This is a genomic window from Tersicoccus mangrovi, from assembly GCF_036881825.1.
In the GTDB taxonomy this organism is placed as follows: domain Bacteria; phylum Actinomycetota; class Actinomycetes; order Actinomycetales; family Micrococcaceae; genus Tersicoccus; species Tersicoccus mangrovi.
The window spans coordinates 55086-283062 of sequence record NZ_JBAJMW010000001.1 but is presented as its reverse complement, the minus strand read 5'-3'; the positions used below and the strand labels follow the sequence as shown (position 1 = coordinate 283062).

The window sequence follows — 227977 nt, the reverse complement described above, 5'->3', positions numbered from 1 at the left end:
CCGCGTCGTGGTCTTCGCGACCGGCGACCGGGCCGCCGCGGCCGAGGCCGCCGGCGCCGACTACGTCGGCTCGGACGACCTGATGGAGCGGATCCAGGGCGGTTGGACGGACTTCGACGCCGCCGTGGCCACCCCGGACCTGATGGGCAAGGTCGGTCGCCTGGGCAAGATCCTGGGCCCCCGCAACCTGATGCCGAACCCGAAGACCGGCACCGTGACCCCGGACGTGGCCCGCGCCGTGACCGAGATCAAGGGCGGCAAGATCGACTTCCGGGTCGACAAGCACGCGAACCTGCACTTCATCATCGGCAAGGTGTCCTTCGACGCCGCGAAGCTGGCGGAGAACTACGCCGCCGCGCTCGACGAGGTGCTGCGGCTCAAGCCGTCCGCCTCGAAGGGCCGGTACATCCAGCGCGCCACCGTGAGCACGACCTTCGGCCCGGGCATCCCGGTGGACCCGAACGTCACCCGCGTGCTCCCCGCCGCCTGAGGACGAACGACCTGCGGCCGCACGGCCGTGTGAAGGGGCCGGACGAGATCATCTCGTCCGGCCTCTTCCGCGTCCGGGGACGTGTCGCGACCATGGGAGGGTGAGCGACGGACGCCTCCTGATCCGCGACCTGGCTCGCCCTGCCCGGCTGGACGGGGACGACGCCGCCGCGTTCCGGGCCGCCGCGGGCCTGCTGACGCGGGTCCGCCGTGCCCAGTGGGGCGACGGCGACCACGCCGAGGGTCTCCGGGAGCAGTACGCCCGCGCGGCCGACACGACCACGGAACACTGGCGGGGCTGGATCGCCGCCGACGGGACGGGCGAGATCGTCGGCCTGCTGGCGGCGAGCCTGCCGCAGCGCGAGAACGTCGACGTCGCCTGGCTCGACCTCGTCGTCGACCCGCGCCACCGGCGGCGTGGGGTGGGATCGGCGTTGCTCGCGGCCGCCGAGCGGCAGCTGCGGACCGCCGGCCGGACCGTCCTCGGCGGCTGGACCGAGACGCCCGGCGCCGGCCCGTGGCCGGACGCCCTCCCCGCCCGATCCGGCACCGGCGGGGTACCGCTCTCCGCCCCCGAGGCCGCCTTCGCCCACCGGCATGGCTTCGCCCTCGAGCAGGTCGAGCGGATCAGCCGGCTCGACGTGCCGCTCGAGCCCGCAACGCTCGACGCGCTCGAAGCCGGCATCCCGCTTGCCGGCTACGAACTCGTCGCCTGGACGGACCGGGCACCGGCCGGCACGGCGGAGGACTACGGGCGGCTCAAGGCGGCGATGAGCACCGACATCCCTCTGGCGGAGCTGGAACTCGAAGCCGAGGAGTGGGACGCCGCGCGGGTCGCGGAGGAGGAGACCGAGCTCGCCGACGCCGGAGGGCACCGATCGGTGTGCGCCATCCGGCACCTCGGTACCGACCGGCTCGTCGGGCACACCGTGCTGGAGCGGTTCGACCCGCGCCCTGACGTCGCCTACCAGCAAGACACCCTCGTGCTGGCGGCTCACCGCGGCCACCGGCTGGGTATGCTGCTGAAGATCCACCATCTCCGGCGACTCGCCACGGTGTGGCCGGACGTGCGCCGGATCTACACCTGGAACGCCGAGGAGAACACCCCCGTGCTCGACCTGAACGTCGAACTCGGCTTCCGGCAGGTCGGCGTCGTCGGCGCCTGGCAACGGTACCTGACCTGACCGACCGTCCCGCGCAGCGTTGCGCTCACGCCTCCGTCCGCCGTCGGCTCCGGGCATAACCGCTCCGGTGCCGGCGTTGTCGCCCGCGGCGGCCACCACGCCCTTCGCACGCTCACCAGCATCTCCGCGGTGTCACCCCCCCGACACCGCGCTCAGTTCCCCGGGTCAGCCCGGGCGGAAGGACCTTCGTGACCACGACCCGCAGCGACCGCACGACGGCACCGGCCCAGCCTCCCGTCGCCGAGACGGCCCCCGCTCGGCCGGGCTCCCAGCCCCCCGCGGCCGACCAGCCGCTCGACGCCAAGGCCTGGCCGGCTCTCTGGGCTCTCGTCATCGGCTTCTTCATGATCCTCGTCGACTCCACCATCGTGACCACGGCGATGCCGGCGATCATGCGAGGCCTGGGCGCCGACATCAACGCCGTCATCTGGGTGACGAGCGCCTATCTGCTCGCCTACGCCGTGCCGCTGCTGATCACCGGACGCCTCGGCGACCGGTTCGGGCCGAAGAACATCTACCTGATGGGCCTGGCCGTCTTCACCGTCGCGTCCGCGTGGTGCGGGTTCGCCGGTGACGTGCAGATGCTGATCCTCGCCCGCGTGCTGCAGGGTCTCGGGGCCGCCCTCATGACTCCCCAGACCATGTCGGTGATCACCCGCATGTTCCCGGTGGCGCACCGCGGTGCCGCGATGGGGCTGTGGGGCGCCACCGCCGGCATCGCCACCCTCGTCGGGCCGATCCTCGGCGGCGTGCTCGTGGACTCGCTGGGCTGGGAGTGGATCTTCTTCGTCAACGTCCCCGTCGGCGTCGTCGGCCTCATCATGGCCTTCGTGCTCGTCCCCAGGCTGCCGACCCACAGCCACCGGTTCGACATCCTCGGCGTCGTGCTGAGCGCCGTCGGCATGTTCGCGCTCGTCTTCGGCATCCAGGAGGGGGAGACCTACGACTGGGGGACCATCACGGGACCGATCTCGGTGTGGAGCCTGATCATCGCCGGCGTCGTCGTCCTCGCCCTCTTCGTGCTGTGGCAGCGGTACAACCGGGGCGAGCCTCTGATCCCGCTGCGGCTCTTCCGCGATCGCAACTTCAGCCTCGCCAACACCGCGATCACCCTCGTCGGCCTGGCGATCACGGCCATGAACTTCCCGATCATGCTCTTCCTGCAGACCGTGCGCGGCCTCACCCCCACCCAGGCCGCTCTGATGCTCGCGCCGATGGCCGTCGTCTCGGGCATCATGGCCCCGATCGTGGGCCGCATCATCGCCCGGGTCGATCCGCGGCGGCTGGCCGTGCCGGGGATCGCCGCGTTCGGTATCGGCCTGCTGATCCTCGCCGCGATCATGACCCCCGACACGCCCCTGGTGTTCCTCGCCCTCGTGCCGGTGATCATGGGCATCGGCAGCTCCTGCATGTGGGCGCCGCTGTCGATCAGCGCGACCCGCAACCTCACCCCGGACGTGGCCGGTGCGGGGTCCGGCGTCTACAACACGACCCGTCAGGTCGGTGCCGTGCTCGGCTCGGCGGCGATCGCCGTGCTGATGGAGAGCCGGCTGACGGCGAACCTGCCCCACCTGCCGGGCGGTGCGCCGTCCGGTGAGGCCGGTGTCGGCGCTGCAGGTGGCCTCCCCGCCGCCCTGCAGGCCGGGTACGCCGGTGCGATGGGCCAATCGCTCGTCCTGCCGGCCGTCGCCCTGCTCGTGGCGGCCCTGGTGGCCGCCTTCCTCGCGACGCCGCACGGGGTCGGGCGACGTCGCGGACGGCACGCCGCCTGACGGGACACGCCGCCTGACGAGGCACGACAGCAGGACACCGAGCGCGGCGGCCCGCCATTTGGCCGTGCCGCCGCGCTCGCGTACGATGGACGGGTACCAAAGACCGCCGGTCGTTCCTTCCTGCCCGGGCAATCGTGCTCGAGGCCGGGATGAACCGAAGGCCCCGCATCGCGGGCGGCCTGCGCAGGTGAACGAAAGCTCGACGCCGACGGGTCTCTTCCCGTCCGCTCTCCGTGCGCCCCGTGCATCTGCGCGGGGCGTTGTTGCGTTCTGACGCACATCCGCTGCCGTGGGGCCAGGCCGGCCCACGATGACCGGAAGGAGAACCATGGCGCAGCCGAACAAGGTCGCCGCGGTCCAGGAGCTGACGGAGCACTTCCGCAACTCCACCGCCGCCGTCCTGACGGAATACCGTGGTCTCACCGTGGCCCAGCTCAAGCAGCTGCGCCGTTCCCTCGGTGAGAACGCGGAATACGCCGTGGTGAAGAACACGCTGACCGAGATCGCGGCGAAGGAGGCGGGCATCGACGCGTTCGACGGCCAGCTTGCCGGGCCGTCCGCGATCGCGTTCGTCACCGGAGACCCGGTGGAGGCTGCCAAGAGCCTGCGTGACTTCGCCAAGACCAACCCTCAGCTGATCGTGAAGGGTGGCTACCTCGAGGGGAAGGCACTCAGCGGCGCTGAGATCACCAAGCTCGCGGATCTCGAGTCCCGCGAGGTCCTGCTGGCCAAGGTCGCCGGCGCCGCTCAGGCGTCGCTGTCCAAGGCCGCTGCCCTGTTCCAGGCTCCGCTCTCCAAGGCCGTCCGCACCGCGGAGGCCCTGCGAGCGAAGCAGGAAGAGGAGAGCCAGGCCGCGTGAGCGGCCGCTGCCCGACGGCGGTGACGCCGCGACGGCAGCACAGGCAGGATCCGCTCCTGCCGGCCCGGACGCCGGGCCAGACCGAAGATCCCGCCGGATCGCCCCGCTCCACGAGCGGCACGTGACCGGCACCGAAACGAAGGAGCGCCATCATGGCGAAGCTGACCACCGACGAACTGATCGACGCGTTCAAGGAACTGACCCTCATCGAGCTCTCCGAGTTCGTCAAGGCGTTCGAGGAGACCTTCGACGTCACCGCCGCCGCCCCCGTGGCCGTGGCCGGCCCGGCTGCTGCCGGTGGCGGCGAGGCGGAGGCCGAGGAGGAGAAGACCGAGTTCGACGTCGTCCTCGAGGCCGCCGGCGACAAGAAGATCCAGGTCATCAAGGAGGTCCGCGCGCTGACCTCCCTGGGTCTGAAGGAAGCCAAGGACCTGGTCGACGGTGCCCCGAAGGCCGTCCTCGAGGGCGCCAACAAGGAGACCGCCGAGAAGGCCAAGGCGCAGCTCGAGGGCGCCGGCGCCACCGTCACCCTCAAGTGACCTCGCCGATCATCTGATCATTGGTACACCCCCCCTCGGGGGCATGAAGAAGAGCCCCGCTCCGGTCACCGGAGCGGGGCTCTTCTCGTCGTGAGGCCGGTGGACCGGCCCGGACGGAGTCGCGGGGCAGCAGCCCTAGTCGCGGGAGAGCAGCAGGGCCTCGCCCTGACCGCCGCCGCCGCACAGGGACACGGCGGCACGGCCGGAACCGCGCCGGGCGAGCTCGAGTGCGGCGTGCAGCGCGAGACGGGCGCCCGAGGCCCCGATCGGGTGGCCGAGCGCGATGGCGCCCCCGTGGAGGTTCGTCCGCTCCAGCGGGTAGTCCAGGTCGGCGAGGGACTGCACGGCGACCGCCCCGAATGCCTCGTTGATCTCGATGAAGTCCAGGTCGGAGCGCTGCCAACCGGCCCGGCCGAGCGCGTGGTCGATCGCCCGCGAGGGCTGCGAGTGCAGGGAGTTGTCCGGACCGGCCACCTGACCGGGGGCGCCGATGACGGCGAGCCAGGACAGTCCCCGCTCCTCGGCCCAGGACCGGCGCGCGACGACGACCACGGCGGCACCGTCGGACAGCGGGGAGGAGTTGCCCGCGGTGATCGTGCCGTCGGAGGCGAACGCCGGGCGCAGGCCCGCGAGCGTCTCGGTCGTCGTCGACGGCCGGATGCCCTCGTCGGTGGAGACGTCGATCGGGGCGCCCTTGCGCTGCGGCACCTTGACCGGCACGATCTCCTGGTCGAACACGCCGTTCTGTGCGGCGGCGGCCGCACGCTGGTGGGACGCGGCGGCGACCTCGTCCTGCGATGCCCGCTCGATGCCGAGGCGACCGTTGTGGGACTCGGTGGACGCGCCCATCGAGACGTGGTCGAACGAGTCGACGAGCCCGTCGTTCGCGACCGCGTCGACGGCCTCGAAGGAACCGTAGGTCCAGCCCTTGCGGGCCCCCGGCAGCAGGTGCGGGGCGTTCGTCATCGACTCCTGGCCACCGGCCAGGACGACGTCCGCCTCGCCCGAGCGGATCAGCCGGGCCGCGTCCGTGATCGCGACCAGCCCCGAGAGGCAGACCTTGTTGACGGTCACGGCGGGCACGTCCCAGCCCACACCCGCGGCGATCGCGGTCTGCCGGGCCGGGTTCTGCCCGGCCCCGGCCAGGACCACCTGGCCGAGGATGACGTGCTGGACGTCGCCGGCGCTGATGCCGGCCCGTTCGATCGCGGCGGACGCGGCGAGCGTCCCCAGTTCGACGGCCGTGAAACCGGCCAGCTGGCCGAGGATCTTGCCCTGGGGGGTGCGGGCCCCGGCCAGGATGACGACGTCGTTGTCGTGGTGCTCAGTCATGATCGCTGTGGTCCTGTCGAAGACGATGGGTGTGTCCAGCCTAGTGTGACCGGCGCCTCGCTCCGTGCGCCGTCAGGGCCGCCCGGCGGGGCCGCCCCTGTCGTCCCCGCGCGAATACCACAGGGCGGGCTGGACACCAAGCATCTCGTTGGGTAGACTGAATCTTTGCGTATCCCCTTTTCACCTTCAGCCTTCATATAGCGGTGGGCTCGGTCGTGTGCTGCGCAGGACGCCTCACCCGTGGACACCACGGCGGCGACCGCGAGCAGCGACCCGGTCCGGATCAGGACCAGCACGGGTGGGCGGCACGACTGCAGGCCGCAGGTCGCCGTCGGGGGCGCAGTTCACGCCTGAAGGTCTGTGGAAGGATCCCTCTTGGTCGCCTCGAGCACCTCTGACAACGTAACCGCTAGCGGCGAAGCACCCCGCCTCTCCTTCGCCAAGATCCACGAACCGCTGGATGTTCCGAACCTCCTGTCCCTGCAGCTGGACAGCTTCGACTGGCTCGTCGGCAACGAGAAGTGGCGCAGCCGGGTCGAGGAAGCCCTCGCCACCGGCGACAAGGGTGTGCCGACCACCTCCGGTCTGGCCGACATCTTCGAGGAGATCTCCCCGATCGAGGACTTCCAGGGCACCATGTCCCTGTCGTTCTCGGAGCCGGAGTTCGCCGACCCCAAGTACACGATGGCCGAGTGCAAGGAGCGCGACGCGACCTACGCCGCGCCGCTGTACGTCAAGGCCGAGTTCATGAACAACGTCACCGGCGAGATCAAGCAGCAGACGGTGTTCATGGGCGACTTCCCGCTGATGACCGACAAGGGCACCTTCGTCATCAACGGCACCGAGCGTGTCGTCGTCTCCCAGCTGGTCCGCTCCCCGGGCGCCTACTTCGAGAAGACCGCGGACAAGACCAGCGACAAGGACATCTACACCGCGAAGATCATCCCCTCGCGCGGTGCCTGGTTCGAACTCGAGATCGACAAGCGCGACCAGGTCGGCGTCCGTCTCGACCGCAAGCGCAAGCAGTCCGTCACCGTGCTGCTCAAGGCCATGGGCTGGACCGAGAGCCGCATCCTCGAGGAGTTCGGCGACTTCGACTCGATCCGCGCGACCCTCGAGAAGGACGGCACGCAGACCCGCGAGGAAGCGCTGCTCGACATCTACCGCAAGCTTCGCCCGGGCGAGCCGCCGACGGTCGAGGCCGCCCAGACGCTGCTGGACAACCTCTACTTCAACCCGAAGCGCTACGACCTGGCCAAGGTCGGCCGGTACAAGATCAACCGGAAGCTCGGCGTCGAGACCGCGCTGGACGACCCCAGCGCCTCGGTGCTGAACATCGACGACATCGTCGCGATGATCCGCTTCCTGGTGACCCTGCACGCCGGCAACGAGACCATGCCCGGCACCCGTGACGGTGCCGAGCACGAGGTGCGCGTCGAGGTCGACGACATCGACCACTTCGGCAACCGCCGCATCCGCGCCGTCGGCGAGCTGATCGAGAACCAGCTCCGCACCGGCCTGTCCCGCATGGAGCGCGTGGTCCGCGAGCGGATGACGACGCAGGACGTCGAGGCGATCACGCCGCAGACCCTGATCAACATCCGCCCGGTCTCGGCCGCCATCAAGGAGTTCTTCGGAACCTCCCAGCTGAGCCAGTTCATGGACCAGAACAACCCGCTCGCGGGTCTGACCCACAAGCGGCGCCTCTCCGCGCTCGGCCCCGGCGGTCTCTCCCGCGACCGGGCCGGCATGGAGGTCCGTGACGTCCACCCGTCGCACTACGGCCGCATGTGCCCGATCGAGACCCCGGAAGGCCCGAACATCGGCCTGATCGGTTCGCTGGCCTCCTACGGCCGGATCAACTCCTTCGGGTTCATCGAGACGCCGTACCGACGCGTCACCGCCGGCCAGGTCACCGACGAGGTGGACTACCTGACCGCGGACGACGAGATCGAGGTCGTCATCGCCCAGGCGAACGCCCCGCTGACCGACGACGGGCACTTCGCCGAGGAGACCGTGCTGGTCCGCCAGCGCGGCGGCAGCGGCGAGCCGGTGCTGATCCCGGCCGACGAGGTCGACTACATGGACGTCTCGCCGCGGCAGATGGTGTCCGTGGCGACCGCCCTGATCCCGTTCCTCGAGCACGACGACGCCAACCGCGCGCTCATGGGCGCGAACATGCAGCGCCAGGCCGTGCCGCTGCTCCGTTCCGAGGCCCCGGTCGTGGGCACCGGCATGGAGAAGCACGCCGCGGTCGACGCCGGTGACGTGGTCGTCGCAGCCAAGGCGGGCGTGGTCTCCGAGGTCTCCGCGGACCTGGTCACCGTGCTCGACGACGAGGGCACCCAGACCAACTACCCGATCATGAAGTTCTCCCGGTCCAACCAGGGCAACTCCTACAACCAGCGGGTCGTGGTCTCCGAGGGCGACCGGGTCGAGCGCGGCGGCGTCATCGCCGACGGCCCGGCCACCGACGGCGGCGAGCTGGCGCTCGGCAAGAACCTGCTCGTGGCGTTCATGTCCTGGGAGGGCCTGAACTACGAGGACGCGATCATCCTGTCCCAGCGGATGGTCTCCGACGACGTGCTCTCCTCGATCCACATCGAGGAGCACGAGATCGACGCCCGCGACACCAAGCTCGGCGCCGAGGAGATCACCCGGGACATCCCGAACGTGTCCGAGGAGATCCTCTCCGCCCTCGACGAGCGCGGCATCATCCACATCGGTGCCGAGGTCGAGGCCGGGGACATCCTCGTCGGCAAGGTCACCCCGAAGGGCGAGACCGAGCTGACCCCGGAGGAGCGGCTGCTCCGCGCGATCTTCGGTGAGAAGTCGCGCGAGGTGCGCGACACGTCCCTGAAGGTGCCCCACGGCGAGTCCGGCACCGTCATCGGCGTGCGCGTCTTCGACCGCGAGGACGACGACGAGCTGCCCCCGGGCGTGAACCAGCTGGTCCGCGTGTACGTGGCACAGAAGCGCAAGATCACGGACGGCGACAAGCTCGCCGGCCGCCACGGCAACAAGGGCGTCATCTCCAAGATCCTGCCGATCGAGGACATGCCGTTCCTGGAGGACGGCACGCCCGTCGACGTGATCCTCAACCCGCTGGGTGTCCCGGGCCGCATGAACATCGGCCAGGTCCTGGAGATCCACCTGGGCTGGGCCGCGAAGCAGGGCTGGAAGATCGAGGGCGAGCCCGCGTGGGCGGCGAACCTGCCGCAGCTGCCGCGCGAGTCCGGCCCGACGAACGTCGCCACCCCGGTGTTCGACGGCGCGACCGAGGACGAGATCCAGGGCCTGCTGGACTCGACCAACGTCACCCGCGACGGCAACCGGCTGATCGAGCGTTCCGGCAAGGCCCGGCTGTTCGACGGCCGATCCGGCCAGCCGTTCCCGGACCCGATCTCCGTGGGCTACATGTACATCCTGAAGCTCCACCACCTGGTGGACGACAAGATCCACGCCCGCTCCACCGGCCCGTACTCGATGATCACGCAGCAGCCGCTGGGTGGTAAGGCGCAGTTCGGTGGCCAGCGCTTCGGTGAGATGGAGGTGTGGGCCCTCGAGGCGTATGGCGCGGCCTACACGCTGCAGGAACTGCTGACCATCAAGTCGGACGACATCCACGGTCGCGTGAAGGTCTACGAGGCGATCGTCAAGGGCGAGAACATCCCCGAGCCCGGTGTGCCGGAGTCGTTCAAGGTCCTGATCAAGGAGATGCAGTCGCTGTGCCTGAATGTGGAGGTCCTCTCCACCGACGGCACCACGATCGAGATGCGTGACTCGGACGAGGAAGTCTTCCGGGCCGCCGAGGAGCTCGGTATCGACCTGTCCCGGGCCGAGCCGAACTCCGTCGAGGAGGTCTGACCCGCTCCGCCCCCGTGTCCGGCCTCGCGCCGGGCACGGCGGGCGGGAGCCGTCAGCACCTCCAGCGGCAAGACTTCAGACATTTGTCAACCAAGAGAGACAAGGACCAGATGTCCAGCGAAACCTCCTTCGGGCACATGCGTATCGGCCTCGCCACCGCGGAAGAAATCCGTGCGTGGTCCTACGGCGAGGTCAAGAAGCCCGAGACCATCAACTACCGCACCCTCAAGCCCGAGAAGGACGGACTCTTCTGCGAGAAGATCTTCGGCCCCTCCCGGGACTGGGAGTGCTACTGCGGCAAGTACAAGCGCGTCCGCTTCAAGGGCATCATCTGTGAGCGCTGCGGCGTCGAGGTGACCCGGGCGAAGGTGCGGCGCGAGCGGATGGGCCACATCGAGCTGGCCGCTCCGGTCACCCACATCTGGTACTTCAAGGGCGTCCCGTCGCGCCTGGGGTACCTGCTGGATCTGGCGCCGAAGGACCTGGAGAAGGTCATCTACTTCGCCGCCTACATGATCACCAGCGTCGACGAGGAGGGCCGGCACGCCGACCTGCCGAACCTGCAGGCCGAGCACGACCTGGAGAAGAAGCAGCTCACGGACACCCGTGACTCCGACATCGCCGCGATCGCCCGCGACCTCGAGGGTGAACTCGAGCGCCTCGAGGGCGAGGGTGCCAAGGCCGCCGACAAGAAGAAGGCCCGCGACTCCGCCGACCGGCAGATGGCCAGCGTGCGCAAGCGCGCCGACGCCGACATCGACCGGCTCGAGCAGGTCTGGGACCGGTTCAAGAACCTCAAGGTCTCCGACCTCGAGGGCGACGAGTCGCTGTACCGGCAGATGGTCGACAAGTTCGGCCTCTACTTCGAGGGCTCCATGGGCGCCGAGGCGATCAAGCAGCGCCTCCTCGACTTCGACATGGAGGGCGAGGCCGAGGCCCTGCGCGACACCATCAAGAACGGCAAGGGGCAGCGCAAGACCCGTGCCCTGAAGCGGCTCAAGGTGGTCAACGCGTTCCTGACGACGTCGAACTCCCCGCTCGGCATGGTCCTCGACGCGGTCCCGGTGATCCCGCCGGAGCTGCGCCCGATGGTCCAGCTCGACGGTGGCCGTTTCGCCACGTCGGACCTGAACGACCTGTACCGCCGCGTGATCAACCGGAACAACCGCCTCAAGCGCCTGCTCGACCTCGGCGCCCCGGAGATCATCGTCAACAACGAGAAGCGGATGCTCCAGGAGGCCGTCGACTCGCTGTTCGACAACGGCCGTCGTGGCCGTCCGGTCACCGGCCCGGGCAACCGGCCGCTGAAGTCCCTGAGCGACATGCTCAAGGGCAAGCAGGGTCGTTTCCGCCAGAACCTGCTCGGCAAGCGCGTCGACTACTCGGGCCGTTCGGTCATCGTCGTCGGCCCGCAGCTGAAGCTGCACCAGTGCGGTCTGCCCAAGCAGATGGCCCTCGAGCTGTTCAAGCCCTTCGTCATGAAGCGGCTCGTGGACCTGAACCACGCGCAGAACATCAAGAGCGCCAAGCGGATGGTCGAGCGCTACCGGCCGCAGGTGTGGGACGTGCTCGAGGAGATCATCACCGAGCACCCGGTGCTGCTCAACCGAGCCCCCACCCTGCACCGTCTGGGCATCCAGGCGTTCGAGCCGCAGCTGGTCGAGGGCAAGGCCATCCAGCTGCACCCGCTCGTGTGCGGTGCGTTCAACGCCGACTTCGACGGTGACCAGATGGCGGTGCACCTGCCGCTGAGCCCCGAGGCGCAGGCCGAGGCGCGCATCCTGATGCTCTCCTCGAACAACATCCTCAAGCCGTCCGACGGTCGCCCGGTGACCCTGCCCTCGCAGGACATGATCATCGGTCTGCACCACCTGACCACCAAGCGGGTCGGCTCGACGGGTGAGGGCCGCGTGTTCTCGAACCCGGCCGAGGCGATCATGGCGCACGACTCCGGCACGCTGCACCTGAACTCCCAGGTCACCATCCGGCTGGACGACTTCGTGCCCAACGCCGAGTGGGAGGCCCCGGAGGGCTGGGAGCCCGGCCAGCCGGCGATGGTGAAGACCTCGCTCGGTCAGGTCGTGTTCAACCAGACCCTGCCCGCGGACTACCCGTGGGTCGAGTCGGTCGCGGACAAGGGTCGCCTGTCGACGATCGTCAACGACCTGGCGGAGCGCTACCCGAAGGTCGTCGTCGCCCAGACGCTGGACAACCTCAAGGACGCCGGCTTCTACTGGGCCACCCGGTCCGGGGTGACCGTGGCGATCTCCGACGTCGCCGCGCCGCCGGAGAAGCCCGCCATCATGGAGGGCTACGAGGCTCAGGCCGCGAAGATCCAGGCGCAGTACGAGAAGGGCCTGGTCGACGACGAAGAGCGTCGCCAGGAACTGATCGACCTGTGGAACCGGGCGACCAACGAGATCGCCGACGTCATGCGGAAGAACCTCACGGCGTCGAACACGATCAACCGCATGGTCTCCTCCGGTGCCCGTGGTAACTGGATGCAGGTCCGGCAGATCGCCGGTATCCGTGGTCTGGTGGCCAACCCGAAGGGCGAGATCATCCCGCGCCCGATCAAGTCCTCCTACCGTGAGGGCCTGTCCGTGCTCGAGTACTTCATCGCGACCCACGGTGCCCGCAAGGGCCTCGCGGACACCGCGCTGCGTACCGCGAACTCGGGTTACCTGACCCGTCGTCTGGTCGACGTCTCCCAGGACGTGATCGTGCGCGAGGAGGACTGCGGGACCGACCGTGGCCTCACCCTGCCGATCGCGACCGCGGACGCCAACGGCGAGCTGACCATGCACGAGCAGGTCGAGAACAGCGTCTACGCCCGCACCCTGGCCACCGACGTGGTCACCGCGGACGGCACGGTGCTGGCCCCGGCCGGCTCCGACGTCGGGGACGTGCTCATCGCGCAGCTGTTCGAGGCGGGCGTCACCGAGGTCAAGGTCCGCTCCGTGCTCACCTGTGAGTCGGCGGTCGGGACCTGCGCCAAGTGCTACGGCCGTTCGCTGGCCACCGGCAAGGTCGTCGACATCGGCGAGGCGGTCGGCATCATCGCCGCCCAGTCGATCGGCGAGCCCGGCACCCAGCTGACGATGCGTACCTTCCACACCGGTGGTGTCGCCTCCGCGGAGGACATCACCCAGGGTCTGCCCCGTATCCAGGAGCTGTTCGAGGCGCGTACCCCCAAGGGTGTCGCCCCGATCTCGGACAGCGCCGGCCGGGTCACCCTGGAGGAGACGGAGCGGTCCCTGCGGATCGTCGTCACCCCGGACGACGGCAGCGAGGAGGTCGCCTACCCGGTGCTGCGGCGTGCGCGTCTGCTCGTCGCCGACGGCGACCACGTCGAGGTCGGCCAGCAGCTGGTCTCGGGTGCGGTCGACCCGAAGCAGGTGCTGCGCATCATGGGTCCCCGCGAGGCGCAGAAGTTCCTCGTCGACGAGGTCCAGGGCGTGTACCGCAGCCAGGGCGTCGGCATCCACGACAAGCACGTGGAGGTCATCGTCCGGCAGATGCTGCGCCGGGTCACGGTCATCGAGTCCGGTGACACGGACCTGCTGCCCGGTGAACTCGCCGAGCGGAGCCGGTACGAGCAGGCCAGCCGCAAGGCCGTCGCCGAGGGTCTCGCCCCGGCACAGGGCCGGCCGGAGCTGATGGGTATCACCAAGGCCTCGCTGGCGACCGAGTCGTGGCTGTCCGCCGCGTCCTTCCAGGAGACCACCCGGGTGCTCACCCAGGCGGCCATGGAGGGCAAGAGCGACCCGCTGCTCGGCCTCAAGGAGAACGTCATCATCGGTAAGCTCATCCCCGCCGGGACCGGGCTGCCCGTGTACAACGACGTCTCCGTGGAGCCGACCGAGGAGGCCAAGGCCAACCTGTACACCGGCCCGAGCGCCTTCGGTGACTTCGACTACGCGGGCCTCGACGGCTCCGTGTCGCCGGAGTTCCACGCGATCTCGCTGGACGACTACGACATGGGCAGCGACTTCCGCTGATCCCCTGACGCGTCACTGAGACGGCCCCGTTCCCTTCGTGGGAGCGGGGCCGTTTCTTTGTCTTCGGGTGGGTGCTTCTGCAATTCCATTTCTCTGGCTGGGGTGGGTGCGGCGCGGGGTCGGGCACGGGGGACTGGATCTTCCTGCGCTCGCAGAGCTCGCTCCGGTCGACACGTCCCCCTTTCGCCCGATCCCGCGCCACGGACTCGTCGCGTTCATGGTGGGTTGGGGCCGGGGCATCGAGGCGGGTGCGTTGGGTGCGTCGCGCGTGGGCTGGAGGGGGAGCAGCGGGAAGGAAAAGGGTGGGGGGATGGGTGTTCGGCCGAGAGTGACAGATTCGATTGACTCTTCGGCCGACCATGTCGCTCTCGACCGAACACAGGGGCGGTGCAGCGGCGTGGGGGCTTCGTGGGGGACGGCGTGCTTCATCACGATGGGCCGGTCGGTGGGAGGATGCCTCTATGGCCAATTCGCCCTCGGGGGAGTCGATGATCGAGCGGATCATCCGGATCCTCGGGGCCTTCACCAGTGAGCGACCGGCCCTGAGCGTGGCCGCTCTGGCGGTGCGGGCGGAGATCCCGATGGCGACGACCCACCGGATCGTCCGGGAGCTGGTGGACCAGCGGATGCTCGAGCGGGACGCATCCGGGCGGGTCCGGCTCGGGATCCGGCTGTGGGAGCTGGCCAGCCGCGGGTCGTCCGTCACCACGCTGCGCCAGGTGGCGATGCCCTTCCTCGAGGACGTCCAGTCCGTGGTGCGCCAGCACACCCAGTTGACCATCCTGCAGGACGGGGGTGACGTCCTGTTCGTCGAACGGCTCTCCTGGCACGGCTCGATCGTCAACGCCGCCCGCGTCGCCGGCCGGCTCCCGGCCGCCATCTCCTCCTCCGGTGTGGCCCTGCTCGCCTTCGGTGATCGGGCCCGCACCGAGCACTACCTGCGCCACGGCTACGACCCGGACGCGCCGTGGGCCCGGATGAGCGTCCCCGACCTGCGGCGGCTGCTCGCCCACGTGCGCCGGGAGGGCTACGCCCTGCTCGACAGCCACGTCGTGGACACCACCTCCGGTGTCGCCGTCCCCGTCCTCGGGCCCGACGGCCTTGCGGTCGCCGCCCTCGGCGTCGTCGTGCCCGCCGGACAGGAGCACGTGGGCACCACGGTGCCCGTGCTGCAGACCGCCGCGCGGGGCATCGCCCGCCGAGCCGCCGATCTGGGTCTCTCATTCAATGAGAACGGCCAGGACGTGACACCCGTCTCCGGCTGAGACTGTGAGGACGCCCACATCGGATGCGGGCGCCGCGGCCGGGTCGGTCGCGGGACGGCGTGGAGAAGGAGAACAGGGTGACGCAACGGCGCGTGATCAGGACGCAGGTGGGCATCGTCGGAGCGGGCCCGGCCGGGCTCATGCTCGCGCATCTGCTGGGCCGGTCCGGCGTCGAGACCGTCGTCGTCGACAACCGCACCCGGCACGACATCGAGACGACCATCCGCGCCGGCATCCTCGAGCACGGCAGCGTGCGCATGCTGCTGGACAACGACATCAGCGACCGCGTCCTCACCGACGGCTACGAGCACGAGGGCATCGAGCTGCGCTTCGACGGCCAGGGCCACCGCATCGACTTCGCCGACCTGGTGGGGGAGTCGGTGTGGCTCTACCCGCAGACCGACGTGTTCATCGACCTGGCCGCCGCCCGCGAGCGGGACGGCGGCGACGTCCGGTACGGGGTCACGGACACGCGCGTGGAGAACGTCCTGGACGCTCCGGCCATCGAGTTCACCGACGCCGACGGCGTCGACTGGCGGGTCGAGTGCGACTACCTCGTCGGTGCCGACGGCTCGCGCAGCATCTGCCGCCGCGAACTGCCCGAGTCGATGCGCCGCTCCTACTTCCGCGAGTACCCGTTCGCCTGGTTCGGCATTCTGTGCGAGGCGCCGCCGAGCGCCCCGGAGCTCATCTACGCCAAGTCCCCCCACGGCTTCGCCCTCATCAGCCAGCGCACCGACACGGTCCAGCGCATGTACTTCCAGTGCGAGAAGGACGTCGACGTCGACTCGTGGTCCGACGAGCAGATCTGGGACGAGCTGCAGCGCCGGGTCGACGGCGACGGCTTCGAGCTGAAGCGCGGGAACGTCTTCGAGAAGACCGTGCTGCCGTTCCGCAGCTTCGTGTGCGAGCCGCTGCGCCACGGCCGGCTCTTCCTCGCCGGCGACGCCGGCCACACCGTCCCCCCGACGGGGGCCAAGGGCCTGAACCTCGCGCTGGCCGACGTCGCGATCCTGCACCGCGCGCTCGCCGACCACTACGAGACCGGCTCCACCACCGGGATCGACGCCTACAGCGACACCGCACTGCAGCGGGTGTGGAAGGCACAGCACTTCTCCTACTGGATGACGTCGATGCTGCACGAGAGCCCCGAGTCGAACGCGTTCGACCGCAAGCGGCAGCTCGGCGAGCTGACCTCCGTCGTCAGCTCCCGGGCCGGGTCCACCTGGCTGGCGGAGGCCTACACCGGGTGGCCCCAGCGGTGATCCACCCCGGAGTCGACGCGCCCGCGTTCGCTCTACGAACATGCGGACGCGATGCGAACGCTGTTAGTGTTGCCCGTGTCACACCCTGGTCCGGCATCCTGGAGGCACCGTGAGCACGCGCGCGACGTCCCCGCTGCTAGGACTGGTCGGGGACGGGGTCACCCTCTCCCTGACGCCCCCGCTGCACGAGGCGGAGGCGCGTCACCACGGCCTCACCCTGTTGTACCGGCCCATCGATCTGACCGTGCTCGGCATCCCCGCGGACCGCATCGGTGAGGTTCTGCGCTGGGCGCACGCATTCGGCTTCAACGGCCTGAACGTCACCCACCCGTGCAAGCAGCTCGTCCTCGACCACCTCGACGAGGTGGACCCCGACGCCGCGCGGCTCGAGGCCGTCAACACCACCTGCAGGCCCGGTTCGGGCTCGACGACGCGACCGTCGGGCCACTGCGCGACCTCAGCGTCTTCTACGACCGTGACGAGGGCTGGGAGTTCCTGCACTTCTCCACGGAGACCGTCGGCGAGCTCTACCTCGAGGTGCTCGAACGGCGCGGCGGCTACCGCGGCTTCGGCGCCCCTGACGCCCCGGTGCGCATGGCCGCCCAGTTCGCGCTCTCCCGGCAGGCTTCGCTGTCCCCTTGACCCGTTCCACCCACCACCCCGCCCCGACGGCGCCCGACGGGCTGCCGCCCGATCCGACAGGAGGACCCATGGCCTCAGAAGACCCTGAGACGTTCGAGCACGTCACCCCGCTCTCGTCCGACGACGCCGCGGACACGCAGGACGCCGTCAGCCGCGAGATCGCGTCTCTGGCGGAGAAGTACCGGCGTGGCGGCGGCACGGAGACGCAGCCGCGGATCGACTACCGGCCGTACCGCAGCTCGATCCTGCGCCACCCCACCAAGGACCTGCATCACGCAGACCCCGAGACCATCGAGCTGTGGGCGCCCGCTTTCGGGCACCAGGACGTCAACGCGCTCGAGTCGGACCTGACCATCCAGCACAACGGCGACCCGATCGGCGAGCGGATGATCGTCACGGGGCGCGTCGTCGACGGTGACGGGCGCCCGGTGCGCCACCAGCTCGTGGAGATCTGGCAGGCCAACTCGGCCGGCCGCTACATCCACAAGCGGGACCAGCACCCCGCCCCGATCGACCCCAACTTCACCGGGGTGGGCCGCTGCCTGACCGACGGGGACGGCGTCTATCGGTTCACCACCATCAAGCCGGGCCCGTACCCGTGGAAGAACCACCACAACGCGTGGCGCCCGGCCCATATCCACTTCTCCCTGTTCGGCACCGATTTCACCCAGCGGATGATCACGCAGATGTACTTCCCCGGGGATCCGCTGTTCGACCTGGACCCGATCTACCAGTCCATCGTCGACCCGAAGGCCCGGGAGCGGCTGGTGGCCACCTACGACCACGGCATCACCGAACACGAGTGGTGCACCGGCTACCGGTGGGACATCGTCCTGTCCGGCAGCAACCGCACCTGGATGGAGGAGGACGAGCAGGCATGAGCGAGAAACTGGTGGCCACCCCCGGCCAGACCATCGGCCCGTTCTACGGCTACGCCCTGCCGTACGAGCGCGGCGAGCAGCTGGTGGGCCCGCACCACCCGCGTCCCGTCCGGTTGCACGGCACCGTGTACGACGGCGCCGGCGACCCGATCCCCGACGCCATGATCGAGATCTGGCAGGCCGACGAGGACGGCACCGTGCCGCGGGTGCCCGGCTCGCTGCGGCGGGACGGCTGGACCTTCACCGGCTTCGGCCGGGCCGCCGTGGACGGCGCTGGCGACTACACCTTCACGACGGTGAACCCCGGCCCCACCGAGGAGGGCGCCGCCCCCTTCATCGCCGTCACCGTGTTCGCCCGCGGCCTGCTCAACCGGCTCTTCACCCGCGTCTACCTGCCCGAGGACGTGGACGCGCTGGAGCGGGACCGGCTGCTCTCCTCCGTGCCCGCGGAGCGGCGCCCGTCGCTGATCGCGCAGCGGGAGCCCGACGGCGGCCTGCGGTTCGACATCCGCCTGCAGGGGACGGACGAGACCGTGTTCCTCGCCTTCGACGGCATCGACGCGTGAGCGATCTGCTGCTCTTCGCCCCCGGGACCGCGGCCACCGCGGACGCCGTGGGCGACGTCGCGTTCGCCCAGGCGATGCTCGACGTCGAGGCCGCCTGGGTCCGTGCCCAGGCGGACCTCGGGCTCGCCCCGGCCGCGGCGGCCGACACCGTCGCCGCGGCGGCCGTCGTGGGCAACCTCGACCTCGCGGCCCTCGGCGCGGACGCCGAGAACGGTGCGAACGCGTTGATCCCGCTGCTGGCCCAGCTGAGGCGCGCCGTGACCGCCGCGGACGCCGGGGCTGACGTCGGTGCGGCGCGCTTCGTCCATCGTGGCCTGACCAGCCAGGACGTCATCGACACCGCCCTGATGCTGCTGGTGCGCCGCAGCGCGGAGAACACCCTGGCCGACGCCGAGGCGGTGGCCGCCCACCTGCGGGACCTCGCCGTCGCCCACCGAGAGACCCCGATGGTCGGCCGCACCCTCGCCCAGCACGCGGTTCCGTACACCTTCGGGCTCAAGGCCGCTACGTGGCTGCAGGGCGTCGACACCGCCGTCGCCGCGCTGCGCGACCGGGTGGACCGCCTGCCCGTGCAGTGCGGCGGCGCGAGCGGCACCCTCGCCGCCGTCGGCACCGTCACCGCCGGCACCGGCGTCACCCCGCTCGAGCTCGCCGGCCGGTTCGCGGCCCGGCTCGGCCTGCGCCCCGCGGCCCCGTGGCACACCGCCCGGCTGCCGCTCGTCGAGGTGGCCGACGGCTTCGCCCTGCTCGCCGACGCCCTCGGCAAGCTCGCCACCGACGTCGTGCTCCTCAGTCGCCCCGAGATCGCCGAGCTCTCCGAACCGACCGCGCCCGGCCGCGGCGGCTCCTCCGCGATGCCGCAGAAGCGCAACCCCGTCCTCTCCGTGCTGATCCGCCGCACGGCGCTGAGCGTCCCGCAGCTGATCGCCCAGCTCCATCTGGCGGCCGCGCTCGCGGACGACGAGCGGCCCGACGGCGCGTGGCACACCGAGTGGCCCGCCCTTGCGATGCTGCTGCGGCTCGTCCCGTCCGCCGCCGCGTCCGCGGCCGAGCTGACCGGCGGCCTCGTCGTGCACGCGGACCGGATGCTCGCGACGCTGACGGACGCCTCGCCCGGGGTGCTGAGCGAGCGGATCACCGTGGTCGCGGCGCCCCTGCTGCGCGACGCCGCGGGCGACGCCGGCACGAGCCCGAAGGACCGGGTCACCGCGATGCTCGCCGACGCCGACGGTCCCGGCGCGGAGGCCACGCCCCGCCTGCGGGCCCGGCTGCGCGACGCCATCCCGGCCGACGCCCTCGACGACGCCGCGCTCGACGACCTGCTGGACCCCACCCGCTACCTCGGCTCGGCGGGAGAGCTCGTCGACGGCGTCGTCGCCGAGAGCGCCGCCGCCGCACAGCACCGCACGTCCAGCGCGAACGGGTCCACCGACACCCCCGACCGTCGCCCCGTCCCCTCCGGAGAGGAGCACCCGTGACCGTCCCCCGGCTCACCGCCGTCGACTTCCGCCGCCCCGCCGAGCAGGGCCGCACCCGGCCGCTCGTCGTCCTCGGCCCCTCGCTCGGCACCGCCGCCCAGCCCCTGTGGCAGCGCACCGCCGACCTGCTGGCCGACGACCTCGACCTGATCGCCTGGGACCTGCCCGGTCACGGCACGTCCGCCCCGCAGGCGGAGCCGTTCACCATCGCCGAACTGGCCGCGGGCGTGCTCGAGCTGGTGGACCGCACCCTGCCGACCGCGAGCGAGGCCGGCCCGATCGGCTACGCCGGCGTCTCTGTCGGCGGCGCCACCGGCCTTCAGCTGCTCCTCGACGCACCGGACCGCTTCCGGGCCGCTGCCGTCATCTGCTCGGGCGCGAAGATCGGCGATCCCGCCGCCTGGCGGGAACGGGCCGAGACGGTGCGCGCCTCGGGCACCCCGGTCATGGTCACGGGCTCGGCCCAGCGCTGGTTCGGCCCCGGCTTCCTGGCCCGCGAGGCGCCCACCGCGACCGCCCTGCTCAGCTCCCTGCAGCACGCCGACCGCTTCAGCTACGCCCGCGTCTGCGAGGCGCTCGCCGGCTTCGACGTGCGGGACCGGCTGGCCGAGATCGCGGTGCCGGTGCTCGCCGTCGCCGGTGCCGCCGACGCGGTCGCGCCCGTCGGCCTGGCCCGCGAGGTCGCCGACGGCGTGGCCGACGGCCGCGCCGTCGAACTGCCCGGCGTCGCGCACCTGGCCCCTGCCGAGGATCCCGTGGCGACCGCCGCGTTGCTACGGGAGCACTTCCTCGGGAGTCAGGGCGTCACCGGCGCCCCGTCGGGAGGCGACGATGAGTGAATCCGCACGGGGCGCGCAGCAGCCCGACCGCACCCAGCAGGAGGTGTACGACGCCGGGATGGCCGTGCGCCGGGAGGTGCTCGGCGACGCCCACGTGGACCGCGCCAACGCCCGCATCGACGACTTCACCGCGGACTTCCAGGAGATGATCACCCGCTACGCGTGGGGCACCATCTGGACGCGGCCCGGCCTGGACCGGCGCAGTCGCTCGATGATCACGCTCACCGCCATGATCGCCGGGGGGCACACCGAGGAGCTCGCGATGCACGTCCGGGCGGCCCTGACCAACGGGCTGACGCGCGAGGAGATCAAGGAGGTGCTGCTGCAGAGCGCCATCTACTGCAGCGTGCCGTCCGCCAACACCGCCTTCGCGACCGCGCAGCGGGTGTTCGCCGAGCTCGACCGCGATGCCGCCGCGACGGGTGACGTCGACGGTCACGACCTTGACCGACCGTGACCACCGTCCTACTGTTGTTCATATAACGCACATATGTTCGCCTAGCGAACGGCGAGAACACTCGTTTCGAGCGTGCCGTCCGGCACGCGACGTCGAGTGGGCACCGCAGCGACGCGGGAGCGGCCGAGCCGCCCGGAACGGAGACGCATGTCCGAGGCCTTCATCTACGACGCCGTCCGCACCCCCTTCGGCCGGTTCGGCGGAGCGCTGGCCCCGGTCCGCCCGGACGACCTCGCCGCCGTCGTCGTCGGCGCCCTGATCGAGCGCACACCGGGGCTCGAGGGCGCGATGGTCGAGGAGGTGATCCTCGGCAACGCGAACGGCGCGGGGGAGGAGAACCGCGACGTCGCCCGCATGGCGGTGCTGCTGGCGGGGCTGCCCGTCTCCGTTCCCGGCACGACCGTCAACCGGCTGTGCGGGTCGAGCCTGGACGCCGCGATCATGGGCTCCCGCCAGATCGAGACCGGCGACGCGGACCTCGTCCTGACCGGCGGCGTCGAGTCGATGAGCCGGGCCCCCTGGGTGCTGCCGAAGACCGAGAAGCCCTACCCCGCCGGGGACCTGAACCTGTCCTCGACCACGCTGGGCTGGCGCCTGGTCAATCCGGCCATGCCCGCGGAGTGGACCGTGTCCCTCGGTGAGGCGAACGAGCAGCTGCGCGAGAAGCACGACATCAGCCGCGCCCGCCAGGACGAGTTCGCGTACCGGTCGCACCAGCTGGCCGACGCCGCCTGGTCCGAGGGCTTCTACGACGCACTGACCGTCGCGGTCCCGGGCACCGACCTGGCCCGTGACGAGTCGATCCGGGCCTCGAGTTCTCTCGAGCAGCTCGGCGGTCTGCGCACCGTCTTCCGGCCGGACGGCACCATCACCGCCGGCAACGCCTCACCCCTGAACGACGGCGCCTCCGCCGTCCTGCTCGGCAGCGAGGCCGCCGGGGAGCGGATCGGCGCCCGGCCCCGTGCCCGCATCCTCGGCCGCGGCGCCCACGCCCTGGACCCGCGCGACTTCGGGTTCGCCCCCGTCGAGGCCGCCAACCAGGCACTGTCCCGCGCCGGGATCGACTGGTCCGACGTCGGCGCCGTCGAGCTGAACGAGGCGTTCGCCGTCCAGTCGGTCGCCTGCGTGCAGGCCTGGGGCATCGACGAGGACATCGTCAACGCCCGCGGTGGCGCCATCGCCATCGGCCACCCGCTCGGCGCCTCCGGCGGCCGCATCCTCGGCACCCTGGTCGCCCGACTCGAGGAGACCGGGCAGCGCTACGGCGTCGCCGCCATCTGCATCGGTGTGGGCCAGGGCCTCGCCGTCGTCGTCGAGAACGTGTCCGCATGAGCGCGGCCGCAGGCCGGGACGGCATCGCCGTCGACACCGCCGCCGCCCAGGAACGAGAGAAGGAGCCCACCCCGTGCTGACCATCGCAGCCGACCCGGACGAGGCCGTCGCGCCGATCAAGGACGGCGACACCGTGCTCATCGGCGGATTCGGCACGGCCGGCCAGCCCATGGAGCTGATCGACGCCGTCCGCCGCACCGGGGTCAAGGACCTCACCGTGGTGAACAACAACGCCGGCAACGGCGAGCAGGGCCTGGCCGCCCTGCTGGCCGCCGGGCAGGTCCGCAAGATCATCTGCTCCTTCCCGCGGCAGTCCGATTCCCAGATCTTCGACGGCCTCTACCGGGCCGGGGAGATCGAGCTCGAGCTCGTCCCGCAGGGCAACCTCGCCGAGCGGATCCGCGCCGCCGGGGCCGGCATCGGCGCCTTCTTCACCCCGACCGGCGCGGGCACGCCCCTGGCAGAAGGGAAGGAGACCCGGGAGATCGGCGGCCGCATGCAGGTGCTCGAGTACCCCATCGCCGGGGACATCGCGCTGGTCAAGGCGTTGACCGCGGACAAGCGCGGCAACCTCGTCTACCGCAAGACCGCCCGCAACTTCGGCCCGATCATGGCCGCCGCCGCGACCACCGCGGTCGTCCAGGTCAGCGAGCTGGTCGAGATCGGCCGGCTCGACCCCGAGGTCGTCGTGACCCCGGGCATTTACGTCGACCGGGTCGTGCGCATCGGGGATGCGACGCCGGCCGCCACCGAGGCACCCAGCACGGGAGAGGGGCAGTGATGAGCACGACGAGCACCGGGGTCACGCACGAGGCGGCGCTGACCCGCGACCAGATGGCCGCCGTCGTCGCGGCCGACATCCCCCACGGGGCCTACGTCAACCTCGGCATCGGCCAGCCGACCAGGGTGGCCGACCACCTGGCCGACGACTCGGGCGTGTTCCTGCACACCGAGAACGGCATGCTCGGCATGGGACCGGCCGCCACGGGCGACGACGTCGATCCCGACCTGATCAACGCCGGGAAGATCCCCGTCACCGAGCTGCCGGGCGCCTCCTACTTCCACCACGCCGACTCGTTCGCCATGATGCGCGGCGGCCACCTGGACGTGTGCGTGCTCGGCGCCTTCCAGGTCTCCGCCGGCGGGGATCTGGCCAACTGGCACACCGGCGCCCCGGATGCGATCCCCGCCGTCGGCGGCGCCATGGACCTGGCGACCGGCGCCAAGGACGTCTTCGTCATGATGAACCTGCTCACCCGCGAGGGAGCGAGCAAGCTCGTGCAGACCTGCACCTACCCGCTGACCGGTGTCGCCTGCGTCAGCCGCGTCTACACCGAGCACGCGGTCTTCCTCATCACCGACGAGGGCGTGCAGGTGCGGGAGACCTTCGGAGCGAGCTTCGCGGACGTGCAGCGGATGGTCGGCTTCGACCTGGTCGACGGCACGGGACGGTGACGACGGAGCGGGACCCCGGCGTCCCGGCCACCGCCCCGGGCGACCAGTTCGTCCAGTCGCTCGCGCGCGGGCTCGAGGTGATCCGGGCGTTCGACGCCGCCCACCCCGAGCTCTCCCTGTCCGACGTCGCGCGCCGTACCGGCCTGACCCGGGCCACCGCCCGGCGGTTCCTGCTCACCCTGGTCGAACTCGGTTACGTCCGCACCGACGGGCGCCTGTTCCGGCTCACGCCCCAGGTGCTGCGCCTCGGGTACGCCTACCTGTCGTCGATGGGGCTGACCGACATCGCGCAGCCGCACCTCGAGGCGCTGTCCGCGCAGCTGGGGGAGTCCACCTCGGCCTCGGTGCTCGACGGTGCGGAGATCGTCTACGTCGCCCGCGTGGCCACCCGCCGGCTCATGATGGTCGGCATCAGCGTCGGCACGCGCTTCCCCGCCTACGCCACCTCGATGGGCCGGGTCCTGCTCGCCGCCCAGACCCCCGACGGGCTCGAGGCGATCCTCGGAGAACAGCCCCCCTCCGCCCTGACGGCTCGCACCATCACCGATCCGGCCGCCTTGCGACGGGAGATCGACCGCGTCCGCGAGGCGGGGTGGGCGGTCGTGGACCAGGAGCTCGAGGCCGGACTGCGGTCGGTGGCCGCGCCGGTGCGCGGGGCCGGCGGCGAGGTGGTCGCCGCGATCAACGTGTCCATGTCCGCGCTGCACTCGCCCGACCCCGCGCCGGGATCGCCGCTGGTCAGCGCGCTGCTCGCGACGGCCGACGCGATCTCCGCCGACCTGCGCACCGCCGCACCCGGCGCCGGGCCGGCGTCGTCCTGAGACCGAGCGGGTCGGCGCCGTGCACCGAGGACGTCCAGCCGTCTCCGGGTTGTCGTTCAGCGTGCCGGGTGCCACGATGAGGTCATGAGCGGCCCCCTGGATCCCGGCGCGGGCGGCTCCCTGGTGGGCCGTGGCCAGGAACTGTCCCGGCTGCAGCGTCTCGTCAACGACGCCCGCCGTTCACGTTCGAGCGCAGCCGTGCTCCGCGGGGCCCCCGGCGTCGGAAAGACCGCGCTGCTCGAGCAGATCGGCGGCCTCTGCCCGGACTTCCGCGTGCTGTGGGTCCGTTCCTCGTCCCGCCTGTCGACGCTGCCCCTGGGTGCGCTCTCCGTGCTGCTCGGCCCCCTGACCTCGTACCTGGACCGGCTGAGCGCGCCGCATCGCGCGGCGGTCGAGGGCGCCCTCCGGCTCGGTCCGCCCGTCGAGGGCGAGGTCGCGCTGGCCGCGGGCGTCGTCGCCCTGCTGCGGATCGCCGCCCGGGAGCGGCCGCTCCTGCTGCTGCTGGACGACGCCCACCACCTGGACGACGGCAGCCGCGCCGTCCTCGGGTTCGTCGGCACCCAGCTGCAGAACGACCCGATCGTCGCGTTCGTCGCCGTCCCGGACGGCATCCGGCTCGACACGGACTTCGAGCAGATCCGCGTCGAGGGTCTCGGATTCGAGGACGCCCGCGCCATGCTCGCGCAGCACGGGCTCGGCCTCGGCCACGACGTGCTGACCGAACTCGTCCGGGTGACGGCCGGCAACCCGCTCGCCATCCTCGAGTCGGCGCGCTCCCCGCAGATCTCCGACCTGGTGCTCAACGATCACGCCCGGGTGCCGCGGGCGGCGGCCACCCGGCTGGTCCGCGCCTACGCGCACCAGTTCGCGGCCCTCTCGCACGTCGAGCGCCGGGCCGCCGTGCTGATCGCGTGCGAACAGCGCCTCACCGTCGAGATGCTCGCCGGCGCCCTGGAACCCGACGACGGCGCTGCCGTGGACCCGTCCGGGGCGGACACCGCGCTCGCCCGCGCGACCGTCGACGCCCTGATCGCCCGCGACGTCCTCGTCGACGGCGGCCTCACCCTCGACCTGCGGCACCCCCTGATCCGCCAGGCCGTGCTCGCGATCGCCGAGCCGGACGAGCAGCGCCACGCCCACGAGGCGCTCGCCCGGGCGCTGGCGGCGCAGGGCTGGTCCGACGCGGCCCTGTGGCAGCGCGTGGCGGCCGCGACCGGGCCCGACGACGAGCTCAGCGCAGCCGTCGCGGCGCATGCCGAGGAAGGGGTGCGACGCCAGGACCGGTCCCAGGCCAGCCGCTCGTTCGAACAGGCCGCCGGGCTGAGCACCGACCGCCACTCCCGCGCGGTGCTCTACCTGCAGGCCGCCGTCAACGCGACGCACGTCTCGACCCGGGCCGGCGCCCTGCTCCAGGAGGCGATGCGGGAGGCGGACACCGTCGCACTGCGCGAGGAGATCGCGCTCTACCGGGCGCTGATCCACTCGTGGGACGGCGTCGAACCGCCTCACCCCGGTCCGGTGCCGGTCGCCCTGGCACCGCTGCACGCGGCGGTGCGCGCCCAGTTGATGATGGTCCAGCTCCGGGTCGACGAGGTGCCCGAGGCGCAGGCGCGCCTGGCCTCGCTGCCGCCCGAGCTGGCCGCCCACCCCGTGGCCGCGCTCGTCCCCGTCGCGCACGGGATGCTGGCGTACCTGACCGGAGAGCTGACCGCCGCGGACCTCGACGCCGTGCGGCGGCCGCTGCCGACCCACGAGGACGTGCAGGACAGCCTCGCCTCGGCGCTGCTGCTGCTGTTCGTCCAGGACCTCCCGGCCGCCCGCGCCGCGCTGGCGCACGGTCGGCAGACCGCCGAGCGCACCGGGGGACTGGCGGCCCTGCCGTGGCTGACGGCCTGCGAAGCGTGGATCGACGTCGAGAGCGGCGACCTGACCGGGGGGCTGCGCCGCGCGACCGAGGCCGTCGAGCTCGCCCCCGTGTACTCCGGCCGGCTGTGCCATGCGTTGGCCGCGATGGTGCGGATGCGTGCGCTGGTCCACGGCGGCACTCCCTTCGAGACGGCGATGGCACCGGTCCCGGTGGACGCTCCGCCGCTGATGCAGGTGCTGCTCGACCAGCTGCGCGCAGCCGATCTGGCCAGCCGCGGTCACGCGGACGAGGCCGTCAGGATTCTCGACAGCCTGCAGCGCGGGATGCGCGGCAGGGGTCTGGGGGGGCCGCTGCCGCTGGGGGTGGCCACCGACCTCGCGGAGTCACAGCTGCACGCCGGCCGCGTCCTGGCAGCCCAGCGCACGGCACGCCGTGTGCTCGACGCCCTCGGGGACGGCCCTCCCGTGCATCCCCTGGCGGCGACGCTCGGAGCCCGCTGTCGGGTGATCTGCAGTTCCGCCGAGGAACTCGACGCGTTCGTCGCCGACGTCCTCGACGGCGGGCCGGGGCGGGAGAACGCCTGGGTCAACGCCTTCCTCACCCTGCTCGTGGCCACCCGGGTCGCCGCGGGCGGACTGCGCACGGCCGCCGCCGTCGAGACGGTGCGGCGCCACGCGACGACCGCGGCCGACGCCTTCGAGCAGCTCCAGGCCCCCCACTGGCACGAGCGCGCGGCCGCGCTGCGGGACCGGGCCACAGCTGCGGGCGGGCTCGCGGACACCCGGGACCGCTTCGGGCTGACCGCCCGCGAGTCGCAGATCGCCGACCAGGTGCTGACGGGGGCGACCACCGCGACCATCGCCGAGCGGCTGCACCTGAGCGAGAAGACCGTCGAGGGCTACCTGACGCGCGTCTACCGCAAGGCGCGGGTGCGCTCCCGGGCCGAGCTTCTCGTGCGCCTGCAGGGCGGGGCCGACGGCGGGGCCGATGAGCTCGCGGCGGGGGGTTGAGCCGGTCGGTCGCCAGCGCTCTGCTACCATGGAAAACGTTGTCAAGTGGCAGTGGATTCGTTCCTGGTGCACGCGTCTTGTGTACGAATGCCATCGCTTGCTCCTGCCCACAAGTTTTGACTCGGCCTGCGCCGCGGGAGTAGTCTTGATAGTCGGTGTCTGCACCGTGACCACCGCTTTCGACCCGGGTTCGAAGCTCCGCGCTTCCCCGTCGGGGTGCCTGGGTGTCAGGCAGACAGATGTGATCCACCAGTCCTGATCCCGAGATCAAACGGAGAATATGTAGTGCCTACGATCCAGCAGCTGGTCCGCAAGGGCCGCTCACCCAAGATCGCCAAGACCAAGGCGCCCGCCCTCAGGGGCAACCCGATGAAGCGTGGCGTGTGCACCCGTGTGTACACGACCACCCCGAAGAAGCCGAACTCGGCGCTGCGGAAGGTCGCGCGCGTCAAGCTCAACGGCGGCGTCGAGGTCACCGCGTACATCCCGGGTGTGGGCCACAACCTGCAGGAGCACTCCATCGTGCTCGTGCGCGGCGGTCGTGTGAAGGACCTGCCGGGCGTGCGCTACAAGATCGTCCGTGGCGCCCTGGACACCCAGGGTGTCAAGAACCGCCAGCAGGCCCGCAGCCGTTACGGCGCGAAGAAGGAGAAGAAGTAATGCCTCGCAAGGGCCCGGCCCCCAAGCGGCCGCTCGTCAACGACCCGATCTACGGCTCGCCGCTGGTCACCCAGCTCATCAACAAGGTGCTGGTCGACGGCAAGAAGTCCACCGCCGAGCGGATCGTCTACGGCGCCCTCGGTGGCGCCCAGACGAAGTCCGGCGCCGACCCCGTCGCCACCCTGAAGAAGGCCATGGACAACGTCCGGCCGACCCTCGAGGTCAAGTCCCGCCGTGTCGGCGGTGCCACCTATCAGGTGCCGGTCGAGGTCAAGGCCGGTCGCGCGACCGCCCTGGCCCTGCGCTGGCTCGTCGGCTACGCCAAGGCTCGTCGCGAGAAGACGATGACCGAGCGTCTGCAGAACGAGATCCTCGACGCCTCCAACGGCCTCGGTGCCGCGGTCAAGCGCCGCGAGGACACCCACAAGATGGCCGAGTCGAACAAGGCCTTCGCGCACTACCGCTGGTAGGCACCGGCATCTCGCCGGGCCCGTCCCGGGCCCGGCGAACCTGAAGTCAAGCCGCAACGAAAGGCAATCACGTGGCAGCACAGGACGTGCTCACCGACCTCACCAAGGTTCGCAACATCGGCATCATGGCCCACATCGATGCCGGTAAGACCACCACCACGGAGCGCATCCTCTTCTACACGGGTGTGAACCACAAGATCGGCGAGACCCACGACGGCGCCTCGACGACCGACTGGATGGAGCAGGAGAAGGAACGCGGCATCACCATCACCTCTGCCGCGGTGACCTGCTTCTGGGACAACAACCAGATCAACATCATCGACACGCCCGGCCACGTGGACTTCACCGTCGAGGTGGAGCGTTCGCTGCGCGTGCTCGACGGCGCCGTCGCGGTGTTCGACGGCAAGGAGGGCGTGGAGCCCCAGTCGGAGACCGTGTGGCGCCAGGCGGACAAGTACGACGTCCCGCGCATCTGCTTCGTCAACAAGATGGACAAGCTGGGTGCGGACTTCTACTTCACCGTCGACACCATCGTCAACCGGCTCGGTGCCAAGCCGCTCGTGATGCAGCTGCCGATCGGCGCGGAGAACGACTTCGTCGGCGTCGTCGACCTGCTGACCATGAAGGCCCTCGTGTGGCCGGGCGACGCCAAGGGCGACGTGACCATGGGTGCGCACTACGAGACGCAGGAGATCCCCGACGACCTCAAGGAGCGGGCCGAGCAGTACCGTGCCGAGCTGGTCGAGGCCGTCGCCGAGGCGTCGGACGAGCTGATGGAGAAGTACCTCGAGGGTGAGGAGATCACCATCGAGGAGCTCAAGGCCGGCATCCGCGAACTGACTGTCAACTCGCGGATCTACCCGGTGCTCTGCGGCTCGGCGTTCAAGAACCGCGGCGTTCAGCCGATGCTGGACGCGGTCATCGACTACCTGCCGTCCCCCATCGACGTGCCGCCGATGATCGGCCACGACCCGAAGAACGAGGAGGTCGAGCTCTCGCGCAAGCCGAGCCGCGACGAGCCGTTCTCGGCGCTGGCCTTCAAGGTCGCCGCACACCCGTTCTTCGGCCAGCTGACCTTCGTCCGGGTGTACTCGGGCAAGGTGGCCGCCGGTTCGCAGGTGCTCAACTCGACCAAGTCCAAGAAGGAGCGCATCGGGAAGCTCTTCCAGATGCACGCCAACAAGGAGAACCCGGTCGACGAGGTCTACGCGGGCCACATCTACGCGGTGATCGGCCTGAAGGACACCACGACCGGCGACACGCTGTGCGATCCGAACCAGCCGATCGTGCTGGAGTCGATGTCGTTCCCGGAGCCGGTGATCTTCGTGGCGATCGAGCCGAAGACGAAGGGTGACCAGGAGAAGCTCTCCACGGCCATCCAGAAGCTCTCGGCCGAGGACCCGACCTTCACCGTCTCGCTGAACGACGAGACCGGCCAGACCGAGATCGGCGGCATGGGCGAGCTCCACCTGGACATCCTGGTGGACCGCATGCGTCGCGAGTTCAAGGTCGAGGCCAACGTCGGCAAGCCGCAGGTCGCCTACCGGGAGACCATCAAGCGTGCCGTCGAGAAGGTCGACTACACCCACAAGAAGCAGACCGGTGGCTCCGGCCAGTTCGCAAAGGTGCAGGTCAGCTTCGAGCCGCTGGACACCTCGGACGGCACGTTCTACGAGTTCGAGAACAAGGTCACCGGCGGTCGCATCCCCCGGGAGTACATCCCCTCGGTGGACGCGGGCATCCAGGACGCCATGCAGTTCGGTGTGCTGGCGGGCTACCCGCTCGTGGGTGTCAAGGCGATCCTGCTCGACGGCGCCTACCACGACGTCGACTCCTCGGAGATGGCGTTCAAGATCGCCGGTTCCATGGTGTTCAAGGAAGGCGCCAAGCGCGCCAACCCGGTGCTCCTCGAGCCGCTCATGGCGGTCGAGGTGCGCACGCCCGAGGAGTACATGGGCGACGTCATCGGCGACCTGAACTCGCGACGCGGGCAGATCCAGTCGATGGAGGACGCCAGCGGCGTGAAGGTGGTGCGTGCCAACGTGCCGCTGTCGGAGATGTTCGGCTACATCGGCGACCTGCGGTCCCGCACCCAGGGCCGCGCGGTGTACTCGATGCAGTTCGACAGCTACTCGGAGGTCCCGCGCAACGTGGCCGACGAGATCATCCAGAAGACCCGCGGCGAGTAATCGCCGTTCGCAAGGACGATTTCCCCCATCATCAAACCCCACGTAGACTTGGTCGGGTTTCAGTAGCGGCGCCTGCGCCAGCTGGAAGCGACTTCTCTACACCACCAATGTTCTAGGAGGAACCCCGTGGCGAAGGCAAAGTTCGAGCGGACTAAGCCGCACGTCAACATCGGTACCATCGGTCACGTCGACCACGGTAAGACCACGTTGACGGCTGCGATCTCGAAGGTGCTTGCCGACAAGTACCCGGACCTGAACGAGCAGCGCGACTTCTCGTCCATCGACTCTGCTCCTGAAGAGAAGCAGCGCGGCATCACCATCAACATCTCCCACGTGGAGTACCAGACCGACAAGCGTCACTACGCTCACGTGGACGCCCCCGGTCACGCCGACTACATCAAGAACATGATCACCGGCGCGGCTCAGATGGACGGCGCGATCCTCGTGGTCGCGGCGACCGACGGTCCGATGGCGCAGACCCGCGAGCACGTGCTCCTGGCCCGCCAGGTCGGCGTGCCGGCCCTGCTGGTCGCGCTGAACAAGTCCGACATGGTCGACGACGAGGAACTGCTGGACCTGGTCGAGATGGAGGTGCGCGAGCTGCTCTCCTCCCAGGAGTTCGACGGCGACAACGCGCCCGTCATCCGCACCTCCGGTCTGAAGGCCCTCGAGGGCGACGCGGAGTGGGTCAAGTCCGTCGAGGACCTCATGGAGGCCGTGGACACCTACATCCCGGACCCGGTCCGTGACAAGGACAAGCCGTTCCTGATGCCGATCGAGGACGTCTTCACGATCACCGGTCGCGGTACCGTCGTGACGGGTCGCGCCGAGCGCGGCACCCTCGCGATCAACTCCGAGGTCGAGATCGTCGGTATCCGTCCGGTCCAGAAGACCACGGTCACCGGTATCGAGATGTTCCACAAGCAGCTCGACGAGGCGTGGGCCGGCGAGAACTGTGGCCTGCTGCTCCGTGGCCTCAAGCGCGACGATGTCGAGCGTGGCCAGGTCGTGGTGAAGCCGGGTTCGATCACCCCGCACACCAACTTCGAGGCGAACGTCTACATCCTGTCCAAGGACGAGGGTGGGCGTCACAACCCGTTCTACTCGAACTACCGTCCGCAGTTCTACTTCCGGACCACCGACGTCACCGGTGTCATCACGCTGCCCGAGGGCACCGAGATGGTCATGCCGGGCGACAACACCGAGATGTCGGTCGAGCTGATCCAGCCGATCGCCATGGAGGAGGGCCTCGGCTTCGCCATCCGTGAGGGTGGCCGCACCGTCGGCTCGGGTCGCGTCACCAAGATCAACAAGTGATCCCGACCGCCGGGGCAGCCGTCTGACGGCCGCCCCGACGGGACCACCGCGAAGGGTCCCGGCATCGAGCCGGGGCCCTTCGTCGTGTCCGGGTCCCGTGGATCCGGGTCACCGGGTCACCGGGTGACCGGTCTCTCACGCCGCCGATTTGCAGGGCGGCGGCGTGTCTGGCAGACTGGATGAGTTGTTCACGCGCCCTGCCATGTCCTTCACGGGCATACGAGCCTGAACAGCGCCTCGGCCGGAGCGTCCACGGACGCCGGGCGGCGCGGGGAAGAGGTCGCCCGGTGCGGTGGCCCGAGGCAGGGCGTCGACACGACCACCCCACAACGAGAACCCGGGCATGGTGTTGCGCAGGACAGGCGACACGCCCGAGCGCGGGGGTCGGAGCCACGATGGGTTGAGGAACCCGGACACGTCCGGATTCAGTCCATGCGGCGGCGGTGCGCAGGCGAGAGCCGGTGCACCTGACAAGGGATTCATTTCCACCAGAGAGCACGTGAAGAAAGAGAGTGGCGACGCCATGGCGGGACAGAAAATCCGCATTCGGCTGAAGTCGTATGACCACGAGGTCATCGACGTCTCGGCCCGGAAGATCGTGGAGACGGTCACGCGCGCCGGTGCGACGGTGGTGGGCCCGGTCCCGCTGCCCACCGAGAAGAACGTGTACTGCGTGATCCGTTCGCCGCACAAGTACAAGGACAGCCGCGAGCACTTCGAGATGCGCACCCACAAGCGCCTGATCGACATCATCGACCCCACGCCGAAGGCGGTCGACTCGCTCATGCGGCTCGACCTGCCCGCCGACGTGAACATCGAAATCAAACTCTGAGGATCGCATCGACATGACACACCATCTCACCCGCCAGGTGAAGGGGCTGCTGGGCATCAAGCTCGGCATGACCCAGGTCTGGGACGAGAACAACCGTCTCGTGCCGGTGACCGTCGTCAAGGCTGACTCGAACGTCATCACCGCGCTGCGCGACGCGCAGACCGACGGCTACAACGCCGTGCAGATCGGCTTCGGCGCCATCGACCCGCGCAAGGTGACCCAGCCGCTGGCCGGTCACTTCGCAAAGGCCGGTGTCACCCCGCGCCGCCACGTCGTCGAGCTGCGCACCGCCGACGCCGCCGAGTACCAGCTCGGCCAGGAGCTCTCCGTGGAGACCTTCACCGCCGGCCAGCGCGTCGACGTCGTCGGCACCACCAAGGGCAAGGGCTTCGCCGGCGTCATGAAGCGCCACGGCTTCCACGGTGTGGGCGCCTCGCACGGTGCTCACAAGAACCACCGCAAGCCCGGTTCGATCGGCGGGGCCTCGACGCCCGGTCGCGTGTTCAAGGGTCTGCGGATGGCCGGCCGCATGGGCGCCGTCCAGCAGACCACGCTGAACCTGCTCGTGCACGGCGTCGACGCCGAGAACTCGCTGCTGCTGCTCAAGGGCGCCGTCCCCGGCGCACGCGGCTCGGTCGTCCTGGTCCGTTCCGCCGTCAAGGCCAACGAAACTCAGGGAGCGTAACAACCCATGGCTACTACAGAGAGCGCGAAGACCGTCGCGGTGAACCTGCCGGCGGACATCTTCGACGTCCAGACCAACGTGCCGCTGCTGCACCAGGTGGTCGTGGCCCAGCTGGCCGCCGCCCGCCAGGGCACGCACAAGACCAAGAACCGCGGCGAGGTCGCCGGTGCGGGTCGCAAGCCGTTCAAGCAGAAGGGCACCGGCCGGGCTCGTCAGGGCTCCGTCCGCGCCCCGCACATGACCGGTGGTGGCGTCGTGCACGGCCCGACGCCGCGCGACTACTCGCAGCGGACCCCCAAGAAGATGAAGGCCGCCGCCCTGCGTGGCGCGCTGTCCGACCGCGCCCGCTACGGCCGGGTGCACGTGGTCAGCAGCCTCGTCGAGGGGACCGTCGCGTCCACCAAGGCCGCCCTGGCCACCCTCGGTGCGCTCACCGATCGCAGGTCCGTCCTGGTCGTCCTCGAGCGGGGCAACGACGTGGCGGCCCTGTCGGTGCGCAACCTGACGAGCGTGCACGCGCTGTACGCCGACCAGCTGAACACCTACGACGTGCTGGTCGCCGACGACGTCGTCTTCACCCAGGCCGCCTACGAGGCGTTCGTGGCTGCCGCGGGCAAGTCGCAGGAGGAAGCCAAGTGAGCACGCAGAGCACCAGCAGCGCCATCCGTCAGGACAGTGCTATCCACAATAAGGACCCGCGGGACATCATCCTCGCGCCGGTCGTCTCGGAGAAGAGCTACGGCCTGATCGACGAGGGCAAGTACACCTTCCTGGTGGACCCCCGGTCGAACAAGACCGAGATCAAGAACGCGATCGAGAAGATCTTCTCCGTCTCGGTCGAGTCCGTGAACACCCTCAACCGCGTGGGCAAGCGCAAGCGGACCAAGTTCGGTTGGGGCCAGCGCAAGAGCACCAAGCGCGCCATCGTCACCCTCAAGCAGGGCACGATCGACATCTTCGGCGGTCCGCTCAGCTGAGCGGAGACCACTTTAGCGAGGAACTGAGAACCCATGGCTATCCGTAAGTACAAGCCGACGACGCCGGGCCGCCGCGGCTCGTCCGTCGCCGACTTCGCAGAGATCACCCGGAGCACTCCGGAGAAGTCCCTGGTGCGTCCGCTGCCCAAGAAGGGCGGCCGGAACAACACCGGCAAGATCACCACCCGGCACAAGGGCGGCGGTCACAAGCGCCAGTACCGGCTGATCGACTTCCGCCGGCACGACAAGGACGGCGTCGACGCACGCGTCGCGGAGATCGAGTACGACCCGAACCGCACCGCTCGCATCGCCCTTCTGCACTACGTGGACGGCACGAAGCGCTACATCATCGCGCCGAACCGCCTCAAGCAGGGCGACTTCGTCGAGTCCGGCGCCGGCGCCGACATCAAGCCCGGCAACAACCTGCCGCTGCGCAACATCCCCGTCGGCACCGTGATCCACGCCGTCGAGCTGCGTCCCGGTGGCGGCGCCAAGCTGGCCCGCTCGGCCGGTGCGTCCGTGCAGCTGGTGGCCAAGGAGGGCCGGTTCGGCCAGCTCCGGCTGCCGTCCGGCGAGATCCGCAACGTCGACGTGCGCTGCCGCGCGACGGTCGGCGAGGTCGGCAACGCCGAGCAGTCGAACATCAGCTGGGGCAAGGCCGGTCGCAACCGGTGGCGGGGCATCCGCCCGACCGTGCGCGGTGTGGCCATGAACCCGGTCGACCACCCGCACGGTGGTGGCGAGGGCAAGACCTCCGGTGGTCGTAACCCCGTCAACCCCAATGGCAAGCCCGAGGGCCGCACCCGCCGTCGGAACAAGGACAGCGACAAGCTGATTGTGCGTCGCCGCCGTACTGGCAAGAACAAGCGATAGGAGCGGCGGAACATGCCTCGCAGCCTGAAGAAGGGCCCCTTCGTCGACCAGCACCTGTTCGTGAAGGTCGCCAACGAGAACGACAAGGGCACGAAGAACGTCATCAAGACCTGGTCCCGCCGGTCGATGATCATCCCCGACATGCTCGGTCACACGATCGCCGTGCACGACGGGCGCAAGCACGTGCCGGTGTTCGTCACGGAGTCCATGGTCGGTCACAAGCTCGGTGAGTTCGCTCCGACCCGGACCTTCCGCGGCCACGTGAAGGACGACAAGAAGGGCAAGCGCCGCTAGGCGCCGCTCTTCGTCAAGACGAGAGAAGGAAAGCAATGGAAGCCAAGGCAGTCGCGCGGCACATCCGCGTCACGCCGATGAAGGCCCGGCGCGTCGTCAACCTGATTCGTGGCAAGCAGGCGAACGAGGCGCTGGCGATCCTGAAGTTCGCCCCGCAGAGCGCGTCCGAGCCCGTGTACAAGGTGGTCGCGTCCGCGCTGGCCAACGCCCGGGTGAAGGCCGACCAGCTCAGCGTCGCCTTCAACGAGAACGACGTGGTCGTCTCGGAGGCGTTCGTCGACGAGGGTCCGACGATGAAGCGGTTCCAGCCGCGTGCCCAGGGCCGCGCCTACCGCATCAACAAGCGCACCAGCCACATCACCGTCGTCGTCGCCACGCCCCAGAACGAGGAGGTCCGCTAAGTGGGACAGAAAGTCAACCCGCACGGCTTCCGCCTCGGGATCACCACCGACCACGTGTCGCACTGGTACGCCGACAGCACCAAGGCCGGCCAGCGCTACAAGGACTTCGTCCGCGAGGACGTGAAGATCCGTCAGCTCATGTCCAAGGGCATGGACCGCGCCGGTATCGCCAAGGTCGAGATCGAGCGCACCCGTGACCGTGTCCGCGTCGACATCCACACCGCCCGTCCGGGCATCGTCATCGGCCGCCGCGGCGCCGAGGCGGACCGGATCCGTGGCGAGCTGGAGAAGCTGACCGGCAAGCAGGTGCAGCTGAACATCCTCGAGGTCAAGAACCCCGAGATCGAGGCTCAGCTGGTGGCGCAGGGCGTCGCCGAGCAGCTCGCGTCCCGCGTCGCGTTCCGTCGTGCCATGAAGAAGGCCATGCAGTCCGCGCAGCGCGCCGGCGCCAAGGGCATCCGGATCCAGTGCTCCGGCCGCCTCGGCGGCGCCGAGATGAGCCGTTCGGAGTTCTACCGCGAGGGCCGTGTGCCCCTGCACACGCTCCGCGCCAACATCGACTACGGCTTCTTCGAGGCCAAGACCACCTTCGGCCGCATCGGTGTGAAGGTCTGGATCTACAAGGGCGACATCACCGCCAAGGAGCTCGCCGCTCAGGCCGCTGCCGCGCCGTCGCGTGGCCGTGGTGAGCGTGGAGACCGCGGCGACCGTGGTGGCCGCGCCGGTGGCGGCGACCGCCGCCGTCGTGGTGACCGTCCCGAGGGCCAGGCCCCCGCGGCCACCGAGAACGCCCCGGCCGGCGCCACGGCGCCCGCCGCTGAAGGAGGAGAGCAGTAAATGCTGATCCCACGCCGAGTGAAGTACCGCAAGCAGCACCACCCGGGTCGCTCCGGGCAGGCCACGGGCGGTACCCAGGTCACCTTCGGTGACTACGGCATCCAGGCGCTGACCCCGGCCTACATCACGAACCGGCAGATCGAAGCCGCTCGTATCGCGATGACTCGTCACATCAAGCGTGGCGGCAAGGTCTGGATCAACATCTACCCGGATCGCCCGCTGACCAAGAAGCCCGCCGAGACCCGCATGGGATCCGGTAAGGGTTCGCCCGAATGGTGGATCGCCAACGTCAAGCCCGGACGCGTGCTCTTCGAGCTCTCCGGTGTCACCGACGAGGTGGCGCGTGAGGCGCTGCGCCTGGCCATCCACAAGCTCCCGTGCAAGGCGCGCATCGTGCGTCGCGAAGGTGGTGAATAGACATGGCAGTGGGGACCAAGGACCTGGCCATCGAACAGCTCGCCGAGCTGGACAACGACCGGCTGGGCGAGGAGCTGCGCAAGTCGAAGGAAGAGCTGTTCAACCTGCGCTTCCAGTCCGCGACCGGGCAGCTCGAGAACCACGGCCGGCTCAAGGCCGTGAAGCGGGACATCGCCCGCATCTACACGCTGCTGCGTGAGCGCGAGCTGGGCATCCGCCCGACCGTCGCGAAGGCGGCCGAGCCGGCGCAGCCCGAGAAGAAGGCCACCCGGCGTTCGAAGAAGGCCGACGAGACGCCGGCGGACGAGTCCGCCGCCGCATCGAGCGAGGATGAGACCAAGTGAGTGAGAACGTGACCGAGAACAAGGCCGCGGGCGAAGGCACCGGCGAGAAGTCCCGCGGTGACCGCAAGACCCGCCGCGGCTACGTCGTGTCCGACAAGATGGACAAGACCGTCGTCGTCGAGGTCGAGGACCGCGTCAAGCACGCCCTCTACGGCAAGGTGCTGCGACGGACCTCGAAGGTCAAGGCGCACGACGAGCAGAACACCGCCGGCATCGGCGACCTGGTCCTGATCAGCGAGACCCGCCCGCTGTCCGCCTCCAAGCGGTGGCGCCTGGTCGAGATCGTCGAAAAGGCCAAGTAAACTCTCTCTGCCCCTCGTTCCCATAGTCGCATCGCGCGACGGCGGGGGAGGGCAGAGGCGCGGGGCCGGTGGCGGGGGAGCGATCCCCCGCTCCGGCCCGGCCCGCGGGTCCGGACGGCCCGCGCAGTCCATATCCGTTCGACCAGGCTTCCTTCCTCCCCGGGTTCCCGGCAGAGAGCGGAAGAACCGGTACGACGACAGGAGTACACAGTGATTCAGCAGGAGTCGCGACTGAAGGTCGCCGACAACACGGGGGCGAAGGAGATCCTCACCATCCGTGTTCTCGGCGGTTCCGGACGTCGCTATGCAGGCATCGGTGACGTGATCGTCGCCACCGTCAAGGACGCGATCCCCGGTGGCAACGTCAAGAAGGGTGACGTCGTCAAGGCCGTCATCGTCCGCACCAAGAAGGAGCGCCGTCGTCCCGACGGGTCCTACATCAAGTTCGACGAGAACGCCGCAGTGATCCTGAAGAACGACGGCGACCCCCGCGGCACCCGTATCTTCGGGCCCGTCGGGCGTGAGCTGCGCGACAAGCGCTTCATGAAGATCATCTCGCTGGCGCCGGAGGTGCTCTGACCCATGGCTCAGAAGTTCAAGATCAAGAAGGGCGACCTGGTCCAGGTGATCAGTGGCGCCACCGCCGAGCGCGGCGGTGACCGGGGCAAGCAGGGCAAGGTCCTGAAGGTGTTCCCCGAGACCAACCGGGTGCTCGTCGAGGGCATCAACCGGGTCACCAAGCACACCAAGGCCGGGCAGAGCGACCGGGGCACGCGCACCGGTGGCATCGAGCACGTCGAGGCGCCGATCCACATCTCCAACGTGGCCGTCGTCGACCCCGAGACCAAGAAGCCGACCCGCGTGGGCTACCGGATCGACACCGTCGAGCGCGACGGCCGGCAGCGCACCGTGCGTATCCGCGTGGCCAAGGCCTCCGGTAAGGACCTGTGATGAGCGAGACGACAGAGATGAACAGCACCACCGAGGAGAAGATCGCTCCGCGGCTGAAGGCGAAGTACCGCGAGGAGATCGTCGCCAAGCTGCAGGAGGAGTTCTCCTACGCGAACCCGATGCAGGTTCCCGGCCTGGTCAAGGTCGTCGTGAACATGGGTGTCGGCGACGCGGCCAAGGACTCGAAGCTGATCGAGGGCGCCGTGCGCGACCTGACGGCGATCACCGGCCAGAAGCCGATGGTCACGAAGGCCCGCAAGTCCATCGCCCAGTTCAAGCTGCGCGAGGGCATGCCCATCGGTACCCACGCCACGCTGCGCGGTGACCGCATGTGGGAATTCGTGGACCGCCTGGTCAGCCTCGCGCTGCCCCGCATCCGCGACTTCCGCGGCCTGAGCCCGAAGCAGTTCGACGGCAACGGCAACTACACGTTCGGCCTGACCGAGCAGGTCATGTTCCACGAGATCGACCAGGACCGGATCGATCGCACGCGGGGCATGGACATCACCGTGGTGACCACGGCGAAGACCGACGACGAGGGCCGCGCGCTCCTGCGCGCACTGGGCTTCCCGTTCACCACCGACTGACACCACTACGCCGCAGGTCCGCGCGCCGTCCCACCCGGGGCACAGCGCGGAAACCACGTCGAGGAAGGGCACCAGCCCAATGACCATGACAGACCCAGTCGCAGACATGCTGACGCGCCTGCGCAACGCCAACTCCGCTCACCACGACTCGGTGACCATGCCCTACAGCAAGCTCAAGGGCCGCGTCGCCGACATCCTCAAGGCCGAGGGCTACATCGCCGAATGGTCCGAGGAGGATGCCCGCGTGGGCAAGAACCTCACCATCGCGCTGAAGTTCGGCCCGAACCGTGAGCGTGCCATCGCCGGAGTGCGCCGCATCTCCAAGCCCGGTCTCCGGGTGTACGCGAAGTCCACGAACCTGCCGCACGTGCTCGGCGGTCTCGGCATCGCGATCCTGTCCACCTCCTCCGGTCTGCTGACCGACAAGCAGGCTGCCAAGAAGGGCGTCGGCGGGGAAGTCCTCGCCTACGTCTGGTAGTCGCGGGCACACGAAAGGAAGCGAAGCACCATGTCACGAATCGGACGTCTCCCGATCGCCGTGCCCGCCGGTGTCGATGTCACCATCGACGGCAGCCAGGTCAGCGTCAAGGGCCCCAAGGGCGAGCTGAGCCACACCGTGGCCAGCCCCATCGAGGTCGCGCTGGACGAGGGCACTCTGACCGTCTCCCGGCCGAACGACGAGCGGGAGTCCCGCTCGCTGCACGGCCTGACGCGGTCCCTGATCAACAACCTCATCGTCGGCGTGACCGCCGGCTACGAGAAGAAGCTCGAGATCGTCGGCACCGGCTACCGCGTCCAGGCGCGGGGTGCGGACCTCGAGTTCGCGCTGGGGTACTCCCACCCGGTCCCGGTCAAGGCCCCCGACGGCATCACCTTCACGGTGGAGGGCCCCAACCGGCTCACCGTCGCCGGCATCGACAAGCAGCGCGTCGGCGAGGTCGCTGCGAACATCCGCAAACTGCGCCGTCCCGACCCCTACAAGGGCAAGGGCATCCGGTATGCAGGCGAGCAGATCCGCCGCAAGGTCGGAAAGGCTGGTAAGTAAACATGACTCCCATCGGGATCTCCGTCATCAAGGGCAGGAGCAAGGCCGCTGCCCGTGCTCGCCGCCAGGTCCGTGGCCGCAAGCACGTCAGCGGCACGACCGTCCGGCCCCGGCTGGTCGTCACCCGCTCGAGCCGTCACGTCTTCGTCCAGGTCGTCGACGACACCCGCGGGGTCACCCTCGCGTCGGCGTCGACCCTCGAGGCCGACCTGCGGTCCCTCGAGGCCGACAAGACCGCCAAGGCCCGTCGGGTCGGCGAACTGGTCGCTGAGCGCGCCCAGGCCGCCGGCGTGGCGAGCGTCGTGTTCGACCGCGCGGGCAACAAGTACCACGGCCGTGTGGCCGCGGTCGCCGAGGGCGCCCGCGAGAAGGGGCTGGCACTGTGAGCGAGCAGAACAACGAGAAGGACACTGTGGTGAACAACGCAGAGGCGCCCGCCACGGGCAGCGCCGGCGCCACCGGAGACAGCGCGCGCACCGAGAGCGGCGCTCGCGCCGACAGTGCTCGTGGTGACCGCGGCGGTCGCGGTGACCGTGGCGGTCGCGGCGGGCGCGACGGTGGTCGCGGTGGCCGTGACGGTGGCCGTGGCGGCCGTGGTGGCCGCGACGACGACCGGGACAAGTTCCTCGAGCGCGTCGTGAACATCAACCGCGTCGCCAAGGTCGTCAAGGGTGGCCGCCGGTTCTCCTTCACCGCCCTCGTCGTCGTCGGTGACGGCAACGGGATGGTCGGTGTCGGTTACGGCAAGGCCAAGGAGGTGCCGGCCGCGATCGCCAAGGGCGTCGAGGAGGCGAAGAAGTCCTTCTTCCGCGTCCCCCGCATCGAGGACCGCACCATCCCGCACCGCGTGCAGGGTGAGGCCGCTGCCGGCGTCGTCATGCTGCGTCCGGCCACTCCGGGTACCGGTGTGATCGCCGGTGGTCCGGTGCGCGCCGTGCTCGAGTGCGCCGGTATCCACGACGTGCTCTCCAAGTCGCTGGGTTCCTCGAACGCCATCAACATCGTCCACGCGACGGTGGAGGCGCTCAAGGGCCTCGAGGAGCCCCAGTCCGTGGCGGCCCGTCGTGGCCTGCCCATGGACCAGGTCGTCCCCGCCCCGCTGCTGCGGTCGATCCAGAAGGCAGGTGCGTGACCATGGCTGCGCCGACGTACGAAGGCAAGCTGAAGGTGACCCAGATCCGCTCCGTGATCGGGGGCAAGCAGAACCAGCGGGACACGCTGCGTTCGCTCGGCCTCAAGCGCATCGGCCACACGGTCGAGCGTGATGCGGACGCCGTGACCCTGGGCATGATCCACACGGTGTCGCACCTGGTGAAGGTCGAGGAGGCAAAGTGAGCATCGCGGACAACACTGCGAACACGAACACGAACGAGGAGACCGTCGAGGGCGCCTCGTCCACCCACGCGCTGAAGGTCCACCACCTCCGGCCGGCGCCGGGCGCCAAGACCGCCCGCACCCGCGTCGGTCGCGGTGAGGGCTCCAAGGGCAAGACCGCGGGTCGCGGTACCAAGGGCACCAAGGCCCGGTACCAGGTCCGTCCGGGCTTCGCCGGCGGCCAGCTCCCGCTGCACATGCGGATGCCGAAGCTGCGCGGCTTCACGAACCCGTTCCGCGTCGAGTTCCAGGTCGTGAACCTGGACAAGCTCGCGGAGCTGTTCCCGGCCGGTGGCACGGTGGACGTCGACGCCCTGGTCGCCAAGGGTGCCGTCCGCAAGAACCAGCCGGTCAAGGTCCTCGGCTCCGGCGAGATCAGCGTTGCGGTCAACGTCACCGCGAACGCGTTCTCGGCCAGCGCGATCGAGAAGATCGCCGCCGCCGGCGGTTCCACCACGGCGCTCTGACCGGGCGGTCCATGACCCCCGTGACGGCTCCGTCGGTTCCGACCGACAGCCCGTGAGACGAACTCCCGGTCGATGGCTCGCCATCGGCCGGGAGTTCGTCGCATCCGGGGCCGGCACCGCCACCGGATCCACTACCGATACACTGGCAAGCTGTGGCCCGCGGTCACCGCTTCCACCCCATGACTTTCCAGGAGGACACTTGCTCAGCGCACTTGGACGGGCGTTCCGGACGCCCGATCTGCGACGCAAGTTGTTGTTCACGCTGGCGGCCATCGCCATCTACCGGGCGGGTGCCTACATCCCGTCCCCGGGCGTCGACTACGCCAACGTGCAGCAGTGCCTCGCCCTCGGCAACACCTCGGGCGGCGTCTACCAGCTGGTCAACCTGTTCAGCGGCGGTGCGCTGCTGCAGGTGTCGATCTTCGCGCTCGGCATCATGCCGTACATCACCGCGAGCATCATCATCCAGTTGCTGCGCGTCGTGATCCCCTACTTCCAGACGCTGTGGGAGGAGGGGCAGACCGGGCAGGGCAAGCTCACGCAGTACACCCGCTACCTGACCATCGGTCTCGGCGTGCTGAACGCGACGACGATCGTCACGCTCGCCCGGTCCGGCGCGCTGCTGAACAACTGCCCGTACCCGGTGATCCCGAACGACGACCCGGTCACGATCATCCTGCTCATCGTCACGCTGACGGCCGGTACCGGCCTGATCATGTGGCTCGGCGAGCTGGTGACGGAGAAGGGCGTCGGCAACGGCATGTCGATCCTCATCTTCACGTCCGTGGCCGCCGGCTTCCCGAGCTCCCTCGGCGCGATCCTCACCACCAAGGGCTGGGGCACCTTCCTGCTCGTCATCGTCCTCGGCCTCGTGGTCGTCGCCGCCGTCGTCTTCGTCGAACAGTCCCAGCGCCGCATCCCGGTCCAGTACGCCAAGCGGATGGTCGGACGGCGCACGGTGGGCGGCACGACGACGTACATCCCGATCAAGGTCAACATGGCCGGCGTGATCCCCGTGATCTTCGCGTCCTCGATGCTGTACCTGCCGAGCCTGCTCGCCCAGTTCAACACCCCGAAGGCGGGCCAGGAGCCGGCCGCCTGGGTCGTGTGGATCAACAACTACCTCACGCGCGGTGATCACCCGCTGTACATGGTGCTGTACGCCCTGCTGATCGTCTTCTTCACGTACTTCTACGTGTCCATCACCTTCAACCCCACCGAGGTGAGCGACAACATGAAGAAGTACGGCGGGTTCATCCCCGGCATCCGGGCCGGGCGTCCGACCGAGCAGTACCTGCAGTACGTGCTCTCGCGGATCACCCTGCCGGGCGCGATCTACCTGGCGCTCGTCGCGCTGATCCCGCTGATCGCCCTCGTCGCGTTCCAGGCGAACCAGAACTTCCCGTTCGGTGGCACGTCGCTGCTGATCGTCGTCGGCGTCGGGCTGGAGACGGTCAAGCAGATCGACGCGCAACTGCAGCAACGACACTATGAAGGGCTCCTGCGATGACTCAGACGGACGTTCAGGCACACACCGATTCCCTGGCGGCCGCGGGCGTGCGCATGCTGATCATCGGCCCGCCGGGATCCGGAAAGGGCACCCAGGCCGCGCGCATCAGCGAGCGGCTCGACATCGTCGCGATCTCCACCGGTGACATCTTCCGCGCCAACGTCAAGGGCGGAACCCCGCTGGGGATCGAGGCGAAGGCGTACATGGACGCGGGCGACTTCGTGCCCGACTCGGTGACCAACAACATGGTCCGTGAGCGGCTGGCCGAGCCCGACGTTGCCGGAGGGTTCCTGCTCGACGGCTACCCCCGCACCACCGCGCAGGTCGAGGAACTCGACGCGATCCTCGCGGCCGGCAACGAGACCCTGGACATCGTGCTTCAGCTGACCGCGGACAACGAGGAGCTGGTGCGCCGGCTGCTCAGCCGCGCCGCCGAGGAGGGCCGCACGGACGACAACGAGACCGTCATCCGGCACCGGCTCGACCTGTACACGCAGCAGACCTCCGCGGTCGTGAACGAGTACGCCGACCGTGGCATCCTCGTCGCGGTCGACGGCATCGGCGGGATCGACGAGGTGACCGATCGCGTGATGACCGCGATGGCCCGCGTCGTCGAACGCCGGGCCTGACGGTGTCGCCCTTCGTCCGCCACGGCATCGAGTACAAGAGCCGGGAGCAGATGGCCCGCATGGTCGAGGCCGGCCGGGTCACGTCCGCCGCGCTGGACGCCGCGATCGCCGTGGCAGGCGTCGGGGTCACGACGGCGGAGATCGACGCCGCCGCGGCCGCGGTGATCCGCGACGCGGGCGCCACGTCCAACTTCCTCGGCTATCACGGCTACCCCGCCACCCTGTGCATCTCGGTCAACCAGCAGGTGGTGCACGGCATCCCCGGTGAGTTCCGGCTCGCCGACGGGGACATCGTCTCCATCGACGGCGGCGCCATCGTCGACGGCTGGCACGGGGACAGCGCGCGCACCGTCGTCGTCGGCACCGCCGACCCCGCCGACGTCGAGCTCTCCCGGGTGACCGAGGAGGCCATGTGGGCCGGTGTCGCCGCGTTCGCGTCGGCCACCCGGGTCGGTGACATCGGTGCGGCGATCGACGACCGGGTCACCGAACTGGCGGGGGAGCGGTTCGGCATCCTCGAGGACTACGTCGGTCACGGCATCGGCACCGCGATGCACCAGCCGCCGGACGTGCTCAACTACCGGGCACGGGACCGCGGCCCGAAGGTGCGGCCCGGCATGTGCCTGGCCATCGAGCCGATGCTCGTCGCCGGGGGTCTGGAGACCGCGGTGCTCGAGGACGACTGGACCGTCGTGACCGTCGACGGCGCCCGTGCCGCCCACTGGGAGCACTCGGTGGCCCGCCACGAGGACGGCATCTGGGTCCTCACCGCCGAGGACGGCGGTGCCTCGCGCCTCGCGCCGTACGGCATCACGCCCGTCGCCCCCTGACGCCACCGCCCCGCCGTCCCGGGGGCGACCGCGTCCCGGTGTGGCATCCCTCGCACCGATTTCCCTTCGGGTCGATCGGCGCGTAGGATTGTCTGTTGGTTGTCTGCGCCCTCCGTGCGGACCTGCATTCACCCCTTCCGGCATGGAACGGGCGGTCGCATGTCCAGGAGTCGCCCGGACTTCCGGGAACGTCCCACCGCCTCGACCGGGGCGGACGAGAAAACGATAGCGGAGTTCATGGCCAAGAAAGACGGTGTCATCGAGATCGAGGGCACAGTGACCGAGGCGCTGCCCAACGCCACCTTCCGGGTGGAGTTGTCCAACGGTCACCTCGTTCTCGCCCACATCTCAGGGAAGATGCGTCAGCACTACATCCGGATCCTCCCCGAGGACCGGGTGGTGGTGGAGCTCTCTCCCTACGACCTGTCCCGCGGCCGCATCGTCTACCGCTACAAGTAAACGCAAAGGAAAGACATGAAGGTCCAACCGAGCGTGAAGCCGATCTGCGACAAGTGCAAGGTGATCCGCCGCAACGGCCGGGTCATGGTGATCTGCGAGAACCCACGCCACAAGCAGCGCCAGGGCTGACCTCCTCAACGGGAGGCCCTGGGCCGCTCACCGGGTGCACAGCACCCACCCCGGCGCCGTCGGCGCCGGCCACGACAGGCAGTACCGCGGGCATCAGCCCGCACACCCCCGGCTCCGGAGGCCGGGGACCACGGCGAGACACCGTGGACGGTACTGCTTCAGACCTCCGGTGAAAACCCAAGGAGAACCGCCACATGGCACGTCTCGCTGGCGTCGACATTCCCCGTGAGAAGCGGGTCGAGATCGCGCTGACCTACATCTACGGCGTGGGCCGCACCCGTGCGCACCAGGTCCTGGCCGAGACCGGGATCAGCCCGGACGTCCGGGTCAAGGACCTGACGGACGATCAGCTGGTGCAGCTGCGCGACTACATCGAGGGCAACTTCCGCGTCGAGGGCGATCTCCGCCGCGAGGTGGCCGCCGACATCCGCCGCAAGGTCGAGATCGGCAGCTACGAGGGTCTGCGGCACCGCCGCGGCCTGCCGGTGCGCGGTCAGCGCACGAAGACGAACGCGCGCACCCGCAAGGGCCCGAAGCGCACCGTGGCCGGCAAGAAGAAGGCCCGCTGATTCTCAGCGGACCTCTCGCGAACGCAGATCCCATCCCAGGAGAGTAGACATGCCCCCGAAGACCCGCTCGGCGGTGCGCAAGCCGCGCCGCAAGGACAAGAAAAACATCACGCTCGGTCAGGCGCACATCAAGAGCACCTTCAACAACACCATCGTCTCGATCACCGATCCCTCCGGTGCCGTGATCTCGTGGGCCTCGGCCGGCGAGGTCGGGTTCAAGGGTTCCCGGAAGTCGACCCCCTACGCCGCGCAGATGGCCGCCGAGTCGGCCGCCAAGCGCGCGCAGGAGCACGGTGTCAAGAAGGTCGACGTGTTCGTCAAGGGCCCGGGCTCTGGTCGTGAGACCGCGATCCGCTCGCTGCAGGCGACCGGCCTGGAGGTCGGCACCATCCAGGACGTCACCCCGAGCGCCCACAACGGCTGCCGCCCCCCGAAGCGCCGCCGCGTCTGATCCTCCCCGGCGACCGGGTCCGTTCCACGGGCCCGGTCGCTCGGTCGTGCCACCACCGGCGGCCTCGGCGTGAGCCGACGCCCCGGATGGTGGCCGGACCCGGTCATTCCACCACTGTGTTGCGTCATATAGCGGTCGCTCGCTGAAAGGAAACCTCCGAAGTGCTCATTGCACAGCGCCCCACTCTCACGGAAGAAGTCGTCTCCGAGACGCGCTCCCGTTTCACCATCGAGCCGCTCGAGCCCGGTTTCGGCTACACGCTCGGCAACTCGCTGCGCCGGACCCTGCTGTCCTCCATCCCCGGTGCGGCCGTCACCAGCATCCGCATCGACGGCGTGCTGCACGAGTTCACGACGGTCCCCGGTGTCAAGGAGGACGTCACCGAGATCATCCTGAACATCAAGCAGCTGTCGGTCTCCTCGGAGCACGACGAGCCGGTCGTCGCCTACCTGCGCAAGCAGGGCCCGGGTGTCGTCACCGCCGCGGACATCGCCCCGCCGGCCGGTGTGGAGTTCCACAACCCGGACCTGCACATCGCCACCCTGAACGAGAAGGGCAAGTTCGAGGTCGAGCTGACCATCGAGCGCGGCCGCGGTTACGTCTCGGCGTCCCAGAACAAGTCCTTCGACGCCGAGATCGGCCGCATTCCGGTCGACTCGATCTACTCGCCGGTGCTCAAGGTCACCTTCCGCGTCGACGCCACCCGCGTCGAGCAGCGGACCGACTTCGACAGCCTGGTCATGGACGTCGAGACGAAGGCGGCCATCAGCCCGCGCGACGCCGTCGCGTCGGCCGGCACCACCCTGGTGGAGCTGTTCGGGCTCGCCCGCGAGCTGAACACCGCCGCCGAGGGTATCGAGATCGGCCCGTCCCCGACGGACGCCGCCCTCGCCGCCGACATGGCGCTGCCGATCGAGGACCTCGAGCTGACGGTCCGGTCCTACAACTGCCTCAAGCGTGAGGGCATCCACAGCGTGGGTGAGCTCGTCGCCCGGTCCGAGGCGGACCTGATGGACATCCGGAACTTCGGCGCCAAGTCCATCGACGAGGTGAAGGCCAAGCTCCTCGAGCTGGGCCTGTCGCTGAAGGACTCGCCCCCAGGCTTCGACCTGGCTGCCCGTGCCGCCCTGGAAGAGGACGACGCCGAGTACGGCGACGACGAACTCTGACCCGCCGTTTCTAGAGGAGAACAATCATGCCCACCCCCACCAAGGGTCCGCGCCTCGGAGGCGGCCCCGCCCACGAGCGCCTCATGCTCGCGAACCTGGCGTCCTCGCTCTTCGAGCACCGCCGGATCACCACCACGGTGACCAAGGCCAAGCGGCTCCGGCCGTTCGCCGAGCGCCTGGTGACCTTCGCCAAGCGCGGCGACCTGGCGTCCCGTCGCCGGGTTCTCGCCGTGATCAGCAACAAGACCGTGGTCCACGAGCTCTTCACCGAGATCGCCCCGGCCGTCGCCCAGCGTGAAGGCGGTTACACCCGCATCACCAAGATCGGCCCCCGCAAGGGTGACAACGCGCCGATGGCCGTGATCGAGCTCGTCCTCGAGCCCGTGTCCGCTCGCCAGGCCACCGTCGCCGAGGCGGAGAACGCCACGCGCCGTGCCGGTGCCACCGCGGCTCCGGCTGAGGCCGCCGCCCAGGTTCCGGCCGAGGACAGCACGGCCGACGTGGCCGCCGCCGCGCCCGCCGAGGAGGCCCCGGCCGAGGCCGCGACCCCGGCCGAGGCCGACGCCGAGTCCACGACCGAGGGCGACGCCGAGAAGGCCTGACCCTCGTCCGTGTTCGCACGCCGATGCCCGTCCCCGCCTGCGCGGGGGCGGGCATCGTGCGTTCACGCACCCCTTCCCGTGCATCCGAGGAGACCATGAGCGAGCAGCCCGTGCCGCCAGAGCCAGCCGTGCCCGCGCCGACTGAACCACTGCTGCGGATCCGGCTCGGCATCGCCTACGACGGCGCCCCCTTCGCCGGCTGGGCCACCCAGCCCTCCGCGCCGACGGTGCAGGGTGTGCTGGAGGCCGGACTCGCGCTGGTGCTGCGGCGCCCGGCACGGTTGACCGTGGCGGGCCGCACCGACGCCGGCGTCCACGCCCGCGGGCAGGTCGCGCATCTGGACGTGACCGCCGTCGAGTGGGAGGGGCTGCGCCGCCGCGACACCGGGGATCCTGCCGACGCCCTGCTGCGCCGGCTGCGCGGCGTGCTCGGCCGGGTGCTCGGCGAGCTCGGGCCCCACGCCGCCGGTGCCGTCGTCGTGCATTCCGCCGCGATCGCCCCGGACGGCTTCGACGCCCGGTTCTCCGCGCTGTGGCGGCGCTACAGCTACCGGATCGCGGACCCGGCCGCCGGCCGGGACCCACTGCGGCGGGGGAGCACCCTCTGGCACCCCGAACCCCTCGACGTCGACGCGCTCAACGCGGCCGCCGACGCCGTGACCGGGGTGGGGGACTTCCTCTCCTTCTGCAAGCCGCGGGAGCACGCCACGACCGTGCGGGATCTGCGCCGCTTCTCCTTCACGCGGGAGGCCGACGGCGTCGTCGTCGCCGACGTGGAGGCCGACGCGTTCTGCCACCACATGGTGCGCGGCCTCGTCGGGGCGGCCCTGCAGACCGGCGACGGTCGGCGGGACACCGGCTGGCTGCGCGAACGGCTCGACGCGCGGATCCGGGACTCCTCGATCCGGCTCGCCCCGCCGCACCCGCTCGTACTCGAGGAGGTGGCCTACCCGGCCGACCACGAGCTCGCGGCGCGCGCCGACGCGACCCGGGCCCGTCGCGACCCCCTCGAACCGAGGCCCCGAAACGGCGACGGACAGCCGTTTTGACCCGCAGGGTCCTGACCCGGTAGTCTTGCAAGCTGTTGTGCGTGTCCTGCCCGGATCACGCGTATCCACGTCGTGTCCCGTTGCAGGACAGTGCCGACGGGATCCGCCGGTCGAGGATCAGGGGATGATGCTCAGCCCTCACCTGACCGTCTCCCGACGCATCGACCGCGGCGCGTCCACAGTTGCGCCACCACGAACTGTATCGAAACGAAGGCAAACAACGTGCGTACGTACACTCCGAAGCCCGGTGACATCGACCGCAAGTGGCACGTCATCGACGCCACCGACGTCGTCCTGGGTCGCCTTGCCAGCCAGACCGCAACGCTGCTGCGCGGGAAGCACAAGCCGACCTTTGCCCCCCACGTCGACACCGGCGACTTCGTCATCATCATCAACGCCGACAAGGTCGCGCTGACCGGTTCCAAGGCCGAGCAGAAGCGCGCCTACCGTCACTCCGGCTACCCGGGCGGTCTGAAGTCCGTCAGCTACGCCGAGCTGCTGGAGAAGAACCCGGCTCGCGCGGTGGAGAAGGCCGTCAAGGGCATGCTGCCGAAGAACTCGCTGGCCGCCAAGCAGCTCTCGAAGCTGAAGATCTACGTCGGGCCGGAGCACCCCCACGCGGCGCAGCAGCCCGAGACGTTCGCCATCACCCAGGTCGCGCAGTAGTCGCGGGCCCCGAAGAACACCAAGGAGAATCGTGGCTCAGAACGACGAGCAGACCTTCGCCGCCGACGGCGAGGACACCCTGACCAGCTACACGAGCGAGTCCTCGGCCGCAGGCGCCGAGACCCCCGCCGCCACCCGCCCGGCCCTGACCGTCCCCGGCTCCGCCGTGGGCCGCCGCAAGGAGGCCGTCGCGCGCGTCCGCCTCGTACCCGGCAGCGGTTCCTGGACGATCAACGGTCGTGAACTGGCGAACTACTTCCCGAACAAGCTGCACCAGCAGGAAGTCAACGACCCGTTCCGCATCCTCGAGCTCGAGGGCGCCTACGACGTCATCGCCCGCATCGACGGTGGCGGCGCCTCCGGTCAGGCCGGTGCGCTGCGCCTCGGCATCGCCCGCGCGCTGAACGAGATCGACCGGGAGAACAACCGGCCCACCCTCAAGAAGGCCGGCTTCCTCACCCGCGACGCCCGCGTCATCGAGCGCAAGAAGGCCGGCCTGAAGAAGGCCCGCAAGGCCCCGCAGTACTCGAAGCGCTGATCCTCCGCGGCCCGGGAGCTCCTCCCGCCGCTGCGCATCGAACGGCCGGTCACCCCTTCCGGGGTGGCCGGCCGTTCGGCGTTCCCGGCAGGCGTCCCGGCTCCAGGTCCTCGGTGTCGTGCCGGCCGCCGAGGGACTGTCCCCGGAGCGGTGCGCCGGGCGCGGCACGGCCCCCGGCTATGATGAGTGGCGATGTCTAGATTGTTCGGAACCGATGGAGTACGCGGCCTGGCCAACGGCCCGCTGACGGCGGAGCTGGCCCTCGGGCTCGCTCAGGCGGCGGCGCAGGTGCTGGGCCACGACCGCACGGAGCACGGCGTGCGACCCCGGGCGGTGCTCGCCCGCGACCCCCGGATCAGCGGCGAGTTCATCTCGGCCGCGACCGCGGCGGGCCTGGCGAGCGAGGGCGTCGACGTGTACGACGCGGGCGTGCTCCCCACCCCCGCGGCGGCCTTCCTCGTCGCGGACATCGACGCGGACTTCGGCGTGATGATCTCCGCCTCCCACAACCCCGCGCCGGACAACGGCATCAAGTTCTTCGCCCGCGGTGGCCAGAAGCTGCCCGACGCCGTCGAGGACGAGATCGAGGCGGTCTACCGCAGCTCCGATCGCCGTCGTCCGACCGGCGCCGACGTCGGGCGGGTCCAGCGGTTCGCCGACGCCGAGGACCGCTACGTCCTCCACCTGCTCGCGACGCTGCCCGCCCGCCTCGACGGCCTCACCGTCGTCGTCGACTGCGCCAACGGGGCAGCGAGCGGTTGCTCGCCTCAGGCCTTCACCGATGCCGGGGCCCGCGTGGTCGTCATCGGCGCCGAGCCGGACGGCATCAACATCAACGACGGCGTCGGCTCGACCCATCTCGGCGCCCTCCGTGACGCGGTCATCGCCCACGGCGCCGACCTCGGCATCGCCCATGACGGCGACGCGGACCGCTGCCTCGCGGTCGACGAGCACGGGGAGACCGTGGACGGCGACCAGATCATGGCCATCCTGGCTCTCGCCCTCAAGAGCCGCGACGGCCTGCGCGACGACGTGCTGGTGGCGACCGTGATGAGCAACCTCGGCCTCAAGCTCGCCCTGCGCGACGCCGGTATCCGGATCGAGGAGACCGGCGTCGGCGACCGCTACGTGCTCGAGCGCATGCGCGAAGGCGGCTACACACTCGGCGGCGAGCAGTCCGGGCACGTCATCTTCGCCGACCACGCCACCACGGGCGACGGCGTGCTGACCGGCCTCCAGCTGGCGGCCCAGGTCGCCGCGACCGGCCAGCCGCTCTCCGCCCTCGCCGCCCAGATGACGCGGCTGCCGCAGGTGCTGATCAACGTCAAGGACGTGGACAAGTCCCGTACGTCCACTCACACCGAACTGCAGGCCGTGATCGCCGCGACCGAGGAGCGCCTCGGCGAGACCGGACGCGTCCTGCTGCGGCCCTCCGGCACCGAGCCCGTCGTCCGGGTCATGGTCGAGGCGGCCGACATGGACACCGCCCGGACCGAGGCCGAGTCCCTCGCGGCGGCCGTCCGCGACAGCCTGGCGCTGGCGGAGAAGGTCTGAGCACACCGCCGTTCACGTCATGAGGCCCGCCCCCGGATGATCCGGGAGCGGGCCTCAGTGGTCGGAGGGGAAGGATCAGGCCTGTGGGCGCCCGGCCGCGAGCGAGTCGCGGATCTCCGTGAGCAGCTGCACCTGCGGGTCGGCGGGTGCGTCCTCCGGGACGATCCCGAGCCGGCGGTTGCGCCGCTCGATCATCGTGTTCATGGGCAGGACGATGGCGAAGTAGACGGCGGCCGCGACGAGAAGGAAGTTGACGATCGCGGTCAGCAGGACGCCGAACTTGACGTCGTTGCCATTGATGGTGACGAGGGCGAAACTGTCGAAGTTGGGAGACTGGAAGATCGCCGCGATCAGCGGCATCAGCACGTCCTGGACGAGGGCGTTGACGATCTGGGAGAACGCCGCTCCGATGATCACGGCAACGGCGAGGTCCAGCACGTTGCCCTTCATGATGAACTGCTTGAATCCCTGCAACATGGCAGCAGGCTAGCCCGGGATCAGGCGCGGCGAAAGCACCAGAACGTGTCAGGCGTGTGAAGAGTTCCCGTTTCGCAGGAAAGTTACTCAGCGGGTCGGGTTCGGGTCCGGCGGGATCCGGTCGCCGCCTCGGTCCGGGCGGATGGGAGTGAAGGAGGGAGGCGTCGGGATCCGCCGTGACGGGAGACCGGTGGCCGGTGGGGTGGTCGTCGTGGTCGACGCTTCCGGATCGGTGGCGGTCGTGCCGGGAGCGGATTCCGAGTCTCCCGTCGACGACGTCGGCGCCGGTGACGTTGTCGACGGCGGGCTCGGCGTGGGGCTCGGGGAGGGCCGGTCGCACGCGCTGAGTAGCAGGGCCGCGGTCATCGTCGCGGTCACCACCAAGGTCGAGCCCACCGCCCGGAACACGTCAGGTCTTCCGCAACAGGACCCGGCGGACCGAGTGGTCGACGTCCTTGCTCAGCACGAGCTGGGCCCGGCCGCGGGTCGGCAGGACGTTCTGGATCAGGTTGGGCTCGTTGATGCCCCGCCAGTAGCCGCGGGCGGTGGCCTCCGCCTCGCTGTCCGAGAGGGTCGCGAACCGGCGGAAGTAGGACTGCGGGTCGGCGAACGCCGAGGAGCGCAGCTGCCGGAAGCGCTGGATGTACCAGTTCTCGATGTCGGCGGTGCGCGCGTCCACGTAGAGGGAGAAGTCGAAGTAGTCGCTCAGCGTGAGCCCGACGCGCCCGTCGCGGTGCCGCCGCGCCGGCTGCAGCACGTTCAGGCCCTCGACGATCAGCACGTCCGGACGCCGGACCACGATCTCCCGGTCCGGCACGATGTCGTACACGAGGTGCGAGTACCAGGGGGCGCGGACCTCCTCGGCGCCGCTCTTGACCTCGGCCACGAAGCGCAGCAGCGCCCGCTGGTCGTAGGACTCGGGGAAGCCCTTGCGCTCCATCAGGCCCCGGCGCTCGAGTTCGGCGTTGGGCAGCAGGAACCCGTCCGTGGTGACGAGCTGGACGTCCGGGGTGCTCGGCCAGCGGCGGAGCATCTCCCGCAGCACGCGGGCGATGGTCGACTTGCCGACGGCCACCGACCCGGCCACGGCGATGACGAACGGTGTGCGGTGCGTGCGCTCGCCGAGGAACGTCGTCGTGACGTTGTGGGTGTGCCCGGCGGCCTCGACGTAGAGGTTGAGCAGGCGAGAGAGGGGCAGGTAGACGTCCCGGATCTCCTCCAGGTCCAGGGGATCGCCCGTGCCGCGCAGTCGGTCGATGTCCGCCTGGTTCAGCGGGGAGTCGATCTCCGTGGACAGGCGCGCCCACGTCGTCCGGTCGAGTTCGATGAACGGACTCACCCCGTGCTCCGTCGACGGGGCACGGGGGGACAGGGTCGGGACCAGGCCCGGGGGCTCCACGCTCATCGTCTCGATTCTGCCCGCAGGTGGGAGGGGAGTCCACTTGGCCGCGCCCGGCGTGGGTGGCGGACACGCCGGTGACCGACTGCGGCGCACGTCACTGCGTCGCCCGCCGTGCCGTGCCCGGAGGGCCGCGGCGCCCCGGTAGGCTGGCAGGCATGTGTGGAATCGTTGGATACGTCGGGCGTCCCGGGCACGCCCACACCGCCCTGAACGTCGTGCTCGAGGGCCTGCGCCGTCTCGAGTACCGCGGCTACGACTCGGCGGGCGTCGCCGTCGTCGTCAACGGGGCCATCGACTCCCGGAAGAAGTCCGGCAAGCTCTCGAACCTCGTGGAGGAGATCGAGAAGGCGCCGCTGCCCGACGCCGTGACCGGCATCGGCCACACCCGCTGGGCGACCCACGGCGGCCCGACCGACCAGAACGCCCACCCGCACCTGGCCGACGGGGGACGCCTCGCCGTCATCCACAACGGCATCATCGAGAACTTCGCCGAGCTGAAGAGCGAGCTGCTCGACTCCGGCCACGTGTTCCTCTCCGAGACGGACACCGAGGTCGCCGCGGCCCTCCTCGCGACCATCTACCGCTCCCTCGCGGACGAGGTCGCCGACCCGGGCCAGCGCCTCACCGTCGCCATGCAGCGTGCCTGCCAGCGCCTCGAGGGCGCCTTCACCCTGCTCGCCGTGCACGCGGATGCCGCCGACGTCGTCGTCGCCGCGCGCCGCAGTTCCCCGCTCGTCGTCGGCCTCGGTGACGGCGAGAACTTCCTCGGCTCCGACGTCTCGGGTTTCATCGACTACACCCGTCGCGCCGTCGAGCTCGGGCAGGACCAGATCGTCACCATCACTCCCGAGGCGATGGAGATCACCGACTTCCACGGCAATCCGGCCGAGGGCACCGAGTACCGGGTCGACTGGGACGCCGCCGCCGCGGAGAAGGACGGTTACTCCTCCTTCATGCTCAAGGAGATCAACGAGCAGCCCTCCGCCGTCGAGCAGACCCTGATGGGCCGCCTCGACCAGCACGGCAACCTCATGCTCGACGAACTGCGCATCGACGAGTCGATCCTGCGGGCCGTCGACAAGATCGTCGTCGTCGCCTGCGGGACCGCCGCCTACGCGGGGCAGGTCGCCAAGTACGCCATCGAGCACTGGTGCCGCATCCCCACCGAGGTCGAGCTCGCCCACGAGTTCCGCTACCGGGACCCGATCGTCAACGAGAAGACCCTGGTCGTCGCGTTCTCCCAGTCCGGCGAGACGATGGACACCCTGATGGCCGTCCGGCACGCCCGCGAGCAGGGCGCGAAGGTCGTCTCCATCTGCAACACCAACGGCTCGACGATCCCGCGCGAGTCCGACGCCGTGATCTACACGCACGCCGGCCCCGAGATCGCCGTCGCCTCCACCAAGGCGTTCCTCTCCCAGATCGCCGCGGCCTACCTGCTCGGCCTCTACCTCGCGCAGCTGCGGGGCACCAAGTTCGCCGACGAGGTCCGCGACGTGCTGCGGGAGCTGCAGGAGGTGCCCGCCAAGATCCAGTCCGTGCTCGACGCGGCCGACGAGGTCAAGGACCTCGCCCGGCGCATGTCGACGGCGGAGTCGGTGCTGTTCCTCGGCCGCCACGTGGGCTACCCGGTGGCCCTCGAGGGTGCGCTCAAGCTCAAGGAGATCGCCTACATCCACGCGGAGGGCTTCGCCGCCGGCGAGCTCAAGCACGGCCCGATCGCCCTCGTGGAGGAGGGGCAGCCGGTGTTCGTGATCGTCCCGTCCCCGCGCGGCCGGGACTCGCTGCACGCCAAGGTCGTCTCCAACATCCAGGAGGTCCGCGCCCGCGGCGCCATCACCATCGTGATCGCGGAGGAGGGCGACGACGCGGTCGTCCCGTACGCGAACGAGGTGATCCGGGTGCCACAGACGCCGGTGCTGCTCGCCCCGCTGCTGACCACCGTGCCGCTGCAGCTGTTCGCGTGCGAGCTCGCGGACTCCAAGGGCTACGACGTGGACCAGCCTCGCAACCTCGCCAAGTCGGTCACGGTCGAGTAGAGCCGCCGAGGAGACCGGGATGGGCATCCGCGGCATCGGGGTGGACGTGGTGGCCGTCGAACGGTTCGCCGCGCAGCTGGCCCGCACGCCGCGGCTGGTCGGGCGGCTCTTCGTGCCGTCCGAACGGGGTCTGCACGTGCGTTCTCTCGCGGCCCGGTTCGCGGTCAAGGAGGCCACGGCCAAGGCACTCGGCGCGCCCGCCGGGATGAACTGGCAGCACTGCTGGGTCGAGACCGACGAGGCCGGCGCCCCGCATCTGCGCCTGTGCGACAGCGTCGCGGCGGTCGCCCGGGAGCGCGGTATCGACCGCTGGCACGTGTCCATCAGCCACGACGGTGACATCGCCACCGGCATGGTCATCGCCGAGGGCGACTGAGGCCGCCCGCAGGCGCCGACACCGCCGGCGGCCCACGCCCGCACGAAAGGGATCGATCATGCTCGAGGCCTGGACCGGCGCGCAGATCCGCGCCGCTGAGCAACCGTGGCTCGACGCCGGCGAGGGGGACGCCCTGATGCGCCGGGCGGCCCACGGCCTGGCCGGCACCGCGCTGGCCCTGCTCGATTCCCGGAACCGGCCCCGCTACGGGGCACGCGTCGTGGCCGTGGCCGGCTCGGGCAACAACGGCGGTGACGCCCTGTGGGCCGCGGCCCTGCTGGCCCGACGGGGGCTGAAACCGTCCGCGATCCTGACCGCCGGCCGCGCCCACGAGGCGGGCCTGGCCGCTCTGCGCGTGGCCGGCGGGACCGTCGTCCGGCTCGCTGACGAGGATTCGTCCTCCACCGACGGCGACGCGGCCGCCCGCCGCCTGCTCGCCGACGCCGACCTCGTCATCGACGGCATCCTCGGCACGGGCGGCTCCGGCGGCCTGCGCGAGCCCGCCGCGGGACTGGCGGCCCATCTGGAGGACCTCCGCCGCGACGGCACCGTCGCCGTGCTCGCGTGCGACATCCCGTCCGGGGTCGACGCCGACACGGGGGAAGCCGAAGCTGCCCACGTGACCGCCGACGCGACGGCGACCTTCGGCGGTGCCAAGTCCGGGCATCTCGCCGGGGTCGGCGAGACGGCGTCCGGCGCGCTGACCGTGGTGCCGATCGGCATCGAGGACGCCCTGCCCGAGCCGGACGTGCGCCGCCTGCAGCCCGCGGACCTGCGCGCCCTGTGGCCGACCCCCGCCCGCAGCGCACAGAAGTACAGCCGCGGGGTGCTCGGCGTCATCGCCGGCTCGCCCCAGTACCCCGGCGCCGCCCTGCTCACCACCGCCGCCGCGGCCGCCGCCGGCGTCGGCATGGTCCGCTACCTCGGTCCGTCCTCCGTCGGGACCCTCATCAACGCGCGCACCCCCGACGCGGTGTGCAGCGAGCAGCAGCCCGGCGACGTGCACGTCCAGGCGTGGCTCGCGGGTCCCGGGACCAACGACGACGACGGACAGCTCGACCGGGTGCGCGCCGCGCTCGCGGCCGCCGTCGCGGACGGCACGCCCGCCGTGGTCGACGCCGGCGGGATGAGCGTGCTGCCGGACGCCGGAGCCGCCCACCTCGTGCTCACCCCACACGCGGGCGAACTCGCGCGCCTGCTGACCGACCGCCTGGCCGCGTCGGGTGAGCAGGTCGAGCGTGCCGACGTCGAGGCCCGGCCGCTGCACCACGCGCGCCTCGCCGCCCGCATCACCGGCTGCACCGTGCTGCTCAAGGGGGCGACGACGCTCGTGGCCGGCCCGGACGGGGCGGTGTTCAGCCAGGCCGACGCGACGCCGTGGCTGTCCACCGCGGGCAGCGGCGACGTGCTGGCCGGCATCCTCGGCGCCGTGCTCGCCGGCGTCGCCGAGCACCCGGAGCCGGCCGAACGTCTCGGCCTCGGCGGGGACACCCGCTGGGCGGCCGCGGCCGCCGTCGCCGCCGCGATCCACGGCCGCGCCGGTCGACTGGCCGCGCACGACCCGGCCGGGACCGGCGCCGGCGGCCCGCTGCACGCGACCGCCGTGATCGACGCCACCGCCCCCGCCGTCCGCGCCGTGCTGGCGGGCTGAGGCCGGACCCCATCGGTCAACCCGTCACCCCGCGGCCCGGTATCATAAGCACTGATACCGATTCCTCTCGACACTGGAGTGTGCATGGAAGTCTGGCCCGGGAATCCCTACCCGCTGGGTGCCACCTACGACGGCACAGGCACCAACTTCGCCCTGTTCAGCGAGGTCGCCGAGAAGGTGATCCTCTGCCTGATCGACGCCGAGGGTACCGAGGAGCGCGTCGAGCTGCGGGAGGTCGACGGCTACGTCTGGCACTGCTACCTGCCGCACATCCAGCCCGGACAGCGGTACGGCTACCGCATCGAGGGTCCCAATGATCCCTCGCAGGGTCTGCGCTGCAACGTCAACAAGCTGCTGCTCGACCCCTACGCCAAGGCCGTGGCCGGGGAGATCGACTGGGACGAGTCCCTGTTCCCCTACCATTTCGGTGACCCGGACTCGGTGAACGACGACGACTCGGCCGCGCACATGATGCACGGCGTCGTCATCAATCCCTTCTTCGACTGGGACGGGGACCGTCTCCCGCGCATCCCCTACCCGAAGTCGGTCATCTACGAGGCGCACGTCAAGGGCCTGACCGCCCTGCACCCCGAGGTCCCGGAGGAGCAGCGCGGCACGTACGCCGGCGTCGCCCACCCCTCGGTCATCGCCCACCTGCAGAAGCTCGGTGTCACCGCGATCGAGCTGATGCCGGTGCACCAGTTCGTCAACGACTCCACGCTGCTGGACAAGGGCTTGTCGAACTACTGGGGCTACAACACCATCGGCTTCTTCGCGCCGCAGAACACGTACTGCTCCACCGGCGACGAGGGCGCCCAGGTGCAGGAGTTCAAGGCGATGGTCCGATCGATGCACCGCGCGGGCATCGAGGTCATCCTCGACGTGGTCTACAACCACACCGCCGAGGGCAACCACATGGGCCCCGTCCTGTCCTTCAAGGGCATCGACAACCCCGCGTACTACCGCCTCGTGGACGACGACAAGCGGTACTACATGGACTACACCGGTACCGGCAACTCGCTGAACGTGCGCCACCCGCACTCCCTGCAGCTGCTCATGGACTCCCTGCGGTACTGGGTCACCGAGATGCACGTCGACGGCTTCCGCTTCGACCTCGCCTCGACGCTGGCCCGCGAGTTCTACGACGTCGACAAGCTCTCGACGTTCTTCGAGCTCATTCAGCAGGACCCGGTCGTCTCGCAGGTCAAGCTGATCGCCGAGCCGTGGGACATCGGCCCCGGCGGCTACCAGGTGGGCAACTTCCCGCCGCAGTGGACCGAGTGGAACGGCAAGTACCGCGACACGGTGCGCGACTTCTGGCGGGGCGAGCCCTCCACGCTCGGCGAGTTCGCGTCCCGGCTCAGCGGCTCGGCCGACCTGTACGAGCGGTCCGCCCGCCGCCCGGTCGCGTCCATCAACTTCGTCACCGCCCACGACGGCTTCACGCTGCGCGACCTCGTCTCCTACAACGAGAAGCACAACGACGCCAACGGCGAGGACAACAACGACGGCGAATCCCACAACCGGTCCTGGAACTCCGGGATCGAGGGGGAGACCGACGACGAGAAGGTGCTCGCGCTGCGGGCCCGGCAGCAGCGCAACTTCATCGCGACGCTGCTGCTCTCGCAGGGCGTCCCGATGATCCTGCACGGCGACGAGCTCGGCCGTACCCAGCAGGGCAACAACAACACGTACTGCCAGGACTCCGAGCTGACCTGGGTGCACTGGGACAAGGCCGACCTGCCGCTGGTCGAGTTCACCGCCGCCGTCAACAAGCTGCGCGCCGACCACCCGACCTTCCGCCGCCGGTACTTCTTCGACGGCCGGCCGGTGGAGCCGGGCGAGAAGGCGTCCCTGCCGGACATCGCCTGGCTCAACTCCGACGGCACCCGCATGGTGCCCTCGGACTGGGACAACGGGCTGAGCCGCTCCTTCGGGATGTGGCTGAACGGCGACGGCATCCAGGGCGTGGACAGCATGGGCCACGAGATCACGGACGACAACTTCCTGCTCTACTTCAACTCCAGCCCCGAACCGGCCAGCTTCCGGCTGCCGCCGGCGGAGCTCGGGGAGAAGTGGGCGGAGATGATCGACACCGCCGGCTCCGCCGAGGAGGACATTGTGCACGAGGCCGGTGGGGACTTCGTCGTCGCCGAGCGCTCGATGATCGTGCTGAAGGCCTTCGTGGAGCCGGAGGTCGAGCCCGACCACTCCGTCGCCGCGTCGTTGGCCGTGCTCACCCAGAGCGCGACCGAAGCCGACTCCTGACCGCGGGCCGGTCCGTCCTCCGGGGCGGACCGGCCCCCTCCACGTTCGACCCCTCCCGTACCCGTGCCCCGACCGATCGTGAGGCCATGAGAACTCCGCGCTCCACCTACCGCCTGCAGATCCACGAGGGGTACACCCTCACGGACGCGACCGCACAGCTGGAGTACCTGGCCCAGCTCGGCGTCGACTGGATCTACCTCTCGCCGATCCTCACCGCGGAGAAGGGGTCCACGCACGGGTACGACGTGACGGACCCGACCACCGTGGACGAGTCCCGCGGTGGCGCGGAAGCCCTCGCTGCCCTCGCCACGGCCGCGCACGACGCGGGGATGGGCGTGCTCGTCGACATCGTCCCCAACCACCAGGGCGTCGCCACCCCGGCCGACAACCCCTGGTGGTGGTCGGTCCTCGCCGAGGGCCAGGCCTCCCCGTACGCGCGTGCCTTCGACATCGACTGGGCCGCGAACAGCGGGCGGATCCTGCTGCCTGTGCTCGGCTCGGCCGACGACGTCGACCAGCTCGAACTCGTCGACGGGCAGCTGGCCTACTACGACCACCGGTTCCCGGTCGCGGCGGGCACCGCGGACGACGGCGCCGACGCGGCGACCGTGCACGGCCGGCAGCACTACGAGCTCGCCGACTGGCGTCGGGGTGACGCCGAACTGAACTACCGGCGCTTCTTCTCCGTCTCCACCCTGGCCGGTGTGCGCGTCGAGGACGCCGAGGTGTTCGACGCCTCCCACGCCGAGATCCGCCGCTGGGTGGACGAGGGCCTCGTGGACGGGTTGCGCATCGACCACCCGGACGGGCTGCGCGACCCCGCGGGCTACCTCGACGACCTGGCCGACGCCACCGGTGGGGTCTACGTGCTGGTGGAGAAGATCCTCGAGCCGGGGGAGCGGCTGCCGTCGGGCTGGGCGACCGCCGGCACCACCGGGTACGACGCGCTCGCCGACGTCGACCGGCTCTTCACCGACCCCGTCGGGGAGACCGGCCTCGATGCCGTCACCGGCGCCGTCGACTGGGCCGAGCTGATCCACGGCACCAAGCGGGACTTCGCCGACCGCACCCTGCTGGCCGAGACCCTGCGACTGACGCGGGAACTGCCCGCGGACGCCGGGCTCGACCCCGCGCTCGCGCAGGACGCGATGGCCGAGCTGCTCGCCTGCTTCCCCGTCTACCGCAGTTACCTGCCCGAGGACGGGGCGGCCCACCTGCACGAGGCCGCGCACCTGGCGGTCGACCACCGGCCCGACCTCGCCGATGCCGTCGACGTACTTGTCGGGCTGCTCGAGGACGAGAGCCAGCCGGTCGCGCGCCGGTTCCAGCAGACCTCGGGCATGGTCATGGCCAAGGGCGTCGAGGACACCGCGTTCTACCGGTACACGCGCCTGACGTCGCTGACCGAGGTCGGGGCCGACCCGTCGATCTTCAGCGTGGGCGTCGACGCGTTCCACGCGAAGATGGCCGAGCGGGCGCAGGCGTGGCCGCTGGCGATGAACGCCCTGACCACGCACGACACCAAGCGCAGCGAGGACACCCGCGCCCGGATCTCCGTGCTCTCCGAGCTGCCGGACCGGTGGGCCCGCACCTTCGCGCAGCTGCAGGAGCTCGCCCCGATCCCGGACGCGCCGGTCGCGAACCTCGTGTGGCAGGCCACCGTCGGCGCCTGGCCGATCAGCCGCGAACGGCTCACGGACTACGCGCTCAAGGCGGCCCGCGAGGCCGGCACGAGCACGACGTGGACGGACCAGGACAAGGACTTCGAGGCGGCGCTGACGGCCGCCGTCGACGCCGTGCACGACCGGCGCGAGGTCACGCGCGTCATCGAGGACCTCGTCGGCGCCATCGAGGGGCCCGGTTACCGGAACGCGCTCGCGGCGAAGCTGATCCAGCTGACCATCCCCGGCGTCCCGGACGTCTATCAAGGCACGGAGTTCTGGGACTTCTCGCTCGTCGACCCCGACAACCGCCGGCCGGTCGACTACGCGTCGCGGACCACGGCGCTCGCGGAGCTCGAGTTCGACCCGCAGCCGGAGATCGGTCCCGTCGGGGTCGCGAAGCTGCACGTCGTGCGGGCCGCCCTGCACGCTCGCCGGGACCGGCCCGAACTGTTCGCCGGATATCGCCCGCTCTCCGTGAGTGGACCGGCCGCAGGGCACGTCGTCGCCTTCGACCGCGGCGGCGACCGTCCCGGCGCCGTCACCGTGGCCACCCGCCTGCCCGTCGGGCTGGCGGCCCGCGGCGGGCTCGGCGAGACGGTGCTCTCGCTGGCCGTCCCCACCGTCGACGCGCTCACCGGCCGGGAGGTCGCGGCCGGGCAGGTGCGCGTCGCTGACATCGTCGGCGACCTCGGCGTCGCCCTGCTGCTGCCCACCGGAGGAGATCACGCATGAGCCGCACCCGTTTCGACGTCTGGGCACCCGCCGCCAAGCGTGTCACCCTGCGTGCCGCCGGGCGTGACCTGCCGATGCACCGCGCGTCGGTTCCGGACGCCTCTGCTTCGGACTCCGGGACTTCCGGATGGTGGACGCTCGCGCCCGCCGACGTGCCCGAAGGCGAGGTCGACTACGGCTACCTGCTCGACGACGACACGACGCCGCTGCCGGACCCGCGGTCCCGCCGCCAGCCGGACGGGGTGCACGGGCTCTCCCGCACCGTCGACACGTCGTCGCACGCGTGGACGGACGCCACCTGGACGGGCCGGCAGCTGGCCGGTTCGGTGCTCTACGAGCTGCACCTGGGCACCTTCACCCCCGAGGGCACCCTCGACGCGGCGATCGAGCGGCTGGACCACCTGGTCGAGCTCGGCGTCGACGCGATCGAGCTGCTGCCCGTCAACGGCTTCAACGGCGAGCACAACTGGGGCTACGACGGGGTCGCCTGGTTCACAGTGGCCGAGGTGTACGGCGGTCCGGCGGCCTACCAGCGCTTCGTCGACGCGGCGCACGCGCGCGGGCTCGCCGTCGTCCAGGACGTCGTCTACAACCACCTCGGGCCGTCCGGGAACTACCTGGGCCGGTTCGGTCCGTACCTCCACTCCTCGGCGGTCAACCCGTGGGGCGACTCGATCAACCTCGACGGGGCCGACTCCGACGAGGTGCGGGCCTACATCCTCGACAACGTCGCGATGTGGCTGGGCGACTACCACGTCGACGGGCTCCGGCTCGACGCCGTCCACGCGCTCGAGGACCGGCGGGCGGTGCACCTGCTCGAGGAGATCAACCGGGTGGTCGACGAGATCGGGGCGGCGACGGGGCGTCCGCTGTTCGCGGTCGCCGAGTCGGACCTGAACGACCCGCGGATGATCACGCCGCGGGCGGCCAACGGCCTCGGCTGCGCCGGTCAGTGGAGCGACGACTTCCACCACGCCGTGCACACCGCGGTGACAGGGGAGACCGTCGGCTACTACGCCGACTTCGCGCCGCTCTCGTCGCTCGCCAAGGTGCTGCGCGGGGGCTTCTTCCACGACGGGACGCTCTCGACGTTCCGAGGACGGCACCACGGCCGGCCGATCGACCCGTTCACGACGCCGACGTGGCGACTGGTCACGTGCATCCAGAACCACGACCAGGTGGGCAACCGGGCCGCCGGCGACCGGCTCTCGGCGACGCTGCCCTACGACCGGCTCGCCGTCGCGGCGGTGCTGAACCTGATGGCGCCGTTCACGCCGATGCTGTTCATGGGGGAGGAGTGGGGCGCGTCGACGCCGTGGCAGTTCTTCACCGCCCACCCCGAGAAGGAGCTCGGCGAGGCCGTCTCGAAGGGCCGGATCGGCGAGTTCGGGAAGATGGGCTGGGACGAGGCGACGGTGCCCGATCCGCAGGACCCGAACACGTTCTCGAACTCGAAGCTTGACTGGGCGGAGGTGGCGTCGGGCGACCACGCGCGGCTGCTGGCGCTGTACCGGTCGCTGATCGCCCTGCGGCACGCCACCCCGGAGCTCACGCAGCCGGACTTCCGCTCGATCTCGGTCGACGTCTCCGAGGACGAGCAGTGGATCGTGCTGCGGCGGACCGGGCTCGCGGGCGCGGGCGACGTGGTCGTGGCGGTCAACCTGTCCGACTCGCCGCGGGCGGTGCCGGTGGGCAGCGTCGACGCGGTGCTGCTGAACACGGTCGAGGGTGACTTCGTGTACGGGGATGCGCAGATGCCGGCGTCGTCCGCCGTGGTGCTCCGCGCGAGCGTCTGAGGTCGCCGAGCGCACGGGTTCTGGCCCCGGACGGGCGGCTCGATCGTCGTCGAGTGGACGGACGATGTCGTTCCGACGCGGTGTTCGACGCGTTGTCCGTCCACTCGGCGAGGCGGGGTCGTCGAGTGGACGGACGATGTCGTTTCCAGCGCGCCGGTGACGCCTTGTCGGTCCACTCGGCGTGGTGGCGGCCCGGCACCGTTCATGCGTCGTCGGCCGTGACTCCCGCGAGACCGGAACCGTCGGAGCCCCGTGGCACGATGAGGCCATGGTGTACTCCGCTTCCGAGAACCGTTACGAGACGATGCCCTACCGGCGGCTGGGCCGCTCCGGCCTGAAGCTGCCCGCGATCAGCCTCGGGCTGTGGCACAACTTCGGTGACGACAAGCCGCTGCAGACCCAGCGGGACATCCTGCACGCCGCCTTCGACGCCGGGATCACCCACTTCGACCTGGCCAACAACTACGGCCCGCCCGCGGGCAGCGCGGAGATCAACGCCGGCCGCATCCTCGCCGAGGACTTCGCCTCCTACCGCGAGGAACTGGTCATCTCCACGAAGGCCGGCTACCGCATGCAGCCCGGACCCTACGGCGAGTGGGGCTCCCGCAAGTACCTCCTGCAGAGCCTGGACGCCTCCCTGTCCCGGATGGGCCTGGACCACGTCGACATCTTCTACAGCCACCGCCCGGACCCGGACACCCCGATGGAGGAGACCCTCGGCGCCCTGGACTCCGCCGTGCGCTCCGGCAAGGCCCTCTACGCGGGCATCTCCTCCTACACGGCCGAGCAGACCCTCCAGGCGGTCCGCATCCTGAACGACCTCGGCACTCCACTCGTCATCCACCAGCCCTCCTACTCCCTGCTCAACCGCTGGGTCGAGGACGGCGAGACCTCCCTGCTCGACGTGCTCGGCGACGAGGGCGTCGGCTCGATCGCCTTCTCCCCGCTGGCCCAGGGCATGCTGACCGACAAGTACCTCGACGGCGTTCCCGCCGGCTCGCGGGCCGCGGCCGGCAAGTCGCTCAACCCGGACTGGTTGACTCCCGACACCCTCAAGCACGTGCGGGCGCTCAACGACCTCGCCGGCGAGCGGGGCCAGTCCCTCGCCCAGATGGCGATCGCCTGGGTGCTGCGCGACCAGGGCCAGCGGACCGTGACGAGCGCCCTCATCGGGGCCTCCAGCGTCGACCAGCTCCACGACAGCCTCGCCGCCCTGAGTGACCTCGAGTTCAGCGACGACCAGCTGAACCGGATCGACCGGCACGCCGTCGACGCCGGCATCAACATCTGGGGCATGGCCCGCTGATTGCCAGCCGCGGTCCCGCCCCGTGATCCGGGTCACACCCGGGTGCCTCGGGGTGGCCCGGCGTGCGGCGGGACCGTGTGCGCTGACTACAGTGGACGGGTGGCCGGGGCCCCACGGGGACCCCGGCGATCCGTTCCATCGAAGGAGTCCTGTCCGTGCCCCGTCAACCCATCCGCGTGGCCATCGCCGGCGTCGGCAACTGCGCGTCCTCCCTGGTGCAGGGCGTGCACTACTACCGCGACGCCGATCCGGCCGAGTCCGTCCCCGGCCTGATGCACGTCCAGTTCGGCGACTACCACGTCGGCGACCTCGAGTTCGTCGCCGCGTTCGACGTCGACGACGTCAAGGTCGGCAAGGACCTGGCCGAGGCCATCGAGGCCTCGCAGAACAACACCATCAAGATCTGCGACGTGCCCACCAGCGGCGTCGAGGTGCAGCGCGGCCCCACCCTGGACGGGCTCGGCAAGTACTACCGCGAGACCATCGACGAGTCGCCGCGCGAGCCGGTCGACGTCGTCAAGGTCCTCACGGACGAGAAGGTCGACGTGCTCGTCTGCTACCTGCCGGTCGGTTCCGAGGAGGCGGCCAAGTTCTACGCGCAGGCCGCGATCGACGCGAAGGTCGCTTTCGTCAACGCGCTGCCCGTGTTCATCGCCTCGACCGAGGAGTGGGCGCAGAAGTTCCGCGACGCGGGCGTCCCGATCGTCGGCGACGACATCAAGAGCCAGATCGGTGCGACCATCACCCACCGGTCCCTGGCCCGGCTGTTCGAGGAGCGCGGCGTCACCGTCGACCGCACCTACCAGCTCAACGTCGGCGGCAACATGGACTTCAAGAACATGCTCGAGCGGGAGCGGCTGCAGTCCAAGAAGATCTCCAAGACCCGCGCCGTCACGTCGAACATCGACGCCGAGCTCGCCGAGCGGGACGTGCACATCGGCCCCAGCGACTACGTGCAGTGGCTCGACGACCGCAAGTGGGCGTTCGTGCGCATCGAGGGCCGCAACTTCGGCGACGTGCCCGTCTCGATCGAGTACAAGCTCGAGGTGTGGGACTCCCCGAACTCCGCCGGCGTCATCATCGACGCCGTGCGCGCCGCGAAGATCGCCAAGGACCGTGGCGAGGGTGGCCCCGTGATGGCGGCGTCCACCTACTTCATGAAGTCCCCGCCGCAGCAGCTGCCGGACGAGGCCGGCCGCGCCGCGGTCGAGGAGTTCATCCGCGGCTGAGGCCGTCGAGCGTCTTCCGGTAGGCGTCCTCGGTGAGGGCCGCCGTGCGATCCCAGGTGAAGGCCCGGGCATGCACGGCGGCCCTCGTCGCCAGCGCGGTCCGCAGCGTCGGGTCGTCGTGCAGCCGGGCGATCGCGGCCGCCCAGTCCGCGGGGTCCCGGCCCGGTACCAGCAGGCCCGTCTCCCCGTCCTGCACGGCCTCCGCGAGCCCCCCGGCGTCGGTCGCGACGACGGGGGTGCCGCACGCCTGCGCCTCCAGCGCCACGAGCCCGAACGACTCGTGCGCCGAGGGCATGACGACGACGTCGGCGGCGCGGAAGGCCGCGGCGAGCCGGCGCGGTGGCACCGGCGGCTCGAGCCGCACCGTGTCCGCGAGCCCGAGTTCGTCCACGAGCGCCGGCAGATCCAGGTCCCGGCCGCTCGCGGCGCCGATGACCCGCACGTCCAGGCCGACGTCCGGGCGTTCGGCGCGCAGCCGCGCGACCGCCTGCAGGAGCACCTGCGGACCCTTGTGGCGCTGCATCCGGCCCGCCAGCACGACCCGCAACCGGCCGGGTGACGGCTGCTGGGTCGACCGTTCTTCGGCCGGCCCCTCCGGGCGGAACACGTTCAGATCCACGCCGGGCGGCACGACGTCGATCCGCGCCGGGTCCGCGCCGTAGTACCGGGCCAGGTCCGCGGCCTCGCTCGCCCCGTTGGCCAGCAGCCGGTCCGCCTGGGCGGCGATCCGCCGTTCCGCGTCCACCCGCTGCTCCGGCTCGGGACGTTGCGACGGACCCCGGTGGGCGTTCTTGACCAGTGCCATCGTGTGCATCGTGTGCACGAGCGGCACGCCGTGATCGGCGGCCAGGCGCAGCCCCGCCACACCGGAGAGCCAGTAGTGGGCGTGCAGGACGTCGACGTCGTCCGCGGCGCGGGCGCTCAGGTTCTCGACGACCGCCGGCAGGGCCGCCGCGAGGGCGTCCTTCGTCCGGGGTACCCCGACGTCGACGTGGTCCACCACGATCCCCGGCTCCACCTCGACCCGGCCCAGCGTGCCGATCGTCGTGATGTGCACGCTCCAGCCGCGCCGCACCAGCGCGCGGGAGAGCTGCCGGACGTACACGTTCATCCCGCCCGCGTCCCCGGCGCCGGGCTGCTCGAAGGGACAGGTGTGCAGGCACACCATGCCCACGCGGGCGGAAGCGGTCACGGTTCTCCTGGGAATGCGGGGCGGGGTCACGGACATTCTTCCATCGTCGGGGGCGCGGACTATCCTGCGATCACGGCCGTCATGAGGACGGGCACAGCACGCTGACCAGCTGGTCGGACCGTGCCGGAGGTTCGGAGGAGGTTCGATGGCGCGACGGGAGACGGCGACCGGGTACGCGCTGCTCGCCCCCAGCCTGATCGGGATCCTCGCCTTCCTGCTCCTGCCGATCGGCGTCGTCGTCTGGCTCAGCACCCAGCAGTGGGACCTGCTCTTCCCGCCGCAGTTCGTCGGGCTGGACAACTGGGTCTCGGTCCTGACGGATCCCACGTTCGGGCGTTCGGCCCTGATCTCCGTGCTGTTCGTCCTGCTCGTCATCCCGGTGCAGACGGCGCTCGGCCTGCTGCTGGCCACCCTGCTGTCCCGCGGCCTGCCCGGCTCGGCCTTCCTGCGCGTCATCTACGTCATCCCGTGGATGTGCGCGCCGCTGGCCCTCGGTGTCGTGTGGCGGTGGATCTTCTCCCCGTCCGACGGCGCGCTGAACGCCATCACCGGCGTCTACGTCGAGTGGCTCTCCAGCCCGGTCCTGGCCCTGCCCGCCGTGGCCGCCGTGAGCATCTGGTCCCAGGTGGGGTACGTGACCCTGTTCTTCATGGCCGGGCTCGCCGCGATCCCGGCCACCCTGATCGACGCGGCCCGCGTCGACGGTGCCAGCGCGTGGCAGATCTTCTGGCGGGTCAAGCTGCCGCTGCTGCGCCCCACCATGTTCTTCGTCCTCGTGACCGGGGTGATCGCCAGCTTCCAGGCCTTCGACCAGATCTACGCGCTCACTCCCGGCGGCGGCCCGGAGGGGACGACGGACGTCATCGCCACCCGGATCTACGACGAGGCCTTCCGCGGCTCCTCCGACCTCGGCCGGGCCTCGGTCATGGCGCTGCTGCTCTTCCTCGTCCTCGTCGTCATCACGCTCGCCCAGCAGCGCTACTTCCGCTCGAGGATCACCTATGACCTCTCCTGAACGGCTCGCGACCCTGCCGCCGCCGGCCCGCGGCACCGACCCGATCGAGCGGAACCGGCCCGTCCGTCGCGGCAGCGCTGCCGGCGTGGCGGCCACCTACGCGGTGCTGATCGCGGGCTTCCTCGTCACCGTCGGCCCGTTCGTGCTCAGCGTCATGACGGCGCTGAAGACGCCGCGGCAGTTCGCCAGCCAGTCCGCGCTCGCCCTGCCGGCCCCGGTGACGTTCGAGAACTTCACCGCGCTGTTCAACGCCGACTACAGCTTCATCGCCCCCATCGCCGTCACCGCGCAGGTGGTGGTGCTCGTCCTCGTCGGGCAGCTGCTGTTCTCGGTGCTCGCCGCCTACGCCTTCGCCCGCGTCGCCTTCCCGTTCCGCGAGGGCGTGTTCTGGGTGTATCTGGCGACGCTGATGATCCCGCAGGTCGTCACCGTCATTCCGCTCTACACGCTGTTCAGCCAGATCGGGCTGCGCAACACCTTCTGGGCGCTCGTGCTGCCGTTCCTCTTCGGCTCCCCGTACGCCATCTTCCTGCTCCGGGAGTACTTCCGCTCCATCCCGCAGGACATCATCGACGCCGCGAGGCTCGACGGCGCGGGCACGGTGCGCATCCTGTTCTCCATCGTCGTCCCGCTCTCCCGCGGCATCCTGGCGACGCTGGCGATCATCACCGTCGTCACGCACTGGAACAACTTCCTGTGGCCGCTCATCATCACGACCGGCCCCACCTGGCAGACCCTCACCGTGGCGACCTCGAACCTGCAGACGCAGTACAACGGCAACTGGACGCTGGTCATGGCGGCCACGACCATTGCCATGGCACCGCTGCTGATCCTCTACGCGATCTTCCAGCGGCACATCATCTCCTCCATCGCGATCACGGGCTTCCGCTGATCCTCCCGAAAGGTCGTCCCATGGCCCTCTCTCCACGCTCCCGGTTCGCCGGTGCACTCAGCGGCTTCACCGCCATCGCGGCCGCCACCGTCCTCGTCCTCACCGGGTGCTCCCCGGCCGCGGGCAACGGCGGCGGCAGCGGCAACGCGTCCTCCGGCGCCTCCGGCCAGAAGGTCACCGTCACCGTCCGCCTCTGGGACAACCAGGTCCAGAAGGCCTACGACGCGTCGTTCAAGGAGTTCTCCGCGAAGAACCCCGACATCACCGTCAAGACGGTGCTCGTGCCGTGGGCGAACTACTGGGACAAGCTGCGGGCCGACGTCTCCGGCGGCAACGCCGACGACATCAGCCTGATGAACGCCTCCAACTTCAAGGCCTACGCCGACAGCGGGAACCTGATGGAGATCGGCTCCTCGTTCGACAGCGAGAAGAAGGACTGGGTCGACTCGTCCGTGCAGCAGTACACGTACAAGGACAAGCTGTGGGGCGTCCCCCAGCTGACCGACGGCGGCATCGCGGTGTACTACAACAAGAAGCTCGTCCAGCAGGCCGGCGTCGACGTCTCGAAGCTGACGTGGAATCCCGATGCGTCGAAGGACACCCTCGTCGCGGCCACGAAGAAGCTGACGAAGGACGCGAGCGGCAAGACCGCCGACCAGCCCGGCTTCGACGGCAACCACGTGACCCAGTGGGGCTACAACGCCTCCCAGGACCTGCAGGCGATCTACTACAACTTCATCGGCTCCAACGGCGGGAAGTTCGAGGACGGCGACAAGTTCGCCTTCGCCTCCGACGAGAGCACCGCGGCGTTCCAGTACATCGTCGACCTCATCACCAAGGACAAGGTGGCCCCGTCCGCGGCGAACACCAACGACAACGGCGACTTCGCCCGCGATCAGTTCCTCCAGGGCAAGATGGCGCTGTTCCAGTCCGGCCTGTACAACCTGAAGAACGTCTCCGACGGTGCGACCTTCGACTGGGGCATCGCCCCGCTGCCGGCCGGCGCCAAGGGCGCGGTGTCGGTGGTCAACTCCGTGGTCGCGGTCGGCAACGCCAAGAGCGCCCACCAGGACGCCACGACCAAGGTGCTGCAGTGGCTCGGCTCCGCCGAGGGCTCCCAGTTCATCGGGGCCGACGGCGCCGCGCTGCCGGCGGTCAAGCCCGCCCAGTCGGCGTTCAACGCCTACTGGAAGACCAAGAACGTGGACCCGACCCCGTTCGCGAAGGCCGCGGAGGGCGACGTCATCCAGGCGCCGTCGAACGCGAAGTTCCAGGCCGCGCAGGCTGCGTTCCACCCGATCTTCAACGAGATCTTCCTCGGCCGGCGTGACGTCGGCTCGGGGCTGGACGCCGCCGAGGCCGCCGCGAACAAGGCCGCCGGCCAGGGCTGATCGACGACGGTGCTGATCGGCACCGGCTCCGTGCCGGTCCTGCTCAGGGCCACAGCCGGGGCAGGTCTGGGAACGCCGCCTCGTAGTCCGCCAGGACCCGGCGCGCGACGTGCGCCGAGTCGATCAGTGGGTGCAGGGCGAACGCGCGCAGCGCCGCGTCCCGGTCCCCGTGGGTCACCGCCGCCACGACCTCCCGCTCGACGGCCTTGACCGTCGCGAGCAGACCCAGCTGGTGGACCGTGGGGTCGGCCCCGGTGCGCAGGGGGACCGCGCCCCGGCCGTCGACCCGGCAGGGGACCTCGACGACGGCGTCCGCGGGCAGACCCGTCACCGCGGGGCTGCCCGCGGCGTCGTTGCGGACGTTGACGATCAATTCGGCCGGCTCGTCCGTGAGCAGCGCGGCCATCGCGGAAAGGGCCACCTGCTCGTAGCCGCCGCCGGCCAGGTCCGCCTCGTCGCGGTCCTCGCCCTCGGTGCGGGCCTCGGCGAGGTAGCCCTCCTCGCGGGCGCGCCGGGCGGCTTCCCACCGGGCGGCCGGGTCCGGCGCCGTGGTCAGCGCCGGGTACAGGTCCCGCTGGGCGGCCTCGATGCTCTCACCCCGGGTCTGCCGGGAGCCGGCCAGGGCCGTGACGGCCTCCCGCGCGAAGTAGTAGTAGAACAGGTACTCGTTCGGCACGGCGCCGAGCACGCCGAGCAGCTCCGGCCCGAAGACGCGGCCCTCCTCGAATGAGAACAGTGCGTCCGGGTCGGCCAGCAGGGCGGGCAGCCGGTCGGCGGCGTCGTCGCCCCCGGCCGGGTCCCGCAGCCCGCGCACCCAGCCCAGGTGGTTGATGCCCAGGTAGTCGACCCCGGCCAGGGAACCGGGGCCCGTTGCGCCGCCAGCCAGGTGCAGGCCGGCGGCGGTCGCGGCGCGCCGGACGAGCCCGATGGGGGAGTCGCAGATGCCGATCACCCGATTGCCCAGCGAGGGGGCCAGAGCCTCGGTGACGATGCCGGCCGGGTTGGTGAAGTCGATCAGCCAGGCGTCCGGAGCGATCTCGGCCAGTGTCGCTGCGATCTGGCGCATCACCGGCACCGAGCGCAGGGCGTAGCTCAGGCCGCCCGCGCCGACGGTCTCCTGGCCGAGCAGGCCGTGCGCCATCGCGATCCGCTCGTCGAGCACCCGACCGTGCGTGCCGCCGGGCCGCAGGGCTGCGAAGACGACGTCGGCGCCCGTCAGCGCCGCGGTCAGGTCGGTCGTCGTCGTCACGGTCGGGCCCGCTGCCGCGGGCGCGCCGTCCCGGGCGGACCCGTCGGCCAGGACCGCGGCGATCCCCGCGAGGCGCATCTCGTCGACGTCGTGCAGGACGAGATGGTTCACGAGGCCCGCGAACCGGCCCCGGGTCAGCGCCCGGTGGACGAGCGGGACGCGGAAACCGCCGCCGCCGAGGATGGTCAGCCGCATGGCTCGTATTGTGCCGCACCCTGCCGTAGCCTGCGGTGCATGACCTGGGCCGCGCTCGAGCGAGACCGTCCGTGAACCCGGGCGCAGGCGGGGACGCGCGCCGCTTCGACCCACTCGCCCGGATTCGTGCCGCCGAGGGGGACGCCACACCCCCGTTCGACCTGCTGCTGACGGGCTGGGTGTTCACCGACATCATCTTCACCGGCCTCGGCGGCCCGCCCGCCGACGGCACCGAGGTATGGGCGGACGGCATGGGCACCAGCCCCGGCGGGGTGGCCAACCAGGCCATCGCCGCCAGCCGTCTCGGGCTGCACACCTCGCTCGCGGCCGCGTTCGGCGACGACGGGTACGGCGAGTTCACGTGGGACATCCTGTCCGGTCAGGAGCACGTCGACCTCTCCCGGTCGCGCCGCTTCCCGCACTGGCACTCCCCGGTCACGGTGTCGCTCTCGGTCAACCGCGACCGGTCGATGATCAGCCACGGGCACCCGGGCCCGGTGCCGGACTCGGAGCTGATGGGCGACCCGCCCGCCGCGCGGGCGGCCATGGTGCCGGTCCGGGAGACCGTCGAGCCGTGGGCGCTCGCCGCCGCCGGCGCCGGGACCCCGCTGTTCGGGCACGTCGGCTGGGATCCCACGGGTGCCTGGTCCCCGGAGGTCCTGGAGAACCTCCGGCACTTCCACGCCTTCCTTCCCAACGCCACCGAGGCGATGGCCCTGACCCGCACCGACGACCCGTGGGCCGCGCTGTACGCACTCGCGGACCGGGTGCCGATCGCCGTCGTCACCCACGGGTCCCGGGGAGCGCTGGCGATCGACGCGATCACGGGGGAGGAGGAGTGGGCACCCGCCCTTCCCGTCACCGCGTGGGACCCCACGGGGGCGGGGGACAGCTTCAGCGCCGCCTTCCTCGTCGGCACCCTGGCCGGCTGGTCCCTCGCGGACCGGCTCGGCTTCGCCAACCTGTGCGCGTCGCTGTCCGTGCAGCAGGTGGGCGGTTCGCTCGCCGCCCCGGGCTGGGGCGACATCGCGGACTGGTGGCACGGGGTGGCCGAGGAACGGCCCGGGGTGAGCCGGCACTGGCTGCGCCGCTACCGGTTCCTCGAGGACCTCATCGCCGACGTCCCCACCGGGGCGGTGCGCCGGGCGACCGCGACGATCGGCCGCCTCTCCGACGCCTGACACCGGCCGTCGAGCCCGCTCCTGACGGGCGGCCGGGGTGGGGATGGGACAATGGCGGGCGTGACCGACCGGACCGACACCGCAGCTGACGCCGCCACCACCATCTCCTCCGCCGACGCCCCGGCCGACTTCTTGAACGCCGACGCCGGCGCGCCGGTCGACCCCCGGGCGGCCGAACGCTCCGCCGTCGTCGACCTCGCCGCCATCCGGCACAACGTCCGGATCCTGCGCAGCCGGGTCGCCCCCGCCGCACTGATGGCAGTCGTCAAGGCCGACGCGTACGGCCACGGGATGCTGCCGGTCGCCACCGCCGCACTCGAGGCCGGAGCCGACTGGCTCGGCGTCGCCCACGTCTCCGAGGCCCTCGTGCTGCGCCGCGCCGGGATCGACGCCCCGCTGCTCGCCTGGCTGCACACGCCCGCCACCGACTTCGCTGCGGCCGTCGACGCGGACGTCGACCTCGGCGTCTCCGGCTGGGAGCTCGAGCCGATCGCCGCCGCCGCGGAGGCGGCCGGCCGTCCCGCTCGCGTCCACCTGAAGATCGACACCGGACTGGGTCGGAACGGCTGCACCGCCGAGCAGTGGCCGGTGCTCGTCCGCGCGGCCCTCGACCACGAGGCGGCCGGCCGGGTGCGCTTCGTCGGGGTGTTCTCCCACCTCGCCGTCGCCGACGAGCCCGTCCGGCCCGAGACCGACGCCCAGGTGGCCGCCTTCCGGGCCGCCGTCGCCGTTGCCGAGGACGCCGGAGCCCGGCTCGAGGTGCGCCACCTGGCCAACTCGCCGGCCATTCTCACGCGGCCCGAGACGCACTTCGACCTGGTCCGCGCCGGGGTGTCCATCTACGGCCTCTCCCCGCTGGCGGGTATCACCGCCGCCGAGCTCGGGCTGACGCCGGCGATGACGCTGCGTGCCGCGATCGCCAACATCAAGCACGTGCCCGCCGGGCAGGGCATCTCCTACGGGCTGCGCTACCGCACCGAGGCGGCCTCGACCCTCGCGCTCGTGCCCGTCGGGTACGCGGACGGCGTGCCGCGGATCGCCGCGGACGCACCGGTGACCATCGACGGGCAGCGGCACACCGTGGCCGGGCGCATCGCGATGGACCAGTTCGTCGTCGACCTCGTCGACCCGGTACCGACGGACCCGGACGCACTGCTCGGCACCGACGCCGTCCTGTTCGGCGACCCCGCGACGGGGGCGCCCGCGGTCGAGGAGTGGGCCGAGGCGGCGCAGACCATCAACTACGAGGTGGTCACCCGCATCGGCACCCGCGTGCCCCGCGTCTACCGCGACAGCGGTACCGCCCGGTGAGCGCGCCGGTCTGGACCCGCAGCTGGGTCACCGCCTCGGCCGGCCAGACACAGGCCCTCGCCCGGCGGATCGGCCGGTCCCTGCAGGCCGGGGACGTGCTGCTGCTCAGCGGCGGGCTCGGCGCCGGCAAGACCACCTTCACCCAGGGCCTCGGCGAGGGCCTGGGCGTGCGGCCGGGCATCATCTCGCCGACGTTCGTGCTCGTGCGCATCCACCCGAACCTCGCGTCGGGCCCGCGACCCGGCGGCCCGGAGCTCGTGCACGTCGACGCCTACCGGCTCGGCTCCGCCGCGGAGCTCGCGGATCTGGACCTCGACTCGAGCCTCGACGACGCCGTCACCGTGATCGAGTGGGGCGAGGGCATGGCCGAGGAGCTCAGCGAGTCCCGGCTCGTCATCACGCTCGACCGCGAGGTCGGGTCCGCGGCCGGCGCGCTCGGGCACGGCTCTCCCGGGGAGGGTGACGACGACGCCGCCGAGGACGAGGAGCCGCGCACCATCACCGCCGTCGCCTACGGCCCGGCCTGGTGCGAGCGGGATCTCGGCGAGCTCTGACGGGCCGGCGCTCTCGAGGGGCCCCGGGGTCTGACGGGCCGCGGGCGCCGGCGGGCCGGCGGGAGACCGCGGCAGGGGAGGGCCGGGCACGCGCGTACACTGTCGGGGTGCTGTTGCTGAGTCTGGACACCTCCGCGGGTGCCTCCGCCGCTCTGCTGGACGGCACCGGATCCGTGCTCTCCGAGTGGTCCACCGCCGACACCCGGCACCACGCCGAACAGCTCACTCCCGCCGTCGCCGGCCTCCTGGCCCGCCTGCCCGGGACGAGCACCGCCACCCGGCCCGACGCCGTCGTCGTCGGCACCGGTCCCGGCCCCTTCACCGGGCTGCGCGCCGGCATCATGACCGCCCGCACCCTCGCCTTCGCCTGGGACGTGCCCTGCTGGGGCGTCGGGAGCCTGCACGCCCTCGCCGCCCAGGCCGCCGACGCCGGAGCGACCGGCGAGTTCCTCGTCGCCACCGACGCGCGCCGCCGCGAGCTGTACTGGGCCCACGCCCGGGTCGCGGCCGACGGCACCGGCGGCATCGGTGGCGCCGATGGCGCCGTCGAACTCGTCGACGGCCCGCACGTCGGCGCCCCCGACACCCTGCCGGCCCTGCCCGTGTTCGGCGCCGGAGCCGGCCTGTACGCCGACCGGCTGGCCGGGACCGCCCACCACCCCGACCTGCTGCCGCACGCGACCGCCGTCGGTGCCGTCGCGCTCGCCGCCCTCGCCCGTGCCGGGGGCGACCCCGCGGCCGCCGGGCTGACGGACACCGCGCCGCTCTACCTGCGCGAGTCCGATGCGAAGGTTCCCGCCGCCCGCAAGTCGGCGCTCGGGCCAGGGGTGCGGGCATGACGCCGGACAGGGCTGTGCCGGACAGGGCTGCGCCGGACAGGGCTGTGCCCTACGAGACGGCGACCCTGCGTGACATGACGGCGGCGGACCTCGACACGGTGCACGCCCTCGAGCTGAGCCTGTTCCCGATCGACGCCTGGCCCGCCCAGATGTTCCGCGACGAGCTCGCCCAGACGGACACCCGCCGGTACCTCGTGGCCGAGATCTTCACGCCGCGTGGGCCGCGGATCGTGGGGTACGCCGGGCTGATGTGCGTGCTGCCGATCGCGGACGTGCAGACCATCGCCGTCGAGCCCGCGCACGAGGGCCGCGGTATCGGCAGCGCCCTGCTCACCGCACTGATCGACGAGGCCACCCGCCGCGGCGCCGACGACGTGCTGCTCGAGGTCCGCCGCGACAACCCCCGCGCGCAGGCCCTCTACCTCCGGTTCGGATTCGAACAGATCCACGTGCGGCCCCGGTACTACCGCGACGGCGTCGACGCGCTGATCATGCGCAAGCAGCTCTCCGCGCCCGCGAGATCCGACGGGAACGGCCACGCCGACGACGGCGCCACCGACGACACCCCGCGAGGAGGCACCGCATGAGCACCGGACCCCTGGTCCTCGGCATCGAGTCCTCGTGCGACGAGACCGGTGTCGGCGTCGTCTCCGGCACCCGGCTGCTCGCCAACGCCGTCTCCTCCTCGATGGACGAGCACGTGCGGTTCGGCGGCGTCATCCCCGAGATCGCCTCGCGCGCCCACCTGGACGCCATGCTGCCCACCCTCCGCGCCGCGCTCGACACCGCCGGCGTCGGGCTGGCCGACGTCGACGCCATCGCCGTCACCTCCGGCCCGGGCCTCTCCGGGGCGCTGATGGTCGGCGTCAGCGCGGCCAAGGCGCTGGCGCTGGCCACCGGCAAGCCGCTCTACGCGGTCAACCACCTGGTGGCGCACGTCGGCGTCGGACTGCTGGACGGGGAGACAAGCGACAGCGCCGCGGGCAGCGAGAACGAGAACCCGTTGCCCGAGAATCTGGGCGCCCTGCTCGTCTCGGGCGGCCACACCGAGATCCTGCGGGTCCGCTCGATCGCCTCCGACGTCGAGCTGCTCGGCGCGACGCTCGACGACGCCGCCGGCGAGGCCTACGACAAGGTGGCCCGCATCCTCGGCCTCGCCTACCCGGGCGGTCCGGCGATCGACGCCGCCGCGGCCGACGGGGACCCCCGCGCCTTCGCCTTCCCCCGCGGTCTGACCGCGCCCAAGTACCTCGGCTCCACGGAGGCACCCGGCTCCCACCGGTACGACTTCTCCTTCTCCGGCCTCAAGACCGCGGTGGCCCGCGTCGTCGAGGGCTTCACCGCCCGCGGCGAGACGGTACCCGTGGCCGACGTCGCCGCGTCCTTCCAGGAGGCGGTGGCCGACGTCATCACCCGCAAGGCCGTGCTCGCCTGCCGGGAACACGGCATCACCTCCCTGCTGCTCGGCGGCGGCGTCGCCGCGAATTCCCGGCTGCGGGCGCTGACCGCGCAGCGCTGCGCCGAAGCCGGCATCGAGCTGACCGTGCCGCCCCTGCGGCTGTGCACCGACAACGGCGCCATGGTCGCCGCGCTCGGCGCTCAGCTCGTGGCCGCCGGCGTCGCCCCGAGCGGCACCGGCTTCGGCGCCGACTCGTCCCAGCCGGTCAGCGAGATCTCCCTCGCCTGAGGGCAGGACAGGAGGCCTCCCGATGGAGGAGCTGCACACCGACCGGCTGCTGCTGCGGCGCTGGACCACCGACGACGCCGACGTGGACTTCCTCGCCGACATGTACGCGCGGTGGGAGGTGCAGCGCTTCATCGGCCGGTTCCCTCGCGTGAGCACCGACCGATCCGAGGCCGTCGCCCGCGCCGAGCGGTACGCCCACGCCCACGAGGACCACCCGGTGCACGGCATCTGGGCCGTCGCCGACGCCACCACCGGACAGCGGTTCGGGACGATCCTGCTCAAGGACCTGCCCGCCTCCGCCGCCCGCGAGGGCGCCGACGACGCGCTGACCCCGTCGGGCGACACGGAGATCGGCTGGCACCTGCACCCCGGCGCGTGGGGTCACGGCTATGCGGCGGAGTCAGCGATCCGGGTTCTGGCCCACGCCTTCGACCACGGGCTGCCGCGGGTCCTCGCCGTCACGCACCCCGACAACGCCGCGTCCCAGCGCGTCGCCCGCCGGATCGGGATGACGGACGCGGGCGTCACCGGCCGGTACTACAACACGACCTGCGCCCTGTTCCGGATCGACCGGCCCGGCGACTGACGGGTCTCGATCCACGCCGCCCCGGTCATGACGTCGGGTCGACGCGCGTGCCGGTCAGGCCCGCGCCGGCACCGCAGCAGCCGGGCGCCGTCGGTCGCTGAGCGCGCTCGCGAGCACGAACGCCACGATCCCGGCGAGCGGCACGACCAGGAGCCCGACCCGCAGGCCCGCGTGATCGGCCACGAGCCCCACGATCGGCGGGGAGAGCAGGAAGCCCAGGCGCATCAGCCACGACACCACGGTCAGGCCCGTGCCCGCCCGCAGGCCGGGCAGTTCGTCCGCCTCGTGCATCGCGGCGGGCACGAGGGTCGCGACGCCGAGGCCGGCTGCGGCGAAACCGGCGATGGTGCCCGGCACCGACGGGACGAGCAGCGCCACGCCCATGCCCACGGCGGTCACGGCACCGCCGGCGCGGGCGACGGCCCGCTGCCCGAACCGGTCGACCAGCCGGTCCCCGAGCATCCGCCCGATGAACTGGGCGCCGACGAGAGCGACGAACCCGGCGGCGGCCACGGCGGCCGGGGCGCCCAGGCTCGCGTGCAGGTAGAGGGCGCCCCACGTCGAACCGGCATCCTCGACGAGCGTCCCGGACATCGCGACGAGCACGAGCGCGGCGATGATCAGGACGAGCCGGAGCGAGGGCCGTGGCCGCGCACCGGCGGCGAGTCCGGTGCCGCTCGCGGCCGCCGCGTCGATGTCGTGGCCGGGCAGGCAGAAGCGGGCCGCGACGAGCGCCACGATCGAGAACAGCGCCGCGGCGATCGCCAGGTGCACGGGTGCGGGCAGGCCGAGCGCGATGGCCCCGGCCGCCATCGACCCGCCCAGCACCGCGCCGATCGACCAGATGGCGTGGAAGGAGTTGATGATCGACCGCCCGTACTCGCGCTGCACCCGCAGCCCGTGCGTGTTCTGCCCGACGTCGGTGATCGCGTCCGCGGCGCCGGCGAGGAACAGGGTGATGGCGAAGACCGGCAGGGAGGGCCCCGAGGCGGCGGCGACGGCGCCGAGTGCGGTCAGTACCGTGCCGACCACCGCGGTGCGGGCCGAGCCGAGCCGGCGGATGACCGGTGCGGCGGCCAGCCCGGCGACGATCGCACCGGTGGGGAAGGCGGCGACGGCCAGCCCGTAGACGGCGTTGTCCGCACCGAGGGCGCTCTTGATGCCCGGGTAGCGGGGGATCAGGTTGGCGAAGAGGGCGCCGTTGGTGAGGAACAGCGCGGCGACGGCGAACCGGGCGTGCCGCAGCTCGGCGGTGGGCGGCGCGACGGGGGGAGCGGACGACATGGGCACGATCGTACCGCTCTTGTGTACGATCGTACACATGACACGAGAGGCGACCGGCGGTACCGGGGGAGGAGTCCGCACGCGACGGCACGACCCCGACCGGCGGGACCACATCATCGACGCGTGCCTGACGGTCATCGCCGCCGACGGCGTCGCCGGGACCTCGCACCGGAAGGTGGCCGCCGCGGCGGACGTGCCCCTGGGGTCGATGACCTATCACTTCGACGGGATGGACGACCTGCTGCGTGCCGCCTTCACTCGTCACGCGGACCAGGTCGCCCAGCGCTTCCGGGAGCGGATGAGCGCGGCGACGACGCCGGAGCAGGCTCGGCAGGCCGTCGTCGACCTCATCGTGCGCGGCGTCTTCGCCGACCAGCGGGACCTCGTCCTCACCCTCGAGCTCTACACGCTGGCCGCACGCCGCCCTGACTTCCGGGCGCTGACGGACGCCTGGATGACGAGCAGCCGCGAGGCACTCGAACGGCACTTCCCCCCGGAGACGACGCGCCGGCTCGATGCCCTGATCGAGGGGATGACGATCCACCGGGCCCTCGGCGTGGGGCCGGACGAGGCGAGCGTCGCGACCGCCGTCGCCCGCATCGCCGATGACTGACGCCGCCAGATCGGGGAACGACAGAACGCCGCCCGGGAGCTCAGCGCAGCGGTTCGCGCATCCGCCCGACCGCGTCGAGCACGACGGCGCGCAGGTCCCCACCATGCTCCTCGGCCACCCGCCGCTGGCGCTGGTAACCGGCGCCGTCGCGGATGATGTCCTCGACGCCGGCGAGCTCGTCCCGGCAGCCCAGCCGGTCCGCGATCGGCTCGAGCCGGTTGATCGTGTTCATCAGCTCGTCGGTGACGAGGCGCTCGCGGGAGTCGGCGCCCAGGATGATGATGGCTTCGAGCCCGTACCGGGCCGCCCGCCACTTGTTCTCCGAGCGGTGCCACGGCGGCATCACCGGGATCGAGCCGCCGCCGTCGAGGGTGTCGGAGAACTCCGTGACGAGGCACTGGGTCAGGGCCGCGATGGCGCCGACCTCGCGCAGCGAGGAGACGCCGTCGCAGATGCGCATCTCGACGGTGCCGAGCGTGGGGGAGGGGCGCACGTCCCACCGGATCTCGTTGAGCACGTCGATGACCCCGGTGGTGAACATGTCCCCGGCGTAGTGCTCGTACTCGGTCCAGTCGTCGAAGTGGTACGGCAGGCCCGCGGCGGGCAACTGCTGGAAGATCAGCGCTCGCTGCGACGCGTACCCGGTGTCCTCGCCGTCCCAGAACGGCGACGACGCCGAGAGGGCCTGCAGGTGGGGGAAGTAGTTGACCAGTCCGTCCACGACCGGCAGCGCCTTGTCCCGGTGGTCCAGGCCGACGTGCACGTGGACGCCGTAGATGAGCATCTGCCGACCCCACCACTGGGTGCGGTCGATCAGCTTGGCGTACCGCTCCTTGTTGGTCACCGGCTGGCTGCCCGAGTGGCTGAATGGATGGGTGCCGGCGGAGAACAGCTCGATGCCCATCGGGTCGGTGGCCGCCCGGACGGTGGCGAGCGACCGGGAGAGGTCGTCGGTCGCCTCGCGGACGGTGTGGCACACGTCGGTGACGAGCTCGACGGTGTTCAGCAGCAGCTCGCGGGCGATGTGCGGGTGGTCGTCGTCGGCGGCCCAGCGGGGATCCTCCCGGTGGACGGCGTCGAGCACCTCGTCCGCCCGGGAGACCAGTTCGCCCGTCGTCGCGTCCACCAGGCCGATCTCCCACTCGACCCCGAGGGTGGACTGCTCGGACCGGGCGAAGTCGATGCGCATGGAGCTGCTCCAGGGGACGGGAGAGGACGGGGAACCCGGCGATGCCGCCGGACCGTCAGTCTAGGGCGTCCCGGCCACCGTCCGGTGGCCGGGACGCCGTCGTCCGGCGGCTCAGAACTCCTCGGCGGCCACCTCGGGCGGCTGCCGGCGGAAGCCGCGGGTGATGATCGTCAGGACGATCATCCCGACGACGAGCCAGATCCCGCCCAGGGTCAGCGCGTTGCTGTCCAGCTGGGTGAGCAGGTAGGCGATGACGAGGAAGCCGATCGCGGGGAACACCAGGTCGAGCACGACGTTGACCGGCTCACCCGTGCGGCGCACCCGCACGGCGCGCACGATCACCGAGAGGTTGACCATGCCGAACGCGACGAACGCTCCGAAGTTGACGAAGGACGTCGAGGTCGCGACGTCGAGGAACATCGCGATCAGCCCGATGACGCCGATGGCCAGGATGCTCAGCCACGGGGTCTGGAAGCGCGGGTGCACGCGGCCGAAGAAGCGGTGCGGCAGCACCCCGTCACGGCCCATCGCGAACATCAGGCGGGAGCCGGAGGCCTGCGCCGCGAGCCCGGAGGTGAACTGGGCGATGACGAGGCCGGCGAGGAAGATCGCGCTGAACAGGTTGCCGCCGATGGTCTTGGCGATGTCGAAGGCGGCGGAATCCGCGTCGGTGAAGGTGCCGCCCGGGTGCACGAGCTGGGTCGCGTAGGTGACGACGAGGAAGATGCCGCCACCGATGAGGGCGACGAGCAGGATGGCGCGCGGCACCGTCTTCCGCGGCTCGACGGTCTCCTCCGAGAGGGTCGTGACCGCGTCGAAGCCGAGGAACGAGTAGGCGGCGACGGCCGCACCGGCGGAGATCTGCGCGAGCGAGGAGTGCTCGCCGGTGAAGGGGCTCGCGCTGATCAGGCTGCCGGTGCCCTGGCCGCCGAGGACGCTGGCGGCCGAGAGCGCGACGAACACGACGATGACGAGCAGCTGGAACACCATGAGCACGAAGTTGACGCGGTCCGCGACGCGGATGCCGATCACGTTGAGCACGGACGTCACGAGGATGTACACGACGATCCAGATCCAGCCCGGCACCGCGGGGAACTGCGCCTGCAGGTACGAGGCGCCGATCAGCCAGATGACCATCGGCAGGAAGATGTAGTCCAGCATCGTGCCCCAGCCGACCAGGAAGCCGATCCGGGAATCGATGGTCCGCCGCACGTAGGTGTAGGCCGACCCGGCGCCGGGGATGGCGCGGGCCATGCGGCCGTAGCTGTTGGCCGTGAACAGCATCGCGACCAGCGCGAGCAGGTACGCGGCGGTCGAGGCGCCGCCGGTCTCCTCCGCGATGACGCCGAAGATGCCGAGGACGATCATCGGGGCCAGGTAGGCCAGCCCGAAGAGGACGAGCGAGTGCAGGTGCAGGGTGCGGTTCAGGTGCGGGCTCTCACCTGAACCGGAGGCAGCACCGGGGGCGGTGCCGGTGGTGGTGTCGGACGGCGTGGAGGGCGAGGGCGATGCGGGAGAGGACATGGGGACTCCGGGGAACGAGAGGACGGGGGAGGAATCGGTGGGGAGGGGTCAGGGAGCAGGCGGCGGGGCGGACCCGGGGGTCCAGTGCTCCGGATGGATGCGGCCCCCGTACATCGGCAGCGCCAGCGCCGGGTCGGTGGGCAGGAACTGGGCCCACATCCGGTTGGTGCCCGCGGTGCCCGTCTCGCGCACCCGGGGGACGGCGGTCAGGTCGAGCTCGGCCACCAGCACGGCGTCGTGCTCGTCCTGGGCCTGCGCAAGGACCGCGCCCTCCGGGTCGACGACGATGCTGCGGCCGGCGCCGTGCGGGCCGGCCGTGTTCACGCTGACGACGAAGGTCTGGTTGACGATCGCGTTCGCACGGGCGAGGACGAGCTCCTGAGCCCGATCGGGCGTCGTGGTCTGGACGACGTTGAGCACGAGGTCCGCCCCGAGCCACGCCAGGTGCCGCGCGTGCTCCGGGAACCACGCGTCATAGCAGATGGACAGGCCGGCGCGGGTGGCGCCGCCGTCCGGCAGGGGCAGCTCACCCACGACGAACCGGTCGCCGGGGGTGTAGGGCTCGAACGGGCGCCACGGGAAGATCTTGCGGTACGTGGCGGTCAGGGTGCCGTCCGGAGCGAACAGCAGCGACGTGTTGAACAGCTCGCCGTTCTCGCCGCGCTCGCAGATGCTGCCGGGCGCGAGCCCGACGCCGCGGGCGGCGGCGAGGGCGCCGAGCGCGGCGACGACGGGGTCGGTCAGCGGGACGGCGGCGGCCTGGAGGGTGGGCACCCGGTCGTCCTCGGGCAGGTCGAGGACGCCCACGAGGTGCAGTTCGGGGAAGACGACGAGGTCGGCGTCGGGTACCTGCGCGAGCACGGCGTCCAGTTCGGCGGCGAAGGCGTCGAGCCGGTCGGCGGGGCGGGGGCGGTCCGGGGCGGCCGGGATCGGCGCGTGCTGCACCCCGACGACGCGCAGTGACCCGGTCCCCGACGGGAGGTCGCGGTCGTCGCGGTGACCGCGGATGTTGCTCTCGGTGTGCACCCGGTCACTCTAGGCGCGTCGAACGCCCCTCGTCCCCCCGCATGATGACAACGAGTTCGCGAATTCGTCGTGCACCTGCACACTCACAGCAGCCTTCCGACCGCTTCGGACCGGCCGCTGCGCGGTCCTCCGACCAGATCCGACCGGACGCGACCGGACGCCGTCAGCGGGGGACGGGGTCGGCGACGATCGCGACGCGCTTCTCCGTGGCGCCGAGCCGGGTGAGGATCAGCGTCGCCCGTCCGGGGCCCTTGGGCGCCAGTTCGCGTCGCACCTGCTCGGGCGTCTGCGCGATGCCGCGCTTCTTGATCTCGAGCGTCCCGACCTGGTGCTCCCGCACCCAGGCGCGCAGGGTCTTGAGGTGGAAGGGCAGCACCTCCCGCACCGTGTAGGCCCGGGCGAAGGGCGTCGGCACGTGGGTGTCGGCGCTGAGGTAGGCGATCTGGTCGTTGAGCTGGTGGGCGCCCAGACGCCGCGCCAGATCGGTGACCAGGCCCGCACGGATGACGGCGCCGTCGGGCTCGATCACGTACCGCCCGACCGGGCCCACCTCACCGTCGAACGCGTCGGGGGCGAACGGCTCCGGACTGGTCAGCTCGGCGGGGGCGCCGTGGGCGGGCAGCACGACGGCGGCACGGGCGACGCCGTCGCGGCGCAGCGGCCCGAACCAGAGGGCCACCTCGGCCACCCCACCGTCGACGCTGACCCACTGGGCCTCGGCCTCGGCGGGGACGGACTCGTGCGCCAGTCCCGGACCGAGCTTGACGCCCACCGGGGTGCCGGCCGCGGCGAGGGACTCGACGAACGAGAACGGCGGGGAGAAGGACTCGGGGTCGAACAGTCGGCGCGACGCACCGCCGGTACGGGTGGTGTGCCCGGTCCGCCGGGCGGGGTCGAGCCACACGCCGTCGACGTCGGTGAGGTCCACGGCCGTCGCGTCCGCCTGCACGACCCGCGCGTTCGGCCACGGCATGAGGTTGAGGGTCGCCACGGCGGCGGTCGTCTCGTCCTGCTCGACGGCGGTGACCTCCCGGTCCAGGGCGGCCAGCGCCATGGCGTCGGCGCCGATGCCGCAGCCCAGGTCTGCGACCCGCCGCAGGTCCGCCGTGACGTACCGCTGGGCGTGCAGGGCGGCGACGGAGAGGCGCGTCGCCTGCTCGAGCCCGTCGGGCGTGAAGAGCATGGTGGAGGCGAACTCGCCGAACTTGTCCGCGGCACGGGCCCGCAGCCGGGCCTGGCTCAGCACCGCCGCGACCAGCTCGGGCGCGTACCCCTCGCGGCGCAGCGACTCGTTCAGCGTCAGCGCCTGCTTCTCGTCGTAGCGGCCCACCCGGTTCAGCAGCTCCCACCCGGCGGGCGTGAGGAGCGGGGCGATGGCCGACGGGGAACCGGGATCAGGTGTGGCCATGCGATCCAGCGTATCGAGCACGGAGACGCGGGGGGACGCGGGCGGACACATCGCTGGCACTCGCCTTGACCGAGTGCCAGCGGCTGCCTAGAGTCGTTTCTGGCACTCTCCGCGTGAGAGTGCTGACCCTCAGGCTCGGTGCCGCCGGCACCCGCGACGACGGCCGGTATCTGACCGAGGGCAGGAATCAGCGCGCGCGCCCACGTCCGTGGGCTCGCGCAGGTATCAGCCCACTAGCGAAGGAGAGTGCCGCGTGTCGGTCTCCATCAAGCCCCTCGAGGATCGCATCGTCGTCCAGCCGCTCGAAGCCGAGCAGACCACCGCTTCCGGCCTGGTCATCCCGGACACCGCCAAGGAGAAGCCCCAGGAGGGCAAGGTCGTCGCCGTGGGCCCCGGCCGCGTGACCGACAACGGCACCCGCGTGCCCGTCGACGTCGCCGAGGGTGACGTCGTCCTCTACTCGAAGTACGGCGGAACCGAGGTCAAGGCCGGGGGCGCCGAGTACCTGGTCCTTTCCGCCCGCGACGTCCTCGCGATCGTCACCAAGTAAGCACCCCGTGAACACCCCGGCTCGCCGTCCGTGCGCAGCCGGGGTGTTCATGCGTTGAGAGGAGAGCCGCATGGCCAAGCAACTGCAGTTCAACGACGCCGCCCGCAAGGCGCTGGAGGCCGGTGTCGACAAGCTCGCCGACACCGTCAAGGTCACCCTGGGCCCCCGCGGCCGCAACGTCGTGCTCGACAAGAAGTGGGGCGCCCCGACCATCACGAACGACGGCGTGACCATCGCCCGTGAGGTCGAGCTGGACGACCCGTACGAGAACATGGGTGCCCAGCTCGCCAAGGAGGTGGCCACCAAGACCAACGACGTCGCCGGTGACGGCACCACCACCGCGACCGTGCTGGCCCAGGCCCTGGTCAAGGAGGGCCTGCGCAACGTCGCGGCCGGCGCCGCCCCGGGCGCCCTCAAGCGCGGCATCGAGGTGGCCGTCGAGGCCGTCGCGAACCGCCTCAAGGAGAACGCCCGCGACATCGAGGGCAACGAGGTGGCGCACGTGGCCACCATCTCCGCGCAGGACCGGCAGATCGGCGAGCTGCTCGCCGAGGCGTTCGAGAAGGTCGGCAAGGACGGCGTCATCACCGTCGAGGAGTCCTCGACGACGCAGACCGAGCTGGTCGTGACCGAGGGCATGCAGTTCGACAAGGGCTACCTGTCCCCGTACTTCGTCACCGACGCGGACCGGCAGGAGGCTGTCCTCGAGGACGCGCTGATCCTGATCAACCAGGGCAAGATCTCCAACCTGGCGGAGTTCCTGCCGCTGCTGGAGAAGGCCCTCGGTTCGTCGAAGCCGCTGTTCATCATCGCGGAGGACATCGAGGGCGAGGCCCTGTCCACCCTCGTGGTGAACAAGATCCGCGGCACCCTGAACGTCGTCGCCGTCAAGGCGCCGGGCTTCGGTGACCGCCGCAAGGCCATGCTCCAGGACATCGCGACCCTCACGGGCGCGCAGGTCGTGTCCCCGGACCTCGGCCTGAAGCTGGACCAGGTCGGCCTCGAGGTGCTCGGCACCGCCCGCCGGATCACCGTGACGAAGGACAACACGACCATCGTCGACGGCGCCGGCTCGAGCGACGACGTCGCCGGTCGCGTCGCGCAGATCCGTTCCGAGATCGAGCGGACCGACTCCGACTGGGATCGCGAGAAGCTGCAGGAGCGTCTCGCCAAGCTGGCCGGTGGTATCTCCGTGATCAAGGTCGGCGCCGCCACCGAGGTGGAGCTGAAGGAGAAGAAGCACCGCATCGAGGACGCGATCTCCTCGACGCGTGCCGCCCTGGAGGAGGGCATCGTCGCCGGTGGCGGCACCGCCCTCATCCACGCCGCGAAGGCCCTCGACGAGGACCCGACCGTGCAGAAGCTCGAGGGTGACGCCGCGACCGCGATCGGCCTGGTCCGCCGCGCCGTGGCCCAGCCGCTGCGCTGGATCGCCGAGAACGCCGGGCACGACGGCTACGTCGTCGTCTCGCGGGTCGGCGAGCTGAACCCGGGCGAGGGCTTCAACGCCGCGACCGGCGAGTACGGCAACCTGCTGGCCGCCGGCGTCATCGACCCGGTCAAGGTCACCCGCTCGGCGCTGCAGAACGCGGCCTCGATCGCCTCCCTCGTGCTCACCACCGAGACCCTCGTGGTGGACAAGCCGGAGGACGACGAGGACGGGCACCAGCACTGAGCTGAGGCCTGACTCGGGCTGAGTTCGTCGCACGAGGCCCCGCGGACCGTTCGGTCCGCGGGGCCTCGTCGTGTGCGGGCCCGCGCCGGGGCCTTTCCGTGCCGCGGCGGCGCGACCGCGCCCGGCGGACGGTCAGGCCGAGGACGCCTCCGTGTCCACGACCAGTTCCTCGAGCCGGTCGTAGCCCTCGCGCATGCCGGTCTCCATGCCGGAGGCGAGCATCCCGTCCCGCGCTTCCACGCTGGGGTAGACAGCGTGGCCACGCAGCCGGCATCGGCCCGCTCCGTCCGGCTCATCTCCTCCCGGCTCCGCCGGGAGCGCTTCGAACGTCATCGACTCGATGCTCACGACGTCGGGCACCCCCTCGAACTCGAAGGTCTGGACGGCGAACTCGTTCTCGCGCACCGTGTGGAACGTCCCGCGGAAGCCGAACGTCTCGCCGGCGGGATTGCGATGCACGAAGCTCCACGCGCCGCCGCTGCGGAAGTCCCAGGCTCCGACGTCCATGGTGTAGCCGTGCGGGCCCATCCACCGCGCGACGAGCGCGGGGTCGGCGTGGGCGCGGAAGACGGCGGCCACGGGGGCGTCGAACTCCCGGGTGGTGTCGATGAAGGGCAGACCCTCGGGGGCCTCGACGGTCAGGGCGTTGCTCATGATCACTCCTCGGGTGAGCGGTGGGGTGCCGGGGGAGCGTCCTCCGGCTCGGGTGCGGCGTCGAGCACCTCGTCGAGGGCTCGATACCGCGTCTCGTGGACCAGCCGGTAGCGGTCGATCCATGCGGTGAGGCGCTCGAGGCGTTCCGGTTCCAGGTGCACCGGGCGGCGCTGCGCGTCGCGGGTGCGGCTGACCAGTCCGGCGTGCTCGAGGACGCCGATGTGCCGGGAGACGGCCTGCTTGGTGATGGGATGCGGCTCGGCCAGGTCGTTCACCGTGGCCGGACCACGGCTGAGGCGGGCGACGATGGCGCGGCGGACCGGGTCGGCCAGCGCCAGGAAGGCCTGGTCCAGCCAGGCCTCGGTGGCATGCTCCGCCTCGCGTCGCGGCATCGCCGTCACCTCCGTCGGCACCTGGGCTCAAGCCCGGCGATCAATGAATCATTTGATCAACGGTAATGTTGATAAAAAGGACGATAGATCCGCCGTGTGACGGGCGTCAAGGGGGCCGGTGAGATCGGTCACCGACGCCTGCCGGGCCCTGCCCGGCGGCATAGGATGGTCGGCAAACCCCAACCTGTCCGGGCCGAGCCGGGTCATCCTCGGCGGCCCACGCGATCACGAGAAGGCGAGCATGGCGGACGAGAACGAGACGGTGGACCAGCACGATCCGTTCGGGCTGATCGGCCTGACCTACGACGACGTCCTGCTGCTGCCCGGCGCGACCGACGTCATCCCCTCCGAGGCGGACACCTCCTCCCGGCTCTCCCGCCGCATCACCGTCGCCACCCCGCTGCTCTCCGCGGCGATGGACACGGTCACCGAGTCGCGGATGGCGATCGCCATGGCCCGCCAGGGCGGCCTCGGCGTCATCCACCGGAACCTCTCGATCGCGGACCAGGCCGAGCACGTCGACCGGGTCAAGCGCAGCGAATCCGGCATGATCACCCGGCCCGTCACCATCGGCCCCGAGGCGACGCTGCTCGAGCTGGACCGGCTGTGCGCGTACTACCGCGTCTCCGGCCTGCCCGTCGTCGACGAGGCCGGCACCCTGCTCGGCATCATCACCAACCGCGACACCCGCTACCTCTCCCGCGCCGAGATCGCCAGCCGGTCCGTGCGCGAGGTGATGACGGCCATGCCGCTGGTCACCGGCCACCCCGGCATCAGCCGCGACGACGCCCACGCGCTGCTGGCGAAGAACAAGATCGAGAAGCTCCCGCTCGTCGACGACGCCGGCATCCTGCAGGGCCTGATCACCGTCAAGGACTTCACCAAGGCCGAGGAGTACCCGCTGGCCACGAAGGACGACGAGGGCCGGCTGCGCGTCGGTGCCGCCGTCGGCTTCTTCGGCGACGGCTACGAGCGGGCCATGACCATGGTCGAGGCCGGCGTGGACGCCCTGTTCGTCGACACCGCCAACGGGCACAGCCAGGGCGTGCTCGACATCATCGCCCGGCTGAAGAAGGACCCCGCCTCCGCGCACGTCGACATCATCGGCGGCCAGGCGGCGACCCGGGCCGGTGCGCAGGCCATCGTCGACGCCGGCGCGGACGCCGTCAAGGTCGGCGTCGGGCCGGGCTCCATCTGCACCACCCGCGTCGTCGCCGGCGTCGGCGTCCCCCAGATCACCGCCATCCACGAGTCCGCCAAGGCGACCCGCCCGGCCGGCGTCCCGCTGATCGCCGACGGCGGCCTGCAGTACTCCGGCGACATCGGCAAGGCCCTCGTCGCCGGTGCCGACACCGTGATGATCGGCTCCCTGCTGGCCGGCTGCGACGAGGCCCCCGGTGACCTCGTGTTCGTCAACGGCAAGCAGTTCAAGACGTACCGCGGGATGGGCTCGCTCGGGGCCATGCAGACGCGCGGCAAGAACACCTCGTACTCGAAGGACCGCTACTTCCAGGCGGACGTGCCCGACGACGAGAAGCTGATCCCCGAGGGCATCGAGGGCCAGGTGCCCTACCGCGGCCCGCTCTCGGCCGTCAGCCACCAGCTCGTCGGCGGCCTGCGGCAGACGATGTTCTACGTCGGCGCCCACGACGTCGCGCAGCTGAAGGCGCGCGGTCAGTTCGTCCGGATCACCCCGGCGGGTCTGAAGGAGTCCCACCCGCACGACATCATGATGACGGTCGAGGCGCCGAACTACAGCAAGTGAGGCCTCCGGGGCCCCGGCCGGCGCGCTGACGCGGCGCGATAGGGTGGTCCGGTGAATCCCCAGATCGAGATCGGCCTGTCCAAACGCGGTCAACGGGCGTACGCGCTCGACGACGTGGCGGTGGTCCCGTCCCGCCGTACCCGCGACCCGCAGGACGTCTCGCTCTCGTGGCAGATCGACGCGTACACGCTCGACATCCCGGTGCTCGGGGCGCCCATGGACTCGGTCATGTCGCCCGCGACGGCCATCGAGCTGGGCCGGCTCGGCGGCCTCGGGGTGCTCAACCTCGAGGGCCTGTGGACCCGGTACGAGGACCCGCAGCCGGTGCTCGCCGAGATCGCCGAGCTTCGCGGTGGCCGGTCCAACCCGGCCACCATCCGCCGGATGCAGGAGCTCTACGCCGCGCCCATCCAGGCCGAGCTGATCGCGTCCCGGCTCGCGGAGATCCGCCGGGCCGGGGTCACGGTGGCCGGCTCCCTGACGCCGCAGCGCACGCAGGACTTCTACCGCACCGTCGTCGACGCCGGCGTCGACATCTTCGTCATCCGCGGCACCACGGTCTCGGCCGAGCACGTCTCGACCAGCCGCGAGCCGCTGAACCTCAAGCAGTTCATCTACGAACTCGACGTGCCGGTCATCGTCGGCGGTGCCGCGGGCTACACGCCGGCCCTGCACCTGATGCGCACGGGCGCGGCCGGGGTCCTCGTCGGCTTCGGCGGCGGCGCCAGCGCCACCACCCGCCGGGCGCTGGGCATCCACGCGCCGATGGCGACCGCCATCGCGGACGTGGCCGCCGCCCGCAAGGACTACCTCGACGAGTCCGGCGGCCGGTACGTGCACGTCATCGCCGACGGGGGCCTGGGCACGAGCGGGGACATCGTCAAGGCCATCGCGATGGGCGCCGACGCCGTCATGCTCGGCAGCACCCTCGCCCGGGCCGAGGAGGCGCCGGGCGCCGGCTGGCACTGGGGCCCCGAGGCGCACCACGCGGAACTGCCGCGCGGTGAGCGGGTGCACCTGGACATCGTCGGGCCCATGGAGGAGATCCTGCACGGACCGGCCCGGCACTCGGATGGCTCGTCGAACCTCATGGGAGCGCTGCGGCGGACCATGGCCACCACCGGCTACTCGGACCTGAAGGAGTTCCAGCGCTGCGACGTCGTCGTGGCGCCCGTCCCCACGGTCGGCTGAGAGCGGACGGGCTCGCGGTGGCGGTTCCGATGGGGACAGAATGGAGTCAGACGGCAATCCCCACGGAAGGACGAGGACGACCATGGCTGACTTCACCGAGGCGAGCGGCGACCTGAGCCCGCAGTACCGCGACCACGCGGTGGCGGCGCTCAAGTCCACGACCGAGCAGCACCAGGAACTGGACATCCTGGTGGTCGGGGGAGGCGTGGTCGGCGCCGGTGCCGCCCTGGACGCGGTCACCCGCGGACTCGACGTCGGGCTGGTCGAGGCGCGCGACTGGGCCTCGGGCACCTCATCGCGTTCGTCCAAGCTGATCCACGGCGGCCTGCGCTACCTGGAGATGCTCGACTTCGCCCTCGTCAACGAGGCCCTCAAGGAGCGCGGGCTGCTGCTGACCCGCATCGCCCCCCACCTGGTGCGGCCCGTGCCGTTCCTCTACCCCCTGCACCAGCGGTTCATCGAGCGCCCCTACGTGGGCGCCGGCATCGCGCTGTACGACGCGATGAGCGTCTCCGGTTCGCACGGCCGCGGCCTGCCGATCCACAAGCACCTCTCCCGCCGGGCCACCCTGCGGGCGGCGCCGAGCCTGAAGCAGGACGCCATGGTCGGCTCGATCCGGTACTACGACGGCCAGGTCGACGACGCGCGGATGGTCACCAACATCATCCGCACCGCCGCGCACTACGGCGCCAAGGTGGTCAACCGGACCAGCGTGATCGACTTCCTGCGCGAGGGCGAGCGCGTCGTCGGCGCCAAGGTGAAGGACCACGAGAGCGGCGAGGTGTACGACGTCCGCGCCAAGCAGGTCATCAACGCCACGGGCGTGTGGACGGACGACACCCAGGCCCTCGTCACCGACCGCGGCCAGATGAAGGTCCGCGCCTCCAAGGGCGTGCACCTCGTCGTCCCGCGCGACCGCTTCCAGTCGACCGTGGGCCTGATCCTGCGCACCGAGAAGTCCGTGCTCTTCGTCATCCCGTGGGGCCGGCACTGGATCATCGGCACCACCGACACCGACTGGAACCTGGACAAGGCGCACCCCGCCGCGACCAGCGCCGACATCGACTACATCCTCGAGCACGTCAACAAGGTGCTCGTCCGCCCGCTGACCCGGGAGGACGTCGAGGGCGTGTACGCCGGGCTGCGGCCGCTGCTGGCCGGCGAGAGCGACTCGACCGCCAAGCTCTCCCGCGAGCACGTCGTCGCGCACCCCGTGCCCGGCCTCGTCGTCGTCGCCGGCGGCAAGTGGACCACGTACCGCGTGATGGGCAAGGACGCCGTCGACGAGGCCGTGCGCGCGCTCGACGAGCGGGTGCCCGAGAGCGTCACCGAGACGATCACCCTGCTCGGCGCCGACGGCTACCAGGCCGCGTGGAACCGGCGCGGCCGCACCTCCGAGCTCTCGGGCGTGCACGTGGCCCGCGTCGAGCACCTCCTGCAGCGCTACGGTTCGATGTCGCGGCACCTGCTGGCGATGATCGCCGAGAATCCCGAGCTCGGGGAGCCGCTGCCCGGCGCGGACGACTACCTGGCCGCCGAGGTCGTGTACGCGGTGACCCACGAGGGCGCCCGGCACGTCGAGGACGTGCTGACCCGCCGCACCCGCATCTCGATCGAGGCGTGGGACCGCGGCGACTCCGCCGCCCCCGTCGTCGCCGATCTGATGGCCGGGCCGCTGGGCTGGACGCCCGAGCAGCGCGACCACGAGGTCGAGGTGTACCTGGCCCGCGTCAAGGCCGAGCGGATCAGCCAGGAGCAGCCGGACGACGCGACGGCCGACGCCGAGCGCATCCGGGTCGCGGACATCGTCTCGGCGAACTGACCCGATGACCCGACCGGCGGGACGACGACCGTGAGCGAGCCCGGACAGGAGCAGCCGGACATCCGTCCGACGCCTGCCGAGCTCGACACGCTGCGCCTCTACGACGAGGGGCTCACGCGCGCGGACCTCGTGCTGCTCGACCTCTCGGCCGTCGACCGGGCCGACGCCGTCGGCCAGCTGACGGACCTGCTCGTCGCCGCCGGCCGGGTCACCGACCGGGACGCATTCACCGCCGCCGTGGGCGCGCGGGAGCACCAGATGGCCACCGGGCTGCCCGGCGGCGTCGGGCTCCCGCACGCCCGCAGCGAGGCGGTCACGCAGGCCAGCCTCGCGGTCGGCATCACGACGTTCGGGCAGCGGGTCGACTTCGGCTCGGCCGACGGCCCGGCGGACATCATCCTGCTGCTCGGCACGCCCGCCGGCTCGCTCAGCCTGCACCTCGAGGTGCTCGCCGGCATCGCCCGGTCCATGGCGCAGCCCAACGTCCGGGAGTCCCTGCGCCGGGCGTACGACCCCGAGGTGATCGCCGAGTTGGTCAACTCCACGTTCTGGTTCCCTCCCGAGGTCTGAGCGACCCCGGAGGGGTTGCCGTGCGGCCTGAGCCGACCCCCCGATCGCCCGCACCCGGGCGGCCGTTCCAACCCGGGGCGAGCGGGCGCCGGTTGGGTCCGGTGACGGCGGCCAGCTAGGGTTGATCCGTGCTTCGGACCGCCCTGAAGCCGCGGTGGATCGCGGCTCTCCTGCTCGCGCTGGCGGTCTCCACCGTGTTCGTCCTGCTCAGCCAGTGGCAGTTCTCCCGGTCCAGCGAGTCCGGGGCGCCGCCACCCGCGCAGACCGAGCAGGTGCGGCCGCTCCTCTCCGTCGCCCCGGCCGGGCGGGAACTGCTGACCACGGAGGTGGACCACCGGGTGAGCCTGACCGGGCGCTATCTGCCCGGCGCACGCGTGTTCGTCACCGGTCGGCTGAGCAACGGGGACCGCGGCTACTGGGTCGTGGAGCCGTTCGAGGTGCAGGGCGCACCGGCCGTCAGCGACTGGAAGGGTGCCGCCGCGGTCATCCCGGTGGCGCGCGGCTGGGTGGCCGACCCGGCCACCGCGGGCTCGACGCCGTCCGGCACCGTCGCGATCACCGGCCGCCTGCTGCCCACCGAAGCGCCGGCGTCCGGCACCACCGGCCCGTCGGACCAGGTCGGCGCCCTCGCGACCGCGCAGCTGGTCAACCGGTGGCAGCGGCCCATGTGGTCCGGCTTCGTCACGGCGGACACGGAGACACGGGGCGGTACCGAGGTCGGCGCACGGGCGTCGGGAGCGACGATGCGTCCCATCGTCACCACGGCTCAGCCCACCGGCACGTCGGTGAACTGGCTGAACATCTTCTACGCGGTCGAGTGGGTCGTGTTCGCCGGCTTCGCCATCTACCTGTGGTGGCGGCTCGTCGCGGACGACCATCAGCGCCGGCTCGAGGCGGACGGCGAGGATCTCGACGAGGACGCCTACGACGACGGCGACGACCCTGAGGACCCCGCCGACCACGACGCGGCTCACGGGAACCACCCCGGTGACCACCCCGACGCCGGTGCCGCGCCGGCCACGCCCGACGGCGTGACGGGCTCCACTCGGGTTCCATCCAGCCTGGCCGGGAAGAATCGGCAGGACAGCAACAGCGTTCCCCTCGCGGGGAACTCCAACGAGGTGTGACGGTGACAGAGAGCAACCCCCAGTCGACGACGGCGTCCGCGGCCCCTGCCCGGACGGGCGAGGCCGGCGGACCGGCGCAGCGCCGCCCCGCCGGGGCGGCCACCCGTCCCGCACGGCGTCGCTTCGGCGGCACCGGCGCCCAGATCCGCTCCGCGCTCGGCTTCTACCGGGTGATGGCGTACCTCACCGGTACCTTCCTCATCCTGCTGTGCATCGAGATGGTGGTCCGCTACGGCGCCGGGTACGACCTGATCGCCGGCGGCACCGACGCCGCCACCAACGCGACCGTCCCCCTCGGGCTGAACATGATCGCGGCCGACAACCTCACCGGCGGGCTCAATCTGTCCACGGGCGTGCTCATCGTGCACGGTTGGCTGTACGTGATCTACCTGATCTCCGATTTCCGGCTCTGGTCGCTCATGCGCTGGCCGTTCACCCGGTTCATCCTCATCGCGCTCGGCGGCGTCATCCCCGGGCTGTCGTTCGTGATGGAGCGCAGGATCCACCGCGAGGCCGAGCAGGAGCTCGTCGCCAATCCGAAGGCCGTGCGCCGCTACTGACGGCGGCCCCGGGGGAGCGGAGGAGCGTCCGCCCTCGGTGACCGGGGCGATTGGGGGCGGCGGCGGGCCGCCCACTACCCTTGGAGCGTGACTACCCCCGCCGATTCCTCCCCGCTGGAGCAGCGCCCGGTCCTCGTCGTGGACTACGGCGCGCAGTACGCCCAGCTGATCGCGCGCCGGGTGCGCGACGCGAACGTCTACTCCGAGATCGTGCCGCACACGCTGAGCACTGAGCAGATCCTCGCGAAGAACCCGTCGGCACTGATCCTCTCCGGTGGACCGGCGAGCGTGTACGCCGACGGCGCGCCCAGCGTGCAGGCCGACCTGTTCGACGCCGGGGTCCCCGTCCTCGGGATCTGCTACGGCTTCCAGGCGATGACCCAGGCACTCGGCGGCGAGGTGGCCCGCACAGGTCTGCGCGAGTACGGGTCCACGGTGGTCACCGCCGACGGCGGCAGCCGGTCCCTGCTCGAGGGCGTTCCCGACGCGCAGACCGCCTGGATGAGTCACGGCGACAGCGTGCAGCGCGCCCCCGAGGGCTTCGAGGTGCTCGCCAGTTCCGCCGGCGCCCCGGTCGCGGCCTTCGCCGACGAGAACCGCCGCCTCTACGGCGTGCAGTGGCACCCCGAGGTGCGCCACTCCGCCCACGGCCAGGCCGTGCTCGAGAACTTCCTCTTCCGTGGTGCCGGGCTCGCCAAGGACTGGACCACGAGCAACGTCATCGAGGAGCAGGTCGAGCGCATCCGTGAGCAGGTCGGCTCGGACCGGGTGATCTGCGGCCTCTCCGGGGGCGTCGACTCCGCGGTCGCGGCCGCCCTCGTCCAGCGCGCGATCGGCGACCAGCTCACCTGCGTCTTCGTCGACCACGGGCTGCTGCGGGAGGGCGAGGCCGAGCAGGTCGAGCGTGACTTCGTCGCCGCCACCGGGGTCAAGCTGTACGTCGCGCGCGAGGCGGACCGGTTCCTCGGCGCCCTCGCCGGCGTCACCGACCCGGAGACCAAGCGCAAGATCATCGGCCGCGAGTTCATCCGCGCCTTCGAGGCCGCCGAGCAGGCCATCCTCACCGAGGCGTCGGCTACCGGTGAGCGGGTCCGGTTCCTCGTCCAGGGCACCCTGTACCCCGATGTCGTCGAGTCCGGCGGCGGCGAGGGCGCCGCCACGATCAAGAGCCACCACAACGTCGGGGGGCTGCCCGAGGACGTCGAGTTCGAGCTGATCGAGCCGCTGCGCACCCTCTTCAAGGACGAGGTCCGTGCGGTCGGCGCCCAGCTGGGCCTGCCCGCCGAGATCGTCGGACGGCAGCCGTTCCCCGGACCGGGCCTCGGCATCCGGATCATCGGGGAGGTCACCGGTGAGCGGCTCGCCCTGCTGCGGCGGGCCGATGCCATCGCCCGCGAGGAGCTGACCGGCGCCGGCCTGGACGCCGAGGTCTGGCAGATGCCCGTCGTGCTGCTCGCCGACGTGCGCAGCGTCGGCGTCCAGGGCGACGGCCGCACCTACGGGCACCCGATCGTCCTGCGCCCGGTCTCGAGCGAGGACGCCATGACCGCGGACTGGTCGCGGCTGCCGTACGACCTCGTCGCCCGGATCTCCAACCGCATCACCAACGAGGTGGACGGCGTCAACCGGGTGGTTCTCGACGTCACGAGCAAGCCCCCGGGAACCATCGAGTGGGAGTGAGCCCCGGGCGAACCGATCGCGCTCGGGTGACGCGCAATGGCGCCGTGGACGCCGTCCTCCGCCTCGGCGCGCCGCACGACCGATAGGCTCGACCCCATGTCCGACAGCTCCTCCCGACGACCGGTGCGCCCCGAGTCGTCCCGCGACGACACGGCACCCACCGCCGACGCGGACGGCGTCGTCGTGCCCGGAACGGCCGGCGGGCTCCCTGCGGCCCCGACCGACGGAGCGGACGGCTCGGGGCTCCGCGCCGCCGGGTCCACGCGCGTCTCCGCGGGCCAGACCCGGCAGGACGTGAGCGACGCCTCCGGCAACGACGAGGACGGGCAGTCCACCACCGCGTCGGCGACCACCGAACCCCCCGCGGCTCCGGCTGAGCCGCCGACGGACGAGGACCTGGCGGACTGGCTCCAGGACCTCGACGGATACAGCGGGGTCGACACCCTGCTCAACCTGCCGTCCGGCCCGCGCGCCGTCATCGACCTGACCCACGCGCACCCGTCGGGCATGGCGCAGCTGCTCTCGGGCCGGCGCACCCGGCTGACCACCCTGCTGCGCGACCCCGACCACAGCGCTCGCGCCGCGGCCGCCGCCCGGTCCCTGCGCGCCCGCATCCAGGAGCTCTCCGCCGAGCACGGCATCGACGCGGCCTGGCTCGTCTTCGGCACCGCCACGTTCACCTCGTGGGGCGCCGGTACCCGCGGCCGCCTGCACGCTCCCGTCCTGATGGCGCGCATGGAGCTGGCCGTCCGACCCGGCTCGGACGACCACGAGATCCAGCTGACCGGCCAGGCGCGCGTCAACCCGGCTCTGCTGCGGCACGTGCGCCGCGAGTACGACGTGCGGATCGAGGAGCAGGACCTGCTGGCCGCCGCGACCGCGACCGGCCGGTTCGACCCGCAGCCGGTGCTCGAGCAGCTGCGCCAGCTCGGTGCCGGGATCCCCGACCTCACGGTCGAGTACCGCCTGCTCGCCACGACCCTGGCGGACCTGTCCGAACGGCTGCACGGCCTGGATCCGCGGCACCCCGTGATCGGCGCGCTCGTCTCGGGCCGTCCGCTGACGGGCGGGGACCGCCACGCGTACCCGCCGCTGGACGAGCGCGATCCGGCCCAGGAGTTCCTCGTCCTCGACGCGGACTCCTCGCAGCAGGAGGTGCTCGACCTCGTCCGAGCCGGACGGTCGCTTGCCGTGAGCACGCCCCCGGGCAGCGGCCAGACGCAGACCGCGGTCAACGCCGTCGCGACCCTGACCGCCCAGGGCAAGACCGTGCTCGTCACCGCCGAACGTCGCTCGAGCCTGCGGCAGTTCACCGCCCGGATGGAGGAGGTGAACCTCGGGTCGACGGTGCTGCCGCTCGAGGACGCCGCCGAGTCCGCGACGCTGCGCTCGGCCCTCGTGCGGGCCATCGTCCGCAACGAGAAGGCCGTCCCGCCCGACGTGGATCGCGTGCACGACACCCTGCGCCGCCACCGCGACCGGCTCGCCGAGCACGTCCGCTCTCTCCACCAGGTCCGCGACCGGTGGCACTGCTCGCCCTATCAGGCCATGCAGGCCCTCGCGACGCTGATGGCCACCGATCCCGCGCCGGCCACCCAGGTGCGGCTCAAGCGCAGCGTCCTCGACGCGATGCTCGACCGCACCGACCTGGCCGACCGCCTGCGCCGGGCCGCCGAGCTCGGCAGCTTCTCCCGCGCGGCCTCGGTCAGTCCGTGGTTCGGCGCACGCCTGATGAACCGGCAGCAGACCGCGGACGCGCACCGGCTGGCACAGCAGGCCGCCGAGCAGCTTCCCTCCCTGCGCCGTCGCCTCGACGAGCTCGCGACCACCTCGGAGATCGCGCTGGGAGACAGCGCGAACGACTGGGGCGAGCGGCTTCAGCTGCTGCTCGCGGTGCGCGACACCCTGGACCGGTTCAACCCGGACATCTTCGACCGGCCCGTCAAGGACCTCATCGCCGCGACCGCGACCAATCCGTGGCGCCGTGAACGGGGCATCGAGATGAACTCGGTGCAGCGGTCCCGGCTGCGCCGCGTCGCCAAGGAGTACATCCGCCCCGGCGTGCACATCGCCGACCTCCACCGCTCGCTCGTGGGGGTCGAGGGCCAGCGCCGGCAGTGGACGGCCATCGCCCGCACGCAGCGCCACCCGCGCATCCCCGGCGGGCTGCCCGAGATCGCCCGGCAGTACGACGCGCTCGCCGCGCTGCTGGACCAGCTCGACGAGGTGCTGCCCGTCACCTCGGAGACCGGTCTGCGCACCCGCGAGGGCGACGACCTGCAGCGCACGCTCGACGCCCTCGTCGCCGACGAGGAGACGCTGGCGACCCTGCCCGAGCGGACCATGCTGCTCGAGTCGATGCGCGAACAGGGCATCGACGAACTGCTCGAGGATCTCGCCCGCCGTGAGGTCGGCGCCGACGCCGTGGCCGCCGAGCTCGAGCTGACCTGGTGGCAGTCCGCGCTCGAGGCCATGATCAGCGGCGACGACTTCCTGGCGATGGCCAGCGGCCAGACCCTGCGCACCGTCGAGGCCGAGTACCGGCTCGCCGACGAGGCGCACATCGCGGCCGGGCCGGCCCGGCTGCAGACGATCCTCGCCCACGCGTGGCGGACCGCGCTGCAGGCCTCGCCCGGACAGGCGCAGGCGCTCAAGGACGCCCTCAAGTCGGGGACCATCACGGCCGCCGGGTACTTCCTCCGCACACCGGACCTCGTGCTGCCGCTGACGCCGGTGGTCACGGCGAGTCCCTTCGACCTGCCCGGTGGCGTGCCCGTCGGCACCCGCTTCGACGCGGTGGTCCTGCTCGACGCCGAATCCACCTCCCTGCCCGCGGCGCTGCCCGCGATCGCCCGGTCCCGGCAGGTCATCGCCCTGGGCGACCAGCACCTCGACGCGGTCACCGCGTTCACGGTCGACGCCGGGGTCTCATCCTCGAGCGCGGACCCGCACATCCTGAGCGCCCTGACGGCGCTGGCCGAGGTGCTGCCCGAGCGGCGGCTCACGATGGTCTACCGCCAGGTCGACGACGGGTTGACCGCGCAGCTGAACGACCAGTTCTACGACGGCAGGCTGCAGTGGCTCTCGCCGCCGCCGGGCCGCGTCGGTGGCCTCGTCGTCGAGTACCTGCCCGACGGCACCGGCCTGCCCACCAGCGACGGCGACGTGGAGTCGACGGACGCCGAGGTGCGACGCGTCGTCGACCTCGTGATGCGGCACGCCTCCACGCGGCCGGCCCAGTCCCTCGCCGTCATCGCCGGTAACCGGCGCCACGCCGGGCGGATCGCCGACGCCGTCCGGGACGCCGTGTCCGAGAACCCCGCGCGCGCCGAGTTCTTCGCCTCCGGTCCCGACGCCTTCCGCGTGGTCGACCTGGACCGTGCCGCGGGCGTCGTCCGCGACCGGATCATCCTCTCGCTCGGCTACGGCCGGACCCCGCACGGCCGGGTGCTGCACACGCTCGGCGAACTCTCCGGTGAGGACGGGCGTCGGCTCTTCGCGATGGCGACCACCCGGGCCCGCCACCACCTGCACGTCCTCACGTGCCTCCACCCGGACGACCTGGACAAGATGAAGCTGCGCGAGGGCGCGCTCGACTACCACGAGCTGCTCGAACGCGGTCTGCAGCCGCTCGAGGAGCCGGGGGAGAGCATCCTCGGCGGTTCCGTCGCGGACGGCGGGCGGATCACGGCGCTGGCCACCGGTCGGGTGCCCGAGCAGTCCGAGGTGGCGCCGTCGCCGCTGATCGCCGACCTCGCGCAGCGGATCGGCGCCCGCGGGCTGGAGGTGCGGGCCCACACCGGCGGTGTCGACCTCAGCGCGCTGCCCGCGAGCCGCGGTGTCGAGCCGACGGCGATGATCACCGACGGATCCGACCGGTACTGCGCCTACACGGTCCGGGAACGCAGCCGCCTGCGGCCGGCCCTGCTGGAGCGCTCGGGCTGGAAGTACCTGACGCTGTGGACGATCGAGGTGTTCAGCGACCCCGAGGGACTCGCCGACCGGGTCGCCGGATTCCTCAGCGCCGACGCGCCCGCCTTCCTGACCGACGCCCCGGCGCGGGAGCCCGTCGACGAGTCCGCTGACGCGGAGGCGCAGGACCTCGACCGCCGCCCGGACGGGTCCGACGTCGAGACGATCGACGACGACGCGAGCCGGGGCACGGGCCAGGGCGCGCAGGACGCGGCCTCCTCGCGGGCGGAGCGGGCCGAGACGATCGGCGCTCCGTCGCCGACCGGGAGCGACGCGGGCGCCTCGCGCAGCCGTGACGACGATGGCGCACCGCAGGGCTGACTCCCGGCCGACCCACACGGCCGCGGCCACACCCCCGGCCGACCAGACTGCCAGGAGCGGCCCGTCTGCCACGGGCCGGCCGGCTGCGACCGTGCTGGATGGGCCGGCTGCGACCGTGTCCGGGGCGCTAGGGGCCGGGGCGACGGGACTGGACGCGAGCGGGCAGCAGCGGTCTGACGAGGTCGTGCCCGACGCCGCCGATACCGGAACCGGCACCGGCACCGACACGGCCATCGACCAGAGCTGCGCCGCCTCCACCGATGCGACAGCCGCGGGCTCGGGCGCCGATCGCGGGGCGGCACCCGACCCGGCCGACGCCGAGGACACCCCGCGTCCCTCCGCGCCGTCCGTCTCGGCCCTGCGGCTCGACCGTATCCTCGCCGCCGAGGACGACCCGCACGGATGGGGCGGTCGCGGGGACGAGACCGCACCCGAGCACGACCGGTGGCTGCGGGAGCAGCGCCCACCGCACTGGGGCTGATCCCGGCCACCACCGCACCGCGATGACCGCCGCCGGACACGCCCCCGATCGGCGCGGTGACCCTCATGGCCGCCTCACCGCCCGGGCTCCACAATGACGAGCCCCACCGTCGTCGTCCCGCTCGTCGACCCGGCGAGCTCGGCCGCGACAGCCCGGGGGACCCCCACGACCGCGAGCGGTGCATCCTCGTTCGCCGTCGGCCACACCCCCGTGCCCGTGGTCGCCGCCGCCGAGGCGCCCGACGTCCACAGCACGGTGACCGACCGGGCCAGCGTGCGTGCGGGCGACGAACCGGAGCCGTCGGCGGTCGCCGCGTCCTGCCGCGCCGCCAGGACGACATCCACCCGGTCGCCCGGACGGAGGACGCGCAGCACGGTCGGGTCCGACACCCGCAGGGGCACGGCCGACTGACCCGGGGGCGAGCCCGTCAGCAGTCCCGGACCGAGCAGAGCGGCATCGGTGACCGGCGACCCGCGGCGCAGCGGAGCACCGAGCCTTCCGCCGGTCACGGTCTCGGTGGCCGCGACCGCGCCGTCGGGGACCGCTCCGGGTGGCCAGTCGGCGCGGGTGAGGTCCCCGCCGGTGAGAACGGCACCGGCGGGGAGGTCACGGGCCACGACGACGACCGGGACGGTGGGCGCGGACGCCGGCGTCAGGCCGTCGACGGCCACCCCGGCGGCCCCGCACAGCAGCAGGGCGATCAGCAGACGCCGTCGTCGTCGCAGCAGCCGGACCAACCGGCGGGGCGGGGAGCGGTCCGCCCGCACCGGACGGATCATCCGGCCGGCGGGCGTCGACGGGCCACCATCGGGGGATGCACGCGTGGGGGAGCGGGACATGCCGTCACGCTAGGCAGTACGGCGGCCCTGCGGCTGGCGGCCCCCTCCTCCGGTGGACAACACGGATGAGCCGGCCCCCTGTGGAGGGAGAAGCCGCCGCCTAGGAACGCCGCGCGAGGGACGACCCGCACAACGACGAACGCCGCACCCGGCCCGTCGGTGCGGGCCGGATGCGGCGTTCGAGGAGGTGCGGGTCAGTTACCCGCGGCGGAGGCAGCCGGCGCGGACGTGCTGCTGCCCGAGGACGTGCTGTTCGACGAGGAGCTGTTCGACGAGGTCGACGAGTTGCTCGACGACTCGGAGGGTGTGCTCGGCACCGTGCTCGTGGACCCGCTGCGGGAGTCGGTGCGGTAGAAGCCCGATCCCTTGAACACCACGCCGACCGAGTTGAACTTCTTGCGCAACGTGCCGGAGCAGACCGGGCAGGTCGTCAGCGCGTCGTCGGAGAAGGACTGGTGGATGTCGAACTGGTGACCGCAGTCCTTGCAGGCGTAGGCATAGGTGGGCACGGGTGATTCCTCCGGAAGAGATGTGGACGATCCAGTACAACACGGAACGGGCGCGCGCTGTTCCCGGGCGTCGAGTGCCACGAGGGGTGCAGCGGCCCGTTCCGGTGGATCAGGGGCGGAGGTCCAGCACCCCGTCCGGCGTGAAGACGAGGTCGACGGGCTGGTCGTGCGGGAGGACCTCGAAGGAGCCCGCGGGCAGCACCTCGTCCTCGTACACGACCGCGGCGAGGAGCCCGCGCGTCGGCAGGGACCGCCAGCGGGCGAGGAACCGGTCGTAGTACCCGCCGCCCTGGCCGAGCCGCTGCCCGGTCGCGTCGACGGCGAGGGCGGGAATGAGCATGAGTGCCACGGACGGCGAAGCCCCGTCCGGGTCGGCGAGGTCGACGGTCGGCCCCTCGGGATGGTCGATCGGGACGATGCCGGACCGCACGAGCGGCGTCCCGGGCGTCCACGCGGCCCAGCGCAGCTGGAAGTCCGGTTCGCACACGGGCAGCAGGACCGTGGCACCGCGCTCGTGCAGGGCGGTGTTGACGGTGTCGACGGGAGGCTCGGACGGCATCGGCTGGAAGGAGGCGACCGTGCCGGTTCCGGAGCCGTCGTTGCCCGCGTTCTCCTGCCACCACGCGCCGATCGTCCGGCGCAGTCCGGCACCGGCCCGCTCACGTGCCGCGGCGTCCAGCGACGCGCGATTGCCCCGCAGGCGTGCACGGATGACGGCCTTGGATCCCGGCTCGTCGGTCATGCCGAGACCTCCCAGCAATCACTCACGACATTGACGGTAGCCTAGGCGAATGACCGATCAGAAACACGTGCGCAAGGCCGTGATCCCTGCGGCGGGACTCGGTACCCGCTTCCTCCCGGCAACGAAGGCGATGCCGAAGGAGATGCTGCCGGTGGTCGACAAGCCGGCCATCCAGTACGTCGTCAAGGAGGCCGTCGACGCGGGCCTCGAGAACATCCTGATGATCACGGGCCGGAGCAAGCGCGCGCTGGAGGACCACTTCGATCGGGTCCCCTTCATCGAGGCCACGCTGGAGGAGAAGGGCGACACCGACAAGCTCGCCGCCGTCCGCGAGTCCTCCAACCTCGGCGACATCCACTACCTGCGCCAGGGTGACCCGCGCGGGCTCGGCCACGCCGTGCTGCGGGCGGCCGGCCACGTGGGCGACGAGCCGTTCGCGGTGCTGCTCGGTGACGACATCATCGACGAGCGCGACGAGCTGCTCACCGTGATGATCGACGTCCAGGAGAAGACCGGCGGTTCCGTCGTCGCCCTCATGGAGGTCGACGAGGACATGATCAGCTCCTACGGGGTCGCGGCGGTCAACGACGTCCCCGGCGAGTCCTACGTCCAGGTCGACCACATGGTGGAGAAGCCGCCGCGCGACGAGGCGCCGTCGAACCTGGCCGTGATCGGGCGTTACGTGCTGCACCCGGCCGTGTTCGAGGTGCTCGAGGACACCCCGCCGGGCCGCGGCAACGAGATCCAGCTGACGGACGCGCTGCAGACCCTCGCCAAGCGCGAGGGCGAGGGCGGCGGCGTGTACGGCGTCGTGTTCCGCGGCCGCCGCTACGACACCGGTGACAAGCTCAGCTACATCCAGGCCGTCATCACCCTGGCCTCGGACCGGGAGGACCTCGGACCCGGCCTCCGCGCCTGGATCAAGGACTACGCGCGTGACCTTGCGGACGAGCCGCAGGAGACGGTCGCCGCTCCCGCCGAGTAGCCCTGCCGGTGGCATCGACAGCGCAGTGGCCGGTCACGCTGGTCCGCGGCCCGCTCGCCCTGCGCCCCATCCGCTACCGTGACCGCGCCGAGTGGGACACCGTCCGCTCGCGCAACGCGCAGTGGCTGGGGCCGTGGGAGGCGAGCAACCCGGAACCGGGCGGCGCGCTGCCCAGCTTCCGGCAGATGGTCGCGGCGCTGAAGTCGCAGGCGCGGGCCGGTACCGGCCTGCCGTTCCTCATCACGGAGACGCGCGACGACGTGCCGCGGCTGGTCGGCCAGCTCACCGTCTCCTCCATCACGTACGGCTCGCTCATGGGGGCGACGCTGGGGTACTGGGTGGACCAGGCGAGTGCGGGCCGCGGCATCGCGCCGACCGCGGTGGCCCTCGCCACCGACCACTGCTTCCGCCACCTCGGCCTCCACCGGATGGAGATCAACATCCGGCCGGAGAACGACCGCAGCCTGCGCGTCGTCCAGAAGCTCGGCTTCCGGGACGAGGGACTGCGCCGCGCCTACCTGCACATCGACGGCCGCTGGGCGGACCACCGCAGCTTCGCGCTGACGGCCGAGGAGGTGCCCGAGGGCGTCCTGCACCGATGGCTGACGGGCGGTACGGCCGGCTGAGGCCTTCACGGAGGTGATGGCGCCGTTTCCTGGCCCGACACACCCGGTGAATCCGCGGATCGGCGGGCGATTGACCCTACCGTGGAAGCGTGGATGTCTTCTCCCTGAACAGCTCGATCATTCTGGTCGTCACGATCGGGCTGTGGCTGGTCTGGGTCGTCCCGTATGCGCTGCGCAAGCGCCATCGCCCGATCGTCGCGCAGGTGTCCCTGCAGCCCGCGTCGGTCGAGACCGCGACTGCCGACCCGTCCGGGCCGGCCACCATCGAGAACCAGGGGATGACGATGCTCAAACTCCGTGACGGCTCCTTCGGCTCGTTCTCCGCGTCGCGGGGCGCGTCCGCGGTGGTGCCCGCGACGCGGTCCGGGCTGCGGATCCGCTGGGACCGGATGGCGCTGGCCGCCGCCGGGCTGATCGCCCTGTTCGCGGCGCTGGTGACCGGGATCGTCTCCCTCGTCACCACCCTGCCCGTCACCGTCCCGTTCGTCCTGCTGCTCGTGTTCGTCGGCGCCGTCGCCGGGCTGCGCACCCTGGCGGTACGGGACCGGCGTCGCAAGGTCGACGCGGCCATCGACGCCGCGGTCGACGCGCACGACGAGACGCCGTCGCACGCCGACGCGGACGACCGGCCCACCGCCCTCTTCGACGCCGACGCGGCCGAGCACCAGCCCGCCACGATGAACGCCGAGGAGCTGCGGGAGGCCGCACGGTCCCTGGCCGCCTCCATCGGGGACGCCCCCCGACCGGAGCGGACCACCGAGTCCGGGTGGCAGCCGGTGGCGGTGCCCCGGCCGACATACGTCGACGCTGCTCGCGCCGAGCGGCCCGCCCCCGAGCCGCTGCAGCTGCCCGAGTCCCCGCGCCCGTCCACCCGCACCTCCATCCGGGCGTCCGAGGCCGGCCGCCGCGAGGTCGTCGCGGGCCAGGAGGCGTCCGGCCAGCTCAACGACCTGGACGAGGTCCTGCGGCGTCGCCGGGGCGCCTGAGCCGTTTTGGTGATCGCGGGCTCCAGGCGGTAGATTGGAGCCTCGCAAGGGGCTATGGCGCAGTTGGTAGCGCGTCTCGTTCGCAATGAGAAGGTCTGGGGTTCGAATCCCCATAGCTCCACCGAAGAACTGACGAAGGCCCGCCGGATCCCGGCGGGCCTTCGTCGTTCCCGGATGGAACCGTCGCCGGTGACGACGGGGCCGCGGCAGGTGACGGTGTGGTGAGGGCGCCGGCGTCGGGCAGGATCGGTCTCAGGGACACTGGTCGAGAACGTCCTGATCAGGAGGCGCACATGAAGCTGTACTCGGATTTCCCCCGTCGGCGTGCCGCCGAGATCGTCGGGGACGTGGTCGCCGTGGCCGTGCTCGCCGGTGGCGTGAGCCTCGCGCTCGCCCTGAACACCGCGATCACGGGACTGGCGGCGATCGGCGCGAAGATGCAGGACTCCGGCGGCAACCTTTCCTCCACCATGAGTGCCATCGGGCAGAACCTCGCCGGCATCCCCCTGATCGGCGACGCGGTGCGCTCACCGTTCGATTCCGCCAGTGCCGCCGGCGGGACCCTGGCGGACGCCGGGGCGCAGTGGCAGAGCCGGGTGCACCTGCTCGCCGGGCTCGCCGGCTGGACCGTCGTCGCCCTCGTCGTGCTCGTCGTCGCCTTCGGCTGGGTGCGGCCGCGGCTGCGCGACGCCCTCCGGCGCACCTCGCTCGCGCGGCTGGCCGCCGTCGCCCCGTCCCGCGATCTGCTGGCGCTGCGCGCCCTGATGACGCTTCCCACGCGCGACGTTCTCGAGGCAGGCGGGAACGTCGCCGAGGCGTGGCGCCGCGGCGACCCCGTCGTCATCGATCGACTCGCCGCACTCGAACTGCGACGCTCGGGCGTGCGACGGGACGTGGAGTAGGACCTCGACCGTCGTCCTCAGGCGAGGCCGAGGTGGGCGCGGATGCCGGCGACGACGAGGTCGTGGTCCTCCAGGGACGCCAGGCCGGACGCGGTCACGGCGGCGACGACGCCGACCCCGCGTACCCGAACGGGGAACGAGCCACCGGTGACGGCGTACTCCGGTCCGAGCCAGTTCGTCGCGACCGGGTCGACACCCTCCGCGGCCAGGCGGGCGTCGACCAGGGCGCTGCTGTTCTCCATCCGCAGCACGACGGCAGACTTGCGGGCGACCCACACGTCCTGATCGGGCGTGATCCCGGGCAGGGCGGCGCGGAAGAGGATCAGCCCGGGGCGGCGGATGTCGATCCCCACCGCGTGGCCCGCCTCCTGTGCGATCGCGGTGATCCGGGTGCCGAGGCGCCAGGCGTCGGCGTGGTCGAACGACGCGAACACCAGCTCGCGTTCCTGTTGTTCGAGGGTGGCGATCAGATCGGGCACGGGTTCTCCTCGGCGTGACGGGTGAGCGGACGGTGTCGCCAGCTTCGCACGACCCTGGCTGCTGAAGGACGTGGGAGAGCCCGGCGGCACGTCTGGACAGCCCCCGGAGCCGGGCCTAGCATCGGCCCATCGCGGGCCGGCGGGACCCGCCCGAGGTGAGGCGAGGGGGAGCGCCATGGACGCGACGGCACGGTTGCCCATCATCTACGTGCGGGGCTTCGCGGGCGGGGACGCCGAGATCGAGCAGGCCACCGAGGACCCGTTCCAGGGATTCAACTCCGGCTCGACGTACGTGCGCGCGGGCGTCGAGGGCGACATCCTCTTCTACCAGTTCGAGAGCCCCCTGCTGCGGCTCATGACGGACCACGACTACCGGCTCTTCGTCCACGGCGGGCAGGTGGCCTGGCTGAAGGCACAGCCGGACGGCGGCGTGGACCCGTCGACCGTGTGGATCCACCGGTTCTACGACCAGGCCTCGGGAGCGCGGGGCGAGCAGAAGCCGTTCCGGATGGAGGAGGCCGCCCAGGCGCTGCTCGACCTCATCGACCTGGTGCGCGCCAAGACCGGTGCGCCGCGGGTGTCCCTGGTCGCGCACTCGATGGGCGGGCTGATCTGCCGCTGCGTGATCCAGAAGCTCATCCCGGACCGCGGCGAGGTCGCCACCGACCGGGTGGACCGGTTGTTCACCTACGCCACCCCGCACGGTGGGATCCGGTTCGACATCGGCTCCGGCCTGCTCGAGAAACTGCGCGACATCACCGGCGTGGCCGGGGCCGATGTGTTCGGCCCCGACCGGATGTGGGAGTACCTCAACACGGCCGGTGTGGGGCCGCGACCGGACGACTGGCGGGCGCAGGACCTGCCCGACGCGGTCTTCCCGCTCAGCCGCGTCTTCACCCTCGTCGGCACCGACCACGAGGACTACACGGCCGCCCACGGGCTCTCCGCGTGGGCCGTCGGCCCGAAGAGCGACGGGCTCGTCCAGACCGAGAGCGCGTACATCCCCGGGGCGAACTTCGCGTTCGTGCACCGCAGCCACAGCGGCCGGTACGGCATCGTCAACTCCGAGGCCGGCTACCAGAACCTGCGCCGCTTCCTCTTCGGGGACCTCGTGGTCGACGCCGACCTGGCCGGCCTGCGGCTGCCCGGGCTGAGCCGGGAACGGAGCTGGCAGGCCGACGTCGAGGTGTCGATCCGCGGGCAGAAGATCCTCATGCACGAGCAGACGGCACGGCACCTGTGCCCCGTGGTGCTCCGCCCGCCCGAGGAGGGCGCCGACCGGCCGTACCCCTTGGTCACCACCTTCCTCATCACGGATTCCTCCGTACGGCCGCCCGACCACGAGGAGAGCCGCTACGTCCTGCACGTGCGGATCTTCTCGCTGCGCGAGCGGCGCGACGTGGGCCGGATCTTCGACTTCGCCGAGCACCAGGAACAGGTGGCCGACTTCGAGGACGCGCTCGTCGTCGACATGGACGTGCGCGGGGGCCGGCTGGTGGCGTGGGCGACCTGGGCGTCGGACATCACGACGACGCTCGAGGACCACCATCCCGAGGGCGATCCGCTGCACGACGAACGGCCGGACCGGCAGGGTTACTGGCAGACGCACGTCCCGCTGCCGCGTGGCGGGGGCTTCCTCGGCCCCGACGCGGCGGTCCGGCTCACCGCCCGCCCCCGCGTCACCGGGTCGGACGCCGGGTGACGCACCTCCCCGGGCCAGCCGGTCAAGAGATGTTCCATCCGGTGCCGCGGAAGCGCTCGCGTCGACAGCTGTTCCATCCGGGCCTCGAAACCGCTTGCGTCGACATCTCTTGACGAGCTGGCGGGCATCCTCGAGCCGAGGGCACCCGTTAGGCTGCGGCGATGACGGAGAAGAACCCGCGGTGCCGGGTGTGGGTGTCCGGACTCGACGGCGCCCAGGACCTCGTGCTCGAAACGGAGCGGCACGTCGAGGCCCCCAACTGGGCGGTGGACGACACCCTCGTGCTCAACGCCGAGGGGCGGCTGTGGCGCCTCCGGCTCGACGGCGCCGGCGGGCTGACGCCGATCGAGGCGCCCGGCCTGCCGCCGGTCAACAACGACCACGCGCTCGCCCCGGACGGGCCCACCATCTACGCCTCCGCCGAGGACGGCCACCTGTACGCCCTGCACCGCCTCGGCGGCCCCGCGCGGCGCATCACGGCCACTCCCGGCCGCCGGCACTACCTGCACGGCGTCAGCCCCGACGGGACGACCCTGGCGTACATCGCGATCGACGACGGTTCCGGCGCGGTCCCATCGGCCGCGGCCCACGTCCGCCTCATCGGCGTCGACGGGACGGACGACCGCGGCCTGACCGAGGACCGGGCCGCCACCGGAACCGCCGGCCCCGACGACGGGGCCGAGTTCTCCCCGGACGGCGCGTGGGTGTACTTCAGCACCGAGACGTGGGCCGAGGCGCCCGGGCACGCGCAGCTCGCCCGCATCCGGCCCGATGGCACGGGGCTGGAACGGCTGACCCACGGCGAGCGGGTGCACTGGTTCCCGCACCTGTCCCCGACGGGCACGCACGCCGTGTACCTGACCTATCCGCCGGGCACCACGGGCCATCCGGCGGACCTGCCCGTCGAGCTCGTCGTCGTCGAGCTGCCGGACTGGGACACCGTGACCGACCTGATCGCCTTCCGCGGTGGGCAGGGCACGATCAACGTGCCGAGCTGGTCGCCGGACGGCACCCGCTTCGCCTGGGTCGAGTACCCCGCCTGACGCCGCCGGGCGCCGGGTCCGGACGGGTACTCGGACGGCCGGGTCAGGAGTGCTGGTCCTCCCGGACCACCGGCGTGCCGTGCGTGTGGAACGTCTCGATGGTCTTCATGCCCCAGGCCTGCCCCTTCTTCCGCTCCTCCTGCGTCCACTCGACGACGGGGGAGTCCGGGTCCAGCAGGAGGCGCGCGCCGGCGTTGGCGAACTCGATGCGGTTGCCGCCCGGCTCCCACACGTAGAGGAAGAACGTCTGGTTGATGGCGTGCTTGTGCGGGCCGGACTCGATGTGGATGCCGTTCTCGAGGAAGATGTCGGCGGCCTTGAGGATGTCCTCGCGGGTGTCCGGGGCGAAGGCGACGTGGTGCAGGCGGTTGCCGTGCTTGAGCCAGTCGTCCGAGTAGACGATGTCGTAGGACTTGTTGTTGAAGTGGAACCACCAGGCCGCGTACCCGCCGTCGTCCAGGGCGATCCGCTCGGACTCGCGGCCGCCGAGCACGTCGGCGACGAACCGGCCGTTCGCGACGACGTCCTTGGCCAGATAGTTGATGTGGTCGAGGCGGCGGGCGTTCACCCCGCGGCCGGGGAAGGCGGAGGCCTGGTTCTTCAGCGCCGGCCGGTCCTCGTCTCCGGCGATGTAGCGCTCGGTCTCCCAGTAGATGCCCATGTCGTGGCCGTCCGGGTCGCGGAACGTGTACGTCCGGCCGGTGCCCACCTCGCCGTCCTCCCACCCGATGCCGAGCCCGGCCGCCTCGATCGCGGCGACCCGGCGGTCCAGGGCCTCGGCGCTGGTCGTGCGGAACGTCGTCCGGCCCACCCCGGCGTCGTCGGACGCGGTGAGCTTGAGCGTGTAGCGCTGGTACTCGTCCCACGTGCGCAGGTACACGCTCTGCCGGCCGCCGGCGTCGCTCTCCGCGACCACCCGCATCGCGAGCAGGTCCCGGAAGAACCACAGGCTCTTCTCGAAGGTGGGCGTGAGCAGCTCGACGTTGCCCAGGTGGGCGACGTCGAACGAGGTGGAGTCCGTCATGGCGGTCCTTTCCGGCGGGGCTGCCGGCGCCGAGCGCGAGCGGGCGCGCACGGCTCCGACGAGCGGATGACGGAAGCCTACGAAGTCACCGACGAAATTGGCAACAATCTTGCCGATAACGACGCGGTAGCGCCGGCGGCCGACCGCCCCCGGTGGAGGACTCAGTCGGCGACGGCCTCGGCGAGGACGCCGGCGGACTGCTCGCCCTGCTGCAGGGCGGCGATGACGCTCTCGACGTGACGGCGTGCGGCCGCATCGGCCGCGACCGGGTCGTGCGCGAGAACCGCGTCGATGATGGCGAGGTGCTCGGGCAGGGAGACCTGGGGGCGGCCGGGCCGCAGCGAGAGCTGGAACTGGTGGCGCACGATCTGGGACCGCAGCCGGGCGATGAGGTCCGCGGCCACCGGCTGGGCGCCGATCTCGGACACGGCCGCGTGCAACTGGGAATTCAAGCGCGAGTAGGTCATGACGTCACCGGAGGCCACCGCGGCCTGCATGCCGTCGCCGATCTGCCGCAGCTGCGCCGCCTGGGCGTCGTCGACCCGCCGGGCGGCGCGGGCGGCGATCAGTCCCTCGAGCACGCCGCGGCACTCGAGGATCTCCACGGCCTCCTCGACGGACACCCGCCGCACCCGGACACCGCGGTTGGGGATGCGCTCGACGAGGCCCTCGGCGATCAGGTCGGCGAACGCCGAGCGCACGCTCCCGCGGGTGACGCCGAACAGCTCGGTCAGCTCGGCCTCCACGAGGCGCTGGCCCGGGGACAGCTCTCCGCTCAGGATCGCCGCACGGACGCCGTCGACGACGACCTCCTTCGCCTCGGCGCCGCGCCGGACGCCGTTCTCCTCGGACTCCACGCAGGGCCCCTTCCCCAGACGGTCGGACACTATTGTTGCCAATGTTAGCGGCGGGACCGCGGCGCGGAAGGGATCGCGCCCGTGGACCGATGCCGGAGCGGTCGCGAGCGGTATCGGCCCCGGAGCGCGCGTGACGGCATCGTGCCACACTCGGAGCTGTCCCTCTCCGTGAGACGGGAGTCGATCATGGGCTACACCCACTCCATCACCGTCGCGCTCGACCACGGCCAGGCGCTCGAACGGGTCCGCGCGGCCCTGAGCGACCAGGGCTTCGGCATCCTCTCCGAGTCCGACATCGCGGCCACGTTCGCGGCCAAGCTGGGCCCCGAGGCGGCGCAGGAGCTGGGGGACTACGTCATTCTCGGGGCGTGCAACCCCGCGCTGGCGAGCCGCGCCCTCGCCGCCGAGCCGGCCCTCGGCGCCCTACTGCCGTGCAACGTCGTCGTGCGTCGCGGCGCGGGCGAGGAACGCACGACCATCGACGTCATCGACCCGCAGACCATGGTGCGGCTGACCGACGATCCCGAGGTGCGGGTGGTGGCCGACGACGCCGACACCCGCCTGCGGGCGGCCCTGGCGCAGTTCGGCGACGGCCCGGAGGACTGACGGCCCGGAGGCCTGACGGCCTGACGCCGCGGTCGGCCGGTCGCCTGCCCGGCGCTCAGCGCGACGCGTCCGGTGCCGCTACTCGGGCGACTCCGGTGCCTGACCCGGTGTCGCGATGAGGCCGAACACCTCGCCCTGTGCGCCGGCGACGACGGACCGCCGCCCGAAGGGGCTGTCCCCGGGCTCGGTGCGGATCGACCCGCCGAGGCCGACGGCCCGCTCCGTGGCGGCGTCGACGTCGTCGGAGGCGAACCACGTCAACCAGAAGTCGTCCGGCTGACTCGGCGGGCCCGCGGTGGTACCCGCGATGCCGCCGATCTCCCGGGCGCCCGGGCCCGGGTGGATCGTGGCGTAGACGAACGTCCGCCCGTCCCCGAGATCCTCGTAGTGGTAGCCGAACACGGCCGCGTAGAACGCCCGGGCGTCGGCGTACGCGTGGGTGTGCAGCTCGTTCCACACGTCGGTGCCGTCCTCGCTGTGGCGCGCGATGCCGCTGCGCCGGCCGGCCTGCCACACGCCGAACACGGCGCCGGAGGTGTCCGTCGCGACGGCCAGGCGGCCCTGGTTCATGACGTCGAACGGGGGCATCAGCAGCTGGCCGCCCGCGGCGGTGACGCGCTCCGCGGCGGCGTCGACGTCGCCGGCCGCCAGGTAGGTGGTCCAGGTGGCCGGGCCGTCGCGCACGTCGGCCGGCTTGGGCCCGAGACCCGCGACCACCTCACCGCCGAGCCGCGCCAGATGGTAGTGGCCGGCCGCCTCCCCGGCATCCTCGACCTGCCACCCGAACAGCCGGGCGTAGTAGTCCGCGGCCGCGCCGACGTCCTCCACCTGGGCGTCGATCCAGCAGGGGGTGCCGTCCGGCCAGGGCTCGACTCGTACGGGCATGGTGTGCCGTCCTCTCCCTCGATGGTGGCGTGACCCTCCCCTGGCTGGCCTCGATGGTGCCAGATCGTCCGGTCCGTGACCAGCGTGCGGCGTGCCTACGATGAGGCATGACCGTACGCGTGCTGACGATCGCCACCCGGCTCCCGACGACCGCGATCGACCAGGACGACGTGGCGGAGCTGTTCGCGGTGCAGCCCGGGATGACCCGGCTGGGGTCGCGGCTGGTCCGTACCGCATTCGCCGGCGCGGGCGTACGGTGCCGGCGCACCGTGCTCACCGAGCTCGGCGCCGAGGCGCGCGAGGCGCGCGACGGGACCCCGACCCACTTCCTGGATCACGAGACGGGCGCCCTCGGCTCGCCCGCGACGGCGGCTCGGAACGCCCTCTACACCACCGAGGCGTCCCGCCTCTTCGTCGACGCCGCGCGGGCCGCGCTCGACGACGTCGCCCCCGCCGTCGACCCGGCCGACGTCACCCACGTCATCACGGTCTCCTGCACCGGCTTCTTCGCGCCCGGCCCGGACGTGCGGGTGGCCAAGGACCTGGGCCTGCCCGCCGACGTCACCCGCCTGCACCTGGGGTTCATGGGCTGCAACGCGGCGTTCCCGGCCCTGCAGACCGCCGCCGCGTACTGCGCCGCGGACCCGGACGCCGTCGTCCTCGTCGTCTGCGTGGAGCTGTGCACGCTCCACCTGCACGTGCGCAACGACCCGAACACCGTGATGGGCAACGCCCTCTTCGCCGACGGGGCCGCGGCCGCCGTCGTCACCGCCCGCGACGCCGACCTGCCCGGGCAGCCGGCCCTCGACCTGATCGACTTCGAGACGACCCTCGCCCCGGTCGGTGAGGACGCCCTCGCCTGGAGCATCGGCGACGAGGGCTTCGAGATGATCCTCGGCACCTACGTCCCGAAGATCATCGACGACCACGTCACCGACGCGCTCGCCCCGCTGCTCGCGCGCACCGGCACCGCCGTCGAGGGGATCGCGCAGTGGGCGGTGCACCCGGGCGGGCGCAGCATCCTCGACAAGGTCCAGACCCGGCTCGCCCTGACCGACGAGCAGATGGCGCCCTCGCGGGACGTGCTCGCCGAGGCCGGCAACATGTCCAGCGCCACCATCCTGTTCGTCCTGGACCGGGTGCGCCGCGGCGAGGCTGCCGGGGGTGACGCCGGAGCTGCCGCCGACGGCTACGTCGCGGCGCTCGCCTTCGGGCCCGGCCTGAGCATCGAGACCGCGCTGCTGCGGCAGTCGGGAACGCCGGACGCCGTGGGCAACGAGGACGCCGGTGCCTGAGCCGGGTTCACGTCCCGGGCGGACCGCCCCGTCCGGTCGACGGGTCGACCCCTTCCTCCGCCGCCGGAGCGTCGACGAGCCGGAGCTGATGGACGACCCGGCGTGCGACCCCGTCGCCCTGAACGCCACCTACCGCCTGTTCGGCGTCATCAACCCGCTGGTCGCCGGGTGGCGCCCGGTCTACCGGCAGCGGTTGCGGCCCGTGCTGCAGGCGGCCGCGGCAGCCGGGCGACCGGCCACCCTGCTCGACGTCGGGTGCGGCGGCGGGGACGTCGCCCGCGCGCTGGCCCACTGGGCGGCCCGCGACCGGATCGACGTCGCCGTCACCGCGATCGACCCCGATCCCCGGGCCCACGCGTGGGCGTCCGCGCACGACGGCGGTGCCGGTCTGACCTACCGGGTGGCCGCGAGCGGGGACCTCGTGGCGGCGAACGAGCGATACGACGTCGTCGTCTCCAACCACGTGCTGCACCACCTCGACCCGGCCGAGCTCACCGCGCTGCTCGAGGACACCGTCGCCCTGACTCGCGGCGTCGCCGTCCACAACGACCTGCGCCGCAGCCGCGCGGCCTGGCTTCTCTACTGGGTCGGCACCCTGCCGCTCGTCCGCGCGCGCACGTTCCTGCGGTTCGACGGGCTGCTGTCCATCCGGCGCAGCTACCGGCCGGGCGAGTTGGCTGCGGTCGTGCCGGCGGGCTGGCGGGTGGAGCGGCAGCGGTTCTTCCGGCTGCTCGCGATGCACAACGGCACGGGGAACGGTCCGACGCTCCCCGCGATCCGGCGGACGGTCAGGACGCCGGCGAGCCCGCCGTCGTCCTGATGCGCGCGCGGGTCGCGGACAGCGCGTGGCGCACTCGCCGCTGCCCCTGCCGGGAGGCGTCGATCGCCTGCCGCGCCTGCCGATACAGCCCGTAGGCGCCGGACCGGACCGGCAAATCCCACGTGCCGGTGTGCTCGATGTCGACGCCGCCGAACGAGCGCTTGAAGGCGGTGAACCCCGCCCACGGGTGCCCCGGGTCGTCGGTCGGGGCGATCCCGAACAGATCCGCGGTGTGCTGCCCCCGCTCGCGCGCGTCGAGCATCGCCTGCACGATGAGCGGCTGGTTCGGGCGCAGCCGCCGGTGCTCGACCGGGACCGCGGCGTGCGCGAAGGTCCGCACGGTGGGAGAGTCGTAGACCAGGGCCGCGCACACCGGGGCGCCGTGCTGCCGGGTCACGTAGAGCCGGGCGGCGTCGCGCGGCATCAGGGTCTCGGCGACCCGTCGCAGGTACTGCTCGGGGTGCGTGCGGATGCCCTTCCGCTGGGCGGTCAGATCGAGGAAGCCGAGCAGGATGTCGATGTCGGTCGGATCCTGGCTCGCCTCGACGGCGAGGCCCTTCTTGTGCCCGTTGCGGTAGATGGTGCGGATGCTGCCCGTCATGTCGGCGAGGATCTCCTCGGCCGGACGGCGCAGATCGACCAGCCGCGTGCGCCGGGGTTGTACGTCCGTCGGGCTGCGGCGGCCTCCCCGGTCGGCAAGGACGGCGCGCAGGGCGGCGGCGATGCCCTCGTCCGTCTCGAGGCCGTCACCGGCCGGCATCGGCTCCACCCGCAGGAACCAGGCACCGGCGCGCCGGGCCCGCTCGTCGAGGGCGTCGAGGGCACCGGCGAGAGCGCTCGGGTCGTCGACGACGGGGCCGTACGGACAGTAGAGGAACGAGCCGACCCGGCGGCGCTGCAGCACGGCGCGGGCGTGCCAGCCGGGTCCGTCGAGGTCGAGGACATCGTGGCCCAGGGCGCGTTGCACGGCGAGCCAGGCGGGTTCCTGCAGGATGCTGTCCATCGTCTCGTTTCTCGAAGGGCCGGTCTGCCGGGAGACGCGGTGGGGTGACAAGGCCGTGGCGGCCAGCTGTCTGACCCGCGGCGATGCAGCCGTCTCACTCTAGTCGAGCGCACGCCATCAGGGTCTTCGGTAGGAGGGAACGGTACGGATTGCCGTCGCCGGTCCGTCCCCGCGGGGTGACGCCGGTCCGGCGCAGTGTCCCTTCAGGCTGCCGACTCGAGGGCCAGCAGGGTCCGCTTCGCGTCGAGGCCGCCGATGTAGCCGCCCAGGCTCCCGTCGGAGCGCAGCACGCGGTGACAGGGCACGACGACGGGCAGGGGGTTGGTCGCGCACGCCGTACCGACCGCGCGCACGGCCGCGGGATTGCCGACGGCGGCGGCCACCTGGGCGTAGGAGGCGGTGCTCCCGAACCCGATCGCGGGCAGGTGCTCCTGGACGAGGCGGCGGAACCCGGCGGACAGGCGGAGGTCCAGTGGCAGGTCGAAGACGTGGCGCCGCCCGGCGAAGTACTCGTCGACCTCCCGGGCGGCAGCGTCGAGCCGGCCGGGGGAGCGCAGAATCCGCGGTCCGACCCGGTCGGCGAGGGTCTGCAGCACCGCGTCGTGACCCTCGACCGCGAACGCCACGCGGACCAGGCCGGCGCCGGTCGCGGCGAGCAGCAGCGGGCCGACCGGGCTGTCGACGGTGCGATAGGCGACGTCGAGGTCGGCGGCCGAGGCGGCCTCGAGGCGGGCGTGCAGGGCCGCGAGGTGCGCGGCGGCGGGAGTCGTCACTTCAGTGAGCGCGCGGGTCGTGGCGGTGTCGTCGGTGTCGGTGGTGTCGTCGTGATCGGTGGTGGTGGGCGTGGTCATCGGATTCGTCCTCCTCGGGCGGAGACCGGGACGGTGTCAGGGGAGTCGTCGGCAGCGTTGTCAGGGCGCAAGCGGCGACGCAGCGCGGCCAGCCCGTCGGCGGCGGCGCGGCGGGCGGCGGCCTCGGTGCCGCCGAGCAGCGCGGCGACCTCCCGATAGGGAAGCCCGCCGAGGTGGTGGTAGGCCACGCAGGCCCGCTGTCTGTCGGGCAGTGCCGCCAGCGCTGCCCAGAGGTCGGGCTCGGCGGCGTCGGGGAGGCCGAGCAGGGAGGGCCCGTCGGGAAGGTCGCCCGACATCGGATCCATCGCGACCGCGCCACGGTTGCGCGCCCGGACGACGTCGATCGCCTTGCGGTGCGCGATCGTCACGAGCCAGGCCTGCACGTTGGCGTCGACGGGCAGCTCCGGCCACGCGCGCAGGGCCGCGAGGAAGGTCTCGGCCCACGCGTCGTCGGCGTCGGTGTGCGGGCCGAGCACGGCACGGCACACCCGCAGCACGGTAGCGCCGTGTGCGGTCACGACGGTCTCGAAGGCTGGTCTGGTCTCCATCACCGGGTAGACGCCTCCGAGCGCCGGTTCGTGAGGTGTTCCTCCGGTGGAACGATGTGGGTTCTCCATCGAGGGGTCGTCGGCGGAAGTCGGGCGTCAGCCGAGGTCGAGGATCTGCTGGCGCCGGGCAGCGATGGTCTGGTCAGCGGTCGAGACGTCGGAGGGCCCGGTGATCACGGGCTCAGTGTCGCAGAAGACTCGCCGGCAGCGTGCCCGTCATCGATCAGGTCTGTCGTGAACCTCCGATCCGACCGGCTGCGTGGGCGGGTCGTGAAGTGGGAGTGTGCCCGTTGGACGTTCGTCTATCGGACGGATGACAAAATCGTCGTCACGGTGCTCAGAGGGCTGAGCCTGGCGCCTGCCACCGACCATTGTCACTCGAGCACCGGTACGCCTGTCGACCTCGACGCGGACTGTTTCAGCGTTGGTCGCAGGCCCGGCAGCGGCGGACTCCGAGCTGTCGCGGACGGATCGGCGGGTCCGCTGATCGGGACCACAGCGGTGTTGCGTTTTGCCCGATGATGACGCTTGATTCGGAGGCGGCGAGCACGCGAGTGGCGGTCGTCTCCGGCGGTGGAGTCGGGATCGAGGGTGACCCGGCCGTGAAGGCGCCTGTCCGCAATCAGGGCGTCGAGCGCCTTGGGGTTGGTTCTCACGACGGTGTTCAGTGCGGCTTACCCACGGGTGTGAGTTCTCGGACTACGGGGCGATCGCGCGAGCGCGGTCGGGGAGGTAGTCGGCGGCGGGTAGGCGCTGCTCGCGGACCGCCCGGCCGGTGGTGAGCTGGTAAACGGTGGGGTCCGCAGCGGTGAAGGCGGTCCAGGGCAGCTGTCCGGAGCGGATGAAGTCGAGCCAGATGCGGTGCGTGTGGTCGGCAAGGGCCTGCGGCGGGTTGTTCCCCGCCATGCCGCGGGGCCCGGACACCGTGGGCAGCGTGTCGAAGACGAAGCCGAGATCGAGGCCGTGAGCAGAGCCGAGCCGACCGCCGGCAGCGGTCGAGCGCCAGTCGAACTCGTACACGTGAGCGGATCCCTGGTGGGCCAGCGCGTACTGGCGGGCGGGATACCGGAAGGACAGGTCGGTCAGTGCTCGAGTCATTGTGCGGCCGCCTCGTTCTCCGGGGTAGGTCTTAGCGTAGGCATTGAAGAGTTCGGACGCCTGAGGGGCCATGCGTGACAGCAGCCATCGGGCGGCGGGGCGTGGCAACGATTCCAATCGGGTGGGCCCGAACCAGAACCGCGCTTCCTCCGCTGTCGTGCCGATCAGTAGGTCGATGTCCGCTGCCGCGCCGTCGCGCAGTGCGTCGAGCGGGTGCCGCGGCAGGACGTCATCACCCCAGACGGGATTGATGACGCCGAGCCCGAAGGAAGGATCGTACCCGTGGGCATCCTTGAGCTCGACACGGCCGGGACGGCTCACCCTCGTCAGCGCAGCCACGGTCGCTTCGGGTGTCGCGGACAGGAAGCCGGACCGCGTCGGGTCGATCTTGAGCGTCTGCGCCATGCGGGTGACGGTGCGTCGGGCGATATCGATCGGGTAGACGGCGGAGCCGTGCCCGCTCTGGATCGTCGCACGGTGGAAGAGGCCGGCGGCGAGTGGGCTGGTGAGGAGGCAGGCGACGGCGATTCCGCCGCCGGACTCACCGCCGACGGTCACGTTGTCGGGGTCGCCGCCGAAGGCCTCGATGTTGTCGCGCACCCAGCGCAAACCGGCGAGCATGTCGCGGAGACCAAGGTTCGTGGGAGCTCCCGAGATGGGCAGAAAACCCTCGGCGCCGAGTCGATAGTTCAGGTTGACTGCGACGACGCCGTCGCGGGCGAAGTTCGCGCCGGAGTAGACGGCGGCGTCCTTGGTGCCGATGACGAGGCCGCCCCCGTGGATGTAGAGGAATACCGGCAGCTTCGTGGCCCCGACCGGCGCCCACACGTTGGCGGTCAGGTAGTCGCCGCCGCGCCGCCAGGTCGCGTCGGTGACCGCGACCATGTCCATGCCGAAGGCTCGCTCGCTGCCCCTCTGCGGCGCGCTCGGGCCGGGCTCAATCGCCCGGCGGACGCCCTCCCAGGACCGCACGGGGGCGGGCACGGCGTATCGGCGGCCGCCGGTAGGCGGGGCTGCGTACGGCACGCCGAGGTAAGTGTCAATACCACCGTCGCGGCGTCCGACCAGTCGTCCAGCGGCTGTTGCGAGCTCGATCTCGGCCATCTCTGGACCCCTTTCCCTCACGATGGCACTACTCTGGCACACTGTGCCAGATTGGTCTAGAGTGCCAATCCAGTACCATGAACGGCATGGGCGGTGAGTCGGTCGTGGAGTCGGTGTCGGCTCAGGTGCGGTCAGCGGTGCGTGAGCGCGTGCGAGCGACTGCGATCGATCTGATGCTGGAGGACGGTTTCGCGCGGACGACCGTTGAGCGGATCGTCGCTGCGACAGGTCTTCCCCGTCGTTCGTTCTACCGATACTTCGGTTCGCGCGAGGACTTGGTCCTGGGCAGCACCGAGGAGCAGGTCGCCGTCCTGGTTGCAGCGCTCCGCAGCCGGCCGGCTGACGAGGATCCGTGGCGTGCTCTCCAGCAGGCCGCAGAAGCGCTACCGGATGCCGGGCACGCCCCGGAGCGGTCCCTGCAGGTCGCGAGGCTCGTGGAAGCCGCAGGCGAACTACGGGCGCGTCAGCTCGAGAAGCATGTCGCCTGGCGTGGCGCCTTGGCTCCGGTTCTCGTGGAGCGGTCGCTGTCAGATGCGGTCCCGTTGGATCTGTTGAGCGCGCACGCGCTGGTTGCTGCGGCCCTCAGCTGCCTTGACGTTGCGGCTGAGCAGTGGATGGCCGATGGTGGGGTCGGGCGCCTGTCGGATTACTACGACCGTGCTGTGCGAGCCGTGAGGCGGTGACTCCGTCGGCTCGGCGCCGCCGTCACCGGCACCTCCTCGCCGCCAGCGGCCTGCACACCGCCCTCGCCGTCTGCTTCTGAACCCACCCGTCCACCGTCAACAGCGAAGGAACATGACGATGAGCACGACCACCACGCTCCACGTCGACGGCCTCGGCGCCGTCCCCCTCACGTACACCCGGTACGGAGACGGCACGCACAAGCCGGTCCTGCTGCTGCACGGTGGTGGCGGCCCCGGAACGGTCAACCCCTGGGGCGAGAAGATCGCCGCCGAGCTGCCCGCGGAGGTGGTCGCGCCGGTCCACCCGGGCTTCGACTTCACCGAGCGCCCCGAGGTTGTCGACTCCATCGCGGCGGTCGCGAGGGTCGAGGCCGCGCTGCTCGACGAGCTCAACCTCACCGGCGTCACCGTCGTCGGCAACTCCATCGGCGGCTGGGTCGCGATCGAGCTTGCCCTGCTCGCCTCCCCTAGGGTGACCCGGCTGATCCTGGTCGACTCGGTCGGGATCGAGGTCGACGGGCACCCGATCCCCGACTTCTTCGAGATGAGCCCGGCCGACCTCGCCGCCGCCACCTTCGCCGACCCCGCCACCCACGGGATCGACTTCTCGACCCTGCCCGAGCCGGTCAGACGGCGGATGGCATCCAACCGCGCCTCGCTCGACCTCTACGCCGGCCGCACCATGGCCGACCCCGGACTCAAGGCGCGGCTCGACGGGATCACCGTGCCGACCCTGGTGGTCTGGGGGGAGGCCGACGGAATGGGTGACCTCGACTACGGCCGCGCCCTCGCCGCAACTATCCCCGACGCCCGCTTCCAGGTCATCGAGCACGCCGGCCATCTGCCCCAGGTCGAGCAGCCCGCCGCACTCACCGCCCTCGTGGCCGGCGCACTGACCGATTGACCCCCTCACGGAGGAGATCGACCCAGTGACGGCCTTCTCCCTCGTCCCATCGATCCCGCACCACCCGACCGAGGACCCTTGTGAACATCACCGTCGTGAGCGGCACGGGCTACGCGGCGCCCACATCGTTCACCCCTCACCGCCGCAGGACACCGCGTCATGACGCGCCGCAGGCGGCAGACCGCTGCCACCGAGCTGGGCCAGACGGTACTGGACCGCGACCCAGTCACCTACGGCGACGAGGGGCCGCGGTCCCGGTGGCCGAACTGGCCGAGCCCACCAGCTCACCACCGGGGACGCGTTCGCTCCCCGGGTGTTACTCCCGCCGCGCGCCCGGGCGCACGTCGTCGTCCCAGCCCTCCTGCGGCGTCGCGCACGTCTCCCGGAACACGAACTGCGAGGGGCGCTTGCGCTCGCTGCTGGACCAGTCGATGGCCGGGCGGTGCTTCTTCTCCGGCAGGTAACCGAGCCGGTAGACGGCCATCAGCTCGAGGTCGTCGGGCACGGCCAGCATCTCGACGATCCGCTTCCAGTTCTCCGGGGCCTCCATGGGGAAGGAGACGAACTGGATGCCCATCCCGAGCTCCACCGTCGTCAGCCACAGGTTCTCCATCGCCGCGCCCATGCTGAACACGGAGTAGAAGCCCGAGAGCTCGCCGGGGCGATACTCGCCGCGCTCGAGCATGACGCCGACGAGCAGGGGGGAGCCGGCCACCAGTTTCCGGTTCTCCTCGCCGAGGGTCTGCGGCACCCGCAGCCTGTTCATCAGGCTCTGCCCCGACGGGGTGAACGCCCGCGACGTGAACGGGCGCAGCAGGGCCGGCATCCTGTCGAAGAGCATGCCGCTGCGGGTCGCGTCCATCTCCTTCTGGCTGAACCGGAAGTACTTCTTGTACCGGTCGAAGAAGGTGCCCTCGCTCATCACCCGCGTCATGCTCTGCCCGCTGATCGAGGCGACCGTCTCGATCGTGTCCCGGTCCTCGATCAGCACGAACCGCCACGGCTGGCTGTTGAACTGCGACGGCGCGGACGCGGCGGCCCGGATCAGCAGCTGCTGGTGCTCGGGGCTGACCGGGTCCGGCCGGAACGGGCCATTCGTCGTCCGGCGGTTGAACACCGCGTCCAGAAACTCCAAGGGTTCACCTCCAGGCCAGCGCGAGGCCGGCCACGTAGCAGGGGGCCGCGGCGAGGGCGTCGCGGGTGTGACGGGGGAGCGGGCGGGCGCCGTGGCGCTGCAGCAGGAACAGCGGGACGGCGGCCGGCGCGAGGGCGATCGCGGCGGGAGAGCGGGTGGCACCGGCGACGACGGTCGCGGCCGCCGTCGTCATGCTCGTGACGATGTAGAGGCCGTGGTGCACCCAGCGCACGTTCGAGGTGTCGACCCAGCGGGCGGCGACCGAGATACCGAGGCCGCAGTTGGCGGCGTACGCCGCAGCAGCGGCGGTCACCAGCGTGCGGGACAGGGTCACGGTTGCCTCCTGGAGATGCCGGCGGCCGCGGGCACCGGGCGGGCCGAGCGACGATCGATCTCATCGTGCCACACGGTGCTGGTGGGCACACGGGTGGCCGCTGACGGCGACGGGGCGGTATCGATGCACGTCAGCAGCGGTTTGGTGCCGGCTCAGCGCCGGTGGCCGGCCGTGCGTGCCGACAGCGAGACCGGCGGCAGGAACGTCGACTGCTCGGTGCGGACCCACCAGTCGCCGGTCGCGCGCCGTTCGGCACGGCTCGTGAACCGGTAGCGGAACAGGCGCGCCCGCACGTACCGGGGCGGCCCGTCGGGGAACGGGTTGTGCCGCAGCAGCCGCAGCGTGGCGCGGTCCCCGGCGAGCAGTCGGGTGACGAACGCGGTGAACCACGGCTCGGCGTAGCCGGGGGAGAGAGCCGCGAACCACATCAGCCAGTCCAGCCGCAGGTGATAGGGCGCGAACTGGGGCGGCCGGCGGTGCACGTCGCCGGGCTTGCCCTTGAACCCGTACTCGAGCCAGACGGTCTCCGGGCCGGGGTGCGGGTCTGTCGTGCCCTCGACCACCACCTCCCAGCGGATCTTCGTCACCGAGCCGAAGGCGCCATAGGTGTTGACCAGGTGCAGCCGGTCGAACGAGGCGTTCATGGCCTGCCGCTGCGAGACGAGGTTCTTCGCCGGCGCCCACGAGAGGACGAGCACCAGCAGCGCCACCGCGGTGACGAGCACGGCCCACCAGAGCGGCGTCGACGTTGTGGGCAGGAGCACGTTCTCCAGGCGCTGGAGCCCGAACACCGTCCGCCAGAATCCGTCCGGCAGCACCGAGAGGCCGAGCACGATGGCCATCCAGTTCAGCCACGAGAAGTTGCCGCTGATCACGAGCCAGAGCTGGGTGACGATCATGCAGCCGGCGGCGATCCCGGCCACCGGCTGCGGCAGGAACAGGGCGAACGGCACGATCAGCTGCGTGATGTGGTTGCCGGCCACCTCGACCTTGTGCAGCGGCGCGGGCAGGTGGTGGAAGTACCAGCTGAACGGGCCCGGCATGGGCTGCGTCTCGTGGTGGTAGTTCAGGCACGTCAGGTCCCGCCAGCAGGTGTCGCCGCGGATCTTGATCATCCCGGCGCCGAACTCGAGCCGGAACAGTACCCAGCGCAGGGCGATCAGCATGAGGAACGGCGGGGCGGTGGCGTTGTCGCCGAGGAAGATCGCGAGGAACCCGACCTCGAGCAGAAGCGACTCCCAGCCGAACGAGTACCAGGTCTGCCCGACGTTGACGATCGACTGGTAGAGCGCCCACAGCACGAGCCAGACCGCCATCGTGGCCGGCAGCGGCAGGATCTCGGTGATCCCGACGAGGGTAAGGGTGGACAGCACGGCGCCGACGACGACGAGGGTGGCGAAGAACCGGTCCGTGTAGTGCCAGTGGAAGATGCTCGGCGCGCGGGAGAAGGGGACGCGGGCGACGAACCGGGGGATGGGCAGCATGCCGTCCGTCCCGAGCAGCGCCCGGAACTGATTGACGGCGACGAGGAAGGCCACGAGGTACACGGCGGCCAGTGCCCGCAGGAACAGCAGCCGCGCGAACCAGTAGTCGTCCGCGGAGAACCACTCCACCTCTCCAGCCTACGTCGGGGGCATGTGTGGTGGGATGGGGACATGACCACGGCCACCGTTGTCGGCAGCGGCCCCAACGGGCTGGCCGCCGCGGTCACGCTCGCCCGGGCGGGCGTGGACGTGACCGTGCTCGAGGCGGCCGACACCGTCGGCGGCGGTACCCGCACCAGCGAGCTGACCGTGCCGGGCGTGCTGCACGACCACTGCTCCGCGTTCCACCCGATGGGCCTGGCCGCGCCGTTCTTCCACGACGTCGACCTGATCGACCACGGCGTGACCTGGCGCTGGGCGCCGCTGGACCTGGCGCATCCGCTCGACGACGGCACCGCCGGCGTGCTGGAGCGCTCGATCGAGGCGACGTGCGCCCGGATGGGGGCGGACGGGGCCGCCTGGCGCCGCGTCTTCGGCCCGCTCGCCGAGCACGTCGACGCCATCCTCGGCGAGGTGATGCAGCCGATGCTGCACGTGCCACGCCACCCCGTCGCCCTCGCCCGCTTCGGAGCGCGCGCGGCACTGCCGGCCACCGCCCTTGCCCGGCTCTTCTCCACGCCGCAGGCCCGTGCCCTCTTCACCGGCGCGGCGGCCCACCTGATCCACCCGTTGACCCGGCCGACGACGGCCGCCGTCGGGCTCACCCTGATCGCCGCGGGGCACCGGGTCGGCTGGCCGGTGGCCGAGGGCGGGTCGACGGCCATCAGCGCCGCCCTCGTGCGGATCCTCGAGGCGCACGGCGGCCGCGTGGAGACCGGCGTGACCGTCCGTTCGCTGGCCCAGCTGCCCCCGACCGACCTGACCCTGCTCGACCTCGCGCCCGACGTCGCGGCCCGCGTGGCCGGGGAAGCGCTGCCGCCCCGCGTCCGCCGGGCGTGGGAGCGATTCCGTCGCGCGCCGGCGGCCTGGAAGCTCGACCTCGCCGTCGAGGGCGGCATGCCCTGGACCAACCCGGACGCGCGTCGTGCGGGGACGGTGCACGTGGGCGGGACGATGGCCGAGGTCGTCGCCGCGGAGCAGGACGCGTACGACGGGCGGATGCCCGAGCGGCCCTTCGTCCTCGTCGGCCAGCAGTACCTCGCAGACCCGACCCGCTCGAACGGCAACGTGCACCCCGTGTGGGCGTACGCGCACGTGCCCTACGGGTACACCGCGGACGCGACCGACGCGGTGCTCGCCCAGCTGGAAAGGTTCGCGCCGGGGACCCGGGAACGGATCGTGGGGACGGCGGTCACGACGCCCGCCGACTGGGAGCGATACAACGCCAACTTCGTGGGCGGCGATGTCATCACGGGGGCCAACTCGATGCTCCAGCTGCTCGCCCGGCCGCGGCCGGCCCTGGATCCCTACGTCACCGGGATCGACGGCGTGTGGCTGTGCTCGGCGGCGACCCCGCCCGGCGGCGGCGTGCACGGCATGTGCGGGTACAACGCGGCCACCCGGGCGCTCGCGTCGCTGCGGGGCTGATCGGCGTCTTCGTCCGGACCTCTCCCAGACGTGGCGCCGTCGTTACTCACCTCGAGAATTCACTGTCGGGGCTCATCCGGCTCCATGAGCCCCGACAGTGAATTCTCGACGGAGTGCGGCGGCACCGCCGCGGAGCGAACGCCCCTCGCGGCGGGCACGGGACCACGTGCCTGCGAGGATGACACCGTGACGCTGCAGCTCGGACTGAACACCTTCGGCGACGTGCAGACCGGGCCGGACGGTGAGCCGCTGCCGCACGCCGTCGTGTTGCGGAACGTGCTCGCCGAGGCCGAGCTGGCCGACCGGCTGGGGCTGGACTACATCGCCGTCGGCGAGCACCACCGCGCCGACTACGCCATCTCCGCCCCCGAGGTGGTGCTGGCCGCGATCGCCGGGCGGACCGAGCGGATCCGGCTCGGCTCCGCCGTCACCGTCCTCTCCAGCGACGACCCGGTGCGCGTGCACCAGCGGTTCGCGACCCTCGACGCGCTCTCGTCGGGACGGGCGGAGACGGTGCTCGGCCGGGGCTCGTTCATCGAGTCGTTCCCGCTGTTCGGGTACCACCTCGAGGACTACGAGCAGCTGTTCGAGGAGAAGCTGAACCTGCTGACGAAGATCCGGGAGGGCGGCGCGGTCAGCTGGTCCGGCCGCACGCGGGCCCCGCTGAGCGGGCAACACGTGTACCCGGAGGTCGAGCACGGGCCGCTGCCGACGTGGGTGGGTGTGGGAGGGAGCCCCGAGTCGGTCGTCCGTGCCGCCCGGTACGGCCTGGCCGTGGAGTTCGCCATCATCGGCGGCCGGCCCGCCGCCTTCGCGCCGCTGCGGGACCTGTTCCGGCGAGCGCTCGCCGAATTCGGCCAACCCGCCGACACGCCGGTCTCGGCGCACTGCCCGGGCTACATCGCCGAGACGGACGAGCAGGCGCGCGAGGAGTACTGGCCGCACTGGAGCGCGCACAACGCCGTCATCGGGCGGGAGCGCGGGTGGCCCCCGGCGTCGCGGGCCAACTTCGACGCGCAGTGCGCCGACGGCGGGGCGCTGTTCGTCGGCAGCCCGGAGACGGTGGCGCGGCGGATCCGGAAGGCCGCGGCGGACCTCGACCTCGTCCGGTTCGACCTGAAGTACAGCATGGGCACCCTGCCGCACGAACAGCTGATGCGCTGCATCGAGCTCTACGCCACGGATGTCGCGCCGCGGGTCCGGACGGCGTAGTGCGCGACGGCGGTCCACGGAACTCGGGCTCGCCCTCGAGACATCGACGCCGGCTGTCCACTCGGCGCTGATGATTCGTCGGGTGGGCGGTTGATGCGTTCGGCGGCGCTGACGGTGACATCATCGGTCCACTCGGCGCTGCTGATTCGTCGGGTGGGCGGTTGATGCGTTCGGCGGCGCTGTCGGCGGCATCATCGGTCCACTCGGCGGGGCATTCCTCGGCGTCACGACGGTGGTGCCGCAGCGGCCACGGTCGACCTGCCCCTCCCGCCCGTTGGCTAGGCTGGCAGCACCGCCGTCGTCCGCCCGCCGTCACCGTCAGGAGCCTTCGTGACCTTCGCCTCCGCCTACCACCAGGGGTTCACCCGGGTGGCCGCCTGCACCCTGCCGGTGACGATCGCCGACCCGGCCGCGAACGCCGCCAGGGTGCTCGCCGAGGCGGAACGGTTCAGCGACGACGGCGTCGCGGTGGCGATCTTCCCCGAACTCGGACTCACCGGCTACGCGATCGACGATCTCCTGCTGCAGTCCACCGTGCTCGACGACGCGCAGGCCGCGCTGGCCACCATCCTCGAGCGCAGCGCGGACCTGATGACCGTGCTCGTCGTCGGCCTGCCGTTGGCCTGGCGCAACCGGATCTACAACGTCGCCGCCGTCGTGCACCGCGGCCGGCTGCTCGGGGTGGCGCCGAAGTCGTACCTGCCGACCTACCGCGAGTTCTACGAACGGCGGCACTTCGCCCCGGGCGACGACGTCCGCGGTGAGATCACCGTCGCCGGCCAGACGGCGCCGTTCGGCCCCGACCTGCTCTTCCAGGCCGTGGACGTGCCGAACCTGACCCTGCACGTCGAGATCTGCGAGGACATGTGGGTACCGGTGCCGCCGGGTGCGGAGGCCGCACTCGCGGGAGCCACCGTCAACGCGAACCTCTCCGGCTCGCCCATCACGGTGGCCCGCGCCGAGGACCGCAAGCTGCTCGCTCGGTCCGCCTCGTTCCGCTACCTCTCGGCCTACATCTACGCGGCCGCCGGCGACGGCGAGTCCACCACCGACCTGTCCTGGGACGGGCAGACCTTCGTCTACGAGAACGGTGACCTGCTCGGCGAGACCGAGCGGTTCCCCGACGGCCCGCGCACCACCGTCGTCGACGTCGACCTCGACCGGCTCGCGGGGGAGCGGCGCCGGCAGGGCACGTTCGACGACAACCGCCGGACGCTCGCGGACCGAGCAGGATCAGCCCACACCCGGGGCCGCGGCGACATCGCCTCCACCCACCGCACCGTCGACTTCACGCTCGACCCGCCGCGCACCGACATCGGGCTCAAGCGACCGCTCGACCGCTTCCCGTTCGTGCCCGACGACGAGACCCGGCTCGCGCAGGACTGCTACGAGGCGTACAGCATCCAGGTGGCCGGCCTGGAGCAGCGGCTGCGGGCGATCGGCCCGACGACGAAGCCGGTCATCGGCGTCTCCGGCGGCCTCGACTCGACGCACGCCCTGATCGTGTGTGCCCGCGCCATGGACCGGCTCGGCCGGCCGCGCAGCGACATCCTGGCCTTCACGATGCCCGGCTTCGGCACGAGCGCGGCCACCCGGTCCAACGCCGAGCTGCTGTCCGAGGCGCTCGGAGTGACGTTCGAGACCATCGACATCCGGCCGACCGCGCGGCAGATGCTCCAGGAGATGGGCCACCCCGCCGGCGAGGGCGAGGAGGTCTACGACGTCACCTTCGAGAACGTGCAGGCGGGGCTGCGGTACGACTACCTGTTCCGGCTGGCCAACCAGCGCGGCGGCATCGTCGTCGGCACGGGCGACCTCTCCGAGCTGGCGCTGGGTTGGTGCACGTACGGCGCCGGGGATCAGATGTCCCACTACGCCGTCAACACGGGTGTGCCCAAGACCCTGATGCAGCACCTGATCCGCTGGGTCGTCTCCTCGGGCCGGGTCGACCAGCACACCGGCGACGTGCTGACGGCGATCCTCGGCACGGAGATCAGCCCCGAGCTGATCCCGACGAAGGACGGCGAGAAGCCGCAGAGCACCGAGGCGTCCATCGGGCCCTACGCCCTGCACGACTTCGCGCTCTACTACCTGATGCGCCGGGGCTACCGGCCGGGCAAGATCGCCTTCCTCGCCCACCACGCCTGGGCCGATGCCGACGCCGGTGAGTGGCCCGCGGGCTACCCCGAGGACGAGCGCCGCAGCTACGACCTCGCCGAGATCCGGCATTGGCTCGAGGTTTTCCTGCGCCGCTTCTCCGTGTACCAGTTCAAGCGGTCCGCGCTGCCGAACGGCCCGAAGGTCCTCGCCGGCGGCTCGCTGTCCCCGCGCGGGGACTGGCGGATGCCGTCGGACCTGTCGCCGAAGGCCTGGCTGGCGGCGCTGGACCGCGAGGTGCCGAAGGCCTGACGACGGCGCGCGCGACGGCGTCAGCCCAGCCCGGTCTCCCGGAGCGTGATGTTGATCCGGCCGCGATCGAGCCCGCAGTCCGACGGCGCCGTGCCCGGGAACACCCGCATGACGCCGTGATAGGCCAGCCGCGCCGGCCCGCCGAAGACGAACAGGTCGCCCGAGCGAAGCTCGAGGTCCTCGTACGGCCTGGTGCGGGTCTCGGTGTTGCCGAAGCGGAACCGGCAGGGGTCGCCCAGGGAGAGGGAGACGACGGGGGCGCGGGAGCGCTCGTCCCGGTCCTGGTGCATGCCCATCGTCGCGTCGTCGTCGTAGAAGTTCGCCAGCGCGGTGTCCGGCGTGTACTCCGACCCGGCACCGGGCCCGAGCGCCGCGTCGAGGGCGGAACGGCCGAGCCGCACCATCCAGTCCGGTACGTCGAGCACGCGGTTGCCGTTCACGTCGACGGCCTCCCGCGTGTACTGGTAGGGCCGCCAGTGCCAGCCCAGGCACACGGTGCGCACGCTCATCGGATGGCCGCGGATGACCGACGAGTGCAGCGGCACCGGCCCGGCCGTCCACTCCCGGAACCGGTCGACGAGCCACCGCTGCTGGTGCGCCGACAGCCACCCGGGCACGTGCACCGCTCCCGGCGCCAGTTCCCGAGGTGCCCGCGGCACCAGCTCGTCGCCGAACAACTCGTCCACGGCGGTCACGCTACCGCCGGACGGCGCGGGGCGGACGACGCGGCCCACCGGCTGAGCCCGTCCGGCCCGGTCAAGGTGTGCCGTCCGGAGCGTCGAGCCGCTCGCCTGCGGCATCATGGTGACCACCGCACGTCACGCCCGGCCGACCGGGGCATTCCGGGCAGCGGCTCCGCGGGAGAGGACCAGCGCATGACGACCACCGCCCCCGGGCCACAGCAGACAGCACCGGAGACCGGGCCGCAGCAGACAGCACCGGAGACCGGGCCGGACACCACGCCGGAGACCGCGCCGCTGCGCGTCGTCCTGTTCGGCCACGGGTCCATCGGCTCCGCGCTCGCCGGCCTCGCCCGGCCGACCGGCAGGTTCGCCTGATGGCGGCCGCAGCCCTCGGCGACGTGCTCGCCGCCGTCGTCGACGAGCAGGTGGCCGCCCTGGCGGCCCACGAGCAGGGTGCGCGCGAGGACGCCCCGGACGCGGTGCACCAGTACCGGGTGACGCTGCGGCGGCTCCGCTCGGTGCTGGGCGCCTTCTCCGCCGAGCTCGAACCCGCGGCCGCTGCCGCGGGGCTGGACCTGCCGACCCTCACCGGCCGGCTGCGGGACGCCGCCCGCGCCTTCGGACTGGCGCGCGACGCCGAGGTGAATGCCGAGCTGGTGGCCGAGGCACTCGGCCGGGGCGCGCTTCCCGCCGCCGACGACGCGGACGAGGCCGGCCGGCTCCTCACCGAGGCCGCCGTCGCCGCCTACCAGGACCACCGCATCAGCGCGATCGCCCTGCTCGACGGCTACGGCCCGGAGACCCTGGGGGCCGTGCTCGCCGCCGTCGCCGCGGCGGCGAGAGAGGCCGCCGGAGGCGCCGAAGGAGACGCCGCAGGAGAGGCGGCGCGGGAGCCGACCCGAGCCCTGGCCGGAGACGCCGACGCCGCCTTCGCCGGCACCATCGACGAGCAGGCCGCCCGCGTGCTCACGCTGGCACGGAAGGCGAAGCGCGCCGCTCCGGGTGACGCCGTGACGGCCCTGCACGAGGTGCGCAAGAAGGCCAAGCGCCTGCGGTACACGATCGAGGAGCTGACGGCGCACGACGTCGCCGTGCCGCCGGGCCGGCAGGACGTCGTCGACGCGGCGCACCGCATCCAGAAGCACCTGGGCACCCACCACGACAGCGTCGGCGTCGCCGACTTCATCCGCAGCACCCTTCACGACCGCCCCGCCACCGGTCGCCGCGCCGTGACCACCGCGGTGGCCTTCGCGGCCGGAACCCTTGCCGGGGCGGAAGCCGCGGTGCAGGAGGCGGCGCTGCGGAAGTACCGGAAGGCGCGCCGCGCCCTGCGCGACGCCCTGACCTGAGCTGGAACCGGGCACCGCATGCGGCGGGGGGCCGCGTGGCGTCCGGCGCGTGCCCGGCCACCGTCCAGTGCGGGCGTCTAGGGTAGGCCCATGGCCCAGAGCATCGACACCCTCGTCATCGTCGGCGTCACCGGCGATCTCTCCTCCCGCCTCCTGCTGCCCGCCCTGGGCCAGCTGCTCACGCGGGAGAAGAAGCGCCGGCTGCGCCTCATCGGCGTCGGCGCCGAGGACTGGGACGATGCGAAGCTGTCCCAGATCCTCAAGACCTCCTTCGAGACCAGCTCGGCCAAGGGCGCCGCTGTCACGGACCTGGTCAAGCACGCCACCTACATGCGCGCGGACGTGACCGACCTCGACGACGTCCAGCGCGTCATCGACGGCATCACGGGGACGCCGGCTATCTACTTCGCGCTGCCTCCGGCCATCACCGCGGCGTGCTGCGCGCTGCTGGAGAAGACGGGCCTGCCCGACGGCACGGTGCTGGCCCTCGAGAAGCCGTTCGGAACCGACGAGAAGAGTGCCCACGCCCTCAACGAGCAGCTCGCGCGCCTCGTCCCCGAGAACCGCATCTTCCGGGTCGACCACTTCCTGGGCAAGTCCACGGTGCTGAACGTGCTGGGCCTGCGGTTCGCCAACCGGGTGTTCGAACCGCTGTGGAACCGCGAGCACATCGAGAAGATCGACATCGTGTTCGACGAGCAACTCGGCCTCGAGGGCCGTGCCCGCTACTACGACCACGCCGGCGCCATGGTCGACATGATCCAGAGCCACCTGCTCCAGACGCTCGCCTTCGTCACCATGGAGCCGCCGGCGAGCCTCGACGAGGACGACCTCCGGACCGCGAAGGCCGCCGCTCTGCGGGCCACGCGCGTCTTCGGTGGCGACCCGGCCGCGTCGTCACGCCGGGCCCGCTACACCGCGGGCAAGATCGGGCGCCGGAGCCTTCCCGCCTACAAGGACGAGGACGGCGTGGACCCCTCGCGCCACACCGAGACGCTCGCCGAGCTCACCGTGGAGGTGAGGAACTGGCGCTGGTCCGGCGTGCCGATGACGCTGCGCTCGGGCAAGGCACTCGCCGACAAGCGCTCCGAGATCGTCATCACCTTCCGGGACGCGCCCGAGATCCCGACGGGTTTCCACGGCAAGCGACCGGCCAACGTGCTGCGCCTCGGGCTGGGGCCGGACCGGATGGACCTCAGCGTCAACGTCAACGGACCGGGCGACCCGCTCGCCCTCGACCCGGCCGTGTTCACGTCCGAATTCGGGGAGGGCCAGCTGCTGGCCTACGGCGAGGTGCTCAGCGGCGTGCTCGACGCCGACCCCCTGCTCTCCATCCGTGGTGACGCGGCGGAGGAATGCTGGCGCATCGTCGACTCCGTGCTGAAGGCGTGGAAGGACGACGTCGTGCCCCTGCAGTCCTATCCGGCCGGGTCGAAGGGCCCGGCCACCTGGGCCCCGCTCGGCTGAGCACCGGCCACTGTCCCTCGGGGCCGCCGTAGCGGCAGGCCTCAGAGCGCGGCGAGGTCCCGCTCGAGCTCGGCCCGTGCGCCCCGCTCCGCCTCGGCGTCGGCGAACCGCACGGCCTCGACGGCGTCCCGCGCGTCGGCGGCCACCGCATCGGCCTGCTCGTCCGAGAGCAGCCCCGCCTGCCGGGCGTGGACGGCGGCACCGACGTGGGTGTTGACGAGCGTGATGCCGAGCCCGGCGAGGCGCTCCCGCTCCGCGTCGGCGGCCGGCAGCACGGCGTGGATGTAGACGGCGCGCAGCGCGTCCGGCCAGGAGTCGACGATCCGCTCCGCCACCTCGACGTCGCCCTGCCCGTTGTCGCCGATGAAGACGATGCCGTAGTCGGGGAAGAGCTGGACGTACTCGCGCACGTTCTCGACCTTCTTCGCGGCCATCGAGCCGTGCGTGAACAGGTTGAGCAGGCTGCCCGAGAGCACCGTGGCCGATCCGATGCCGCGGGCCCGCACCATCCGGTGCGTGCCGGACTCGAACAGGCCGAACGGGTCGGACGGGCGAGCGGTCACGAAGGCGACGTCGCCCATGGGGTTCGGCGTGCTGGCGGGACCGCGGTCCAGCGCATCGTAGAAGGCGACGGCGCCGGGGTAGATCGACCCGCGCGGGTAGAACCGGTCCTTCAGGTTGGCCACGAGCGTGTCGTCGACGTCGGAGAGGATCTTGACGCCGCCGTGGGTGCCCGCGTGCGCTGCGATGTGACGGAGGATCCGGTCGCGGATCACGGGGTCGTCGACGTCGCTGAACACGAGCTTGGCGAGGTCCTGGTGGGTGCCGTCGCCGTCGCAGAGATTGCGGAGCAGCCGCAGGTCGTCCTCGCCGGTCGTCGCCTCGAAGACGCGGACGACGGCCTGCTCGGCGACCGCGGTCGTGGCGCCGGTCTGCAGGGCGGCGAGCACGCGGGCCCGCGCCGGCACGGACAGGTCGGCCAGGCGGTCACGGGTGAGCCGGGTCAGCAGGCGCAGCTGCGCCGTCGTGCCGAGAACGGGGTGGCCGGCGTCGCCGAGCAGGGCGTCGAGGTCCGCGTGGCGCACATAGGCGTCGAGGGCCCGCGCGTCCAGGGTGGACGCAAGGCGCAGGGCGACCTCGGGCCGGGCGCCGCGGTGGGTCCGGCGGGCGAGGGCGCGGATCCGTCTGAGCACGCCGCTCACAGCCACTTGTTGTGCTTGAACACGAGCCACAGCACGACGCCCATGCCGACCATCAGGCCCAGCGCGTAGGGGTAGCCGAACAGCCAGTGCAGTTCGGGCATCGTGTCGAAGTTCATGCCGTAGATGCTGGCCACGAGGGTCGGGGCGAAGAGGATGGCCGCCCACGAGGAGATCCGCTTGACCTGTTCGTTCTGCACCGCGGCCTGCTCGTTCTGCCGGTTCGTGGTCAGCGTCGAGTCCACCTGGAGGATCTCCTGCAGCAGGGTCCGGAACCCGTCGACCTGGCTGTTGACCCGGGCCACGTGGTCGGCGACGTCGCGCACGTTGCGCCGCAGTTCCTTGTGCACGGGGAACTGGTCGAAGCCGGCGCCGATCCGGTCGAGCATGTACACGAGCGGGTGCACGGCCCGCTGGAAGGCGATCACCTCGCGGGAGAGCTCGTAGATGCGGCGGGTGACGGCGGCGTCGCCCGCGAACACCTGGTCCTCGATCTGGTCGATGTCGGTCTGCAGCCCGTCGACGACCGGGCCGTAGTCGTCGACGACCTGGTCGATGATCGCGTACAGGACGGCCATGGGCCCGAGCGCGAGCAGGTCGCCGTCCGCCTCGAGCCGCTGACGCACCGGCGCCATGGGGGAGGCCTCCGTGTGCCGGACGGTGATGACGAAGTCCTTGCCGGTGAAGACGTGCAGCTCGCCGAACTCCACGCGTTCCTCGGCGTCGACGTAGCGGGCGGGCCGCAGCACGGTGAACAGCACGTCGTCGTACAGCTCGACCTTGGGCCGCTGGTGGGCGTTGATGGTGTCCTCGACCGCGAGCGGGTGCAGCCCGAACTCGGAGGAGACCGTGCTCATCTCGCCCTCGGAGGGCCGGTACAGCCCGATCCAGCCCATGCCGCCGTACGCCCGCATGGTCTCGAAGGTCTCCTCGAGGTCCAGCGGCTCGGTGGTGCGCGCTCCCATCACGTAGACGGCGTTGTCGATGATCACCGCCCCATTATGCGGCGGTCGACCGTGGTGGGCGGCTCTGCGCCGTCACGCGCGGGTCCGGTCGGAACGGCTCAGTAGGGTAGGGCCCATGACCCAGACCCCCGGCCGGACCCCGGCCGACCCCGCCGGCGCTAGCGGGCCCGGCCCGACGCAGGCAGGCTCGACGCCCGACCCGGCCCGGCCCGGTTCGACCGTCGTCGGCATGGACATCGGCGGTTCGAAGACCCGTGCCCTGCTCATCCGCGACGGCGTCGTCGTGGACGAGCAGCAGGCCGGCAGCGCCAACACGCAGTCGGTGAGCGAGCAGACTGCGGTCGAGAGCCTGCGCGACCTCTTCGCCGCCCTCGGCGATCCCCGCCCGGACCTGGTGATCGCCGGTTCCGGCGGCATCGACACCGCCGAGGACGCCCAGCGCCTGCGCGACCTGATCGCCCCGCACGCCCCGGGCGCCGAGGTCGTCGCCGTGCACGACACGCGGCTCACCCTCGCGGCGGGGCGCACCAGCACCGGCGTCGCCGTCATCGCCGGCACGGGCTCCGTCGCGTGGGGCCGCAATGACGCGGGCCGCACCGCCCGCGCCGGCGGCTGGGGGTACCTGCTCGGCGACGAGGGCAGTGGTTACTGGCTGGCCCGGGAGGCCGCCCGCGCGACCCTGCACCGGTTCAACCTGGACCAGCCCGTCAGCTCGCTCGGCGCGGGACTGCTCGAGGCGTGCGGGCTCACCGATCCCGAGCAGCTCATCGCCCACTTCCACTTCGGCACCGACCGGCGCTACTGGGCCGCGCGGTCCCCGGTCGTGTACGCGGCCGCCGACGAGGGCGACCGCGACGCCCTGCGCATCATCCAGATCGGCGCCGAGCACCTGGCGGACCTGGCCACCCAGGTGGCGCGCCAGCTGCCGGTGACCGGGCCGATCGTGCTGGGCAGCGGCATCGGGATGCACCAGCCGCGCACCCAGCGGGCTTTCAGGGCGCTCATGGTCGACCGGGGATACGCCGACGTCCGCGTGCTCGACCAGGAACCGGTCCACGGGGTGCTGCAGCTGCTCGCCGACCGGGCAGCCGGCATCGCGCTGGAGAGCTACACGGAGTCCTGACGCCGCCCCGGACCCGGCGCGACCCTGCCGCTCCGCGGCGAGGTGTCCGCCGGACCGGCGTTGCGCCGCCCGTCGCGCTCGGCGACGATGGCAGGACGACGTGGCGGCAGCACCGCCACGAGCAGGCACGACCATGAGCAGAACCCAGCAGAAGGAGCACGCATGAGCCCGGACATCAGGATCGACAGCCTCCTCGGACGCACCGTGCTCGACGACGCGGGGGAGAAGGTCGGCAAGATCGGCCAGGTCTACCTCGACAACGAGAACGGCGCCCCGACCTGGGTCACCGTCAAGACCCGCGGCAAGCAGGCGTTCGTCCCGATCGGCCTCCTCGGCCACACCGACGAGGCCGCCACCGTCCCGTTCAGCGCCGACGTGCTCAAGGACAGCCCCGAGGTCGAGGTGGCCAAGGACCTCAACCGCGGCCGGGAGGAAGTCCTCTACCGGTACTACGGCGTCACCCGAGAGCAGGCGGACCAGAAGGCCTCCGAGGCCGGGCACCGCTACGTCCGTCCCGGTGCGGACGACGGCGACGCCCTGCGCTGACGCCGACGAGCTCCGGCACGGAGCACTGACACGGAGCACTGACACGAGACGCGCCGACGGATGATCCGTCGGCGCGTCCTGTGGACAGCGGTGCCCGTCTCGGGTGTGCGCCGCCCTCAGTCGGTCGCGGCCAGCATCGGCCGGTGCTCGTAGAACGTCTGCAGCACGACGGTGGTCCGGGTGTTCACGGACGCCCGGTGCCGGATCTCGTTGACCAGCGCCTCGAGCTCGCGAGGTGACGCGACCCGGACGAAGAGCATGTAGGCGGCGTCGCCGGCCACCGAGTGGCAGGCCTCGATCGCCGTGAGCGGTTCGAGCAGTTCCGGCGCGTCGTCCGGCTGCCGGGGGTCCAGCGGCGTGATCTCGATGAAGGCCGAGAGCGGCCGGCCGACGGCCTCCGGGTCGAGGAGCGCCCGGTAGCCGACGATCACCCCCGTGCTCTCGAGCTTCTTCAGACGTGCCTGCACCGCGGAGACGGACAGGCCGACGCGGTCGGAGAGCTGGGCGAGCGTGGCGCGGGGGTCGTGGGAGACCTCGGTCGCCAGCCGGATGTCGACGGGGTCGTCCATGGCGGCAGGCTACCAGTGAGCCGCGCGCCGGATTGACACCAAGCCGCCGGAAGCCAAAGATAATCCTGTTGAATGTGATTAGAGCCGGAAAATATACGGCTTCGACGACAGGAGGGTTGATCATGTCCATGTCCGTGCAGGCGACACCGGCCATCATCGGCGAACCCGAGGTCGTCGAGGACGTCGTCGTTCCCGCCGAGATGGAGACCGAGGTGACCGCGGTGGCGAGCACCGACGCGGGCGCGGTCGAGACCAGTGCCGCGTGGCTGCGCCTGAAGGCGGCGGCCACCCGGCTGCAGTCCCGGCAGGCCACGGACGGGTCCGTGCCGGATCCCGCCGACCACCCCGAAGCACGTGCCGAGGTGGACGTGATCGTGGCGGCCGTCGCCGAGCTCGCCCCCGCGTTCCCGCACGACGCGGCCTACCTTCAGGCCCTGCCCCGGGACTTCGCCCGCTGGGCGGACGGCGGCTTCGGCGTGCCGGACTTCCTCGACTCGCTCGTCGCCTTCTCCCCCCAGCGCCACCGCGTCGACGGCGTCCGCCACCTCGTCGTCTTCCCGATGACCACGCAGAACGGCTCGGCCGCCCGGCATGTCGAGGCGCTCGTCGTCGAGACGATCTGGCCCGAGTTCATCGCCGAGCTCGAGGCCGGCGACTACGGCAACCGCCTGTTCCTGTCCCTGCGCCTGGTCGACTTCACGCCCGGCTACGACACGAACTCGGCCGTGCTCTTCCCCGAGACCGTCGCGGTCCGGGAAGTCCCCGAGTTCACGTGGGGCGCCATCTTCCAGGACCGGGAGGCGGCACGGTACCGCCGCGTGGTGGCCGCGGCCGCCACGACGACGAAGCTGCGGCTGTCCGACCACGCCGCGTCGCTGCTGGAGGACCAGGACCTGGCGGAGAAGACCTTCGTCATGTGGGACCTGATCCACGACCGCACCCACATGCGCGGCGACCTGCCGTTCGACCCGTTCATGATCAAGCAGCGGATGCCCTTCTTCCTCTACGCCCTCGAGGAACTGCGCTGCGACCTGACGGCGTTCCGGGAGTCGGTCGCCATCGAGCGCCGGCTCGACGCGCGGGCCGCGGCGGGCGAGACGCTCACGCCGATCGAGGAACAGACCCGCCTGCACGCGGCGCTCGTGCAGGACGCGGTGCTGTTCGACCGCATCTTCCGGTTCGCCATCACCGGCTCCCGCGTCCGCAACTACGACGGCCTGGGCGGACAGCTGCTCTTCGCCTGGCTGCACCGCCGGCACGTGCTCGAGTGGCGCGACGTCGAGCTGAGCGTCGACGCGGACCGGGTCGCCGACGCCGTGGTCGAGCTCGGCGACGCGATCGACACCCTGTACTGGGAGTCCATCGACCGGCCGAAGACCGTGCACTGGCTCAAGGCGTGGGAGCTCGTCGCCTCCGTCGTCACGCCCAACCCCGCCTCGGTCTGGGCGGCCGGGCTGCCGCGCGAGGTGCTCGCCGGTCCGCCGCGCGGCTACACCGACCTCGTGATGGACGACGAGTTCCCCCTCTCCATGTTCTTCGAGGCACTCGAGCGGAAGATGCGGGCGGTCATCGACTCGACCGCCGGCATCCGCGGGACGGCGGCCTGACCGGCGCCCGTGGGGGAGGATGGAACGGTGAGCGAGACGACGGAGCAGCAGCACGAGCCGCCGGCACAGCCCGACCAGGCCGTTTCCCACGGCGTGGCCGGGCGCACCGTCCTGATCGCGGGCGCCACCAGCGCGTCCGGTCACGCCGTGGCTCGCGCCCTGACCGCCGCCGGGGCGCATGTCGTCGCGACGGGCCGTGACTCCGGGAAACTGGCGGCGCTCGCGACCCTCGGTGCGCGCACCGAGACGGTGGACCTGACCGACGAGCGGCAGGTCGACGCGCTCGCCGAACGGCTGCACGCCGACCGTGTGCGTGTCGACGGCCTCCTCAACCTCGTCGGCGGCTGGCGCGGCGGCGGCGGCCTCGCCGGGCAGACCGACGCCGACTACCGCGCCCTGGAGGGCTCCTTGACCGCGCTCCGGTTCGTCAGCCGCGCGTTCGACGCCGACCTGCGCGCCTCGTCCGCGGGCCGGCTCGCCATCGTCTCGTCCACCGCCGTCGCGCGGCCGCTCGCCGGTGGCGCCAACTACGCGGCGGTCAAGGCCGCATCCGAGGCCTGGACCCGCGCGGTCGCGCAGGGCTTCGCGAAGGCCGCGCGGGACGCCGGCCAGGCTCCGGCAGCCGCCGCCGTCATCCTGCGGGTCAAGGCCCTGGCCGGCCTCGAGGACCGCCTCGCGTCCGCCGTGCTCGCCCTGTGGGACGCCGACGCCACGGCCCTGAACGACTCCACCCACGACCTCACCGAGGCCGGGTGACCGGCGCACCGCCGTCGCCACCCACACCGTCCTTGTGCCCGACCACCCCGAATCCACCCCGCCCGAGGAGATCGCCATGACGTCCCCGACCCCGACCGCCGCCCGCTCCACCGGCGCCGGCCCCGCCTACCGCTCGATCAATCCCGCCACGGGGGAGGTGCTGGCCGAGTTCCCCACCGCGACCGACGAGGACGTCGAGCGCGCGCTGACGTCCGCCGAGACGGCCTTCCAGGACTGGCGTCGTCGGACGATCGAGGAGCGGGCCGCCGTCGTCACCCGCGTCGGGCAGCTGTTCGCCGAGCGCGTCGACGAGCTCGCGGCGATCATCACCGAGGAGATGGGCAAGCCGCTCGCCGAGGCGCGGGACGAGGTCGTCTTCTGCGCCGAGATCTTCGGCTACTTCGCCGAGCGGGGCCCCGCCCTCGCCGCCGACCAGGAGATCACCGCCTCCGGCGGCGGTCGCGCGGTCATCCAGCGGCGTCCGGTCGGCGTGCTGCTGGGCATCATGCCGTGGAACTACCCGTACTACCAGGTGGCCCGGTTCGCCGCCCCGAACCTCGTCACCGGCAACACCATCGTGCTCAAGCACGCGGAGAGCTGCCCCCGCTCGGCGCTGGCGCTGCAGCAGCTGATGGACGACGCCGGAGTCCCCGCCGGCGCCTACGTCAACCTCTTCGCCTCCCACGAACAGGTGGCTGAGATCATCGCCGACCCGCGGGTGCAGGGCGTCTCCCTCACCGGCTCGGAGCGGGCCGGCGCGAAGGTCGCCGAGATCGCCGGGCGCAACCTCAAGAAGGTCGTGCTCGAGCTCGGCGGCTCGGACCCCTACATCGTGCTCGACTCCGCGGACGTCGCCGAGTCCGCCCGGTCGGCCTTCGCCACCCGGATGGGCAACACCGGTCAGGCGTGCAACTCGAACAAGCGCATGATCGTCACCGCCGACATCCACGACGACTTCGTCGCCGAGCTGACCCGCCAGGCGCAGGCGCTCACCCCCGGCGACCCGGCCGCGGAGACCCCCGGCACCTATGCGCCCCTGTCCTCCCGCGCCGCCGCGGAGAACCTGGCCGCGCAGATCCGTGCCGCGGTCGACGCGGGTGCCACCCTGCACGCCGGGGGCACCCTGGTGGACGGTCCGGGCGCGTACCTCGCCCCCGCCGTGCTGACCGGCGTCACCCCCGAGATGGCCGCGTACCGGGAGGAGCTGTTCGGCCCGGTCGCCGTCGTCTACCGCGTGGAGAACGACGACGAGGCGCTCGCCCTGGCCAACGACACCCCGTACGGCCTCGGCGGCGCCGTGTTCAGCACCGACCCGGAGCGGGCCCGGAAGGTGGCCGAGGAGCTCGAGTCCGGCATGGCCAACGTCAACGCCGCCGAGGCGGAGGGCGCCGGCATGCCCTTCGGCGGCGTCAAGCGTTCCGGCTACGGCCGCGAGCTGGGCCCGCTCGGCATGGACGAGTTCGTCAACAAGCGCCTGCTCTACGTCCAGGACTGACGCTGTCCGCAGCCGCTCCGATCACCGCAGGTCAGCAGCTAGCATGACGCCGGAGGGCTCCTGACCTGCGATGGTGTCTCGATTTCCGGCACCACCGGGCTACGCTTGGTCGAAACTTCGCACCACCTCCATCCGTTCGAGGGAAGGGCAGCGACGATGACCACTGCGGTCGGAGAACCCATGATCCGGTTCCGTGAGGTCACGAAGACGTACGGCGGCGGGCAACGCGCCGTGGACGACCTCTCGATGGACATCGACCGCGGTCGCATCACCGTCTTCGTGGGGCCCTCGGGCTGCGGCAAGACCACCTCGCTGCGGATGATCAACCGGATGGTCGAGCAGACCAGCGGCACCATCACCGTGGACGGGCAGGACGTCGCCTCCCAGCCGGCCGCGCAGCTGCGCCGGTCGATGGGCTACGTGATGCAGTCCGCCGGCCTCATGCCGCACCGCACCGTGCTGGACAACATCGCCACCGTGCCGCGCCTGAACGGCGTGGACCGGCGGTCCGCCCGCACGCGCGCCTCGGAACTGCTCGAGACGGTCGGCCTGGACCCGGCCCTGGCCAGGCGGTACCCCGCTCAGCTCTCCGGTGGCCAGCAGCAGCGCGTCGGGGTGGCCCGCGCGCTCGCGGCGGACCCGCCCGTCCTGCTCATGGACGAGCCGTTCAGCGCCGTGGACCCGGTCGTGCGCGACGAACTGCAGGCGGAACTGCTGCGGCTGCAGCGCGAGATCGCCAAGACCATCGTCTTCGTCACCCACGACATCGACGAGGCCACGATCCTCGGGGACAAGGTCGCCGTCTTTGCGGTCGGCGGCAAGCTCGCCCAGTTCGCCACCCCGGAGGAGATCCTCCGGGCGCCGGCCAACGACTTCGTCGCCTCCTTCGTCGGCCGCGACCGCGGGTTCCGGCACCTGTCCTTCACCGAACCCTCCGGCCTGACCATCCACCCCGTCGATCCGACCGTGCTCTCGGCGGCCACGGGCGACATCGCCCCGGGCTGGCGGCTCGTGGTGGACGACGACGGCCGGCCCGCCGGGTGGCTCGGGCCGGACCAGCGCCCCGCCGGGGACCGGTTCACCGCCGCCGACCTGATCCCGGGCGGCTCCCTGTACCGGCAGGGCAGTTCCCTGCGCAGCGCCCTCGACGCCGCGCTCAGCTCCCCGGCCGGCATCGGGGTGGCCGTCGACGAGTCCGGCGTGGTGCGCGGCATCCTGCGCCCGTCGGAGGTGGTCGGCGTGATCGAACGCGACCGGGCGGGCCTGCAGGCGCGCGTCGCGTCCGGGGAGTCGGCGGTCCGCGGATGACCTGGGTCGCGGAGAACGCGCCCTACATCGCGCAGCTGACCGGGATCCACCTGGTCCAGTCGATCCTGCCGCTGATCTTCGGGCTGATCGTCTCGATCCCCATCGCCCAGCTGGCGCGGTTGAGCCGACCGGTCTCGACGGTCATCCTCTCGGCCAGCTCCATCCTCTACACGATCCCGTCGCTGGCGCTGTTCATCATCCTGCCCGTCGTCCTCGGCACCGGGGTGCTCGACCTGACCAACGTCATCGTCGCGCTGACCATCTACGCGGTGGCGCTGCTCGTGCGCTCCTGCGTGGACGCGTTCGGCTCGGTCGACGACACGGTCCGGCAGGCCGCCGTCGCCGTCGGGTACACCCCGGTCCGGCGGTTCTTCACGGTCGACCTGCCCCTGTCCATCCCCGTGCTGATCGCGGGGCTGCGGGTCGTCTCCGTCAGCAACATCTCGCTCGTCAGCGTCGGCGCGGTGATCGGCATCCCGAGCCTGGGGCTGCTGTTCACCGACGGTCTGCAGCGGGACTTCATGACGCCGCTGATCACCGGCATCGTCATCACGCTGCTGCTGGCGCTGGTGATGGACGCGATCCTCGTGCTGATCGAACGGGCGCTCACGCCCTGGACCCGAGCCCGGAAGGCGGTGGGCCCGTGACCACCTACACCTCGGACAGCGTCGTCGGGCAGACGTGGGAGTTCCTCACCGACCCGATGAACTGGACGGCCATGAACACGGCCATCCCGCACCGCATCGTCGAGCACCTCGAGTACTCGGCGCTGACCCTGGTGATCGCCGCGGTCGTCGCCGTGCCCCTAGGGCTCTACGTCGGGCACACGGGACGGGGCCGCCAGGTCGTCGTCGGCATCGCGGGCGCCCTGCGCGCCCTGCCGACGCTCGGCCTGCTGATCCTCTTCGTCCTGCTGCTCAGCGGGGACCTGCTACCGCCGATCCTGGCGCTCGTGATCCTCACCATCCCGCCGCTGCTGGCGGGGACGTACAGCGGCATCGCCGCGGTGGGCGCGGAGACGAAGGACGCGGCGCGGGCGGTGGGGATGACGGAGCTGCAGATCCTCTTCACCGTGGAGGTGCCCAATGCCCTGCCCGTCATCATCGGTGGCTTCCGGGCGGCGATCCTGCAGATCATCGCGACCGTCGCCGTGCTGGCCTACATCAACCTCGGCGGCCTCGGCCGCTTCCTGATCGACGGCCTGGCCGTGCAGGACTACCCGCGCATGCTCGGCGGCTCCGTCCTGATCGCGGTCCTGGCCATCCTGGTCGACCTCGTCCTCGCGCTGCTCTCGCGGCTGATCGTCTCGCCGGGGCTGCGGGCCGTGCCGGCCGTGCGACGCCGGCGGACGCGACGCGAGCCGGTCACCGCATGAGCGTGCAACACTTCACCCAGACACGGACGGCGCCGTCGTCCCGTTCAAACCGAGCCCGCCGCCGACCGGTGCGGGCGCACCACGAGGAGAAACCATGAAAGCGCTGTTCACCAGGGGGCGCGCAGCCCGGGTCGCGGCGGTCGCCGGGGCCCTGTCCCTGACGCTCTCCGTCGCCGCCTGCGGTGGCGGGTCCGGGTCCAACCCGCTGCAGAACGGCGGCAGCTCGGCCTCGGCCGCTCCCGCCGACACCGTCGTCGTCGGCTCCGCGAACTTCCCTGAGAGCCAGATCATCGCCGAGATCTACGCCGGCGCCATCAACGGCGCCGGCGGCAAGGCCTCGACGAAGCCGAACATCGGTTCCCGCGAGGTCTACATCAAGGCCCTGACCGAGGGGTCCATCGACGTGGTCCCGGACTATTCGGGCAACCTGCTGCAGTACTTCGACAAGTCCTCGACCGCCGTCAGCGCGGACGACATCACCAAGGCCCTGCCCGGCAAGCTGCCGAGCGGCCTCAAGGCACTGGACACCTCCAAGGCCGAGGACAAGGACGCCATGGTCGTGACCAAGGCGACCGCGCAGAAGTACAACCTCAAGAGCATCGACGACATGGGCAAGGTCTGCGACCAGCTGACCATCGGCGGCCCGCCGGAGTTCCAGGAGCGCGCCTACGGCCTGCCCGGGCTGAAGTCGAAGTACAACTGCACGCCGAAGGCCTTCGAGCCCTACAGCGACGGCGGCGGCCCGGTCACCCAGAAGGCGCTGCTGGACGACAAGGTGCAGGTGGCCGACATCTTCACCACCACCCCGGCGATCAAGGACAACGACCTCGTGGTGCTGGAGGACCCGAAGAACAACTTCATCGCCCAGCAGGTGCTCCCGCTGATCAAGGACGGCAAGCTGTCCAGTCAGGCGACCGACGCACTGAACAAGGTGTCCGCCCAGCTGACCACGGACGACCTGATCAACCTCAACCGGATGGTCTCCGGCGATGCCAAGACCAGCCCGAAGGACGCCGCCGCGCAGTGGCTCAAGCAGAAGGGAATCACCAAGTAGGGCCACGCCCTCGAGGTTCCCTCCGAGCGACCCGCTCGAGCAGAACGCCCGGGACCGATCCGCGACAGGTGCCACCGACCGCGGATTGGCCCGGGCGTTCTCGCGTCCGAGGCGTTCAATCCCGGCCGGGCGGTACCGCCCCGTGCCATGGTGAGTACATGCGAACCTTCACCCAGTCCACCAAGCTCGCCCATGTCCGGTACGACGTCCGCGGACCGATCCTGACCGAGGCCCAGCGACTGGAGGCCGAGGGTCACCGCATCCTCAAGCTGAACATCGGCAACCCGGCGCCCTTCGGGTTCGAGGCGCCGGACGCGATCCTCGTCGACATGATCCGCAACCTGCCCACCGCGCAGGGCTACAGCGACTCGCGCGGTATCTTCTCGGCCCGCACCGCCGTCTCGCAGTACTACCAGTCGCACGGGATCATGGACATCGGCGTCGACGACGTGTTCATCGGCAACGGCGTCTCCGAGATGATCACCATGGTGCTGCAGGCCCTGGTGAACAACGGCGACGAGATCCTCGTCCCGGCGCCCGACTACCCGCTGTGGACCGGCGCGGTGTCCCTGTCCGGCGGCACCCCCGTGCACTACGTGTGCGACGAGGAGAACGACTGGAACCCGGACCTGGAGCACATCCGGTCCCTGATCACCGACCGCACCAAGGCGCTCGTGCTGATCAACCCCAACAACCCCACCGGTGCCGTGTACTCCCGGGAGATCGTCGAGGGTATCGCGCAGATCGCCCGCGAGCACGACCTGATCCTGCTCTCCGACGAGATCTACGAGAAGATCCTGTTCGACGGCGCCGTGCACCACCACACCGCGACGTACGCGGGGGACGACGTGCTGACCTTCACCTTCTCCGGTCTGTCCAAGGCCTACCGAGTGTGCGGGTTCCGCAGCGGCTGGGTCGCCGTCTCCGGGCCGAAGCGGCGCGCCGAGAACCTGCTCGAGGGGCTCACCCTGCTGGCCAACATGCGCATGTGCGCCAACGTGCCCGCGCAGCACGCCATCCAGACCGCGCTCGGCGGATACCAGTCGATCACCGACCTGATCCTGCCCGGCGGCCGGCTCAAGGAGCAGCGCGATCTGGCCCACCGGATGCTCAACGACATGCCCGGTGTCAGCTGCCGGCAGGCCAAGGGCGCGCTCTACCTGTTCCCGCGGCTGGACCCGGAGGTCTACCGGATCGACGACGACGAGACGTTCGTCATCGAGCTGCTGCGGGAGAAGAAGATCCTCGTCACCCACGGCACGGGCTTCAACTGGATCGCCCCGGACCACTTCCGGCTCGTCACCCTGCCCGGCGTCGACATCCTCGAGGAAGCGCTGGAGCGGATCGGCGACTTCCTCACGGACTGGCGCGAACGCTGACCGGCTGGCGCCGCGCGGGGCGCTGACTAGGCTGGTCGCCATCCGGTGCGACAGCCGGTGCGGCGACGAAGGAGCACCATGGCGAAGAAGAGCGACACGAAGGCCTCGTCCAAGAAGTCCTCGGCGAAGAAGGACGCGGCGCCCGACGACGCGAAGGGCGGCAAGGCGCGGGACAGCCTGCTCGGCGCGGACACCGCGGACCTGCTGCGCGTCAAGCTCGGCTTCGACCTCGCCGCGCTGGATCCGCGCTCGACGCCCGGTTTCTCCGGCGACAAGGCCGCCGGCAAGGAGGAGCTCGACGCGGGCACGACCGAACTCGCCGACCTCCAGGAGCGGCTCTTCGCCGCCTCGAAGGGCGGTGCCACCGACTCGGTGCTGCTCGTGCTGCAGGCCATGGACACCGCCGGCAAGGGCGGCATCGTGCGGCACGTCGTCGGCGCCGTCGACCCGCAGGGCATCGCGCTGACGGCGTTCAAGGCGCCCACCCCCGAGGAGCAGCGGCACACCTTCCTGTGGCGCGTGCGGCGGAAGCTGCCCACGCCCGGCCAGATCGGCGTGTTCGACCGCTCCCACTACGAGGACGTGCTGGTGCACCGGGTGCGCAAGCTGACGCCGCTGGAGACGATCGAGAAGCGCTACGACGAGATCAACCGGTTCGAGCGTCAGGTCTCCACCGCGGGCACCCGGATCATCAAGGTCATGCTGCACATCAGCCCCGAGGAGCAGAAGGCGCGGCTGGGGGAGCGGCTCGAGCGTCCGGACAAGCACTGGAAGTACCGGCCGGGCGACCTGGACGACCGGGCCCTGTGGCCGGACTTCCAGCAGGCCTACCAGATCGCCGTCGACCGGACCTCGACGGAGCTGGCGCCCTGGTACGTCGTGCCCGCGGACCGGAAGTGGTACGCCCGACTCGCGGTGCAGCACCTGCTGCTGGAGACACTGCGGGGAATCGACCCGCAGTGGCCGGCCGCCGACTTCGACGTCGAGGCCGAGAAGGCGCGGCTCGCCGCCCTCTGAGACGCGGGCGGCCGGCGCGTCGGTCCGGTTTGCAGCCTGCGACGCGTCGGTCCCGCCCGCCGCTTCTCGAGGAGTGGCGATGCGTCAGTCGTGCTCGGCGTCCTTCCGCGGGCGGGCGGCCTCGAGCCGCTGTTGGGCGCCGTGCAGCCACTGCTCGCAGCGGTTGGCCAGGGCCTCGCCGCGCTCCCACAGGGCGAGCGACTCCTCGAGGCTCGCGCCACCGGCCTCGAGCCGGTTGACGACGGCGACCAGCTCCTCGCGGGCCTGCTCATAGCTCAGTTGATCGACACCGCTGAGCTGATCCACACCGCTCTGATCACCGCTCCGCTGGCCCGCGCTCTTCGGGCTCTTCGCGCCGCTCGCGGTGCCGTCGTCGGCTGCTCCGCCGGTGGTCGTGGGGGACGGGGTGGCATCACTCATCGTCGGGCTCTCCTGGCTGCGAGGGTTCGGTGGGGACGGCGGGGCCGTCGTCGGGTTCCTTGACCGCGAACACGCGGGCGCCGATCTCGCCGGCGGCGACCCGGATGCGTACCCGGTCGTCCGGCTGCGTCTGGCCCGAGGACCGGACGACGGACCCGTCGGCCAGCTGGACGACGGCGTACCCGCGGTCCAGCGTGTTCTGCGGGGAGAGGGAGCGCATCTGGGCGCGCAGGTGCGCGACCCGGTCCGTGGCGCGGTGCACGGCGATCTCGGTGGCGCGCCGGGCGCGGTGCCGCATCCGCTCGACGTCCTCGGCGCGGGCGGTCAGCATCGTCTCGGGGCGCAGCATCACCGGCCGGCTGCGCAGGCCCGCGAGCCGGTCGGTCTCGCGGTGCAGCAGCGACCGGACGGAGCGGTCGAGCACCTGCCGCGCCTGCGCGATGCGCTGCAGCTCCTCGGCGACGTCGGGCACGATCCGCTTGGCGGCGTCCGTCGGCGTGGAGGCGCGCAGGTCCGCGACGTCGTCGAGAATGGGCCGGTCCGCCTCGTGGCCGATGGCGCTGACCACGGGGGTGCGGGCGGCGGAGACGGCGCGGACGAGGTCCTCGTTGCTGAACGGCAGCAGGTCTTCGAGCGAGCCGCCGCCGCGGGCGATGACGATGACGTCCACCTCGGGGTGCTCGTCGAGCTCCCGCAGTGCGGCGCTGACCTGCGCGACGGCGGTGACTCCCTGGACGGCGACCTCGCGGATCTCGAACTGCACGGCCGGCCACCGCAGCGCGGCGTTGCGCAGGACGTCCTTCTCGGCGTCCGAGTTCCGGCCGGTGATCAAGCCGATCCGGTGGGGCAGCCGGGGGAGGGGCAGCTTCCGCTCGGCGGCGAAGAGCCCCTCGGCGCCGAGGGCCTGCCGGAGCCGTTCGATGCGGGCGAGCAGGTCGCCCAGGCCCACGGGCCGGATGTCGCGGGTCTGCATGGACAGCCGGCCGGTCTTCATCCAGAAGTCGGCCTTGAGCTGGGCGACCACGCGGGCGCCGCGCTCGAGGGGGACCGGCAACTGGTCCAGCACGCGGCCGAGGACGGCGACGGAGAACGAGACCTCGGCGTCCGTGTCCCGCAGGGTCAGGTAGGTGACGTTCGCGCGCCGGTTCAGCTCGATGACCTGGCCCTCGACCCACGCGAACGGCGCCCGCTCGATGTAGGTCTTCAGCTTCTGGGACAGCACCCGCAGCGGCCACGGGGAGTCCGCCGACGTCTCGGCGGCGGTGGCGGGCAGGGTGGCCGGCGTGTCCCCGGATGCCGAGCCGGACCCGGACGGCGTCGATTCCGCACGCTCCAGGCCCGTCACGGTGACCCCGTCGACGACGCCGACCGCCCCGCCACCCTCCACAGCACCGCTCGTCGAACCACCATGCGCCGCGCCGTTCGCGTGCGGCTTGGCGGCCGGGCGCAGGGGCTCGGACGACTGACGGGGTTGGCTCATGTTCTACACTTACCACCCACCGTCCCCATAACCGCGGCCGTGCGTCCGCACGCCCTGAACCTGTGGACAACGCGCGGCCGCGAATAGGCCTGCCTGTTCTTCCGTCATCGTCTCGAGGTTGTCCATGCTCCGCACCGCGGTGTCCTTCCTGCTCGGCCTGATCGCGGTCGTCCTGATCCTGGCCGGCATCTCCGCCACGGCCGTCCAGCGCACGGTCGTCGACACGAACGGCTTCGTCGCCCTCACCTCGCCGCTCTCCGCGGACACCGGCCTGCACGATCGGCTGGCGACCACCGTCGCCGGGCAGGCACGGAGCCGCATCGCGCTGCCGGAGGGGCTCAAGGACGCCGCGGCCGGGCTGGTCGACCGGTCCGCGCAGGCCCTGACCACCGACCCGGGCTTCCCCGGGGCCTGGGATCGCACCATGCAGCGCAGCCACGACCTGAGCCTGGCGACGATGACCGACCCCGCGAAACCGGACGCCCTGCAGGCCGACATCCAGCCCTTGGTCAAGCTCCTCGCGGACAAGGCCGCCGGCAGTCTCAGCCTGCCGGCCGGCGGGTCGCTCGTGCCGGACGACGCCGTCGTCGTCGACCTCGGTGCCTCCCAGCAGGCCGGCCTGGCCGGGACCGTCGTGCGTGCCTCCGGCAACGCGACCGCGGCCCTCGTCGGTGCCGCCGTCGCCGCTGTCCTGGCCCTGCTCGTGGCCCACCGGCGCACGACGACGGTCGGCTGGCTCGGCGTCGGAGTGCTGCTCGGCACGGGCCTGCTCGTGGCGGCCGGCGTCCTCGTCCGCAGCGCCGTCGCCGGCGACGCCAACGCTCCCGGCCTCGCGGACTACCTGCGCTACCGGCTGGTCGACCTGGCGGGCGGTGCCGCCGTCCCGTGGGTCGTCGGGCTCGCGGTCTGGGGAGCGGTGCTGCTGGCCGCCGGTCTCGTCGGGCGGCTCGTGGCCGGCCGGTCTCGGCCCGGTTCAGCCCAGCGCTGACCGGAGCCCGCGAGGCCCGGTGACGCGGGCCCCCGCCCGTACGATGGGGACATGACCACCGCCGTCTCCGTCCCCACCCCGGTCGTGCCCCGCCGTCGTCGTTCTCCTGAGGAGATCGCGGCGGTCCCGGTGGACGGCGACCGGAAGGTGCTGCTGGCCGCGCCGCGCGGCTACTGCGCGGGAGTGGACCGGGCCGTCGTCGCCGTCGAGAAGGCGCTCGAGCACTATGGCGCCCCCGTGTACGTGCGCAAGGAGATCGTCCACAACAAGCACGTCGTGAGCACGCTTCAGGAGCGCGGCGCCGTGTTCGTCGAGGAGACCGACCAGGTGCCCGAGGGCGCGCTGGTCGTCTTCTCCGCCCACGGCGTCTCCCCGGCCGTCAAGCAGTCCGCGGAGGATCGCAACCTGCGCACCATCGACGCCACCTGCCCGCTGGTCACGAAGGTGCACCGCGAAGCCGTGCGGTTCGCCCGCGCCGAGAACCACATCCTGCTGATCGGGCACGAGGGCCACGAGGAGGTCGAGGGCACGTACGGGGAGGCCCCGGACCACACGACCGTGGTCAACAACCCCGAGGAGGCCCGCACCGTCCAGGTCGAGGACCCGGACCGGCTGATCTGGCTCTCCCAGACCACCCTGTCGGTGGACGAGACGATGGAGATCGTCACCATCCTGCGCGAGCGGTTCCCGAACCTGCAGGACCCGCCGAGCGACGACATCTGCTACGCCACCTCCAACCGGCAGGCGGCCATCAAGAAGATCGCCCCGGCCGCGGACCTCGTCATCGTCGTCGGGTCGGCCAACTCGTCCAACTCGGTGCGCCTCGTCGAGGTCGCCCTCGAGTACGGGGCTCGTGCCGCGCACCGCGTGGACTTCGCCGAGCAGATCGACGAATCCTGGTTCGAGGGGGTCGCGACCGTCGGCGTCACCTCCGGCGCCTCCGTGCCCGAGGTGCTCGTCCAGCGGGTGCTCACCCTGCTCGCCGAGTACGGCTACGGCGACGTCGAGGAGGTCGTCACGGCCGAGGAGGACATCCTCTTCTCCCTCCCCAAGGAGCTGCGGACCACGCTCAAGGCCGCCGGTGACGCCTCGCGCGGCCTCGGAGGCCACGGCCCGCGCCCGACGTCGTAGACCTGCTCCACCTCGCTGCACTCGTCACTCGCTGCACCGCCCGCAGCGGACCCCGTTCCGCCGGACCGAAGGAGCATTCGCATGAGTCAGACCCCCGCCGACCGCACTCCTCCCGAACGCAGCTCCGTCGTCGCCCGCGCCGCCACGCTGGCCCGCCTGCACGAGGCGACCGGCATGCTCGTCCTGCCGACCGTGTGGGACGCATGGTCCGCACGGACCGCCGTCGACGCCGGGTTCTCGGCGCTGACCATCGGCAGCCACCCGCTCGCCGACGCCCGGGGCCAGGACGAACATGAGGGAATGACCCTGGACGACGCGCTCGAGGGCATCGCCCGCATCTGCGCCTCCGTGGACGTGCCGGTCAGCGCGGACGTCGAGTCCGGGTACGGTACCCCGGCGGTCGAGCTGGTGGAGCGCGTGCTCGACGCCGGTGCGGTCGGCATCAACGTCGAGGACACCGTGCACCACGAGGACCGGGTCCGGTCCGTGCAGGAGCACGCCGACTACATCGGCCGGCTGCGGCAGGCGGCCGACGCCGCCGGCGTGGAGCTGGTGATCAATGCCCGCACCGACGCGTACCTGCACCCCGACGAGTTCGCCGGTCCGCTGGCCGAGGCCATCACCCGCCTGCAGGCCTGCGTCGAGGCGGGCGCCCGCTCCGTGTACCCGGTCCGGGTCCCGGACCTGGCGTCGGTGCGCGCCCTCGTCGACGCCGTGTCGGTGCCGGTCAACATCACCGCGAACCCGCGCACCGGTGCGCCCTCCGGATCCCTGGAGGAGCTGCGCGACGCCGGCGTCCGCCGGATCAGCTACGGGCCGCTGCTGCAGGGCGAGCTGACCCGCGCGATGACCGAGCTGGTGCGGCCATGGTCACCGGAGGCTCATCCGCTGAGTCAGCGGGTTCCGCCCGGAATCGGGGCTCTTTGAGTAACCATGTCGGGCCTGACCGGCTGACTCACGCGCCCGTCTCTTCATGCCCGGCTTCCGAGCGGGCCACACGCTCATCCCATCCGTTGAGTCAGCGGGTTCCGCCCGGAATCGGGGCTCTTTGAGTACCCATGTCGGGCGTAACCGGCTGACTCACGCTCCCGCCTCCTTTTCGGGGCGGGTCGGCCGAGACTTCACGCGGCGGGAGTCCCGACACCGTCGAGCGTCCGCCGGCACACCTGCGCCCACGGCGTGGGCGCCAGGCCGAGCTCCCCCTCGGCGGCGCTGCTGTCGACCACGTAGGGCCGGGACTGGATGTAGCTCATCGTCGCCATCTCCCGCAGGTCCGCGTTGACCAGTCCCATGGCCCGCAGGGCGAGGCGGGGGATGCCGCTCATGCCGACCATGGGGTGGCCCCCGGCGGCGAGCACGTCGGCCAGTGCTTCCCGGTGCGTGCGTGGCGCGTTCGTCGGGGCGATCCACACCCGCCCCCACGCGTCCGGACGGTCCGCCACGGTCACGAGGGTGCGCGCCACGTCCGCGACGTCCGTCCACGAGTGCGGCAGGTCCGGGTTGCCGACCACCCAGGCCCGCCTGCCCTTCAGTGCCGCCGGGACGTCCCGGGTGAGATGGCCGTTCGCTCCGACGCCGGCCCCCACGTAGTCAGAGGCGCGCACCTCCACGACGTGAGCCTGCCCGGCGTCGTGGGCGGCTCTCGCCTCGGCCCACATGCGGGCGCGGATGCGCCCGTTCTTCTCCGTCGCCGCGTCCGGCAGGGCCTCGGTCATCGGCACGTCGACCGGCCCGTACGGGTACAGGCTCGCCGCCGTCACCAGCGTCGCCCCGGTGCGCTCGGCCGTGGCGAGCAGGCTGCCGGAGAGAGCGGGCCACACCGTCTCCCACGTGCCGTAGTGCGGCGGGTTGGCGCAGTTGTACAGCGCGGTGGCGCCCGTCGTCAGCTCGGTGAGGCGGTCGGCGTCCGCGGCGTCGGCCGCCACCCGGCGTGCGCCGGGCAGGTCGGGCCCGCGCCCGCTGCGGGTCACGACGACGACCTCGTCGCCCCGGTCGGCCAGCAGACGGGCGGTGTGCCGCCCGACCGGTCCTGCTCCCACGATCACGTGCAGTGCCATGACGTCTCCCGATGTACTGGATCGCTGATCTCTTGTGAGAGCGGTGCTCTTGGATGCAGCGTAGGCCGGGCACGAACCGTTGGCAAGAGCACCGCTCTTGTTTGTTGTCACTGTTCTCTCCGTGTGGCAGGCTGCTGCCATGGCCGAAGCTCCGATCCATCGCACCGCCCGTGACATCGCGCGCGAGGAGATCACTCGCGCGATCGTCGCGGCCGGTCGGCGTCAACTCACCGAGGCAGGTCCGTCGGAGCTGTCGCTGCGGGCGGTCGCCCGCGAGCTCGGCATGGTCTCCTCAGCGGTCTACCGGTACTTCGCCAGCCGGGACGAGCTGCTGACCGCCGTGCTCATCGAGGTGTACACCGAACTGGGCGAGGCCCTGGCGGAGGCGGACCGGAACGTCAAGGACTGGACGCGGTTCGGTGATCGGTGGATGGCCGTCGCGACACGGTTGCACCGCTGGGCCGTCGACCATCCGTACGACTATGCCCTGCTCTACGGGTCGCCCGTGCCGGGATACCGGGCGCCGCGCGACACGGTCGTCCCGGCGGGCCGCGTCACCGGCGTACTGCTGGGGCTGCTCGCCGAGGTCCAGGCCGCCGGACGTTCGCCGCAGCCGCTGCCGGTGCCGCGACCGGTGCACCGCTCCATCGCCGGCATCCGGGAGGTGACGGAGAACAGCATCGCCGACGATCTGCTGCTGCGGGGCGTGCAGGCGTGGGGTGCGCTCCTCGGTGCCATCAGCCTGCAGCTCTTCGGCCATCTGCACCGGGGTGTCGACGACTACGACGCCTGGTTCGAGGAGACGGCGAAGCGCATCTGCCCGGTCTGATTCTGCTCCTGCGTGGTCGGTCGCCCTCCGGTGTCGGCGCCCGCCCCCGCGGGCTCGCGACACGAGAAAGGCGCCCCGCGCCGTCTCTCGACGGTGCGGGGCGCCTCGGCTCTCGCGTGGCGGGATCGCCGGTGGGTCAGCGGTTGCCGTCGACCCGGCCGTCGATGTTGCCGTCCACCGAGCCGTCGGTGTCCGTGTCGATCTCTTCCTTGCGCACCTGGTCGCTGACCGTCGTGGTCTCCTCGACGGTCTCCTTGCCGACGCGCACGCGCTCGACCGGGACGACCTCCTTCTCGATCACGGGGCGCTCCTCGTGCAGGACGACCTCGTGCTCCTCGTCGGAGAGTTCCGGTCCGTCCTCGGCCGCACCGCGGTTGGCGTCGGTGATCGGCTCGCGCTCGAGGGTGACCTCCTCGCGGGTGACCGGAACCTGGACGGTCTGCTGCTCGGTAACGACGTGCTTGCGCAGGCGGACGCGCCCGGTCTCGACGTTCTCCGTGCCGACGCGGAGCCGCTCCTCGGAGCGGGTCATGGCCTCGTCGGTCGTCGGGCCCGAGGTGTCGTGGCCGACGGTGCCGGCGGCGTCCCGGTCGCCGGTCAGGCCGGCGGCCCGCTCGTCGGTGCCGCGCTCGTCGACGCCGCCGGTCGCGATCCCGGTGGTCTGCCCGGTGCGGGCGCCGTCGTCGATCGCGTCACCGGTGGAGTCGGAGAGGCCGTAGTGGCGGTAGAGCTCCTGCTCCTCCTCGGGGGAGAGGTGGTCCTGATCCGCCTCGACGCGCGGGGCGTCGGTCACCAGCTGCTTGTCGAACGGCACGCGGAGACCGCGGTCGTCGAGGTCGGCGTTGCGGATCGGGACGAAGGTCTCCTTGGTGCCGAAGAGGCCGGTGCGGACGGTGACCCATTCGGGCGAGCCGCTCTGGTCGTCCAGGTAGACCTGACCGACGTCACCGAGGCGGTGGTCGTCGCTCGTCAGCACGTCCGCGCCGAACAGCGTGGAGATCGCGTTCTTGTCGATAGCCATGGAGCTTCTCCTTCTGGTGGTGGTTGTTGCGGAAAGGGGAACCGGTGTTCCCGGGCGGGCCGCGGCGGTGGTCGCCGCGGCCGCGCCGGTTCAAGGGGTGGGATGTCCGCTGGTGCGGGCTCCGCTCAGCGGTGCTGGTTGTCCCGGCTCGCGCCGCCCCGGCCGTTGCCGCTCTGGTTGCCGGCACTGCTGGCCGCGGCCTTGGCCTGCGCAGCTGCGGACTTCGCCTGCTGCTCGACACTCGGGGCGCGATCGGCCTCGGCACGCAGGCGCGGCGCCTCGTCCTCGACCTTGTTCAGGTACGAGTCCCAGCGCGACTGCATCGGCTTGATCAGACCGCCGCCGACACCGACGACGATGACGCCGCCGAGGGTGGCGAGCACCGTGATCAGGACCGGGGTGGTCACGGTGGTGGCGATGCCGACCTGGTTCAGCGCCGCGATGATGCCGAATCCGATGATGAACACGGCGGCGATGTTCGCCAGGGCCTTGCCGTACGAGAGGCCGCCGAGGGTGTTCTGGATCAGCGTCTTGACGGCCGCGGCGATGGCGGCGGTGATGATGACGATGATGATGGCGACGAACGCGGCCGGCAGGAAGGCGATGATCGCGGTCAGGATGTTGCTGATCGGGTTCGGGCCGAAGGCGCTGAACGCCAGCTGCAGGGTGAACAGCATGATCGCGTAGTAGACGAGCTTGGCGAGGATGTCGCTCGCGTCGAACTTCGACCGCTGGAGCGCCCGGCCGATGCCGCCGCGCTCGATGGCCCGGTCCAGGCCCACGCGCGCCAGGAGCTTCGCAACCAGGCGGGAGAGCGCCTTCGCGACGATCCAGCCGACGAGAAGGATGACGAGGAACAGCACGAGTGCGGGAACGAACGTCGCGATGGTGGTCCATGCGGCGCTCAGCCCGTTGGTCAGGGATTGAGTCATGTCCAGCTTTCGGGTCGAGGTCTCACCGGTCGGGGACCGGTCCTGCCATGAAAGACCGGCTTACGACGTAAGTCAGTCTTCCGATGGACCCGAGCTTACAAGCTAAGTCAAATGATGCAAAGCAAGCTGAGCAAAGTCTAGGCCGTGCATCGTCCGAGGTCGAGGGCTATCGTCGAGGAAAAGGACAGCCGGATCCCGATCGGACGAGGAGATGATCACCGGTGGCGCAGCAAGGCGAGTCCACGGCCGAGAAGGCCGGCACTCGACGTCCGCTCAGTCGCGACCTCGTGGTTCGTGAGGCCATCGCTTTCATCGACGAGCGGAGCATCAACCAACTGACGATGCGCTCGCTCGGTGCCCGGCTCGGGGTCGAGGCCATGTCCCTGTACCGCTACGTCAACGGCCGGGAGGACCTGCTGGAAGCGATTGTCGCCGCCCTCGTGGACCGGGTGGAGGCCACGCCGCCGGCGGGCCACGAGCTGACGACGGACTGGCACGGCTACCTGCAGTGGATGGCGCACTCCGTCCGGGACGTGGCGCTGGAGCACCCGGCGATCTTCCCGCTGATGGCGACCCGGCATCCGGCCGCGGACTGGCTGCGTCCGCCGCTGCGGAGCCTGCGGGTGGTCGAGGAGTTCCTCGCGGCCTTGCTCGAACGCGGCTTCACGGAGGAGCGCGCGGTCGAGGTCTACCGGGTGTTCACGAGTTTCCTGCTCGGCCAGTTGCTGCTGGAGGTCGCCCAGCGTGGAGAGTCGACCGCGCCGGTGGAGGAACCGCTCGACGAAGGTGGGGCCGACCTGCCCAACCAGGACGAGGACCTCGACCTGTCGGAGTTTCCGCTGGTCGCCCGACTGCGACCGCTTCTCTCCGAGGATCACTCGGACGAGGAGTTCGAACGCTCGCTCGAAGCGTTGCTGGACCGGCTGGACCTCCTCTTCACGCAGTAGGCGACACTCTCCTCGCAGAAGGCCGCTCATCATGAAGTAGCCCACGCGGGCCGGTCGGTTGCGCCGGCTGACCGGCGCTGATTTCCCAGTCTCAGTACCTCAGCCGGTGCGACCCAGTTCCCTCCGCTCGCGGCCGTCGTCGTCGGCCGCGTCGTGCGACAGGAACTCGACGGCTGTCAGCGTGCGCGGTGTCGTCTCCACGCCCTCTGGTGTCAGGTGCTCCGAGCGGACGACAGCCGGATCGAGATCGGCGATCCTCCGGGCAGTGACGAACACCCGGTTCTCCATCGAGCCGACCAGCGAGTTGTAGGTCTCCACGGTGCGGCGCAGTGAGGATCCCATGGTCGCCAGGTGCTTGCCGGTGGAACCGAGCCGGTCGTACAGCTGCTGGGCGAGCACGAACAGCTCCCGGGCGTTGTCCGTGAGCGACTCCTGCCGCCACGAGAAGGACACCGCCTTGAGCGCTGCGAGCAGGGACACGGGCGAGACCAGCGCGACGTGCCGCGACGCGGCGTGGTCCAGCAGTGTGCCGTCGGCCGTCAACGCGGCGGACAGTGCCGACTCCGCGGGCAGGAAGCAGAGCACGAGCTCGGGGCTCTCGCTGCGTCCCTCCCAGTACTTCTTGGCGCCGAGGGCGTCGACGTGGGCGCGCACGGCCTTCGCGTGGCGGGACAGCCACGCCGCCTGCTCCTCCTCGGTCTCCGCCTCCTGCGCCTCGAGGTAGGAAGACAGGGGAGCCTTCGCGTCGAGCACCAGTTCCTTGCCGCCGGGCAGGGCGACGACCATGTCGGGGCGCTGGGTGATGCGCTGCCCGTCCGCGTCGACCCGCTCGCCGTGCACCTGCTCGCCGAAGTCGACGTGCGGCAGCATGCCGGCGGCCTCGACGACGCGACGCAGCTGCGCCTCACCCCAGGTGCCCCGTGCCGAGGTGGAGCGCAGAGCGCCCGCGAGCGACTGGGTGGCCACCTGCAGCTCGCCGTTGGCGGTGCGGGCGTCGCGCAGAGCCTCGTGGATACCGCCGTACTGCTCGGCCCGCTGCCGCTCCATGACGCGCACGTGCTCCTCCACGGCGGACAGTTTGGCCTGCACGGGGGCGAGAGCCTGCAGGACGTCCAGCTGCTCGCGGCTGCGCTCGTCGGCCGCCATCGCGCGCGCTTCGAGCTGATGGCAGGCCTCCCGGGCACGCGCCAGGTCAGCGGTCAGCTGGTTCACCCGCGGGCCGCCGTCGTCAGCGGTACCGGCGTGCCGGCGGCCGACGACGACCCCGGCCACGAGGCCGACGACGAGCGTGAGCAGAGCCAGGAGGAGAGCGGCGAGAACGTCCATGCCTCCACGTTCTCACCGGGCGCCGACAGAACTCGTCAGGTCCGTCCCCCGGGTCGTCAGCTGTCGAGCGGACGAAGGTGGTCGGCGAGCATCTTCGAGGACTCCTGGATGTCGATCACGCCCGAGGCGACGCCGACCACCAGGTCGAAAACGGCATCCGGGGCGAGAGTGTGTCGGGCGCCGTTGAGGTGGAGGAAGACGACGGTCAGCACCCACGCGGTGCGCTTGTTGCCGTCGATCAGCGCGTGGTTTCGAGCCACGGACTCGAGTAGGGCCGCGGCTTGCAGAGGTAAGGACGGATAGGCGGGCGCGCCCATCACTGTCGTGGCCGGACGTGCGAGGGCGGAGCCGAGAAGGCCCGCATCGCGCACGTGGAAGCCGAGGCGCTCGATGAGGGGCAAGGCCTCATCGAGCTCGAGTCCGATGATCACGCATCAGCCAGGCGGTCGATGGCCTCTCGATCGTGGGTCAACGCAAAAGCGAAGCCTTCTTCAATCCGGGCCTCGCGTGCTCGGCGATCGATGAACTGACGGACTGCCTCTGCCACGAGTGCACTCTTGGGAGTGTGCTCGGCGTTGGCAATGTCGTCGAGAGCCCGGTTGAGGTTGTCGGGGAGCCGGAGTGTCATGGCCATGCAACCAAACGATACCGCCGTGATACCTCACCTTCCGGGACCGACGACGGAGGGTGATCGCGCGCCCGTAGAATGGACGACCGTGGCTCTCACTATCGGTATCGTCGGTCTGCCCAACGTCGGCAAGTCCACCCTCTTCAACGCCCTGACCCGCAACCAGGTGCTCGCGGCGAACTACCCGTTCGCGACCATCGAGCCGAACATCGGGGTGGTGAACCTGCCGGACCCGCGGCTGGACAAGCTCGCCGAGCTGTTCTCCTCCGCGCGCGTGATGCCCGCGACGGTGTCCTTCGTCGACATCGCCGGCATCGTCAAGGGCGCCAGCGAGGGGGAGGGGCTGGGCAACCAGTTCCTCGCCAACATCCGCGAGGCGCAGGCGATCGCCCAGGTGGTGCGCGTGTTCGACGACCCCGACGTCATCCACGTCGACGGCCGGATCGACGCCGCCTCGGACATGGAGACCATCAACACCGAGCTGATCCTCGCCGACCTCCAGACCATCGAGAAGGCGCTGCCCCGGGTCGAGAAGGAAGTGAAGATCAAGAAGCGGGACGCCGCCGAGCTCGCCGAGCTGCAGAAGGCGCAGGCCGTGCTGGAGCGCGGCGACACGATCTTCTCGTCGATCGAGGGTGACAAGCTCGAGATGGAGCACCTGCGGGAGCTGAGCCTGCTCACCGCCAAGCCCTTCATCTACGTGTTCAACGCCGACGCCGACGTGCTCGCCGACGAGGCCAGGCGCAAGCAGCTGGCTGAGCTGGTGGCGCCGGCCGACACCGTGTTCCTCGACGCGAAGCTCGAGTCCGAGCTGGTGGAACTCTCCGAGGAGGAGGCGCGCGAGATGCTCGAGATGGAGGGGCAGACCGAGTCGGGCCTCGACCAGCTCGCCCGCGTCGGCTTCCACACGCTCGGGCTGCAGACCTACCTGACGGCGGGGCCGAAGGAGGCACGCGCCTGGACCATCAACCGTGGCGACACCGCGCCCCAGGCGGCCGGCGTCATCCACACCGACTTCCAGCGCGGCTTCATCAAGGCCGAGATTGTGTCGTTCGAGGACCTGGTGGACGCCGGGACGATGGCAGAGGCGAAGTCCCGCGGCAAGGTCCGTATGGAGGGCAAGGACTACGTCATGCACGACGGCGACGTGGTGGAGTTCCGCTTCAACGTGTGAGGCGGCTAGGAGCCGTCTGCCGTCGTACGCATCGTATGCGTCTGACCGTTGATATGCACGCATACGATGCGTACGCTCTCGGCATGAGCGAAGATCTTGGCCTATTGATCCGCGAACGGCGGGAGGCGCTGGGGCTGGATCAGGCGACGCTCGCGGCCCACCTCGACGTAGGTCAGCAGGCGGTTAGCGGGTGGGAAAACGGTCGGTCTAGGCCGCGGCGCTCAATGCTAGATAGCGTCGCTCGAACTCTTTCGGTCGATCTGGATTTGCTTCTCGACGCCGGTGGGTATCGGTCGCCGGCATTAGCTGTCCGTCTTCCAGTTCGTCCGTTAACGCGGGCTCTTCCGCTTGATGAGCTGACGGAGGAACGGTTCGAAGACCTGCTGACCGAAGTGGTGGCCACATTGCACCTCGACGGGCATGCGAGCCGATACGGCGGCCGTGGGCATAAACAGTATGGCATCGACATTCTCGTCACTGCGGACGGAATCAATCTCGCCATAGGTCAGTGCAAGCGCCACCGCGAGTTCGGGCCGTCCGCCGTCAGAAGGGCCATCAAAGAGGTCACGATCTTCGCACCACAAAACTATCTGTTTCTATCTCGATTGGTCGCTACCCCGGCCGCGCGGGCAGAGGCCGGAAGACACGCCAATTGGGAGCTGTGGGACGGTGAGGACATCTCTCGTCACATTCGGAACCTCCCACGCGAGCAGGCCGTGCGGATCGTCGACAACTACTTCCCGGGTCACCGAGAGTCGTTTCTTGGCATCTCAGCGCCCGGGCCCTGGTTGCCGCCCGAGGAACACTTCGGCGTCAACCGTGGCGCCGTGTTTAATCACGACTGGAACTTAGTCGGGCGGCGGGCCGAACTTGACCAACTGGTGGCGGCAGCTTATCAAGCCAACGCCACGGTCGCATTCTTAGTCGGGGCGGGTGGCGTTGGAAAAACAAGAGTTCTCAAGGCGGTCGCGGACGCTAGGCCAGCAGGCACCCAGATTCGTCTCTTGCCTGGCAACGTGAATGTGACCGGGGCCGACCTCGAACTACTACCGGTGGACCGCGACCTGACGGTCATCATTGATGATGCCCACGAGATTGTGGATATCGCCAATATCATGGCCGGCATCTGGCGTCGGAACCCGAATACGAAGGTGCTGCTGGCTACTCGGCCCTACGGGGTGCGGGGTGTCAAAGAGGAATTGGCACGTCACGGGTTGCTGCCCATGCCGCACACCGAGGTCGTCATTGGAGATCTCGAGTTCGACGAGGCTTTTGCCCTGGCGCGTGAAGCGCTGGGCGAAGCAGGCGCGCCCGCAGTCGCTCGTCGGCTCGCTGCGCTCACCATCGATTCTCCGCTGGTGACTGTCGTCGGCGGCGTGCTGATAAGGCAAGGTCATCTTGATCCGACGGCGGTGGCACAAGACGACAACGTTCGGCTTCAGATCTTGCGTGGGTTTCGCGATGCATTGGTGAAAGACCCTTTGGCATACGACCCGCCGACCCGGATGGCAGTCTTGGATGCGGTGGCTGCGCTGCAGCCGTTCCGCACTAATGAAGAAGATGCGCGCACGTCGCTGAGCGCAGTTGTGGGAAAGCCCTACGACGAGTTGCACAAGCACTTGCGGAGCCTCGAGAACGCGGGAATCCTACGGCGGCGAGGAGACGCTTTGCGGATAGTGCCGGATCTCTTGGGCGATGTGATTCTAACCGACGCGGTATTCGACGACCGAGACCCGCTCGGCACTGGTTATCTCGCTCGTATCGAGTCGATAATCTGTGGAAATAGCGTCGAGCACCTGTTTGTCAACGTGAGTCGTGTCGACTGGCAGATTCGTAACTTGCGTGACGATGTACCGAGTCTGGCTGACTCTCTGTGGGCTGCTTTTCGCTCCCGTGTCGTGGCCGCTGATGCGTTCGACCGACGTACTCTCGCTGAGACTTTGGCCAAAGTTGCCTACTTCCAGCCCACCCGCGCTCTCCAACTCACCCGATGGTTGATCGACAACCCAACAGATCGTCTCGACGGCGAGCACGCCGCGTGGCGAAGTGTGCTCCCGGTGGACTACAACGGCGTGCTAGAGGTCTTGCCGGCAGCGATTCAGCTCGCCGCGTTAACAGAAGAGACGCTCTCGGAGGCAGCTGGACAGTTGTGGGCTTTGGCTCAGGGCGATATACGACCCACCAATTCACATGCAAATCATCCGCTTAGGGTATTGTGCGAATTGGCTGAGTTCAGTGTTGACAAGCCTATATGGTTCAACGACTTGATCATCGACAGCGTCTCAACGTGGTTTGCCGATGGTAATCAGCTGTCTCCGTTTGAGGTTCTCGAGCCGATGCTCGCGACGGAAGGAGACGAATCTTCCTTTCGCGGACACTCAATCACCTTCCGCCCGTTTGCGCTGAATCCGAGTGGGATCATGAAGGTTCGGCAACGAGTCATTGACTTGGCTTTCGAGGAACTGGATCACTCAGATGTGAGGCGTTCGGGAGCCGCGGCTAAGGCCTTGAAGTCCGCGCTGCAATTGCCAACGGGACGTTTCGGTCGCGAGGTGTCAGAGGATGAACTGGCCGGATGGATTCCGGGCATCCTCTTGACCATCAACCGCCTCCACGCGAAAGCTGCGGCCGGTGACCTGGATCCCGCTGTACTCGTCGCTGTCCGCGACGCCTTGTTCTGGTACGACAGTTACGGATCAGGCCCCTTACACGAGGCTGCACAGCATGCCATCGAGTCCATCCCAGATGATGTCGAGAGTCTCCTTGGTCTAATGGTCCACGACGGTTGGGGCCGCCTGGTGCGCGACCGTGGCGATAACTTCGAAGCTATGGAAGCCAAGCGGCTGGCACTTATCGCGAAGGTGACCGAGCTACTCCAGTTTTACTCTGACGAGGATGTGGTTGACGTACTGGTTACTCGGCTTAGGGCCGACCGGGAAGTGTTTGGCCCGGCCGAAGGCTTCCCGGATCCCGTGCTGCAGAGCCTTGTCGACTCTCGCCCGGCTCTCGCGCACGCGATCGTGGAGAGAGTGCGTAACACCTCTGAGGCCTCCGATCTCGACTCTGTCCTTCCGGTGGTCCTAGGCACGTTCGCCACGCGAGATCCGGACGGCGCGCTGCTGGATATCCGCAGCCTGCTTGTTAACACGTCGCTGGACCGTCGGCGGTCCGCAAGCCAGGCAATCGGTTGGAACCGTGGTCTTCGCGAGCTGAGTCTAGGAGAACTCGATTTGCTGCTGGAACTCAGTACGGATGCCGACGTAGTGATACGGCGAAACGTCGTTCGGGCCGCTCAACTGCTGGCGAGAACTCAAAAGGCCGAGGCCATCCGCATACTCACGCGCGTCCGTTTCGGTGATAGTCAAGTTCTGGCCGACGATTACTTCATTTCGTTCCGGATTGACAGCGGGATCTCTTGGGATGACTTCTCCGAGACCGAACTCGATTTAATTCGCCGCGACCTGGTCGCCGTGAACGACATTGGGACATATTCTGTGACAAAAGCACTTGCGGAACGATCCGAGACGGCCCCGGAGTGGGTCGTAGGCCTGTTGAAAGAGCGAATTGAGCTGGCCGAGGCCGTCGACTCACTTCGCAGCTACAGGGCAATCCCGTATTCTTGGGATAATGGCTTGCGCATTCGATCCACGTCCGCGTTCCTTACAATCTTGAGCGGTATTCTGAGCTGGATCGCGGAAAGGCTTGATTCGTGGCGCCGGCGCACGCTTGGCGCTGATCTTTTTTCGGCGGCGGCAGGCGACTACGACGACCGAGTGCTAGGTCTTCTTGCAAGAGCTATTTCCGGTGGTGTCGAGAGCTGGGTGGGGGCTGTAGCAGCCGTCCTCCATGAGGCTCCTCGGACTTTGATATGGGATCAAACGGAGTTTGTGCGCAGCGCACTTCATTCAGCCGAGAAGGTGGGGAAGGATGCGTGCCAACAGGTGGTGGAGGCTCTGAGGTCCGCCACCATCTCCGGCACGCGGACTGGCTCGCTCGGTGAGCCGTTCCCGGAGACGATCGAACAGCGAGATAGATCGCGAGCTGTTGCGATGGACTTGCCGGCCGGATCTGTTGAGAGAAAGTTCTACGTCAACTTGGCGCAGTCCGCCGAAATAGATGCCCGGCGCGAGACCGAAGACGACTTGCCCACTGATGGGCGAGATTGGTAGCGAGAGCGTTAAGATCAGCTTTCGAGGGCGGATCGACGAGTTTGCTCACGACGTCGACGCTTCAATTCGAAAAAGAAGCGGCGCTGCTCAATTCTATCGCCTCCGGGCTGGGGCGCGCTCTCTATATAGGCACCATCTTCTCTCGGATTCCGATTTGTCCAGAGCGGGGCAATTTGCTGATAGCGGGCAAACGTCGCGACGGCCGAGCGACTCTTGTTTCAGCTCAACACTCGTGGGACAGCTCGTCTTTGCCTCTGCGTCCGAGCCGGCCCTTTCGCCGGACGCTTGAAGCTCACCATGCCGACAACGGCAACGATGAGGGTACCCGTCAAACATCGGGTACCCCTCATCAGGCTCATCAGGCCCTACCGTCAGTTGCCGTGCGCTTCGACCGACACCGGCTGCCACTCGTTCCACGTCGCCAGGCGCGACTCGTAGTCCTTCGTCGCGATGTCCAGCGGCGCCGTGCCGAAGAAGATCCGCAGGGGCGGCTTCTCGGCGTCGACGACCTTGAGGATCGCGGCCCGGGTGGCCTTCGGGTCGCCCGGGTTGTTCGCAGAGGGACGCTTCGCCGCCGCCTCACGTACCGAGGCGTAGGCGTCCATCTCCTCGCTGTGCGTGGCGGACGGGCCGGACCAGTCGGTGGAGAATCCACCGGGCTCGATCAGCGTCACCTTGATGTTGAAGCCGGCCACCTCCTGGGAGAGCGACTGCGAGAAGCCCTCCAGCGCCCACTTCGACGCGTGGTAGGCGCCGACGGTCGGGAACGCGCTGATCCCACCGATGCTGGACACCTGGATGATGTGCCCGGACCCTTGCTTGCGCATGATGGGAAGGGCCGCCTGGGTGACCCAGAGGGCGCCGAAGAGGTTGGTCTCCAGCTGCGCCCGGACCTCGGCCTCGGACAGCTCCTCGATCATGCCGAAGTGCCCGTAGCCGGCGTTGTTCACGACGACGTCGAGCTGGCCGAAGTGCTCCGCGGCCTGCTGGACGGCCGCGAAGTCGGCGTCACGGTCGGTGACGTCGAGCTGGATCGGCAGGAAGGTGTCGGCGTATTTCTCGGCGAGGTCGCTGAGCGTCTCGGGCTTGCGCGCGGTGCCGGCGACGTTGTCCCCGCGCTCCAGCGCCGCTTCGGTCCACTCCCGTCCGAAACCCTTGGATGCTCCCGTGATGAACCAGGTCGTGGTCATGGTGCTGTCCTCTCGATCGTGTGCAGGCTGACTATGTCGGGGCCAACGCCCGACCAGCGTGAAGACTTCCCCGGCGTGATGCGGGACACACGTTCGGGAGGCGCCAGTATCGTGAGCTGCGTCCGGTGGAACGGGCCAGTGCATCGAGGGAGAGCGCGCCATGAGGCCACTTCGCTATTCGATCAACGTCACGCTCGACGGCTGCTGCCATCACGAGGCGGGGCTCCCGCCGGACGAGGAGTCGATGCGCTACTGGACCGATCAGATGGCCCGGGCCGACGCCCTGATCTTCGGCCGCGTCACCTACACGATGATGCAGGCGGCGTGGCGGAGGCCGGTTACCGGCACGTGGCCGGACTGGATGGACGAGCCGGCGGTCGCCTTCGCCGAGGCCATCGACGGAGCGAGGAAGTACGTCGTGTCCAGCACCCTCACCGACGTCGACTGGAACGCCGAGCTGATCCGGGGCGACCCGGGCCGGGCGGTCGCCCAGTTGAAACAGGAATCGGGCGACGGGCTGTGGGTGGGCGGCGTGACGCTGCCCCGCGCCCTGGCGGAGGCGGGCCTGATCGACGAGTACGAGTTCCTCGTGCAGCCTGTGCTGGCCGGACACGGGCCGACGCTGCTCGCCGGTCTGAGCGGAAGCATCCGGCTCGAGCAGGTGGAGCGCCGCGAGTTCCGCTCTGGAGCGGCCGCCGTGCGGTACCGGCCCGCGGACGTACCGGCGTGACAGGATCGGGCCATGGCCTCGATCCAGACCCTCGGTGACCCGGAGCGGCGCACCATCGCCCGGTGGGCAGCCGCGTGCGCGGAGCGGGTGCTCCCGCTGGTCGACGCCGAACCCGTGGCGCTGGAGCAGGTGCACGACGCCGTCGCGCGTGCCCGGGCGTACAGCGCGGGCGAGAGCACCGCCGCCGCGGAGATCGCCCGCCGCATGATCGCCGTCAAGGCCGCGAGCAGCGCCACCACCCCCGCCGGGGCGGCCGCCGCCCGGTCCGCCGCCCAGGCCTCCGGCGTCGCCCACCTCGCCGCGCACGCCCTCGGTGCCGCCGCCTACGCGGTCAAGGCCGTCTGCTTGGCAAACCCGGATCGCCCGGAGGCGGAGCACGAGGAACTCCGCTGGCAGCTCGCGCAGCTGACCGATGGCGAGCGCGCGGTCCTCCGGCAGCTTCCGCCCGTGGGCGTCGACACATCCGGCCCCCTCGGGCCCGGTCTGCTCTCGCGCGGGATCCTGGGATCGGTGATCCGCAGGATCCAGGCGGAGGTCGGCAGCAGCGAGACGCGCGAGTGACGTCCCAGCAGGCCGACGGACTCAGGCGACGCCTCAGGGGACACGGCATTCACCGCTCGGCGAGCGCGTTCACCCTGGGGTCCGCGCTCACTCCGCCCGCGGCCGTCGGCGGGCCTGCTTGACCTCCGCCCGCTGCCGCTTCGCCTCGAGCCGTCGCCGCCTGGACCCGCGCGTGGGCCTGGTCGGCCGGCGGGGGATCGGCGGTGCCGCCGCCTCTCGCAGCAGCGACGCGAGCCGGTCGCGGGCCGCGGCGCGATTGCGGTACTGGGAACGCTGCTCGGAGGACTCGACGGTGAGCATGGTGCCCGCGAGCCGGCTCGCGAGTGCCGTGAGCAGGCGGCGGCGCAGAACGTCGTCGAGCGCGGTGGTGGTGCCGAGGTCCAGGCTCAGCTGCACGCGCGAGTCCGCCGTGTTCACCCCCTGGCCGCCCGGGCCGGATGCGTGGGAGAAGCGTTCGACGAGCTCCGAGCCGGGCACCGTGAGCCCACGGGGGATTCCCGGGCCCGGCGGAACCAGCAGATCGTCCATCACCCCAGTGTGACCGACTGCGGAAACCGGAGAAATCCTCCCGGAGCGTTCGACGGGTGTTGGTCGGCCGGCCTTCCGCCGCAGGTCATCGGCTGGCCGCACAACGTCGTCAATGCCTCGGGCCTCTCCCGCGACGCCGTGCTCGCCGGCATCAAGGCCGGCCGCAGCTGGATCGCCGAGTCCGCCGACATCGATCTCGCCCTCACCGCGCGCTCGGGCGGCCGGACGGCGGGCGTGGGGGAGCGGCTGCCGGTCGCGGACGACGCGCCCGTCACCGTGTCCCTGACCGTCTCCGGCGTCCCGAACGGGGTGATTCGCCTGATCACCGACGAGGGCCAGATGCAGCAGGTGAGTCTGCCGGCGTCGGGTGAGGGCAGCGCCACCTGGGTCACGACGCCGCAACTGGCCGCGTACGTGCGGGCCGAGGTCCGCCACCCGATGGCCGACGGCACCGCCAGCAACGGCACCGCGATGGGTGAGACGCTGCTGCTCGGCCACATGGCCGCGTTGACCAACCCGGTGTTCCTCGGCCGCCGGTAGGCCGTCGGTACGCCGCAGGGAGAACCGGGTCGGCACCGCACGAGGAGAACACGAAGGCCCGGCCGCTCATCGCGAGCGGCCGGGCCTTCGTCGCGTCCGGATGTGAGTGAGCTGGACGCCGGCCCGGCTCAGATCCCGAGGACCCGGGTCATCTCCTTGAGCAACTGCTGCTGGCCGGCGACGGACGGGTGCTCGTCGTCGGGGCCCGCGAACCGCTGATCGTTCATCCACTTCTCGGCGAGCGGGTCGACGAACCGGGCGTTCGTCGCCGAGGCCGCCGCCTTGAGGGCGTCCCGCACGGCCAGACGCGCCGGTGTGGGCGTCGTGTAGGCGGGCGGCCCGACCACGATCAGGCGGGCGTCCGGTGCCGTGGCGTGGGCGGAGTGGAGCGCCGCGACGGCGGCGGCGGTCAGATCGGAGGCCTGGCTGCCCTCGTCGTTGTCGGAGCCGAAGAACAGCACGGTCTGCGTGTCGGGCGTGACGGCGTCCACCTCGTTCGAGCCGAAGGTGGCGTTGTCGTCGCCGCCCGCGAGGTACCCGGCCCCGTTCTCGGACGCGTTGACGACGTCGAGGCGGCCCCGTGTCCGCTGGGCCAGCAGGTGCGGCCACGCGTCGTCGGACGACGTGCCGAATCCGGTGCTCAGCGAGTCGCCGACGACGACGAGGCGGGGCGTGCGCGCGGCATCGGCCGGCGGGGTGCTCCGGCCGACCGTGACGACGACGGCGGCGACGACCACCACCGCCAGCACCCCGCCGATCAGGTACCGCCACCGCCGCCGCATTCGGCCTCCGTCTCCGTGTCGAAGTCGATCCTCCGGCCCACGGTAGCGGGCGCGCCTGTGTGCGCCGCACCGGTGACCCGCGGCGGACCGTCACGCGCGCGTCGTCACCGCCGGATGGCGTCCTCCTCGCGCTGGTGCGGGGTGCGCTCGTCGCGGTCCGGGTCCACCGCGTCCTCGCGCCGCGGGTCGTCCGACATGCTCGAGAGCTCGTTCGACGGGGTCGCCCCGTCACGCCAGCGCAGCAGCGCGCCGACCCCCTCCGGGATGGACGCGACGCCGTCCTCGAGCGCGAAGACGCCGGCGTCCGTCGCGACGGCCTGCCGGATCAGCTCCTCGATGGTCTCCGGCTCCTGGCCGACGACGAAGAGCAGCTCGTCCACCTGGCCACGACCGAGCGCCTCGCCGACCTCGGCGACACCGGCCAGGGAGTCCGTGCCGCGGCGCTGGTTCTCGTGGAAGGTGTCGGCCAGCTCCCGCTGCCGCTTCCCGATGAACTCCTGCGTCACCCGCTCGAGCTCCTCCCGGAAGGAGGCGCGCTCCATGCTCACGCCCCGCGTCCCGCCGGAGACGACCTGCAGCCGCGCCCGCGCCTCGGCGCCCAGCGCGTCCTTCAACAGCGCGGTGGCCCGGACGTCCCCGGTCAGCAGCACCATGTCCGGCTTGTGCTTGACGACGATGGCGTCGACCTTCTTCGCCACGGCCTCGGCGTTGCGTTCCCACGAGTCCTCGACGCGCGCGTCGAAGTTCCGGGCCCGCCAGCCGTGCTGGGCGCCGCCGCCCGCGCTGGCCTTGTGCAGCTCGTCGTGCCCGCCGTCGACGCGGGACTCCCCGTCGAGGTCGTTGCGCGACCGGGCGATGACGGGATTCTCCGGGGCGCGAAGGTGCAGGTCCGCGCCCGCCCGGTCCACCTCGATGAGGAGCTGGCTGACGGCGTACGGGGTGAGCTGGACGAGCGGCAGCAGGACCGGCGCCGCGCCGAACGCGGAGACGTCCTCACGGGGTGGCACGGGGAGCACGCGGTCCAGCAGGATCTCCCGCGGCGAGGCGATGATCGCGCGGCCGTGCCGCCCGCCGATGGACGACGGCGCGAGGACGGTGTCCCCGATCTCCTCCAGCAGCTCGTCGGCGACGCCGGCGGCGGACAGCCGGGAGCGGCACTGGTTCCAGCGGGTCGTCAGTTCGGTGGACGCGCTCGGATCCGTTCGCGTCGTGTCGAGGTGGACCGAGATGAAGGGCCCGGCGTCCTCGAGGGCCGGTTTCAACCACGGCAGTTTCACGGTGACCTCCTGGTTGCTCGACGAGCGGCGACGGAGCCCATACCGCCAGCGTCGCCGCTGGGGTTTTCCCACCCTTCCACTCGGCCACACGCGGTTCAAGAGTCGACGGCCGTGGGCCACCGGAACGGCCTCCCGGCCGACCGTTCGATCTCGTTCGGCCGAGGGCGTCCGGGATGATGGGCGCATGAGCACGCACGGACTGACCTCCGCGTCCTGGGAGACCGAGGACATCGACGTCGACGCGTACCTGCGCCGGATCGGCGTCGAGCGTGACGCTCCCACCCTCGACCTGCTGGAGCGGATCCACGCCGCCCACGTGGGGGCGTTCCCGTTCAGCAACGTCGACGTGCTGCTGGGCCAGCACCCCGGCGTCGCCCCGGCCGCCATCATGGACAAGCTCGTGCGCCGGGGCCGCGGCGGGTACTGCTTCGAGCACGCCCAGCTGATGGCGGCGGCGCTCGCCGACCTCGGCTATCCCGTGATCCGCCGCCTCGGGCGGGTGCACGCGCCGGAGAACGGCCGCACCCATCTCACCCTGCACGTGGACGTCGGCGGGACGACGTACCTGACCGATCCGGGCTTCGGGCTGAGCATCACGGGCCCGCTGGAGGTCGCCGACGGGGCCGAGCGGCGGGAGTGGGCCGGCGTCTTCAGCCTCCACCGACTGCAGATCGACGGCGTCGAGCACTGGGCGCTGCGCCGCAACGGCGAGCTGCAGCACCTCACCGACGTGCTGCGCGTCGTGCCGCGGGACGTGCGTTCGGCGCACCTGACGACGTCGACCGACGCCGTCGGCAGCACGTTCCTGCGCCGGCTCGTCGTCAGCCGGTACACCGACGAGGGGCACGTGACGATCACCGAGAGCACCCGCACGACGCGTCGTCCCGGGCGCGACACCGTCCTGGAGCGCCTCGGACCGCGGGAGGCGGTGGACGCCGTCCGGGAGCTCGACGTCCCGCTGTCGGCCGAGGAGGGGAAACGCCTGCACGGCATCCTGGCGGAGTGGGAACACGAGCGTGCGGCGGCAGCGGACGCGCCGGGCGCACGCCAGTAGCGTGCGCAGCATGACCGAGACGACGCCCACGACCGACGAGCTGATCGCCCACTTCGTCGGCAGGCTCGCGTTCGAGACCGACCCGACCGGCGTGCACCACGAGCAGGAGGCCGGCACCCGGTTCGTGCTGATCGACTCGCGCGGCGACGCCGCGTGGGCGCAGGGCCGCATCCGCGGCGCCGTGCACCTGCCGACGGCACAGATCGCGGCCCGCGCGCCCGCCGAGGTGCCGATCGAGACGCCCGTCGTCACCTACTGCTGGGGCCCGGGCTGCAACGGGGCGACCCGCGCCGCCCTCGAGTTCGCCCGGCTCGGCTACCCGGTCAAGGAGATGATCGGCGGGTTCGAGTACTGGGCGCGCGAGGGGTTCCCGGTCGAGGACGACCACGGCCCGGTGCACCGGGAGACCGACCCGCTGACCTCGGCGGTCGCGAGCGTCACCTGCGACTGCTGAGTCCGCGTCGCCGGGGCTGGGTTCTGCCGGGGCCGACCTCAGCCCAGGTCGTCCAGCCGGGCGGCGATGCCGGGCAGGTCGGGTGCCTCGAGATCGGGCGCGGTCAGGTACGCAGGGTAGGCGCCGCCGTCGCGGTTGATCCACGCCGTGCGCAGGCCGGCCGCGTGGGCGCCGTGGATGTCCCAGGGGTGCACGGCGACGAGCAGCATCCGCTCCGGCGCCCGGCCGCACGCCTGCGCGGCGTAAGCGTAGGAGGACCCCGCCGGCTTCCAGGCCGGCGCGTCCTCGACGCTGAGCAGCCGGCCGAAGGCGTCGAGGACGCCGGCCCGCTCGAGCAGTCCCCGGGCCACCGTGGTCGCGCCGTTGCTGAGCGTCACCAGCTCCGCCCGGGAACGCAGCGCCGCGATGCCCGGCACGACGTCGGGGTGCACGCCCAGGCCCTGCATCGCCTCCATGATCGACCCGACGGCGTCCTGGACGCGGTCGATGCCGCGGGCGGTGAGCAGTCGGGCCGCGCTGTCCTGCGCGACGGTGGCGAAGGGGACGTTGTCCCCGGTCAGTGCCGCCGCGAAGCCGTCGCGGAGGACGCCGGCGAACCACGTGCCGGCCAGCTCGGCGGGCGCGCCGACGGCCTCGAAGGCCGCTCCCAGCGGCGCCATGTCGGACAGGGTCTCGTTGACGTCGAAGACGATGGTCTCCACGGGGCCGGTGCTCTCGCCGGTGCCGGTGCTCACGCCGTCGGCTCCGCGCTCGTCAGGGCCTCCAGGTGCTCGGGCCGGACGGCGACCACCCCGATCTGCTCGGGGTGCTTGCTCAGCCACGTCTTGACGTAGGAGCACACCGGGACGATGCCGATGCCGGCGCGCGTGGTGTCCGCCAGCGCCTGCCGCACGAGCGTGGATGCCAGCCCCTGGCCGGCGTGGTCCTCGTCCACCGTCGTGTGGTAGAAGATCCGCTCGGATCCGTCGGGCCCGTCGAAGGGCGACCAGTACGCCCGGCCGACGACGGCACCTCCGTCGATCAGCTCGTAGCGCCCGCGGTCCGGGTTGTTCCTGACGGTCATGTCGGCGTCCATGATGCTGCCTCCTGGCGTGTCGGTCGGTTGGGTGTCTCAGCCGCGCGGCCGGAGCCGGACGGTGGGCAGGGCGGGGGCGGGCAGCGGGGCGGGTTGTCCGGCCGGGTAGGGGCCGAAGCGTTCGTCGGCGTCGGTCTGGGCGGCAGCCTCTGCCCCGATCTCCGCCTGCCAGGCATCGCGGTACGCGACCACCTCGTCGTGCGTGCGCCCGACGAAGTTCCACCACATCACGATCTGCTCCCCGAGCGGCACGCCGCCGATGAGCAGGGCCCGTACCGGGCCCGCCGCGTCGCCGGCCGTCAACCGGAGCGCCGCCCGACCCGGCGGGAGGTAGGCGAGGTGGTCCTGCGGCAGGGCGGTCCCGTCCACGTCGAGCGTGCCGGCGTCGAGCAGCACCCCGTGCTCGAACGCGCGGTCGACGTCAAGGTCGAGGCTCGTGCCCGGCTGCAGCAGGATCTCGGCCGCGAGCAGCGGCAGGGTGGAGGTCCGCACGGGCGAGGTGGACCCGGCGAGGGAGCCGAGGTAGACGCGCAGCTCGGCGCCGTCGCGCGGGTGCACGGGCTCGGGCGCGTGGTGTTCGAACGACGGCGGCCGGTGCCGGGTCGCGTCCGGCAGGGCGTACCAGAGCTGGACGCCGTGCAGCGTCGTCGTCTCGGGCGTCGAGAACTCCTGGTGGGAGATGCCGCGGCCGGCGATCATGAGGTTCACCTCGCCGGGCCGCACCCGTGCGGCGTTGCCCGCCGAGTCGAGGTGGTCGATGCCCCCGGTGAACAGCAGGCTCACCGTGGCCAGGCCGGTGTGGGGGTGCCGGGCGACCCGCATGCCCCCGGACTCGGACACGAGGTCGGGCCCGTAGTGGTCGGCGAAGCACCAGGACCCGATGAGCGACCGGCGGCGCTGCGGCAGGGTGCGCCGGACGTTCATCGCCCGCGGGCCGCCGAGCGGCACGTCCCGAGGTTCGAGCACCTGGGCGCCACGAACCTCCTCCCGCGTGCAGACGATCTCCGCCGGCTCCGTCTCGAGGTTCGTCATGAGGAGATGTCTGTCGTGGTCGTGGCCTCGTCGACGGCGAACCCGTCGAGGGCGCGCCGGCTCGTGGGGTCCGCCTGGTCCAGGAAGAACCGGTCGCGCTCCGTCACCCATGCCTCCTCGTCCACCCGTCGCCGGGATCGGAGTCCAGCACACCTGACGCGCGAAGCCGGGTCAACTCGCCACCTCGTCCAGCGTCTTGCGCATGATGAGGCGAGGCAGCCCGTTGGCCTGCGCGTCCGTGATCCCCACGACGTCGAACCCGGCACGGTCGAACATGGACCGGGTGCCGACGAACAGCCGGGCGTTGTCCATCCTGTGACCGTCCGGTGGCTCGACAGGGTAGGCCTCGACGGCGGGCGCCCCCTCGGACCGCGCCCACGCGATGGCACCGTCGATGAGCTGCGCGGTGACGCCCTGGCGCCGGTGCCGGGAGCGCACCACGAGGCACACGATCGACCACACGGGCACGTCGTCCACCGGATGGATCAGCGTCGAGGCGGCCAGTCGCGGGATGGCGGCGCGCGGGCCGAGATTGCACCAGCCGACCGGTTCGCCGTCCCGGTAGGTCACGACGCCGGGCGGGTGCTGGGCGCACAGCGCGCGCATCGCCGTCTCGCGGTCGCCGCCGCCGAGCTCCCGCACGTCGGCCGCGCGCAACCGCGGGGAGACGCACCAGCACGCCCGCGCACGGCGGCTCGGATTGACGATGTCGGCGAAGTCCTCGAAGCGGTCCGGGGTCACCGGATACGTGGTCCAGCTCATCGGCTCCTCCGGGTGGCCGCAGTGGGGGTGGGACCGACTGTAGCGGGGCCGTCCGACCGTGTCGCGTGCCACGGCCACCGACGGAACAGTGCCTCGACCGGTGGCCGTTGTGCCGAGCATGCGAGCCATGACCTATGACCGGTACGGAGACACGAGCGTTCTCGAACTGCAGGACCTGCCCACCCCCACGGTGGGCCCGGGACAGATCCTCGTGAAGGTGACGCGGGCGTCGGTGAACCCCGTGGACTGGAAGGTGATGGCAGGCGGCCTCGACGCCCTGATGGACGCCCACTTCCCGGCGGTGCCGGGCTGGGACGTCGCCGGCGTCGTCGAGCAGATCGGGCCCGACACCCCCGAGTTCGCGGTGGGGGACCGGGTCGCCTCCTACGGCCGGAAGATGGTCGTCTCCGGGGGCAGCTTCGCCGAGTACATGACGCTGCCGGCCGAGTTCGCCACCATGATCCCGGACGGCGTCACCGACGACGTGGCCGCCGCGCTGCCGCTGGCCGGCCTCACCGCGAAGCGCACCATCGAGGCGCTCGACCTCACGCCCGGGGACACCGTGCTCATCCACGCGGCGTCCGGCGGCGTCGGCTACCTCGCCTCCCAGCTGGCGCTGCGGCAGGGCGCCACCGTGATCGGCACCGCTTCCGAGGCGAACGCGCAGAAGCTGCGCGACCTCGGCGTCGTGCCCGTCGCCTACGGGGACGGACTCGAGGCCCGCGTGCGGGAGGCCGCGCCCGACGGCGTGGACGCCGTCGCGGACTACATCGGGGACGTCCTGGACGTCACCCTGGCCGTGCTGACCGAGGGCGGGCGACACGTGTCCATCACCGATCCGGCCGTCACCGAGCACGGCGGCCGGTGGATCTGGGTGCGCCCCGACGCGCCGGGCCTGGCGGAGCTGCTGCGGCTCGTCGACGCCGGAGAGCTGACACTCGACATCGACCGCACCTACCCGCTGGATCAGGTGGCCGAGGCGTTCCGGGTCAGCCAGGCCGGTGAGGCGAAGGGCAAGCTGGTCATCGACGTGACGCGCTGACGCGTTCAAGTCCACCTGACGAATCGAGCCCGCTCACATGCTGAGCGGGCTCGATTCGTCACGGGGAGGCGTCCGTCACCCGAAGGGGCCGGTCGTCTGGCCGGTGTCCGTCGGTGCGCCGGTGCTGCCGAACGGGTCCGTCCCGCCGTTCGACGTGGTGCCGCCCGAGGAGTCGGTGCCGGCGGTCTGGTCGGTGATGGACGCCGGTCCGTCGCCGATGAGCCGCTGCGGCGGGGCATCGAACTCCCCGTGGTCGTAGAGGTCGACGACCTTCTGCATGTACGAGGCCCATTGCGGCCCGGCGATGTAGGCGCCGTCGACGGCGGGGTAGAACTTGCCGTTGATCGTCACGTTCTGGCCGGGGTGGCTGGGGCCGCCGTTGAACGGGTCCCCGAAGAAGGACGCCGTCGCCAGGCCCCGCGTGTAGCCGACGACCCAGGTCTGGTTGTTGAACTGGTTGGTGCCGGTCTTCGCGGCGGCGGGCACGCTCAGCTTCTGGGGGATCAACAGCCCGGAGCCCTTGGTCAGCACGTCCTGCAGGACGTTGGTGACGCCCTTGGCGACGTCCGGGTCGAGGGCGCCGGCGTGGCACGCCGCGTCCTGCCCGCCGATCTTCTTCCCCTGCGCGTCGTCCACCTCGGAGATCGCGATCGGGGTGCAGTACGTGCCGTTGGCCGCGAACGTCGCGAATGCGTTGGCCATGACCAGCGGGGCGACGTTCTGGCTGCCGAGGATGTTGCCGAGGGTCGACAGATCGATCTTGTGCCCGGCCTTGTCGCCGACGTGCAGCCCGATCTCATCGGCGACGCGCTGCACGTCGCAGACGTCGTTGAGCCCGGCGAGCGAGGCGAACGTCGCGGTGTTGATCGAGTTGTAGATGCCCTCGCGGACGGTCATCGGCCGGTAGTGCGAGTCGTCGTCGTTCTGCAGATCGGTCGAGCCGGACACCGAACTGTCGAAGAAGCCCTTGACCGGCGTACAGGTCGTCTTCCACGGGTAGCCCGGGGCGTAGCGCCGCTTCGAGGCATCCACGACCTGGTTGGTCTGTTTGCCCTCGGACAGCCACGCGGCGAGTGTCGCGGGCTTCATGGTCGAGCCGGGCGCCATGCCGCCGACGCCGCCGAGCGGGTTGCCGCCCTCGTCGGAGGCGTCGACGTTGAAGTTGTAGGCCGAGACGAGGTCCGATCCCTGCCCGGCAAGCTGCCGGGAGTTCTGCGCCATCGCGAGCACCTTGCCGGTGCCGGGCTGGATCGTGACGAGCGAGGAACCCCATTTGGACTCGTGGGCGCCGGTGGTGGCGTCGGCCTGCTTCTGGGCGGGCGCCTGCAGCCGGGGGTCGAGCGTCGTCCTGATGGTCAGGCCGCCGCTGAGCAGCCGGTCGATCCGGTCCTGCGTGGTCGCGCCGTACGCGGGGTCGTTCTCGATCTGGTGGATGACCCAGTCGCAGAAGTAGGGGGCCTGGGTGGCGTTCTGGCAGCCCTGCCGCGGCGGGCTGAGCTTGAGTTTCAGCGGGGTCGCGACGGCTGAGTCGTGCTGGGCGCGATCGATCGCGCCGTGTTCGAGCATCGCGTCGAGCACGAGGTTGCGGCGGGCCAGCGCCCGCGCGGGGTGCGCGCTCGGGTCGTAGTAGCTCGGCCCGTTCACGAGACCGGCGAGCAGGGCGGCCTGGGGGAGGGTCAGGTTCTTCGCGTCGGTCGAGAAGAAGTACTGGCTCGCGGCCTGGATGCCGTAGGTGTTGCCCGAGAAGGGCGCGATGTTGAGGTAGCCCTCGAGGATCTTGTCCTTGCTCATGCGCTGCTCGAGGGAGATCGCGAGCTTCATCTCGCGCAGCTTCTCGCCGACGCTCTTCTGGCCGTTGAAGACGACGTCGGTGCCCTTGCCCTCGGCCGCGAGGTTCGCGTTGAGCACGTTGGTCACGTACTGCTGGGTGAGCGTCGAGGCGCCCTGATGGGCGCCGCCGGCGTCGCTGACGAAGGCACGCAGGATACCCATGGGGTCGACGCCGCCGTGCTCGTAGAAGCGATAGTCCTCGATCGCGACGATCGCCTTCTGGATGGTCGGGGCCATCGCACTGAGGGGAACGTCCACCCGGTTCTGCGCGAACAGGGTGGCGATCGGCGAGCCGTCGGCGGCGAGCACGCGCGTCACCTGGCCCGGCGGCGGGGACTGCAGCTCTGTCGGCAGGCTCGAGAGGAACTGCGTCGACCCACTGGCGGCCGATTCGGAGACGGCGACGGCCGGCACCATGAGGGCGGCGACGAGCACGCCGCACAGCGCGCTGACGCCGAGGAAGGCGAGCATCCCCTTGCTGACGGCGGCCAGTTCGCGGCCGATCCGGCTCATGAGAGGGTGCGCGACGAGCGCGCGACGTCGGCGCCCGCAGGCAGGAAGAGTTCGATCACAGCACTGATCTCTATCCGACCAAGCTTCACGAACGCTGGACGCGGGCGTTCGGCGGCGTCACACTCGCCCCGGTTCCCGTGCCGCCCCGGGGCGAGTGGACGGGCGGCTCAGGCCGGGTCGGTCGAGCCCTCCTCGACCGGGGTGACCGCCGCCTCCGGGGTCGCGTCCGCGGCGAGCGCCTGCCGGCGACGGTAGATCTGCACGCCCATCGCGACGGGGATCGCGGCGACGGCGACCGCCCGCATCCAGGGCCGGTCCAGCACGTGACCGGTCAGGGCGTCGAAGGAGACGCGGCCGGGGCCGCCCACGGCGAAGGACGTGGCGGCGAGGCCGAGCACGGCCGGGTACTCGAGGCCGCCGTCCGTGGCGAAGAACCCGTTGGGGGCGTGGACGCTGGCGGCGACGCCCATGGTCGTGGCGGCGGCCGCGCCGGCGACCGGGGTGCCGAGGCCGAGCGCGAGCGCCAGACCGGCGCCGGCCTCCCCGAGACCGGCGAGCATGGCACTGGTCTTCGCGGGCCGGAAGCCCATCGCGTGCATGCCCTGGCTGGTGCCCTCGAGCCCGCCGCCGCCGAACCAGCCGAAGAGCTTCTGCGATCCGTGGGCGACGAGCACGCCGCCCAGGCTCACGCGGAACAGCGTCCGGGCGACGGTGGTGGAGGCGGAGGTGGTGCTCTCGTGGCTCATGAGGGTTTCCTTCCGTTGCGGGATCGGACCAGCGTCCAGTCTACGGAGGGCACCGACGGTCCTCTCCCCGCAGGGCGGAGGCGCCGGTTCCCCTCCGATGCCGGGCCGGCTCGATTCTGGGCCGGTTCTTGGAGGGCCGACGGCACGCTGGTCCCATGTACTCCGACTCCACGCGGCGATCGCGTTCTGCCTCCGACGTCGCCGCCTCCCCGGCTGCCGCCTCCCCGGCCGCCGTCTCCCGTGCGGGCAGCGCCGGCCGCGGCAACGAAGACGCCCACCCGTGGGCGGACGCGCGCGACCACGAGCCCGCCCACCTGCGCACCCGGGTGGCCACCGCCGTCGCGGGGATGCTCGTCGTCCTCGTCGGCGGCCTGCTGCTCGTGCACTCGTCCGTCGACCTGCCGGCCGCGGAGGCGTTCGCGTCGGTGCACGTCGGGTTCGTGGCCCTCGTGACCAACGCCGTCTACACCGTCGTCGAGCCGGCCGGTGCGGTGGTCATCGCCGCCCTGATCGCCGTCGTCGTGTGGTGGACGCGCCGCAGCCTCCGCGACGCGATGGCCTTCGGGCTCACCGTGGCGGTCACCTGGCTGCCCACGGGGGCGCTGAAGTACGTGCTGGACCGGCCGCGGCCCAACCCGGCGCTGCTCTCGCACCCGTTCTCACCGACGCAGGTGGACGGCTCCTTCCCGAGCGGTCACGCCGCGTTCATCACCGCGCTCGCGGTGACGCTCGTGCTGCTGACCGCGGGAACCCGTGCGCAGGCGGTGATGCGGATCGTGGCGCCGCTGGTCGCCCTGTTCGTCGTCGCGTCGGTGCTGATCGACGCCGTGCACTTCCCGACCGACGTGCTCGCCTCGGTGATCTGGTCCCTGACCGTCACGCCGCTGGTGTGGACGCTGGTCGGGTGGGCGCTGGATCGCTGGTGTCCGCGCCGGTGGGCGGCCCGCCGCGCCTGACGCCGCCGGCGACGCCGGCGACGCCGGCTGGGGAAGACGCGCGTCAGGCCGGTGTGCCCAGCCGGTAGCCGACGCCGCGCACCGTCTCGATCAGGTCCCGGTCGGTCTTGCGGCGCAGGTAGTGCACATACGTGTCGACGGTGCCCTCCTGCTCGCCGCGGTCGAAGACGGCCGAGAGCAGGTGCCGGCGGCTGAAGGCCGTGTCCGGGTGCGCCGCGAGCACCGCCATCAGCGCCGTCTCCTTGTCGGTCAGCGTGATCCTGCCGGTGTAGGGCGATTCGATGGTGCCGTTCTCGGGGTAGAACATCCAGCTGCCGATCGGCAGGCCGCGGCCCCGGCCCGAGTAGTCGCGGGTCAGCGCGCGCAGCCGCGCACCGAGCTCGGCGAAGTCGAAGGGCTTGACCAGGTAGTCGTTGGCCCCGGCGTCGAGCCCCTCGACCCGGTCCTCGACCTGGCCCAGGGCGGTCAGCAGCAGCACCGGGGTCGCGATGTGGTGCTCCCGGAGCCACGTGACGAAGGACGCGCCGTCGCCGTCGGGCAGGCGCCGGTCCACCACCATCACGGCGAAGAGGTCGCTCTCGGCCGCCGCCCGCGCCGCGGTCAGGTCGGGGGCCAGCGTCACGTCCCAGTCCATCGCGAGCATGTCGCGGGTCAGCGGACCGAGCCGCGGGTCGTCCTCGACGAGCAGCAGCCGTTCCCCGCTCATCGGACCACCGTCGCGGCAGGCTGCACGGCGGCGACGCGCGGCAGCTTGAGCAGGAACGTGGTGCCGTCCGCCCCCGTGTGCTCGACCGTCACCGTGCCGCCGTGGCGGCCCACGACGTCGTGCACGAGGGCCAGGCCGATGCCGTGCGTGGACCGGGTCGGCCCGGTCGCCGGGTCAGCGCCCGGGCCGTGGGCGAATCGGTCGAAGACCCGGTCGGGGGCGATGCCGCGGATGCCGGCGCCCTGATCGGTCACCCGCACGGCGGCCCAGCGGCCGGTCGTCGTCGCACTCAGCAGCACCCGGCCGCCCGGAGGCGTGTGCCCGATCGCGTTGTCCGTCAACGCCGTCAGGCAGCGCTGCAGGGGCACGGCGGGCAGGCCGACGAGGGCGTCCGCGGTCTCGACGTCGAGCGCGACGCCCCGTCCCGCGGCGAGCACGCCCAGATCGTTGCCGACCCGGGTCATGGTGTCGGCCAGCGACGCGGGGGAGCCGTCCGTCCCGGTGCCGGCCGCCGTCTGCAGCAGGTCGTCGACGATGTCGACGAGGATGCGTGAGTCCTCCCGCAGCTCGGTCACGACCGGCCGCAGCCGTGGGTCCTCGCCGACGAGGACGTCGAGCTGCTGGACCCGGGCGTGCAGGACGGCCAGCGGGGTGCGCAGCTCGTGGCTCGCGTCGGCCACGAAGCTGCGCTGCCGCCGCAGCGACTCGGCCACCGGCAGGGCCGCCCGGCGGGCGATCCACGTGGCGGCCGCACCGGCGAGCACGATCGCGGCGACGCCGAGGACGACGGCGGCCACGGCCAGGTCCACCGGGTCGAGCGAGAGCAGGATGTGGTGGTCGCCCACCTCGCGACCACCGCCGGTGGTCGCCTTCCACCACACGTAGCCGAACACGAGGGCGGCGCCGGCGAGGACGAGGACCGCGCACACCACGGCCACCCGCACGCCGATCGCCACCGCCGCACGGAGGAACACGGCCCGGTCCGGGTCCGTGGCGTGCGGTACCGGACGGGCACCGGCGAGGTCGGCCTGGGGCATGGCGGTCTCCTTCCTGGAACCACGGGTTCTGGGGCCACCGTAGTCGCCGGGACGGGACACTCCCACGGCGCCCGGCATTCTTGGTGATTTCTCCGTGGGGACCCGTCAGGCTGGATTCATGACCGGGCGACCGTCGATCATCGGGCGTCCGGATGTCGACCGAGGAGAGTGCGTCCGGTGAATGCGATCGAGTGGCTGCGGCATCTGATGGATGCGGGCTCGCTGCTGCAGGGCTTCGGACCGTGGGTGCTGGTCGGTGTCGCCGTCGTCATCTTCATCGAGTCCGGTGTGCTCTTTCCCTTCCTGCCCGGCGATTCCCTCCTCGTCACCGCGGCGATCCTGCACCCGACCCTCGGGCTGCCCGTGTGGGCGCTCGTCCTCGTCGCCGCCGCGGCGGCGATCGCCGGTGACCAGGTCGGCTATCTGCTGGGCCGCCGATTCGGCGGACGGCTCTTCAAGCCCGACGCCCGCGTGCTGCGCACCGAACGCCTCGAGGCGGCCGCCGACTTCTTCGCCCGGCGCGGCCCGCTGGCCCTCGTGCTCGGCCGCTTCGTCCCGATCGTGCGCACCTATGTCCCCCTCGCCGCGGGCACCGCGGGCATGGGGTACCGGCGCTTCGTCGGCTGGAACGTGCTCGGAGCGGTGGCCTGGGTGGTCAGTATGACGGCGGTCGGCGTGCTGCTCGGCGGCATCCCCGGGGTGGCCCACTCGATCGACGGCATCATGCTGGTGGTCGTGGCGATGTCGGTGCTGCCGATCGTGGTCGGGGCCGTGCGGCGTCGGTTCGCCCGCCGCCGCCAGACCGTGCCCACGGGGGAGGACCCGGCGTGACGGAGCGCAACGAGAAGGTCGCGTCCGTCGTCTTCGTGCTCGGCATCATCGGCAAGGGCGTCGACGGGCTCATCGAGGTGATCGCCGGGATCCCGCTGCTGATCTTCTCGCCCGCCGCGCTCGTGACCCTCAGCCAGACCCTCACCGCCGAGGAACTGCGCCAGGATCCGCACGACCTGATCGCCAACCTGATCGTCCACGGCGCCGCCCATCTGACCGGCACGTCAGCGAAGATCGGGGCGGTCTACCTGCTCTTCCACGGCATCGTCAAGCTCGCGATCGTCGTCGCGCTGCTCATCGGCACGCGCCGCATCTACCCGTGGGCGATGGGCGCGCTCGGTGTCTTCCTGGTCATCCAGATCGTCCAGTTCGCCATCGCGCCGAGCGTCGGCGTGGCCCTGCTGACGGTGCTGGACGCGCTCATCCTGTGGCTGACCTGGCGCGAGTGGCGCCACGGCCGATCACTGCGCGATGCGCTGTGGACGGTGCGCCGGGACGTGCTGCACCGGGCGTGAGGTCCGGACACCACCGGCGACCCGGCTGTCCCACTCCCCCTGCGGGTCACCGGTGGTGTCCGTGCCTCACTCCCACTCGACGTCCCCGAAGGTGGAGCCGGTGCCCGGATAGCGGTGCCGCAGGAATTCGCCGACGACGGCGGCGCCCAGGTCCGCCGGGTCGGGGGAGACGAGGCGGCCGTCGACCCGGTGCGCCATCGACTGGAGGAATCGCTCCAGGCCCGGGTCGTCGCCGAGGCGGAAGAACGTGACCTCGGCGCCGAGTCGGCCCACCCGGTCCAGCTCGGCCACCGTCGCCCGGACCGTCTCCGGCTCGGGCGGCCACGAGAACCACGCCTGCCCGTTGCCCACCAGGTGCGCGGTCGGCTCACCGTCGGTGACGACGAGCAGCACCGGCTGCATCGTCGGGTGCTGGCGGAAGAATCGGGTGGCCAGCGTCAGCCCGTGGTGCAGGTTGGTGCCCTGCTCCCGCATCGCCGAGAGGGCGGTCAGCTCGCCGATCTCCCGCCGCTGCGCGTACCGGCCGAACGTGATCAGCTGGAGCCGGTCCCCGCGGAACCGGGTCGAGACGAGGTGGTGCAGGGCCAGCGCCGTGCGCTTCATCGGCACCCACCGGCCCTCCGCCGCCATCGAGAAGGACGTGTCCACGAGCAGGGCGACCGCCGCCTGCGTGCGGGCCTCCGTCTCGCGGACCTCGACGTCGCGCACGTCCAGCCGGATCCCGCCGGCCGGATTCCCGCCCTCGGCGGCCACCCGGCCGATCGCGTTGGTCATCGTGCGGCCGACGTCCCACGGCTCGATGTCGCCGAACTGCCAGGCCCGCGTCGAGCCCGTGGCCTCACCGGCGGCACCGGCCAGGTGCGTGTCTCGTCCCCCCTGCCGCCCGGACAGCCGGCCCGCGGCGTCCTGCAGCAGCGACTTGCCGAGCCGGCGCATCGCCTTGGGGGAGAGCTGCAGATCGCCGTCGGCGCCGCGGCGCAGGTAGCCGCTGTCCCGCATCGCCCGCTCCAGCTCGGCGAGGGTGCGCGCGGAGATCGCCGCCTCGTCGCCGAGCTGCCGGGCGAGGGATTCGACGTCGACGTCGGAGAGGGTCGAGCCGGCGTAGGACTGCGAGAGCTGCTCGGCCAGCGAGTCCAGTTCCGCCAGGTCCTGCAGGACACCGGTCCCGTCCCCGAGACCGAGGCCCTCCTGCCCCTCGAACCGCTCGGAGCCGTTCCAGTCCTCGCCGGGCCGCAGGCCCTGCAGGGCCGAGTCGAGCCGGTCCAGCTGGGCCATCAGCTCGGGCGAGCCGAAGGCCTGCGCCGAGAGGGACATGAGCTCCTGCCGTTGCTCCGCGCTCATCGAGCGCAGCATCCGCTGCGCGGCGGCCGAGCGCTGGGCCAGGGCGTCGATCAGCTCGTCCACGTTCTGCGGGTTCTCCGGGAACGCGTCGCCGTGCTGGGCCATGAAGTTCTCGAAGTCCTCGGGGGTGTCCTCCCCGCGGGCGTGCTTCTCCAGCAGATCGTTCAGGTCGCGCAGCATCTGCGCGACGGCTTCCCGGTCCTCGTCGGTGGCGTTCTCGAGGGCCTGCTTCATGCCGGCGAAGCGCTGGTCGAGCATCTCGCGGCCGAGCAGGTCCTTGATCTGCTCGTACGTCTGGCGGGCCTCCTGGGACTGCCAGTCGTAGTCGGCCAGCTCGTTGACCGCGGCGGCGGTCGAGGAGGGCAGGTTCTCCATCCGCATCTCGCGGAACGCCCGGTCCGTGTTGTCCATCATGGCGTCGCGCACGAGCTGCTTTCGCTCCTCGAGGACGGCCTTGTCGAGCAGTTCCTTGACCTGGTCGAGCGTGCCGCCGAGGCGGTGCTGCTTGAGCAGGTCCCGGCGCCGCTGCTGCACCCGGCCGGCGAGGTCGTCCAGGCCCTGCCGGTTGCGGCCGCCGCGGCGAAGGAACTCGCGCATCGCCTGTTCGGGGGAGTACCCGGACATGACGTCGTCGGCGATGGCGTCGAGGGCCTCGGCGAGGTCGACGGGAGGCGCGAGCGGGTCCGGCCCGCCCGCGTACCGGCCGTAGCTGAAGGAGGACTGGTGGTGGCCCGGCATGGTGTGCTCCCTATCCGTAGACCGTCTCCCCGTCGCCGCTCTCCTTGGAGAGCTTGCGGGCGAGGTAGAGCCCCTCGAGGGCCAGTTCGATGGCGCCCGCGCGGTGGCCGGTGCTGCCGCCGTCCAGCCGGGCGGCGATGTCGTCGTACAGCGTGGACCCCGACAGGTCCGGCAGCGCGTCGAGGAACTCGGCGGCGGTGACCCGCTCGCCGGTGGTGATGGTGCGGCGCCCGTCGAACGCCTCGACCAGCGGGGCGAAGTCGAGGCCGCGGAAGTGCTCGCGGACCGCCTCGGCGGTCGCGGTGCGCAGCCGGTACTCGAGGATCTCCCGCTCGCGGCCCTCCTCGCCGGACTCGAACTCGATCTTGCCCATGAGGACGTCGATCGTGGTCTCGAGGTCGACGAGCCGGGCGACGGGATCGTCGCCGGCGCGCACGGTGGCCCGGTGCCGGGCGGCGGCCGCCACGGTCTCGGCGCCGGCGATGGCGAAGCGGGCGGAGACGCCCGAGGCCTGGTTGATCTCACTGGACTCGCGCAGGGCCCGGGTGAAGCGGGCGAGGATCTCCATGATGACGTCCGGCACCTCGGCGGTCAGGGCCGCCTCCTGCCGCACGACGGCCACCTCGTCCTCGAGCTCGATCGGGTAGTGCGTGCGGATCTCCGCGCCGAACCGGTCCTTCAGCGGCGTGATGATCCGGCCGCGGTTCGTGTAGTCCTCCGGGTTGGCGGAGGCGACGACGAGCACGTCCAGCGGCAGCCGCAGCACGTAGCCGCGGATCTGGATGTCGCGCTCCTCCATCACGTTCAGCAGGGCCACCTGGATGCGCTCGGCCAGGTCGGGCAGCTCGTTGAGGGCGACGATGCCGCGATTGGCGCGGGGGACGAGGCCGAAGTGGATGGTCTCGGGATCGCCGAGCCGGCGCCCCTCGGCCACGCGCATCGGGTCGACGTCGCCGATCATGTCCGCGACGGAGGTGTCCGGGGTGGAGAGCTTCTCGACGTACCGCTCGGAGCGGTGCTGCCAGGCGACGGGCAGGCGGTCGCCCTCGATCGCTGCGCGGGCCCGCGACTCGGACGTGATCGGCTCGTAGGGGTGCTCGTTCAGCTCGGAGCCCTCGATCACGGGGGTCCACTCGTCGAGCAGGCCGGTCAGGGTGCGCAGCAGGCGGGTCTTGCCCTGCCCGCGCTCGCCGAGCAGGACGACGTCGTGCCCGGCGATCAGGGCCCGTTCCAGCTGAGGGATGACGGTGCGGTCGAAGCCGTGCAGGCCCGGCCAGGGGTTCTCGCCGGCGGCCAGGGCGGCCAGCAGGTTGTCGCGGATCTCCTCGCGGAGGGTCTTCTGGATGTGGCCGGAGGCGCGCAGCTGCGCCACCGTGCTGATCTCGGGCTGCTCACTCACCTCATTCACGCTAGACCCGTTGTCTCGAAACCCGGAAGGTCTGTTCACCGGGGGCGGAGCGCCGGTGAGTCGGCGCAGGTCGGCCGGCTGGTCGGGCGGGTCGGTCCCGGGGCCTGGTCGGCCGAGCCGGACGGCGCCGGCACGGGGGCGGGACGCGCGTACGCTGCGATCATGACGACCGGCGACGAGCCCCCGGCACCGACACCCGCACCGACACCACCCACGACGTTGGTCATCCTCGTCCGGCACGGGGCCACCCCCACGACCGGTCGGCTGCTGCCCGGGCGCGCCCCGGGGCTGGGCCTGTCCGATCTCGGCCGGCAGCAGGCGGACCGGGCGGCCGAGCGGCTCACCGCCCGCACGATCGACGCGCTGTACAGCTCCCCGCTGCAGCGGACGCTGGAGACAGCGCAGCCCACCGCGGAGCGCACGGGCCTGCCCGTCAGGCAGGACGCCGGCCTGATCGAGTGCGACGTCGGGGAGTGGACCGGGCAGGCGCTCGCGGACCTGGCGAAGCTGCCCGAGTGGCGCACCGTGCAGGCCGAGCCGGACGCCTTCACCTTCCCCGGCGGCGAGAGCTTCGTGCAGATGCAGGACCGGATGGTCGACGCGTTGGCCCGCATCCGGGACGCGCACCTCGGCGGCACCGTCGTCTGCTTCTCCCACGCCGATCCCATCCGGGTCGCGCTCGCGGATGCCCTGGGCACGCCCCTGAACCGGTTCCAGCGGATCAGCGTGGACCCCTGCTCCGTCTCGGTCATCTCGCACCAGGAGGGCCGCGATCCGGTGGTGCTGATGGTCAACTCGTCGCAGGCGTCGCTGGCGGATCTGACAGCGTCATGAACACCAGCGTCATGAGAAGCAGGGTCGTGAACGACCGCGTCATCCGGAGCAACATCCGCCCTGTCACCACTCTCCGGAGGCGCCCGCGTGGCCGATGAGCGCGAACGCGGGCTCCTCGACCGCGGCTCCATCGAGCTCCTCGGCCAGATCGCCCGCAGCAGCAACGAGACGTTCCTCGTCGAGGTGGCCGACGCCGCCGAGGGTGACGAGAAGACGTGGGCGATCTACAAGCCCGAGCTGGGGGAGCAGCCCCTGTGGGACTTCGAGCCCGGGCTGTACCGGCGGGAGCGCGCGGCGTACCTGCTCAGCGCCGCACTCGGCTGGGACCTCGTGCCCCCCACGGTGATTCGCGAGGACGGGCCGTTCGGGGTCGGCTCGCTGCAGTGGTTCATCGAGTGCAACCTCACGGAGCACTACTTCACCCTCATCGAGGAGTTCCCGCAGACGCACGACGACCTGCGGCGGATGGCCGTGTTCGACGTCGTCGCCAACAACACCGACCGCAAGGCCGGTCACGTGCTGCGCGGCACCGACGGGCGGATCTGGGGGATCGACCACGGCCTGTGCTTCGCGGCGCCGTTCAAGCTGCGCACCGTGATCTGGGACTTCGGCGGGCAGCCGGTCGACGACGGGCTGCTCAAGGACATCGCGCCCCTGGCCGAGGAGGTGCCCGCCGACGTCGCGGAGCTGCTCGACGACGCCGAGGTGCGCGCCCTGCGGGAGCGGGTGCAGGGACTGCTGATGCGGCGCACCTTCCCGATCGACGTGACCGGTCGCCGATTCCCCTGGCCGCTCATCTGAGGGCTCCACTTGCGCTTCGGCGGCGTCGTCAGCGTCCCGCGAGGAAAGCGGCGAGAGGCGCGACGACCCGGTCCGGGGCTCGGTTGATTCCGTCGTGACCGCTGCGGTCGATCGACAGCACGCGCGCGTGCGGCAGCGCCCGTGCCAGGGCCTCGTTGGTCGTGCGGTAGTAGGGCGGACCCGCTGTGCCGTAGGCCAGCAGCACGTCGGCGGTGACGCCCGACCATCGGTCGGCCGGCCCGTCGGCCCGGCGCACCTGCTCGGACTCGTCGAGCGTGGAGGGCAGGAGTTCGCCCATCGTGCGACCGATCGACGTGCGCAGGAACGCGCGGCACAGGGCCGTCCGGACGCCCAGGGGCAGCCGCGCGGCAGAGGAGTGGGTGTTGATCCCGCCGCTGGTGATGGCCAGGCTGCGCGCGAGAGCTCCGGAACGGGCGGCTTCCCGCGCCGTGTCCAGCCACGCCAGGGGGAAGCTGCCGTCGACGCTGACGGCCGCGTCGTAGAGGGCAAGGCGGTCGATCGGCAGGCGCAGCGCCGCCGTCAGCGCGATGAAGCCGCCCGAGCTGTGCCCGAGCACCCGGCGGCTGCCGGTCGCGGCGAGCACGGCAGCGAGGTCGTCGACCTCCGCCTCGACCGTGTACGGCTCGGGCCGCGGCGGCGCGTCCCCGCGTCCGCGCCGGTTGTACCGGTGCACGGTCAGCTCGGCCGCGGCCAGCCGAACAGCGAGCCGCCCGTAGACGTCGATGGTCACGCCGCCGCCGTGCACGAGGACGATGCCGGGCCCGGCGTCGCGCCGGTCTCCGGTCGTGTGGACGACCAGCGTCCCGCCGTCCAGCGCGGTGACAAGCCGAGTCGACGTCGTCTCGAGGTCCATGGTCACTCCGATCGTCGCGCGGGTCCGCGCATCCGCAAAACCGCGAATGCTGTTCGCAGTTTATGCTGGAGGGCGTGACGCGTACAGAGGGGGCATCGGAGGGGGACTCCGAGCGGCCGTCGATCTGGGACCGGCCCGTACGTGGCGCCCGGGGTCCCGCGGCAGCGCACGGGCGTGACGACATCGCCGCGGCCGCCATGGACCTTGCCGACGCCGAGGGGCTCGCGGCCGTGTCGATGCGAGCCGTCGCGGCGGCACTCGGCACGGGCGCGGGATCGCTCTACCGGTACGTGGCGGCACGGGACGATCTGCTCGACCTGATGACCGACCGCGCGGTGGGACACCTGCTGACCGTCCCGGCACCGTCCGAGGACGGCGTCGAGGGCATGCTGGTCCTCGCGCAGCAGCAGCGCGATCTGATCCGTCGGCACCGCTGGCTCGTCGACGCGCTAGCGAGTCCGATCCGTCCCGGCCCGAACGCGCTGGCGTGGTTCGACCGGTGCCTGGCCGTGCTGGAGGCCACGGACACGCCGGTCGCCGCCCGCTTCGAGGCGATCGCCCTGATGACGGGCCTGTCCAGCACGATGGTGCGCGGCGAGGCCGGGCCGGCCTCGTTCTCCTTCGGGGCGGTCGACCGCGGCACCCTTCCCCACCTGGGCCGGGCTCTCGCCGGAGCAGCGTCACCAGCCCCGCCCTCCGCCACCCCGCCGCCGGGGCTGTTCGATCGCGCCGTGCGCGGCCTGCTGCGAGGACTGCTCGAGACGGATGCGGACACCGCCCCCTGACCAGCGCCGACGCGCTCCCTCTTGTGACCCACGTCATCGTTCCGTACGCTGCTGTCAACACACGTGTTCAGTTATCGAATTACGTGTTCGATTATCGAACAGCGCAGGTGCCGCTCGAGCGGATACCGTCGCGCAGGATCACGACGATGTGAGGTCAACTCGTGCAGTTCCACCACCACGGTTATGTTTCGGGTGACCCGAGGATCCAGCCCGCCGCCGGTGTCGGCGTCGACCGGCCGGAGGAGCTGCCCGACGAGGTCGACGTCCTCATCGTCGGCTCCGGGCCCGCCGGCATGCTCGCCGCCGCGCAGCTCGCGCAGTTCCCCGGCATCACCACCCGGATGGTCGAGCGCCGCGAGGGCCGGCTGGCCATCGGTCAGGCCGACGGCATCCAGGCCCGCAGCGTCGAGACGTTCCAGGCGTTCGGCTTCGCCGAGCGGATCATCGCCGAGGCGTACTGGATCACCGAGATGAACTTCTGGCGGCCCGGCACCGACGACCCGACGCGCATCGTGCGGGGCGGCCGCGCGGTCGACGACGAGTTCGGCATCAGCGAGTTCCCCCACCTGATCGTCAACCAGGCCCGTGTGCTGGACTACTTCGCCGAGGTGGCGGCCAACGCCCCGACCCGGCTGACCCCGGACTACGGCTGGGACTTCCGCGGCCTCACCGTCGCCGACGAGGGCGAGCGGCCGGTGACCGTCACGCTCGCCGGGGTCGGCGCCCGCGAGGGCCAGGAGCGCACCGTCCGCGCCAAGTACGTCATCGGGTGCGACGGCGCGCGCAGCAAAGTCCGCGAGTCGATCGGCTGCACCCTGGCCGGGGACGCCGCCAACCACGCGTGGGGCGTCATGGACGTGCTCGCCGAGACCGACTTCCCCGACATCCGCACCAAGTGCGCCATCCAGTCGCACACCGGCGGCTCCATCCTGCTCATCCCGCGCGAGGGCGGCTTCCTGTTCCGCATGTACGTCGACCTCGGCGAGGTGCCCGTCGACAACGCGGGCGCCGTGCGGAAGACGCCGATCGAGGAGATCATCCGCCGGGCCAACGAGATCATGCACCCGTACACCGTCGAGGTCCGCGACGTGGCCTGGCACAGCGTCTACGAGGTGGGCCACCGGCTCACGGACCGCTTCGACGACCTGCTGCCCGAGTCGGTGGGCACGCGCACCCCGCGCGTCTTCATCACCGGCGACGCCTGCCACACCCACAGTGCCAAGGCCGGCCAGGGCATGAACGTCTCGATGCAGGACGGCTTCAACATCGCCTGGAAGCTCGGCCACGTGCTCGAGGGCCGCAGCCCCGAGAGCCTGCTGTCCACCTACTCCGCCGAGCGGCAGGTCGTGGCCAGGAACCTCATCGACTTCGACAAGGAATGGTCGACGCTGATGGCGAAGAAGCCCGAGGACTTCGCCGACCCGGACGAGCTCGAGGACTTCTACGTCCGCACCGCCGAGTTCCCCGCCGGGTTCATGACCGAGTACACGCCCTCGCTCATCACGGGCGAGGCCGCCCACCAGGAGCGGGCCGCGGGTTTCCCCGTGGGCAAGCGCTTCAAGTCGGCCGCCGCCGTGCGCGTGTGCGACACGAACCCGGTGCAGCTGGGCCACCTCGCCCGTGCCGACGGGCGCTGGCGGATCTATGTGTTCGCCGACGAGGCTCCCGCCGGCGCGGACGGGCCCGTGGCGGACCTGTCCCAATGGCTCGTCACCGCCTCGGAGTCGCCCCTCGCGGCCACCCCGGAGGGCGCCGACCTCGACGCGTGGTTCGACGTCAAGGTGATCTACCAGCAGCCGCACTCGGCGATCGACATCAACGCCGTCCCCGCCGCCTTCCGCCCGCACGTCGGCCCGTTCGCCCTGACCGACCTGTCGAAGGTCTTCGGCGTCAGCCCGAAGGCGGACATCTGGGAGGAACGCGGCCTGGATCGCGGCGGCGTCGTCGTGGTCGTCCGTCCCGACCAGTACGTGGCCGCGGTGCTGCCACTGACGGCGACGGAGGAGCTGGGGGCGTTCTTCGCGCCGATCCTCGGGCGGGCCGTGAGCCGCGCCTGAGCCCGTTCCACCTCGAGGGCCCGCACCGTTCCGGGTGGGGCCCTCGTCGTGATCGAGGGGCAGGGCTCAGGGATCAGGGCTCCGGCTGGCAGCGCGGGCACCACCAGGTGCGCCGTTGCTCCGGGTCCCCGGCCACCTCGGCGCGCACCCGGACGAGCGTGCCGCAGCGCAGGCAGGGCCGGTGGGCGCGGCCGGCCACCCAGTGCCGCTCGCCGCGGCGGGTGACGCCGGTGGTGGTCTGGAACAGTCCGGGCACGGTCGCCGAGGAGTGCAGGGTGGTGGCCGCCGTCGCGATCAGGGCGGCGACGTCGATGTCGCCGACGGGGCGCCACGGGAACAGGCCGCGCAGGAAGCACAGCTCGTTGGCCCAGAGATTGCCGAGACCGGCGACGAGGCGCTGGTCCAGCAGGGCCGCGACCACGGGCCGGGCCGGGTCCGCGCCCAGGCGCCGCTGCGCCTCGGCCGGGTCCCAGTCGGCGCGCAGCGGATCGGGCCCCAGATGGCCGACCACACGGTGCTCCTCGCGGGTGGGCACCAGCTCGACGACGGGGATGCCGACGCCCCACGCCGTCGCCCCGGACGCGGTCTGCATCCGCACGCGCACGTCCGGGTCCATCCGCCGCGGCAGCCGCTTGCCGGGGCCGGTGACGGTCCAGGACCCGGTCATCCGCAGGTGGGTATGGAGGGTGTCCCCGGAGTCGAACCGGGTGAGCAGGTGCTTGCCGTGGGTGTCGTGGCCGAGCACGGTGACGCCGGCGAGGCGGGTGCCTGCCGCGCGCCCGCCGCGCAGCTCTCCACCGGCGAGCCGGGCGCCGTCGAGGCCGGCGCGCAATCGCGCCGCGAGGCGGTAGACGGAATCACCCTCGGGCATGCCGTCACCCTAGCGGGCGGGCACGGGAGGCGGCCCGGCGCCGGAAGGGGTGCGGGGCCGTCGACGGCCGTCCGACGGGGGCGCCGAGACGCTGCGCCGACACGGTCACAAGGCTGCTGACGATCGACTCGCTATCGCGGACTGACATGGGCTAGCCTCGCAGCATGGCGACGCGCAAGTTCCTGGGGTGGCCGGCGGCCCGACAGCTGGCCTCCGGCGACTGGTTCGGCCGTGGGCCGGCCGTGACCTCCCCGCGCACGGAGACTCTCAAGCCCCGCACGACGACGGCCGATCGGGTGGTGCAGAGCGTCTGCCCGTACTGCGCGGTCGGCTGCGGCCAGCGGGTCTTCGTCAAGGACGAGAAGGTCGTCCAGATCGAGGGTGACCCGGATTCGCCGATCTCGCGCGGCCGGCTCTGCCCCAAGGGCTCGGCCAGCGAGCAGCTCGTCAACTCCATCGGCCGGCAGACGACGGTTCTCTACCGGGCTCCCCGGGCCACCGAGTGGCAGAACCTGGACCTGGCCACCGCCGTCGACATGATCACCGACCGGTTCCTCGAAGCCCGCCGCAAGGGCTGGGAGGACACCGACGACCAGGGCCGGAAGGTCCGCCGCACCATGGGCATCGCCTCCCTCGGAGGAGCGACGCTGGACAACGAAGAGAACTATCTGATCAAGAAGCTCTTCACTGCGGCCGGAGCCATCCAGGTCGAGAACCAGGCGCGTATTTGACACTCCTCCACGGTTCCCAGTCTGGGAACCTCGTTCGGACGTGGCGGTGCCACGCAGAGTCTGCAGGACATGGCCAACGCCGACTGCATCGTGATCCAGGGATCCAACATGGCCGAGTGCCATCCCGTGGGATTCCAGTGGGTCGCCGAGGCGAAGGCGCGCGGCGCGAAGGTGATCCACGTCGACCCGCGCTTCACGCGCACGTCGGCGGTCGCTGACAAGCACGTGCCGATCCGTGCCGGCTCGGACATCGTGCTGCTCGGCGCGCTGATCAACCACGTGCTCTCCAACGACCTGTGGTTCAAGGAGTACGTGCTCGCCTACACGAACGCCGCGACGATCGTGAACAGCGACTACCGCGACGCCGAGGACCTCGGTGGCCTGTTCTCCGGCATCGACCCGGAGACCGGTCACTACGACACGACGACCTGGGCGTACGCCGACGGCGACTCCAGCGACGGTGACGGGTCCGCGGCAGGCGACACGCACGGCTCCAAGGCGTCCGCCCGCGCGGCCGGTGACGAGCACGGCAGCGGCGGTCCGCCGCTGGACGCCACCGACGCCCAGCGGGACGACACCCTGGAGAATCCGTTCACCGTCTTCCAGATCCTCAAGCGGCACTACGCCCGGTACACCCCCGAGATGGTGCAGCAGTTGTGCGGCATCGCCCCGGAGGACTTCGCGTACCTGGCGAAGGCGATCACGGAGAACTCGAACCGCGACCGGACCACGTGCTTCGCGTACGCCGTCGGCTGGACCCAGCACGGCACGGGCGCGCAGTACATCCGCACCGCGGCGATCCTGCAGCTGCTCCTGGGCAACATCGGGCGTCCCGGCGGCGGCATCATGGCGCTGCGCGGTCACGCCAGCATCCAGGGGTCCACGGACATCCCGACGCTGTTCAACCTGCTGCCCGGCTACCTGCCGATGCCGAGCGCCGGCACGCACGACACCTTCGACGACTACCTCTCCGCCATCCACACCAAGAAGCAGAAGGGCTTCTGGGGCAACGCGGACGCGTACACCATCAGCCTGCTCAAGGCGTGGTGGGGCGACGCGGCGACGGAGGAGAACAACTGGGCCTTCGACTACCTGCCGCGGCTGACCGGGGCGCACGGTACGTACCAGACGCTCACAGCCATGCTCGACGACAAGGTGGACGGGTACTTCATCCTCGGCCAGAACCCGGCGGTGGGCTCCTCCAACGGGCGCATGCAGCGGATGGCGATGTCCCACCTGAAGTGGCTCGTCGTGCGCGACCTGAGCCTCATCGAGTCGGCCACCTGGTGGAAGGACGGCCCGGAGATCGCCACGGGCGAGCTGCGTACCGAGGACATCGAGACCGAGGTGTTCTTCCTGCCCGCCGCGAGCCACGTCGAGAAGGCCGGCTCGTTCACCCAGACACAGCGCCTGCTGCAGTGGCGCCACCAGGCCGTCGCCCCGCCGGGGGACTGCCAGAGCGAGCTCGAGTTCTTCCACGAGCTCGGGGTGCGGCTGCGGGAGCGCCTCGCCGGGTCGACCGACGAGCGGGATCGTCCGCTGCTGGACCTGACGTGGGACTACCCGAAGGACGAGCACGGGGAGACCGATCCCGAGTCGGTGCTGGCCGAGATCAACGGCCGCCACCTCACGGGACCCGACGCCGGCAAGCCGCTGTCCGCCTACACGGAGATGAAGGCCGACGGGTCGACCGCCGGAGGCTGCTGGATCTACACCGGCGTGTACGCGGACGGCGTCAACCACGCCGCCAGCCGCAAGCCCGGCCGCGAGCAGGGCCCCGCGGCCCTCGACTGGGGCTGGGCGTGGCCGGCGAACCGCCGCGTCCTGTACAACCGGGCGTCCGCGGATCCGGACGGCAAGCCGTGGAGCGAGCGCAAGCGGTATGTCTGGTGGGACGAGGAGCAGGGGAAGTGGACCGGCGACGACGTCCCGGACTTCCCGCCGAACCTCGCGCCCAGCAGCCGCCCCGACCCTGAGGTCGGCGGCCCCGAGGCGCTCTCGGGAGACGACCCGTTCATCATGCAGGCCGACGGCAAGGGCTGGCTGTTCGCGCCCAAGGGCATGCTCGACGGGCCGCTGCCGACGCACTACGAGCCGCAGGAATCGCCGGTCGTCAACGCGCTCTACCCGCAGCAGCGCGACCCGTCGCGGGTGCTGTTCCCGCGCGAGGACAATCTGAGCGCGCCGAGCGGAACGGACGCGGGCGCCGAGGTGTACCCGTACGTCTTCACCACGTACCGGCTGACCGAGCACCACACGGCCGGCGGCATGAGCCGCTGGCTGCCGTACCTGTCGGAACTGCAGCCGGAGATGTTCTGCGAGGTCTCGCCCGAGCTGGCCGCCGAGCGCGGCCTCGAGAACGGTGGATGGGCGACTCTCGTCTCCCCGCGCGCCGCGATCGAGGCACGCGTGCTGGTGACCGACCGGATGAAGCCCCTGCAGATCCAGGACCACACGGTCCACCAGATCGGCCTGCCCTACCACTGGGGCACGGGCGGCACGGGAGCAGTCGTGGTCGGTGACGGTGCGAACGACCTGCTGGGCATCACCCTGGACGCGAACACGCAGATCCAGGACTCGAAGGTCTCGACCTGCGACATCCGGCCCGGGCGGCGACCGCGCGGACCGGCGCTGCTCGAACTGATCGACGAGTACCGTGCCCGCGCCGGGGTGTCGACCGAGACCGGCAACGAGCGGATCACGCGTCCGCACCGGGTGCCCGGCCCGGACGGTTCCGGCGAAGAGAAACCGAACGTCGCCGCGGCGAAGGAGGACTGATGGGCCAGCTGGCCGGACCGGCGAATCCCGCCGTCGACGCGCACTGGGAGCACGTGCACGACCGCCGGGGGTTCTTCACCGACACCTCGATCTGCATCGGCTGCAAGGCCTGCGAGGTCGCGTGCAAGGAGTGGAACCACAACCCGCAGGACGGGCAGCTGGAGCTCTCCGGCCACTCGTACGACAACACCGGTGGCCTCGGCGCGAGCACGTGGCGCCACGTCGCGTTCGTCGAGCAGGGCACCGAGCAGATCGAGAAGGCCCGCGAGTCCGGGCGCGCCCTCGTCTCGCTGGGCATGCCGCGGGTCGGGCCGCCGCCGTCGACGCCGTCCATGGCGACGACGAGTGAGACCGCACCTCCGAACACGGAGCAGTTCCGCTGGCTCATGTCCTCGGACGTGTGCAAGCACTGCACGCACGCCGGGTGCCTGGACGTGTGCCCCACGGGTGCGCTCTTCCGCACCGAGTACGGCAGCGTCGTCGTCCAGGACGACGTCTGCAACGGGTGCGGCACGTGCGTGGCCGGCTGCCCGTTCGGCGTCATCGAACGGCGCGAGGACGGTACCGTCCTGGTCGCCGGGGACCGCAGCGGCCCGCCGGAGGAGCTGAAGAAGCGGGTCGGGAAGAAGGCGTCGACCCGCGTCGCGACGCCGGGCGAGAAGCCCAAGGGCGGCGTCGCCCAGAAGTGCACCCTGTGCTACGACCGCATGGTCGACGACCAGACCCCGGCGTGCGCCCAGGCGTGCCCGACCACGTCCATCAAGTACGGCGACCACGACGACATGGTCGCCACCGCCCGCGACCGGGTGGCCCAGCTGCACGCCGAGGGGCGCACCGAGGCGCGGCTCTACGGAGCGAACGAGCTCGACGGCGTCGGCGGTACCGGCTCCGTCTTCCTCCTGCTCGACGAGCCCGAGGTCTACGGCCTGCCGCCGGACCCGCGGGTGCCCACCGCGGACCTGCCGCAGATGTACAAGCGTGCCGGGGTGGCCGTGGTCGGCATGCTCGCCGCGACCGCCGTGGCGTTCCTGGGAGGCCGCCGATGACCACGTCCGTCTACGACAGCTACCGCCCGCCCGAGCCGTCCCGCGGTCGTCGCGCCCGGCGCGGCGGTGACCGTCCGGCGGACCGGCAGTCGTATGACCGCGCCGGTCGGCGGGGCGGGTCCGAGGGCAACCGCGAGATGTCGATGGTGCCCGACGCCGAGTTCACGTCGTACTACGGCCGCCCGGTCGTCAAGCCGGCACCGTGGGGTGACGACGTCGCCGCCTACCTGTTCCTCGGCGGGGTCGCGGGCGGTTCCGGTCTGCTCGCCCTCGGCGGCCAGCTGACCGGGCGGGAGGCCCTGCGCCGCAACGCCCGGCTCGGCGCGCTCGGCGCCGTCGTCGTCGGCGGTGTCGCCCTGGTGCGTGACCTCGGCCGGCCCGAGCGGTTCCTCAACATGCTGCGCACCTTCAAGGTGACCTCGCCGATGAGCGTCGGTTCCTGGATCCTCAGCGCGTTCGGCGCGGGCATCGGTGTCGCCGCTGCCTCCGAGGTGGACCGGCTGACCGGCAACCGGCTCCCGTTGGGTCCGCTGCGTCGCGTCCTGCGCGCCGTCGAGGCCCCGGCCGGTGTCGAGGCCGCCGTGTTCGGTGGCCCGCTCGCGGCCTACACCGCCGTCCTGCTGGCCGACACCGCGACCCCCACCTGGAACGACGCCCGCCACGAGCTGCCCTTCGTCTTCGTCAGCTCGGCGGCCCTCGCCTCGGGCGGCCTGGCGATGATCACCACCCCGGTCGCCGAGGCGGGTCCCGCCCGGATCTTCGCGCTGCTCGGCGTCGCGGGGGACATCACCGCGGTGCGGACCATGAAGGCGCGGATGGACCCGGTCGCGGCCGAACCGCTGCGGCAGGGCGCACCCGGCACCATGCTCGAGTGGAGTGAGCGGCTCGTCATCGCCGGCGCGGCCGGCACCCTGCTCGCCGGGCGCAGCCGCATCGCCGCTGTCCTGTCCGGTACGGCCCTGCTGACCGCCTCCGCCCTGACCCGCTTCGCGACGCTCCACGCCGGCATCGCCTCCGCGAAAGATCCGCGTTACACGATCGAGCCGCAGAAGCGCCGGCTCGAGGCACGGCGCGCGGCCGGCATCACGCACGACGCCATCACGACCGTCGGCTGACGCGGCTCCTCGACGCCGCGGCCGCAGCGGAGCCCGGTTGCGGCGCCGCGTGACCGGGCTGGAGCACTCTGGCCCAGGTTCGGTGCCGGTTGTTCGGGCTGGAGTGCGGTGGTTCCTGGTGGCGGTGTGGTGCCTGCAGCGCAGCCCGTTCGCGGCGCTGTGTGACCGGGCTGTCGCACTCTGGCCCAGGTTCGGTGCCGGTTGTTCGGGCTGGGGTGCGGCGGTTGCTGGCGGCGTCGTGGTGCCTGCTGCGGAGCCCGTTCGCGGCGCTGTGTGACCGGGCTGTCGCACTCTGGCCCAGGTTCGGTGCCGGTTGTTCGGGCTGGGGTGCGGCGGTTGCTGGCGGCGTCGTGGTGCCTGCTGCGGAGCCCGTTCGCGGCGCTGTGTGACCGGGCTGTCGCACTCTGGCCCAGGTTCGGTGCCGGTTGTTCGGGCTGGGGTGCGGCGGTTGCTGGCGGCGTCGTGGTGCCTGCTGCGGAGCCCGTTCGCGGCGCTGTGTGACCGGGCTGTCGCACTCTGGCCCAGGTTCGGTGCCGGTTGTTCGGGCTGGGGTGCGGCGGCTCCTCGCACCGGCGCCGCGGGCCGGCAGACGCTACCGGAGCTCGATGCCCGCGCCGGGGACGGTGTGCCCGATGACGGGGTGACCCGGCAGTTCGCCGACGACGAGGAGGCCGCCCGAGGTCTGGGCATCGGCCAGCAGCAGCAGGTCGTCCTCGCTCACCCCGGCGCCGGTCCGCAGGTGGGGGCGCACCCAGTCGAGGTTGCGCTGGGTGCCGCCGGAGACGAACCCGTCCCGCAGCGCATCCCGCGCGCCCTCGACCACCGGAACGGCCGCGGTGTCGATGACCGCGCCGACCCCGGACGCCCGCATCATCTTGTGCAGGTGGCCGAGCAGGCCGAAGCCGGTGACGTCGGTCGCCGCACGCACACCGGCCGCCAGGGCCGCCTCGGACGCGTCGCGGTTCAGCGCCGTCATCGTCTCGACCGCCGCGGCGAACACCTCCCCGGTGCGCTTGTGCCGGTTGTTCAGCAGCCCGACGCCGATCGGCTTGGTCAGCGTCAGCGGCAGCCCCGCCTCCGCGGCGTCGTTGCGCAGCAGGCGGTCCGGGTCCGCGACGCCGGTCACCGCCATGCCGTACTTCGGCTCGGGGTCGTCGATCGAGTGGCCGCCGATCACGGGACACCCCGCCTCGGCCGCGACGGCCAGGCCACCCTCAAGCACCTCGGTCATCAGCGACAGGGGGAGCACGTCCCGCGGCCAGCCGACGAGGTTGATCGCCACGACGGGCCGCCCGCCCATCGCGTAGACGTCGGAGAGGGCGTTCGCCGCCGCGATCCGGCCCCAGTCGTACGCGTCGTCGACGACGGGCGTGAAGAAGTCGGCCGTCGACAGGACGGCCAGGCCCTCGCGCACCAGCACCGCGGCCGCGTCGTCGCCGTCGTCGAGGCCCACGAGCACGTTCTCGCACTTCTGGCCGGTCAACCCGGCGACCGCCTCCTCGAGCTCGCCCGGCGGGATCTTGCACGCACAGCCGCCGCCATGGGCGTAGCCGGTCAGGCGGACCGTCGGCTGGTCCCGGACGGGGGAGGAGGCGGGTGAGGGGGTCATGTCCCGAGCGTAGTCCCGGATTGACTAGGCTGGATCCCGGAGGCGTCCGGGTCCTGGTGGGCCCCCCGGTCTTCAAAACCGGTGAGACCGAGCAGCTCGGTCTGGCGGGTTCGATTCCCGTCCGCCTCCGCCAACCACGACAGCGCGCCGCGCACGCCGACGGCGCGCGCTCCGCGGGGAGGAGCAACGGTGCAGCAGGTCGATCCTCGCCGCCTGATCCCGCGCACCGACCGCCTGCTGGCTCTGCCCGCCGTCGCGGCCGCGCGACCGCGGCTGAGCGAGACCGTCCTGCTCGCCCTCGTGCGCGACGTGCAGGACCGGGCCCGGCGTGGCGAGCTCCCGCCCGGTGAGGTCGAGGACGCGGTCACGACGGCGGTCCAGGCCCGCGCCGCGACCCGGCTGCAGCCGGTGCTCAACGCCACCGGCGTCGTCGTGCACACCAACCTCGGCCGTGCCCCACTCGGGCCGGCCGCCGTCGACGCTGTGCTGGCCGCATCCGGGTACGTCGACGTCGAACTCGACCTGGCCACCGGCGTCCGCTCCCGCCGCGGAGCGGGCCTCCGGGCGGCCCTGCTGGCCGCCTGCCCGGCCGCCGAGGACGCCCTCGCCGTCAACAACGGCGCCGCCGCCCTCGTCCTGGCGACCACCGCGCTCGCCGCCGGGCGCGAGGTGGTCATCAGCCGCGGAGAACTCGTCGAGATCGGCGCCGGCTTCCGACTGCCGGACCTGATCGCCTCCACCGGCGCCCGGCTGCGCGAGGTCGGCACGACCAACCGCACCCACCTGCACGACTACGCGGACGCGATCGGCCCGGACACCGGCTGCATCCTCAAGGTGCACCCCAGCAATTTCCGGGTCGAGGGCTTCACCGCGGGGGCTCCGCTCGCGGACCTGGCCGCGCTCGCCGCCGAGCGCGGCGTCCCGCTGGTCGCCGACATCGGCAGCGGCCTGCTGGCCCCGGACCCGGCCCTGCCCGACGAGCCGGACGCCGCGACCACGCTGGCGGCCAGCGCCGATCTCGTGACGGCCAGCGGCGACAAGCTGCTCGGCGGCCCCCAGGCCGGGCTGTTGCTCGGCCGGGCGGATCTCGTCACCCGGCTGTCCCGGCACCCGCTGGCCCGGGCCGTCCGCGCCGACAAGCTCACCCTCGCCGCGCTCGAGGCCACCGTCACCGCCGGCGAGGCCCCCGTCACCCGCTACCGGCATGCCGATCCGGCCCGGCTGCGCGAGCGGGCCGAGCGGCTCGCCGGGGCCCTGGGCGCTCCCGTCGTCCAGCACGACGGCCGAGTGGGCGGCGGAGGTGCCCCGGGCGTGCCCCTGCCCAGCTGGGCGGTACGCCTGGACGAGGCGGTCGCGCTGCCCCTGCGCACCGGCCGCCCCGCCGTCCTGCCCCGCGTGCACGACGGCGCCTGCCTCCTGGATCTGCGGTGCATTCCCGAGGCCGACGACGGCCGACTGCTCGCCGCGGTACAGGCGGCCCTCGCCACGCTGCCCGACGCTTCTTCGGCGACCTCCACCCCGTCGTCCCCGTCGGCATGACCGGATCCTCCGGCGACACCGGCTCCTCCGGCGACCCGGTCGCGGGCGCTCGCCCGACGACCGCGGTGATCGCGACCGCGGGCCACGTCGACCACGGCAAGAGCACCCTCGTCCGTGCGCTGACCGGGATGGAACCGGATCGGTGGGAGGAGGAGCGCCGGCGCGGCCTGACCATCGACCTCGGCTTCGCCTGGACGGTCCTGCCGTCGGGCCGGGAGATCGCCTTCGTCGACGTGCCCGGCCACGAGCGGTTCCTCGGCAACATGCTCGCCGGCATCGGCCCCGCCCCCGTCGTGATGTTCGTGGTCGCGGCCGACGAGGGCTGGCAGGCGCAGTCGAGCGACCACCGGGACGCGGTCGCAGCCCTCGGCATCGATCGCGGGGTCCTCGTACTCACGCGGGCCGACCGGGCGCCCGACCGCGTGCCCGAGACCCTGCGCGCGGCACGGGCCGAGCTCGCCGGCACCGGGCTGCGGGACGCGCCGGCCGTCGTCGTCAGCGCCGTGGACGGCACCGGCCTGGACGACCTGCGCGCCGCGCTGGACGACGTGCTGGCCTCCGCGCCCGAGCCAACGACGACGGGCCGGGTACGGCTGTGGGTGGACCGGGCCTTCTCCATCACGGGAGCGGGCACGGTCGTCACCGGCACGCTCCCGTCCGGGACGCTGGCGGTGGGGGACCGGCTCGATCTGCTCGGGGCCGACGGCGCGGTCGGCGTCCAGGTCCGCGGCCTGCAGAGCCGTGACGAACCGCGCACCGCGGCCGGTCCGGTCAGCCGCGTCGCCCTCAACCTGCGTGGCGTCACCCCCGCCGACGTCGGGCGCGGGGACGCCCTCGTGACGCCGGGCGCGTGGCCCGTGACCGACACCGTGGGCGTGCGACGGGCCGACGGCGTGCCGTTGAGCGAGTCGCCGGATCAGGTGGTCGTGCACGTCGGCACCGCCGCGGTGCCGGCCCGGCTGCGATCCTTCGGCGACGACCACGCCTGGCTCGCGCTCGCCCGGCCCATCCCGCTGGTCCCCGGCGACCGGATCGTCCTGCGCGACCCCGGCGCCCATCGGCTGCTCGGCGGCGTGCTGGTGCTCGACGCGGACCCGCCCGCCTTCCGCCGCCGCGGCGACAGCGCCCGCTGGGCCGCCCGCCTGGCCACGATGACGCCGGGCGGCGACCCGCTCGGCGAGGTGGCGGCCCGTGGGGCGATCCCCGCCGCACGCCTGCACCGCCTCGGCCTGATCGCCTCCACGGACCAGGAGCCGCCCGCGGGCGTGACGGCTCTGGGGGAGTGGTGGGTGCACGCCCCGGTGCTCACCGGCTGGCAGCAGCGCCTGCGGGCCGCGGTGACGGCCCAGCACGAGGCGGACCCGCTGGCCGGTGGACTCACGAACGGCGCGGCGCGGGACCTGCTCGCGCTGCCCACGGGCGTGCCGCTGGATCCCGTGGTCGCGGCCGCCGGGCTCGAGCAGGAGGCCGGCCGGATCCGGGTGCCGGGCAGCCAGAACGACCTCGGGGCTGCCGAGTCCGCCGTCGCGCGCCTCGAGCAGCGGCTGGGCGCCGGCCCGTTCCTCGCCCCGGAGGCCCACGACCTCACCGCCCTCGGCCTGACCGGACGCGATCTCGCCGCCGCCGAGCGGGCAGGACGGATCATCCGGCTGCGCGACGGCATCGTGCTGCTGCCGAGCGCGCCGGCGCTGGCCATGCGCACGCTGGCCGGCCTGGCCCAGCCGTTCACGACGAGCGACGCCCGTCAGGCCCTGGGCACGACGCGGCGCGTCGTCATTCCCCTGCTCGAGCACCTCGACGGGCGTGGCTGGACGCGACGGCTCGACGCCGGGCACCGCACGATCGTCCGCTGAGGATCCGACCGCTCACGGTGGCTCGCCCGGGAATCCGGGCGAGACGCGCCCGTCTCACGCCGACGTCGCCGCGCGGACGCCCGCGTGAGCAGGGCCGGAGGTCAGAGCGGACCGGGTGCCGTCAGTTGCTCGAGTCTCCCCGGCCCGTCTTGCTCTGCAGGCGGTCGATGTGCTCGGAGGCCTGCGCCTTCGTCAGATCGGCCGGCAGCTCCTCGCCCGCCTCGCGCGCCAGGGTGTCGAGGTAGCTGCGCTGCGCGCCGGTCATCGGCTCGTCGCCGGTGACCCACTGCTCCGGGTCCTTCTCGGTGGTGTTCGCCTGGGGCGTGCTCGCCCCCAGGGTCGGGCGGTCGCCGCCGGTCCCGGTGTCCTGGTTCTGCTCGGGGTACTGCGCCTGCGCGGGATCGGTGCCGCCCTGATCGCCGCTCGCCTCGCCCTCGGGTCGTCCCGCGGCGGGCAGATTCTGGTCCGGCTGGTTCGTCTGTTCGCTCATGGTCGCCAGCGTAGACCCGACCTCCGACAGTCCGGCCGGCGGCCTGATCCCGGGCCGGGGAGCGGCGCGCCGAACGGCGGAAGACGGCCGTCCCGGCCCGCCGAACACGGCGTGACCTGCGGCGGCGTCCTGTGGGGACACCGCTGTCCCAGGTCACAACTTCGTAACGACGCACTCTCGATTCGACGCCGGAAGCATTGTCGAAACAAACGCCCACTAGTCTGGACCCACATGTGAGACACGCCACTTACCGTTCGGTACGGTAGTGTGTCCGCAGCCCGGGGCAGTGTGTTGCGGGTCACTCAGAAAATTCCATGAGGAGGCGGAATGCGTGTTACGCGTATTTCCAAAATCGTGGGGGCGGCTGCCATCGCAGCGCTCGCACTCAGCGCCTGCGGTGGCAACACCGGCGGCGGCAGCAACAACGCCACGTCAGGCGCCAGTAGCTCCGGCGGAGGGCAGATCACCGTCGCCGAAGTGAACGGTTTCAGCTCGTTCAACCAGTCGACCGCGAACGGCAACTCGGACGTCAACGGCAAGATCTGGCTGGCGACGCACTCCGGCTTCAACTACATCGACAAGGACCTCAAGGTCGTCAAGAACGAGAAGTTCGGCAAGTACGAGAAGGTCTCGGACAACCCGCTGACGATCAAGTACACGATCAACGACGGCGTGAAGTGGTCCGACGGGACCCCGGTCACCGCCGATGACTACGTGCTCGCCTGGGCCGTCTACTCCGGCTACTACGACGACGCGACCACCGACGACAGCGGCAAGGTCACCAAGGGCACCCAGTACTTCAGCTACGCGGGTACCACCTCGGGCCTGAACAAGACGACGTTCCCCGAGGTGAGCGAGGACCGGAAGTCCTTCACCCTCAAGTACACCGTGCCCTACGCCGACTGGGAGATCGCGTTCAACGCTCCCGAGGTTCCCGCGCACGTCGTCGCCAAGAAGGCCGGTCTGACGGACGCAAAGGCGCTGTCCGACCTGATGAAGCCGCTGCCCAAGGGCAACGTCGACAAGCCGGCCTCCCCGAACGCGACGCTGAAGAAGGCCGCGGACTTCTACAACAAGGGCTTCGACACGACGACGCTGCCGTCCGACCCGTCGCTGTACCTCTCGAACGGTCCGTTCATCGTCAGTGCGATCACCAACAACGAGTCGGTGACGCTGAAGAAGAACCCGGACTACAAGTGGGGCACCGAGCCCAAGGTCGACACCATCGTGATGCGGACCATCGGTGACACCCAGGCGCAGATCCAGGCGCTGAAGAACGGCGAGGTCGACATCGCGGCCCCGCAGTCCTCGGCGGACACCCTCGATGCGCTGCAGTCCATTCCGGACGCTCAGGTGCAGAAGGGCGACCAGCTGGCGTACGACCACGTCGACATCAACCAGTACGGCACCTTCAAGGACCCGACGCTGCGTGATGCGTTCATGAAGACGGTCCCGCGCAAGGCGATCCTCGACGCGATCATCACCAAGCAGAAGCCCGACGCCAAGGTGCTCGACTCGCAGATCTTCGTCCCGGCCCAGTCCGGTTACGCGAAGTCGGCGCAGGACAACGGCTCGTCGGCGTACGACAACGTCGACATCGCCGGTGCGAAGAAGCTGCTGGCCGGCCGAACCCCGACCGTGCGGATCATGTACAACAAGGACAACCCGAACCGTGTCGACGCCTACACGCTGATCGCCAAGTCCGCCTCCGAGGCCGGCTTCAAGGTGGTCAACAACGGCGCGGCTGCCAACGAGTGGTCCGGCAAGCTGGGCGACGGCAGCTACGACGTGTCGATCTTCGGGTGGACCAACCCGGGTGTGGGCGTCTCCGGCGTCCCGCAGATCTTCGGGTCCGGCCAGGGCTCGAACTTCACCAAGTTCAGCAACAAGGACGCCGACAAGCTGATGTCCGAGCTGATCACCTCCACCGACAAGGCGAAGCAGGACGAGCTGCAGCAGCAGATCGACAAGCTCATCTGGGACAGCAAGTACGGCGTGCCGCTCTTCCAGAGCGTCGGCGTCGAGGCGTTCAGCAGCCGGGTGACCGGCGGCGTGAACTACCAGCCGAACCAGTACGGCGTCTGGTGGGACGTCTGGGACTGGGCCGTCAAGTCCTGACCCGGTACTCCCGGGTGACGGTCATCGTCCCGTCGAGGGGCTGATCGCAGGAGGCACCAGGGCCAGCAACGGTCCTGGTGCCTCCCCGCGTTCCCCCACCCGGCCGCGGCGCTCCGACGCCCGGCCACCCCCGTCACACGCCGCCGGTGCCCCCACCGGTCCGACCCAAAAGGTCCCCATGTTTGCCTACATCCTCCGGCGCCTGCTCGCCGCCGTGCTCATCCTGCTCGGCGCTTCGTTCCTCGTCTATCTGTTGATGGCCTACTTCGGCGGGGACCCCCTCGCCGAGATCCGCGCCAGCAACAGCCCCACCAAGGATGCGCAGATGACTGCCATCCGACAGCAGCTGCAGCTCGACGTGCCGCCCGTTCTGCGGTACTTCCTGTGGCTCGGCGGCGCCGTCAAGTGCGTCGTCCCCACCGCCTGCGACCTCGGCAACAACGTCAAGGGCCAGGACGTCACCGGCCTGCTCGGTGTCGCCGCCGGCAACACCATCCAGTTCGTGACCATCGCCTTCGTCCTGGCGATCGTCATCGGCGTCACCGTCGGCATCGTCACCGCGCTGCGGCAGTACAGCGGCCTGGACTACGCCGTCACCTTCGTCGCCTTCCTCTTCTTCTCCCTCCCGGTGTTCTGGGTCGCCGTCCTGCTCAAGGAGTTCGGCGCCATCGGGTTCAACAACTTCCTGGCGAAACCGACCCTCTCGATCGCGACGATGATCGTGCTGGGCGTCCTGATGGGGTTGCTCTGGGTGCTGATCATCCCGGGCACCTGGAAGCGGCGACTGATCACGTTCGTCATGGCGGCCGCCGTGACCATCGCGATCCTCGCCGTCCTGGTGGCCACCGACTGGTTCGCGGCCCCCGGCATCGGCCCCGTGATGATCACGCTGTGCGCCTTCGGCCTCGCCGTCGGCTTCACCGCACTGACCGCGGGACTGCGGAACCGGCGGGCCCTCATCGCCTCGCTCGTGACCGCGGCCGTCGGCGTCATCTCCTATTTCGTCGTCCAGCCGATCCTCAACGCCAACGGCAACCTGCCGACCGTCCTCATGCTCGGTGTCGCGGCGATCGTCGTGGGCCTGCTCGCGGGGTGGTTCTCGGGCGGCTACGACCGGGCGCAGAACATGCGTGCGGCCGTCCTGACGGCCTTCGTCACCTCCGGCCTGATCCTGCTGGACCGATTCATGCAGTCCTGGCCCGCGTACTACCACTCTCCGCTCGTGCACGAGCGGCCGATCTCCACGATCGGCTCGGAGACGCCGAACCTCAACGGCGACTTCTGGTTCACCGGCATCGACAAGTACACGCACCTGCTGCTGCCGACCATCGCCCTGATCCTCATCTCGCTCGCGTCCTACACGCGTTTCTCGCGGGCGTCGATGCTCGAGGTGATGAACCAGGACTACGTCCGCACCGCGCGGGCGAAGGGCGTCAACGAGCGCACCGTCGTCGTGCGCCACGCGTTCCGCAACGCCCTCATCCCGCTGGCGACCGTGGTCGCTGCGGACCTCGGCGGCCTGATCGGCGGCGCCGTCATCACCGAGAACGTGTTCTCGTTCAAGGGCATGGGCACGCTGTTCATCGACGGCATCGCGCACAGCGATCCCAACCCGGTGATGGCGGTGTTCCTCGTCGTCGGCATCACCACCGTGTTGTTCAACCTCCTGGCCGACATCGCCTACTCGCTGCTCGATCCCCGAGTGAGGCTGACGTGATCCGCACCGCCCACCGACCGTGGGCTCCGAGCACGACGCAGGCCACGAACGCAAGGAAGTCCTCATGAGCCGCACCGAGACGCAGACTCCTCCGGAGAGCACCGCGAAGCCGGCACCCGCCGAGGAGGCGACCCGCGGCCTGAGCCAGGGCCGCATCGTCTTCAAGAAGTTCCTCGGCCACACGGCGGCGGTCGCCTCGATCGTCGTCTTCCTGATCATCCTGCTGCTGGCGATCACGTCGCAGGGCATCGGGCCGATCCCCGGGTGGTGGCACTACAGCTACTCCGACACACCCGACCTGGTGAACAGCGGATCCCCGACATGGAAGCTGCCGTTCGACTTCGGCGACCACCCGTTCGGTCAGGACCGCGTCGGCCGTGACCTGTTCGCCATGACGATGCGCGGCACCCAGATCTCGCTGTTCATCATGGTCACCATCGGCATCCTCGCCGGTGTCATCGGCATCATCGTCGGCTCGCTCGCCGGGTTCTTCCGGGGCTGGACCGAGGCGATCCTGATGCGCCTGACCGACGTCTTCATCGTCATCCCGACCCTGATCGCCGCGGCGATCGTCGGCCGGGCCGGCGGCCAGAACGGCGTCCTCGTCCTCGGCGTCTTCCTGGGCCTGGTCACCTGGATGCTGCTGGGCCGTCTGGTCCGCGCCGAGTTCCTGTCCCTGCGCGAGCGGGAGTTCGTCGACGCGGCGCGCATCGCGGGCGCGTCGAACGCACGGATCATCTTCAAGCACATCCTGCCGAACACGGTCGGCGTCATCACCGTCAACCTGACGCTGCTGATGAGCGCCGCCATCCTGACCGAGACGGCGCTGAGCTACCTCGGCCTGGGTGTCCGCGCACCAGACATCTCGCTGGGTTCGCTGATCAGCCAGAACCAGGCGGCGTTCAGCACGCGGCCGTGGCTGTTCTGGTGGCCCGGCCTGTTCATCGTCGTGATCTGCCTCTGCATCAACTTCATCGGCGACGGTCTGCGCGACGCGTTCGACCCGCGGCAGAAGAAGTTCTCGCTCCGGTCGATCAAGCGCCTGAGCGCGGCGATGATGCTGAGCGGACAGTCCTCGACCGGCTCCGTCAGCCAGTACGCGACCGGCACCCGGACCGCCGTCGAGGAGGTGCAGAAGGACGCCATCGACGAGGACCGGTCACTGTCCTCGGTCTCCCGCAGTGAGCGCGAGGCCGACGAGGACGAACGCACCGCCCGCGAGGCACAGACCCTCGCGGAGCCGGGCGTCGTCACCCCCGACGAGCGGTCCTCGACGCTCTACCACGGCACGCCGGCCGAGGGCGGCCAGAACTCCCGGCTCGAGCTCGACGACGACGCGCGGGGCACCGGGCCGGGCGGGGCCACCGAGCCGCGCCGGCGCGGGTTCCGCCGCCGGGACGGACGATGACCTCGTTCGCCGCCGTCACCGGCTCAGAGGCTGATCACCACCACGGTCGCGACCGCCAGCACGCCGGCGGCCGCGATCGTGGCGGGGTGCCAGCGGGTGCCGATGGTCGTGGTGTCGGCCGCGCCGAGGTCGATGCGCTGCTCCTCGGCCAGCCGCTCCCAGTGGCGGCGCACGAGCAGCGCGGCCGCGCCGGAGTGCGACGCGGCCAGGTCGCCGGGCCGGATCGAGTGCGCGGAATCGTAGGTGCGCTCGGGCAGGCCCGTGACGTCCTGGCGGTTCGCCCACATGACGGCGTGCCGTCCGGGCGCCGGGGCGGCCAGCGCCGTGACCCGGCGGTGCGGGGTGACGAGCGTGAGCGCGTATTTCGTGTCGACGTCGATCAGCGCAGCCCACGGCACGCTCACGGTGCGGAACACGTTGCGCACCACCACCTGCTCGTCGTCGATGGTCACGGTGGGGCGCCAGAGGGCCGCCCATCCGACCGCGGCCAGGTCGACGGCGATGATCGCCAGCTTCGCTCCGATCGCGGCGCCACCGCTCGTCGCCGCGGACACGAGCAGCATGAGGGCGACGGCCCAGCAGCCGATCGCCATCCACCGGCTGGTGCCGGCCGTGAAGGTCGTCATCTGCCCATCGTTTCAGCATTGGCCGCCGCCTCCCAGCCGGGGCGCGCGGATCACGCGAAGCGGCGCCCGGCGTCGCCCGCGGTGTCAGAAGGGAACCACCGATGAGCCACGCAGCGCAGCCCAGCGCCACTCCGTCCGGCGGCGGCAGCCGCGGCGGGGCCCTGCTGTCCGTCCGCGACCTGAACATCAGCTTCGGCGTCGAGAAGAAGCTCGTGCCGGCCGTCATCGACTCGAACTTCGACCTGGCGCGCGGCGAGGTGCTCGCCATCGTCGGTGAGTCCGGGTCCGGCAAATCGACGACGGCGATGGCCCTCCTCGACCTGCTGCCTCCCAACGCCGTCGTCCGCGGCAGTGTGGACCTGGCCGGCCGAGAGCTGCTCAACGCCTCCCGCCACGCGCTGCGCCAGGTGCGCGGCTCGGAGATCGCGGTCATCTTCCAGGAGCCGATGACGGCGCTGAACCCCGTGTACACGGTCGGCAACCAGATCGTCGAGACGGTGCGCCTGCACAACGAGGTCTCGCCCAAGCAGGCCGCGGCCCGGGCCCTGGAGATGCTCGAGCTGGTCGAGATGCCGGACCCGCAGAAGGCGTTCAACTCCTACCCGCACCAGCTCTCGGGTGGCCAGCGGCAGCGCGCCATGATCGCCCAGTCGCTCTCGTGCGACCCGAAGCTGCTGATCGCGGACGAGCCGACGACGGCGCTCGACGTCACCGTCCAGGCCGAGATCCTCGACCTGATGCGCAACCTGAAGGACAAGCTGGACTCCGGCATCATCCTCATCACCCACGACATGGGTGTCGTCGCCGACCTCGCGGACCGCATTCTCGTGATGAAGGACGGCCGCACGGTCGAGGCGGGCACGGCGCGGCAGATCTTCCACGAGCCGCAGCACCCCTACACCCAGACCCTGCTGGCCGCCGTGCCGCACCTGGGCACCGCGGGGGAGGAGGAGATCGACCTGGTGGCCGCGCTCGCCGCCTCCGCCGACGTCTCGAGCGCCGAGGTCGACATCGACTCCGCCGAGCTGGCCACTCGCGAGGAGGAGAACAAGCGGGCCCTCGCCGAGGCGGAACGCATCGCGCAGGCCGAGGCCGAGCGGCTGCAGGCCGTCCAGCCGGTGCTGGACCTGCGCGGCGTCGCGATCGAGTACCCGAAGCAGGGACGGGTGCCGGCATTCCGCGCCGTCACCGACGCGAACCTGACGGTCTACCCGGGCCAGGTCGTCGGCCTGGTGGGGGAGTCCGGCTCCGGCAAGACCACGATCGGGCGGGCCTCCGTGGGGCTGCTGCCTATCGTCGAGGGCACCCTCACGGTCGTCGGCGAGGACATCTCGAAGGCGAACCGCAAGCAGCTGAAGGTGCTGCGGAACAAGGTGGGCATGGTCTTCCAGGACCCGTCGTCCTCCCTGAACCCGCGACTGCCCATCGGTGAGAGCATCGGCGAGCCGCTCTACCTCGCCGGTGAGGCGAAGGGCGCGGAGCTGCAGAAGCGCATCGAGTCCCTCCTGGACCAGGTGCAGCTGCCCCGCTCCTACCGCAACCGGTACCCGCACGAGCTCTCCGGCGGCCAGAAGCAGCGCGTCGGCATCGCCCGGGCGCTCGCCCTCAAGCCGGCGCTCATGGTGGCCGACGAGCCGACGTCCGCGCTGGACGTGTCCGTGCAGGCCCGCGTGCTCGAGCTGTTCCAGGACCTGCAGAAGGAGCTCGGCTTCGCCTGCCTCTTCGTCACGCACGACCTGGCCGTCGTGGACCTGCTGGCCGACCGGATCGTCGTGATGAACCACGGCCGGATCGTCGAGCAGGGCACCCGCGACGAGATCCTGCGCAACCCGCAGGAGGCGTACACGCAGCGCCTGCTGGCCGCGGTGCCGCTGCCGGATCCGGACAAGCAGCGCGAGCGGCGCGAGGTGCGCGCCCAGCTGCTCGCCGCCGGCATCAGCGACGAGTAGGGATCGCGGATCCAGTAACGCGAGAACCACAGGTCGCCGACGGCGCCCGCCCCCACCGCCGGGGACGGGCGCCGTCGGCGTCCGTGCGCCAGCCCGCCCGTCCCTTTCCGTACGGGCCTGCCGGGGGAGCGTGACGGCGACCACGGCGCGGAATGGGCGCGCGGGTCTAGAATGGTCTGTCGGTGCTCTCTGGGCACCACGGGATCCGCACCGCCGGGTCCACGCGCGGCCACGCCCGCGCCCGGGCGACGCCCGGCCCCCGCACCCTTCGGTGTCCACGGGTCAGCACCGTGGACACGACCTCTCACCGAATCGAGTCATCCCGCATGTCTGACACCGCCACCACTACTCGGGCCGTCCGTGAGGATCTGCGCAACGTCGCCATCGTCGCGCACGTCGACCACGGCAAGACGACCCTGGTGGACGCCATGCTCCGGCAGACCGGTGCCTTCTCCACCCACGGCGAGGTCGCCGACCGAGTCATGGACTCCGGGGACCTGGAGAAGGAGAAGGGCATCACCATCCTCGCCAAGAACACCACGGTGTTCTACAGCGGCCCCGCGGCCGAGGGCGAGACCATCACCATCAACGTCATCGACACCCCGGGCCACGCCGACTTCGGCGGCGAGGTCGAGCGCGGCCTGTCCATGGTCGACGGCGTCGTCCTGCTCGTCGACGCGTCCGAGGGCCCGCTGCCCCAGACCCGCTTCGTGCTGCGCAAGGCGCTGGCCGCGAAGCTGCCGGTCATCCTCGTCGTGAACAAGACCGACCGGCCCGACGCCCGGATCTCCGAGGTCGTCAGCGAGTCCATGGACCTGTTGCTCGGCCTGGCCTCCGACCTGGCCGACGAGGTGCCGGACCTGGACCTCGACGCCGTCCTCGACGTGCCCGTCGTCTACGCCGCCGCGAAGGTCGGCGCCGCGTCGCTGGAGCAGCCGGCCAACGGCAGCGCTCCGGAGAACGACAACCTCGAGCCGCTGTTCTCGACGATCGTCAAGCACATCCCGGCGCCGTCCTACGACCCCGAGGCTCCGCTGCAGGCGCACGTCACCAACCTCGACGCCTCGCCGTTCCTCGGCCGGCTCGCCCTGCTGCGCATCTTCAACGGCACCCTGCGCAAGGGCCAGCAGGTCGCGTGGGCCCGTCACAACGGCGAGCTGAAGACCGTCAAGATCACCGAGCTGCTCGCCACCAAGGCGCTCGAGCGGGTCTCCGCCGACTCCGCCGGCCCGGGCGAGATCGTCGCCGTCGCCGGCATCGAGGACATCACCATCGGTGAGACCCTGACCGACCTGGAGAACCCGCGGCCGCTGCCGCTGATCACGGTCGACGACCCGGCCATCTCCATGACGATCGGCATCAACACCTCGCCGCTGGCCGGCAAGGTCAAGGGTGCCAAGGTCACGGCCCGCCAGGTCAAGGACCGCCTCGACAAGGAACTCGTCGGCAACGTGTCCCTCAAGGTCCTCCCGACCGAGCGCCCGGACGCCTGGGAGGTGCAGGGCCGCGGTGAGCTGGCCCTGGCCATCCTCGTCGAGCAGATGCGCCGCGAGGGCTTCGAGCTGACCGTCGGCAAGCCGCAGGTCGTCACCCGCCTCGTCGACGGCAAGGTCCACGAGCCGATGGAGCACATGATCATCGACGTGCCCGAGGAATACCTCGGCGCCGTCACCCAGCTGATGGCCGCCCGCAAGGGCCGGATGACCAACATGGCCAACCACGGTACCGGCTGGGTCCGGATGGAGTTCATCGTCCCGGCCCGTGGCCTGATCGGCTTCCGCACCCGGTTCCTCACCGACACGCGCGGCGCGGGCATCGCCTCCTCCTACGCCGAGGGCTACGAGCACTGGGCCGGCGACATCGAGTACCGCACCAACGGCTCGATGATCGCGGACCGGGCCGGCGTCGTGACCCCCTTCGCCATGATCAACCTGCAGGAGCGCGGCTCGTTCTTCGTCCAGCCGACCTCGGAGGTCTACGAGGGCATGATCGTCGGCGAGAACTCCCGCGCCGACGACATGGACGTGAACATCACCAAGGAGAAGAAGCTCACCAACATGCGTGCGGCCTCCTCGGACTCCTTCGAGAACCTCACCCCGCCGCGGACCCTGACGCTCGAGGAGTCCCTCGAGTTCGCCCGCGAGGACGAGTGCGTCGAGGTGACCCCGGAGTCCATCCGCATCCGCAAGGTGATCCTCGACGCCAACGAGCGCATGAAGGCCCACCGGGCCCGGGCCCGGGCCTGACCCGTGCAGCAGGAGCCGGCCGGCGAGCGTCCCGGACTGTCGGACCTGCTGGCCGGCGTCGAGGCGCCGGCCACGGTCCTGTTCGTCCACGCCCATCCCGACGACGAGTCGATCGCGACGGGCGGGACGATGGCGGCCCTGGCCGCCGCCGGGCACCGGGTGCTCCTGCTCACCTGCACGCGCGGTGAACTGGGCGAGGTGATCCCCGCCGACCTGCGGCATCTGCAGGTCGGGCTGCCCGAATCCGTCGACGACGGCACCGAGCTGGCCCGGGTGCGCCTGACCGAGCTGGCCTCGGCCACCCGGGTGCTCGGCGTGCACAGCGGCTTCCTGCTCGGCACCGCCCCGGCCCTCGCGTCGGGTGCTCCGAGCCGGCTCTACCGCGACTCCGGGATGAGCTGGGGCGAGGACGGGCGTGCCCGTCCGGCGCCGCAGGTCTCGGCCGACAGCTTCTCCCAGCAGCCGCTGGAGCAGTCCACCGCGGACGCCGCGGCCCTGCTGCGGGTCGTCCGTCCCGACGTCGTCGTCACGTACGACGACGACGGCGGCTACGGCCACCCCGACCACATCCGCACCCACGAAGTGACCCTCGCCGCCCTCGCGCAGGTCCGCGAGGAGCTCCCCATCCGGTTGTGGGTCACCGCGAGCGATGCCGGCTCCTCCACGGGCCGGCTGATCGAGGTGGCCGGCGACCCGCAGGTCAAGCGCGCCGCGATCGCCGCCCACGGCACCCAGGCCGTGGTCGAGGGCGGCCGGTTCGCGCTCTCCAACGGCATCTGGCGGGACGTCGACGCCGTCGAGCGGTTCCGCTCCATGGACACGACGACGCCGCCGGCCCCGGGCCGCCGCCGTCGCGGCGGCGGGATCGGCGCCGTCCTCGCCGCCGTCGTGGCCGGCCTGCTCGTCTGCTGGCTCGGCACCGTGCTGCAGGGCCACGTCGGCTACACCGGCGCGACGCCGCTGCCGTGGGGCGCGGTGCTCGCGATCGTGCTGTGCGCCAGTGCCGCGACGGCCGTGGGGGTCTGGACCCGTTCCGTGTGGGCAGCCGCCCTGACCGGGGCCGTCGCCTTCACCGCGAACTGGCTGCTGGCCGGCACCGGCGAGGTGCCGCTGATCGTCACGCAGACCGCACAGCCGACGGGGATCGCCCTGGCCGGCCTCGTGTGGCTCTACGGCGCCGGCGTCGCGACCATCGCGGCGGTCCTGTTCACCGCCCGCGGCCTGCGGCGCTCCCGCACCTGAGGCCACCGGCCCCACGATCCCGGGCCCGACGCTGCGGGCCTCCCGGGGATCGTCAGCCCACTGATGGGTTTCGTTCGGTGGGTGGTGCGCGGCACAATGAGGGTTCACGCACCGAGGAGGCCGCATGAAGACCCTCGCCCCCGTCGCCGCCGTTGACGTCCTCGAGGACGCCACCTGGCTCGACCCTGTCGTCGCCATCGAACAGAAGCTCTCCCACGCGCTCATCCAGCCGCAGTGGCTCCGCGACATCCTGCACGGTGTCCCGCAGGGGCATCCGCTGCACCCGGTGCTCGTCCAGCTGCCGCTGGGCGCCTGGTTCTCCGCGGCGTTCCTCGACCTGGTGCCCGGCTCCGAGGACGCCTCGCGCCGGCTCGTGGGTGCAGGCGTCGTCGCGTCCGTCCCGGCCGTCGCCGCCGGCTACGCGGACTACGGCGATCTGCACGAGCAGCAGATGCGCGTCGGGCTCGTCCACGCGGGCGCCAACTTCACCGCGATCGGGCTGTACTCCGTCTCCTGGCTGGCGCGCCGCTCGGGACGCCACGGCCTGGGCAAGGTGCTCTCGTTCGCCGGGCTCTCCATCGCGGGCCTCGGCGGGTACCTCGGCGGCCACCTGTCCTTCCGCCAGGCCTCCGGGGTGAACCACGCCGAGGACGTGCCGCACCGCGTGGAACCGGGCTGGCACTCGCTCGGCCCCGTCGACGAGCTGCCGACCGGTACCCTCGCCCGCCGCACCGTGGGGGAGGTGCCCGTCGTCGTGCTGCGGCAGGAGTCCTCGGACGCCGTCTTCGTGCTCGCGGACGCCTGCAGCCACCTCGCCGGGCCCCTGCACGAGGGTGAGCTGACGTCCGGGACGCCGGGGGAGGGTCCCTGTATCACCTGCCCGTGGCACGGCTCCACGTTCTCCCTGCGCGACGGTGCCGTGCTCAACGGCCCGGCCACGGCGCCGCAGCCGAGCTTCGACACGCGCGTGGTCGACGGCCGGCTCGAGGTCAGCCTGCCCGGCGCCGGCTGATCCGGACCGCCGACCCGGCCCGCGTGCGGGCCGGGTGTCCGGCCCGGGTTCAGCGGTCCCGGGCTGTCAAGTCGGGGTGGTGGGCGAAGAAGATCGACGTCGGCTCGCCGTCCTCGTCCGCGGGCAGCGACGCGTACTCCTGCATGACGGCCTCCACCGTCGCGAGCATCTCGCGGCGGTGCTCGGCGTTGAGCTTGACGCCGAGCCGGATGGTGAGCAGCTGGTCGGGGGCGACGCCCTCGAGGTCGGCGAGGAACGCGTCGACCAGCGTGGTCCCGGGGGGCAGGGGCGTGCGCCAGGACAACCGGGTGGCCAGGTAGGGGACCTCGCGTGCGCCGCGAGCGCCCCGCCGCTCCGACTCCGCGGCGAGCAGGCCGGCGTCGGCCAGGGTGCGCACGTGGTGCAGGCTCGTGGCCGGATTCAGGTCGAAACGTTCGGCGATCTGCTTGTTGGTCCGCGACTCGTGCAGGCAGTACCGCAGGATGCGGATGCGCAGCGGAGAACTGAGCGCGCGGCCGCGCGCGAGGGCCTCGTCGTCGGTGTCCTTCGCTCTCATGACGCCAGCATGCCGTAGTGATTGACGAATACCAATCACCGCGTCAGGCTGGTCGCCATGAGTTCCGAGAATCCGCCGGCGTCGCCTCCGATCGAGGCGCCGCCGGTCGTGAACCGGGTGGCCGCCGACGCGCCGGCGCCCGTGACCGGCGACGTGACCGACGTCGTCGTTCCGGACCGCTCGCTGTGGCGCGACGGTGACTTCCTGCGGTTCTGGGGCGGCCAGGGCGTCAGCCAGCTCGGCGCGAGCGTCGGCCGGATCGCGTTGCCCGTGCTCGCCGTCAGCGTCCTCGACGCCAGCGCCTTCCAGGTGGGCGTCCTCGACGCCGTGCAGTTCGCCGCGTTCCTGCTCATCGGGCTGCCGGCCGGCGCGTGGGTGGACCGGTGGCGCAAACGCCGGACGATGATCACGGCCGACGCGGTGCGGGCGGTGGCCATGCTGTCCATCCCGGTGCTGTGGTGGACCGGCACGCTCGACTTCTGGCACCTGATCGCCGTCGCCGCCGTCGTCGGCACCGCGACCGTGTTCTTCGACGTCGGATACCAGAGTTTCGTGCCGGTGCTGGTGCCGTCGGGCCGGGTCGCGGACGCCAACGGCAAGCTCGAGGCGACGGCCCAGGTCGCGCGGCTCGGCGGTCCCGGCATCGGTGGCGCCCTGCTGAGCGTGGTGAGCGTGCCCGTGCTCTTCGTCGCCGAGGCCGTCGGCTATCTCGTCTCCGCGGTGGCGCTGCTGACGGTGCGCGATCACGAGCAGCGGCCGGCCGCCCCCGATGAGGCCTCCCTCCTCGGTCAGATCCGCGCCGGGCTGCGTTTCGTCGTGCGGCATCCCCTGATCAGCCGCATCACCACGGCCACCGGCATCTCCAACTTCTTCTCCACCCTGGCCGCGACCCTGTATCCGATCCTCATCCTGCGTCAGCTCGGTCTCGGCGCCCCGGCGTTCGGGCTCATCATGACGCTGGGCGCGGTCGGCGGCGTGCTCGGCGCCGCCCTCGCGTCCCGCATCGGGGACCGGGTGGGGGAGGGGACGGCGCTGCCGCTGTCCATGCTGGCCTCGGCCGGCGTCATGCTGCTGATGCCCGTGGCGACGCTGCTGCCGGCCACGTGGCAGCAGATCGCCGTGCTGTCCGTCGCGGACTTCGGGTTCTCGGTGCTCGTGGTCGTCTACAACGTGCTGCAGGTCAGCATGCGCCAGCGGGTGTGCCCGCCGGCGCTGTTCGGCCGGATGAACGCCTCGATCCGGTGCCTCGTGTGGGGCGTCATGCCGATCGGCGCGCTGCTGGGCGGCTGGCTCGGTGGCCTGATCGGCATCGTCCCGACGATCGTGATCGGTGTGGTCGGTGCCGCGACCGCATCCGTGCCCCTGTTCTTCTCACCCCTGTGGGGCATGCGCCGGCTCCCGTCCTGATCGGACGGGTCCGCCGCGGAGCCGGCGCATCCCGGCCCTGGCGTCGGCGATCAGGATGGGGCTGGGGAGTGAGAGCCCGATCGCCGGTGTCCAGGGACGGGCTCCGGTGCGGCGGTGGTGCGTGTGGGGCAGCCGAGCCCGACGTCGGCGATCAGGATGGGGCTGGGGTGCGAGAGCCCGGTCGCCGGTGTCCAGGGACGGGCTCCGGTGTGGCGCTGTTGCGTGCGATGCAGCCGAGCCCGATCTCCGCGCGCAGGACCGGGCTGGGGCGTGGCATTGTGGCCGCTCGACAGGGGCCGGCATGGCTCGCCGTGCGGTGGCGGCTTGTTGTCCACAGGAACGAACCTCGTCGGCACCCGGGCATCGTCCATGCACGACCATGGTGATGTGGACATCGGCGATCTGGTGCGGGCGCACGGCGGCGTGGTGCGCTGGGGGGAATTGCGCGACGCCGGGATCAGCAGAGCGCGTATCGATGCGTGGGTGACGGGTGGGCATCTCGAACGCGTCGGTCACGGCCTGCTCGCGACGGCGACAGCCGACCCCCAGATGGTCGAGTGGCGTCGACAGGGTGCGCGGGCAGCGTGCGTCACGTTCGCCCAGGCCAGCGGGTTGTGGCAGTGGCGAGTCCCGCCCCTTCCGCATCTCGGCGCCGGTCGTGGCCTGCCGTTGACGGACTGCGTCGTCCACCGCGTCGGTGGAGACTACGACCTCGTGGATGCCCTGATCAGCTGCTGCCGTTGCCTTCCGGACGTCGAGGCGCTGGTCCTCGTCGAATCCGCCGTCGTGTTGAAGAGGACGACGCTCGGGCAGTTGCGTGAGCGTGCCTCGACCGTGAGGTGCGCTCGCGTCGGACGGGTCCTGGAGCGCGTCAACCCGCTGTCCGGTTCGATGACCGAGACCATCGGCCGAGTCTGTCTGCAGGACGCCGGCTTCTGCGTGCAGTGTCAGGTGAAGGTGGCCGGAGTCGGTCACGTCGACCTGTTCGTCGACGGACTGCTCGGCATCGAAGTGGACAGCGCGCAGTTCCACAGCGACCGTGCGGCCTACCGCGAGGACCGTCGACGGTGGAATGCACTGACGTCGCAGGGGGTTCCGGTTCTCCGCGTCACCTACGAGATGGTGATCCACGACCCCGAGGCCTTCGTCTCCCTGGTCAGGCGCACGCTCGACCGTCATGCGAGTGCGCCGGCCGTGGCACCGGATCGGTGAGCCGGTCCGACTCGCCGACGCAGGACGTCACTGCTGGGGAGCCCGGATAGCGGCTCGGCGACCGGGCTGCGGCGCGGCGCCGGTGGTGGCGGGTGGTCACCGCAGCGGAGCCCGATGAGTAGCGTCGGCGATGGGGCTGGAGTGCGATGACCCCGCCGTGATCCCGGGTGACCGGGCTTGGGGTGCGGCGCGCTGGTGATCGCCGGCGGTCGTCGCGGCGGAGCCCAGTTCCAAGGATGAGATGGGGTGCGGCGCGCTGGCAGTGGGGGTTGATGACAGCGGTGGAGCCCAGATAGTGGCGTCGGCGATGGGGCTGGGGTGCGGCGCGCTGATGGTGGCGGGTGGGCACCGCAGCGGAGCCCAGTCCTGAAGAATGAGACCGGGCTGGGGTGCGGCGTGCTGGTGGTGGGGGGTCGATGACAGCGACCGAGCCCGGATAGCGGCTCAGCGATCGGGCTGGGGTGCGGTCGCCCGCTGAGCGCACTTGGCGATCGGGCTGGGGTGCGGCGATGCACAGCTCCCCGGCGCGTGACGCCTCAGCGACCCCGATGCGCCGGCGGAGGCGGGACCGTCTTCGCGGCGGTGACGTCCGCGAGGGGGATGACGACGTCGCCGGCGGACCGGGTGCGGACGGTGCACGTGTCGACCTGCCGGGCCACGAGCTCCCCGAGGGCGTCGGTGGCCCCGTGCACGGCGTCCTCGATGCGGTAGCGCACCACGACCCGCGTGCCGATCGGCAGCGTGCCCAGCAGCCGGGCGGGGTCGGAGCTCATGGCACCACGGTAGCCACCGGGGCTGGGCCGGTCACACCGGCGGGCGGCGACCTGCGGGGCCGGAGCCCGGCAGTAGACTGACGAGAGCCGCCGGACGTCCCGGTCACCAGCGCCCTGGTCCATCCAGTCAGCCGAGTGCGGACGCGGCGGAGTGGACCGAGGTACCCGAGGAGAGGTCAGACGACGTGACGTACGTCATCGCGCAGCCCTGCGTCGACATCAAGGACAAGGCGTGTGTGGAGGAATGTCCCGTCGACTGCATCTACGAGGGTGAACGGTCCCTCTACATCCACCCCGACGAGTGCGTCGACTGCGGGGCCTGCGAGCCCGTCTGCCCGGTGGAGGCCATCTACTACGAGGACGACACCCCCGAGGAGTGGGCCGACTACTACAAGGCCAACGTCGAGTTCTTCGAGGAGCTCGGCTCGCCCGGCGGCGCGGCCAAGGTCGGCAACACCCACACGGACCACCCGATGATCGCCGCCCTCCCGCCGCAGAACCAGGACGTCGACCTGTGACGGAGGCGCCCCGCCGCTTCGGGCTCGACCTGCCCGACTACCCGTGGGAGGCGATGGCGCCCTACCAGGCCACCGCGGCCGCCCACCCGGACGGGGCCGTCAACCTCTCGATCGGCACGCCGGTCGACGCGACGGCCGGCTTCATCCAGCGAGCCCTCGCGGACGCCGCGGACGCTCCCGGCTACCCGACGACGCACGGCACCCCGCAGCTGCGGGAAGCCGTCGTCCGCTGGTTCGCGCGTCGTCGCGGGGTCACCGACCTGCCGGCGGATGCGGTGATGCCGACGATCGGCTCGAAGGAACTGGTCGCCTGGCTGCCGCTCCTGCTCGGCCTGCGTCCCGGTGACGTCGTCGTCCACCCGACCGTCGCCTACCCGACCTACGCCATCGGGGCCCGTCTTGCCGGGGCCGACGCGGTCGCGGCGGACGACCTGGACGCCCTCGACGACGCGGTTCGCGCGCGGGTGCGGATGGTGTGGGTGAACTCGCCCGGCAACCCGACCGGCGCCGTGGCCGACGTCGAGCGCCTCCGTCGGCTCGTCGCCCGGGCCCGCGAGCTCGGCGCCGTCGTGGTCTCGGACGAGTGCTACGCCGAACTGGGGTGGGACCGCTGGGACACCCACCGCGGTGGGGAGTCCGTGCCGTCGCTGCTGGACCCGCGCGTCACCGGCGGCGACCGGAGCGGCCTGCTCGTCGCCTACTCGCTGAGCAAGCAGTCCAACCTCGCGGGCTACCGGGCGGCGTTCCTCGCCGGGGCGCCGGAGCTGATGCCGACCCTCGTCAACGCCCGCAAGCACGCCGGGATGATCGTCCCCGCGCCCGTGCAGGCGGCGATGACGGCGGCCCTGGACGACGACGAGCATGTCGCCACGCAGAAGGACTCCTACCGGCGGCGCCGCGGGATCCTGGCGCCCGCGCTCGAGGCATTCGGGCTCCGGATCGACGACTCGGAGGCCGGGCTCTACCTGTGGTGCACTGCCGGCGAGGACGCGTGGACGACGATCGGCCGCCTGGCCGACCTCGGCATCGTCGCCGGTCCCGGCGTCTTCTACGGGGACGCCGGCGCCCGTCACGTGCGGGTGGCGCTGACCGCGTCGACGCAGCAGGTGCAGGCCGCGGCCGACCGGCTCACCGCCGCGCGTTCCTGAGCGGCGACGCGGGTCCTTCCGGGGACTCCGCCCCACGCCCGCTCCCGGGTCCTCCGATTCGGTCAGAACCGGAGGGGCGGGTAGCGTTGAGACGAACACGACGCCGGTGCGCGCCCGATGCTGCCGCGCGTTCGACCACCTCTCGAGGAGGAACCAGTGGCTGAAGGCAACGGTGCGAAGCTGGACTACGGCACCGGCTCGATGGAGCTGCCCCGCGTCGACGTGACCGAGGGGAACCCCGGTCTCGACGTCTCGAAGCTGCTCCGGACGACCGGGGACGTCACCTACGACATCGGCTTCATGAACACCGCCGGCACCAAGTCGGCCATCACCTTCATCGACGGCGACGAGGGCATCCTGCGCTACCGCGGATACCCGATCGAGCAGCTCGCCCAGCACTCCTCGTTCCTCGAGGTCACCTACCTGCTGATCTACGGCGAGCTGCCCACGTCCGACGAGCTGGAGGCGTTCGACAACCGGCTGCGCCGTCACACGCTGCTGCACGAGGATCTCAAGGGCTTCTTCGCCGGCTTCCCGCGGGACGCGCACCCGATGCCGGTGCTGTCCTCCGCCGTCTCGGCGCTCTCGACGTTCTACCAGGACTCGCTCAACCCGTTCGACAAGGAACAGGTCGAGCTCTCCACCTTCCGGCTGCTCGCGAAGATGCCCGTCATCGCCGCGTATGCGCACAAGAAGAGCATCGGCCAGCCCATGCTCTACCCGGACAACTCGCTCAACTCGGTCGAGAACTTCCTCCGCATGAGCTTCGGCCTGCCGACCGAGCACTACGAGCTCGACCCGCTCGTCGTCAAGGCCCTGGACACCCTGCTGATTCTGCACGCCGACCACGAGCAGAACTGCTCGACGTCGACGGTGCGCCTCGTCGGCTCCTCCAACGCCAACCTCTTCGCGTCCGTCTCCGCGGGGATCAACGCGCTCTTCGGCCCGCTGCACGGCGGCGCCAACGAGGCCGTGCTGAACATGCTCCGCAAGATCAAGGCCGAGGGCATCAAGCCCGAGGACTTCATGGAGAAGGTGAAGAACAAGGAGGACGGGGTCAAGCTCATGGGCTTCGGCCACCGCGTCTACAAGAACTACGATCCGCGCGCCAAGATCGTCAAGGGCATCGCCGACGAACTGCTCGAGAAGCTCGGCATCGACGACGAGCTGCTCGACATCGCCAAGCGGCTCGAGGAGAAGGCGCTGGCCGACGACTACTTCGTCGGGCGCAAGCTCTACCCGAACGTCGACTTCTACACCGGCGTCATCTACAAGGCGATGGGCTTCCCGGAGAAGATGTTCACCGTCCTCTTCGCCCTCGGCCGGCTGCCGGGCTGGATCGCCCAGTGGCGCGAGATGATCGAGGACCCGACGACGAAGATCGGCCGCCCCCGTCAGCTGTACACGGGTGCCCCGGAGCGCAACTACCCGCTCGACTGACACCCCCTTCCGCCAGCTCGTCAATAGATGTTCCATCGGACCCGATTCACGGCCGGATCGAACATCAATTGACGAGCTGCGGTGTTTCCGGGTGACGCGCGCGTCGGCTACCGGACGGTAGGCTTCGGTCATGATCCGGGGGAATCGACGACGACCTGCGGCGTCGGCTGTGGCGGGTGCCGCCGCGGCCACCGTTCTGGTGGCCGGTCTGGTGGGCTGTACGCTGGCACCGAATCAGCCCACCTCCACGCAACGGACCGGGAGCACGGCCGCCACGTCCGACGCCGGCTCCGGCACGGGAACGACGGCCACGGCAGCGGCGTCGGCGAATCCCCTGGACGGCGAGGACTTCGGCTACCCGCTGATCGCGCCGACACCGCCGGGGGAGAAGATCCTGGTCAGCGCCAGCATGCGCACCGGCGTCGGGCGTCTCCCGATGCCGCAGATCGCCTTCGGAGCTCAGGTCACGGTGCGACTGGCGTGCCGCGGCACGGGAACGATTCACGTCGTGATCGCCCAGGCGGCCGCGTGGACGGCGGACTGCCATCCCGGAGAGGAAGTCTTCGAGGAGAGTAACGTCCGGATGGTCACCCGCGACATCGCCGGATCGATCACCACCATCGATCCGCGGGCATTCGTCGTCAGTGTGGCCGCCGACAAGCGTCAGCAGTGGGCCGTCACCGTCTCGGAGCGCCCGGTGTCGGCTCCGGTGCGCCCCGCCTCACCCACCACGACCGCGCCAGCTCGTCGATAGATGGTCCATCGGGCTCGAATCCGGCCCGGATCGGGCATCTCGTGACGAGCTGGCGTCGTTCGGGCGGGCCTCAGGCCTCGGCGTAGCCGTTCGGGTTGTTCGACTGCCAGCGCCAGTGGTCGGCACACATCGTGTCGAGATCGCGGGTCGCGGACCAGCCGAGGTCGGCCAGGGCGGAGGACGGGTCAGCGTAGCTGACCGCGGCGTCGCCAGGACGGCGCGGGGCGATCTCGTAGGGGACCGGCTTGCCCGCCGCACGGCCGAAGGCCTCGATGACCTCGAGCACCGACGAGCCGTGACCGGTGCCGAGGTTCCAGCGGTGCACGCCGCCGTGGCTCGCGAGGTAGTCCAGCGCCGCGAGGTGGCCGGCGGCGAGGTCGACGACGTGGATGTAGTCGCGCACGCCGGTGCCGTCCGGCGTCGGGTAGTCGTCCCCGAACACGCGCACCTTCTCGCGGCGACCGACGGCGACCTGCGCGACGAACGGCAGGAGATTGTTGGGCACCCCGGTGGGGTCCTCGCCGATGCGGCCGGACTCGTGCGCGCCGACGGGGTTGAAGTAGCGCAGCAGCGCGATCCGCCAGCGGGAGTCCGCGTCGCCGAGGTCGGAGAGGATGTCCTCGATCTGCTCCTTGGTGCGGCCGTACGGGTTGATCGCGTCCAGCGGCAGCTTCTCCGTCAGCGGCACCTCCTCGGTGGCGCCGTAGACGGTCGCGGACGAGGAGAACACGATGGTCCGCACGTCGTGGGCGTCCATCGCGGTGAGCAGGTTGACCGTGCCGACCGTGTTGTTCGTGTAGTACCGCAGCGGCTCGGCGACGGACTCGCCGACCGCCTTCAGCCCGGCGAAGTGGATGACCGCCTCGATCGGTGCACCGGCGCGGGCGGCGCCGGCGAACGCCGCGTCCAGCGCGGCCGGGTCCCGCAGGTCTGCGCGGACCAGGTCGACGTCCCGGCCGGCCAGCTCGCCGACCCGCCGCAGCGACTCCGCACTGGAGTTCGCGAGGTTGTCCAGCACGACGACGTCGTGCCCGGCCTCCAGCAGGGCGAGAACGGTGTGCGAGCCGATGTAGCCGGCACCGCCGGTGACGAGGATCTTCATCCGTTCAGCCTAGGGCAGCGGCCCAGCGGAACCCGGGACCGGGCTGTCCGCGCCCCGTGCGGATGCTCACGGTGGGTCGATGCTCGGTATTCTGGGGTCGGCCGTCGGCCCGGGAGGGCCGGTGCACACGCAGCGACC

The 227977-nt window shown here is 71.3% G+C and carries 211 protein-coding genes, 2 tRNA genes and 3 pseudogenes (1 of these 216 running past the window's edge); 156 read left to right on the top strand and 60 right to left on the bottom strand.

The features are described 5' to 3' along the window. The 5 genes from rplA to rplL form a co-directional block, all read left to right on the top strand. On the top strand, window positions 1–490 hold the 3' portion of the coding sequence (gene rplA, locus V6N00_RS01375) for a 50S ribosomal protein L1 (protein ID WP_334230280.1). The gene continues 218 nt to the left of window position 1, outside the view; only the last 490 of its 708 coding nucleotides appear in the window; its start codon lies beyond the left edge, outside the window; it ends in the stop codon at window positions 488–490. 100 nt (window positions 491–590) lie between these two features. Further along, complete coding sequence (locus tag V6N00_RS01370) at window positions 591–1673, top strand: GNAT family N-acetyltransferase (RefSeq protein ID WP_334230279.1); 1083 nt, start codon at window positions 591–593, stop codon at window positions 1671–1673. A 344-nt stretch (window positions 1674–2017) separates the two neighbouring features. Continuing rightward, window positions 2018–3445: a DHA2 family efflux MFS transporter permease subunit gene (locus tag V6N00_RS01365; RefSeq protein ID WP_416385021.1), complete on the top strand. Its 1428-nt coding sequence runs from the start codon at window positions 2018–2020 to the stop codon at window positions 3443–3445. Window positions 3446–3773: 328 nt separating this feature from the next. Next, window positions 3774–4304 (top strand): 50S ribosomal protein L10, encoded by a 531-nt coding sequence (rplJ, locus tag V6N00_RS01360; RefSeq protein ID WP_334230277.1) that lies wholly within the window; start codon window positions 3774–3776, stop codon window positions 4302–4304. A 152-nt stretch (window positions 4305–4456) separates the two neighbouring features. Continuing rightward, window positions 4457–4843, top strand: coding sequence for a 50S ribosomal protein L7/L12 (gene rplL, locus V6N00_RS01355; RefSeq protein ID WP_334230276.1), 387 nt, complete (start codon window positions 4457–4459; stop codon window positions 4841–4843). A gap of 135 nt (window positions 4844–4978) precedes the next feature. Here the strand turns inward: rplL and V6N00_RS01350 are convergent, their stop codons facing one another. Beyond that, a complete protein-coding gene (locus V6N00_RS01350; RefSeq protein ID WP_334230275.1) occupies window positions 4979–6175 on the bottom strand; it encodes an acetyl-CoA C-acetyltransferase in 1197 nt (398 codons plus the stop codon). 375 nt (window positions 6176–6550) lie between these two features. Here V6N00_RS01350 and rpoB point away from each other — a divergent pair, with 375 nt between their 5' ends. From rpoB to glmM, 52 genes and pseudogenes are all read left to right on the top strand, one after another. Further along, window positions 6551–10042, top strand: a complete 3492-nt coding sequence (rpoB, locus tag V6N00_RS01345) for a DNA-directed RNA polymerase subunit beta (protein ID WP_334230274.1) — start codon at window positions 6551–6553, stop codon at window positions 10040–10042. Window positions 10043–10152: 110 nt separating this feature from the next. Continuing rightward, entirely contained in the window at window positions 10153–14043 is a 3891-nt protein-coding gene (locus V6N00_RS01340; RefSeq protein ID WP_334230273.1) for a DNA-directed RNA polymerase subunit beta', read from the top strand. A 461-nt stretch (window positions 14044–14504) separates the two neighbouring features. Continuing rightward, entirely contained in the window at window positions 14505–15308 is an 804-nt protein-coding gene (locus V6N00_RS01335) for an IclR family transcriptional regulator (protein ID WP_334230272.1), read from the top strand. A 77-nt stretch (window positions 15309–15385) separates the two neighbouring features. Next, window positions 15386–16573 carry a 4-hydroxybenzoate 3-monooxygenase gene (locus V6N00_RS01330; RefSeq protein WP_334230271.1) on the top strand — a complete coding sequence of 396 codons (1188 nt, stop codon included), beginning with the start codon at window positions 15386–15388 and terminating at the stop codon, window positions 16571–16573. Window positions 16574–16682: 109 nt separating this feature from the next. Beyond that, window positions 16683–17039 (top strand): annotated as a pseudogene (locus V6N00_RS01325) (shikimate dehydrogenase); the annotation flags it as partial. 244 nt (window positions 17040–17283) lie between these two features. Then, window positions 17284–18096: a protocatechuate 3,4-dioxygenase subunit beta gene (pcaH, locus tag V6N00_RS01315; protein ID WP_334230270.1), complete on the top strand. Its 813-nt coding sequence runs from the start codon at window positions 17284–17286 to the stop codon at window positions 18094–18096. Continuing rightward, on the top strand, window positions 18093–18662 hold the full coding sequence (gene pcaG / locus V6N00_RS01310; protein ID WP_334230269.1) for a protocatechuate 3,4-dioxygenase subunit alpha: 570 nt from the start codon (window positions 18093–18095) through the stop codon (window positions 18660–18662). Before pcaH ends, pcaG begins: the two co-directional genes overlap by 4 nt. After that, window positions 18659–20140 carry a lyase family protein gene (locus V6N00_RS01305; protein ID WP_334230268.1) on the top strand — a complete coding sequence of 494 codons (1482 nt, stop codon included), beginning with the start codon at window positions 18659–18661 and terminating at the stop codon, window positions 20138–20140. Before pcaG ends, V6N00_RS01305 begins: the two co-directional genes overlap by 4 nt. Next, a complete protein-coding gene (locus V6N00_RS01300) occupies window positions 20137–20979 on the top strand; it encodes an alpha/beta fold hydrolase (RefSeq protein ID WP_334230267.1) in 843 nt (280 codons plus the stop codon). Before V6N00_RS01305 ends, V6N00_RS01300 begins: the two co-directional genes overlap by 4 nt. After that, window positions 20972–21436: a 4-carboxymuconolactone decarboxylase gene (gene pcaC / locus V6N00_RS01295; RefSeq protein WP_334230266.1), complete on the top strand. Its 465-nt coding sequence runs from the start codon at window positions 20972–20974 to the stop codon at window positions 21434–21436. Before V6N00_RS01300 ends, pcaC begins: the two co-directional genes overlap by 8 nt. Before the next feature lie 147 nt (window positions 21437–21583). After that, window positions 21584–22768 carry a thiolase family protein gene (locus V6N00_RS01290; protein WP_334230265.1) on the top strand — a complete coding sequence of 395 codons (1185 nt, stop codon included), beginning with the start codon at window positions 21584–21586 and terminating at the stop codon, window positions 22766–22768. Window positions 22769–22841: 73 nt separating this feature from the next. After that, complete coding sequence (locus V6N00_RS01285; RefSeq protein ID WP_334230264.1) at window positions 22842–23549, top strand: 3-oxoacid CoA-transferase subunit A; 708 nt, start codon at window positions 22842–22844, stop codon at window positions 23547–23549. After that, complete coding sequence (locus V6N00_RS01280; protein WP_334230263.1) at window positions 23549–24223, top strand: 3-oxoacid CoA-transferase subunit B; 675 nt, start codon at window positions 23549–23551, stop codon at window positions 24221–24223. The genes V6N00_RS01285 and V6N00_RS01280 overlap by 1 nt, the downstream gene beginning before the upstream one ends. Continuing rightward, a complete protein-coding gene (locus tag V6N00_RS01275; RefSeq protein WP_334230262.1) occupies window positions 24220–25044 on the top strand; it encodes an IclR family transcriptional regulator domain-containing protein in 825 nt (274 codons plus the stop codon). The genes V6N00_RS01280 and V6N00_RS01275 overlap by 4 nt, the downstream gene beginning before the upstream one ends. A gap of 84 nt (window positions 25045–25128) precedes the next feature. Further along, on the top strand, window positions 25129–27921 hold the full coding sequence (locus V6N00_RS01270) for a helix-turn-helix transcriptional regulator (protein ID WP_334230261.1): 2793 nt from the start codon (window positions 25129–25131) through the stop codon (window positions 27919–27921). A gap of 285 nt (window positions 27922–28206) precedes the next feature. After that, window positions 28207–28581: a 30S ribosomal protein S12 gene (rpsL, locus tag V6N00_RS01265; protein WP_076693509.1), complete on the top strand. Its 375-nt coding sequence runs from the start codon at window positions 28207–28209 to the stop codon at window positions 28579–28581. Continuing rightward, on the top strand, window positions 28581–29051 hold the full coding sequence (gene rpsG / locus V6N00_RS01260) for a 30S ribosomal protein S7 (RefSeq protein WP_334230260.1): 471 nt from the start codon (window positions 28581–28583) through the stop codon (window positions 29049–29051). The genes rpsL and rpsG overlap by 1 nt, the downstream gene beginning before the upstream one ends. Window positions 29052–29122: 71 nt before the next feature. After that, window positions 29123–31240 carry an elongation factor G gene (gene fusA / locus V6N00_RS01255; protein WP_334230259.1) on the top strand — a complete coding sequence of 706 codons (2118 nt, stop codon included), beginning with the start codon at window positions 29123–29125 and terminating at the stop codon, window positions 31238–31240. A gap of 126 nt (window positions 31241–31366) precedes the next feature. Next, the gene (gene tuf, locus V6N00_RS01250; RefSeq protein WP_188667285.1) at window positions 31367–32557 is read left to right on the top strand and encodes an elongation factor Tu; all 1191 of its coding nucleotides are present in this window, start codon (window positions 31367–31369) and stop codon (window positions 32555–32557) included. 523 nt (window positions 32558–33080) lie between these two features. Then, entirely contained in the window at window positions 33081–33389 is a 309-nt protein-coding gene (gene rpsJ, locus V6N00_RS01245) for a 30S ribosomal protein S10 (protein WP_003803825.1), read from the top strand. A gap of 13 nt (window positions 33390–33402) precedes the next feature. After that, window positions 33403–34074, top strand: a complete 672-nt coding sequence (gene rplC / locus V6N00_RS01240) for a 50S ribosomal protein L3 (RefSeq protein WP_334230258.1) — start codon at window positions 33403–33405, stop codon at window positions 34072–34074. Between the two features lie 6 nt (window positions 34075–34080). Beyond that, window positions 34081–34713 (top strand): 50S ribosomal protein L4, encoded by a 633-nt coding sequence (gene rplD, locus V6N00_RS01235; protein WP_334230257.1) that lies wholly within the window; start codon window positions 34081–34083, stop codon window positions 34711–34713. A gap of 41 nt (window positions 34714–34754) precedes the next feature. Beyond that, window positions 34755–35051, top strand: a complete 297-nt coding sequence (rplW, locus tag V6N00_RS01230) for a 50S ribosomal protein L23 (RefSeq protein WP_334230728.1) — start codon at window positions 34755–34757, stop codon at window positions 35049–35051. 33 nt (window positions 35052–35084) lie between these two features. Continuing rightward, window positions 35085–35924, top strand: coding sequence for a 50S ribosomal protein L2 (rplB, locus tag V6N00_RS01225; RefSeq protein ID WP_076693514.1), 840 nt, complete (start codon window positions 35085–35087; stop codon window positions 35922–35924). Between the two features lie 12 nt (window positions 35925–35936). Next, complete coding sequence (gene rpsS / locus V6N00_RS01220; protein WP_076693515.1) at window positions 35937–36218, top strand: 30S ribosomal protein S19; 282 nt, start codon at window positions 35937–35939, stop codon at window positions 36216–36218. A 35-nt stretch (window positions 36219–36253) separates the two neighbouring features. Further along, window positions 36254–36619, top strand: a complete 366-nt coding sequence (gene rplV, locus V6N00_RS01215; protein WP_334230256.1) for a 50S ribosomal protein L22 — start codon at window positions 36254–36256, stop codon at window positions 36617–36619. Beyond that, entirely contained in the window at window positions 36620–37456 is an 837-nt protein-coding gene (gene rpsC, locus V6N00_RS01210) for a 30S ribosomal protein S3 (protein WP_076693517.1), read from the top strand. After that, window positions 37457–37873, top strand: coding sequence for a 50S ribosomal protein L16 (gene rplP / locus V6N00_RS01205; protein WP_334230255.1), 417 nt, complete (start codon window positions 37457–37459; stop codon window positions 37871–37873). Between the two features lie 2 nt (window positions 37874–37875). Beyond that, window positions 37876–38217, top strand: coding sequence for a 50S ribosomal protein L29 (gene rpmC / locus V6N00_RS01200; protein WP_334230254.1), 342 nt, complete (start codon window positions 37876–37878; stop codon window positions 38215–38217). Next, a complete protein-coding gene (gene rpsQ, locus V6N00_RS01195) occupies window positions 38214–38519 on the top strand; it encodes a 30S ribosomal protein S17 (RefSeq protein WP_416385002.1) in 306 nt (101 codons plus the stop codon). The genes rpmC and rpsQ overlap by 4 nt, the downstream gene beginning before the upstream one ends. A gap of 210 nt (window positions 38520–38729) precedes the next feature. Then, window positions 38730–39098, top strand: a complete 369-nt coding sequence (gene rplN, locus V6N00_RS01190) for a 50S ribosomal protein L14 (protein WP_076693521.1) — start codon at window positions 38730–38732, stop codon at window positions 39096–39098. Window positions 39099–39101: 3 nt separating this feature from the next. After that, window positions 39102–39470: a 50S ribosomal protein L24 gene (gene rplX / locus V6N00_RS01185; RefSeq protein ID WP_334230253.1), complete on the top strand. Its 369-nt coding sequence runs from the start codon at window positions 39102–39104 to the stop codon at window positions 39468–39470. Window positions 39471–39487: 17 nt separating this feature from the next. Continuing rightward, window positions 39488–40057 carry a 50S ribosomal protein L5 gene (gene rplE, locus V6N00_RS01180; RefSeq protein WP_416385020.1) on the top strand — a complete coding sequence of 190 codons (570 nt, stop codon included), beginning with the start codon at window positions 39488–39490 and terminating at the stop codon, window positions 40055–40057. Window positions 40058–40136: 79 nt separating this feature from the next. Continuing rightward, window positions 40137–40535 carry a 30S ribosomal protein S8 gene (gene rpsH, locus V6N00_RS01175; protein ID WP_076693524.1) on the top strand — a complete coding sequence of 133 codons (399 nt, stop codon included), beginning with the start codon at window positions 40137–40139 and terminating at the stop codon, window positions 40533–40535. A gap of 30 nt (window positions 40536–40565) precedes the next feature. Beyond that, complete coding sequence (gene rplF, locus V6N00_RS01170; protein WP_334230251.1) at window positions 40566–41102, top strand: 50S ribosomal protein L6; 537 nt, start codon at window positions 40566–40568, stop codon at window positions 41100–41102. A 2-nt stretch (window positions 41103–41104) separates the two neighbouring features. Next, entirely contained in the window at window positions 41105–41488 is a 384-nt protein-coding gene (gene rplR / locus V6N00_RS01165; protein WP_334230250.1) for a 50S ribosomal protein L18, read from the top strand. Next, entirely contained in the window at window positions 41485–42234 is a 750-nt protein-coding gene (rpsE, locus tag V6N00_RS01160) for a 30S ribosomal protein S5 (RefSeq protein WP_334230249.1), read from the top strand. Before rplR ends, rpsE begins: the two co-directional genes overlap by 4 nt. 2 nt (window positions 42235–42236) lie before the next feature. Beyond that, window positions 42237–42437 (top strand): 50S ribosomal protein L30, encoded by a 201-nt coding sequence (gene rpmD, locus V6N00_RS01155; RefSeq protein ID WP_188667249.1) that lies wholly within the window; start codon window positions 42237–42239, stop codon window positions 42435–42437. Between the two features lie 2 nt (window positions 42438–42439). Continuing rightward, the gene (rplO, locus tag V6N00_RS01150) at window positions 42440–42943 is read left to right on the top strand and encodes a 50S ribosomal protein L15 (RefSeq protein ID WP_416385019.1); all 504 of its coding nucleotides are present in this window, start codon (window positions 42440–42442) and stop codon (window positions 42941–42943) included. 199 nt (window positions 42944–43142) lie between these two features. After that, complete coding sequence (gene secY, locus V6N00_RS01145) at window positions 43143–44453, top strand: preprotein translocase subunit SecY (protein ID WP_334230248.1); 1311 nt, start codon at window positions 43143–43145, stop codon at window positions 44451–44453. A gap of 53 nt (window positions 44454–44506) precedes the next feature. After that, on the top strand, window positions 44507–45082 hold the full coding sequence (locus V6N00_RS01140) for an adenylate kinase (protein ID WP_334230725.1): 576 nt from the start codon (window positions 44507–44509) through the stop codon (window positions 45080–45082). Between the two features lie 2 nt (window positions 45083–45084). Next, entirely contained in the window at window positions 45085–45912 is an 828-nt protein-coding gene (gene map / locus V6N00_RS01135) for a type I methionyl aminopeptidase (protein WP_334230247.1), read from the top strand. Between the two features lie 237 nt (window positions 45913–46149). Beyond that, window positions 46150–46371, top strand: a complete 222-nt coding sequence (infA, locus tag V6N00_RS01130; RefSeq protein ID WP_076693529.1) for a translation initiation factor IF-1 — start codon at window positions 46150–46152, stop codon at window positions 46369–46371. 15 nt (window positions 46372–46386) lie between these two features. Further along, window positions 46387–46500, top strand: coding sequence for a 50S ribosomal protein L36 (gene rpmJ / locus V6N00_RS01125; protein WP_017833320.1), 114 nt, complete (start codon window positions 46387–46389; stop codon window positions 46498–46500). Between the two features lie 194 nt (window positions 46501–46694). Beyond that, window positions 46695–47069, top strand: a complete 375-nt coding sequence (rpsM, locus tag V6N00_RS01120) for a 30S ribosomal protein S13 (RefSeq protein ID WP_076693530.1) — start codon at window positions 46695–46697, stop codon at window positions 47067–47069. Between the two features lie 49 nt (window positions 47070–47118). Further along, on the top strand, window positions 47119–47520 hold the full coding sequence (rpsK, locus tag V6N00_RS01115) for a 30S ribosomal protein S11 (RefSeq protein WP_076693531.1): 402 nt from the start codon (window positions 47119–47121) through the stop codon (window positions 47518–47520). A 161-nt stretch (window positions 47521–47681) separates the two neighbouring features. Further along, window positions 47682–48689 (top strand): DNA-directed RNA polymerase subunit alpha, encoded by a 1008-nt coding sequence (locus V6N00_RS01110; protein WP_334230246.1) that lies wholly within the window; start codon window positions 47682–47684, stop codon window positions 48687–48689. A gap of 26 nt (window positions 48690–48715) precedes the next feature. Then, complete coding sequence (gene rplQ / locus V6N00_RS01105; RefSeq protein WP_334230245.1) at window positions 48716–49291, top strand: 50S ribosomal protein L17; 576 nt, start codon at window positions 48716–48718, stop codon at window positions 49289–49291. A 95-nt stretch (window positions 49292–49386) separates the two neighbouring features. Continuing rightward, a complete protein-coding gene (locus V6N00_RS01100) occupies window positions 49387–50340 on the top strand; it encodes a tRNA pseudouridine synthase A (protein WP_334230244.1) in 954 nt (317 codons plus the stop codon). A 222-nt stretch (window positions 50341–50562) separates the two neighbouring features. Continuing rightward, a complete protein-coding gene (rplM, locus tag V6N00_RS01095; RefSeq protein ID WP_334230243.1) occupies window positions 50563–51006 on the top strand; it encodes a 50S ribosomal protein L13 in 444 nt (147 codons plus the stop codon). Between the two features lie 31 nt (window positions 51007–51037). Next, window positions 51038–51544: a 30S ribosomal protein S9 gene (gene rpsI / locus V6N00_RS01090; protein ID WP_334230242.1), complete on the top strand. Its 507-nt coding sequence runs from the start codon at window positions 51038–51040 to the stop codon at window positions 51542–51544. 192 nt (window positions 51545–51736) lie between these two features. Next, window positions 51737–53098, top strand: coding sequence for a phosphoglucosamine mutase (gene glmM, locus V6N00_RS01085; protein ID WP_334230241.1), 1362 nt, complete (start codon window positions 51737–51739; stop codon window positions 53096–53098). Window positions 53099–53173: 75 nt separating this feature from the next. On the opposite strand, the gene mscL is transcribed toward glmM, so the two are convergent. Further along, a complete protein-coding gene (gene mscL, locus V6N00_RS01080) occupies window positions 53174–53575 on the bottom strand; it encodes a large conductance mechanosensitive channel protein MscL (RefSeq protein WP_334230240.1) in 402 nt (133 codons plus the stop codon). A 409-nt stretch (window positions 53576–53984) separates the two neighbouring features. Then, window positions 53985–54902: a type I pantothenate kinase gene (coaA, locus tag V6N00_RS01075; RefSeq protein ID WP_416385018.1), complete on the bottom strand. Its 918-nt coding sequence runs from the start codon at window positions 54900–54902 to the stop codon at window positions 53985–53987. 230 nt (window positions 54903–55132) lie between these two features. Here coaA and glmS point away from each other — a divergent pair, with 230 nt between their 5' ends. The 8 genes from glmS to V6N00_RS01035 all read left to right on the top strand — a co-directional run bounded on the left by glmS (window position 55133) and on the right by V6N00_RS01035 (window position 68038). Further along, the gene (gene glmS, locus V6N00_RS01070; protein ID WP_334230238.1) at window positions 55133–57016 is read left to right on the top strand and encodes a glutamine--fructose-6-phosphate transaminase (isomerizing); all 1884 of its coding nucleotides are present in this window, start codon (window positions 55133–55135) and stop codon (window positions 57014–57016) included. Between the two features lie 19 nt (window positions 57017–57035). Continuing rightward, window positions 57036–57392 (top strand): holo-ACP synthase, encoded by a 357-nt coding sequence (locus tag V6N00_RS01065; protein WP_334230237.1) that lies wholly within the window; start codon window positions 57036–57038, stop codon window positions 57390–57392. Window positions 57393–57450: 58 nt separating this feature from the next. Continuing rightward, window positions 57451–59043, top strand: a complete 1593-nt coding sequence (locus V6N00_RS01060; RefSeq protein WP_334230236.1) for a bifunctional ADP-dependent NAD(P)H-hydrate dehydratase/NAD(P)H-hydrate epimerase — start codon at window positions 57451–57453, stop codon at window positions 59041–59043. A gap of 84 nt (window positions 59044–59127) precedes the next feature. Further along, the gene (glgX, locus tag V6N00_RS01055) at window positions 59128–61311 is read left to right on the top strand and encodes a glycogen debranching protein GlgX (RefSeq protein WP_334230235.1); all 2184 of its coding nucleotides are present in this window, start codon (window positions 59128–59130) and stop codon (window positions 61309–61311) included. Window positions 61312–61397: 86 nt separating this feature from the next. Continuing rightward, window positions 61398–63707: a malto-oligosyltrehalose synthase gene (treY, locus tag V6N00_RS01050; protein WP_334230234.1), complete on the top strand. Its 2310-nt coding sequence runs from the start codon at window positions 61398–61400 to the stop codon at window positions 63705–63707. Then, on the top strand, window positions 63704–65503 hold the full coding sequence (gene treZ / locus V6N00_RS01045) for a malto-oligosyltrehalose trehalohydrolase (protein ID WP_334230233.1): 1800 nt from the start codon (window positions 63704–63706) through the stop codon (window positions 65501–65503). Before treY ends, treZ begins: the two co-directional genes overlap by 4 nt. 268 nt (window positions 65504–65771) lie before the next feature. Further along, window positions 65772–66809 carry an L-glyceraldehyde 3-phosphate reductase gene (mgrA, locus tag V6N00_RS01040; RefSeq protein ID WP_334230232.1) on the top strand — a complete coding sequence of 346 codons (1038 nt, stop codon included), beginning with the start codon at window positions 65772–65774 and terminating at the stop codon, window positions 66807–66809. 155 nt (window positions 66810–66964) lie between these two features. Beyond that, window positions 66965–68038, top strand: a complete 1074-nt coding sequence (locus V6N00_RS01035; protein WP_334230231.1) for an inositol-3-phosphate synthase — start codon at window positions 66965–66967, stop codon at window positions 68036–68038. Here V6N00_RS01035 and V6N00_RS01030 read toward each other — a convergent pair. Further along, the gene (locus tag V6N00_RS01030) at window positions 68025–69230 is read right to left on the bottom strand and encodes a glycosyltransferase (protein WP_334230230.1); all 1206 of its coding nucleotides are present in this window, start codon (window positions 69228–69230) and stop codon (window positions 68025–68027) included. The two genes, V6N00_RS01035 and V6N00_RS01030, sit on opposite strands and share 14 nt — an antisense overlap. A 145-nt stretch (window positions 69231–69375) precedes the next feature. Between V6N00_RS01030 and V6N00_RS01025 the strand changes: the two genes are divergently transcribed. From V6N00_RS01025 to V6N00_RS01015, 3 genes are read left to right on the top strand one after another with little or no spacing between them, the layout of a single operon-like run. After that, on the top strand, window positions 69376–70245 hold the full coding sequence (locus tag V6N00_RS01025) for a carbohydrate ABC transporter permease (RefSeq protein WP_334230229.1): 870 nt from the start codon (window positions 69376–69378) through the stop codon (window positions 70243–70245). Further along, a complete protein-coding gene (locus V6N00_RS01020) occupies window positions 70232–71137 on the top strand; it encodes a carbohydrate ABC transporter permease (protein ID WP_334230228.1) in 906 nt (301 codons plus the stop codon). The genes V6N00_RS01025 and V6N00_RS01020 overlap by 14 nt, the downstream gene beginning before the upstream one ends. A gap of 20 nt (window positions 71138–71157) precedes the next feature. Continuing rightward, on the top strand, window positions 71158–72528 hold the full coding sequence (locus tag V6N00_RS01015; RefSeq protein WP_334230227.1) for an ABC transporter substrate-binding protein: 1371 nt from the start codon (window positions 71158–71160) through the stop codon (window positions 72526–72528). Between the two features lie 43 nt (window positions 72529–72571). Here the strand turns inward: V6N00_RS01015 and V6N00_RS01010 are convergent, their stop codons facing one another. Next, window positions 72572–73972, bottom strand: a complete 1401-nt coding sequence (locus tag V6N00_RS01010) for a family 4 glycosyl hydrolase (protein ID WP_334230226.1) — start codon at window positions 73970–73972, stop codon at window positions 72572–72574. Window positions 73973–74043: 71 nt separating this feature from the next. Between V6N00_RS01010 and V6N00_RS01005 the strand changes: the two genes are divergently transcribed. The 7 genes from V6N00_RS01005 (at window position 74044) to V6N00_RS00975 (ending at window position 80130) form a co-directional block, all read left to right on the top strand. Further along, a complete protein-coding gene (locus V6N00_RS01005; protein ID WP_334230225.1) occupies window positions 74044–75153 on the top strand; it encodes a PfkB family carbohydrate kinase in 1110 nt (369 codons plus the stop codon). Between the two features lie 132 nt (window positions 75154–75285). Next, window positions 75286–76464: an alanine racemase gene (gene alr, locus V6N00_RS01000; protein ID WP_334230724.1), complete on the top strand. Its 1179-nt coding sequence runs from the start codon at window positions 75286–75288 to the stop codon at window positions 76462–76464. After that, a complete protein-coding gene (gene tsaE, locus V6N00_RS00995; protein ID WP_334230224.1) occupies window positions 76461–77018 on the top strand; it encodes a tRNA (adenosine(37)-N6)-threonylcarbamoyltransferase complex ATPase subunit type 1 TsaE in 558 nt (185 codons plus the stop codon). The genes alr and tsaE overlap by 4 nt, the downstream gene beginning before the upstream one ends. 107 nt (window positions 77019–77125) lie before the next feature. After that, window positions 77126–77857: a tRNA (adenosine(37)-N6)-threonylcarbamoyltransferase complex dimerization subunit type 1 TsaB gene (gene tsaB, locus V6N00_RS00990; protein WP_334230223.1), complete on the top strand. Its 732-nt coding sequence runs from the start codon at window positions 77126–77128 to the stop codon at window positions 77855–77857. 74 nt (window positions 77858–77931) lie between these two features. After that, window positions 77932–78444, top strand: coding sequence for a ribosomal protein S18-alanine N-acetyltransferase (gene rimI, locus V6N00_RS00985; protein WP_334230723.1), 513 nt, complete (start codon window positions 77932–77934; stop codon window positions 78442–78444). Further along, window positions 78441–79544 carry a tRNA (adenosine(37)-N6)-threonylcarbamoyltransferase complex transferase subunit TsaD gene (tsaD, locus tag V6N00_RS00980; protein ID WP_334230222.1) on the top strand — a complete coding sequence of 368 codons (1104 nt, stop codon included), beginning with the start codon at window positions 78441–78443 and terminating at the stop codon, window positions 79542–79544. Before rimI ends, tsaD begins: the two co-directional genes overlap by 4 nt. A gap of 22 nt (window positions 79545–79566) precedes the next feature. Continuing rightward, window positions 79567–80130: a GNAT family N-acetyltransferase gene (locus V6N00_RS00975; protein ID WP_334230221.1), complete on the top strand. Its 564-nt coding sequence runs from the start codon at window positions 79567–79569 to the stop codon at window positions 80128–80130. 54 nt (window positions 80131–80184) lie between these two features. Here V6N00_RS00975 and V6N00_RS00970 read toward each other — a convergent pair whose 3' ends face one another. Next, the gene (locus V6N00_RS00970) at window positions 80185–81414 is read right to left on the bottom strand and encodes an MFS transporter (RefSeq protein ID WP_334230220.1); all 1230 of its coding nucleotides are present in this window, start codon (window positions 81412–81414) and stop codon (window positions 80185–80187) included. Window positions 81415–81451: 37 nt separating this feature from the next. Between V6N00_RS00970 and V6N00_RS00965 the strand changes: the two genes are divergently transcribed. Then, on the top strand, window positions 81452–82027 hold the full coding sequence (locus V6N00_RS00965; protein ID WP_334230219.1) for a TetR/AcrR family transcriptional regulator: 576 nt from the start codon (window positions 81452–81454) through the stop codon (window positions 82025–82027). Between the two features lie 40 nt (window positions 82028–82067). Here the strand turns inward: V6N00_RS00965 and V6N00_RS00960 are convergent, their stop codons facing one another. From V6N00_RS00960 to V6N00_RS00945, 4 genes are all read right to left on the bottom strand, one after another. After that, window positions 82068–83216 (bottom strand): glutamate--cysteine ligase, encoded by a 1149-nt coding sequence (locus V6N00_RS00960; protein WP_334230218.1) that lies wholly within the window; start codon window positions 83214–83216, stop codon window positions 82068–82070. A gap of 111 nt (window positions 83217–83327) precedes the next feature. Further along, window positions 83328–84740, bottom strand: a complete 1413-nt coding sequence (locus tag V6N00_RS00955; protein WP_334230217.1) for an APC family permease — start codon at window positions 84738–84740, stop codon at window positions 83328–83330. 48 nt (window positions 84741–84788) lie between these two features. Then, entirely contained in the window at window positions 84789–85766 is a 978-nt protein-coding gene (locus tag V6N00_RS00950) for a carbon-nitrogen hydrolase family protein (RefSeq protein ID WP_334230216.1), read from the bottom strand. A 163-nt stretch (window positions 85767–85929) separates the two neighbouring features. Further along, window positions 85930–87174 carry a class I SAM-dependent methyltransferase gene (locus tag V6N00_RS00945; protein WP_334230215.1) on the bottom strand — a complete coding sequence of 415 codons (1245 nt, stop codon included), beginning with the start codon at window positions 87172–87174 and terminating at the stop codon, window positions 85930–85932. A gap of 253 nt (window positions 87175–87427) precedes the next feature. Between V6N00_RS00945 and groES the strand changes: the two genes are divergently transcribed. Continuing rightward, on the top strand, window positions 87428–87724 hold the full coding sequence (groES, locus tag V6N00_RS00940) for a co-chaperone GroES (RefSeq protein WP_334230214.1): 297 nt from the start codon (window positions 87428–87430) through the stop codon (window positions 87722–87724). A gap of 70 nt (window positions 87725–87794) precedes the next feature. After that, a complete protein-coding gene (gene groL, locus V6N00_RS00935) occupies window positions 87795–89399 on the top strand; it encodes a chaperonin GroEL (protein ID WP_334230213.1) in 1605 nt (534 codons plus the stop codon). A gap of 132 nt (window positions 89400–89531) precedes the next feature. Here the strand turns inward: groL and V6N00_RS00930 are convergent, their stop codons facing one another. Beyond that, window positions 89532–90053, bottom strand: coding sequence for an SRPBCC family protein (locus V6N00_RS00930; protein ID WP_334230212.1), 522 nt, complete (start codon window positions 90051–90053; stop codon window positions 89532–89534). A 2-nt stretch (window positions 90054–90055) separates the two neighbouring features. Next, window positions 90056–90445: an ArsR/SmtB family transcription factor gene (locus V6N00_RS00925; RefSeq protein WP_334230211.1), complete on the bottom strand. Its 390-nt coding sequence runs from the start codon at window positions 90443–90445 to the stop codon at window positions 90056–90058. Window positions 90446–90686: 241 nt separating this feature from the next. Here V6N00_RS00925 and guaB point away from each other — a divergent pair, with 241 nt between their 5' ends. The 9 genes from guaB (at window position 90687) to V6N00_RS00880 (ending at window position 103934) form a co-directional block, all read left to right on the top strand. After that, the gene (gene guaB / locus V6N00_RS00920; protein WP_334230210.1) at window positions 90687–92210 is read left to right on the top strand and encodes an IMP dehydrogenase; all 1524 of its coding nucleotides are present in this window, start codon (window positions 90687–90689) and stop codon (window positions 92208–92210) included. Window positions 92211–92261: 51 nt separating this feature from the next. After that, complete coding sequence (locus V6N00_RS00915; protein ID WP_334230209.1) at window positions 92262–93401, top strand: GuaB3 family IMP dehydrogenase-related protein; 1140 nt, start codon at window positions 92262–92264, stop codon at window positions 93399–93401. 82 nt (window positions 93402–93483) lie between these two features. Beyond that, a complete protein-coding gene (locus V6N00_RS00910) occupies window positions 93484–95223 on the top strand; it encodes a glycerol-3-phosphate dehydrogenase/oxidase (protein ID WP_334230208.1) in 1740 nt (579 codons plus the stop codon). A 30-nt stretch (window positions 95224–95253) separates the two neighbouring features. Beyond that, window positions 95254–95793, top strand: a complete 540-nt coding sequence (locus V6N00_RS00905) for a PTS sugar transporter subunit IIA (protein ID WP_416385001.1) — start codon at window positions 95254–95256, stop codon at window positions 95791–95793. A 128-nt stretch (window positions 95794–95921) separates the two neighbouring features. Then, window positions 95922–96920: an SURF1 family protein gene (locus V6N00_RS00900; protein ID WP_334230207.1), complete on the top strand. Its 999-nt coding sequence runs from the start codon at window positions 95922–95924 to the stop codon at window positions 96918–96920. 2 nt (window positions 96921–96922) lie between these two features. Then, on the top strand, window positions 96923–97480 hold the full coding sequence (locus tag V6N00_RS00895) for a DUF3817 domain-containing protein (RefSeq protein ID WP_416385000.1): 558 nt from the start codon (window positions 96923–96925) through the stop codon (window positions 97478–97480). A gap of 87 nt (window positions 97481–97567) precedes the next feature. Continuing rightward, window positions 97568–99160 carry a glutamine-hydrolyzing GMP synthase gene (gene guaA / locus V6N00_RS00890; RefSeq protein WP_334230206.1) on the top strand — a complete coding sequence of 531 codons (1593 nt, stop codon included), beginning with the start codon at window positions 97568–97570 and terminating at the stop codon, window positions 99158–99160. A gap of 96 nt (window positions 99161–99256) precedes the next feature. Further along, on the top strand, window positions 99257–103453 hold the full coding sequence (locus tag V6N00_RS00885; protein WP_334230205.1) for a DEAD/DEAH box helicase: 4197 nt from the start codon (window positions 99257–99259) through the stop codon (window positions 103451–103453). 115 nt (window positions 103454–103568) lie between these two features. After that, window positions 103569–103934, top strand: a complete 366-nt coding sequence (locus V6N00_RS00880; RefSeq protein ID WP_334230204.1) for a hypothetical protein — start codon at window positions 103569–103571, stop codon at window positions 103932–103934. 74 nt (window positions 103935–104008) lie between these two features. On the opposite strand, the gene cpaB is transcribed toward V6N00_RS00880, so the two are convergent. Continuing rightward, window positions 104009–104773, bottom strand: coding sequence for a Flp pilus assembly protein CpaB (cpaB, locus tag V6N00_RS00875; protein ID WP_334230203.1), 765 nt, complete (start codon window positions 104771–104773; stop codon window positions 104009–104011). A 228-nt stretch (window positions 104774–105001) separates the two neighbouring features. Here cpaB and V6N00_RS00870 point away from each other — a divergent pair, with 228 nt between their 5' ends. After that, entirely contained in the window at window positions 105002–105127 is a 126-nt protein-coding gene (locus V6N00_RS00870) for a hypothetical protein (protein WP_334230759.1), read from the top strand. 62 nt (window positions 105128–105189) lie between these two features. Here the strand turns inward: V6N00_RS00870 and V6N00_RS00865 are convergent. Next, window positions 105190–105282, bottom strand: a pseudogene (locus V6N00_RS00865) (FmdB family zinc ribbon protein); the annotation flags it as partial. A gap of 109 nt (window positions 105283–105391) precedes the next feature. Then, window positions 105392–106024, bottom strand: coding sequence for a 5-formyltetrahydrofolate cyclo-ligase (locus V6N00_RS00860; protein ID WP_334230202.1), 633 nt, complete (start codon window positions 106022–106024; stop codon window positions 105392–105394). Between the two features lie 49 nt (window positions 106025–106073). On the opposite strand from V6N00_RS00860, the gene galU reads away from it, so the two are divergent. The 5 genes from galU to V6N00_RS00835 all read left to right on the top strand — a co-directional run bounded on the left by galU (window position 106074) and on the right by V6N00_RS00835 (window position 109523). Next, entirely contained in the window at window positions 106074–107009 is a 936-nt protein-coding gene (galU, locus tag V6N00_RS00855) for a UTP--glucose-1-phosphate uridylyltransferase GalU (protein WP_334230201.1), read from the top strand. Window positions 107010–107017: 8 nt separating this feature from the next. Next, complete coding sequence (locus V6N00_RS00850; protein ID WP_334230200.1) at window positions 107018–107635, top strand: GNAT family N-acetyltransferase; 618 nt, start codon at window positions 107018–107020, stop codon at window positions 107633–107635. 89 nt (window positions 107636–107724) lie between these two features. Beyond that, window positions 107725–108621, top strand: a complete 897-nt coding sequence (locus tag V6N00_RS00845; protein ID WP_334230199.1) for a hypothetical protein — start codon at window positions 107725–107727, stop codon at window positions 108619–108621. Window positions 108622–108669: 48 nt separating this feature from the next. Next, a tRNA-Ala gene (locus tag V6N00_RS00840) sits at window positions 108670–108742 on the top strand. Between the two features lie 172 nt (window positions 108743–108914). Continuing rightward, entirely contained in the window at window positions 108915–109523 is a 609-nt protein-coding gene (locus tag V6N00_RS00835) for a hypothetical protein (RefSeq protein ID WP_334230198.1), read from the top strand. A gap of 17 nt (window positions 109524–109540) precedes the next feature. Here the strand turns inward: V6N00_RS00835 and V6N00_RS00830 are convergent, their stop codons facing one another. Beyond that, complete coding sequence (locus V6N00_RS00830; RefSeq protein WP_334230197.1) at window positions 109541–110002, bottom strand: heme-degrading domain-containing protein; 462 nt, start codon at window positions 110000–110002, stop codon at window positions 109541–109543. A gap of 175 nt (window positions 110003–110177) precedes the next feature. On the opposite strand from V6N00_RS00830, the gene V6N00_RS00825 reads away from it, so the two are divergent. Next, the gene (locus tag V6N00_RS00825) at window positions 110178–111704 is read left to right on the top strand and encodes an alpha/beta hydrolase (RefSeq protein WP_334230196.1); all 1527 of its coding nucleotides are present in this window, start codon (window positions 110178–110180) and stop codon (window positions 111702–111704) included. A gap of 161 nt (window positions 111705–111865) precedes the next feature. Then, the gene (locus tag V6N00_RS00820) at window positions 111866–112747 is read left to right on the top strand and encodes a TolB family protein (protein WP_334230195.1); all 882 of its coding nucleotides are present in this window, start codon (window positions 111866–111868) and stop codon (window positions 112745–112747) included. A gap of 43 nt (window positions 112748–112790) precedes the next feature. Here the strand turns inward: V6N00_RS00820 and V6N00_RS00815 are convergent, their stop codons facing one another. Beyond that, a complete protein-coding gene (locus tag V6N00_RS00815) occupies window positions 112791–113771 on the bottom strand; it encodes a VOC family protein (RefSeq protein ID WP_334230194.1) in 981 nt (326 codons plus the stop codon). A 161-nt stretch (window positions 113772–113932) separates the two neighbouring features. Continuing rightward, complete coding sequence (locus V6N00_RS00810) at window positions 113933–114628, bottom strand: GntR family transcriptional regulator (RefSeq protein WP_334230193.1); 696 nt, start codon at window positions 114626–114628, stop codon at window positions 113933–113935. A 186-nt stretch (window positions 114629–114814) separates the two neighbouring features. Here V6N00_RS00810 and V6N00_RS00805 point away from each other — a divergent pair, with 186 nt between their 5' ends. Beyond that, window positions 114815–115234: a DUF302 domain-containing protein gene (locus V6N00_RS00805; RefSeq protein ID WP_334230192.1), complete on the top strand. Its 420-nt coding sequence runs from the start codon at window positions 114815–114817 to the stop codon at window positions 115232–115234. A 78-nt stretch (window positions 115235–115312) separates the two neighbouring features. Here V6N00_RS00805 and V6N00_RS00800 read toward each other — a convergent pair whose 3' ends face one another. Then, window positions 115313–116119 (bottom strand): VOC family protein, encoded by an 807-nt coding sequence (locus V6N00_RS00800; protein WP_334230191.1) that lies wholly within the window; start codon window positions 116117–116119, stop codon window positions 115313–115315. Window positions 116120–116226: 107 nt separating this feature from the next. Between V6N00_RS00800 and V6N00_RS00795 the strand changes: the two genes are divergently transcribed. Together V6N00_RS00795 and V6N00_RS00790 are read left to right on the top strand one after the other, a co-directional pair. Further along, the gene (locus tag V6N00_RS00795) at window positions 116227–117414 is read left to right on the top strand and encodes a type III polyketide synthase (protein WP_334230190.1); all 1188 of its coding nucleotides are present in this window, start codon (window positions 116227–116229) and stop codon (window positions 117412–117414) included. Further along, on the top strand, window positions 117407–118234 hold the full coding sequence (locus V6N00_RS00790) for a class I SAM-dependent methyltransferase (RefSeq protein WP_334230189.1): 828 nt from the start codon (window positions 117407–117409) through the stop codon (window positions 118232–118234). The genes V6N00_RS00795 and V6N00_RS00790 overlap by 8 nt, the downstream gene beginning before the upstream one ends. Here V6N00_RS00790 and V6N00_RS00785 read toward each other — a convergent pair. The 4 genes from V6N00_RS00785 to V6N00_RS00770 form a co-directional block, all read right to left on the bottom strand. After that, window positions 118203–119237 (bottom strand): lipid II:glycine glycyltransferase FemX, encoded by a 1035-nt coding sequence (locus tag V6N00_RS00785; RefSeq protein ID WP_334230188.1) that lies wholly within the window; start codon window positions 119235–119237, stop codon window positions 118203–118205. The genes V6N00_RS00790 and V6N00_RS00785 overlap by 32 nt on opposite strands. Before the next feature lie 203 nt (window positions 119238–119440). Then, a complete protein-coding gene (locus tag V6N00_RS00780) occupies window positions 119441–120088 on the bottom strand; it encodes a methylated-DNA--[protein]-cysteine S-methyltransferase (RefSeq protein ID WP_334230187.1) in 648 nt (215 codons plus the stop codon). Beyond that, window positions 120085–120636, bottom strand: a complete 552-nt coding sequence (locus V6N00_RS00775) for an RNA polymerase sigma factor (RefSeq protein ID WP_334230186.1) — start codon at window positions 120634–120636, stop codon at window positions 120085–120087. The genes V6N00_RS00780 and V6N00_RS00775 overlap by 4 nt, the downstream gene beginning before the upstream one ends. A 699-nt stretch (window positions 120637–121335) precedes the next feature. Then, on the bottom strand, window positions 121336–122838 hold the full coding sequence (locus V6N00_RS00770) for a carboxylesterase/lipase family protein (protein ID WP_334230185.1): 1503 nt from the start codon (window positions 122836–122838) through the stop codon (window positions 121336–121338). A 77-nt stretch (window positions 122839–122915) separates the two neighbouring features. Here V6N00_RS00770 and V6N00_RS00765 point away from each other — a divergent pair, with 77 nt between their 5' ends. Together V6N00_RS00765 and V6N00_RS00760 are read left to right on the top strand one after the other, a co-directional pair. Continuing rightward, window positions 122916–123521: a TetR/AcrR family transcriptional regulator gene (locus tag V6N00_RS00765; protein WP_334230184.1), complete on the top strand. Its 606-nt coding sequence runs from the start codon at window positions 122916–122918 to the stop codon at window positions 123519–123521. A 118-nt stretch (window positions 123522–123639) separates the two neighbouring features. Next, the gene (locus V6N00_RS00760) at window positions 123640–124425 is read left to right on the top strand and encodes an alpha/beta fold hydrolase (RefSeq protein WP_334230183.1); all 786 of its coding nucleotides are present in this window, start codon (window positions 123640–123642) and stop codon (window positions 124423–124425) included. Window positions 124426–124741: 316 nt separating this feature from the next. Here the strand turns inward: V6N00_RS00760 and V6N00_RS00755 are convergent, their stop codons facing one another. The 3 genes from V6N00_RS00755 to V6N00_RS00745 all read right to left on the bottom strand — a co-directional run bounded on the left by V6N00_RS00755 (window position 124742) and on the right by V6N00_RS00745 (window position 127507). Beyond that, on the bottom strand, window positions 124742–125560 hold the full coding sequence (locus V6N00_RS00755; protein WP_334230182.1) for a nitroreductase family protein: 819 nt from the start codon (window positions 125558–125560) through the stop codon (window positions 124742–124744). A 4-nt stretch (window positions 125561–125564) separates the two neighbouring features. Beyond that, a complete protein-coding gene (locus V6N00_RS00750) occupies window positions 125565–125894 on the bottom strand; it encodes a hypothetical protein (RefSeq protein WP_334230181.1) in 330 nt (109 codons plus the stop codon). A 152-nt stretch (window positions 125895–126046) separates the two neighbouring features. Beyond that, complete coding sequence (locus tag V6N00_RS00745; protein WP_334230180.1) at window positions 126047–127507, bottom strand: lipase maturation factor family protein; 1461 nt, start codon at window positions 127505–127507, stop codon at window positions 126047–126049. Between the two features lie 42 nt (window positions 127508–127549). On the opposite strand from V6N00_RS00745, the gene V6N00_RS00740 reads away from it, so the two are divergent. From V6N00_RS00740 to V6N00_RS00730, 3 genes are all read left to right on the top strand, one after another. Further along, window positions 127550–128965: a phytoene desaturase family protein gene (locus tag V6N00_RS00740; RefSeq protein ID WP_334230179.1), complete on the top strand. Its 1416-nt coding sequence runs from the start codon at window positions 127550–127552 to the stop codon at window positions 128963–128965. Between the two features lie 186 nt (window positions 128966–129151). After that, window positions 129152–130177 (top strand): LLM class flavin-dependent oxidoreductase, encoded by a 1026-nt coding sequence (locus V6N00_RS00735; protein WP_334230178.1) that lies wholly within the window; start codon window positions 129152–129154, stop codon window positions 130175–130177. Window positions 130178–130507: 330 nt separating this feature from the next. Beyond that, window positions 130508–132586 carry an NAD(+) synthase gene (locus V6N00_RS00730; protein ID WP_334230177.1) on the top strand — a complete coding sequence of 693 codons (2079 nt, stop codon included), beginning with the start codon at window positions 130508–130510 and terminating at the stop codon, window positions 132584–132586. Between the two features lie 20 nt (window positions 132587–132606). Here the strand turns inward: V6N00_RS00730 and V6N00_RS00725 are convergent, their stop codons facing one another. Then, window positions 132607–133272 (bottom strand): alpha-ketoglutarate-dependent dioxygenase AlkB family protein, encoded by a 666-nt coding sequence (locus V6N00_RS00725; RefSeq protein ID WP_334230176.1) that lies wholly within the window; start codon window positions 133270–133272, stop codon window positions 132607–132609. Window positions 133273–133461: 189 nt separating this feature from the next. Between V6N00_RS00725 and V6N00_RS00720 the strand changes: the two genes are divergently transcribed. The 3 genes from V6N00_RS00720 to V6N00_RS00710 all read left to right on the top strand — a co-directional run bounded on the left by V6N00_RS00720 (window position 133462) and on the right by V6N00_RS00710 (window position 136085). Then, window positions 133462–133644, top strand: a complete 183-nt coding sequence (locus V6N00_RS00720) for a hypothetical protein (RefSeq protein WP_334230175.1) — start codon at window positions 133462–133464, stop codon at window positions 133642–133644. Next, window positions 133644–134618 (top strand): CHAD domain-containing protein, encoded by a 975-nt coding sequence (locus V6N00_RS00715; RefSeq protein ID WP_334230174.1) that lies wholly within the window; start codon window positions 133644–133646, stop codon window positions 134616–134618. The genes V6N00_RS00720 and V6N00_RS00715 overlap by 1 nt, the downstream gene beginning before the upstream one ends. A gap of 90 nt (window positions 134619–134708) precedes the next feature. After that, entirely contained in the window at window positions 134709–136085 is a 1377-nt protein-coding gene (locus V6N00_RS00710) for a glucose-6-phosphate dehydrogenase (RefSeq protein WP_334230173.1), read from the top strand. A gap of 41 nt (window positions 136086–136126) precedes the next feature. On the opposite strand, the gene V6N00_RS00705 is transcribed toward V6N00_RS00710, so the two are convergent. Then, window positions 136127–137278 (bottom strand): phosphatase domain-containing protein, encoded by a 1152-nt coding sequence (locus V6N00_RS00705; RefSeq protein ID WP_334230172.1) that lies wholly within the window; start codon window positions 137276–137278, stop codon window positions 136127–136129. Window positions 137279–137283: 5 nt separating this feature from the next. Beyond that, window positions 137284–138249, bottom strand: a complete 966-nt coding sequence (locus V6N00_RS00700; protein WP_334230720.1) for a magnesium and cobalt transport protein CorA — start codon at window positions 138247–138249, stop codon at window positions 137284–137286. 115 nt (window positions 138250–138364) lie between these two features. On the opposite strand from V6N00_RS00700, the gene V6N00_RS00695 reads away from it, so the two are divergent. Together V6N00_RS00695 and V6N00_RS00690 are read left to right on the top strand one after the other, a co-directional pair. Next, window positions 138365–139372 carry an N-acetylglucosamine kinase gene (locus V6N00_RS00695; RefSeq protein WP_334230171.1) on the top strand — a complete coding sequence of 336 codons (1008 nt, stop codon included), beginning with the start codon at window positions 138365–138367 and terminating at the stop codon, window positions 139370–139372. A gap of 162 nt (window positions 139373–139534) precedes the next feature. Further along, window positions 139535–139918: a PRC-barrel domain-containing protein gene (locus tag V6N00_RS00690; protein ID WP_334230170.1), complete on the top strand. Its 384-nt coding sequence runs from the start codon at window positions 139535–139537 to the stop codon at window positions 139916–139918. Between the two features lie 116 nt (window positions 139919–140034). On the opposite strand, the gene V6N00_RS00685 is transcribed toward V6N00_RS00690, so the two are convergent. Beyond that, window positions 140035–140487, bottom strand: a complete 453-nt coding sequence (locus V6N00_RS00685) for an Lrp/AsnC family transcriptional regulator (protein WP_334230169.1) — start codon at window positions 140485–140487, stop codon at window positions 140035–140037. A 122-nt stretch (window positions 140488–140609) separates the two neighbouring features. Here V6N00_RS00685 and V6N00_RS00680 point away from each other — a divergent pair, with 122 nt between their 5' ends. The 9 genes from V6N00_RS00680 to V6N00_RS00640 all read left to right on the top strand — a co-directional run bounded on the left by V6N00_RS00680 (window position 140610) and on the right by V6N00_RS00640 (window position 150478). Next, window positions 140610–142094: a DUF6421 family protein gene (locus V6N00_RS00680; RefSeq protein ID WP_416384999.1), complete on the top strand. Its 1485-nt coding sequence runs from the start codon at window positions 140610–140612 to the stop codon at window positions 142092–142094. A gap of 93 nt (window positions 142095–142187) precedes the next feature. Beyond that, entirely contained in the window at window positions 142188–142850 is a 663-nt protein-coding gene (locus tag V6N00_RS00675) for an SDR family NAD(P)-dependent oxidoreductase (RefSeq protein ID WP_334230718.1), read from the top strand. A gap of 76 nt (window positions 142851–142926) precedes the next feature. Continuing rightward, the gene (locus tag V6N00_RS00670) at window positions 142927–144345 is read left to right on the top strand and encodes an NAD-dependent succinate-semialdehyde dehydrogenase (protein WP_334230168.1); all 1419 of its coding nucleotides are present in this window, start codon (window positions 142927–142929) and stop codon (window positions 144343–144345) included. 180 nt (window positions 144346–144525) lie between these two features. Beyond that, complete coding sequence (locus V6N00_RS00665; RefSeq protein WP_334230167.1) at window positions 144526–145653, top strand: ABC transporter ATP-binding protein; 1128 nt, start codon at window positions 144526–144528, stop codon at window positions 145651–145653. After that, window positions 145650–146300: an ABC transporter permease gene (locus tag V6N00_RS00660; protein WP_334230166.1), complete on the top strand. Its 651-nt coding sequence runs from the start codon at window positions 145650–145652 to the stop codon at window positions 146298–146300. Before V6N00_RS00665 ends, V6N00_RS00660 begins: the two co-directional genes overlap by 4 nt. Window positions 146301–146356: 56 nt before the next feature. Further along, entirely contained in the window at window positions 146357–147028 is a 672-nt protein-coding gene (locus V6N00_RS00655; protein ID WP_334230717.1) for an ABC transporter permease, read from the top strand. Between the two features lie 94 nt (window positions 147029–147122). Further along, window positions 147123–148082, top strand: a complete 960-nt coding sequence (locus tag V6N00_RS00650; protein ID WP_334230165.1) for an ABC transporter substrate-binding protein — start codon at window positions 147123–147125, stop codon at window positions 148080–148082. A gap of 158 nt (window positions 148083–148240) precedes the next feature. Further along, a complete protein-coding gene (locus V6N00_RS00645) occupies window positions 148241–149461 on the top strand; it encodes a pyridoxal phosphate-dependent aminotransferase (protein ID WP_334230164.1) in 1221 nt (406 codons plus the stop codon). 78 nt (window positions 149462–149539) lie between these two features. Then, window positions 149540–150478, top strand: a complete 939-nt coding sequence (locus tag V6N00_RS00640; RefSeq protein WP_334230163.1) for a PPK2 family polyphosphate kinase — start codon at window positions 149540–149542, stop codon at window positions 150476–150478. Window positions 150479–150562: 84 nt separating this feature from the next. Here V6N00_RS00640 and V6N00_RS00635 read toward each other — a convergent pair whose 3' ends face one another. Together V6N00_RS00635 and xseA are read right to left on the bottom strand one after the other, a co-directional pair. Continuing rightward, window positions 150563–150784, bottom strand: coding sequence for an exodeoxyribonuclease VII small subunit (locus V6N00_RS00635; protein WP_334230716.1), 222 nt, complete (start codon window positions 150782–150784; stop codon window positions 150563–150565). A gap of 106 nt (window positions 150785–150890) precedes the next feature. Further along, window positions 150891–152378, bottom strand: a complete 1488-nt coding sequence (xseA, locus tag V6N00_RS00630; RefSeq protein WP_334230162.1) for an exodeoxyribonuclease VII large subunit — start codon at window positions 152376–152378, stop codon at window positions 150891–150893. A 124-nt stretch (window positions 152379–152502) separates the two neighbouring features. Between xseA and V6N00_RS00625 the strand changes: the two genes are divergently transcribed. From V6N00_RS00625 to V6N00_RS00615, 3 genes are all read left to right on the top strand, one after another. Continuing rightward, the gene (locus V6N00_RS00625) at window positions 152503–153366 is read left to right on the top strand and encodes a hypothetical protein (RefSeq protein ID WP_334230161.1); all 864 of its coding nucleotides are present in this window, start codon (window positions 152503–152505) and stop codon (window positions 153364–153366) included. 51 nt (window positions 153367–153417) lie between these two features. Then, window positions 153418–154497, top strand: a complete 1080-nt coding sequence (locus tag V6N00_RS00620; RefSeq protein ID WP_334230160.1) for a 4-hydroxy-3-methylbut-2-enyl diphosphate reductase — start codon at window positions 153418–153420, stop codon at window positions 154495–154497. Between the two features lie 81 nt (window positions 154498–154578). Further along, window positions 154579–155424 (top strand): isocitrate lyase/PEP mutase family protein, encoded by an 846-nt coding sequence (locus tag V6N00_RS00615; RefSeq protein WP_334230159.1) that lies wholly within the window; start codon window positions 154579–154581, stop codon window positions 155422–155424. 194 nt (window positions 155425–155618) lie between these two features. Here the strand turns inward: V6N00_RS00615 and V6N00_RS00610 are convergent, their stop codons facing one another. Next, window positions 155619–156554: an NAD-dependent epimerase/dehydratase family protein gene (locus tag V6N00_RS00610; protein WP_334230158.1), complete on the bottom strand. Its 936-nt coding sequence runs from the start codon at window positions 156552–156554 to the stop codon at window positions 155619–155621. Between the two features lie 139 nt (window positions 156555–156693). Here V6N00_RS00610 and V6N00_RS00605 point away from each other — a divergent pair, with 139 nt between their 5' ends. Beyond that, window positions 156694–157383, top strand: coding sequence for a TetR/AcrR family transcriptional regulator (locus V6N00_RS00605; RefSeq protein ID WP_334230157.1), 690 nt, complete (start codon window positions 156694–156696; stop codon window positions 157381–157383). 136 nt (window positions 157384–157519) lie between these two features. Here V6N00_RS00605 and V6N00_RS00600 read toward each other — a convergent pair whose 3' ends face one another. Beyond that, window positions 157520–158404 carry a PRC and DUF2382 domain-containing protein gene (locus V6N00_RS00600; RefSeq protein WP_334230156.1) on the bottom strand — a complete coding sequence of 295 codons (885 nt, stop codon included), beginning with the start codon at window positions 158402–158404 and terminating at the stop codon, window positions 157520–157522. Window positions 158405–158529: 125 nt separating this feature from the next. Beyond that, window positions 158530–159336: a mechanosensitive ion channel family protein gene (locus V6N00_RS00595; protein WP_334230155.1), complete on the bottom strand. Its 807-nt coding sequence runs from the start codon at window positions 159334–159336 to the stop codon at window positions 158530–158532. A gap of 221 nt (window positions 159337–159557) precedes the next feature. On the opposite strand from V6N00_RS00595, the gene V6N00_RS00590 reads away from it, so the two are divergent. Then, window positions 159558–160283 (top strand): TetR/AcrR family transcriptional regulator, encoded by a 726-nt coding sequence (locus V6N00_RS00590; RefSeq protein ID WP_334230154.1) that lies wholly within the window; start codon window positions 159558–159560, stop codon window positions 160281–160283. Between the two features lie 99 nt (window positions 160284–160382). Here the strand turns inward: V6N00_RS00590 and V6N00_RS00585 are convergent, their stop codons facing one another. The 3 genes from V6N00_RS00585 to V6N00_RS00575 are packed head-to-tail and all read right to left on the bottom strand — an operon-like array spanning window position 160383 to window position 162243. After that, entirely contained in the window at window positions 160383–161609 is a 1227-nt protein-coding gene (locus V6N00_RS00585; protein WP_334230153.1) for a DNA recombination protein RmuC, read from the bottom strand. Between the two features lie 56 nt (window positions 161610–161665). Beyond that, window positions 161666–162040, bottom strand: coding sequence for a type II toxin-antitoxin system death-on-curing family toxin (locus V6N00_RS00580; RefSeq protein WP_334230152.1), 375 nt, complete (start codon window positions 162038–162040; stop codon window positions 161666–161668). Continuing rightward, the gene (locus V6N00_RS00575) at window positions 162037–162243 is read right to left on the bottom strand and encodes a CopG family ribbon-helix-helix protein (protein WP_334230151.1); all 207 of its coding nucleotides are present in this window, start codon (window positions 162241–162243) and stop codon (window positions 162037–162039) included. Before V6N00_RS00575 ends, V6N00_RS00580 begins: the two co-directional genes overlap by 4 nt. 82 nt (window positions 162244–162325) lie before the next feature. Here V6N00_RS00575 and ychF point away from each other — a divergent pair, with 82 nt between their 5' ends. Both ychF and V6N00_RS00565 read left to right on the top strand, forming a co-directional pair. Next, complete coding sequence (gene ychF / locus V6N00_RS00570) at window positions 162326–163411, top strand: redox-regulated ATPase YchF (protein ID WP_334230150.1); 1086 nt, start codon at window positions 162326–162328, stop codon at window positions 163409–163411. 83 nt (window positions 163412–163494) lie between these two features. Next, window positions 163495–167580 (top strand): helix-turn-helix domain-containing protein, encoded by a 4086-nt coding sequence (locus V6N00_RS00565; RefSeq protein WP_334230149.1) that lies wholly within the window; start codon window positions 163495–163497, stop codon window positions 167578–167580. Window positions 167581–167951: 371 nt separating this feature from the next. Here the strand turns inward: V6N00_RS00565 and V6N00_RS00560 are convergent, their stop codons facing one another. After that, the gene (locus V6N00_RS00560; protein ID WP_334230148.1) at window positions 167952–168770 is read right to left on the bottom strand and encodes an SDR family oxidoreductase; all 819 of its coding nucleotides are present in this window, start codon (window positions 168768–168770) and stop codon (window positions 167952–167954) included. A 160-nt stretch (window positions 168771–168930) separates the two neighbouring features. On the opposite strand from V6N00_RS00560, the gene V6N00_RS00555 reads away from it, so the two are divergent. Both V6N00_RS00555 and V6N00_RS00550 read left to right on the top strand, forming a co-directional pair. Beyond that, window positions 168931–169500: a dihydrofolate reductase family protein gene (locus V6N00_RS00555; protein ID WP_334230147.1), complete on the top strand. Its 570-nt coding sequence runs from the start codon at window positions 168931–168933 to the stop codon at window positions 169498–169500. A 12-nt stretch (window positions 169501–169512) separates the two neighbouring features. Then, on the top strand, window positions 169513–170061 hold the full coding sequence (locus V6N00_RS00550; protein ID WP_334230146.1) for a putative immunity protein: 549 nt from the start codon (window positions 169513–169515) through the stop codon (window positions 170059–170061). Between the two features lie 87 nt (window positions 170062–170148). Here the strand turns inward: V6N00_RS00550 and arfB are convergent, their stop codons facing one another. Then, entirely contained in the window at window positions 170149–170589 is a 441-nt protein-coding gene (arfB, locus tag V6N00_RS00545; protein ID WP_334230145.1) for an alternative ribosome rescue aminoacyl-tRNA hydrolase ArfB, read from the bottom strand. 9 nt (window positions 170590–170598) lie between these two features. Between arfB and V6N00_RS00540 the strand changes: the two genes are divergently transcribed. Beyond that, a complete protein-coding gene (locus V6N00_RS00540; protein WP_334230144.1) occupies window positions 170599–171129 on the top strand; it encodes a CehA/McbA family metallohydrolase domain-containing protein in 531 nt (176 codons plus the stop codon). A 128-nt stretch (window positions 171130–171257) separates the two neighbouring features. On the opposite strand, the gene V6N00_RS00535 is transcribed toward V6N00_RS00540, so the two are convergent. Beyond that, a complete protein-coding gene (locus tag V6N00_RS00535) occupies window positions 171258–171911 on the bottom strand; it encodes an SGNH/GDSL hydrolase family protein (protein WP_334230143.1) in 654 nt (217 codons plus the stop codon). Between the two features lie 104 nt (window positions 171912–172015). Next, window positions 172016–173188 (bottom strand): baeRF2 domain-containing protein, encoded by a 1173-nt coding sequence (locus tag V6N00_RS00530; RefSeq protein ID WP_334230142.1) that lies wholly within the window; start codon window positions 173186–173188, stop codon window positions 172016–172018. Window positions 173189–173372: 184 nt separating this feature from the next. Between V6N00_RS00530 and V6N00_RS00525 the strand changes: the two genes are divergently transcribed. Together V6N00_RS00525 and V6N00_RS00520 are read left to right on the top strand one after the other, a co-directional pair. Further along, window positions 173373–174242, top strand: a complete 870-nt coding sequence (locus V6N00_RS00525; RefSeq protein WP_334230141.1) for an arylamine N-acetyltransferase family protein — start codon at window positions 173373–173375, stop codon at window positions 174240–174242. A 10-nt stretch (window positions 174243–174252) separates the two neighbouring features. Continuing rightward, entirely contained in the window at window positions 174253–174696 is a 444-nt protein-coding gene (locus V6N00_RS00520) for a rhodanese-like domain-containing protein (RefSeq protein ID WP_334230140.1), read from the top strand. Window positions 174697–174734: 38 nt separating this feature from the next. On the opposite strand, the gene V6N00_RS00515 is transcribed toward V6N00_RS00520, so the two are convergent. From V6N00_RS00515 to V6N00_RS00500, 4 genes are all read right to left on the bottom strand, one after another. Further along, a complete protein-coding gene (locus tag V6N00_RS00515) occupies window positions 174735–175430 on the bottom strand; it encodes a haloacid dehalogenase type II (protein ID WP_334230139.1) in 696 nt (231 codons plus the stop codon). Beyond that, a complete protein-coding gene (locus V6N00_RS00510; RefSeq protein WP_334230138.1) occupies window positions 175427–175771 on the bottom strand; it encodes a GNAT family N-acetyltransferase in 345 nt (114 codons plus the stop codon). The genes V6N00_RS00515 and V6N00_RS00510 overlap by 4 nt, the downstream gene beginning before the upstream one ends. Window positions 175772–175807: 36 nt before the next feature. Then, complete coding sequence (locus V6N00_RS00505; protein WP_334230137.1) at window positions 175808–176803, bottom strand: pirin family protein; 996 nt, start codon at window positions 176801–176803, stop codon at window positions 175808–175810. A gap of 171 nt (window positions 176804–176974) precedes the next feature. Continuing rightward, the gene (locus V6N00_RS00500) at window positions 176975–177565 is read right to left on the bottom strand and encodes a GNAT family N-acetyltransferase (protein WP_334230136.1); all 591 of its coding nucleotides are present in this window, start codon (window positions 177563–177565) and stop codon (window positions 176975–176977) included. A gap of 118 nt (window positions 177566–177683) precedes the next feature. Here V6N00_RS00500 and V6N00_RS00495 point away from each other — a divergent pair, with 118 nt between their 5' ends. Then, complete coding sequence (locus V6N00_RS00495; RefSeq protein WP_416384998.1) at window positions 177684–178607, top strand: NADP-dependent oxidoreductase; 924 nt, start codon at window positions 177684–177686, stop codon at window positions 178605–178607. Window positions 178608–178682: 75 nt separating this feature from the next. Here V6N00_RS00495 and V6N00_RS00490 read toward each other — a convergent pair whose 3' ends face one another. Both V6N00_RS00490 and V6N00_RS00485 read right to left on the bottom strand, forming a co-directional pair. Beyond that, complete coding sequence (locus V6N00_RS00490; RefSeq protein WP_334230134.1) at window positions 178683–180950, bottom strand: transglycosylase domain-containing protein; 2268 nt, start codon at window positions 180948–180950, stop codon at window positions 178683–178685. Window positions 180951–181117: 167 nt separating this feature from the next. Next, window positions 181118–181696 (bottom strand): DoxX family membrane protein, encoded by a 579-nt coding sequence (locus tag V6N00_RS00485; protein ID WP_334230133.1) that lies wholly within the window; start codon window positions 181694–181696, stop codon window positions 181118–181120. Between the two features lie 155 nt (window positions 181697–181851). Between V6N00_RS00485 and V6N00_RS00480 the strand changes: the two genes are divergently transcribed. Then, entirely contained in the window at window positions 181852–182652 is an 801-nt protein-coding gene (locus tag V6N00_RS00480; RefSeq protein WP_334230132.1) for a phosphatase PAP2 family protein, read from the top strand. Between the two features lie 43 nt (window positions 182653–182695). Here V6N00_RS00480 and V6N00_RS00475 read toward each other — a convergent pair whose 3' ends face one another. Together V6N00_RS00475 and V6N00_RS00470 are read right to left on the bottom strand one after the other, a co-directional pair. Further along, on the bottom strand, window positions 182696–183358 hold the full coding sequence (locus V6N00_RS00475; RefSeq protein ID WP_334230131.1) for a response regulator transcription factor: 663 nt from the start codon (window positions 183356–183358) through the stop codon (window positions 182696–182698). Next, on the bottom strand, window positions 183355–184395 hold the full coding sequence (locus V6N00_RS00470; RefSeq protein WP_334230130.1) for a sensor histidine kinase: 1041 nt from the start codon (window positions 184393–184395) through the stop codon (window positions 183355–183357). Before V6N00_RS00470 ends, V6N00_RS00475 begins: the two co-directional genes overlap by 4 nt. A gap of 177 nt (window positions 184396–184572) precedes the next feature. On the opposite strand from V6N00_RS00470, the gene V6N00_RS00465 reads away from it, so the two are divergent. Both V6N00_RS00465 and V6N00_RS00460 read left to right on the top strand, forming a co-directional pair. After that, entirely contained in the window at window positions 184573–185226 is a 654-nt protein-coding gene (locus V6N00_RS00465) for a DedA family protein (protein ID WP_416384997.1), read from the top strand. Continuing rightward, window positions 185223–185741, top strand: a complete 519-nt coding sequence (locus V6N00_RS00460) for a DUF2127 domain-containing protein (RefSeq protein WP_334230129.1) — start codon at window positions 185223–185225, stop codon at window positions 185739–185741. The genes V6N00_RS00465 and V6N00_RS00460 overlap by 4 nt, the downstream gene beginning before the upstream one ends. A 66-nt stretch (window positions 185742–185807) precedes the next feature. Here the strand turns inward: V6N00_RS00460 and V6N00_RS00455 are convergent, their stop codons facing one another. Together V6N00_RS00455 and V6N00_RS00450 are read right to left on the bottom strand one after the other, a co-directional pair. Then, on the bottom strand, window positions 185808–187820 hold the full coding sequence (locus V6N00_RS00455) for a VWA domain-containing protein (protein ID WP_334230128.1): 2013 nt from the start codon (window positions 187818–187820) through the stop codon (window positions 185808–185810). Window positions 187821–187830: 10 nt separating this feature from the next. Continuing rightward, window positions 187831–189219, bottom strand: a complete 1389-nt coding sequence (locus V6N00_RS00450; protein ID WP_334230127.1) for a sigma 54-interacting transcriptional regulator — start codon at window positions 189217–189219, stop codon at window positions 187831–187833. A gap of 171 nt (window positions 189220–189390) precedes the next feature. Between V6N00_RS00450 and V6N00_RS00445 the strand changes: the two genes are divergently transcribed. Then, entirely contained in the window at window positions 189391–190062 is a 672-nt protein-coding gene (locus tag V6N00_RS00445) for an MSMEG_4193 family putative phosphomutase (RefSeq protein ID WP_334230126.1), read from the top strand. Window positions 190063–190149: 87 nt separating this feature from the next. Next, a complete protein-coding gene (locus V6N00_RS00440) occupies window positions 190150–190863 on the top strand; it encodes an SCO1664 family protein (RefSeq protein WP_334230125.1) in 714 nt (237 codons plus the stop codon). A 28-nt stretch (window positions 190864–190891) separates the two neighbouring features. Here V6N00_RS00440 and V6N00_RS00435 read toward each other — a convergent pair whose 3' ends face one another. Beyond that, entirely contained in the window at window positions 190892–191737 is an 846-nt protein-coding gene (locus tag V6N00_RS00435; RefSeq protein WP_334230124.1) for an alpha/beta fold hydrolase, read from the bottom strand. A 74-nt stretch (window positions 191738–191811) separates the two neighbouring features. Between V6N00_RS00435 and V6N00_RS00430 the strand changes: the two genes are divergently transcribed. Together V6N00_RS00430 and V6N00_RS00425 are read left to right on the top strand one after the other, a co-directional pair. Further along, window positions 191812–192522 (top strand): TetR/AcrR family transcriptional regulator, encoded by a 711-nt coding sequence (locus V6N00_RS00430; protein WP_334230123.1) that lies wholly within the window; start codon window positions 191812–191814, stop codon window positions 192520–192522. 161 nt (window positions 192523–192683) lie between these two features. Next, window positions 192684–194579, top strand: coding sequence for an FAD-binding monooxygenase (locus tag V6N00_RS00425; protein ID WP_334230122.1), 1896 nt, complete (start codon window positions 192684–192686; stop codon window positions 194577–194579). A gap of 73 nt (window positions 194580–194652) precedes the next feature. Here the strand turns inward: V6N00_RS00425 and V6N00_RS00420 are convergent, their stop codons facing one another. After that, window positions 194653–195450 carry a DNA-formamidopyrimidine glycosylase family protein gene (locus V6N00_RS00420; protein ID WP_334230121.1) on the bottom strand — a complete coding sequence of 266 codons (798 nt, stop codon included), beginning with the start codon at window positions 195448–195450 and terminating at the stop codon, window positions 194653–194655. 164 nt (window positions 195451–195614) lie between these two features. On the opposite strand from V6N00_RS00420, the gene fdh reads away from it, so the two are divergent. The 3 genes from fdh to nrfD are packed head-to-tail and all read left to right on the top strand — an operon-like array spanning window position 195615 to window position 201120. Further along, window positions 195615–198959 (top strand): formate dehydrogenase, encoded by a 3345-nt coding sequence (gene fdh, locus V6N00_RS00415; protein WP_334230120.1) that lies wholly within the window; start codon window positions 195615–195617, stop codon window positions 198957–198959. Beyond that, on the top strand, window positions 198959–200005 hold the full coding sequence (locus V6N00_RS00410) for a 4Fe-4S dicluster domain-containing protein (protein WP_334230119.1): 1047 nt from the start codon (window positions 198959–198961) through the stop codon (window positions 200003–200005). The genes fdh and V6N00_RS00410 overlap by 1 nt, the downstream gene beginning before the upstream one ends. Further along, a complete protein-coding gene (gene nrfD, locus V6N00_RS00405) occupies window positions 200002–201120 on the top strand; it encodes an NrfD/PsrC family molybdoenzyme membrane anchor subunit (RefSeq protein ID WP_334230118.1) in 1119 nt (372 codons plus the stop codon). Before V6N00_RS00410 ends, nrfD begins: the two co-directional genes overlap by 4 nt. Window positions 201121–201712: 592 nt before the next feature. On the opposite strand, the gene selD is transcribed toward nrfD, so the two are convergent. Continuing rightward, window positions 201713–202729, bottom strand: a complete 1017-nt coding sequence (gene selD, locus V6N00_RS00400) for a selenide, water dikinase SelD (RefSeq protein ID WP_334230117.1) — start codon at window positions 202727–202729, stop codon at window positions 201713–201715. Window positions 202730–202767: 38 nt separating this feature from the next. Here selD and V6N00_RS00395 point away from each other — a divergent pair. The 3 genes from V6N00_RS00395 to selB all read left to right on the top strand — a co-directional run bounded on the left by V6N00_RS00395 (window position 202768) and on the right by selB (window position 206121). Then, a tRNA-Sec gene (locus tag V6N00_RS00395) sits at window positions 202768–202862 on the top strand. Window positions 202863–202918: 56 nt separating this feature from the next. Beyond that, the gene (gene selA / locus V6N00_RS00390) at window positions 202919–204268 is read left to right on the top strand and encodes an L-seryl-tRNA(Sec) selenium transferase (protein WP_334230116.1); all 1350 of its coding nucleotides are present in this window, start codon (window positions 202919–202921) and stop codon (window positions 204266–204268) included. After that, on the top strand, window positions 204265–206121 hold the full coding sequence (gene selB / locus V6N00_RS00385) for a selenocysteine-specific translation elongation factor (RefSeq protein ID WP_334230115.1): 1857 nt from the start codon (window positions 204265–204267) through the stop codon (window positions 206119–206121). Before selA ends, selB begins: the two co-directional genes overlap by 4 nt. A 121-nt stretch (window positions 206122–206242) precedes the next feature. On the opposite strand, the gene V6N00_RS00380 is transcribed toward selB, so the two are convergent. Continuing rightward, window positions 206243–206458: a DUF3072 domain-containing protein gene (locus tag V6N00_RS00380; RefSeq protein ID WP_334230714.1), complete on the bottom strand. Its 216-nt coding sequence runs from the start codon at window positions 206456–206458 to the stop codon at window positions 206243–206245. Between the two features lie 507 nt (window positions 206459–206965). Between V6N00_RS00380 and V6N00_RS00375 the strand changes: the two genes are divergently transcribed. The 3 genes and pseudogenes from V6N00_RS00375 to V6N00_RS00365 form a co-directional block, all read left to right on the top strand. Then, a complete protein-coding gene (locus tag V6N00_RS00375) occupies window positions 206966–208729 on the top strand; it encodes an ABC transporter family substrate-binding protein (RefSeq protein ID WP_334230114.1) in 1764 nt (587 codons plus the stop codon). Between the two features lie 178 nt (window positions 208730–208907). Next, on the top strand, window positions 208908–210446 hold the full coding sequence (locus V6N00_RS00370) for an ABC transporter permease (RefSeq protein WP_334230113.1): 1539 nt from the start codon (window positions 208908–208910) through the stop codon (window positions 210444–210446). A gap of 64 nt (window positions 210447–210510) precedes the next feature. Then, window positions 210511–211497: pseudogene (locus tag V6N00_RS00365) on the top strand (ABC transporter permease); the annotation flags it as partial. 380 nt (window positions 211498–211877) lie between these two features. Here V6N00_RS00365 and V6N00_RS00360 read toward each other — a convergent pair. Further along, a complete protein-coding gene (locus V6N00_RS00360; protein ID WP_334230112.1) occupies window positions 211878–212480 on the bottom strand; it encodes a PH domain-containing protein in 603 nt (200 codons plus the stop codon). A 101-nt stretch (window positions 212481–212581) separates the two neighbouring features. Here V6N00_RS00360 and V6N00_RS00355 point away from each other — a divergent pair, with 101 nt between their 5' ends. From V6N00_RS00355 to V6N00_RS00340, 4 genes are all read left to right on the top strand, one after another. Beyond that, window positions 212582–214429 carry an ABC transporter ATP-binding protein gene (locus V6N00_RS00355; RefSeq protein WP_334230111.1) on the top strand — a complete coding sequence of 616 codons (1848 nt, stop codon included), beginning with the start codon at window positions 212582–212584 and terminating at the stop codon, window positions 214427–214429. A 326-nt stretch (window positions 214430–214755) separates the two neighbouring features. After that, entirely contained in the window at window positions 214756–216675 is a 1920-nt protein-coding gene (typA, locus tag V6N00_RS00350) for a translational GTPase TypA (protein ID WP_334230110.1), read from the top strand. Between the two features lie 3 nt (window positions 216676–216678). Continuing rightward, on the top strand, window positions 216679–217917 hold the full coding sequence (locus tag V6N00_RS00345) for a PIG-L family deacetylase (protein WP_334230109.1): 1239 nt from the start codon (window positions 216679–216681) through the stop codon (window positions 217915–217917). Between the two features lie 124 nt (window positions 217918–218041). Next, window positions 218042–218929, top strand: coding sequence for a Rieske (2Fe-2S) protein (locus V6N00_RS00340; protein ID WP_334230108.1), 888 nt, complete (start codon window positions 218042–218044; stop codon window positions 218927–218929). Window positions 218930–218978: 49 nt separating this feature from the next. Here V6N00_RS00340 and V6N00_RS00335 read toward each other — a convergent pair whose 3' ends face one another. After that, the gene (locus V6N00_RS00335; protein ID WP_334230107.1) at window positions 218979–219485 is read right to left on the bottom strand and encodes an ArsR/SmtB family transcription factor; all 507 of its coding nucleotides are present in this window, start codon (window positions 219483–219485) and stop codon (window positions 218979–218981) included. Window positions 219486–219542: 57 nt separating this feature from the next. Here V6N00_RS00335 and V6N00_RS00330 point away from each other — a divergent pair, with 57 nt between their 5' ends. Both V6N00_RS00330 and V6N00_RS00325 read left to right on the top strand, forming a co-directional pair. Then, window positions 219543–220892 (top strand): MFS transporter, encoded by a 1350-nt coding sequence (locus V6N00_RS00330; RefSeq protein WP_334230106.1) that lies wholly within the window; start codon window positions 219543–219545, stop codon window positions 220890–220892. A gap of 387 nt (window positions 220893–221279) precedes the next feature. Beyond that, window positions 221280–222104: a type IV toxin-antitoxin system AbiEi family antitoxin domain-containing protein gene (locus tag V6N00_RS00325; protein WP_334230105.1), complete on the top strand. Its 825-nt coding sequence runs from the start codon at window positions 221280–221282 to the stop codon at window positions 222102–222104. Between the two features lie 536 nt (window positions 222105–222640). Here V6N00_RS00325 and V6N00_RS00320 read toward each other — a convergent pair. Continuing rightward, the gene (locus V6N00_RS00320; RefSeq protein WP_334230104.1) at window positions 222641–222877 is read right to left on the bottom strand and encodes a putative acetyltransferase; all 237 of its coding nucleotides are present in this window, start codon (window positions 222875–222877) and stop codon (window positions 222641–222643) included. Window positions 222878–223062: 185 nt separating this feature from the next. Here V6N00_RS00320 and fdxA point away from each other — a divergent pair, with 185 nt between their 5' ends. The 4 genes from fdxA to V6N00_RS00300 all read left to right on the top strand — a co-directional run bounded on the left by fdxA (window position 223063) and on the right by V6N00_RS00300 (window position 226737). Continuing rightward, a complete protein-coding gene (gene fdxA / locus V6N00_RS00315) occupies window positions 223063–223395 on the top strand; it encodes a ferredoxin (protein ID WP_076693664.1) in 333 nt (110 codons plus the stop codon). Further along, entirely contained in the window at window positions 223392–224543 is a 1152-nt protein-coding gene (gene dapC, locus V6N00_RS00310) for a succinyldiaminopimelate transaminase (RefSeq protein WP_334230103.1), read from the top strand. Before fdxA ends, dapC begins: the two co-directional genes overlap by 4 nt. A gap of 156 nt (window positions 224544–224699) precedes the next feature. After that, the gene (locus tag V6N00_RS00305) at window positions 224700–225983 is read left to right on the top strand and encodes a citrate synthase (RefSeq protein WP_334230102.1); all 1284 of its coding nucleotides are present in this window, start codon (window positions 224700–224702) and stop codon (window positions 225981–225983) included. 409 nt (window positions 225984–226392) lie between these two features. After that, complete coding sequence (locus tag V6N00_RS00300) at window positions 226393–226737, top strand: hypothetical protein (RefSeq protein WP_334230101.1); 345 nt, start codon at window positions 226393–226395, stop codon at window positions 226735–226737. 70 nt (window positions 226738–226807) lie between these two features. Here V6N00_RS00300 and galE read toward each other — a convergent pair whose 3' ends face one another. After that, a complete protein-coding gene (gene galE / locus V6N00_RS00295; protein WP_334230100.1) occupies window positions 226808–227839 on the bottom strand; it encodes a UDP-glucose 4-epimerase GalE in 1032 nt (343 codons plus the stop codon). Between the last annotated feature and the right edge of the window lie 138 nt (window positions 227840–227977).

What these genes read in the sequence shown, in the direction of transcription:
- V6N00_RS00550 (WP_334230146.1), top strand. Translation starts at nt 169,513, where the DNA reads ATGGCCTCGATCCAGACCCTCGGTGACCCGGAGCGGCGCACCATCGCC.
- V6N00_RS01270 (WP_334230261.1), top strand. Translation starts at nt 25,129, where the DNA reads ATGAGCGGCCCCCTGGATCCCGGCGCGGGCGGCTCCCTGGTGGGCCGT.
- glmS (WP_334230238.1), top strand. Translation starts at nt 55,133, where the DNA reads ATGTGTGGAATCGTTGGATACGTCGGGCGTCCCGGGCACGCCCACACC.
- V6N00_RS00620 (WP_334230160.1), top strand. Translation starts at nt 153,418, where the DNA reads ATGACCACCGCCGTCTCCGTCCCCACCCCGGTCGTGCCCCGCCGTCGT.
- galU (WP_334230201.1), top strand. Translation starts at nt 106,074, where the DNA reads ATGACCGATCAGAAACACGTGCGCAAGGCCGTGATCCCTGCGGCGGGA.
- V6N00_RS00370 (WP_334230113.1), top strand. Translation starts at nt 208,908, where the DNA reads ATGTTTGCCTACATCCTCCGGCGCCTGCTCGCCGCCGTGCTCATCCTG.
- V6N00_RS00660 (WP_334230166.1), top strand. Translation starts at nt 145,650, where the DNA reads ATGACCTGGGTCGCGGAGAACGCGCCCTACATCGCGCAGCTGACCGGG.
- V6N00_RS00835 (WP_334230198.1), top strand. Translation starts at nt 108,915, where the DNA reads ATGAAGCTGTACTCGGATTTCCCCCGTCGGCGTGCCGCCGAGATCGTC.
- V6N00_RS00505 (WP_334230137.1), bottom strand. Translation starts at nt 176,803, where the DNA reads ATGACGAACCTCGAGACGGAGCCGGCGGAGATCGTCTGCACGCGGGAG.
- selD (WP_334230117.1), bottom strand. Translation starts at nt 202,729, where the DNA reads ATGACCCCCTCACCCGCCTCCTCCCCCGTCCGGGACCAGCCGACGGTC.
- V6N00_RS00965 (WP_334230219.1), top strand. Translation starts at nt 81,452, where the DNA reads ATGACACGAGAGGCGACCGGCGGTACCGGGGGAGGAGTCCGCACGCGA.
- V6N00_RS00780 (WP_334230187.1), bottom strand. Translation starts at nt 120,088, where the DNA reads ATGACCACGCCCACCACCACCGATCACGACGACACCACCGACACCGAC.
- V6N00_RS00910 (WP_334230208.1), top strand. Translation starts at nt 93,484, where the DNA reads ATGGCTGACTTCACCGAGGCGAGCGGCGACCTGAGCCCGCAGTACCGC.
- groL (WP_334230213.1), top strand. Translation starts at nt 87,795, where the DNA reads ATGGCCAAGCAACTGCAGTTCAACGACGCCGCCCGCAAGGCGCTGGAG.
- rplC (WP_334230258.1), top strand. Translation starts at nt 33,403, where the DNA reads ATGACACACCATCTCACCCGCCAGGTGAAGGGGCTGCTGGGCATCAAG.
- V6N00_RS00685 (WP_334230169.1), bottom strand. Translation starts at nt 140,487, where the DNA reads ATGGACGACCCCGTCGACATCCGGCTGGCGACCGAGGTCTCCCACGAC.
- V6N00_RS00585 (WP_334230153.1), bottom strand. Translation starts at nt 161,609, where the DNA reads ATGGACGTTCTCGCCGCTCTCCTCCTGGCTCTGCTCACGCTCGTCGTC.
- V6N00_RS01015 (WP_334230227.1), top strand. Translation starts at nt 71,158, where the DNA reads ATGGCCCTCTCTCCACGCTCCCGGTTCGCCGGTGCACTCAGCGGCTTC.
- V6N00_RS01060 (WP_334230236.1), top strand. Translation starts at nt 57,451, where the DNA reads ATGCTCGAGGCCTGGACCGGCGCGCAGATCCGCGCCGCTGAGCAACCG.
- V6N00_RS00520 (WP_334230140.1), top strand. Translation starts at nt 174,253, where the DNA reads ATGACCGAGACGACGCCCACGACCGACGAGCTGATCGCCCACTTCGTC.
- V6N00_RS00650 (WP_334230165.1), top strand. Translation starts at nt 147,123, where the DNA reads ATGAAAGCGCTGTTCACCAGGGGGCGCGCAGCCCGGGTCGCGGCGGTC.
- rpsK (WP_076693531.1), top strand. Translation starts at nt 47,119, where the DNA reads ATGCCCCCGAAGACCCGCTCGGCGGTGCGCAAGCCGCGCCGCAAGGAC.
- V6N00_RS00640 (WP_334230163.1), top strand. Translation starts at nt 149,540, where the DNA reads ATGGCGAAGAAGAGCGACACGAAGGCCTCGTCCAAGAAGTCCTCGGCG.
- rplF (WP_334230251.1), top strand. Translation starts at nt 40,566, where the DNA reads ATGTCACGAATCGGACGTCTCCCGATCGCCGTGCCCGCCGGTGTCGAT.
- V6N00_RS00770 (WP_334230185.1), bottom strand. Translation starts at nt 122,838, where the DNA reads ATGGCCGAGATCGAGCTCGCAACAGCCGCTGGACGACTGGTCGGACGC.
- rimI (WP_334230723.1), top strand. Translation starts at nt 77,932, where the DNA reads ATGACGGCGGCGGACCTCGACACGGTGCACGCCCTCGAGCTGAGCCTG.
- V6N00_RS00625 (WP_334230161.1), top strand. Translation starts at nt 152,503, where the DNA reads ATGCTCCGCACCGCGGTGTCCTTCCTGCTCGGCCTGATCGCGGTCGTC.
- V6N00_RS00320 (WP_334230104.1), bottom strand. Translation starts at nt 222,877, where the DNA reads ATGAGCTCCGACCCCGCCCGGCTGCTGGGCACGCTGCCGATCGGCACG.
- guaB (WP_334230210.1), top strand. Translation starts at nt 90,687, where the DNA reads ATGGCGGACGAGAACGAGACGGTGGACCAGCACGATCCGTTCGGGCTG.
- V6N00_RS00975 (WP_334230221.1), top strand. Translation starts at nt 79,567, where the DNA reads ATGGAGGAGCTGCACACCGACCGGCTGCTGCTGCGGCGCTGGACCACC.
- V6N00_RS00700 (WP_334230720.1), bottom strand. Translation starts at nt 138,249, where the DNA reads ATGGGAGCGCGCACCACCGAGCCGCTGGACCTCGAGGAGACCTTCGAG.
- V6N00_RS00645 (WP_334230164.1), top strand. Translation starts at nt 148,241, where the DNA reads ATGCGAACCTTCACCCAGTCCACCAAGCTCGCCCATGTCCGGTACGAC.
- V6N00_RS00805 (WP_334230192.1), top strand. Translation starts at nt 114,815, where the DNA reads ATGGGCTACACCCACTCCATCACCGTCGCGCTCGACCACGGCCAGGCG.
- V6N00_RS00710 (WP_334230173.1), top strand. Translation starts at nt 134,709, where the DNA reads ATGGCCCAGAGCATCGACACCCTCGTCATCGTCGGCGTCACCGGCGAT.
- rpsG (WP_334230260.1), top strand. Translation starts at nt 28,581, where the DNA reads ATGCCTCGCAAGGGCCCGGCCCCCAAGCGGCCGCTCGTCAACGACCCG.
- V6N00_RS00535 (WP_334230143.1), bottom strand. Translation starts at nt 171,911, where the DNA reads ATGCGGCGGCGGTGGCGGTACCTGATCGGCGGGGTGCTGGCGGTGGTG.
- V6N00_RS00775 (WP_334230186.1), bottom strand. Translation starts at nt 120,636, where the DNA reads ATGGAGACCAGACCAGCCTTCGAGACCGTCGTGACCGCACACGGCGCT.
- glgX (WP_334230235.1), top strand. Translation starts at nt 59,128, where the DNA reads ATGGAAGTCTGGCCCGGGAATCCCTACCCGCTGGGTGCCACCTACGAC.
- V6N00_RS00605 (WP_334230157.1), top strand. Translation starts at nt 156,694, where the DNA reads ATGGCCGAAGCTCCGATCCATCGCACCGCCCGTGACATCGCGCGCGAG.
- V6N00_RS00740 (WP_334230179.1), top strand. Translation starts at nt 127,550, where the DNA reads ATGACCACGGCCACCGTTGTCGGCAGCGGCCCCAACGGGCTGGCCGCC.
- V6N00_RS00500 (WP_334230136.1), bottom strand. Translation starts at nt 177,565, where the DNA reads ATGAGCTGGACCACGTATCCGGTGACCCCGGACCGCTTCGAGGACTTC.
- tsaD (WP_334230222.1), top strand. Translation starts at nt 78,441, where the DNA reads ATGAGCACCGGACCCCTGGTCCTCGGCATCGAGTCCTCGTGCGACGAG.
- V6N00_RS00930 (WP_334230212.1), bottom strand. Translation starts at nt 90,053, where the DNA reads ATGAGCAACGCCCTGACCGTCGAGGCCCCCGAGGGTCTGCCCTTCATC.
- treZ (WP_334230233.1), top strand. Translation starts at nt 63,704, where the DNA reads ATGAGCCGCACCCGTTTCGACGTCTGGGCACCCGCCGCCAAGCGTGTC.
- V6N00_RS00435 (WP_334230124.1), bottom strand. Translation starts at nt 191,737, where the DNA reads ATGGACCTCGAGACGACGTCGACTCGGCTTGTCACCGCGCTGGACGGC.
- rplE (WP_416385020.1), top strand. Translation starts at nt 39,488, where the DNA reads ATGAACAGCACCACCGAGGAGAAGATCGCTCCGCGGCTGAAGGCGAAG.
- rplL (WP_334230276.1), top strand. Translation starts at nt 4,457, where the DNA reads ATGGCGAAGCTGACCACCGACGAACTGATCGACGCGTTCAAGGAACTG.
- V6N00_RS00615 (WP_334230159.1), top strand. Translation starts at nt 154,579, where the DNA reads ATGAGTCAGACCCCCGCCGACCGCACTCCTCCCGAACGCAGCTCCGTC.
- nrfD (WP_334230118.1), top strand. Translation starts at nt 200,002, where the DNA reads ATGACCACGTCCGTCTACGACAGCTACCGCCCGCCCGAGCCGTCCCGC.
- V6N00_RS01290 (WP_334230265.1), top strand. Translation starts at nt 21,584, where the DNA reads ATGTCCGAGGCCTTCATCTACGACGCCGTCCGCACCCCCTTCGGCCGG.
- rpsJ (WP_003803825.1), top strand. Translation starts at nt 33,081, where the DNA reads ATGGCGGGACAGAAAATCCGCATTCGGCTGAAGTCGTATGACCACGAG.
- V6N00_RS00815 (WP_334230194.1), bottom strand. Translation starts at nt 113,771, where the DNA reads ATGACGGACTCCACCTCGTTCGACGTCGCCCACCTGGGCAACGTCGAG.
- rpsM (WP_076693530.1), top strand. Translation starts at nt 46,695, where the DNA reads ATGGCACGTCTCGCTGGCGTCGACATTCCCCGTGAGAAGCGGGTCGAG.
- infA (WP_076693529.1), top strand. Translation starts at nt 46,150, where the DNA reads ATGGCCAAGAAAGACGGTGTCATCGAGATCGAGGGCACAGTGACCGAG.
- V6N00_RS00795 (WP_334230190.1), top strand. Translation starts at nt 116,227, where the DNA reads ATGACCGTACGCGTGCTGACGATCGCCACCCGGCTCCCGACGACCGCG.
- V6N00_RS01350 (WP_334230275.1), bottom strand. Translation starts at nt 6,175, where the DNA reads ATGACTGAGCACCACGACAACGACGTCGTCATCCTGGCCGGGGCCCGC.
- rplD (WP_334230257.1), top strand. Translation starts at nt 34,081, where the DNA reads ATGGCTACTACAGAGAGCGCGAAGACCGTCGCGGTGAACCTGCCGGCG.
- V6N00_RS01065 (WP_334230237.1), top strand. Translation starts at nt 57,036, where the DNA reads ATGGGCATCCGCGGCATCGGGGTGGACGTGGTGGCCGTCGAACGGTTC.
- V6N00_RS00330 (WP_334230106.1), top strand. Translation starts at nt 219,543, where the DNA reads ATGAGTTCCGAGAATCCGCCGGCGTCGCCTCCGATCGAGGCGCCGCCG.
- V6N00_RS00335 (WP_334230107.1), bottom strand. Translation starts at nt 219,485, where the DNA reads ATGAGAGCGAAGGACACCGACGACGAGGCCCTCGCGCGCGGCCGCGCG.
- V6N00_RS00720 (WP_334230175.1), top strand. Translation starts at nt 133,462, where the DNA reads ATGACGACCACCGCCCCCGGGCCACAGCAGACAGCACCGGAGACCGGG.
- V6N00_RS01100 (WP_334230244.1), top strand. Translation starts at nt 49,387, where the DNA reads ATGAGCGAGCAGCCCGTGCCGCCAGAGCCAGCCGTGCCCGCGCCGACT.
- treY (WP_334230234.1), top strand. Translation starts at nt 61,398, where the DNA reads ATGAGAACTCCGCGCTCCACCTACCGCCTGCAGATCCACGAGGGGTAC.
- selB (WP_334230115.1), top strand. Translation starts at nt 204,265, where the DNA reads ATGACCGGATCCTCCGGCGACACCGGCTCCTCCGGCGACCCGGTCGCG.
- galE (WP_334230100.1), bottom strand. Translation starts at nt 227,839, where the DNA reads ATGAAGATCCTCGTCACCGGCGGTGCCGGCTACATCGGCTCGCACACC.
- mgrA (WP_334230232.1), top strand. Translation starts at nt 65,772, where the DNA reads ATGGTGTACTCCGCTTCCGAGAACCGTTACGAGACGATGCCCTACCGG.
- V6N00_RS00555 (WP_334230147.1), top strand. Translation starts at nt 168,931, where the DNA reads ATGAGGCCACTTCGCTATTCGATCAACGTCACGCTCGACGGCTGCTGC.
- V6N00_RS00800 (WP_334230191.1), bottom strand. Translation starts at nt 116,119, where the DNA reads ATGCCCGTACGAGTCGAGCCCTGGCCGGACGGCACCCCCTGCTGGATC.
- V6N00_RS00470 (WP_334230130.1), bottom strand. Translation starts at nt 184,395, where the DNA reads ATGCCCCAGGCCGACCTCGCCGGTGCCCGTCCGGTACCGCACGCCACG.
- V6N00_RS00455 (WP_334230128.1), bottom strand. Translation starts at nt 187,820, where the DNA reads ATGCCGGGCCACCACCAGTCCTCCTTCAGCTACGGCCGGTACGCGGGC.
- V6N00_RS01025 (WP_334230229.1), top strand. Translation starts at nt 69,376, where the DNA reads ATGGCGCGACGGGAGACGGCGACCGGGTACGCGCTGCTCGCCCCCAGC.
- rpmJ (WP_017833320.1), top strand. Translation starts at nt 46,387, where the DNA reads ATGAAGGTCCAACCGAGCGTGAAGCCGATCTGCGACAAGTGCAAGGTG.
- V6N00_RS00670 (WP_334230168.1), top strand. Translation starts at nt 142,927, where the DNA reads ATGACGTCCCCGACCCCGACCGCCGCCCGCTCCACCGGCGCCGGCCCC.
- V6N00_RS00655 (WP_334230717.1), top strand. Translation starts at nt 146,357, where the DNA reads ATGAACTGGACGGCCATGAACACGGCCATCCCGCACCGCATCGTCGAG.
- V6N00_RS00340 (WP_334230108.1), top strand. Translation starts at nt 218,042, where the DNA reads ATGAAGACCCTCGCCCCCGTCGCCGCCGTTGACGTCCTCGAGGACGCC.
- V6N00_RS00485 (WP_334230133.1), bottom strand. Translation starts at nt 181,696, where the DNA reads ATGAGCCACGAGAGCACCACCTCCGCCTCCACCACCGTCGCCCGGACG.
- xseA (WP_334230162.1), bottom strand. Translation starts at nt 152,378, where the DNA reads ATGAGCCAACCCCGTCAGTCGTCCGAGCCCCTGCGCCCGGCCGCCAAG.
- V6N00_RS00860 (WP_334230202.1), bottom strand. Translation starts at nt 106,024, where the DNA reads ATGACCGACGAGCCGGGATCCAAGGCCGTCATCCGTGCACGCCTGCGG.
- V6N00_RS00960 (WP_334230218.1), bottom strand. Translation starts at nt 83,216, where the DNA reads ATGCGCATCGACTTCGCCCGGTCCGAGCAGTCCACCCTCGGGGTCGAG.
- V6N00_RS00490 (WP_334230134.1), bottom strand. Translation starts at nt 180,950, where the DNA reads ATGAGCCGGATCGGCCGCGAACTGGCCGCCGTCAGCAAGGGGATGCTC.
- V6N00_RS00665 (WP_334230167.1), top strand. Translation starts at nt 144,526, where the DNA reads ATGATCCGGTTCCGTGAGGTCACGAAGACGTACGGCGGCGGGCAACGC.
- V6N00_RS00690 (WP_334230170.1), top strand. Translation starts at nt 139,535, where the DNA reads ATGAGCCCGGACATCAGGATCGACAGCCTCCTCGGACGCACCGTGCTC.
- V6N00_RS00785 (WP_334230188.1), bottom strand. Translation starts at nt 119,237, where the DNA reads ATGGACAGCATCCTGCAGGAACCCGCCTGGCTCGCCGTGCAACGCGCC.
- V6N00_RS00355 (WP_334230111.1), top strand. Translation starts at nt 212,582, where the DNA reads ATGAGCCACGCAGCGCAGCCCAGCGCCACTCCGTCCGGCGGCGGCAGC.
- V6N00_RS00715 (WP_334230174.1), top strand. Translation starts at nt 133,644, where the DNA reads ATGGCGGCCGCAGCCCTCGGCGACGTGCTCGCCGCCGTCGTCGACGAG.
- V6N00_RS00445 (WP_334230126.1), top strand. Translation starts at nt 189,391, where the DNA reads ATGACGACCGGCGACGAGCCCCCGGCACCGACACCCGCACCGACACCA.
- rplB (WP_076693514.1), top strand. Translation starts at nt 35,085, where the DNA reads ATGGCTATCCGTAAGTACAAGCCGACGACGCCGGGCCGCCGCGGCTCG.
- V6N00_RS01140 (WP_334230725.1), top strand. Translation starts at nt 44,507, where the DNA reads ATGCTGATCATCGGCCCGCCGGGATCCGGAAAGGGCACCCAGGCCGCG.
- rpsH (WP_076693524.1), top strand. Translation starts at nt 40,137, where the DNA reads ATGACCATGACAGACCCAGTCGCAGACATGCTGACGCGCCTGCGCAAC.
- rplP (WP_334230255.1), top strand. Translation starts at nt 37,457, where the DNA reads ATGCTGATCCCACGCCGAGTGAAGTACCGCAAGCAGCACCACCCGGGT.
- V6N00_RS00510 (WP_334230138.1), bottom strand. Translation starts at nt 175,771, where the DNA reads ATGGACGCCGACATGACCGTCAGGAACAACCCGGACCGCGGGCGCTAC.
- V6N00_RS00825 (WP_334230196.1), top strand. Translation starts at nt 110,178, where the DNA reads ATGGACGCGACGGCACGGTTGCCCATCATCTACGTGCGGGGCTTCGCG.
- V6N00_RS00360 (WP_334230112.1), bottom strand. Translation starts at nt 212,480, where the DNA reads ATGACGACCTTCACGGCCGGCACCAGCCGGTGGATGGCGATCGGCTGC.
- V6N00_RS01365 (WP_416385021.1), top strand. Translation starts at nt 2,018, where the DNA reads ATGATCCTCGTCGACTCCACCATCGTGACCACGGCGATGCCGGCGATC.
- V6N00_RS00945 (WP_334230215.1), bottom strand. Translation starts at nt 87,174, where the DNA reads ATGGCCACACCTGATCCCGGTTCCCCGTCGGCCATCGCCCCGCTCCTC.
- V6N00_RS01280 (WP_334230263.1), top strand. Translation starts at nt 23,549, where the DNA reads ATGAGCACGACGAGCACCGGGGTCACGCACGAGGCGGCGCTGACCCGC.
- rpsS (WP_076693515.1), top strand. Translation starts at nt 35,937, where the DNA reads ATGCCTCGCAGCCTGAAGAAGGGCCCCTTCGTCGACCAGCACCTGTTC.
- mscL (WP_334230240.1), bottom strand. Translation starts at nt 53,575, where the DNA reads ATGTTGCAGGGATTCAAGCAGTTCATCATGAAGGGCAACGTGCTGGAC.
- glmM (WP_334230241.1), top strand. Translation starts at nt 51,737, where the DNA reads ATGTCTAGATTGTTCGGAACCGATGGAGTACGCGGCCTGGCCAACGGC.
- V6N00_RS01020 (WP_334230228.1), top strand. Translation starts at nt 70,232, where the DNA reads ATGACCTCTCCTGAACGGCTCGCGACCCTGCCGCCGCCGGCCCGCGGC.
- cpaB (WP_334230203.1), bottom strand. Translation starts at nt 104,773, where the DNA reads ATGTCCCGCTCCCCCACGCGTGCATCCCCCGATGGTGGCCCGTCGACG.
- V6N00_RS00955 (WP_334230217.1), bottom strand. Translation starts at nt 84,740, where the DNA reads ATGTCCTCTCCCGCATCGCCCTCGCCCTCCACGCCGTCCGACACCACC.
- rpmD (WP_188667249.1), top strand. Translation starts at nt 42,237, where the DNA reads ATGGCTGCGCCGACGTACGAAGGCAAGCTGAAGGTGACCCAGATCCGC.
- rplR (WP_334230250.1), top strand. Translation starts at nt 41,105, where the DNA reads ATGACTCCCATCGGGATCTCCGTCATCAAGGGCAGGAGCAAGGCCGCT.
- V6N00_RS00575 (WP_334230151.1), bottom strand. Translation starts at nt 162,243, where the DNA reads ATGGCCATGACACTCCGGCTCCCCGACAACCTCAACCGGGCTCTCGAC.
- V6N00_RS00970 (WP_334230220.1), bottom strand. Translation starts at nt 81,414, where the DNA reads ATGTCGTCCGCTCCCCCCGTCGCGCCGCCCACCGCCGAGCTGCGGCAC.
- V6N00_RS00600 (WP_334230156.1), bottom strand. Translation starts at nt 158,404, where the DNA reads ATGGCTATCGACAAGAACGCGATCTCCACGCTGTTCGGCGCGGACGTG.
- typA (WP_334230110.1), top strand. Translation starts at nt 214,756, where the DNA reads ATGTCTGACACCGCCACCACTACTCGGGCCGTCCGTGAGGATCTGCGC.
- V6N00_RS00495 (WP_416384998.1), top strand. Translation starts at nt 177,684, where the DNA reads ATGCGAGCCATGACCTATGACCGGTACGGAGACACGAGCGTTCTCGAA.
- rplJ (WP_334230277.1), top strand. Translation starts at nt 3,774, where the DNA reads ATGGCGCAGCCGAACAAGGTCGCCGCGGTCCAGGAGCTGACGGAGCAC.
- arfB (WP_334230145.1), bottom strand. Translation starts at nt 170,589, where the DNA reads ATGGACGATCTGCTGGTTCCGCCGGGCCCGGGAATCCCCCGTGGGCTC.
- rplV (WP_334230256.1), top strand. Translation starts at nt 36,254, where the DNA reads ATGGAAGCCAAGGCAGTCGCGCGGCACATCCGCGTCACGCCGATGAAG.
- V6N00_RS00300 (WP_334230101.1), top strand. Translation starts at nt 226,393, where the DNA reads ATGCGCACCGGCGTCGGGCGTCTCCCGATGCCGCAGATCGCCTTCGGA.
- V6N00_RS00820 (WP_334230195.1), top strand. Translation starts at nt 111,866, where the DNA reads ATGACGGAGAAGAACCCGCGGTGCCGGGTGTGGGTGTCCGGACTCGAC.
- pcaH (WP_334230270.1), top strand. Translation starts at nt 17,284, where the DNA reads ATGGCCTCAGAAGACCCTGAGACGTTCGAGCACGTCACCCCGCTCTCG.
- V6N00_RS00560 (WP_334230148.1), bottom strand. Translation starts at nt 168,770, where the DNA reads ATGACCACGACCTGGTTCATCACGGGAGCATCCAAGGGTTTCGGACGG.
- V6N00_RS00565 (WP_334230149.1), top strand. Translation starts at nt 163,495, where the DNA reads ATGAGCGAAGATCTTGGCCTATTGATCCGCGAACGGCGGGAGGCGCTG.
- rplX (WP_334230253.1), top strand. Translation starts at nt 39,102, where the DNA reads ATGGCTCAGAAGTTCAAGATCAAGAAGGGCGACCTGGTCCAGGTGATC.
- V6N00_RS00525 (WP_334230141.1), top strand. Translation starts at nt 173,373, where the DNA reads ATGAGCACGCACGGACTGACCTCCGCGTCCTGGGAGACCGAGGACATC.
- V6N00_RS01335 (WP_334230272.1), top strand. Translation starts at nt 14,505, where the DNA reads ATGGCCAATTCGCCCTCGGGGGAGTCGATGATCGAGCGGATCATCCGG.
- V6N00_RS00475 (WP_334230131.1), bottom strand. Translation starts at nt 183,358, where the DNA reads ATGAGCGGGGAACGGCTGCTGCTCGTCGAGGACGACCCGCGGCTCGGT.
- pcaC (WP_334230266.1), top strand. Translation starts at nt 20,972, where the DNA reads ATGAGTGAATCCGCACGGGGCGCGCAGCAGCCCGACCGCACCCAGCAG.
- V6N00_RS00420 (WP_334230121.1), bottom strand. Translation starts at nt 195,450, where the DNA reads ATGCCCGAGGGTGATTCCGTCTACCGCCTCGCGGCGCGATTGCGCGCC.
- V6N00_RS00410 (WP_334230119.1), top strand. Translation starts at nt 198,959, where the DNA reads ATGGGCCAGCTGGCCGGACCGGCGAATCCCGCCGTCGACGCGCACTGG.
- V6N00_RS00610 (WP_334230158.1), bottom strand. Translation starts at nt 156,554, where the DNA reads ATGGCACTGCACGTGATCGTGGGAGCAGGACCGGTCGGGCGGCACACC.
- V6N00_RS01340 (WP_334230273.1), top strand. Translation starts at nt 10,153, where the DNA reads ATGTCCAGCGAAACCTCCTTCGGGCACATGCGTATCGGCCTCGCCACC.
- V6N00_RS00760 (WP_334230183.1), top strand. Translation starts at nt 123,640, where the DNA reads ATGAGCACGACCACCACGCTCCACGTCGACGGCCTCGGCGCCGTCCCC.
- V6N00_RS01010 (WP_334230226.1), bottom strand. Translation starts at nt 73,972, where the DNA reads ATGCGGCTGACCATCCTCGGCGGCGGCGGTTTCCGCGTCCCGCTCGTC.
- V6N00_RS00695 (WP_334230171.1), top strand. Translation starts at nt 138,365, where the DNA reads ATGACCCAGACCCCCGGCCGGACCCCGGCCGACCCCGCCGGCGCTAGC.
- V6N00_RS00765 (WP_334230184.1), top strand. Translation starts at nt 122,916, where the DNA reads ATGAACGGCATGGGCGGTGAGTCGGTCGTGGAGTCGGTGTCGGCTCAG.
- V6N00_RS00680 (WP_416384999.1), top strand. Translation starts at nt 140,610, where the DNA reads ATGTCCATGTCCGTGCAGGCGACACCGGCCATCATCGGCGAACCCGAG.
- V6N00_RS00885 (WP_334230205.1), top strand. Translation starts at nt 99,257, where the DNA reads ATGTCCGACAGCTCCTCCCGACGACCGGTGCGCCCCGAGTCGTCCCGC.
- rpmC (WP_334230254.1), top strand. Translation starts at nt 37,876, where the DNA reads ATGGCAGTGGGGACCAAGGACCTGGCCATCGAACAGCTCGCCGAGCTG.
- V6N00_RS00595 (WP_334230155.1), bottom strand. Translation starts at nt 159,336, where the DNA reads ATGACTCAATCCCTGACCAACGGGCTGAGCGCCGCATGGACCACCATC.
- V6N00_RS00480 (WP_334230132.1), top strand. Translation starts at nt 181,852, where the DNA reads ATGTACTCCGACTCCACGCGGCGATCGCGTTCTGCCTCCGACGTCGCC.
- pcaG (WP_334230269.1), top strand. Translation starts at nt 18,093, where the DNA reads ATGAGCGAGAAACTGGTGGCCACCCCCGGCCAGACCATCGGCCCGTTC.
- V6N00_RS00925 (WP_334230211.1), bottom strand. Translation starts at nt 90,445, where the DNA reads ATGCCGCGACGCGAGGCGGAGCATGCCACCGAGGCCTGGCTGGACCAG.
- rplQ (WP_334230245.1), top strand. Translation starts at nt 48,716, where the DNA reads ATGCCCACCCCCACCAAGGGTCCGCGCCTCGGAGGCGGCCCCGCCCAC.